Here is a 193,352-nt window from a genome sequence, read left to right as displayed (position 1 = left end):
TGAATCGCCCCTAGTTTCGTAGACACCTCCAAGCCTCATAATGAGGCCCGTTAGGAGGTGCCATGAGCAACCAGCGTTACCCCGAAGAATTCAAAATCGAAGCGGTCAAGCAAGTGACCGAGCGCGGCCTCCCCGTAGCCGAGGTGGCAGCGCGGTTAGGCATGTCGGTGCACAGCCTGTATGCCTGGATCAAGCGCTACGGCAAGCCCCAGGCGCAGCGGCAGCAAGAAGATGATCAGCAGGCCGAACTGCGTCGTCTACGCGCCGAACTCAAGCGAGTGACCGAAGAGCGAGACATCCTAAAAAAGGCCGCCGCGTACTTTGCCAAGGAGTCCGGCTGAAGTACGCCTTCATCAGCAAGCTGTCGGTGGAGTACCCGGTACGGCGTCTCTGCCAGACCCTGAAAGTGCATCCCAGCGGTTACTACGCCTGGCTGGCCGAGCCGAAATCCGTACGCGCCAAGGAAGATCAGCGCCTGCTCGGGTTGATCAAACATGCCTGGCTGGAAAGCGGTGGGGTCTACGGCTATCGCAAGATTCACGACGACCTGCGTGAGCTGGGAGAGTCCTGTGGCCGGCACCGCGTGGCTCGCCTGATGCGGGGAGAAGGGCTGCGCTCGCAGACCGGCTATCGTCGGCGCCCCGGCTATTACGGCGGCCGGCCAACGGTAGCTTCGCCCAATCGCCTGGAGCGGCAGTTCAACGTCAGTGAACCGAACAAGGTCTGGGTCACCGACATCACCTACATCCGCACCTATGAGGGTTGGTTGTATTTGGCGGTGGTGCTGGATCTGTTTTCACGCCAGGTGATCGGCTGGTCGATGAAGCCACGGATGTGCAGCGACCTGGCCATCGATGCCCTGTTGATGGCGGTCTGGCGGCGCAAGCCCAAGCAGGAAGTGATGATCCACTCCGACCAGGGCAGCCAGTTCAGCAGCTCGGATTGGCAGAGTTTCCTCAAGGCCAACAACCTGATCAGCAGCATGAGCCGACGCGGCAACTGCCACGACAACGCGGTAGCGGAAAGCTTTTTTCAGTTGCTGAAACGGGAACGCATCCGACGGAAGACCTACGGCACCCGCGAAGAAGCTCGGAGTGATGTGTTCGATTACATCGAGATGTTTTATAACCCCAAACGCCGGCACAGCAGCGCTATGCAGCTATCGCCAGTGGAGTTTGAAAAGCGCTATTTCCAGAGCTTGGAGAGTGTCTAGGAAAGCCGGGGCGATTCAGAGAGCGGATGGCCCGGGTGTCTTTGATAATTGTCATTTTTATTGAGTTGCCGTGGCGGTCTGAATGGCCCATTCCAGGGGCGTTGAAAAAATAATGACAAAGGTTGCTAAATAGTCAAATCGCGGAACTGGGTTTCGAACTCACCCTCAGCTACAAGGAGGGTCTGAATCCGGAAGCGGTTTCGGTGTTCTTCGAGCGTTTCATCGACGAAGCGATCGAAAGCAACGGCCTGGGCTTCATCGGTGCCGAGGACTACGGTTTCGTTTGCCTTGGCAAGCGTGGTTCGGTAAACGCCGACCAGCGTACCCAGGTGGAAGCCTGGCTGCAGAAGGGCCACGCCGAACTGGCCGGCTCCACCGTCAGCCCGCTGATCGACGTGTGGTACCCGGAGAATCCGGTCAACGCCTGAGTGCGATGACGGAATAAAAAGGGGCGCCTGTTGGCGCCCTTTTTTGTTGCCTGCGAATTGCTGTAGGGGCGATTTCAATCGCCAAGCAGACCACAGGTCTGCCTGCCGCTTCGCCAGGCGCAGCTTCGCCGCCCTTGGCGAATAAATTCGCCCCTACAAGGGGTGTGCCGCCTCGATTGATCCGTACGCGGGCGGCTCAAGCCAAACCCGCTTTCGCCAATACCGCCTTCTCATCCACCTGGTCGACCTGCTCCGGCTTCAGGAAGCGCCTGGCGTAATCCATGTACACCCCGGAACGGATGAACAGGCCAAACAGGTCGGGGTCGATGTGGGCGCCGCGGCACATGCCGGTCATGATTCCCAGTGCTTCGGAGAGGGTCTTGCCCTTCTTGTAGGGGCGGTCCACGGCCGTCAGTGCTTCGAAAATGTCGGCGATGGCCATCATCCGCGCTGGAAGGCTCATTTCTTCCCGGGTCAGGCGCTTCGGGTAGCCGGTGCCGTCCATCTTCTCGTGGTGCCCACCGGCGATCTCCGCCACGTTCGCCAGATGCGCGGGGAAGGGCAGGTGGTTGAGCATCAGGATCGTCTGCACGATGTGGTGGTTGATGATGTAGCGCTCTTCATCGGTCAGCGTGCCGCGGCTGACGGACAGGTTGTGCAGCTCGCCCCGATTGAACTTGTATTCGGGCACCTGCAGCTTGAAGCCCCAGGGGTTGTCCGGCGGCATCAGTTCGGTGGCGGGGCGCTCGAAGAGATGGTCGGGCCGGTCGGCCAGCAGGTTTTCCTCCACCGGCAACGATTGCGGCGGCGTACGCGACAGGCGCTGTGCCTCCTCCCAGGACACGCCCAGGCGGTTGTCCAGGGTTCGGGTCCAGGTGCGAGCGCCGATGCCTTTCAGGCGTTCCTGGTCGGCTTCGGCCATCGCTTCGCCACCCAGGTTGCAGCGGGCGATGAAGGCGAAGTCGTCGTCCAGCGCGGCCAATTCCGCGTCCCGCAGCCGCGCCTGTTCGTTCTCCTCGGCGCCCTGGGCCAGGGCCTGCCAGTAGCGCACCCAGGCGTCGCGCTTGAGCACCTCGAAGCGGGTGCGGATTTCATGGATGCGGTCGTTCAGGGTTTCCAGCTTGGTGGCCTTGTCCACCACGTACTCGGGGGTGGTCACTTTGCCGCAATCGTGCAGCCAGGCGGCGATGTGCAGGGCTTCCCATTCTTCGTCCGTGGGTTGGAAACCACGGAATGCCGTCTCGTTGCTGGCGGCGGCAGCACGGGCCAGCATCAGCGTGATTTCCGGTACGCGCTGGCAGTGGCCACCGGTGTAGGGGCTCTTGGCGTCGATGGCGCCGGCCATCAGCTGGATGAAGGCGTCCAGCAGTTGCTTCTGTTTCTCCAGCAGGCGCTGGCTTTCGATGCACAGCGCGGCGACGCCGGAGATGGCCTCGACGAAGGCGATGCGTTCCGGCCTGAGGATGGCGGGGCGAGATTCCTTGCCCGTGTCGCGGTGCAGCAGGACCAACACACCAATGGTGATTCCCTGGCGGTTATGCAGGCCCGTGCTGACCAGGTGTATCCGCGGGCTTTCCAGGGTCTGCAGCAGGTCCCGATAGGCGCCGGCCTGGTCATAGCCGAACGAGCACACCTGGCTGGGGCCACCGTGGGACGGCAGGTCGAGCCAGTGCGGCATGGCCGGGCTTTCCAGACCGAAGCCGCGGATGCCGTGGGCTTCCAGATCCTGCTCCTGGTCGTTGAGGAACAGACCGTGGGGTTCCAGGCGGCCCTTCTGGTTGTCGATCAGGTAGAGCAGGCCGCCGGAGGCTTCGCTGATGTCGATGGTTTCGTCCAGGACGCGGCGTAGCAGGTTGTCGAAGCGGTTCTCCGCCGAGAGGCTGGATGCGATCTCCAGAAAGCTGGAAATGGTTTCCTTCATCCGCGCCATGGAAACCGCCAACTGGTCCACCTCCAGCACTGGCGAGCGTCCCATGGCGGGCAAGTTGAAATTGAAGCTGCGGATGGCTTCAGCCTGGACCACCAGCGCCCGAAGCGGCTTCACCACGATGCGCGAAAGCAGGACGCCGAGCGGGATGCACAGCAGCAGGATGGCCAGTGTCAGCATCGCGCCCTGCCAGCGGATGCGGTAGGCATCGTCCAGCAGTTCGTCTTCGGGGGAGAGGATGGCCAGTTGCAGCCCCTTGGGCCCGCCTTCGGCGAGATGCTGGCGTGCGATCACCCAGCGGCGATCACCGATTTCCGCGCTGGTGCGCAGGTCTTCCTGCCCAGCAAGGCCGATCAGGGCGGCGAGCGGCGGGCTGAAGTCCTTCACCTCGCCCAGTTCGGGCGCTCCGTTGATGCGTTTGACCAGTTTGCTGGTGTCGGGGTAGGCAACCGCACGGCCGTCGGCCTGGTACAGGACCACTTCGGTTGAAGGCGTGACCCGGTGGCTGGCCAGCGTGGCCGACAGGTCATCCAGGGTCAGGTCGGCGCCTATCACCGCATCGCTGCCGCCGGGGCGTGCCAGGGTCGTGCCGACCGCGCCGCTGGAGAAGAACACATAGGGGGCCGTGGTGATCGGTTCATCCTGCTCCAGCGCCCCGTAGAACCAGGGCCGGCTGCGTGGATCGTAGCGCTCCTTCAGTTCCTGGCGGCGGACGATCTCATTGAGCTGGCCGTCGAAGAAGAAGGTCAGCGAACGGGCACGGCTCAGGTTGTCCCGCTCGATGCTCCATACCTGATAAACCGCGTTCGGTGGGGCATTGAAGGTCTTTTTCAGCGTGTCGTTGCGAAGGTGGCGGACCATGAAGAAGTCGCCATCGTCATAGCCGACGTACAGCGACGCCAGCTTGGGATTGTCATGCAGGGCCTGGGTCAGCGGCCTTAGCAGGATGTCCAGGCGGTCGAAGCTGTTCAGGCGCTGGTTGGTTCCACCCAGGGCCAGCAGGTTGAGCAGGTGATAGATGGGTTGATAGGTCTGCTGCAGATCGGTTTCCACTTCCTGGCTGATGCGGCCGAAGAGCTCATCGCTGCTGGAAAGGATGATCTGGCTGGTCTGGCGATAGTTGAAAATGCCCAGAACCACTCCGGTGAACAGTAGAAGAAGCGTAAAGAGCGCACTGATATGGACGTGCAGCGGAAAGCGACGCTCAGCGAACTTTTGCGGCATTGCAGCAGCTCCTTAACCCCATCCCTGAGGGGCTACAGGAGCATAGATGAGGCTTGTGACGCCCGTCGTGCAATTTGCCATGGGGCGGGGGCTGTCGGCCGGCGTGGCGGGAAAGGCTGGAAATGGCGAAGCGCCGCCTTGCTCGGGAGCACGGGTGGCCGTGGATATAACCGTCATCTGCCGGGAATCGAGCACGTATTGCCGCCGAAATCAGTTCTCCCTTGTAGGAGGAAACGCAAGGTGAGGTAGGTCGATTCCTGAAAGCTGTGCCCTGTCTGTTTCAGGGGTCGACAGTGCAGGTCGCTTCTCTATCGTGGCAGCCTCCAAACCGCGCCAAGGGAGCGATGCTGTGAGCAAAATGGTCAATCTGGATGATTTCCTCGAACCCGGAAGCGAGTCCGCCTACAAGGTGATGATCGTCGACGATCACCCGGTCATTCGCCTTGCCGTACGCCTGCTGCTGGATCGTGAAGGTTATGCAGTCGTCGCGGAGACGGATAACGGTGTGGATGCCATCGCCCTGGCGCGGGAACACCAGCCGGACCTGGTGATTCTCGACATCGGAATTCCCAAGCTCGGCGGCCTGGATGTCATCGCCCGCCTGCACGCGCTGGACCTGCCGCTGCGGGTGCTGGTGCTGACCGGGCAGAACCCCAACCACTACGCGACGCGCTGCATGCAGGCCGGCGCCGCGGGCTTCGTCTGCAAGGAAGGCGACCTCGCCGAAGTGACTGCGGCGGTGCGGGCGGTCCTGTCCGGCTACAGCTATTTCCCCAGCGACGTGATCAGGTCCGGCAAGCGCCAGGTCGGCCTGCCCGACGAGAACGAAATGATCGAGCGGCTATCCGACCGCGAGCTGGTGGTGCTCAAGTTCCTCGCCAATGGCTACAGCAACAAGGACATTGCCGAGGAGATGTTCATCAGCAACAAGACCGTCAGTACCTACAAAACCCGCCTTCTCCTCAAGCTCAACGCCCGTTCCCTGATCGAACTGGTGGAGTTCGCCAACCGTAACGCCCTGGTTTGATCGTCTCCATGCGTCTTTTCGCCCTGTTCGTCTGCCTTCTGCTCGCAGGCATGCTGCCGCCCGCGAACTGCATGGCGGAGGATCAACCCAGCCTGGAACTGCTGGGTCGTTCCCAGGCCCGGGACCTGAGAGTGCCGTTGGAGGAACGGGACACGCGCTGGCTGCGGGAGAAGCGCGTCCTGCGGATCGGCACCAACGAGCCCGACTTTCCGCCGTTCGACATCACCGCCAGCGGCCAGGATTACGAAGGCGTGACCGCGGACTTCGTACGGCTGATCACCCAGTCCATCGGCGTCGAGACGGAAGTGGTGCGCTTTGCGGACCGGGAGCTGGCCCGCGACGCCCTGCGAAGCGGGAATATCGACCTGCTGGGCAACAGCATGGACGGCGACTCCGCCAGCCCCGGCCTGTCCCAGACCGTCGCTTACATGCAGCAGCAGCCGGTGATGGTGACCCGCATCGATGACCGGCGTGCCGCGTCGGGAAACCTCGACGGGTTGCGTCTGGCCTATTCCGCGGAAGGCCCGAGCCTGGAAAAGCTCTGTCAGGCCTATCCCGACGCGCGCTCGTTCCGCTACGACTCGGTGCGCAGCGCACTGCAGTCGGTGGCGTTCGATCAGAGCGATGTCTTCATCGGCGACGCCATCGCCGCCAACTACCTGATAAGGCAGGGTTACCTCATCAACCTGCGCATGGCCAATTTCGCCGGGTTCGATGGCGTAGGCGTGAGCTTTTCCGTGGCCAGGGGCAACGAGAACTTGCTGCGGATTCTCGACGCGGCGATCGCCGCAATCCCGGAGACCATGAGCGCCGAAATCGTGAAGCGCTGGGGCGATGGCGCGGGCATGTTCCTGGACAATCTTCGCCCCCAGCTCACCAAGCGCGAATTGCATTGGCTGGAGCGGCATGGCCCCGCGCGGCTGGTGGTAGATGAAACCTTCGAGCCAATGACCTTCTTCAACAGCCAGGGCCGTTTTCGGGGCATCGTGCCGGACCTCCTGGATCTGATCCGGCAGAGGACGGGACTGGAGTTCGAGATCAGTGCACGCTCCTCGGCCCGGGACATGCTCGCCGACCTGCGCGCCAGACGCGCTGACATGGCCGCCACGCTGTTCTCCACCCCTGAGCGCAGCCAGAGTCTCAGCTTCACCCGCCCATACTTCAGCACCAGTAGCGTGCTGGTGGTGCGGGACTCCGACAACAGCCCGCAGGGGCTCGATGACCTCGACGGGCGCAGGCTCGCCATTCCGGCCGGGCATTCGCTGATCCCATACATTCGCGATCACTACCCCAAGCTGCTGCTGCAGGAGGTAGAAACCGGAATCCAGGGGCTTTCGGGCGTCGTGGAGGGCAGGTTCGACGCGGCGCTGCATGCGATGGCGTCTTCCACATTCCTGATCAGCCGCTACTTTCCGGGGCGGCTCCGCATCGCTGACACCGTAGGCCGAGATCCAGGCCGCTTTGCCTTCGCCGTTTCCCGCGACGCGCCTGAACTGCAGAGCATCCTCGATAAGGCATTGCTATCCATTTCCCCGGACGAGTTGGGCAGCATCATCAATCGCTGGTACACCCGGGCCGAAGAGGCCGATAGCAGCTGGATCGAATACCAGGCTCGGCTCTTTAAGGTGGGTTTCGTCTTTCTGCTCGTGGCGATGCTGTTCGCCGTCTGGGTGCTTCACCTGCGCCGCCAGGTCCGCCGACGCGAGCGGGAGCAGCGTCGCTTGAACGACCAGTTGGCTTTCAAGCGTTCGCTGATCGATGGGATCCCCTTTCCGCTGTCGGTACGGGACCTGGATGGCTGCACCATCACCTGCAACCGCAGTTTCATCGAAGCCATCGGCGTGCCGCGTGAAGCATTGATCGGCCGGCGACTGGCAAAGGTTGACGGCCTGCATGCCGATGCCGAGGGAGAGCTGGGGGTACTGGATGAGCTGAGCCAGCGTGCCCTGGAACAGGGGGAGGCACAGTTCCGAGACCAGCAACTGCACCTGCGCGACTTCGTGCTGGAGGTCTCCTGTTGGGCGATTCCCTATCGCGATGCCAGGCAGCGCGTCCGGGGCCTGATCTGTGGCTGGGTGGACATCACTGAGCGCAACCGTCTGATGGAGGAGCTGCGACAGGCCAAGGAGCAGGCGGAATCCGCCAATGTGGCGAAGAGTAGTTTCCTCGCCACCATGAGCCATGAGATCCGCACACCGCTGAACGCCATCACCGGCATGCTCGAACTGGCCCTGAAGCGCGAGCGTCTGGATCGGGAGGCGATCCGGGTGGCTCGCAGCTCTGCCGACTCCCTGCTGGCACTGATCGGCGACATCCTCGACATCGCCAAGATCGAGTCCGGACGCATGACGCTGGAGCCTGGGCGCCAGTCGCCCCGCGCGCTGACCGAGTCCGTGATCCGCGTGTTCGAGGGGCTGGCGCGGCAGAAGGGGCTGCAACTGTCGCTGAGTCTGGAAATCCAGAGTCAGGACGATGTGCTGGTGGACCCGTCCTGCTACAAGCAGATCCTCTCGAACCTCGTCAGCAATGCCATCAAGTTCACCGACCAGGGCGCCATCCGCGTGGAGCTGGAAGCCCGTCCGGTGGACGAAGAGCAGCTGCAGCTGATCGTGGTGGTCGAGGACAGCGGGATCGGCATAGCCGAAGGCGACCAGAAACGGCTGTTCCAGCCATTCACCCAGGTGGCCGGTAGCATGAATGCGGGACGCGGTGGCACCGGTCTGGGCCTGAGCATCTGCCGCCGGTTGGTGGGCATGATGGATGGCCAGCTGGATATGCGCAGCGAGGTGGGTGTCGGAACGCGGATCGCGGTGAGCCTGTGCCTGCCACGGCTGGAGCCGCTGCCGACGGTCGCGGAGCCGCAGGCCGTCCGCGATCTGCCCGCCGGTGCCCTGCGTGTGCTGGTGGTGGATGATCACCCGATCAATCGCATGATGCTGGCGCAGCAACTCGAGCTGCTGGGGCAGACGGCGCAGCAGGCGGAGAATGGCGAGGAGGCGCTGCGCTTGTGGATGGCGTCGGCATTCGACTTGCTCATTACCGACTGCAACATGCCAGTGGTGGATGGCTACGAGCTGGCACGACGCATCCGCAAGTACGAGCGTGAACGAGATACGCAGCCGGCGCTGATCGTTGGCCTTACCGCCAATGCCCAGCCGGAGGAACTGGCGCGATGTCGCGAATCCGGCATGGACGACTGTCTGTTCAAACCCATCGGTCTCGAAGGCCTGCAGCGTTACCTGCTGCGCGTGGTTGACCTCGACGCCGTGTCGGGCTGGGCCGAGCACTCCGTCCGCTTCGACCTCAGCCTGCTGGATCGCGCTACCGGGGGATCACCCGAAGTGGCGCGCATGCTGATGCATGAATTGCACAAGGCCAACGAGGCCGATGGCCAGGAAATGGCGGGCCTGCTGCGCGAGGAACGCTGGGACGACTTGGAGCGCCTGGTGCACAAGATCAAGGGTGCGATGGAGTTGATCGACGCCCAGCCGCTGCTCGCCCATTGCATTGCCTTCGGTGCTGCCCATCGACGCGGTGCCAATGTCACCGAACTGATGCATCTGGGCGAAGCGATACGGACGAGCCTTGGGGGCCTGCAGCGAGAGCTCGAGCAACTGCTGGGCGGCTGAAAGCGTAAAGGCTCAGTCACTCTGGGGAGCGGTTTCCATTCGCGGTGCGGGAGTGGCCCAGCGCAGGCGCGCGCGGTGGGCAAGATAGGCCACCAGTAGCGCCAATCCAGCCCCGAGAAGCGTGTTGTAGAGACGAAGCTCGGGCAGGTGCCAGTCGTTGGAAAGGCTCTCCGCCAGCAGCACGAAACACACGGTGGTCTGGACCACGAACAGGCCATAGTGATGGGCAATGTAGGCGCGGCTTAGCACGATCAGCGGCAGCATGCAGGCCACCAGCAGCGCCGGGCTCTGCAGCCAGCTGCCGATGCCGATCAGGATCAGTGCTCCGATGAGGCTGCCCAGACTGCGCTGGATGCCGCGCTCCAGGCTGCCATGGAGATCCATCTGAATAGTGGTCATCACCGTGAGCGTCAGCCAGTAGCCCCGTGGCAGCCCGGACAGATTGACTGCCAGACCGGCCATGGCGCCCGCGAGGCTGCAGGCCAGCGCATGGATCAGCCAGAGACGCTGGGGCAGACGCTGGGCATGGCGACGCATGACCCGTGCGAACTTGCCCAGTCGTGGCATCAGTGGCCACAGCCGCATCCCCCGGGAGGCGCGCAGGGCGAACGCCAGCAGCATCACCCACAAGCCGCCGATGGCGAACAAGGCCCCCACCGCCAGGCCGTTGTGCAGGTTGCCTAGCCCCGCCTGGCCCTGACCCAGGCAAAGGCAGACCGCCAGCCCCGCGCCCAACTTTCCGAACTCCGTGCCATAGCGTTGCATCACTGCCAACAGCAGCCCCATGAAGGCAAAGCTGGCAAGGCTCAGTAACGGATGACTTGCGGCCCAGAAGCCCATCCCGGCAGCGATTGCACCGAGACTCGTGAGCAGGCTCATGCGCAACATGCCGAGTCGATGGTAGGGATTGGCCAGGGCGGCCTGGAACGCACCGGTGGCGGCCCAGAGGAAGCCGCTGTGGCTGGTGAACAGGCCAAGCACCAGCGGCAGGCCGCAGCCCATGCCCGCCATCAGAGCGGGGCCCCAAGTGGGTGGGCCAGCGTGCCAGCTAAGGCTTCGACTGAGCAGGTTGCGCATCGACACGGCTCCTGAAGGCGCTGGATCAGGTCGGGCTGGAGCGGCCGGTCATCTCACGGGCCATTTCGGTAGCGTAGCTGTCGGTCATCCCGGCAATGAAATCGATGACCCGGACGAACGCGCGATAGAGCGGCCAGTCAGGATCGGGGGCATTGTTGCCGAGCAGGTCGAGGATGCGCCGGTGCTTGAACGACGGCGAGCGCCCGCCATGTTGCTCCAGCGCCGCGCCGCAGAAAGCGTTGAGGAGGATCTCCAGCGTCGTGTAGGCGCCGATCTCATGGAGCGTCTTGCGCTTGTCCTGGAAGATCTTTTCGCGGGCGATGGCCTTGGCGCGGAGCACACAGTGCTTGGCCGGGCCGTGCATGTGTTCCACCAGGTCGCCCTGCAGGCTGCCGGCGAGCAAGGCGTCCTGCTGATCGACGAAGGCACGGGCGGCGGCATTGGTCAGGTGCTCGATGGCCTTGCCGCGCAGGATGGCCAGTTTGCGCCGGCGGGAATCCCTGGGGCCGAGCTGGCGGTAGGTTTCCGGCAGGTCGTCGCCCACCAGGCCGAGGAGCAATGCTTCGACCTCCTCGTAATCCAGCAGCTCCATCTCCAGGCCGTCTTCCAGATCGATGAGGCCGTAGCAGATGTCGTCCGCCGCCTCCATCAGGTAGACCAGCGGGTGACGTGCCCAGCGGTGTTCGTCGATGCGCGGCAGTTCCAGCTTGGTGGCGATCTGCTCCAGCAAAGGCAGCTCGCTCTGGTAGCAACCGAACTTGTGCTTCTTGTAGCCCAGGGCCTCGGCATGACGCGAAGTCCAGGGGTATTTCAGGTAGGTGCCGAGGGTGGCGTAGGTCAGGCGCATGCCGCCGTCGAACTGGTGATACTCCAGTTGGGTGAGCACGCGCAGGCCCTGGGCGTTGCCCTCGAAACTGAGAAAGTCGGCGCGCTCGGTGTCGCTCATGGCGTCCAGCCAACCCCGTGCTGCAGCCTGCTCGAACCAGTGGCGGATGGCGTCCTCGCCGGAGTGGCCGAACGGCGGGTTGCCGATGTCGTGGGCCAGGCAGGCCGACTGGACGATGACGCCGAGGTCCGAGGGCTCGCACCAGTCCGGCAGCGCGTCGCGCAGCGTTTCGCCCACGCGCATGCCCAGGGATCGCCCGACGCAGCTCACTTCCAGTGAGTGGGTCAGACGCGTATGGATGTGGTCGTTGCTGGAGACCGGGTGCACCTGGGTCTTGCGTCCGAGACGCCGGAAGGCGCCGGAGAAGATGATGCGGTCGTGGTCTTTGTGGAAGGGGCTGCGGCCCAGCTCATCGGTGCTGTGCACCGGTTTGCCGAGGCGTTCGCGGGTGAGCAGGGTCTGCCAGTCCAAGGCCTGTCCTCGCCGTTCAGTGGCCGAAGATCCTACTCTAACCCAAGCGCCTGCCTGCGGCTCAGTCCCTCGCCAGGCCGGCGGCGTCGATATCCACCAGCAGCAGGCGGCGGCCATTGTCGATGAACTGCCCGGCAGTCAGGCAGTACTGGTTGGTGGTGGCGTCGCGATAGGTCGTGGAGAGGGTCAGGCGGCGCTCTTCCCAGCCCTCGGCCAGCAGTTGGTAGAAGTAGGGGCGCCAGGACCAGTTGTGGCCCAGATAGCTCGGGTCCTCCTGCCAGCCACCCGGCCCCCATTGCAGGTTGGGGCTGATCTGGGTGCCATTGCGGTCACATTGGTAGATGCGCAGCAGCCACGGATATTCATCGGGCCTGGCCAGGCTCGATGCCGGAGCGCCGCTTTCGGCCCAGGTGCGCAACTGCGCCATCAACTGGTTGAGATCTCGGCGCAGGGTCATCAGGCGTGCACGCTCAGCCAGCTTGCTCTGCACATAGCGGTCGCGTAGCACGGCGAAGCGCTGGACGAAGGCGTCGGTCGCGAAGAACTCCAGGCGCGGGGCGGCGAACAGGTAACCCTGCACGTAGCGGGCGCCGCACTCCAGGGCGAAGTCCAGTTCGGCTTCGGTTTCCACGCCCTCGGCGATGATCCAGCAACCAGTCTTCTCGGCCATCTGCGCCAGGGCCTTCACCACTTCGCCACTGGGGCCGCCCCGGGCCGCGGCCTGGAACAGGCGCATGTCGAGTTTGAGGATGTCTGGTTGCAGGGCCAGCACCCGGTCGAGCTGGGAGTAACCGGCGCCGAAGTCGTCGATGGCAATCCGCGCGCCGGCTTCACGATAACGCGCCACCACCTCCGCCAGGCGCTGGCTGGCGCCGCCCAATTCGGTGATCTCGAAGACGATGCGCTCGGCCGCTATGCCGAAGCGCTGCAGCTGCTTGAGGCTGGGCAGGGGTTGGCCCGGACGCAGGCGGCTGATCCAGCGCGGGGAGATGTTCAGGCTGAGGAACCATTCCGCCGGGGCAGTGTGCAAGCGCTGCAGGGCATCTTCCCGCAATTGCCGGTCGAGCCGACGCAGGGCCGCTTGGGACGCCCTGGAGTCGAGGAAGAGGGGGCCGACCGATTGCAGGCTGCCGTCCGGCTGGCGCAGCCGCCCCAAGGCTTCGACGCCGGCGATCAGCCCGGTAGCGGTATCGATGAAGGGCTGGAAGCAGGCGAGCGGTTGCCCATCGATCACGTTGACTCCTTAGCTGGAAGGCCATGGGATTGCGCATGGTGCGGGTCGGTGCCCATGGCTGGTGCGACGGGCCGCTCACCCGTAGCAAGAATGTGGCCAGTTGCCTTGCACCGGCTGGTTGTCAGCCGGAGTCGTCTCGAGGTGGGACTTTCAATAGCGCCTGCAGCAAGGGAAGGAGAACGCCGCCCAGGCGCAGGCCACGCTTCAGGCTGCCCTTGCGCGCGGCGAAAAAGCCCAGGGCCGCCACCGCGGCGATGCCCCAGAGTGGGGCATGGGGGATGTCCAGCTTGCGGGTCATTTCCCGCGCCTGGCGCAAGGGCTGGGTCAGCAGCAGGGACTCGTGTCGCAGTTCCTGGCGCTGCATTTCCAGGCGCAGGCGGATCAGCGCCTTGCGCATGTCGCGACGGCTCGCATTGCGGGGTAGTTCCGGCAGGCTCATGGCAGCAGGCGCTCCCGGTCACGGGCCAGTTCTTCGAGGGTTGCGCTGAAAGGCGATTCCTCGTCATCCACCGCTGCCCGCAAACGCACGCCGCAATAGATGGTTGCCAGCAGGTAGAAGAGGCAAAGACCCCCGAGGGCCTCGAAGCGCCAGTTCTCCCAGAGCAGGACCAGGATCAGGCCAGACAGCCCGATCAGCAGGAGCATGGCGAAAATCAGTGTCAGCCCGCCGAACAACAACAGGTAGAGGCTGTTGGCCTTTTGTTCCTGCAGCTCGATGCCGAACAGCTCCACATGGCCTTGCAGCAGGCCGAGCAGCGAGGCGCTGAGGCGTCTGGGCGAAGGGCCGCGTCCCGCCTCCTGGGCGGAAGGGGTTTCTTCACTCATGGTCAGCGCCGGGCGGCCAGAAGGCCGAGTAGGAAGCCGATACCGGCAGCCAGGCCGACGCTCTGCCAGGGATGCTCCTGGACGTAGTCCTCGGTGGCCTGTACCGCGGCCTGGCCGCGTTCCTTCAAGTTCTGCTCGGTGTCGCGAAGGGTGTCGCGGGCGCGTTTGAGGCTTTCGTGGATCTGCAGACGCAGCTCGTCGGCCTGTTCGCCTGCCAGGCTGGCGGTGTCTTGCAGGAGTTTCTCGGTATCGCTGACCAGGGTCTGGAAGTCGGCCAGCAGGTCATCCTGGGCGCGGGCGGCGGTCTTACGGGGCATGGCGATTCTCCATGTAGGACTCAATGCCTAAGAGTAGGTGCCTTCTTCCAAGGTTCACCCGGAATTTCCTTCTGTCCGCTGGTATAGCGCTTGCATCGGGCTGGTGCGCGGTTGTGGCGAGATGCGCTGGATCGGGGCGCCCTGGATGGCCCGTCGAGACCCGGAAGCAGCGCTCAACCTCATGAAAATCAAAGAGAAACGCCGTTCGGGATTTTTCCTGCGCTGGCCAGCCTGCACCAAGTCGGGATTCGGGTTTGATCCTTTGCGGTGCGGCATGGCCTCAGGATGGTGCGCAGAAAACCTCGCCTGAACCGCTTTGGTGCTTTTTTCCTCGCTGCCGGAGTTGTCTTCGCCAATGGAAAACCTCAATAGCGCCGTGGAAACCCTGATCCACGGTTCCAACACCCTGTTCATCCTGATGGGCGCCGTCATGGTGCTGGCCATGCACGCGGGCTTCGCCTTCCTTGAAGTGGGCACGGTGCGCCAGAAGAACCAGGTCAACGCCCTGTCGAAGATCCTTTCCGACTTTGCGATCTCGACCCTGGCCTATTTCTTCGTCGGCTACTGGATCGCTTATGGCGTGACCTTCCTGGAGCCGGCGAGCGTACTCGCCGCCGACCATGGTTACGCCCTGGTGAAGTTCTTCTTCCTGCTGACTTTCGCCGCGGCCATTCCGGCCATCATTTCCGGCGGTATCGCCGAGCGCGCCCGGTTCTGCCCGCAGCTCTGCGCCACCTTGCTGATCGTCGCCTTCATCTATCCCTTCTTCGAGGGGATGATCTGGAACGGCAACTTTGGCCTGCAGGACTGGCTGAAGAACAGCTTCGGTGCGAGCTTCCATGACTTCGCCGGCTCGGTGGTGGTGCACGCGGTTGGCGGTTGGCTGGCCTTCGGCGCCGTGGTGCTGCTGGGCCATCGCAATGGCCGCTATCGCGAAGGCCGCCTGGTGGCCTTCGCCCCGTCGAACATTCCCTTCCTGGCCCTGGGTTCCTGGATCCTCATCGTCGGCTGGTTCGGCTTCAACGTGATGAGTGCCCAGACCCTGCAAGGCGTCAGCGGCCTGGTGGCGGTGAACTCGCTGATGGCCATGGTCGGCGGCACGGTCGCCGCGCTGCTGGTGGGCCGCAACGACCCCGGCTTCCTGCACAACGGACCGCTCGCCGGCCTGGTGGCGATCTGCGCCGGCTCGGACCTGATGCACCCGGTGGGCGCCCTGGTCACCGGCGCGATCGCAGGCGCCCTGTTCGTCTGGGCGTTCACCGCGACCCAGGTGAAGTGGAAGATCGACGACGTACTCGGCGTCTGGCCGCTGCATGGCCTGTGCGGCGTCTGGGGCGGTATCGCCTGCGGCATTTTCGGCCAGCAAGCCTTTGGCGGGCTGGGTGGCGTCAGCTTCGTCAGCCAGTTGATCGGCACCGGCGTCGGCGTGCTGGTGGCGCTGGTGGGCGGCTTTGCGGTCTACGGCCTGCTCAAGTCGGTCTGGGGCATCCGCCTGAGCCAGGAAGAGGAGTACTACGGCGCCGACCTGTCGATCCACAAGATCGGGGCTACCTCGCAGGATTGAGCCTCCGCATTCGCGAGTGAATTCGCCCTCAGGACGAAAGAAAAAGCCCGCCATCTGGCGGGCTTTTCATTGCCTGGCGAACTTACCAGAGCGGCATGACGTAGCTGAGAATCAGACGATTCTCGTCGAGGTCGTTGCCGAAGTTGGTGGAGCGCACCGTAGCGTTACGCCATTTGATGCCGAAGTTCTTCAGCGCGCCTTCCTGGAACACGTAGGCGATGTCCATGTTGCGTTCCCATTCCTTGCCTTCTTCGCGGCCCGCGCCCAGGTCGATGTTGTCGCCGGACAGGTAGCGGGTCATGAAGGTCAGGCCGGGAATGCCGATGCTGGCGAAGTTGTAGTCGTAGCGGGCCTGCCAGGACTTCTCGTCCTTGTTGGCGAAGTCGCCGATCTGTACGTAGTTCACCAGGAAGGGGTCGGTGCCGTTGATGTAGGCGAAGCCGGTATCGCCGCTCATGCTCTGGTAGCCGAGGCCGAAGGCGTGGCCGCCCAGGGCATAGGTGAACATGGCGCCGAAGGCCTTGTTATCGACGTTGCTGGTGCCGTCGTCCGTGGAGCGGGCGTAGCGCAGGTCGCTCTTCAGCGACTGCTTGTCAGCCAGCGGCAGCGTGTGCACGGCGCTGAAATAGTGCTGCTTGTAGAAGTCCTGCAGCTCGCCGTAGTGGTAGCCGGTGACGAGGTTGTCGGTCCACTTGTAGCTGGCGCCGCCGAAGTTGAATTTGTCGCTGGTGGTGCCGCTGCGGACGGTGATGGCGCGGGCAGCGCCGGTGGTGATGGTCATGTCCTCGTAGTCGGAGGAGTCACGCTGGTTCACCTGTTTGAGCTGGCCGGCATCGAAGGTCAGGCCATCGAGTTCCATGGAGTTCAGCTGGCCACCCTTGAAGGTCTGCGGCAGCAGGCGCGAGTCGTTGTACTGGACCACCGGCAGCTTGGGCAGCAGGGTGCCGACCTTGAGCACGCTCTTGGACGCGCGCAGCTTGGCGGTCAGGCCGAGCTCGCCGTACTCGTCCTGGGCGCGGCCGGTTTCGCGGTCGCGCTTGAGCAGGCCGGTGTTGCTGCGGTCGGGGCTGGAATCAAGCTTGACGCCGAGCAGGCCCAGGGCGTCCACACCCACGCCAACGGTGCCTTCGGTGAAGCCGGATTCGTAACGCAGGAGGAAGCCCTGGGCCCATTCCTCGGCTTTGGACTGGGCGGCTCCTTCCTGGCGAAAGTCACGATTGAAGTAGAAGTTGCGTAGCTCCAGGCTGGCCTTGCTGTCCTTGATGAACTCGGCCTGGGCGACGCCCGGCAGGGTGACACTGGCGCCGAGCGCGGCGAGGGCCACGGCTTGCGCAAGCGAGGTCTTACTCATTGTTATTGTCTCCTCGTTGGTTTTCAGGTCGGTCGGGTCGTCCTGTTACAACAATTTGACTAAAGCATTTCGTTACAACTTTTGCAGTTAGACGATGGTCGGTCGCTCACTGCACCCATTGCGGGTAGTACCCGAGCCGATCCTGCACCGCCGCATCATGGGCCGGAACCACGATCAGACCGGGTTCTCGCTGGAGCAGGTCATGCACTTTCTGCAGCTGGGCGCGCGTGGCTTCACGGTCGTTGTCGACCATCCTGCGGCTGACCCAGAACTTTTCCTTCGGGCCGGTGAAACCTTCCAGGCGCCAGCTGACGTCGCCGGTGAAGAAGAAGCGCCGCCCGTCCTCCAGAGTCAGGAACAGACCCACTGAACCCGGCGTATGACCGCTGAGCGGCACCAGTACCAGGCTGCGGTCGCCGAACAGGTCGAGGCTTTCCTCAAAACCCATGAAGGAGATGGGGAGGAAGGTGAAGGGATGCCATTTCACACCGTGGGCGAACTGGCTGGGCAGGATGGCCGGCGGCGTGGCGATCTCGGTGAACTCGATTTCCTCATAGGGCGCCCAGACCGGCACTTCGGGGAAGTCCGCCAGCGCCGACGCGTGGTCCCAATGGACATGGCTGAGCAGGATGCGGTCGACCCGGATGCCGTCCCTGTCGAGCTGGTCGCGGGCCGGGGTCACGGCGCCGTACTGCATCAGCGGCTTGTCCCACCAGGGCATCTCGCCGCTGAACTGGCTGTCCACCTGGCGGCCGAGTCCGGTATCGAAAAGCAGGGTGGCGGCGTGGTGCTGGATCAGTACCGCCACATGGTTGGCCTTCACCTTCTCGGTCCATTGGCCATCAGCCACGGTGAAGGCGTCCAGGGTTTCGGTCTCGGACGTCTTCACCAGCGAGAAACGCAGTCCTTCGGCTTGGGTGACCGCACTGATCGTCCCCAGCAGGAGCAACAGGAAGTACGAACGTAGACGCATGGAATCAGTGTCCTTGAGGCAGGAAGGGGGAGGGACGTGCGTGGTCAAAGCCCAGCGGCAGGCGGCTTCGACGCAGGCGCCAGCGGCCGGGAGTCAGCGCTACCAGGCGTTCGGCTCCAGGCAAGTCGGGCAGGCCGGCCGAGCCGTCCTGGCCTGGCCAGAGAATTTCCGCGCGGGCTTCCAGTTGCAGTAGGTCGCCACTGGCGAAGTCCACCCAGAGCAGGCCGCAGCGAGGTTCCAGCAACAGGTTGCCGAGGGTGTTGAACATCTGGTTGCCGCTGTAGTCCGGCAGCCAGAGTCGGCCGTCGTCGCCCAGCTGCACGAATCCCGGCACGCCACCACGGTGGGAGATGTCGACGCCGCCGGTTTCCGGGTCGAGATGCTGGCTGGCGATGAACAGTGTGTCGCTGCGCTTGACCAGCTGCAGCCAACGCGGGTCGAGGCCATCGCCCTGCTCCAGCGGTCCGGCGGCGCGCTCATGCCAGTGCCAATCGCGAGCCTGGATGTACTTCGGGCAATTACCGAAGGACTGCTGCACCGCGAGGGCGAAGCCTTCTCCGTCGTTGTCCAGCAGTGGGCCGTTCATGCGGTTGCGCCGCCGCGTTGGCAGTTCCAGACCGAGCAAGCCAAGGCGCGCTGTGCTGTGCAGGTTGGCGGCCAGCGGGTCGTCGGCCTCCGGGCGGGCGTTGATCCGCAGCAGGCTGGGCTCCGGCGAGTGGGCGAAGCCCGGCTTGCCCCACAGCACTGAGGCCTGGGGCTGGCCGTCGCTGTCCAGGCTGCCCACCAGCATCCAGGGCAACTGGGCGAAGAACAGGCGATGCTGCTCCGGCATGTAGTCGCGAATCATCCGGCTACCCATGTCTTCTACTTGCTCGCGTACGCCGACACGGGTCTGGATCGCTTGTTCGCCAGGGTGGAACGGACTGCTCATGATGGCCTCCAGGCCCCTCAGAAGTGGGGCAGGTCGACGTAGCCGGGCAGGGCGCGGATGCGCGCGAACCAGGTGTGCAGGTGCGGGTAGGGCGTCAGGTCCAGGCCGCCTTCATCGGCCATGGCGAGGTAGGGGTAGACCGCCACGTCGGCGATGGTGGGCTGCTCGCCGACCAGCCAGGTGCGGTCGGCCAGGTGCGCGTCCACCAGCTCCAGTACCTGGCGGCCACGGGCCTGGGCGTCGTCCAGGTCTATCGGGCGGCCAAACTTCAGTCCTATCCGGGCCCGTGCCGCGCCGTTGTGGATTTCGTTGGCGGTCAGGCTCAGCCAACTGGCGATCCGCGCCTCGGTGACGGCGTCCAACGGGTACCAGTGCGCATCCGCATAGCGTCGCGCCAGGTAGACCAGGATGGCCTGGGAGTCGACCAGCGGCTGCCCATCATCAACCAGTACCGGGACCTGCCCGCGCGGGTTCAGGGCGAGGAACTCCGGACGTTTCTGCGCGCCCTTGGGCAGGTCGACGGTCAGCAACTCGACGGGCTGGCCGATCAGGCCAAGGAACAGGCGGACCTTGTAGCAGTTGCCGGAAAGGTAGAAATCGTGGAGTTGCATGGCGAGTCCCTCGCGTTGGTTGGAATTTGATCTGGATAGTAGACAGACCTGTCTGTATATTTCAAGGGCAAATTTTGCTTCGCCCGCGCATTCCGCGCCCCGTGTGGTTCGAGACGTTCAAGTGGGATGCGCATAATGCGCCGGTTCAGGAGGCTGCAATGGCATCGAGTAAACGCGATCAACTGGTCAACACGGCCCTTTCGCTCTTCTATCGCGAAGGCTTCCACGCCACCGGCATCGACCGCATCCTGGCGGAGTCCGGCGTGGCCAAGATGACCCTCTACAAGCATTTCAAGTCCAAGGACGAACTGATAATGGCCGCCCTGGAATCCCGCTTCGCGCCAGCGGCCGAGCGCATGGCATGGGCCTTCGCCAACCTGCCGCCGCGGGAAGCCATCCTGCGGGTATTCGACGGCCTGGATGAATGGCTGCGGCAGGAAGAGTTCTGCGGCTGCGCTTTCATCAATGCGGCGGCCGAATTTCACGACCGCGCCCATCCGGTGCATCGTCTTGCGGCGTCCTACAAGATCGCTACGCAGAACTACTTCATCGCCGCCCTGCAGAGCCTGGGTGGCGCTCAGCCTGAGCGTCTGGCGCGTCAGTTGCAGTACCTGATGGAAGGGGCGATCAGCATGGCCCACATCCAGGGCCCGAGCGATCAGGCGCTGGAGGCGAAGGACGCCGCGGAACAACTGCTGCGCGCCGCCGGCGTCTGACGTCGGGCCCCGTTCGTCGTCGGCAGTTCAAGTTCTTCGGCCTTTGGCCGCCAAAGAAGGGACACCGTCGACTCCGGATGCTCCCGACATGAATGCCCTGGCCTCCCTCGCTTCTGCCGCCCATCGTTCCTCCTTCCCCGGCCTGGCTTCCGTCCTGGCCCGCAAACAGGCGGATGCACAGGAAGTCCTCGCTGGTCGCCTGGGTGAGCGTCTGGGTCTCGAGCCGGGCGCCCTGAGTGACAAGGCATCCAAATACACCCCCGAGAAAGTCGCGGACCGCGTACTGGGCTTCATCGACCAGCGTCTGCGCAAAGAGAAGGCGGACGGTGCCGATCCAGCCAAGCTGCAGGGGCTGTTGGATCAGGCCCGCGCCGGGATTCAGAAAGGCTTCGACGACGCGCGCAAGGTTCTGGACGGCCTCGGTGTACTTGGCGGCAAGGTCGCTGACGACATCGATGACACCTTCGGCCGCATCCAGGATGGCCTGGATCAATTGCAGAAGACCTACACCCAGCCGGCGCAATCTCCCCAGGCCGGTGGGACAGTGGCAGTCGCGGGTTACAGCGAACGCTTCAACGCCCAATCGGAAACCTTCGACCTGGAAGTGAAAACCCGCGACGGCGACAAGCTGCGCATTTCCATCGCCCAGGCGTCGTCCAGTTGGTCGCGCAGCAGCGTGGCGGCGGCGAGCGACGGCAAAAACTCGCTGGTGTCCGTCAGCAGCCAATCGTCCAGCCTGCAGATCGGCGCCTGGCAGATCGAGGTGGAAGGGGAGTTGGACGACGAAGAGAAGGCGGCCCTGAGCGACCTGCTTGGCCAGGTCCAGGACATCTCCAGCAAGTTCTACTCTGGCGACGTGGCTGGCGCCTTCGACCGGGCCATGGCCCTGGACATGGATGGCGAACAACTGGCTTCCATGTCTCTGCACCTCACCCAGACCAAGATCATGCAGGCGACCGACGCATATGGCGCCGTCGCCCAGCAGGGTGGTCAGGCGGCGAGCGCAGTCAACGGCAACCTCAAGGATTACGCCAACAGCCTTCTGGAGGCGCTGCGCAGCGCGGGAGAACTCGCCGAGAACGGCCGTGGTGCCCTGGAAGAACTGCTCAAGGGCGGATTCGGCCTCGACGAGCGTTTCGACCCGGCCCAACTGGCCAAGGCCGAACGCTTCAACAGCCGCCTGCTGGATGGCCTGCAGCCCTTGCTGGACAAGGCCAAGAGCGAATCCACTGACGACTGACCCCGTGCTAGACTTCGCGCCTCGCTGATTTTCGAGGCGCGTCCCCATGCTTCCTGAATGCCAACTCTTCGGCACCCTCGGCTGCCACCTCTGCGAGGTAGCCGAAGGCGTGCTCATGCCCTTCGTCGAACGTGGCTTGTTGGTGGAACTGGTGGACATTGCCGACCGCGAGGAGTGGGTCGAAACCTACGGCCTGCGCATTCCGGTCCTGCGCCGTTGCGATACCGGTAGCGAGCTGGGCTGGCCCTTTGATGCCTGCCAGGTGGCCTCTTTTCTGACGTGATTGCTACGTCCTGATGTAGCCGGCGTCAGGCAGTAATGCCTTCCGCGCGCACCCACGCAAATCGTTCCGCTCCCGCACAGAATGTTCTGGCCGCTGGCTGGCCGAGCACGGCTGCGCAATTCTTCTTCGAGTAGCTGATGGAGCTGTCGATGGCTTTGGGTATTTGCCGTGGCGCGTCGTGGCGATGAAAAATCGCAGGCAATAAAAAACCCGCCTTTAAGGCGGGTTTTTCGGGATTTGGTCGGAGCGACTGGATTCGAACCAGCGACCTTCTCGTCCCGAACGAGACGCGCTACCAAGCTGCGCTACGCTCCGTTGTGTGGCGCGCATTCTACAGAAAAACTTTTGGCCTACAAGGGGTTAGCGAAAGATTTTTTAATTTTTTTGCGGGGGGAGGTGGGAGACTGCGAACGGCGCGGGATTGCCGGGAAGAGGTGAGGGCCCGCTTTACCGGGAGGGCGCGAGCGGGCCGGTGGAATCAGAGCTCCTTGATGGTGCGGACCTGATCCTTGTTCACCTTGGCATGTTTGCCATCCAGTTGTTCGAACTCGTAGAAGCCCGAGTCTTCGTCGTAGTCGGGTTTGTCCACGGCCTGGATCTCGCGCCCGTCATTGAGGGTTATCACGGTCGGCGAGGAGCAGCCGGCCAGAGTGAAAAGGCCCATTGCGAGCAGGAAAGCGGGGGCGATCCGCTGGTTCATCGTCATCTCCTTGATGATTACGCTGGTTGTACGCAGCTTCTGACGAAGAACGTCCCGGCAAAGTTCCGGCAACCTGACTCAGTCCTTCAGGGGTGAAGGGGCCAGCAGGTCGGGTGTATTGAAGTTGGCCAATCGTGGATCACCTTCCGCGCACACCACTGCAACCGGATTCAATTGGCGGAGGATGCGCTGCGGACTACGTTCCCCGGCCTGCCATCCGGCTTCCAGTACCGGCAGCACCGCGCGGGGCAGGACACAGAACAGCGGCTCCCAGAATTTGCCTTGTCGGACCATTACGGGGCGCTCACAGGCGGCGGCGAGCAACTCGGCAATCAGCGCATCGTCGACCTTGGGGGCGTCGCAGGGGAGGATCAGCACCTGCTCATGGCGGGCCACCGCGAGGCCCGCACGAAGGCCGGCCAGCGGGCCGGGATAGTCGGGGCTGTCGTCCTGCACCAGTTGGTCGGCCCAGGCGGCATAGCGGTCCGCATTGCGGTTGCAGGAGATGATCAGGTCGTCGGTGAGGGGGCGCACCCGCTCATGCAGCCAGGCGATCAGCGGGCGGCCTTGCCACTCCACCAGGCCCTTGTCGAGGCCGCCAAGACGCCGCCCTCGACCGCCGGAAAGCAGCAGGACAGAGCAGGGCGGCAAAGGCTTGTCGGACATGGCACGGTCTCCGGGACGGCGCTGTGATATAACACCGGGCATTCACTCCTACAACTGGAAGCCTGCCATGAGTCACAAGGCCGAGGCGGTGTTCGTGCCGCTCAATATCGCCGTTCTTACTGTCAGTGATACCCGCAGCCTGGAGACCGACACCTCCGGCCAGCTCTTCGTTGACCGCCTCACCGCCGCTGGCCACAACCTGGCCGCGCGCGTGCTGCTGAAGGACGACCTGTACAAGATCCGCGCCCAGGTCGCCACCTGGATCGCCGACGATCACGTGCAGGTAGTGCTGATCACCGGCGGCACCGGTTTCACCGGCCGCGACAGCACCCCGGAAGCGGTCGCCTGCCTGCTGGACAAGCAGGTGGATGGCTTCGGTGAATACTTCCGACAGATTTCCGTCAGCGATATCGGTACTTCCACCATGCAGTCCCGCGCCCTGGCGGGCCTCTCCAATGGCACCCTGGTCTGCTGCCTGCCGGGCTCCACCAATGCCTGCCGCACCGCCTGGGATGGCATCCTCGCCGAGCAGCTGGACAACCGTCATCGCCCCTGCAACTTCGTGCCGCACCTGACCCAGGCCAACGCCTGCGAGAGCCGCGGATGAGCGGTTGCGATCATCCCGGCCTGATGCCGGTCGAGGACGCCCTGCGGCGTTTGCTCGACCTGGCGGCGGCTGCACCGATCGAAGCCTGTGAAACCGTCGCGCTGGCTGATGCCGATGGCCGCGTGCTGGCCGAAGCGCTGGTGGCAGGCCTGGACCTGCCGCCGTGGGACAACAGCGCCATGGACGGTTACGCCTTGCGCCTGGCCGACTGGCAGGGCGAGCCGCTGGTGGTGAGCCAACGCATTCTCGCCGGCAGCGCACCGGAACCCCTGCAACCGGGAACCTGTGCGCGCATCTTCACCGGAGCGCCGTTGCCCGAGGGTGCGGACCTGGTGGAAATGCAGGAGAACGCCGAAGTCCTGGCCGATGGCCGGGTACGTTTCCTAGAACCTATCAAAGCTGGGCAGAACGTCCGCGCCCGTGGCCAGGAAACCCACACCGGCGAAACGGTGCTGCCCGCCGGCACTCGCCTGGGTCCTATCGAAATGGGCCTGTGCGCCTCCCTCGGCGCCGCCGAGCTGGTGGTGCGCCGCCGTCCCGTCGTAGCAGTGATCTCCACGGGTGACGAATTGGTGCCGCCCGGCCAGCCCCTCGGGCCGGGGCAGATCTACAACAGCAATCGCAGTCTGCTGATCGCCTGGCTCAAGCGCTTGGGCTGCGCTGTGGTGGATGCCGGCATCATCGCCGATGACCTGGCGCTCACTCGCAAGGCGCTTGGTGAGCTGGGACAGGTCGACCTGATTCTCTCCACCGGCGGCGTCTCGGTGGGTGAAGCGGACTTCCTTGGCGTGGCATTGCGTGAGGAAGGCGAGCTGGCGCTGTGGAAGCTGGCCATCAAGCCAGGCAAGCCCCTGACATTCGGGCATTTCCGGGGTGTGCCGGTGATCGGCCTGCCGGGCAATCCGGCCTCCACCCTGGTGACCTTCGGCCTGCTGACACGGCCTTACCTGCTGCGCCGCCTGGGCGTGGAAGAGGTGGAACCGCTCGGCTTCACAGTGCCGGCTGGATTCATCTGGAAGAAGCCGGGCAATCGACGCGAGTACCTGCGCGCGCGGCTGGAGAACGGCCGTGCGGTGATCTACTCGAACCAGAGCTCCGGTGTGCTGCGCAGCGCAGCCTGGGCCGAGGGACTGGTGGAGGTGCTGGAAGGCACCACCCTGGCTGAGGGTGACACCTTGCGCTTCATTCCGTTGAGTGAGTTGCAGGCTTAGTCGCTGTGAGGCTTTTGCCTCTCTATGTGGGGGCGAATTTATTCGCTAAGGGCAGCGCAGCTGCCCATGGGAGACCCTATGGCAGGACTGCGTCCTGCTTAGCGATTGAAATCGCCCCCACAGGTTTGTTCCTGCCTTCAGCTTTGGCGCTTCTCTTCCCTGTACTCCCCCGGCGTCTGCCCCGTCCAAGCCTTGAAACTGCGGTGGAAGGAGCGGGACTCGGTGAAGCCCAGGTAGCAGGCGATGTCCTGAATCGGCAGGTCGCTGCGTAGCAGGTAGTGTTCGGCCAGCTCGCGGCGCAGTTCATCGAGAATCTGCTGGTAGCTGGTGCCGGCCTGCTGCAGGTGGCGCTGCAGGGTGCGCACTGTCATGTGGAATTTCTCCGCCACCCGTTCCTTGCGTGGCAGGCCGTCCTTGAGCAGCAGGCGCAGGGCGTTCTTCACCCGTTGCGGCAGCGGCTCGTCGTCATCCAGCCCGGCCATCAGGGCCAGGGCATGTTCTTCCAGGGTGCGCAGCAGATTGGCGTCCGCCTGGCGCAGGGGCACGGCCAGGTACTCCATCGGTACCAGCAGGGCGTTGCAGGGCTGCTCGAAACGCACCGGGCAGCCAAACACTTCTTCGTATTCCTCGATGCGGGTCGCCTCGGGCTGGGCGTGTTCGAACCATACTTCCTGCGGCGAACGCTGCATGTCGGCGATCCAGCGGGCGTAGAGCAGCCAGGACGCGAGCACGTTCTCCACCATGTGGCGGCGGATCGCCGGGTCCTGGTGGCGGCAGCTCCAGATCATCCGCACCTTGTCGCTGTCCGCTTCCACGCGACTCACGCCCATGTCGCCCACCAGTTTCTCGTAGGGGGCGATGCGGCTCATGGCCTCGCCCAGGGTGGTGCAGTTCATGGTGATGTAGCCCAGCACGCTCCAGGAGCCGGGCTGCACGTAGCGCGCCGAGTGCAGGCCGAAGAGGGCGTCGCCGGATTCCCGGATCAGGTAGGTCAGCAGGCGCTCGTGGGCTTCACTGGGTAGGCGCTTGCTGTTGTCCGCGAGGTCGTCCGGGCGAATGCCGGCTGCGGCCAGGGTCGAGGCCTGATCCATGCCAAGTTGTTCTGCATGGCGCAGGTACTTGAGAAGTGCGGGAACCGAGGTATAGCCGAGCGCTTGCATGTGTTTCTTGTTATGTCCTGATTGGCGATTGCCACTGTCCCGATCCGACAGTGACGCCTTTGGGCGGCTGGCTAGTATAGGCAGCCATCGAAAACCTTCGAAACAACCTGAACAAGGAGAACGGCATGCGACGCTGGAACGGCTGGGGCGATGAGGCGACGGTGGTGGAACTGCCCGCCAATGGAGCGATGTTCCTGGCCGAGCGCATCAGTGAAGGGCAGCCCTTGCCCGATGCCAGCCTGGAACAGGTGCTGGCCCGCGTGCCGACTTCGCGTCTGGCCCCCCACCCGCTGATCACCCTGGATGCCGAGACCCGCGTGCGTCACGCCCGTGGGCAGAGCCTGCCGGATTGGCTGGCGATGCGTGAGGGCGACTTCGGACAGTTCCCCGATGGCGTGGCCTTTCCGGAAACCCCGGAGCAGATCCGCCAATTGCTGGCCCTGGCCGTCGAGCGTGACCTGGTGCTGATTCCTTATGGCGGCGGTACTTCGGTAGCCGGCCACATCAATCCCCAGGCCGGCGAGCGGCCGGTACTGACTGTCTCCCTGGAGCGCATGAGCCGCCTGTTGGAGTTGGACGAGGAAAGTCAGATCGCCACCTTCGGCCCCGGCGCCAGCGGCCCGCAGGTGGAAAGCCAACTCCGTGCCCGTGGCTACACCCTCGGCCATTTTCCGCAGTCCTGGGAGTTGTCCACCCTCGGCGGCTGGGTTGCGAGCCGTTCAAGTGGCCAGCAGTCCCTGCGCTACGGCCGCATCGAGCAGCTGTTTGCCGGCGGCACCCTGGAGACTTTCGCCGGCCCCATGGAGCTGCCCACCTTCCCGGCGTCGGCGGCGGGCCCTGACCTGCGCGAAATGGTGCTCGGTTCGGAAGGGCGATTCGGGGTGATCTCCGAAGTACGGGTGCGGGTCACCCGGTTGGCCGAGCAGGAGTCCTTCTACGCTGTCTTCCTGCCCAGCTGGAACCAGGCTCTGAAAGGGATCCGCAGCCTGGCCCAGGCACGGGTGCCGCTGTCCATGCTGCGCCTGTCCAATGCCATCGAGACGGAAACCCAGCTGGCGCTGGCTGGCCATCCGGGGCAGATCGCCCTGCTGGAGAAGTACCTCGCTCTGCGTGGCGCTGGCGCCGGTAAATGCATGCTGACTTTCGGCGTCACCGGAAACCGCGCGCAAAACGCGGCTTCGCTGAAGCAGGCACGTCGCCTGCTGAAGGGCTTCGGCGGTGTGTTCACTGGCACCCTGCTGGGCAAGAAGTGGGAGCACAATCGCTTCCGCTTCCCCTATCTGCGCCACGCCCTGTGGAGTGCCGGTTATGTGGTGGACACCCTGGAAACCGCCACCGACTGGGTCAATGTCGACAGCCTGCTCAACAAGATCGAGGCCAGCCTGCGCACCGGGTTGAAGGAGGAGGGCGAGCGGGTCCACGTATTCACCCACCTGTCCCATGTCTACGGCGAGGGATCGAGCATCTACACCACCTATGTCTACCGTCCGGGCGACAGCTACGCCGAAGCGCTGGCGCGCTGGAGCAAGTTGAAGCGCGCCGCCAGCGAAGTGATCGCGCAGAATCGCGGCACCATCAGCCACCAGCACGGCGTCGGTCGCGATCACGCGCCCTGGCTGCCGGTAGAGAAGGGGCCGCTGGGTATGGCCGCCCTGCGCAGCCTGGCGCAGCACTTCGATCCCGAGGGGCGCCTGGCTCCCGGCGTCCTGATCGAGGACTGAACATGGCCACCTGGAGCGCCGCCTGGCGCGCGACCGCCTTGCCTGAACTGGCCGCCCAGGACTGGGACCTGATTGTCGTCGGTGGTGGCATCTGTGGCGCGGGCATCCTTCGGGAAGCGGCTCGGCGTGGCTGGAAATGCCTGCTGCTGGAGCAGAGGGATTTTGCCTGGGGCACCTCCAGTCGCTCGTCGAAGATGGTCCATGGCGGCCTGCGCTACATCGCCAAGGGGCAGTTCGGGCTGACTCGCGCTTCGGTACGCGAACGCCAGCGTTTGCTGGCCGAAGCCCCCGGTCTGGTGGAGCCGCTGAGCTTCGTCATGCCCCATCGCGGCGGCTTTCCGGGGCCGCGCGTGTTTGGCAGCCTGCTGGCGGTCTATGACGCCCTGGCTGGACGACGCAACCACCTCTATTACCCCCTGCAGCAACTGCGCTACCTGGTTCCCGGCCTGGGTGAAGGCGGGTTGCAGGGCGGGACCCGTTTCTTCGACGCGGTGACGGACGATTCCCGTCTGGTCATGCGGGTGCTGGGCGAGGCGCGCGCCGAAGGCGGCGAGGCGCTGAACGGCATGCGCGTCGTCGACCTCAAGCGTGAGCAGGGCAGGGTGAACGGCCTGGAGGCTGAGGACCTGGAGAGCGGCCGGCGTCTCACTTTCCGTGCCCGCGCGGTGGCGTTGGCGACGGGCGCCTGGGCTGATCGCCTGCGTGGGGCCCAGGGAACCGAACATATCCGCCCGCTGCGTGGCAGCCACTTACTGGTTCCGGGCTGGCGCCTGCCGCTGGCCCATGCCATCAGCTTCATGCACCCTGCCGATGGGCGACCTGTGTTCGTGTTCCCCTGGGAGGGGGCGACGGTGATCGGCACCACCGACCTCGATCATGGGGAAGGGCTGGACCAGGATGCGCGGATCAGCGAGGCCGAAGTGGACTACCTGCTGCAGGCCTGCGCATTGCAGTTCCCGGCGGCGGCGATTGCACGCGCCGATGTGCTGTCCACCTGGGCCGGCGTGCGGCCGGTGGTGAGCAACGGCGACTCGCAGATCAAGCCTTCGGATGAAAAACGCGAGCATGTCCTCTGGACCGAGCCCGGCTGCGTGACCCTCGCCGGAGGCAAGCTGACCACCTTCCGCCTGTTGGCGCTGGAGGTGCTGCACGCGTGCGCAGGGTTTGTCGGTCGCACTGTGGAGGACGGCGATGGCCCGGTGTTCCCACCGGTTTCCGCCCCTGTGCTTCCGTCCCTGTCGCCTGCCCAGCATCTGCGACTGGTCGGGCGCCATGGGCGGACAGTAATGGAACTCGCGCGCTGGGTCGCGCGGTTGGGCAATGAACGCGTCGGCGCCACCGATACGCTCTGGGCCGAACTGGCCTGGGCGGCGGAAGGCGAGCTGGTGCTGCACCTGGATGACCTGATGTTGCGCCGGACCCGGCTCGGCCTGCTGCTGCCCAACGGCGCGCGTGGAGAACTGCCACGTGTCCGCGCCTTGTGCCAACCGCTGCTGGGATGGGATGACGCTCGCTGGGTGCGGGAAGAGGCCGACTACCTGGCGCTCTACCGACGCTGTTACAGCCTGCCCGAATAACAAGAACAAGGACGCATCGTGAGCGAAAAGAGCTATCTGCTGGCCATCGACAACGGCACCCAGAGCGTGCGGGCGCTGCTGTTCGACCTGGACGGCAACCTGGTGGGCAAGGGCAAGGTGCCGCTCGAGGCCTACTATTCGAGCCAGCCCGGCTGGGCCGAACAGGACCCGGACTATTACTGGGACAGCCTGGGCGAAGCCTGCCGGCTGCTCTGGGAATCGGTGAATATCGACCGCAGCTTGATCCGAGGTGTGTCGCTGACCACCCAGCGCGGCACGGTGATCAATGTCGACGAACAGGGCAAGCCGCTGCGCCCGGCCATCCTCTGGCTGGATCAGCGCCAGGCCGAAGTACAGGGGCGCATCAAGGGACCCTGGGGCTGGTTGTTCAAGGCGATTGGCCTGGAAGGCACCGTGGACTATTTCCGCGCTCAGGCCGAGGCGAACTGGGTAGCGCAGAACCAGCCCGAGCTCTGGGCGCGGACCGACAAGGTGCTGTTGCTCTCGGGCTTCCTCAGCCATCGCCTGTGCGGCCGGTTCGTCGACTCGGTGGCGTGCCAGGTGGCCTATCTGCCGTTTGACTACAAGCGCCTGCAATGGGCCGCGCCACGGGACTGGAAGTGGCAGTCGATGCCGGTGCGTCGCGAGCAGTTGCCGGAGCTGTTCAAGCCCGGCGAGCGCCTGGGCAGCATCACTGCCGAAGCCAGCCGCCATACCGGTATTCCGGAGGGGCTGCCTCTGATCGCCGCGGGGGCCGATAAGGCCTGCGAAGTGATCGGCGCCGGTGGCGTCGAGCCGAGCACCGCCTGCCTCTCTTATGGCACTACCGCGACCATCAACACCACGCGCCGCAAGTACCTGGAAACCATTCCGCTGATCCCGCCCTATCCGGCCGCGATTCCCGATCACTTCAACACCGAGGTGATGATTTACCGGGGCTTCTGGATGGTCAGCTGGTTCAAGCAGGAATTCGGCCTGCGCGAGATGCAGCGGGCGAAGGAACTGGGTGTGGAGCCCGAGGCGCTGTTCGACGAGCTGGTAAACAGCGTGCCGCCTGGCTCCATGGGGTTGATGCTGCAGCCCTACTGGTCACCCGGCATTCGCGAGCCGGGCCTGGAGGCCAAGGGTTCGATCATAGGTTTTGGCGACGTGCACACTCGCGCGCACATCTACCGCGCCATCCTCGAAGGTCTGGCTTACGCGTTGCGCCAAGGCAAGGAACAGATCGAGAAACGCTCCGGCACCAGCATCACCCGCCTGCGGGTGTCGGGCGGTGGCTCCCAGAGCGATGCGGCCATGCAACTGACCGCCGATATCTTCGGCCTGCCAGCAGAGCGGCCCCATGTCTACGAGACATCGGGCCTGGGGGCGGCCATCGATTGCGCGGTGGGGTTGGGGCTGCACCCGGACTTCCCCACGGCGATCCGCGCCATGACGCGAGTGGGGCGGGTGTTCCAGCCTGACCCGCAGGCACGGCTCACCTACGAGCGGCTGTACCGGGAGGTTTACCAGGGGATGTACAAGCAGCTGCGGCCGCTGTACCGGAAGATCAGGGATATCACCGGCTATCCGGCGTGAATGTAGGGTGCGCCGCGCGTACCGGGACTCGGCAAGGAGTTCCTGTGCGCGCGGCGCGCCCTACAGATCAGGCCACATCCACCAGGACGATCTCGCTGTCCTCGCTGGCGCTGAAGCTGAGCACTTCCACATCGCGCACGGCCACACCGTCACGGGCTTCGGCGGCGATGCCGTTCACCTCGTATCGACCCTTGGCGGCCACCAGGTAGGCCCTGCGGCCATTCTCAAGGCGGTACTCGGCGGTCTGGCCGGCCTTCAGGGTCGCAGCGACGAGTCGGGCATTGGCGCGGATATGCAGGGCGTCACTGCCTTCGTCGATGCCGCTGGCCAGGGTCACGAAGCTGCCAGAGCGCTCGCCTTTCGGGAACGGGCGGGTGCCCCATGACGGCTCTGCGCCGTACTCGGTGGGCATGATCCAGATCTGGAAGATCTTGGTGGTTTCATCTTCCAGGTTGTACTCGCTGTGGGCGATACCGGTGCCCGCGCTCATCACCTGCACGTCGCCGGCTTCGGTGCGGCCCTTGTTGCCCAGGTTGTCCTGGTGGGTGATGGCACCTTCGCGGACGTAGGTGATGATTTCCATGTCCTGGTGCGGGTGCGGCGGGAAGCCGGAGTGGGGCGCGATTTCGTCGTCGTTCCACACGCGCAGCTGGCCCCAGCTCATCCGCAGGTTGTCGTAGTAGCCGGCGAAGGAGAAGTGGTGGCGCGCGTTGAGCCAGCCGTGGTTGGCACCACCCAGTTCGGCGAAGGGGCGTACTTCGATCATGTTCGGTCTCCTGTCTGCTCGCGGAAGGGGTTCTCCGGGAGGAATGGGCGGCATGATCAATCATCATATAACTGCGTAAAAGCGCAATTTATCCGCTCTATCAATCGTAAAAATAGATCGATTGACCAGCGATAAGGCCTTCGTGAGGCCAGGCTGAAGTAATCGCGGTCCTATACTCCGGCCATTCCGGAGCGATGGAGGCGACCATGGTCGAGCGCAAGGCCTTGCTGATTCTGCACGGCAAGCAGGCGTCCAACAATGAGGTGCGGGCGGCCGTCCAGGCGCGCCGCGACGCGGGCTGGGAGCTTGCGGTACGGGTGACCTGGGAAAGCGGCGACGCCCGGCGGCTGGTGGAGGACGCCCTGGCTGCGGGCTATCGGACGCTGATCGCCGGCGGTGGCGACGGCACCCTGCGCGATGTGGCCGAAGCGGTGGTCCAGGCGGGCAGCGATGCCGGCCTGGCGTTGCTGCCCCTGGGCACGGCCAACGACTTTGCGCGGGCGGCCGGCGTGCCGTTGGACCCGCAGGGAGCCCTGGCGTTGCTGGACGTGGCGCCGCGTGCAATCGACCTGGGGGACGCCGATGGGCATCTGTTCCTCAACATGGCAACTGGCGGGTTCGGTTCGAAGATCACTGCCAATACCCCGGAAGACCTGAAGAAGGTATTGGGCGGCGCGGCCTATTTCCTGACAGGTCTGAGCCGCTTCTCCGACGTGCATTCAGCGTTCGGCCGTTTCCGTGGGCCGGACTTCACCTGGGAAGGGGAGTTTCTCGCTCTTGGTATCGGCAACGGACGCCAGGCGGGCGGCGGGCATCCGCTTTGTCCGCAGGCAACGGTGAACGACGGATTGCTGGATCTCTGCATCATCCCGGCGCCGCAGGACGTGGTGGGCACCCTGACCACGCTGCTCTCCGGCGGGATCATGGGCCTGGAGTCGGTTTCGGTCAGTGCGCGCTTGCCCTGGGTGGAAGTGGAAGCGCAGGAAGGGTTGGACCTCAACCTCGATGGCGAGCCGATGGAAAGCGTGCGTCTGCGTATCTCAGCGCGGGTAGGGGCGCTGCGCGTGCATCTGCCGGAAGACTCTCCAGTGCTGCTCCCCGCTTAGCGCCAGCGCGCTGGCGTCATGGGGGTGGCTGTTGCATGATGGCGCAGTGCCATGTCTTCAGTTTTCCGGTGCCTTGCCGAAAAGCTGCAAGGCAGTCCTGCCCACCATCGTATTCGCAGCAGAGGAAGTTCCATGGCCGGCATTCTCGACACCGTCGATCAACGCACCCAGCTCGTGGGTGAGAACCGGCTGGAAATCCTCATGTTCCGTCTGAGCGGCCGTCAGCTCTTCGCCATCAACGTGTTCAAGGTGCAGGAAGTCCTGCAGTTGCCGAAGATGACCCTGATTCCGCAGCGCCATCCGGTAGTGTGCGGCGTGGTCAACCTGCGCGGCCAGACCCTGCCGGTGATCGATCTGTCCCAGGCCATCGGCATGCGTCCGCTGGTGCCGGATGAGCGCAGCACTATCATCGTGACCGAGTACAACCGCTCGGTGCAGGCGTTCCTGGTGGGGGGCGTGGACCGCATCCTCAACCTCAACTGGGAATCCATCATGCCGCCGCCCGGCAGTGCCGGTCGCCAGCACTATCTGACGGCCATCACCAAGGTGGACGAGCAGATCGTCGAGGTCATCGACGTCGAAAAGGTCCTGGCCGAGATCGTGCCCATGAGTACCCGCGTTTCCTCGGACCGCCTGGATAACCCGCTGCTGCAGATGGCCGTCGGGCGCGAGGTGCTGCTGGTGGACGACTCCAGCGTGGCGCTGACCCAGCTACGCGAAACCCTGTCGCAGCTCGGCATGCGCATGCACATGGCTGGCGACGGCCTGAAGGCGCTGAAGATGCTCAAGGCCTGGGCCGATAGTGGCGTGGACATGACCGAAAAACTGCTCATGATCTTCACCGATGCGGAAATGCCGGAGATGGACGGCTATCGCCTGACCACCGAGATCCGCAACGATCCGCGCCTGCGTGATCTCTACGTGGTACTGCACACGTCGCTTTCGGGCAGCTTCAACGACGCCATGGTGAAAAAGGTCGGTTGCGACAACTTCCTCTCCAAGTTCCAGCCCGACAAGCTGGTGGACGTGGTGCTGGATCGCCTACAGCGGGATCGATGAGCTTGAGCTGACAGGGGCCGGCTGCGTATAACGGGCACTTCGCTCAAACGCCGATCAGGAAGCTGGCCATGTTGCGTCTCTCGTCCCTCTATCGTTTCCCCATGAAATCCGCCATTGGCGAACCCCTCCAGCAGGCCCGGCTCGATGGCCTGGGCCTGGCGGGAGATCGGCGCTGGATGCTGGTGGATGCGGAAAACGGCCGATTCCTGACCCAGCGCGCCTTTTCCCAGATGTCCCAACTCTCGGCGCGCTGGAACGATGCCGGCGGCCTGACCTTGAGCGCCGCGGGCCTGCCCACCCTGGAGGTGCCGTTGCCGGAGCCCGACGCCAACCTGCGCGGCACCTTCGTCTGGGGCGCTCCGATGCATGTACCGGACGCCGGCGACGAAGCGGCGGAATGGCTCAGTGGTTTCCTCGGCAAGGCGTGTCGCCTGGTCCACGTGCCGGATCACCGTGCACGGGACATTCCCGGCAGCCTGCTGCCCGAGGAGAAGGTAGGTTTTGCCGACGGTTTTCCGCTGCTGCTGATCGGCCAGGCTTCGCTGGACGACCTCAGCAAGCGGGTGGGGCGACCGCTGGAAATGCTGCGCTTCCGTCCGAACCTGGTGGTGGAGGGTAGCGAGGCTTATGCCGAGGACGGCTGGAAACGCATCCGCATCGGCGGCATCGAGTTCAGCGTGGCCAAGGGCTGCAGCCGCTGCATCCTGACCACCATCGATCCGGCTACCGGCGAACGCAGCGCCGACCGCGAGCCGCTGACCACGCTCAAGACCTACCGCGAGCGGGAAGGCGAGGTCTACTTCGGACAGAACCTGATCAACCGCAGCGCCGGCGTGCTGGAAGTGGGGATGGAGGTCGAGGTGCTGGAGTAGCGGATCGGTGCGGGGTGTGTTGGTGGGCTGAAGCCCACCCTACGAGCCTCGTTGGGAGAGGCCAATGAAAAAGGGCGCCAACTGGCGCCCTTTTCTGTCTCTTACTGATCGTCGAAATACCGCTCGTGCCAGTCCACCAGGGGCTGCGGCGCGTTCAGCTTGTGGCCGTAGATCACCGAGTAGGACAGCACGTTCTGCACGTATTGGCGGGTTTCGTCGAAGGGGATGGTTTCCACCCAGACGTCGAACGACAGGTGATTGGCGCCTTTCAGCCATTGGCGCACGCGACCGGGGCCGGCGTTGTAGGCGGCGGAAGCGAGTACCCGGTTGCCGTTGAACTGGCCGTGGACCTGGCTCAGGTAGGCCGCACCGAGTTGGATGTTGACGTCGGGGTTGAGTGCCTGGTTCGGCGAGGACAGCGGAATACCGAACTTGCGAGCGGTTTCCTTGGCGGTGCCCGGCATCAGCTGCATCAGGCCCATGGCGCCGACGCCGGAGCGCGCATCGGCCATGAAGGCGCTTTCCTGGCGGGTAATGGCGAAGACCCAGCTCGAGTGCAGACCGCGAACCTTGGCCTGTTGAGTCAGAGTCGAACGGTGGGCCATGGGGAAGCGGATGTCCAGGTCATCCCAGTACTGGGCCTGGCTGATAGTGCGAATGGCCGGGAAGTACCACTGCAGGTCGTAGGCGATCTTGGCCTGGGCAACCAGCTCGTCGCGGTCGAACAGGCGGCTGACGTGGTACCACTCGCGACGGCCGTTGACGATCTCGCCACGGTCGTGGAATTCAAGCGCACGGCGGATGCCCGCAGTGTTGCGCACTTTCTGCATGACCTTCGGGTCGATCACCAGTGGCTTGTTGTTCAGCTGATAGGGCGCCTGGATGCGGTCGGCGGCGAGGAAGCCGTAGAAATCACGTTCACGAGCGACCGGTTGGTAGAGGGGAATCGGCTGCTGGCTCTCCGGCTGGGCCAGTTGCAGGCTGCGTGCCTGCCAGTAACGCCAGCGGTTGGTCTTGGCCAGGTCTTCGGGCATCTGGCGGGTCAACTGGTAGGCGTCGTCCCAGCGGCCGAGGCGCAGCAGCAGGCGCGCGCGCCATTCGCTGACAGTGTTGTCGCGCAGCTCGGGATCGTATTTGGTCATGAGCGTGAGGGCGCGGGAGTCGAAGCGCTTGGCCAGGGTCAGGCCGATTTCGCGGGCGATGGCGACCTTTTCTTCCTTGGAGAAGGGCAGGCGGGCGGCATAGACATCCAACAGGCTCAGCGCCTTTTCCGGATCCTGGCGGGCCAGCCGGCGCAGGCCGAGGCCCGCGGCGTCTGCCATGTGGCGATCGGCGGGCGCAAAGCGGGCGGTCTGGCTCAGCAGCTGGGGCTTCTGCGCCACTTCCACCATGAGATTGCCCGGGGTACCCAGGCGCGGCATGGTTTTCACCAGGTGCTTGGCCAGGCCGTAATTGCGCGCTTCGGCGGCCAGCTTGGCACGCTTCCAGCGCAGCTCTTCAGTCAGCTGGCCTTCGGCGCTCCACATGCCGAACAGCACGTCGCAGGCGTCGGGCTGGGACTTGCCGACCAGCCAGAGCTTCTTGGCGGTGGCATAGCCTTCCTTCTTCATCCCGTGCTTGAGCTGATACTGGCCGAACAGGCAGTCCAGCTCGGTGAAGTTGAGCTTGGGGTCGTAGTAGTTGACGAAGGTCTGCCATTCGCCGCGTTCGGCCAGCCAGCGCAGCCAGCGCAATTTCATCCAACCGGCCTGGGGCAGGTCGCCATGTTCGGCGAGGAACTTCTCGATCTCCTCGTTGCTCGCCCATTTCAGACGGGCGGTCAGCTCGTCGTACGCCAGGTAGGGTTCCAGCGGGTAGTCGCGCAGGGCATTGGCGTAGCGCTGGTAGGGGCCGGAATCACCCTTGGCGAGGGCGCGCTTGGCCTCGTCGTACATCAAGCGTTGCTGGGCGAGAGGGGCCGAGGAGGCCTCGGTGGCATGCAGGCCGACCGTGGAAAGGAACAAGCAGGAAAACAGGCTGAGCAGACGACTGCGCATGACACTTCCGGGGCAGATAAATCATTGTGAATGCCCCCTGCGGGGCATCGAATAGCGCCTAGCTTAGCCTTTAGGCAGGGGCGGTTAAAGCATTGCGCCAGCAGGGGAAACCGGCGGTAAAAAATGCCCGAGAGACGGTGCGGCAAGTCGGGTAGAATGCGCGCCCTGATCCTGGAGGCCCCGCAATGACACTGCTCAAGTTCACCGACGTATCCCTCGCCTACGGCGCCATGCCGCTGCTGGATAAGGTGTCCTGGCAGATCGCCCGGGGCGAGCGCGTGTGCATCATCGGCCGCAACGGTACCGGCAAGTCCAGCCTGCTGCGCCTGGTCAAGGGCGACCAGTTCGCCGATGACGGCGAGATCTGGAAGGCGCCGGCGCTGAAGATCGGCGAACTGCCGCAGGAGCTGCCGCTCGCTGATGATCGCACCGTATTCGATGTGGTAGCCGAAGGGCTGGCGGATGTCGGCAAACTGCTGGCCGAGTACCACCACCTGAGCCTGCATATCAACGATGAGCATGACCTGACGCGCCTGGCGCGGGTCCAGCAGGATCTCGAAGCCCGCGACGGCTGGCGCTTGCAGCAATTGGTGGACAGCACGCTGAGCCGCCTGCAGCTGCCGGCGGACAAGACCCTGGCCGAGCTTTCCGGTGGTTGGCGCCGGCGTGTCCTGCTGGCCCAGGCCCTGGTGGCCGAGCCCGACCTGCTGCTGCTCGACGAGCCCACCAACCATCTGGACATCGGTGCCATCGCCTGGCTGGAAGAGGCCCTGCTGGGCTTCAACGGCGCGGTGCTGTTCATCACCCACGACCGTTCCTTCCTGCAGAACCTGGCCACCCGCATCCTTGAACTGGACCGTGGTCACCTGATCGACTGGAACGGCGACTACGCCAGCTTCCTGGTGCACAAGGAACAGCAGCTGGCGGCGGAAGAAGTGGCCAATGCCCTGTTCGACAAGCGCCTGGCCCAGGAAGAAGTCTGGATTCGCCAGGGCATCAAGGCCCGTCGTACCCGTAACGAAGGCCGGGTGCGTGCGCTCAAGGCGATGCGTGTCGAGCGTTCCGAGCGTCGTGAGCGTCAGGGCAAGGCGACTATCCAGTTGGACGCCGCGGAGAAATCCGGCAAGCAGGTGATGGTGGCGGAGAATGTCGGCTTCGCCCATCCGGGCGGCGAGCCGCTGATCCGCGATTTCAACCTGGTGTTGCAGCGCTCCGACCGTATCGGCCTGCTGGGTGCCAACGGTACCGGCAAGACCACGCTGCTCAAGCTGCTGCTGGGCGATCTCCAGCCCACCAGCGGCAGCATCGAGATCGGTACTCGCCTCGAAGTGGCGTATTTCGACCAGTTGCGTCACCAGCTGGATCTGGAAAAAACCGTTATCGATAACCTCTCCGAAGGTCGCGATTTCATCACCATCGACGGCCAGAGCCGTCATGTGCTGAGTTACCTGGGGGACTTCCTGTTCAGCCCGCAGCGCGCCCGCACGCCGGTGAAGGCGTTGTCCGGTGGCGAACGGGCACGACTGTTGCTCGCCAAGTTGTTCAGCAAGCCGGCCAACCTGCTGGTGCTGGACGAACCAACCAACGACCTGGACGTGGAAACCCTGGAATTGCTCGAAGAGGTGCTGCTGAACTTCCCGGGCACCGTGCTGATGGTCAGCCACGACCGGGCCTTCCTCGATAACGTGGTCACCAGCACGCTGGTGTTCGAAGGCCAGGGCCGCGTTCGCGAGTACGTCGGTGGCTACCAGGACTGGCTGCGCCAAGGCGGCTCACCGCGTCTTCTTGGCGTGGGTGATACCCGTGAGGCCAAGGTCGAAACTCCCAAGGCGGCCGAGCCAGCGCCTGTCGCGGTTGAGGCACCGAAGAAAAAGCTGAGCTACAAGTTGCAACGTGAGCTTGAGGCCATTCCCGGGCAGATCGAGGCCCTGGAAACGGAACAGGCGAAGGTGCAGGCGGAGGTTTCCGATCCGGCCTTGTATCAGCGCCCTGCGGAGCAGACCCGCGTGGTGCTGGAACGCCTGGACGAATTGCAGAAGGAACTGGACCGCCTGATCGAGCGTTGGGCGGAGCTGGAAGACAGTTGAGGAAGTGAGCCGGAGCGCCCATGGCCATCGAATACCGCATCAACCTGGATGATCTGCACGAGTTCAGCTACCGCATCGAGCTGGAGCGTGCTTACGACGCGGAGCGTGCGAGCGCCGCGCCGAAGTGGACTCGCCTGGAGCACCAGCAGTGCAGCAACTGCCCGCTCAGCAAGGATGCCTACAGCCACTGCCCGGCAGCGGTCGACCTGCACCGTGTAATCGAGGATTTCCAGGGGCTGCCGGCCTTCAAGAAGGTCCAGGTGTCGGTGCGTACGCCGGATCGTGAGTACGCCAAGGTGGTGGGCCTGGAAGAGGGGCTGCGTGCCCTGCTGGGGGTGATCATGGCTACCAGCGCCTGCCCGGTGCTGGGCAAGCTCAAGCCGATGGCGCAGCAGCATCTGCCGTTCGCCACCAATCAGGAGTTCATCCTCAGGGCGGTTTCGCTCTACCTGGCCCGGCAATACTTCAATTTCCGGGAAGGGCGCCACGCGGACTGGGAGCTGAAGGGACTGGTGCGGTTGTTCCAGCAATTGCAACTGGTGAACCAGGCCTTCTGGCAGCGCATCCACGATACCTGTGAAGGTGATTCCAACCTCAAGGCTTTCCTGACCTTCTTCTCCATGGCGTCCAGCATGACCTATTCGCTGGAAACCCAGTTGCAGAAGATCCGGCCTCTGGTGATGAGCGCGGGCGAAGGCTTCGATTGAAGCCCGCGCCCGGCGATTCGCTTCTATTTATTCAGGTTTCTTCAGGCGCACGGCCAATACGTCGCAAGGTGCGCCGTGGAGAACGTCATTGGCGGTGGAGCCGAGCAGCAGGGCCAGGCCGTGACGGCCATGGCTGCCGACCACGATCAGGTCGCAACCCTGTTCTTCGGCCAGGCGATGGATTTCCTGCCGGGGCTGGCCGTAGGCCAGGTGACGCTGGTCGGCAGTGAGTTCGGAGTAGATGCCTGCGAAGGTCTGCAGGCGCTCTCGAGCCTGCTCGAACTGCTGCTGCTGGAGCATGGAAAGGTCCATGGGTACATCGCCGCCGAAGGCCATGGCCATCGGTTCGACTATGTGCACCAGCGACAGCTTGGCCTCGCTGGCCTGAGCCAGTGCCTGGGCACGACGCACCACCGGATGGCATTCATCGGTAAGGTCGACGGCGACCAGAATGTGCTGGTAGGGCATGGGGTGACTCCTCCTTAAGATTTCGCATGTTCACAAGTATGGCTGTCCGGAACGTTTAACACAGGCTTTTGCGCGGAGATAACCTTTATGACCTTCTGGATCGTCATGTTGCTCCTTCTGGCGGTGCTCAGCCCCCTGGTCTGGCTGGTGCCGTCGAAGGGGCAGCGAGGCCGCATGGAGCTGCGCCTGCAGGCGCGGCGAATGGGGCTGGCCATGCAGCTGTCGCGCCAGGAGTGGCCCCACTGGCTGGTCCAGGAGCCGCCACATTCCTGCGCCCAATACCATCGGCCACGCCTGCGCGGGCGTGAGGCCTGGTGCTACTGGCAGAGTGAGCCTGGCAAGTGGCTGAACCAGTGGCGCGAGCCGTGCGAGGACGCGGCCGTGTTGGCCCATCTGGCTGGTTTGCCGAAAGATGTCTACAAGGTGGAAGCCAGTTCGCAGATGGTCGCTCTCTACTGGGGCGAGCGGGGCACGGCGGAAGACCTGCAGCGCATCGCCGATGCGCTGAAGTCGCTGGCCTGAAAAGTGGGCGCGGCGCTGTTGTCGCCGCACCGGGTGTCGGCGGTTCAGCTCTGGGCAGCCGAGTAGCGCGCGGAGACGTCTTCGAGACCGTCGATGATGCGGTCCGAGTACTTGTTGATGAGGAAAGGAACGCTGTTCTCGTTGTAGTTCTTCAGTGATTTCTCGATGTAGCGCCATTTGGTGCTGATGCCATCCAGCGCCTGGCGGATTTCCGGGGTGTTCTGCGGTGCCTGTTCCAGGCTGGCCAGTTGGTTGGCGAATTCGCCGGCCAGTTCATCGATGGCCTTGCCGCCGTTGCCTCCCATGAAGCTGCCGCCGATGGAAGCACTGCGCGAGGCGTAGTCCACGGCGATGGTCTGCATCAGCAGGCTCTGGTCGCGGCTGCGCTGGGTCAGGGGCGGGATCTGGGTCGCGCCTTCCTGCTGGATCTTGGCGTAGAGCTCGTTGGAGAGGTCCATCAGGCGCTTGTTGCGGGCGGTCAGGTCGGCTACCGGCTGCAGGTCGGTAAAGCCCTGCTGCTTGAGTGCAGTGACCAGGCCGGTCAGCTCGCTGTTGTAGCTCTGCCATTCCTGCGTCAGTTGCGTGCGCAGGACTTTCGACGCTTCTCCGGGCATCTCGCCCAGTTCTTTCAGGCGGGCATCCGCTTGCTGCACCGACTCGTCGATCAGGCGCGCGTAGCGCTGGTCGCCTTCCATGCCGTTGTACATATAGAAGTCACCGAGGCTGCGCTGGGCTGCCAGGCGCATCTGGTGGAGCTTGAGGAGGCTGTCCGCCGGGGATGTCTGGGTGGAAGCGAAGGCGGGAAGGGTGAGCAGGGTACCCAGCAGAATGGCAAGCAGGCGGCTCGTCATGGGTGCTTCTCCGTGGGCCATTGGCCTTGATTGTTGTTGTTTTGGCGTTCGAATCCTGGCGGATCGAGTGGCACGAATGTACTCGTGGGACAGGCAATTTGCCAGCGGCCTCCCGGCGGCTTTTCTGCCAATGCGCGGTGAGCGTGATGAGATGCAATCAAAGTTGTGAATTTGTCTCGACTGTGCGGCCCGCGTTGCGGCGAGGCTAGTGGCAGCGCCGTTTTATCGTGGCCGGCCGGTCACGCTGCGAGATTGACAAGCGCAGACTTTTCCCTGAATCTCCGCTTACCCAAATCAAACGGGCGTATGAATCAAGCGTTTGTCTTGTATGACAATTCTAGCCATACAGCCCGAATATCGTATCGGCGGGTGTGCCCAATCGATCGGGACTATGCTCCGGCAGCGCCGGGAGGCGAGTCCGCCGGTTGGCTCCGATGCGTACAGTCCAGTTTCCCAAACCGTGGAGATCAGTTGATGATTTACGAAGGTAAAGCCATCACGGTTAAGGCTCTTGAGGGCGGTATCGTCGAACTGAAGTTCGACCTCAAGGGTGAGTCCGTCAACAAGTTCAATCGTCTCACCCTGAACGAACTGCGCGATGCAGTTGCAGCCATCAAGGCCGATGCTTCGGTCAAGGGCGTGATCGTCAGCAGTGGCAAGGACGTCTTCATCGTCGGCGCCGATATCACCGAATTCGTCGACAACTTCCAGCTGCCCGACGAAGAACTGGTTGCCGGCAACCTCGAAGCCAACAAGATCTTCAGCGCCTTCGAAGACCTCGAAGTCCCCACCGTTGTCGCTATCAACGGCATCGCCCTGGGTGGCGGCCTGGAAATGTGCCTGGCAGCCGACTACCGCGTGATGAGCACCGTTGCCAAGATCGGTCTGCCGGAAGTCAAGCTGGGTATCTACCCGGGCTTCGGCGGCACCGTGCGCCTGCCGCGCATCATTGGTACCGATAACGCCATCGAGTGGATCGCCTCCGGCAAGGAAAACCGTGCCGAAGACGCCCTGAAAGTCGGCGCCGTCGACGCCGTGGTCACTCCCGAGCTGCTGCCGGCCGCTGCCCTGGACCTGATCAAGCGCGCCATCTCCGGCGAGCTGGACTTCAAGGCCAAGCGTCAACCCAAGCTGGAAAAGCTGAAGCTCAACGCCATCGAGCAGATGATGGCCTTCGAGACCGCCAAGGGCTTCGTCGCTGGCCAGGCCGGTCCGAACTACCCGGCCCCGGTAGAAGCCATCAAAACTATCCAGAAAGCTGCCAACTTCGGCCGCGATAAAGCTCTGGAAGTGGAAGCTGCCGGTTTCGTGAAGCTGGCCAAGACTTCGGTTGCCACCAGCCTGATCGGCCTGTTCCTGAACGATCAGGAACTGAAGAAAAAGGGCAAGCAGTACGACGAAGCTGCCAAGGACGTGAAACTAGCTGCCGTACTCGGCGCTGGCATCATGGGTGGCGGCATCGCCTACCAGTCCGCTTCCAAAGGCACTCCGATCCTGATGAAGGATATCCGCGAAGAGGGTATCCAGATGGGTCTGCAGGAAGCTTCCAAGCTGCTCGGCAAGCGCGTCGAGAAGGGCCGCATGAAGCCTGAGAAGATGGCTGAAGCCCTGAATGCGATCCGTCCGACCATGTCCTACGGCGATTTCGGCAACGTCGACATCGTTGTTGAAGCCGTGGTCGAGAACCCGAAGGTCAAGCACGCCGTGCTGGCTGAAGTGGAAGGCCACGTTCGCGAAGACGCCATCATCGCTTCCAACACTTCCACTATCTCCATCAGCTACCTGGCCCAGGCCCTGAAGCGTCCGGAGAACTTTGTCGGCATGCACTTCTTCAACCCGGTGCACATGATGCCGCTGGTGGAAGTGATCCGTGGCGAGAAGTCCAGCGAAGTGGCAGTCGCCACCACCGTTGCCTACGCCAAGAAAATGGGCAAGAACCCGATCGTGGTCAACGACTGCCCCGGCTTCCTGGTGAACCGCGTGCTGTTCCCGTACTTCGGCGGCTTCGCCAAGCTGCTGGAACTGGGCGTCGACTTCGTTCGCATTGACAAGATCATGGAGAAGTTCGGCTGGCCCATGGGCCCGGCCTACCTGTCCGACGTAGTCGGCATCGACACCGGCCACCACGGCCGCGATGTAATGGCCGAAGGCTTCCCGGATCGTATGGCTGTCGAAGGCAAGACTGCCGTTGACGTCATGTACGACGCCAACCGCCTGGGCCAGAAGAACGGCAAGGGCTTCTATGCCTACGAAATGGACAAGCGCGGCAAACCGAAGAAGGTTTCCGACCCGGTCGCCTACGAAGTACTGAAGCCGATCGTCAAGGAACAGCGTGAGCTGACCGACGAAGACATCATCAACTTCATGATGATTCCGCTGTGCCTGGAAACCGTACGCTGCCTGGAAGACGGCATCGTATCGACCGCTGCCGAGGCCGACATGGGCCTGATCTACGGCATCGGCTTCCCGCCCTTCCGCGGTGGTGCGCTGCGTTACATCGACAGCATTGGCGTAGCCGAGTTCGTGGCCATCGCCGACAAGTACGCTGACCTGGGCGCGCTGTACCACCCGACCGCCAAGCTTCGCGAAATGGCCAAGAACGGCCAGAAGTTTTTCGGCTAATTGAGCGAGAGTGAAGAATATGAGCCTGAATCCTAGAGATGCAGTCATTGTCGACTTCGGCCGCACCCCGATGGGTCGCTCCAAGGGTGGCATGCACCGCAATACCCGTGCCGAAGACATGTCGGCACACCTGATCAGCAAGCTGCTGGAGCGCAACACCAAGGTCGACCCGGCGGAAGTCGAGGACGTGATCTGGGGCTGCGTGAACCAGACCCTGGAGCAGGGCTGGAACATCGCACGCATGGCGTCGCTGATGACCCAGATCCCTCACACCAGCGCCGGCCAGACCGTCAGCCGTCTGTGCGGTTCTTCCATGAGCGCCCTGCACACCGCCGTGCAGGCCATCCAGACCGGCAACGGCGACGTGTTCGTGGTCGGCGGCGTGGAGCACATGGGCCACGTTGGCATGATGCACGGCGTAGACCCGAACCCGCACATGTCCCTGTACGCCGCCAAGGCGTCCGGCATGATGGGCCTGACCGCCGAAATGCTCGGCAAGATGCACGGCATCAGCCGTGAAGCCCAGGACCAGTTCGGCCTGCGTTCGCACCAGTTGGCCCACAAGGCCACCGTCGAAGGCAAGTTCAAGGATGAAATCATCCCGATGCAGGGCTACGACGAGAACGGCTTCCTGAAGGTGTTCGACTTCGACGAAACCATTCGTCCGGAGACCACCCTGGAAAGCCTGGCCAACCTGAAGCCGGCGTTCAACCCGAAAGGTGGCACCGTTACCGCGGGTACTTCCTCGCAGATCACTGACGGCGCTTCCTGCATGATCGTGATGAGCGCCCAGCGCGCCCAGGACCTGGGTATCCAGCCGATGGCCGTCGTTCGTGCCATGGCGGTTGCCGGTGTCGACCCAGCGATCATGGGATACGGCCCGGTTCCGTCCACCCAGAAGGCGCTCAAGCGCGCCGGCCTGACCATGGACGACATCGACTTCCTCGAACTCAACGAAGCCTTCGCCGCCCAGGCCCTGCCGGTGCTGAAGGACCTCAAGCTCCTCGACAAGATGGAACAGAAGGTCAACCTGCACGGCGGCGCCATCGCCCTGGGTCACCCGTTCGGCTGCTCCGGTGCCCGTATCTCCGGCACCCTGCTGAACGTGATGAAGCAGAACGGCGGTACCTTCGGCGTGTCCACCATGTGCGTGGGCCTCGGCCAGGGCATTACCACCATCTTCGAGCGCGTGTGAGTCCTCTCGGCGCGCAAGAGAGATGAAGAAACCGGGGCCCCGTGCCCCGGTTTTTGCTTTTATGTGGAGATACTTCGCAGGAATTTTCATGCAAGGGCTGGCTTCATGCCGAATCACACGGCACCATGCGCAACCTTTGCGGGATAGCCTGCATTCATCACTGTGAGGCAACCATGCGCCTGCAACCGGGTCTCTATCGTCACTACAAGGGTCAGCAGTACCGTGTCATCGGTATTGCGCGTCATTCCGAGACGGAGGAGGAACTGGTGGTTTACCAGGCCCTCTACGGCGAATACGGCCTTTGGGTGCGCCCACTCAGCATGTTCACCGAAACGGTTCAGGTGAACGGCGAGCAGATTGCGCGCTTCGCTCTGGTGAGTGCCGAGCCGGACCCCTTCCCGCAGCCCTGAGGGGCTAGGGGCAGCCAGGAGCGCGCTTGACCGCGCCGCGCTGGCCACTATATATAGCGGTGCCGCGACAGGCGGCTCCCGCCTTTTACATATTTCATTCAGGAACACACCGATCCATGGGCAAATCGCTGGTCATCGTGGAATCCCCGGCCAAGGCCAAGACCATCAACAAGTACCTGGGCAACCAGTACGTGGTGAAGTCGAGCATCGGCCACATCCGTGACCTTCCCACCAGCGGTTCGACCAGTGCCGCCAAGGAACCGGCCAAGCGTGGCAAGACCGCCGGCGAAGCGCCGGTCCTGTCCGCCAAGGAAAAGGCCAAGCGCCAACTGGTTGCGCGCATGGGCGTTGATCCCGAACACGGCTGGAAGGCCAAGTACGAGATCCTTCCCGGCAAGGAAAAGGTGATCGAGGAACTGCGCCGTCTGGCCAAGGATGCCGACACCATCTATCTCGCAACCGACTTGGACCGCGAAGGGGAGGCCATCGCCTGGCACCTGCGGGAATCCATCGGTGGCGATGACAGCCGCTATAAGCGCGTGGTGTTCAACGAAATCACCAAGAAGGCCATCCAGGAAGCCTTCTCCCAACCCGGCGATCTCGATATCAACCGCGTTAACGCCCAGCAGGCGCGCCGCTTCCTCGATCGCGTAGTGGGCTACATGGTCTCGCCGCTGCTCTGGCAGAAGATCGCCCGTGGCCTCTCCGCTGGTCGTGTGCAATCGGTTGCAGTGAAGCTGGTGGTGGAGCGCGAGCGCGAAATCCGCGCCTTCGTACCCGAAGAGTACTGGGAAGTGCATGCCGACCTCGGCACCGCCAAGGGCGCCAAGGTCCGCTTCGAAGTAGCCCGGGAGAACGGCGAGGCCTTCAAGCCGCTGAACGAGGCCCAGGCCATGGCGGCCCTGGAGAAGCTCAAGGCTTCCAGCTACACCATTGCCAAGCGTGAGGACAAGCCGACCTCCAGCCGTCCGTCCGCGCCCTTCATTACCTCCACCCTGCAACAGGCCGCCAGCAACCGCCTGGGTTTCGGGGTGAAGAAGACCATGATGATGGCTCAGCGCCTCTATGAGGCCGGCTACATCACCTATATGCGTACCGACTCGACCAACCTCTCGGCCGACGCCATCACCATGGTGCGTGGCTTCATCGAGGGCGAGTTCGGCCAGAAATACCTGCCGTCCAAGCCGAACGTCTATTCCAGCAAGGAAGGGGCCCAGGAAGCGCACGAGGCAATTCGCCCGTCCGACGTCAATCTGCGCCCCACCCAGCTGTCTGGCATGGAGCGTGATGCCGAGCGCCTGTACGACCTGATCTGGCGCCAGTTCGTGGCTTGCCAGATGCCGCCGGCCGAGTACCTGTCCACCAGCGTCAGCGTTAACGCCAGCAAGTTCGAGCTGCGCGCCAAGGGCCGCATTCTCAAGTTTGACGGTTACACCCGCGTTCTGCCGCAGCAGAGCAAGCCGGGCGAGGACGATGTCCTGCCGGAAATGAGCGAGGGCGAACTGCTTGAGTTGCTCAAGCTCGAACCCAGCCAGCACTTCACCAAGCCGCCGGCGCGCTACTCCGAAGCCAGCCTGGTCAAGGAGTTGGAAAAACGTGGCATTGGCCGTCCCTCCACTTACGCGGCGATCATCTCCACCATTCAGGAGCGTGGCTACGTCACGGTGCACAACCGCCGTTTCTACGCGGAGAAGATGGGCGACATCGTTACCGAGCGCCTGAACGAAAGCTTCGCCAACCTGATGGACTACGGCTTCACCGCCGGCATGGAAGAGCATCTGGACGATGTCGCCCAGGGCGAGCGCGACTGGAAGCACCTGCTGGACGAGTTCTACGGCGACTTCAGGAAGAAGCTGGAGCTTGCCGAAGGTACTGACAAGGGCATGCGCGCCAACCAGCCGACGCTGACCGACATTCCCTGCCGCGAGTGCGGTCGTCCGATGATGATCCGTACCGCCTCGACCGGCGTGTTCCTCGGTTGCTCGGGCTACAGCCTGCCGCCGAAAGAACGCTGCAAGGCCACCATCAACCTCGTGCCGGGTGACGAAATCGCTGCGGACGACGAGGGTGAGTCGGAATCCCGCGTGCTCCGTGGCAAGCATCGCTGCCCGATCTGCGCGACTGCGATGGATGCCTATCTGCTGGATGAAACCCGCAAACTGCACATCTGCGGTAACAACCCGGACTGCTCGGGTTACGAGATCGAGCAGGGCCAGTACCGCATCAAGGGCTACGAAGGTCCGAGCCTGGAGTGCGATAAGTGCGGTAGCGAGATGCAGCTCAAGACGGGTCGTTTCGGCAAGTTCTTCGGCTGCACCAACGCCAGCTGCAAGAACACTCGCAAGCTGCTGAAGAGCGGCGAGGCCGCACCGCCGAAGATCGATCCGATCCGCATGCCGGAGCTGAAGTGCGAGAAGGTCGACGACATCTATGTGCTTCGTGATGGCGCTTCCGGCCTGTTCCTGGCCGCCAGCCAGTTCCCGAAGAATCGGGAAACCCGTGCGCCGTTGGTGCAGGAACTAATCCCGCACAAGGATGAGCTGGACGCGAAGTATCACTACCTGCTCGACGCGCCGAAGAAGGACCCTGAGGGTCGTCCGGCGGTGATTCGCTTCAGTCGCAAGACCAAGGAGCAGTACGTGCAGACCGAGGTCGAGGGCAAGCCCACTGGCTGGCGCGCCTTCTTCGATGGCGGCAAGTGGAAGGTCGAAGACAAGCGCTGACCGGCTGCAGCGCGCCCGGCATCGGGCGCGCATATACTGCCCGAATCACCTGTGGAGGGTGCCGTCATGGCCCACGAGCTTTATACCCGCACCAACCAGAAGATCTTCTTCGCCGGCCTGTCGCTGGAATCCTGGCGCAAGGCGGAAGAGGGCAGGGCGATGAATGCCCAGGCGCTGGTGCAAGCCGAGCGGGAAGCATCGCTCTTCCACCTCTACGGTGCGTTGCTCGGCTTGTGCCATGAGATCGCTGGTTACTACCGTCTTCCGGAAGCCAACGCTCCTCGCGTCGAATTACTGCTGACGCAAGAAGTGCTGGCTGCTGCCCCCAGTCCTGAGCTGGCGGAGTTGGTGGAGCTCGCCCAGCAGCGGGAAACCTGGTTGGCTGAACTCCTTGCTGCCTATTCCGCGCTGTTCCAGCCGCCGCAGACGCCCAGGCAGGCCAAGGTTGATCCGACCTTGCCGCTGATTACTGCAGTGAGTGTGGAAGAGGAAGAGGCGCCGCTGTCGCGGGAGTGCCTTGAGGCGTGGAGGCAGAATCTGAAATCCCTCGCCTTGCGCTTCCGGGAAACGCTCAGCGAATGCTGATTTGATCGACGGGCTAGGGCGTGCTGGCGGCGCGCTGGTACAATGGCCGCTTTCGTGGAGATATGAACCTATGCCAACGTCCTTTCTGGAAATAGTCGAACTGCCTGACGGGCGCATCATCCTGCGCCGGGCCGAGGACGAGGAAGCATTGGTGACGCTGGATTTCTCCGCTGATGCCAAGGCGTTCCTTCAGGGGCACCATCTGGAAGTCGCCAAGGCCATGCTGAATGTTGGCGTTCAGATGGCTGGTCGTCTGGCCGAAGGTGATATGGACCATCACGAAGGTCCGCGCGTCCTGCATTGATCTCCGGAGCCGGATCTTCCGCTGATTCGGTTACCGTCTGATGTCACAGGGCACAGGTCTTCCCTGGCCCCGGCGCTCAATCAACCCAACAGGATATTCAGGCTCTGTGCGCCGCCTTGGCGTGCGGCGTGGGCCAGTTGCTGCTTGGCCTTCTGCCCCAGGCGCAGCCAGCTGACGACGGTGTGGCTGCGGCCCAGCCGAAGGGCTTCGCAAGCCAGTTCCAGAGCACTTTGCTCACCGCGTGGCTGCAGGATCAGGATGCGCTCCCGGTTGAGTCCGGATTCGCGCAGCCAGTCGCGGGTCAGGCCCACGGGTGCGCCGATCAGCGTCAGCCAGCGCGCGTCCTGTTCCTCGCTTAATTCCCGCAATACCGAGGCCAGGAGGTTCCGGCAGTGCCCGGTGGCGCCGCGCAGGGATAGCTCGCTGAACGCTTCCGGCTCTTCCGGGCGCGGATCTTCGACCACCTCGGTCAGCATCGGTACCACGGGATTGGCCAGGATGGCGTCGTGGAACAGGGGAAGCTGGGACCGACCAAGCGACTGCGGGAACTGCATAACGCCTCCTTTAGCGGCGGATCACGCCGACACTCAAACCTTCAATCACCAGATCCTGTTCATCCAGGTTCACTTCGATGGGGGCGAACTCGGGGTTCTCGGCGATCAGCCAGACCTTTTCGCCTTCACGCTTGAAGCGCTTGACGGTGACTTCTTCGCCCAGGCGGGCAACGACCACCTGTCCGTTGCGGGCTTCGCGGGTGCTGTGTACGGCCAACAGATCGCCGTCATAGATACCGATATCTTTCATCGACATGCCGCGGACACGTAGCAGGTAGTCGGCGCGGGGATGGAAGAAGTCGGGGTTGATGCGGCAGGATTCTTCGATGTTCTGCTGGGCCAGAATCGGCGCGCCAGCGGCAACCCGGCCAATCACTGGAAGGCCATCGACTTCATTGTTGCCGGGTTCGAATCCGGGGATGCGAATGCCGCGAGAGGCGCCCGGCGTCATCTCGATTGCGCCCTTGCGGGCCAGGGCCTTGAGGTGCTCTTCGGCGGCATTGGGGGACTTGAAGCCAAGCTCCTGGGCAATTTCCGCGCGGGTCGGGGGGAAGCCGTTGTCTTCAAGGCAGCGCTTGATGAATGCGAGAATCTCGGCTTGGCGGGGCGTCAGTTTCAGCATGGTGGCGCTCTGTCTTTTTATACAGTGACTGGAATTATATACAGTGCTCCGGCCTTGGCAACGCTTCTTTTGCAAGGTTGGAAAGGAGAGGGGCTGACCAGTGGTCGGGAAAGTCATCTGGCCGCGGGAATGACCGTTGCGTCAGATAATGGTGAGCACGGCTTGACAAGCTGGCTGGCTGAAACGTATGTTTCAAACAAGTGTTTGTCAGGCGGAGGAGCCATGGCCCAGTCGGAAACCGTAGAACGCATTCTGGATGCTGCGGAACAGCTGTTCGCGGAGAAAGGCTTCGCCGAGACTTCGTTGCGCCTGATCACCAGCAAGGCCGGGGTCAACCTGGCGGCTGTGAACTATCACTTTGGCTCGAAGAAGGCGCTGATCCAGGCAGTCTTCTCGCGCTTCCTCGGTCCGTTCTGCCAGAGCCTAGAACGAGAGTTGGACCGCCGCCAATCCAAGGCGGAGAGCAAGGCCAGCCTCGAAGAACTGCTGGAAATGCTCGTCGAGCAGGCCCTGGCAGTAAAGCCCCGCAGTGGCAACGACCTGTCAATCTTCATGCGCCTGCTCGGACTTGCATTCAGTCAGAGCCAGGGCCACCTGCGCAAGTACCTCGAAGAGGTTTACGGCAAGGTTTTCCGCCGCTACATGCTGCTGGTGAACGAATCCGCACCCAGGGTGCCACCGCTTGAGCTCTTCTGGCGCGTGCATTTCATGCTCGGCGCCGCCGCGTTCAGCATGTCAGGGATCAAGGCGCTGCGCGCGATGGCGGAAAACGACTTTGGCGTGAACACCTCCATCGAGCAGGTGATGCGACTGATGGTGCCGTTCCTGGCCGCCGGCATGCGTGCCGAAACCGGAGTCACCGACGACGCGTTGGCCGGTGCGGTGCTCAAGCCGCGCAACAAGGCGCCGGCAGCGCCCGCCAAGGCTTAAATCCACTTGGGCGCAGGCTGGCTGATCGGCTAAGCTTGCGGCCCATGCAAAACCTCGATCTCCTGCATATCTCCATCGCCGACCAGCAGCTCTATGGCTTCGCCAAGGGGCAGTTGGTGCTGCGCATGCCTGTCTCTACCGCCCTGAATGGCGCGGGCGAAACCAATGGTTCCAACTGCACCCCCCGGGGATTGCACCAGATCCGCGCGCGCATTGGCGACGGCTTGCCCCTTGGTGCTGTCCTGCGTGGGCGGCGCTGGACCGGTGAGGTCTGGAATGCCGAGCTGCATGAGCGCTTTCCCGGAAGGGACTGGATTCTCACTCGCATCCTCTGGCTGAGCGGGTGCGAGCCTGGCCGCAATCGCCTCGGCCGGGTGGATAGCTTCCGCCGCTATATTTATCTACACGGCACGCCGGACACTGAACCCATGGGTGTACCGCTATCCCATGGTTGCATTCGTCTGCGCAACGCCGACGTGCTGGAACTCTTCGATCGCGTGCCCGTCCACTGTGCGGTACGCATAGACGAAGCGCCTTGCCCGGACTGGGCGGCGGCACAACTCTTTTAAGGATTTTCCATGCAAGGTTCCCTGATGCTGGATATCGGTGGCACCTGGCTGACCGCCGAGGATCGGCAGATCCTCCGTCAGCCGGAAGTCGCCGGTCTGATCATCTTTGCCCGCAACATCGAAAGCCCGCGCCAGGTGCGTGAGCTCTGTGCTTCCATCCGCACGGTTCGCCCCGATCTGATCCTCGCGGTCGACCAGGAAGGCGGCCGCGTGCAGCGCCTGCGCCAAGGCTTCCTGCGCCTGCCCGCTATGCGCGCCCTGGCCGACAACGAAAACGCCGAGCAGTTGGCGGAGCAGTGTGGCTGGTTGATGGCGACCGAAGTGCTCGCCGTTGGCCTGGACATCAGCTTCGCCCCGGTTCTGGACCTCGACCACCAGCGCAGTGCGGTAGTCGGCAGCCGCGCGTTCGAAGGTGACCCGGAGCGCGCCGCGCGCCTGGCGGGTGCCTTCATCCGTGGCCTGCGTCAGGCTGGCATGGCCGCTACCGGCAAACACTTCCCCGGCCACGGCTGGGCGGAGGCCGACTCCCATGTGGCCATCCCTACCGACGAGCGCAGCCTGGAGCAGATTCGCCAGAGCGACCTGGTTCCTTTCGCCCGTCTGGCTTCCGAGCTGGACGGCATGATGCCGGCGCACGTGATTTATCCGCAGGTGGACAACCAGCCCGCTGGCTTCTCCCGGCGCTGGCTGCAGGAAATCCTGCGCGGCGAGCTGAAATTCTCCGGTGTCATCTTCAGTGATGACCTCTCCATGGCGGGCGCTCACGTGGTGGGCGATGCCGCCGAGCGTATCGAAGCGGCGCTGACCGCCGGTTGCGACATGGGGCTGGTGTGCAACGACCGTGCTTCGGCCGAGCTGGCCCTGGCACGTCTGCAACGTCTCGGCGCCAAGCCGCCGGCCAGCTTGGCGCGGATGCGCCGTCGCGCCTTCCCAGGCACCGAATACCGCCAGGATCCCGGCTGGCTGCAGGCCGTTGCGGCTCTGCGCGATGCTCAGTTGATCGATTGAGGAACCGACATGACCGTCTACGCCATCATTGGTGGAACAGGCCTGACCCAGCTCGAAGGCCTGAGCATGAAAGCCCTGCTCAACCCTGAAACGCCCTACGGCGCGCCGTCGGCAGGCATTGTCCATGGCTCGTACGCCGGGCATGACGTGCTGTTCCTGGCCCGTCACGGTCATCCGCACCGGATTCCGCCTCATCAGGTGAACTATCGCGCCAACCTCTGGGCCCTCAGGCATGCTGGTGCCCAAGCGGTAATTGCGGTGAACGCGGTAGGCGGCATCCATCCGGCCATGGGGAGCGGCCACCTGGTTGTGCCGCATCAGGTGATCGACTACACCCACGGGCGTATCGGCACCTTCTTCGAGGGCGACCTGGATCACGTTACCCATATCGATTTCAGCCATCCCTATGACGAAGAACTGCGTGCCCGACTGCTGGCGGCCCTGAACGCTTGCGACTTCCCGCACAGTGATTTTGGCGTCTATGGCTGCACCCAGGGCCCACGCCTGGAAACCGTGGCTGAGATCGCCCGCCTGGAGCGCGATGGCTGCGACATCGTCGGCATGACCGGCATGCCGGAGGCGGCGCTGGCGCGTGAGTTGAACCTGCCTTATGCCTGCCTGTCGCTGGTGGTCAATCCTGCCGCCGGCAAGTCCGACGGCATCATCACCATGGCCGAGATCGAGGCTGCCTTGGCCGAGGGCATCGGTAAGGTGCGTAGCGTCCTGGCTCACGTGCTGAAAGGCTGAGGCCTTTCGGCCGTTGGCGTGCTGAATCACCAGTGAATCAGCACGTCTGAAAGGCGACCTGTTCCACCTTGGCGCTTCAGGTGAAACGGGGCAGGGGGGCGAAGAGGGCATCGATGTCCTCTTCGGCCAATCGCCAGCCCTCCTTCTCGCGACCGTCCAGAATGCCTCGTGCCAGCGCCGCCTTCTGCGCCTGCAACTGCTGGATCTTCTCTTCCACTGTTCCCCGCGAAATCAGCCGATAGACGAAAACCGGCTTGTCCTGGCCGATGCGATAGGCGCGGTCGGTCGCCTGGCGTTCCACTGCCGGGTTCCACCAGGGGTCGTAGTGGATCACTGTGTCGGCGGCAGTGAGATTGAGGCCGGTGCCGCCTGCCTTGAGGCTGATCAGGAACAGCGGAACCTCGCCATTCTGGAAGCGCTGCACCGGGGTGCGCCGGTCGCGGGTATCGCCGGTGATCTGCACATAGTCGATGCTGCGCTTGCGCAGCTCGTCCTCGATCAGGGCGAGCATGCTGGTGAACTGGGAGAACAGCAGCACCTTGCGTCCCTCGGCGATCAGCTCCTCCAGCATTTCCATCAGGCTGTCCAGCTTGCCTGAACTGCTGCCGCGCGTGCGGGTGCCGCTCTCTTCGATCAGGCGGGTGTCGCAGCACACCTGGCGCAGCTTCAGCAGGGCTTCAAGGATCACGATCTGGCTGCGCGCGAGACCCTTGCGGTCGATCTCGTCGCGCACCTTGTGATCCATCGCCAGCCGCACGGTTTCATACAGGTCGCGCTGGCGGTCGCTGAGTTCGACCCATTGGGTAATCTCGCTCTTGGCCGGTAGCTCGGTGGCCACCGCTTCCTTGCTGCGACGCAGCAGAAAGGGCTTGAGGCGCGCATTGAGATGGGCGAGGCGGGTGGCGTCGCCGTGTTTTTCGATGGGATTGCGGTAATTGCGCAGGAAGCTCTGGCTGTCCCCGAGCCAGCCCGGCATCAGGAAATGGAAGAGCGACCAGAGTTCGCCCAGATGATTCTCCAGCGGCGTACCGGTGAGGCAGAGCCGTTGGCGGGCTTCCAGCTGACGCGCCGCCTGGGCCGCCTTGCTGGTGGGGTTCTTGATGAATTGCGCTTCGTCGAGGATCAACAGGTGCAGCGGCAATTCGGCGAAATGCTCCAGATCCCGGGGGAGTAGCGCGTAGGTGGTGAGCAGCAGGTCGTGCTCTGCCATCTGCTCGAACGCCTTCTTGCGGCCGGGGCCGTGCAGGGCGAGCACGCGCAGGTCCGGTGCGAAGCGCTCCGCCTCGTCGAGCCAGTTCGGAATGAGGCTGGTGGGCATGACCACCAGGGCCGGCCGATCGAGGCGGCCGCTCTCCTTTTCCATCAGCAGATGGGCAAGTGTTTGCAGGGTCTTGCCCAGGCCCATGTCGTCACCCAGGATGCCGCCGGCGTTGACGTCCCTCAGGGTTTGCAGCCAGGCGAGGCCCTCCAGCTGGTAATGACGGAGTTCGGCGTTCAGGCCCTTGGGTGGAGTGATAGTGACCTTGCCGCTGTCGCGCAGCTTGCGCGCCAGCTCACGTAGTTCGTCGCCGCCCTGCCAGTGCAGGTCGAGGCCTTCCAGTTGACTCAGTCGCGCGGCATCGGGTCGGGACAGGCGCAGGCTCTGGGTCGGGTCCTGGTCGCGCTGGTAGAGTTCGCCCAGGGTGGTCAGCACCGGTTTGAGGCGGGAAAACGGCAGCATCACCTGTAGCGGGCGGCCATCGACGGCACGCGTGGCATCCAGCTGCAGTCGCAACTGGTCGTCGTCCTTGCGTCGTTGCAGGTTCTGCGGGTCGAGCAATTCGGGGTTGCGCTGGATCAGGCGCAGGAGAACCGGCAGCAGGCTGATTCGGCGTCCCTCGACGACGATACCCAGTTCCAGGTCGAACCACTCGCGGCCCGGCGCCTCGTCGACTTCGGCGTACCAGCCTTCCACCTGGGTGAGGTCGAACTGAAAACCTGGGCGAATATCGATTTTCCAGCCCTGCTCGCGCAGTGCCGGCAGTTGTTCGCGCATGAAGTGCAGCCACTGCTCGTCGCTGGGCAGCTCGAACATTTCCGCGCTGTTGGCGGGAAGCGCCAGGCTTTGCCGCAGGGCCTCCTTGAATCCGAGTTGGCGCAGGACATCACGCCAGGCCTGTTCGGCTCGGGGGTGGCGGGCGATGGATAGACGTTCGCCGTTGCTGCGGTGATGCAGCCGCTCCGGTTTCGTGGTCTTGCCATGAATCTGTGCGCTGCCGTATTCGAAGACCAGGCCGGCGCGATGCTGCTGGCTGCCCACCATGCGTCCACTGCGAAGGTCGTATTGGCTCTGGGCGTGGCTGCCGAGGATCAGGTGCGGCAGCGGCTGCAGGTCGTCCACCAGGCGCTCGGTCGGGGGCGGTGGCGGCTGCCAGCCGTCGGCGGGCTGCGCCAGTAAGACCATGATGGCGGCGACGCAGTGTTTGCAGTTGTAGTTCACCGGGCAGCTGCAATTGCCGACCACGCCCAGGCCTTTGGGGGCGAGTCGGATTCGCTGCGTGTAGAAGTGGCCTTCGGAGCCTTCGCAACTGGTCTCGATGGCCTTGTCGCTCAGGCTGAGCAGCCGGATGCGGTCTTCCGTGGCGTATTTGAGGCCACGGGAAATGGCGCCTGGATCGAAATCCAGGCGCCAGTCCAGTTGCCTCAGTTGGTCGAGCAGGACACTCATGGTGCCTTAGAGCGGGCTGACGCGGATCAGGATGCCCAGGTTGCCGTGGTCGAGGAAGGTCAGTTCGCCGTTCTTCAGGCGGGTGCCCTGACGCAGGCGCTCGCTGCTGCTGATCAGGCCGCTGCCGTCGAACCGGTTGATCCAGAAGTCGGCCTGGGCGTCGACGCTGCGATCGAGAGTGAGTGCCAGGGTGCCTTCCACCGGGTAATGGCCGAGCTGCTGTTCGCCGGAGGTCACCGAGACCATGTTCGGCGTGGCGGACAGGTTCTGCGACCAGGCCTTGTGCAGCAGCACTTCGTAACCGGCATTGGGATTGAGCTTCGCCGCTTCGCCGTCCAGCGCGGTTCCGCGCTCGCTGCCTTCGATGGACTGGCTGCCCGCGGCCCAGTCGTCCGGCGCCGGCTGGCTGGCGGGAATCGGATCGCCGGACTGGCGGAAGATGATCATTTCCACCGAATAGAGACCGTCGGCGAAAGCTGCCGGGGCCAGCAGGGCGAGCAGCAGGGCGAAGTTACGAATGGCACGCATGGGTTGTTCCTTATAGGGGCAATCATTCCGCAGACTACTGCGGGGTCAGGCGTTCGAACAGGGCTTCGAGGGTGTTGAAGCGTTCTTCCGGGCGCTCCATGGGCACCTGGAATTTGAACAGGGTGGCGCCTTCGAACTTGTAGCGCTTGGGCTGGCCCTGGATCAGCTTGATCAGTACCAGTGGGTCGACGCAGGTGTCGGCGGCGAACTCGATGCGGCCACCTTGCGGGCCGGCATCGACTTTCTTGATGCCGAGCTTCTCCGCCTGCAGCTTGAGGAGTGTCAGACGCACCAGGTGCTTGCTGGGTTCGGGCAGCAGGCCGAAGCGGTCGATCATCTCCACCTGCAGTTCCTTCAGGCCGTCTTCGTCCGCAGCCGAGGCGATGCGCTTGTACAGGATCAGGCGCGCGTGGACGTCGGGCAGGTAATCCTCGGGGATCAGCGCCGGAACCCGCAGGTTGATTTCCGGTCCGCCGCCCAGGGGTTGTTCCAGGTTGGGCTGTTCGCCCTTGCGGATTGCCTTCACCGCGCGCTCAAGCATTTCCATGTAGAGGGTAAAGCCGACGGCCTGGATCTGGCCGCTCTGGCCGTCGCCGAGGAGTTCGCCGGCGCCACGGATTTCCAGGTCATGGGTGGCCAGCACGAAACCGGCGCCCAGGTCCTGGGCGTTGGCGATGGCTTCCAGGCGCTTCTCGGCGTCCGGGGTCATCTGCTTGCGTGGCGGCGTCAGCAGGTAGGCGTAGGCCTGGTGGTGGCTGCGGCCGACGCGACCGCGCAGCTGGTGAAGCTGGGCCAGGCCGAACTTGTCGGCACGTTCGATGACGATGGTGTTGGCACTGGGCACGTCGATGCCGGTTTCGATGATGGTCGAGGCCACCAGCACGTTGAAGCGCTTGTGGTAGAAGTCGCTCATCACCTGTTCGAGTTCGCGTTCGCGCATCTGGCCGTGGCCGACGGCGATGCGCGCCTCAGGCACCAGTTCGGCCAGCTCGGCGGCGCATTTCTCGATGGTCGCCACCTCGTTGTGCAGGTAGTAGACCTGGCCACCGCGCAGCAGCTCGCGGAGCAGCGCTTCCTTGATCGCGGTTTTCTGCCGCTCCATCACAAAGGTGCGTACCGACAGCCGGCGCGCCGGCGGCGTGGCAATGATGGACAGGTCGCGCATGCCGGCCACGGCCATGTTCAGCGTTCGCGGAATGGGCGTGGCGGTGAGGGTGAGGATATCCACCTCGCTGCGCAGGGACTTCAGCTGTTCCTTCTGGCGCACGCCGAAGCGGTGTTCTTCGTCGATGATGGCAAGGCCCAGGTTCTTGAAGCGCACGTCATCCTGCAGCAGCTTGTGGGTGCCGATGATGATGTCGATCTTGCCTTCGGACAGTTGCTGCGCCGCGCCTTCCACTTCCTTGGCCGACTTGAAGCGGCTCATCACTTCCACGGTTACCGGCCAGTCGGCGAAGCGATCGCGGAAGCTGTTGTAGTGCTGCTGGGCGAGGAGGGTGGTGGGCACCAGTACGGCGACCTGCCTGCCGCTGTGTACCGCGACGAAGGCGGCGCGCATGGCGACTTCGGTCTTGCCGAAGCCAACGTCGCCGCACACCAGGCGATCCATGGGTTTGGGCGCGAGCATGTCGGCCAGCACGGCTTCGATGGCGGCTTGCTGGTCCGGGGTTTCTTCGAAGGGGAAGCCGGCGGAGAAGGTGGCGTAGTCGGCCTTCGGATCCTTGAAGGCGTAGCCTTCGCGGGCGGCGCGGCGGGCGTAGATGTCCAGAAGCTCGGCGGCCACGTCGCGGACCTGTTCGGCGGCCTTGCGCTTGGCCTTCTGCCAGGCTTCCGAGCCCAGGCGATGCAAGGGCGCCAGGGCGTCGTCGCTGCCGGTGTAGCGGGCGATCAGGTGCAGGCTGGCCACCGGCACGTAGAGCTTGGCTTCCTCGGCGTACTGCAGGGCGAGGAATTCGGCGGCCTGGCCGTCGATTTCCAGGGTGATCAGGCCCAGGTAGCGGCCAACGCCATGGTCGATGTGCACCACGGGCGCGCCTTCGCGCAGCTCGGCGAGGTTCTTGATCACGTTGTCGCCAGCGTCGCTACGGCGTTCGCGGCGGCGACGCTGCATCACGCGTTGGCCGAACAGCGGGCTTTCGGCGATCAGCGCCAGGCCCGGGTCGTCCAGCAACAGGCCCTCATCCAGTGGCGCGATGGTGATGGCCAGGCGCTCGGAGCTGGTGACGAAGTCCGGCCAGCCGTCCACTTCCTGCGGACGCAGCTTCAGGCGTGCGAGCATTTCCAGCAGCACTTCACGGCGACCGGCGGACTCGGCGCTGAACAGCACCCGTCCGGGGAATTCTTCGATGAAGCGGCGCAAGGCTGCCAGCGGTTCGCTGGCCTTGGCCTGGATCGCAAGGTCGGGCAGGGCGCGGGCGGAGAAGCGTTCGCGGCCGACGCCCGGCTCGACGTCTTCCTGGCTCAGTACCAGGCGGGGCGAGCCTTTCAGGCGGGCGAAGCAGTCTTCCACCGGGAGGAACAGTTCGGCGGGCGGCACCAGCGGGCGTTCCGGGTCGACGCGGCGTTCCTCGTAGCGGCTGCGGACGTCAGTCCAGAACTGCTCGGCGGCCTGCTCGATGCCAGGCAGGGAGAACACCTGGGTGTCCGCCGGCAGATAGTCGAACAGGGTCGCCGACTCTTCGAAGAACAGCGGCAGGTAGTACTCGATGCCCGCTGGCGTGATACCGCTGGCCAGATCCTGGTAGATGGGGCAGCGGCGGAAGTCGACGTCGAAGCGCTCGCGGAAGCGACCACGGAAATCGGTGACGGCCTTCTTGTCCAGCGGGAACTCGCGGGCTGGTAGCAGGCGGATGGACTCCACCTTGTCCACCGAGCGTTGGGTTTCCGGGTCGAAGGTTCGCAGAGTTTCGATCTCGTCATCGAACAGGTCGATGCGATAGGGCAGGTCGCTGCCCATGGGGAACAGGTCGATCAGGGCGCCGCGAACGGCGAACTCGCCGTGTTCGTACACCGTGTCCACGCAACGGTAGCCGGCAGCTTCGAAGCGCAGTCGCATCTGCTCCACATCAAGCTTCTGGCCGACGTCCAGCACCAGGCTGGAACCCAGCAGGAAACGTGTGGGCGCCAGTCGGTGCAGGGCGGTGGTGATGGGCACCACCAGCACGCCGCGCTTGACCTCGGGCAGCCGGTAAAGGGTGTCGACGCGCTGGGAAATGATGTCCTGGTGCGGCGAGAACAGGTCGTAGGGCAGGGTTTCCCAGTCGGGGAAGTGCAGGACGTCCAGGTCCGGGGCGAAGAAACCCAGTTCCTGCTCCAGGCGCTCGGCAGTCTGACTGTCGGCGGTCAGCAGCAGGGTGAACCGCTTGCCGGCGCTGGCGGCTTCGGCAATGGCCAGGCTCAGGGCGGCACCGGGCAGATTGCCCCAATGCTGCTTGCCGGCGGCGGAGGGAAGAGGCGGAAGGCGCAGTACGGACACGGGCAAGGTGGCTCCGGTCGGAAAAAGATCGGCGGATTGTAACTATCCCGACTAGCGGATGTCAGTGTTGGGCCCGCTGCTGATTGCCGGCGCCTGCGTGCGCCGTCATAATGTAGCCCCTTTTTTCATCCCCTACATGTGGAAGGTACTGCCCGTGACTCAGAAGCCCGACCAGTGTCTCGGTGAATGGATCGATCGTGAAGCCCTCGCGGAAGCCATGATTCCGATGATTGGCCAGCTGTATCGCAACAACAATGTTGTGACTTCGATCTATGGCCGTGGCCTGATCAACCGCTCCGTGATCGCCATCCTCAAGGCCCACCGCTTTGCTCGTCACCGCCTCGCGGATGAAGCCGAGCTGTCGGTTCACGAAACCTTCCCGATCCTCAAGGCCATGAGCGAGCTCAAGCTGGGCGCCGCTTCCGTGGACCTGGGCAAGATGGTTGCCAAGTTCAAGGCCGAAGGTAATGGCCGCAGCATCGAGCAGTTCACCAAGGACGAGCTGGCCGACGTGGTTGGCAAGCAGAACGGCGCTGCCCGCGAAGGCACCGACGTCGTCCTGTACGGCTTCGGCCGCATCGGCCGCCTGCTGGCGCGCATCCTGATCGAGAAGACCGGTGGTGGCGACGGCCTGCGCCTGCGCGCCATCGTCGTCCGCAAGGGTGCCGAGAACGACCTGGTCAAGCGTGCCAGCCTGCTGCGCCGTGACTCCGTACACGGTCCGTTCGACGGCACCATCGTCATCGACGAAGAAAACAACACCCTGACCGCCAACGGCAACCTGATCCAGGTGATCTACTCCAACGATCCCGCCTCGATCGACTACACCGCCTACGGCATCAAGAACGCCCTGCTGGTCGACAACACCGGCAAATGGCGTGACGCCGACGGCCTGGCCCAGCACCTGAAGTGCCCGGGTATCGACCGCGTCGTCCTGACCGCTCCGGGCAAGGGTGCTCTGAAGAACATCGTTCACGGCATCAACCACGGCGACATCACTGCCGACGACAAGATCGTCTCCGCCGCTTCCTGCACCACCAACGCCATCGTGCCGGTGCTGAAGGCGGTCAATGACCAGTTCGGCATCGTCAACGGCCACGTCGAAACCGTTCACTCGTACACCAACGACCAGAACCTGATCGACAACTTCCACAAGGGCAGCCGTCGCGGTCGTAGCGCTCCGCTGAACATGGTGATCACCGAGACCGGTGCCGCCACCGCCGCCGCCAAGGCCCTGCCGGTGCTGAAGGGCAAGCTGACCGGCAACGCCATCCGCGTTCCGACTCCGAACGTCTCCATGGCGATCCTGAACCTGAACCTGGAGAAGGCCACCAGCCGCGACGAGATCAACGAATACCTGCGCCAGGCGGCCATGCATTCGGATCTGCACAAGCAGATCGATTACGTCTCCTCCCAGGAAGTGGTGTCCTCCGACTTCGTCGGTTCCCGCCACGCCGGTGTGGTCGATGCTGAAGCCACCATCTGCAACGACAACCGCGTTGTGCTGTACGTCTGGTACGACAACGAGTTCGGTTACAGCTGCCAGGTAGTGCGCGTGATGGAAGACATGGCAGGCGTGAATCCGCCGTCCTTCCCTCAGTAAGTTGTGATCTGTGAAAAACGGGAGCTCTCGGGCTCCCGTTTTTCATTTTTGCGTCTGTAATCGGATAACAAGAATCGCTTGGGGATTACCCAGATGGAAGGACATCACCTTCACCAGGGGCCGCTCAAAAGGGGCCTGAAAAACCGCCACATCCAGCTAATCGCGCTGGGCGGCGCCATCGGTACCGGCCTGTTCCTGGGCTCGGCCGGGGTGCTCAAGTCGGCGGGACCGTCGATGATTCTCGGCTACGCCATTGCCGGCTTCTTCGCATTCCTGATCATGCGTCAGCTCGGCGAGATGATCGTCGAAGAACCTGTGGCCGGCTCCTTCAGCCACTTCGCCCACAAGTACTGGGGCGGTTATGCGGGCTTCCTCTCCGGCTGGAACTACTGGGTGCTGTACGTCCTGGTGGGCATGGCCGAGCTGACAGCCGTGGGCAAGTACATCCAGTTCTGGTGGCCGGAGGTTCCCACCTGGGTATCGGCGGCGGTGTTTTTCGTGCTGATCAACCTGATCAACCTGGCCAACGTGAAGGTCTTCGGTGAGGCGGAATTCTGGTTCGCCCTGATCAAGGTGGTGGCCATCATCGGCATGATCATCCTGGGTATCTACCTGCTGGTCAGCGGCACGGGCGGCGAGCAGGCGGCGGTGAGCAACCTCTGGAGCCATGGCGGCTTCTTCCCCAACGGCCTGGAAGGCCTGGTGATGGTGTTGGCCATCATCATGTTCTCCTTCGGTGGCCTGGAGTTGATCGGCATTACTGCTGCCGAAGCCAGCGAGCCGAAGAAGGTGATTCCCAAGGCCGTCAACCAGGTCATCTACCGCATCCTGATTTTCTACATTGGCGCCCTCAGTGTGCTGCTGATGCTCTATCCCTGGGACAGGCTGCTGGAGACCCTGAACGCTGCGGGCGATCCCTACAGCGGCAGCCCCTTCGTGCAGATTTTCTCGCTGATCGGCAGCGATGCTGCGGCCCATATCCTGAACTTCGTGGTATTGACCGCAGCCCTGTCGGTCTACAACAGCGGTGTCTATGCCAACAGTCGCATGCTCTACGGTCTGGCCGAGCAGGGCGATGCGCCCAGGGCGCTGATGAAGGTGGATGACCGTGGCGTGCCGGTACTTGCCATTGGCCTCTCCGCACTGATCACCTTCCTCTGCGTGGTCGTGAACTACCTTGCGCCGCAGAAGGCCCTGGAACTGCTGATGGCGCTGGTGGTAGCGGCCCTGGTGATCAACTGGGCGATGATCAGTCTGTCCCACCTGAAGTTCCGCAAGAGCATGGTTGCCCAAGGTATCGAGCCCTCCTTCAAGGCGCTCTGGTACCCGCTTGGCAATTACCTGTGCCTGGCGTTCGTGGCGCTGATCCTCGGCGTGATGCTGATGATTCCGGGCATCAACGTTTCGGTCTATGCCATTCCCTTCTGGCTGGCCCTGATCGGCGTCTGCTACTACTTCAAGCGTTCCGCGGCACGCGCGACCGCCCACTGAAGCCCATTGCGGACAAGATAACGGGAGCCTCTGGCTCCCGTTTTTCATTGGGGCGCAAGGGATGACCCTTCGTTCAGAAGCGGACGCCTTGTTGCCTGATATTTCCTAAGTCCCTGAAAAGAAAGCCTTTGGTTGGCGCGGGCGGAGTGCGCTCTCTATAATCCGCCCCTTAATCGTTCGGAATTCAGCACGTTCGTGCCAGGTCTTGCCTGGCGCGATGCTGGTCTTTTGGCCAGTGGGCTGGGCCGGGAAGCACTTCTGTTTCAGGCGAAACCTATGATCAGAATCAAGCGAGGGCTGGACCTGCCGGTGGCAGGTGAGCCCGTCCAGCGAATCGGGGCAGGGCGCCCGGTTCGCAGCGTCGCCGTCATCGGCTTCGACTATCACGGCATGAAGCCGACCATGGACGTCCAGGTGGGGGACCGGGTCAAACTCGGCCAGCCACTGTTCTCCGACAAGAAAACCCCCGGTGTCATCTACACCGCGCCAGGTGCCGGTGTGATCAGTGCCATTCATCGCGGCGAGCAGCGCGTGCTGCAGTCGGTGGTGATCGACCTCGACGGCGAGGACGAAGTCCTCTTCGAGCAGTACGCCGCCGGGCAGCTCGATCAGCTCGGCCCCGAGCAAGTGCGTGACAACCTGATCCGCTCCGGCCTCTGGACTGCGCTGCGCACTCGACCGTTCAGCCAAGTACCGGCCATCGACGCCACGCCGAGTTCCATCTTCGTCACGGCCATGGACACCCATCCGCTGGCTGCCGATCCCGCCCTGGTGATCGCCGAGCATTCCGCCGACTTCGAGCACGGCCTCAAGGTGCTCGCCCGCCTGGCCCGCGTATTCCTCTGCAAGGCCGAAGGTGCCGTGTTGCCGGGCGAAGGCCTGGCCCAGGTTCGCAGCGAATCCTTCGCCGGGCCGCATCCGGCAGGCCTGCCCGGCACCCACATCCACTTCCTCGATCCGGTGAGTGCCAGCAAGAGTGTCTGGCACATCGGCTATCAGGATGTGCTTGCCATCGGCAAGCTGTTCACTACTGGCCGCCTCTGGGTGGAGCGAGTGGTGTCGCTGGCGGGGCCCGTGGTGGAGAAGCCGCGCCTGGTGCGCACCCGCCTCGGTGCCAGCCTGGAAGAGCTGACCGCTGGCGAACTGCAGCCCGGTGCCAACCGCGTGGTGTCCGGCTCGCTGCTGGGCGGTCGCACCTCTCGCGGCGCTTGCGCCTACCTCGGCCGTTATCACCTGCAGGTTTCCTGCCTGCGCGAAGGTAATGACCGCGAGCTGCTGCACTACCTGCGCGCCGGGATGGACAAGCACTCGGTGCTGAACATCTTCGTTTCCAAATTGCTGGGCGGCCGCAAGTTCGCCTTCAGCACCACCACCAACGGCAGCCCGCGCGCCATGGTGCCGGTTGGCAACTACGAGTCGGTGATGCCCCTGGACATCCTGCCCACGCAGTTGCTGCGCTACCTGATCGTCGGCGATACCGAAATGGCCCAGAAGCTCGGCTGCCTGGAGCTGGACGAAGAAGACCTGGCCCTGTGCAGCTACGTCTGTGCCGGCAAGTACGAGTACGGCCCGATCCTGCGGGACAACCTCAGCCGTATCGAGAAGGAGGGCTGAGATGGGCCTTAGAAAATTCCTCGACCGCATCGAGCACAACTTCGAGCAGGGCGGTCGCTATGAAAAGTGGTACGCGCTGTACGAGGCGGTAGATACCTTTTTCTATCGCCCCGCCAACGTGACCCGCACCACGGCCCATGTGCGCGACGGTATCGACCTCAAGCGCATGATGATCACCGTCTGGCTCTGCACCTTCCCGGCGATGTTCTTCGGCATGTGGAACGTCGGCTACCAGGCCAACCTGGTATTCGCGCAAAGCCCTGAGCTGCTGGTGGCCCAGGAAGGCTGGCGCTTCGCGTTGATCGGTTCGCTGGCTGGTTTCGACCCGAACAGCCTGTGGGACAACTTTATCCAGGGCGCTGCCTGGTTCCTGCCCATCTACGCCGTGACCTTCATCGTTGGTGGCTTCTGGGAAGTGCTTTTCGCTTCCATTCGCCGCCATGAAGTGAACGAAGGCTTCTTCGTCACCTCCGTGCTCTTCGCCCTGACGCTGCCGCCGAGCATCCCTCTCTGGCAGGTGGCGCTGGGCATCAGCTTCGGCGTGGTGCTGGGCAAGGAAGTCTTCGGCGGCACCGGCAAGAACTTCCTCAACCCGGCCCTGGCCGGCCGCGCCTTCCTCTTCTTCGCCTATCCCGCGCAGATTTCCGGGGACGAGGTGTGGACGGCGGTGGACGGTTTCGCCGGCGCCACCTCCCTGAGCCTGGGTGCTGCAGGCGGCGTCGAGAACATCGTCGGCCACGGCATCAGCTGGATGGATGCATTCCTGGGCACTATCCAGGGCTCCATCGGCGAAACCAGCACGCTGGCCATCCTGATCGGCGGCGGCGTGCTGCTGGTCACCCGTATCGCAGCCTGGCGCATCGTCGCCGGCGTGATGCTGGGGATGATCGCCACCAGTTGGCTGTTCAACACCATCGGTTCGGACACCAACCCGATGTTTGCCATGCCCTGGTACTGGCACCTGGTCCTGGGTGGCTTCGCGTTCGGCATGATGTTCATGGCCACCGACCCGGTGTCCGCGTCCATGACCAACACCGGCAAATGGCTGTTCGGCACGCTGATCGGCCTGATGGTGGTGTTGATCCGCGTGGTCAACCCGGCCTTCCCGGAAGGCATGATGCTGGCGATCCTCTTCGCCAACCTGTTCGCGCCGTTGATCGACCATTTCGTCGTCCAGGCCAATATCAAGCGGAGGCTGGCTCGCAATGGCTAACCAGAAAGAATCCACTCTCCGCACCTTGATGGTGGCCCTGGTGGTCTGCCTGGTGTGCTCCGTGTTCGTGGCGGGTGGCGCCGTGGCGCTGAAGCCGGTTCAAGTGGAAAACCGCGAGCTGGACAAGCAGCGCAGCATCCTCGCTATCGCCGGTCTGGGCGAACCGGGCATGTCCGCCGACGAGGTGAAGAAGCTCTATGCCGAGCGCATCAGTGCGAAGGTGGTGGACCTCTCCACCGGCGAATTCAGCGATGCCATCCAGGCTGCCGGCTTCGATCCGCTGAAAGCCGCCAAGGACCCGGAGCTGTCGGATGCCTTGTCGGCCGAGCAGGACATCGCTTCCATCAAGCGCCGCGAGCGATTCTCCACCGTGTACCTGGTGGAGCAGGAGGGCAAGCTGCAGACCCTGATCCTGCCGGTGCGAGGTTATGGGCTGTGGTCGACCCTCTACGGGTTCCTCGCACTCAAGGGCGACCTCAATACCGTGGTCGGTCTTGGCTTCTACCAGCACGGCGAAACTCCGGGGCTCGGTGGTGAAGTGGACAACCCGAAATGGAAGGCGCTGTGGAATGGCAAGAACCTGTTCGATGAGCAGGGCCAACTGGCGATCCAGATCATCAAGGGCAGTGTCGACGCGCAGTCGCCGAACGCCAGTCACCAGGTCGACGGTCTTGCCGGTGCGACGCTGACCAGCAAGGGCGTCAACAACCTGCTGCATTTCTGGCTGGGCAAGAACGGCTTCGGTCCCTTCCTGGCCAAACTGAACGACGGGGAAGCATGAGCATGGCGCAGCCCACTATCCGGTCGGTCCTGCTGGACCCGATCCTGCACAACAACCCCATCGGCCTGCAGATCCTCGGCATCTGTTCGGCCCTGGCGGTCACTTCCAACCTGAAGACCGCGCTGGTGATGTCCATCGCCCTGACCCTGGTGACCGGCTTCTCCAACCTGTTCATCTCGATGATCCGCAGCCAGATCCCCAGCTCGATCCGCATGATCGTGCAGATGGTGATCATCGCGTCGCTGGTGATTGTGGTGGACCAGGTGCTCAAGGCCTATGCCTTCAGCCTGTCCAAGCAGCTCTCGGTGTTCGTCGGCCTGATCATCACCAACTGCATCGTGATGGGCCGCGCGGAGGCCTTTGCCATGGCCAATCCGCCGCTCCTGTCGTTCTTCGATGGCATCGGCAACGGCCTGGGCTATAGCGCCATGCTGATTGTCCTCGGCATCGTTCGCGAGCTGTTCGGCGCCGGAAAGCTGCTGGGCTACGAGGTGCTGCCGGTAATCAATGATGGCGGCTGGTACCAGCCCAACGGCCTGCTCCTGCTGCCGCCCTCGGCCTTCTTCCTCATCGGCCTGATCATCTGGGCCCTGCGCAGCTGGAAGACCGAGCAGAAAGAGGCGCCGGCCTACAAGATCGCGCCCCAGGTATCCAATAAGGAGGCCTACTGATGGAGCATTACCTCAGCCTGTTCGTGAAGGCCGTGTTCGTCGAAAACATGGCCCTGGCTTTCTTCCTCGGCATGTGCACCTTCATCGCTATCTCGAAGAAGGTGGAAACCGCCATCGGCCTGGGTATCGCGGTGATCGTGGTGCAGGCCATCACCGTGCCGGCCAACAACCTGCTGTACAGCCTGCTGCTCAAGGACGGCGCCCTGGCCTGGGCCGGCTTGCCGGATGTGGATCTGTCATTCCTCGGTCTGCTCAGCTACATCGGGGTGATCGCCGCCATCGTGCAGATCCTCGAGATGCTGCTCGATAAATACGTACCCTCGCTCTACAACGCCCTCGGCGTGTTCTTGCCGCTGATCACGGTGAACTGCGCCATCATGGCCGGCTCGCTGTTCATGGTGGAGCGCGATTACAACCTCGGCGAAAGCGTGGTCTACGGCATCGGCTCCGGTTTCTCCTGGGCGTTGGCGATTGCGCTGCTGGCGGGCATCCGCGAGAAGCTGAAATACAGCGATGTCCCCGAAGGCCTGCAGGGCCTCGGTATCACCTTCATCACCATCGGCCTGATGTCCCTCGGCTTCATGTCGTTCTCCGGTGTGCAGCTCTAAGGAAAGGACATGCTGAGTTTCGAAATCTTCCTTGCCATCGGCATGTTCACCGCCATCGTCCTCGGGCTGGTGGTGATCATCCTGGCGGCCCGCGCCAAGCTGGTTTCCAGCGGCGACGTGAACATCGTGATCAACGGCGAGCGGACCGTCACCGTGCCGGCCGGCGGCAAGCTGCTGCAAACCCTGGCATCCCATAACGTCTTCCTGTCTTCTGCGTGCGGTGGCGGCGGTACCTGTGCCCAATGCAAATGCGTGGTGGAAAGCGGTGGCGGCGAGATGCTGCCCACCGAGGAATCCCACTTCACCCGCCGTCAGGCGAAGGAAGGCTGGCGCCTGTCCTGCCAGACCCCGGTGAAGCAAGACATGCACATCGAAGTGCCGGAAGAGGTCTTCGGCGTGAAGAAGTGGGAGTGCACGGTGGAGTCCAACCCCAACGTGGCCACCTTCATCAAGGAACTGACCCTGCGCCTGCCAGAAGGGGAGAGCGTGGACTTCCGCGCCGGTGGCTATGTGCAGCTGGAGTGCCCGCCTCACCAGGTGGCCTACAAGGACTTCGACATCCAGCCCGAGTACCGGGGCGACTGGGACAGGTTCAACCAGTGGAAGTACGTGTCCAAGGTTGATGAGGTGGTGATCCGCGCCTATTCGATGGCCAACTACCCGGACGAAAAGGGCATCGTCAAATTCAACATCCGCATTGCTTCGCCGCCGCCGGGCAAGGACCACCTGCCACCAGGGCAGATGTCGTCATGGGTGTTCAGCCTCAAACCGGGCGACAAGGTCACCGTTTACGGTCCCTTCGGCGAGTTCTTCGCAAAGGACACTGAAGCGGAGATGGTCTTCATTGGTGGTGGCGCGGGCATGGCACCCATGCGTTCGCACATCTTCGACCAGCTCAAGCGCTTGGGGTCCAAGCGCAAGATCAGCTTCTGGTATGGCGCGCGTTCTCTGCGCGAAGCCTTCTATACCGAGGAGTACGACCAACTGGCGGCCGAAAACCCGAACTTCCAGTGGCACCTGGCGCTGTCCGACCCGCAGCCGGAGGACAATTGGACGGGGCTGAAGGGCTTCATCCATAACGTCCTGTACGAGAACTACCTCAAGGACCACCCGGCCCCTGAGGATTGCGAGTTCTACATGTGCGGTCCGCCGATGATGAATGCTGCGGTGATCAAGATGCTCACCGACCTTGGCGTGGAGCGGGAAAACATCCTGCTGGATGACTTCGGTGGCTAAGCGCATCGCCTTCCTGCTTTCGGTCGGCTTGCTACTGGCCGGATGCGGCGACCGCCTGGAGCAGTTCGGCGGCCCCACCATGGGCAGCAGTTACTCGGTGAAGTATGTGCGCAGCGCGTCCGGTCCCTCAGTGGAGCAGGCGCGCAACGAGGTGGAGGGCATCCTGGCCGAGATCGATCAGCAGATGTCCACCTACCGTGCCGACTCCGAAGTGGAGCGTTTCAATGCCCTGCCTGCGGGTAGCTGCATGGCGTTGCCTGCCTCGATGCTGGAACTGGTTTCCTTCGCGGGCGCACTGTCGAAGGACAGCGCGGGCGCCTTCGACATGACGGTGGAGCCGCTGCTCAATCTCTGGGGCTTCGGTCCTCAGTCGAGGGGCGACCAGGTGCCCAGCGCCGAAGCCATTGCCGCCGCGAAGGCCGATGTCGGCCAGCAGCACCTGTTCATTCGAAATTCGGAACTGTGCAAGGACGCGGCGGTGCAGCTGGACTTCAACAGCATCGCCGCCGGCTATGCCGTCGATCGCGTGGTGGCAAGGCTTGGTGAACTGGGTGTCAGCAGCGCCCTGGTGGAGATCACTGGTGAACTCAAGGCCATCGGTCGCAAGCCGGATGGCGCGCCCTGGCGCATCGCCATCGAAGCGCCACGCGACGATCGCCAGGTGGCGCAGCAGGTCATTCGACTGGACGGGCTTGGCGTTTCCACCTCGGGCGACTATCGCAACTACTTTGTAAGGGATGGCAAGCGCTATTCCCACACGCTGGACCCGAAGACCGGGGCACCGATCAGCCATAACCTCGCGGCGGTGACTGTGGTGGACGAGTCGGCGCTGCGGGCGGACGGCCTGTCTACCCTGCTGATGGTGCTGGGGCCGGAGGAAGGTGCGGCCTTTGCTGAACGCCACGGCATCGCCGCGCTCTTCGTAACGCGCGAAGGTGATGGATTCAGGAGTCGTGGCAGCAGCCGCTTCCACGAACTGTTCGAGCAAGAGGAGAAGTGAGCATGACCTTCGTTCTGGTGTTCGTGATCATGCTGCTGGTAGTGCTGGGCATGGCCATCGGCGTGATCATGGGACGCAAGCCGATCGCCGGCTCCTGTGGGGGTATCGCCAACCTCGGCATCGAAAAGGAATGCTCGATCTGTGGTGGTAATCGTGAGAAATGCGAAGAAGTGCGCCGCGAGGGCGATGTAGTGGATTCAGCGCTCGCCTACGACGCGACCAAGCGCTAATGTGCAGCGCCAAGCGGCTCGGCTAAGCTGCACGCCAGTTCAGGGTCCCGCCCGGGATCGCCGAAACAGGTTCCGAATTCTGCGGTGTGGTTCGCCGCGGACCTTGCCGGGGGCGCCAGAGGGCGCCCCGGCCCGTTATGAGGAGTAAGCATGGCTGTCTACAACTACGACGTAGTGGTGCTGGGTTCCGGCCCGGCGGGTGAGGGCGCGGCAATGAACGCCGCCAAGGCTGGTCGCAAGGTGGCGGTGGTGGACAACCGCCCGCTGGTCGGCGGCAACTGCACCCACCTCGGCACCATCCCGTCCAAGGCCCTGCGCCACTCGGTACGGCAGATCATGCAGTACAACACCAACCCGCTGTTCCGCCAGATCGGCGAGCCGCGCTGGTTCTCGTTCCCCGACGTGCTGAAGAGCGCCGAGCGGGTAATCTCCAAGCAGGTGGCCTCGCGTACCGGCTTCTATGCGCGTAACCGCGTCGACGTGTTCTTCGGCACCGCCAGCTTCCATGACGAACAGACCGTGGAAGTGGTTTGCACCAGCGGCGTAGTGGAGAAGCTGGTGGCCAAGCAGATCATCGTCGCCACCGGCTCGCGTCCCTATCGCCCGGCGGACGTCGACTTCCACCACCCGCGCATCTACGACAGCGACACCATCCTCAGCCTGACCCACACGCCGCGCCGCATCATCATCTACGGAGCCGGTGTGATCGGTTCCGAATACGCCTCCATCTTCAGTGGCCTGGGCGTGCTGGTGGACCTGATCGATAACCGCGACCAACTGCTCAGCTTCCTCGACGACGAAATTTCCGACGCCCTGAGCTATCACCTGCGCAACAACAACGTGCTCATTCGCCACAACGAGGAGTACGAGCGCATCGAGGGCCTGGAGAACGGGGTGATCCTGCACCTCAAGTCCGGCAAGAAGATCAAGGCCGACTGCCTGCTGTGGTGCAACGGCCGTACCGGCAACACCGACAAGCTGGGCCTGGAGAACATCGGCATCAAGGTCAACAGCCGTGGCCAAATCAACGTCGACCAGTACTACCGCACCGAAGTCAGCAACATCTTCGCCGCTGGCGACGTGATCGGCTGGCCGAGCCTGGCCAGCGCCGCCGCCGACCAGGGCCGTTCGGCTGCCGGGAGCGCGGTCGAGAATGACAGCTGGCGCTTCGTCGACGACGTGCCGACCGGCATCTACACCATTCCGGAGATCAGCTCCATCGGCAAGAACGAGCGCGAACTCACCCAGGCGAAGATCCCCTACGAAGTGGGCAAGGCTTTCTTCAAGGGCATGGCTCGCGCGCAGATCTCCCACGAGCCGGTGGGCATGCTGAAGATCCTGTTCCATCGCGAAACCCTGGAAATCCTCGGCGTCCACTGCTTCGGCTACCAGGCGTCGGAGATCGTGCACATCGGCCAGGCGATCATGAACCAGAAGGGCGAGGCGAATACCATCAAGTACTTCGTCAACACCACCTTCAACTACCCGACCATGGCGGAAGCCTATCGGGTGGCGGCGTTCGACGGCCTCAACCGGCTTTTTTGAGCGGCACCGGCCGGGCGCCTGAACCGGCCGGGGAGGATCCTCTCGACGATCCGCGCACCTGGCGCTGGCCGAACCGGGAGAGCTTCTGATCAGGCGACGCCCAGAACGAAAAACCGGCCCTTGTGGCCGGCTTTTTCATGGGGAACTGCCCGGAGTCGTGGGAGCGATTTCAATCGCGAATGAATTCGCTCCACGGGGCGGGATGGATTGGGTTCTTCAGCGAATCCCGACCGTGGTGCTGGCCAGTCCGGGGAAGTCGGTGATGATGCTGTCCACGCCGAAGTCCGCCAGGCGTCGCATCAGGGCGGGTTCATTGACCGTCCACACCGACACATGCAGTCCTTCCTTTTGCGCCCGCAGCAGGCGTTCCGGTGTGCACAGGGTCCAGTTCAGCGCCAGCAGGTGGCAGCCGTGGTGCTTGGCCACCTTGAGCGGGTCGAGCCAGGCGTACTCGGCCACCAGGCCACGGGACAGCTTCGGCGTCAGGCGGTTGAGTGCGCGCAGCACTTCCCGCGAGCTGGAGGTGACGGTCACCTTGTCCATCAGGCCATGGCGCTCGGCCAGTTCCTGGATCGCCAGCACCGTCCGTGCAGCGCGTACCCGCGATGCGCTCTTCACTTCCAGTTGCCAGTGCTCGAAGTCGCATTGCTCGAACAAGGTCGCCAGGCGCGGAATGGGGCAGGGCTGATGCCAACCGGGACCGCCCAGGCGGGCGTCGTAGGTCACCAGTTCCTCGGAGTCATGCTCCGCTACCTTGCCGCGGCGGCCGGTGGTGCGCTTCAAGCTGGGGTCGTGGATCACCATCAGCTCGCCGTCACGGGACAGATGCAGGTCCAGCTCGCAACGCTTCACGCCATGTGACAGGCATTGACGAAAGCTGGCCAGGGTGTTTTCCGGGCATTCGCCCTTGGCGCCTCGATGGCCGTAGATCAGGGTCACGTTTATTCCCTTGGTGCTCTGGGTTGATGGTGGCGAACGCTGTCGATGACGCGTCCGCTTTCGAAGTAGACCGAGAATTCGCGGTAGTCCCAGCGGCTGATGGGCGGCTTTCCGACCGCAGGGTGTTCTTCGTCGGGCAGGCCGAAGCGCTCCAGCACAGCGTTCTGGCTCTCACCGCGCGCCGGCAGCGAAAGGGCCTGGTCGCCCTGGTCGCCGACGGGGATTTCGATGGTTTGAGCGCCAGCGGGCAGCGCGAAGAGGAGACAGGTCAGCAACAGGCCGGGGCGCGTCATGCGAGGGTCTCAGGAGGAAGGGGAGGAGCGTTCACGGGCCTGGCGTCGCTTCTGGGCCTGTTTCTGCAGGATGTGCCGTGCCAACAGCTGGCGCTGGGCGTCGGTCAACGCCTCGAATTCGGTGCCGATTTCGAATTGGCCATCCTCGCGCGGCCGGCTATGGACCACCACGGCACGCAACAGCATGCCGAGGGCCTGGGGCATCAGCACCATCTTGATCGCCAGGTGGGTGCCCGTTTCCAGGGGCTGCGCACTGCTGAAGCTGATGCCGCCCTCGGACAGGGTGACCTGACGCGCCGGGCCGATGTCCCGCAGCAGACTCTGGGCGAGTGCCTGGCCGAGCAGGTCAATGCGTTTGTTGATGACCTTCAGGTAGCCGGCCAACGTGCGATCGCGCTCATGGATATGCCGCAGCAAGTGCTGGGATTCAAAGTCCATCAGGTGCAGTTCGCTGAGCAGGCTGAACAGCTGGGAAGCGCTGTCGGCGCCGCTTGCATCAGCTGTTTCGCCCTGTTTCAGCGGGTGAAATTCCAGTGCGATCGTATCTTCGATGCGGTAGTATTCGCGGCGGTCATCCGCGTCTCGTGTCGACATGGCGAACCCATGGCAGCAGTGGTGGTCGAAGAGCTGTTCCGTTATCGCAAGTCCGTTTGCGTCGCCCGGGGCGCCGCGACAGATCACGAACAGAATTTGAGTGTAAACGCTGCTCGCCAGGCCCCGCCACAAGGACGTCCCTTCTTTCGCCAGCGAACTCCACTTCCATGTTCAGACCGCTGTCCCTGTACATAGGCGCCCGTTACACGCGCGCCAAGCGCCGTAGCTACTTCGTCTCCTTCATTTCCCTGACTTCCATGATCGGCCTGGCCCTCGGCGTGCTGGTGATGATCCTGGTGCTGTCGGTCATGAACGGCTTCGACCATGAGATGCGTACCCGCGTGCTGGGCATGGTGCCCCACGCCACGGTGGAATCCGCCGTCCCCATCAAGGACTGGCGCAAACTGGCCGAAGGTGTCGCCCGTCATTCCGAGGTGAAGGCCGTCGCGCCCTACACCCAGGTCCAGGGCCTGCTGACCGCCGACGGCAAAGTGCAGAAGGTGCTGGTCAATGCCGTGGATCCTCAGGAAGAGTCCAAGGTCTCCATCATTGGCGACTTCTTCCGCCAGGGAAGCCTGTCTGCCTTGAAGCCCGGCGAGTTCGGCATTGTCATCGGCGATCGCGCTGCCGCCAAACTGGGCGTGGGCATGGGCGACAAGGTCACCTTCGTGATGCCTGAAGTGGCAGTCACCCCTGCCGGCGTCTTCCCGCGCATGAAGCGATTCACCATCGTCGGCATCTTCCATGTCGGTGCCGGTGAGCTGGACGGCTTCCTGGCCGTCGCCAACCTGTCCGATGTCGCCCGCCTGAAGCGTTGGCAACCGGACCAGGTGCAGGGCCTGCGCCTCAAGCTCGATGACCTGTTCCAGGCGCCCCAGGTGGCCTGGCAGATCGCCGGCGAATTGAAGGGCGAGGATTTCTACGCCCGTGACTGGACCCGTACCCACGGCAACCTCTACCAGGCGATCAAGATGGAGAAGGCCATGATCGGCCTGCTTCTGCTGCTGATCGTCGCCGTGGCTGCTTTCAACATCATTTCCACCCTGGTGATGGTGGTCACCGACAAGCGCGGCGATATCGCCATTCTCCGCACGCTGGGCGCCACGCCTCGACAGATCATGGGCATCTTCATGGTCCAGGGCACGGTGATCGGGGTCGTCGGTACCCTCATCGGCGGGGTGCTGGGCATTCTCGCCGCGCTCAATGTGAGCGATGCCATTGCCCTGCTGGAGCGCCTGCTGGGACACAAGTTCCTCAGCGCCGATGTCTATTTCATCGATTACCTGCCATCCCAACTGATGACCGAGGACGTGGTGATGGTCTGCTCGGCCGCGCTGGTCCTGAGCTTCCTCGCCACCCTTTATCCCGCTTGGCGTGCCGCGCGCACCCAGCCAGCAGAGGCATTGCGCTATGAGTAACAAGGCAGTCCTGAGTTGCCGCAACCTGGGCAAGAGCTACGAGGAAGGTCCGCAATCGGTCGAGGTGCTGGCTGGCGTCGAACTGGAGTTGAATCCGGGCGAGCGAGTGGCCATTGTGGGTAGCTCCGGCTCCGGCAAGAGCACCTTGCTGAACATGCTGGGCGGCCTGGATACCCCGAGCAAGGGCAGCGTCTGGCTGGCCGGCGAAGAACTGTCCGCCCTCAGCGAGACCGCGCGCGGCCTGCTGCGCAATCGCGCCCTGGGCTTCGTCTACCAGTTCCACCACCTGCTGCCGGAGTTCACCGCCCTGGAGAACGTCTGCATGCCGCTGCTGATCGGCCGCACCGCCATCGGTGAAGCGCGTCAGCGCGCCACGGCGCTGCTGGAGCGCGTGGGCCTTGGGCATCGCCTGTCGCACAAGCCGGCGGAGCTGTCCGGTGGCGAGCGTCAGCGCGTGGCCATCGCTCGTGCGCTGGTCAATAACCCGGCGCTGGTACTGCTCGACGAGCCCACCGGCAACCTCGACCAGCACACAGCCCACGGCATCCAGGAGCTGATGCAGGAGCTGAGCCGTTCCCTGCAGACCGCGTTCCTGGTGGTGACCCATGACCTGCAGCTGGCCCACCAGATGGATCGGGTGCTGCGCCTGGAAGAAGGCCGGCTGGTGGCTGCCTGAGATGTTCAGACCTCTCCCGATCTTCATCGGCACGCGCTATACGCGCGCCAAGCGCCGTAACCACTACATCTCGTTCATCTCGCTGACCTCGATGATCGGTCTGGCGCTCGGCGTGCTGGCCATGATCGTGGTGCTTTCGGTGATGAACGGTTTCCAGAAGGAAATGCGCTCGCGCATTCTCGGCATGGTGTCCCATGCCACCCTGAGCGCCGATCAGCCCCTGGATGACTGGCGCCGCGTGGCCGACGCCGCGATGAAGCATCCGGAAGTGGTCGGGGCGGTGCCCTTTGCCGAACTGGAGGGCATGCTCTCGTTCAAGGGCTTGATGCAGCCGGTTCAGATCAACGGTATCGATCCCCGGGAAGAGACCAAGGTCTCCATCATCGGCAAGCACATGGTGCAGGGTGACCTGGGAGCGCTGAAGCCGGGAGAGTCCGGCATCGTCATCGGCGAGATCACTGCGCGGCGCTTCCGCCTCAACGTCGGCGACAAGCTGACCCTGATCGTCCCCGAGGTGAGCAGCGCGCCGGGTGGCATCACCCCGCGCATGCAGCGCTTCAATGTGGTGGGCGTGTTCAAGGTCGGCGCCGAACTGGATAGCACCCTGGCGCTGATCAACGTCGCCGATGCCTCTGTCATCCAGCGCCTGCCGGAAGGTCAGGTGCAGAGTGTGCGCATCGCCCTGAAGGACCTGTTCCAGGCGCCTGAAGTGTCGAAGCAGATCGTCGCCGAGCTGGGGCAGGGCTATCGCGCCGATGACTGGACTCACACCCAGGGCAGCCTGTTCAGCGCCATGAAGATGGAGAAGACCATGATTGGCCTCCTTCTACTGCTGATCGTGGCCGTGGCGGCATTCAACATCATCGCCACCCTGATCATGGTGGTCGCCGACAAGCGCGCGGATATCGCCATTCTCCGCACGCTCGGTGCAACGCCCAGGCAGATCATGGCGGTATTCATGGTGCAGGGCAGCGTGATCGGCTTCGTCGGCACCCTGATCGGGACCGTGCTGGGCATCATCACTGCGCTCAACGTCAGCCAGTGGATCGCCGCACTGGAGCGCGCCAGCGGCAGGCAGATCTTCAGCTCCGACGTCTACTTCGTCAGCTACCTGCCTTCCGAACTGCAACTGAGTGACGTGGTGCTGATCTGCACGGCAGCGTTGGTCCTGAGCTTCCTGGCCACTATCTACCCGGCCTGGCGCGCGGCCCAGACCCAGCCAGCCGAAGCCCTGCGCTACGAGTAACGGGTTGCCCTCCGCAAACGAAAACGCCGCATCAGATGCGGCGTTTTTCTTTCTGGCGCGATTGAGTCGACGGGTTGGGTGCGCCATGCGCCCCGGTGTTTGGGCGACCAGTCAGCTAGCAAGTCTGTTCAACGGCTGACTTCCCGGCGCGCCTTCTGGCGTTTGCGCCAACTGTGACCGACCCACCAGCGCCAATAGAGCATCGTCAGCATGTAGGCGAGCGCCCCGACCAGCACGCCACAGACCAATGATCCTAGGAGAAACGGCTGCCAGAGCGTGGAAAGTTCCTGGGTGATCCATTCCCAGGTCAGTTCATCGGGGAGGGCGCGCGGAGATATCTGCATGATCCAGGCGCCCATCTTGTAAGTGCAGTAGAAGACCGGCGGCATGGTGATGGGGTTGGTCAGCCAGACAAGGCCCACGGAGATGGGCAGGTTGGCGCGCACCATGATGGCCAGGCCGGCGGCCAGCAGCATCTGCATGGGAATCGGTACGAACGCGGCGAACAGGCCCATGGCCATGGCGCGGGCGACCGAATGGCGATTGAGGTGCCAGAGGTTCGGATCGTGGATCAGAGTGCCGAGAAAACGCAGGGACTTGTGGTCCCTGATGGTGTCCGGATTCGGCATGTAGCGTTTGAAGATGCGACGCGGCATGGGCGGTCTCTGGCGGACGGAAGCGCCGGGTATTATGCACACCGGGAAATGACATCGCCGGGTCAGTTTGTGTCGGCAAGTGTAAGGGGATTTGCGCGGGTTGCATCGGCCGGCGCTGGGCGGCACAGGACGTTGCCGCGCTTCCCGACCCAGGGAAAGGGAGTCGGAAATCTATGGTCTCGGGCCTGGCCGCCTTTGCTGTCGGCCTTCTTCTATTACGCTGGATGCCCATCCTGCCGCCTGTCTGGTGGCTCTATCTCCAGCTGATTCTCGGATTGCTGCTGCTGGGCTCGCGGGCCTGGCGAGTGGGGCTGTTCCTGCTCGGGCTCGGCTGGGCCTGCCTGAGCGCCCAGTGGGCGTTGGATGACCGTCTGGAGCGGCGGCTGGATGGTCAGGTCCGCTGGCTGGAGGGGAGGGTGGTCGGCCTGCCAAGCAGGGCGGATGGCGTGGTGCGTTTCGAGCTGGAGGATGTTCATGCGCCACGGGCGCACATGCCCCAGCGCCTGCGGCTGTCGTGGTACGACGGGCCGCCTGTGCTGGCGGGAGAGCGTTGGCGCCTGGCAGTCCGTCTCAAGCGGCCGCGCGGTCTCGTGAATCCGGCGACCTTCGATTTCGAAGCCTGGCTGCTGGCAAGGCGCATCGGTGCGACCGGCTCGGTAAAGACTGGTGAGCTCCTGTTGCCTGCCAGCGGCCCGATTGCCTGGCGCGACCAGTTGCGCCAGCGCCTGCTCCAGGTGGATGCCTGGGGCCGGGCCGGTGGGCTCTCCGCGCTGGTGCTGGGCGATGGCTCCGGCCTGCAGGATCGGGACTGGCGCCTGCTGCAGGACACCGGCACCACGCACCTGATGGTGATCTCCGGGCAGCACATCACCCTGTTCGCCGGTGTGCTCTACGGCCTCGTAGCGGTTCTCGCGCGATTGGCGCTCTGGCCAAGGCGCTTGCCCTGGCTGCCCTGGGCGTGCGCCATGGCCTTCATTGGTGGGCTCGGTTACGGAATCCTGGCGGGGTTCGACGTACCGGTCAGAAGGGCCTGTGTGATGCTGACTGTGGTCCTGATCTGGCGTCTGCGCTTTCGCCACCTGGGATTCCTCACTCCATTGCTGGTCGCACTCTGCGTCGTGCTGGTGGTCGAGCCCTTGGTGGTCCTGCAGCCCGGCTTCTGGTTGTCCTTCGGCGCTGTGGCCCTTTTGGTTCTGACTTTCGCCGGGCGGTTGGGGGCCTGGCGCTGGTGGATGACCTGGTGGCGCGCCCAATGGGTGATGGGTCTCGGCCTTGCGCCGATGCTGCTGGCCCTGGCGTTGCCCATTAGCCTCAGTGGTCCCTTGGCCAACTTGGTGGCCGTGCCCTGGATCAGTCTGGTAGTGCTGCCGCTGGCCTTGTTGGGAACCGCCACGTTAGGCATCCCGTGGTTGGGAGAAGCGTTGCTCTGGCTGGCCGGAGGTGCGCTGGAACTCCTGTTCCAGATGCTGGCCTGGACCTCCACGCAGCTGCCCGCGTGGATTCCCGTACAGCTCCCGGTCTGGGCCTGGTTGCTGGGCGCGCTGGGTGTCCTGCTGTTGATAGCGCCGTCTGGCGTGCCGTTACGCGCTCTCGGCCTGGCGATGCTGATGCCGGCGCTCTTCCCGCCGCAGCAGCGCCTTGAACCCGGCCAGGCCGAGGTACGGGTGCTGGATGTCGGGCAGGGGCTTTCGGTGCTGGTGCGTACTCGCGAGCACGCGCTGCTTTATGACGCCGGACCTCGCCGGGGTGACTTCGATATCGGCGAGCGGGTGGTCGTGCCAACCCTGCGGGGCCTTGGCGTGTTCCGGCTCGATCTGATGCTGATCAGTCATGCCGATTCCGACCACGCCGGCGGGGCTCTGGCAGTACGGCGCGGATTGACCGTGGCGCGAGTACTCAGCGGCGAGCCCCAACGCCTTGCGCCCGAGCTTGAGGCGGAGCCCTGCGCGGTAGGTACGGCCTGGTCCTGGGATGGAGTGGAATTCCTGATCTGGCAGCCGCCGTCGGGCGGCGACAGCAATGACAGCTCCTGTGTGCTGGCCGTTGAAGCCGCCGGCGAGCGGATCCTGCTCAGTGGTGATCTGGGCGTTCGCGGGGAGGCGGCCTGGATTGCCAGCGGCCAGCCCCTCGCGGCGCGCTGGCTGGTGGCCGGGCACCATGGCAGCCGGACCTCTTCAAACGCCGCTTTCCTGCGCGCCGTGAAACCGGAAAAGGTGCTGGTTTCCCGCGGTCATCTGAATGCCTATGGCCACCCGCATCCGTTGGTCGTATCACGAATTCGCGCGCTGCCGGCGGAAATCCACGATACGGCGGAACAGGGCCACCTGTTGCTACGTCTTGGCGCTTTTGGCGAGCCGGAAGTCGAGCGAGAAAAGTCCGTGTTCTGGAGGGAAAAATGAGAACAGCGGCGGTCGGCGAGGGCCCGACCCTATGCTAGAGTGGCGCCACTTTTCCGAAGGGGATTTCCTACCGTGTGGGAGTTGGTCAAAGCCGGTGGCTGGATGATGCTGCCGATCATTCTGTGTTCCATCGCCGCCACCGCGATCATCGCTGAACGCCTGTGGACCCTGCGCATCAGCCGGGTTTCTCCGCCGCACCTGCTTGGCCAGGTCTGGCGTCAGATCAAGGACAAGCAGCTCAATAGCCAGAAGCTCAAGGAGCTGCGCGCCTCTTCTCCGCTGGGTGAAGTGCTGGCTGCGGGCCTGGCCAACTCCAAGCATGGTCGCGAGATCATGAAGGAGTGCATCGAGGAGGCCGCCAGCCGCGTGATCCATGAGCTGGAGCGTTACCTCAATGCCCTCGGCACCATCGCTGCCATGGCGCCGCTGCTCGGCCTACTGGGCACGGTGTTCGGCATGATCGATATCTTCGGCGGCTTCATGGAGAACGGCATGGCCAACGCGCCGATCCTGGCCGGCGGTATCGCCAAGGCCCTGGTGACCACCGCGGCGGGCCTGATCGTGGCCATCCCGGCAGTATTCTTCCACCGCTACCTGCTGCGCCGTGTCGACGAGCTGGTTGTAGCCATGGAACAGGAAGCGATCAAGCTGGTGGAAGTGGTCCAGGGTGATCGCGAGGTCGACTTCGCAGAGGAAGCCAAAGCGTGAAGTTCCGCCGCAGGGCGGGCAATGTCGCCCGCGAAGAGGTGTTCCTCAACCTCACTTCGTTGATCGACGTGATCTTCGTGCTGTTGCTGTTCTTCGTGGTGACCACCACCTTCAGCAAACCGAGTCAGTTGAAGATCGAGCTGCCTGAAGCGGTGAGCGGCACGCCGCCCGAGGAAACCCAGCTGAAGACCCTGGAGCTGAGCATTGCTGCCGATGGCCAGTATTCGCTCAACGGCCAGAACCTGGTCAAAAGCGACCTGGTCACGCTGATCTCGGCCCTGGGGCGCGAGTCGGAAGGCGACAACAGCCTGCCGCTGGTGATTACCGCCGACGCCCGCACTACCCACCAATCGGTGATCACCGCCATGGACGCTGCCGGCAAACTCGGTTTCAGCCATCTGCGCATGACCACCATCGAGTCCGAACCGGCCAAGAAGCCCTGATGGCCTTCTCCGACCGTTTGCTGGACGCCTGGTACCGGGGCCATCCGGCCCTGGGTCTTCTTGCTCCGCTTGAGTGGCTCTATCGCCGAGTGGCCGAGCGCAAGCGCGCGACCTTTCTAGCGGGGCAGGGCAACAGCTACCGCCCGCCCGTACCCCTGATCGTTGTCGGCAACATCACTGTTGGCGGCACCGGCAAGACTCCGATGATTCTCTGGCTGATCGAACACTGCCGGGCGCGCGGGCTGCGTGTCGGTGTGGTCAGCCGTGGCTATGGCGCCAAACCACCGCAGCTGCCCTGGCGGGTACGCGCGGAGCAGGGCGCTGAGCAGGCAGGCGATGAGCCTCTGCTGATTGTTCAGCGCAGTGGCGTTCCACTGATGATCGATCCTGACCGATCCCGCGCGGTGAAGGCCCTGTTGGAGCAGGAAGAGCTGGACCTCATCCTCAGCGATGACGGTCTGCAGCATTACCGCCTGGGGCGCGACCTGGAGCTGGTGCTCATCGATGCGGCTCGTGGACTCGGCAATCGTCGCTGCCTGCCGGCCGGCCCCCTGCGTGAGCCTCCGGAACGCCTGGCTTCGGTGGATGCGGTGCTGCGTAATGGCGCCGCCGCCGATTCCGCCGAAGGTTTCGCCTTCAAGCTGCGGCCGAGCGTGCTGGTCAACCTCAAGAGTGGCGAGCGCGTGTTGCTGGAGCATTTCCCGCCGGCCCAGGCCGTGCACGCGGTGGCCGGTATCGGCAACCCCCAGCGTTTCTTCAGGACTCTGGAGGCGCTAAACTGGCGCCCGATTCCGCACCCCTTCGCCGATCACGCGGTCTATAGCCCGGAAGCCCTGGATTTCACACCGTCGCTACCGTTGCTGATGACCGAGAAGGATGCGGTGAAGTGCCGGGCTTTCGCGGCTACCGACTGGTGGTACCTGGCGGTCGATGCCGATCCGTCTCCAGCCTTCGTCGCCTGGCTCGACGGACAGCTGGCCCGCCTGCTGCCGAACCATTTCTAATCCGGGTAGCCCTTGGGCTGCCGTCTCAAGGACACACTCATGGACCCGAAACTCCTCGATATCCTCGCCTGCCCCCTGTGCAAGGGCCCGCTGAAACTGGCCGACGACAAGAGCGAGCTCATCTGCAAGGCCGATGCTCTGGCCTTCCCCGTACGCGATGGCATCCCGGTGATGCTGGAAGGTGAAGCCCGTACCTTGAATGTCGACGAGCGACTGGACAAATGACCCAGGCTTTTACCGTCGTCATTCCGGCCCGCTACGCCTCGACTCGCCTGCCTGGCAAGCCGCTGCAGGACATCGCCGGCAAGCCGATGGTCCAGCACGTGTGGGAGCAGGCGCGGCGCAGTGCGGCCCAGCGCGTTGTGGTGGCCACCGACGATGCACGCATCGTCGAAGCCTGCGCCGCCTTTGGCGCCGAGGTGCTGCTGACCCGCGTGGACCACAATTCCGGCACTGATCGTCTGGCCGAAGTGGCCAGCCAGCTTGGCCTGGCCAGCGACGCCATCGTGGTCAACGTGCAGGGTGACGAGCCGCTGATTCCGCCGGCCATCATCGATCAGGTGGCCGCCAACCTCGCCGCTCACCCGGAAGCTGGCATCGCCACCCTGGCCGAGCCAATCGAGGATGTGCAGGCGCTGTTCAATCCCAACGTGGTGAAGGTGGTCGCTGACCTCAACGGCCTGGCACTGACCTTCAGTCGTGCACCGCTGCCCTGGGCCCGCGATGCCTTTGCGGTCAGCCGAGACCAACTGCCGGCAGATGTGCCTTATCGCCGTCATATCGGCATCTATGCCTACCGCGCGGGCTTCCTCCATGACTTCGTCACCTGGGGACCGTGCTGGTTGGAAAACACCGAGTGCCTGGAGCAGCTGCGTGCGCTCTGGCATGGCGTGCGCATCCATGTGGCCGACGCTCTGGAAGCGCCACCCGCTGGCGTCGATACCCCGGAAGACCTCGAGCGCGTCCGGCGCCTGCTGGGGGCTTGATGCGCGTTCTGTTCGTTTGCCTCGGCAATATCTGCCGTTCGCCCACTGCTGAAGGTGTGCTCAGGCACAAATTGCGTGAAGCCGGACTGGTCGATCGGGTGCAGGTGGACTCCGCCGGCACCGGTGACTGGCACGTGGGCAAGGCGCCGGACGCCCGTACTCGCGTGGCCGCACAGCGTCGCGGCTATGACCTTTCGCAGTTGCGCGCACGGCAAGTGGCTGCAGAAGACTTCGCTCGTTTCGACCTGATCCTGGCGATGGACGAGAGCAATCTGTCCAATCTGCGCCGGCTGCGTCCCGGCAGTTCGTCGGCCGAGCTCGACCTGTTCCTGCGCCGCTACGAGCTGGCGCTGGATGAGGTGCCGGACCCGTACTACGGCGGCGAGGAAGGCTTCGAACAGGTACTCGACCTGGTGGAGCAGGCCTGCGATGCGCTGATCCTGGAAATCAAGGGGCGCCTGTGAGCCTGGTCCTGCACGACAATTTGTCCCTCAAGCCCTACAACACCTTTGGCGTGGACGTGAAGGCGCGTCTGTTCGGCGAAGCCCGTGACGATGCCGAGGTGCGTGAGGGCCTCGCCCTGGCGGCCCAGCGCGGTCTTCCGCTACTGGTGATCGGCGGTGGCAGCAACCTGCTGCTGACCCGCGATGTGGATGCGCTGGTACTGCGCATGGCCAGCCGTGGTATTCGCGTCCTGGCCGACGACGGCGCGAAGGTGCTTCTGGAGGCCGAGGCCGGCGAGCCCTGGCATCCGCTGGTGCTCTGGACCCTGGAACAGGGCATGGGCGGGCTGGAGAACCTCAGCCTGATTCCCGGCACGGTGGGTGCCGCCCCCATGCAGAACATCGGGGCCTATGGCGTCGAGCTGAAGGACGTGTTCGCCGGGCTGACCGCACTGGATCGAGAAACCGGCGAGCTGCGTGATTTCGGTCTTGAGGACTGCCAGTTCGCCTACCGCGACAGCCTGTTCAAGCGCGAGGCTGGTCGTTGGTTGATCCTGCGGGTGCGTTTCAACCTGAGCCGCGCTGCGCAGCTGCATCTGGACTACGGCCCGGTGCGCCAACGCCTACAGGCTGAGGGTATCGATGCGCCGACTCCCAGTGATGTCAGTCGCGCGATTTGTGCCATTCGTAGCGAAAAGCTGCCCGACCCCGCCGAGCTGGGCAACGCCGGCAGCTTCTTCAAGAACCCGCTGGTCAATGCCGACCTCGCCCAGCGCCTGCGTGGCGAGTATTCCGATCTGGTCGCCTATCCCCAGGCGGATGGGCAGGTGAAACTGGCCGCCGGCTGGCTGATCGAGCGTGCCGGCTGGAAGGGATTCCGCGAAGGTGATGCAGGCGTGCACCGTCTGCAGGCATTGGTGCTGGTGAACTATGGCTCGGCTACCGGGAACCAGCTCCATGAGCTGGCTCGCCGCATCCAGGCGGATATCGCAACGAAGTTCGGGGTGGAGCTGGAGATGGAGCCTAACCTGATCTGAGGCTCACTTCCCGCCAATGAAAAAACCGGCCAGATGGCCGGTTTTTTCTTCTCTCGTATCGGCAAGGCTGCCTCGCCGACGCGCGTCAGGCCCGAGGCGGGCGCTTAGCGGTATTCGCAGAGATAGGCGGTGTCCTGGGCCACTTTCAGCTGGAACTTGCTGTTGGCCGGAACGGTGAATTTGCTGCCGGCGGCGAAGGTTTCCCAGGCGTCGCTGCCCGGCAGTTTCACGGTCAGGGCGCCGGCGATGACGTGCATCACTTCCAGCTGGCTGGTGCCGAACTCGTACTCGCCGGCAGCCATCACGCCGATGGTGGCCGGGCCTTCGGTCATGCCGAATGCGATGGATTTGACGGTGCCGTCGAAGTATTCGTTGACCTTGAACATGCTGGGCTCCTGGATGGGGTCTGAAAGGGGCCGACAGTATGCCCAAGGCGGGTTATGCCGTCACTAGGTTCGAACCTTCAGGCGGGGAGCACCAGAGGCAGCAGGCGCGCGGTGTTGCGGGCATCCTCTAGGGCACGGTGTTGCTGCCCCTGGAAGTGCAGGCCCGCCAGTTGCAGGGCGGCGTGCAGGCCCACGGCGCGCTTGAGTTGGCGCACTTCAGCGAAGCGCTGCTTGAGATTCAGGTGCGGTACGGCAGCTAGCAGGCTGTCGAGTCCATGCAGGTGCCACTCCTGTTCCAGCTGGTGGCGGTCGTAGTCGCCCCAGCTCGCCCATCCCACCAGGCGCGGGCTGTGATGGCTGAGCCAGCGTTCGAAGGTTTGCCATACCTGAGGCAGGCTCGCCGCGCTGTCCATGTCGGACTGGCTGATATGGGTGAGTTGGCGGCAGAAACCGGTCAGGCATGGGCGGCGCGCGGGACGCACGAAGCGTTGGAAGTGGTCCACTTCATGGCCGTCTGCGCGAACGAGAGTCGCGCCGATCTCGATGATTTCCATTTCTTCCAGGGGCCAACCGCCTTCTTCGGTGGTGGCTTCCAGATCGATGACCAGCCAATGTGGCATGGGGTTCTCCTTGGCATGGGGCGGTCGAGTCCTGCCCGGAGCGAGTATGGTGGCGCTTTCGCGGGTCGGCAAACTGCGTGTTAGGCTTTTCCGCAGGTCGACGAAGGAGAACAACAATGGCTGAAGTAGCGTTCATCGGTCTGGGGGTAATGGGCTTCAACATGGCCGGGCACCTGGCTTGCGAAGGTCACTCGGTAAGGATCTACAACCGCACGCCGGGGCGGGTCGCGCTGTGGTGCGACGAGTTCGGTGGCGATGCTTTCGACACGCCGCGAGAGGCGGCGGAGGGGGCGGAGTTCGTGATGGTCTGCGTCGGTAACGACGAGGATTTGCGTGCGGTGCTGCTGGGGGCGGACGGTGCCTTCGCAGGAATGGCGCCAGGTTCGATCCTGGTGGACCACACCACGGCTTCGGCGGACGTGGCGCGGGAAATGGCCGTCCTGGCCGCCGAGCGTGAACTGGGCTTCCTCGACGCCCCGGTCTCCGGCGGCCAGGCCGGGGCCGAAGCGGGCATGCTGTCGGTGATGGTGGGGGGCGAGCAGGCCTTCTACGATCGCGCCGCGCCGGTGATCGACAGCTACGCCAAGATGATCCGCCGCATGGGGCCGGTCGGGAGCGGCCAGCTCACCAAAATGGTCAACCAGATCTGTGTCGGCGGGTTGCTGCAGGGGTTGGCCGAGGCGCTGCACTTCGCCCAGTGCGCAGGTCTCGATCCTCAAGGCGCGATGGAGGTCATCAGCAAGGGCGCGGCGCAGTCCTGGCAGTTGGAGCATCGCCACCAGACCATGCTGGATGGCAAGTTCGACTTCGGGTTCGCCGTTGACTGGATGCGCAAGGACCTTGGCATCGTCCTGGACGAAGCGGCGCGCAACGGCGCACAACTGCCCGTTACCGCGCTGGTGGACCAGTTCTACGCTGAGGTCCAGGCCATGGGCGGCGGGCGGTGGGACACGTCCAGCCTGATCGCGCGGCTGAAAAAACCGGCGTAGCGAGTGAGGCAGGCGTCCTGAGCTAAGACCAGGCTAGGCGGAAATCGGGGAGAAAGCGGAGTTGACGACCGTCAATGAGCATTTCGATCCGATTTCCAACAACGCCTGGTCGACGATCAGGGCGCCTAGCTGCGGAAAATGAAGTAGACCGCGCCTAGTAGGCATAGCCCCGCCCACAGATAGTCCAGCTTCAGCGGCTGCTGCATGTAGAGCACGCTGAACGGGACGAAGATGGCCAGGGTGATCACTTCCTGCATGATCTTCAGCTGGCCGACCGAGAGTTCGGTGTAGCCGATGCGGTTGGCCGGCACCATGATCATGTATTCGAACAGGGCTATTCCCCAGCTGATCAGCGCTGCAATCACCCAGGGCTTGGTGTTGAGGGTCTTGAGATGGCCATACCAGGCAAAGGTCATGAATACGTTGGACAGCGCAAGCAGAGTGGCGGTCTGCATCCATACAGGCATGATCGGGTGCTCTGAGTCTGGGAGGAGCGCGCAAGCCTAATGGGTGCTGATTCTCAAGGAAAGGGGTGAGCCATGGCCGTCTGGCGTGGATTGTGGTTTGTGGCAATTGTGCTGCTCGGGGTGGCGATCGCAGCGCTGCGCGGTATCGATGCCTGGCGCAAGGAGCCCGTGATCGCGACGCTGCATGTGCCGCCGGCGTTCAAGGTTGCGCGGGATTTCGACTTTGGCCGCTATCGGATGTCGTGGAGCGGCCGGGGCCTTATCGTCTATCCGCAGGGGCGGCCGGAAAAGGTGCTCTGGGCTGCCGAGGGTGGATTTCTGGCGGCCGGAATGGGACAGGCGGTGCCTGGTCTGCTCGATTCGGGGCGGGAAGTGCACGATCTTCGTGACCGGCTATGCCGCGAGCAGAGCCTGGAAGCCTTCGAGCGTCTGGGGAGCAGGCTCTCGCTGAAGGGGCAACTGCGCTGTGCCGATGGAGCCTTGAGCAGCTACGTGCTGACCTTGGAGGATGATGGCGAGCGCGGTCTGATTCTGGTCGTGGTGCTGGGTGACCCGGCGCTGAATCGACTGTACCTGAGCTGGAGTCGTGAGGCGGGGGAGCGAATCTTCGGTTTTGGCGAGGTGTCCGGCGTCTACGACATGTCGGGGCGGCGCCTGGCGGTGCTGGCGGCTGGCAGCCGACCGGAGGAGGAGGGGGGCTGGAGCTCTTCGGCGACCCAGGCCTTTTTCGTGACCTCACGCCTTCGTGCCTTTCAGAGCCAGTCCAGTGCCTATCAGTTGTTCGATCTGCGTGACCCCCAGCGTGTCGGACTTGAAGTGCATGAGGGGCGGCTCAAGGCATATATCTACAAGGGCGATAGCCTCGAAGAGCTGCGTGCCTTGCAATCTTCGGTGCCTGGGGTCGTGTCAACGCCGGCTCTGCCCAAGTAAAATGGCGCTTCGTGTTGTCATTCCTGTCGTTCGAGGTTCTTCGCCATGCATTGCCGCCCAGGCTGTGGCGCCTGCTGCATAGCTCCATCCATCAGTTCCCCGCTGCCCGGCATGCCTGAGGGCAAGCCCGCGGGTGAGCGTTGCCTGCACTTGTCCGCGGAGAACCTCTGCCAGCTATTCGGCGACCCACGCCGACCGGCGGTCTGTGGCGATTTCGATGCGGACCCCGAGGTCTGTGGAGAGAGCCGCGAAGAGGCCATCCGCCTGCTCGGTTGGCTAGAGCAGGCAACTTCGGCCGCCTAATCAATCTGCCGGCAGATCGCCGGTACCGCCTGAGCAAGGAGAGATCATGAGAATCAAGGTTGCGGCGCTCTGTGCCCTGGGGCTGCTGGCGGCATCCGCCGTGCAGGCCGAGGACTGGAAGCTGGCCAAGGACGAGGACGGCATCAAGGTGTTCTTGAGCGAGGTGCCCGGGTCCAAGTACAAGGCCTATCGCGGCGTCGTCACAATGAAGGCCGACATGGCCACACTGCGTGCCTTGCAGGAAGACGTCGTTGGTTCCTGCACCTGGATCCACGAGTGCAAGGAGCAGAAGTTGCTCAAGAGCGAAGGGGCGCAGAGCTGGACCTATACCCGCTTCAATACGCCCTGGCCGGTCACTCCGCGCGACTCGGTGCTGCACGTCACCTCCGAGATCGGGGCTGATGGCAGTGTGACGCGCGTTCTGGAGGGTGTGCCCAAATACCTGCCGGAAGCCGATGGCTTCGTGCGGGTGACCGAGGTGCAAGGCTTCTGGAAGCTGGCGCCCAAAGGAACGGGGGAGGTGGAAGTGACCTATCAGGTGCACACCGAGCCGGGCGGAAGCGTGCCATCCTGGCTGGCGAACAGTTTCGTGGTCGATGCGCCCTTCAATACCCTGAAAGCAATGCGCCAGCGGGCGGAAAAGCGCTGAACGGCTAGACGAAGTTGAAATAAAAAAGGCTGCCAATCGGCAGCCTTTTTCATTGGCGGAAAGCCTTACTTGCGGCCTTCCAGCGCGACGAAATCGCGCTTCTCGTAACCGGTGTACAGCTGGCGCGGACGGCCGATCTTGTACGGACCGGAGAGCATTTCCTTCCAGTGCGAGATCCAGCCCACGGTACGTGCCAGGGCGAAGATCACGGTAAACATGCTGGTCGGAATACCGATGGCCTTCAGGATGATGCCCGAGTAGAAGTCCACGTTCGGGTAGAGGTTGCGCTCCTTGAAGTACGGATCGTTGCGCGCGATCTCTTCCAGCTTCATGGCCAGCTCGAGCTGCGGGTCGTTGATACCCAGCTCGGCCAGAACCTCGTCGCAGGTCTGCTTCATGACCTTGGCGCGCGGGTCGAAGTTCTTGTAGACGCGGTGGCCGAAGCCCATCAGCTTGAACGGATCGTTCTTGTCCTTGGCCTTGGCCACGAACTTCTCGATGTTCGATACGTCGCCGATCTCGTCCAGCATGGTCAGCACCGCTTCGTTGGCGCCGCCGTGTGCCGGGCCCCAGAGGGCCGCGATGCCGGCTGCGATACAGGCGAAGGGGTTGGCGCCGGAGGAGCCGGCCAGACGAACGGTAGAAGTAGAAGCGTTCTGCTCGTGGTCTGCATGCAGGATGAAGATGCGGTCCATGGCCTTGGCCAGCACCGGGCTGATCGGTTTGATCTCAGCCGGGGTGTTGAACATCATGTGCAGGAAGTTTTCCGCGTAATTCAGGTCGTTACGCGGGTACATCATGGGCTGGCCCATGGAGTACTTGTAGGCCATCGCCGCGATGGTCGGCATCTTGGCGACCAGGCGCATCGCTGAAACTTCGCGGTGCTGCGGGTTATTGATGTCCAGGGAGTCGTGGTAGAAGGCGGAGAGGGCACCCACCACGCCGCACATGATCGCCATTGGGTGGGCGTCGCGGCGGAAGCCGTTGAAGAAGCTCTTCAACTGCTCGTGAACCATGGTGTGGTTCTTGATGGTGCCAACGAACTTGGCCTTCTCTTCAGCGTTCGGCAATTCGCCGTTCAACAGCAGGTAGCAGGTTTCCAGATAGTCGGACTTCTCTGCCAGCTGCTCGATCGGATAGCCACGGTGCAGCAATACGCCCTTGTCGCCGTCGATGTAGGTGATCTTCGACTCGCAAGAGGCGGTCGACATAAAGCCAGGATCAAAGGTGAAGCAGCCCGTGGAGGTCAGGCCCCGCACATCGACTACATCGGGTCCCATGGTTCCGGACAGAACGGGCAGCTCTACGGGGGCTGCGCCCTCGATGATCAACTGCGCTTTTTTGTCAGCCATAGCGGCCTCCTAGTTATGCTTGAAATCATCAGACAGCCCCCCACGCAGGGCCCGGGACACTATAGAGCTATAAATTCGAATGTCAATTTGAAGAAACCCATGTGGCAGTGGGGTTTGCGTGGGTTTTTAGGCAAAAAAAGAGGGGCTATTTACGCCTTTTATATGGGCAGCGCAATCCGCTTTTGGGGGCAGGCGTTTGCATTGTCATTAGTCAGCTAACTGTCTATACTCAGCGCCCGATCGCCAGGGGCCTTGGGCCCATATTCTGGAGGTCGGCACTCCCTTTGGTGAGGGGTACCTGATCAGTGCACTTCCCGACAACTTGCCCTGTTTGTTAGGGGCCTCAGTGTGAAAAAAAAGCCGTGAATAGCCAACGACCTGTAAACCTAGATCTCAGGACCATCAAACTCCCCATCACTGCTTACACGTCCATCCTGCATCGTATCTCCGGCGTCATCCTCTTCTTCGGCATTGCCGTGCTGCTGTTCGCACTCGACAAGTCGCTGAGCTCCGAGGAAGGCTTCGAGCAGGTAAAAGCGTGCCTGACCAGTCCGCTGGCCAAGCTGGTGATTTGGGGCCTCCTGTCCGCGCTGCTTTACCACCTGGTCGCCGGTGTGCGCCACCTGGTAATGGATGCGGGCGTCGGCGAAACGCTCGAGGGCGGTGCGCTGGGCTCGAAAATCGTCATCGTAGTTTCTGCGGTGCTGATCGTGCTGCTGGGGGTGTGGGTATGGTAACCAACGTCACGAACTTCTCGCGTTCGGGCCTTTATGACTGGATGGCCCAGCGCGTTTCTGCGGTCGTTCTCGCGGCTTATTTCCTCTTCCTGCTGGGCTACCTGCTGTTCAATCCGGGTCTGACCTTTGCCGACTGGCACGGTCTGTTCTCCCACACCGCGATGCGCATCTTCAGCCTGCTGGCCCTGGTCGCCCTGAGCGTCCATGCCTGGGTCGGCATGTGGACTATCTCCACCGACTACCTGACGCCCATGGCGCTGGGCAAGGCGGCGACTGTCGTGCGTTTCCTGTTCCAGGCGGTATGCGGCATGGCAATGTTCGCGTTCTTCGTCTGGGGCGTGCAGATTCTCTGGGGTGTGTGATCCATGTCTAGCATTCGTACTCTTTCCTTCGACGCCATCATCGTAGGTGGCGGCGGCGCCGGCATGCGCGCTGCGCTGCAACTGGCCCAAGGTGGCCACAAGACCGCTGTGGTGACCAAGGTCTTCCCGACCCGCTCCCACACCGTATCCGCCCAGGGCGGCATCACCTGTGCCATCGCTTCGGCCGACCCGAACGACGATTGGCGCTGGCACATGTACGACACCGTCAAGGGCTCCGACTACATCGGTGACCAGGACGCCATCGAATACATGTGCTCCGTAGGTCCGGAAGCCGTGTTCGAACTGGAACACATGGGCCTGCCGTTCTCCCGTACCGAGCAGGGCCGCATCTACCAGCGTCCGTTCGGTGGTCAGTCCAAGGACTTCGGCAAGGGTGGCCAGGCTGCCCGTACCTGCGCCGCTGCCGACCGTACCGGTCACGCGCTGCTGCACACCCTGTACCAGGCCAACCTGAAGAGCGGCACCTCGTTCCTCAACGAGTGGTATGCCGTTGACCTGGTGAAGAACCAGGACGGCGCCGTGGTCGGCATCATCGCCATCTGCATCGAGACTGGCGAAACCGTCTACATCCGTTCCAAGGCCGTGGTTCTGGCCACCGGCGGTGCTGGCCGTATCTACGCCTCCACCACCAACGCCCTGATCAACACTGGCGACGGCGTGGGCATGGCCCTGCGTGCTGGTGTACCGGTCCAGGACATCGAAATGTGGCAGTTCCACCCGACCGGCATCGCCGGCGCTGGTGTACTGGTCACCGAAGGCTGCCGTGGTGAAGGTGGTTACCTGATCAACGCCCATGGCGAGCGCTTCATGGAGCGTTACGCTCCGAACGCCAAGGACCTGGCCGGCCGCGACGTGGTTGCCCGTTCCATGGTGAAAGAAGTGATCGCCGGCAACGGCGTGGGCCCGAACAAGGACCACGTACTGCTGAAGCTCGACCACCTCGGCGAGGAAGTCCTGCACAGCCGCCTGCCCGGCATCTGCGAACTGTCCAAGACCTTCGCGCACGTCGATCCGGTCGTTGCTCCGATCCCGGTTATCCCGACCTGCCACTACATGATGGGCGGCGTTGCCACCAACATTCATGGCCAGGCCATCACCCAGGACGCCAACGGCAACGACACCATCGTCGAAGGCCTGTTCGCCGTGGGCGAAGTGGCTTGCGTATCGGTTCACGGTGCCAACCGCCTGGGCGGCAACTCGCTGCTCGACCTGGTGGTATTCGGCCGTGCTGCCGGTCTGCACCTGGAGAAGGCGCTCAAGGAAGGTATCGAGGCGCGCGGCGCCAGCGAGACCGACCTCGAGCTGTCCCTCAAGCGACTGTCCGGTGTCAACGAGCGCACCAGCGGCGAAGAAGTTGCCCCGCTGAAGCGCGAGCTGCAAAGCTGCATGCAGAACTACTTCGGTGTATTCCGTACCGGCGAATACATGCAGAAGGGTATCGCCCAACTTGCCGAGCTGCGTGAGCGTATCGGCAGCGTCAAGATCAACGACAAGTCCCAGGCCTTCAACACCGCGCGTATCGAAGCGCTGGAGCTGCAGAACCTGCTGGAAGTCGCTGAAGCCACCGCCATCGCCGCCGAAGTGCGCAAAGAGTCCCGTGGTGCTCACGCCCGCGAAGACTTCGAAGACCGCGACGACGAGAACTGGCTGTGCCACACCCTGTACTTCCCGGGTGAGAAGCGCGTTACCAAGCGCGCCGTCAACTTCGCGCCGAAGACCGTTCCGGCGTTCGAACCCAAAATACGTACTTATTAAGGGTGGCCGATATGTCCAAGACTCTTACTGTCAGCGTCTATCGCTACAACCCGGAGAGCGACAGCGCTCCGACCATGCAGGACTTCCAGATCGACACCGACGGCAAGGACGTGATGGTCCTCGACGTGCTGGCCCTGATCAAGGAGCAGGACGAAGGTTTCTCCTACCGTCGCTCCTGCCGTGAAGGCGTCTGCGGTTCCGACGGCATGAACATCAACGGCAAGAACGGCCTGGCGTGCATCACTCCGCTGTCCGCCGCTGGCCTGAAGGGCGGCAAGCTGGTGATCCGCCCGCTGCCGGGCCTGCCGGTCATCCGTGACCTGGTCGTCGATATGAGCATCTTCTACAAGCAGTACGAGAAGGTGAAGCCCTTCCTGCAGAACGATACTCCGGCTCCGGCCATCGAGCGTCTGCAATCCCCGGAAGAGCGCGAGAAGCTCGACGGTCTGTACGAGTGCATCCTCTGCGCTTGCTGCTCGACCTCCTGCCCGTCCTTCTGGTGGAACCCGGACAAGTTCCTCGGTCCCGCTGCGCTGCTGCAGGCCTATCGCTTCCTGGCCGATAGCCGCGACAACAAGACCGAAGAGCGACTGGCTGCGCTGGACGACCCGTTCAGCGTGTTCCGTTGCCGCGGCATCATGAACTGCGTGAACGTTTGCCCGAAGGGTCTGAACCCGACCAAGGCAATCGGTCACGTACGTAGCATGCTGCTGCAAAGCGGTACCTGATTCGATTGCTGTACGCGTAACACCTGCGGTATCGGCCTGGTCGGTACCGCAGTAAAACCAGGAACGCAGCTCACAAAGCCGTGTTCCTTATTTGAAAAATATATAGATGACCAGCAGGGGCAACCGGGCTGGTGCCCGGACTATCAGCGGGATCCTTGGTGGCTTTACCGAAGTCGCTGTGCCAGGACTTCTTAGCCCTAGCGGTGTCCATGCCGATGGTGTCCCCTTATCGAGGGTGACAAAGCATGCAAGAAAGCGAAATGCAGCGCATGTGGAACAGTGCCCACCTATCCGGTGGTAACGCTGCATATGTGGAAGAGCTCTATGAGCTCTACCTGCACGATCCCAACGCTGTGCCCGAAGAGTGGCGCACCTACTTCCAGAAGCTGCCGACCGACGGCAATCTTGCCACCGACGTTTCGCACTCCACCATCCGGGATCATTTCGTCCTGCTCGCCAAGAATCAGCGCCGCGCCCAGCCGGTGTCCGCTGGTGCAGTGAGTTCTGAGCACGAGAAGAAGCAGGTTGAAGTCCTGCGCCTGATCCAGGCATTCCGCATGCGCGGCCACCAGGCTTCCAAGCTCGATCCGCTTGGTCTGTGGCAGCGTCCGGCTCCGGCTGACCTGTCGATCCGCCACTACGGGCTGACTGACGCCGACCTCGATACCACCTTCCGCACTGGTGAGCTCTACATCGGCAAAGAAGAGGCTACTCTGCGTGAGATTCAGCAGACCCTCAACGAGACGTATTGCCGCACCATCGGTGCCGAGTTCACCCACATCGTCGATTCCGAGCAGCGCAAGTGGTTCCAGCAGCGTCTGGAAAGCGTGCGCGGCCGTCCTGCGTTCTCGCCGGAAGTCCAGAGCCACCTGCTGGAGCGCCTGACCGCTGCCGAGGGCCTGGAAAAGTACCTGGGCACCAAATACCCGGGCACCAAGCGTTTCGGCCTTGAAGGCGGCGAGAGCCTGATTCCACTGCTGGACGAAATCATCCAGCGCTCCGGCTCCTACGGCCTGAAGGAAATCGTCATCGGCATGGCCCACCGTGGCCGTCTGAACGTCCTGGTCAACACCTTCGGCAAGAACCCGCGCGACCTGTTCGACGAGTTCGAAGGCAAGAAGACCGAGGGCCTGTCCTCCGGTGACGTGAAGTACCACCAGGGCTTCTCCTCCAACGTCATGACTCCGGGCGGCGAAGTTCACCTAGCCCTGGCGTTCAACCCGTCTCACCTGGAAATCGTTTCCCCGGTGGTCGAGGGTTCCGTACGCGCCCGTCAGGATCGTCGCCAGGACAAGACCGGTGACAAGGTTCTGCCTATCTCCCTCCACGGCGACGCAGCATTCGCCGGCCAGGGCGTGGTCATGGAAACCTTCCAGATGTCGCAGACCCGTGGCTACAAGACGGGCGGCACCATCCACATCGTGATCAACAACCAGGTTGGTTTCACCACCAGCCGTCCGGAAGACTCGCGCTCCACCGAGTACTGCACCGACGTCGCCAAGATGATCCAGGCGCCGATCCTGCACGTGAACGGCGACGATCCGGAAGCCGTACTGTTCGTTACCCAGCTGGCCGTCGATTACCGCATGCAGTTCAAGCGTGACGTGGTCATCGACCTGGTCTGCTACCGCCGTCGCGGTCACAACGAGGCCGACGAGCCGAACGGCACCCAGCCGCTGATGTACCAGCAGATCAGCAAGCAGCGCACCACTCGTGAGCTGTATGCCGACGCCCTGAGCTCGTCCCGCGTGCTCGACACCGCCGCCATCCAGGCCAAGGTTGACGAGTACCGTACCGCTCTGGACAACGGCCAGCACGTGGTGAAGAGTCTGGTCAAGGAGCCCAACAAGGAGCTCTTCGTTGATTGGCGTCCGTATCTGGGCCATGCCTGGACCGCGCGTCACGACACCCGCTTCGATCTGAAGACCCTGCAGGAACTCTCCAGCAAGCTGCTGGAATTCCCGGAAGGCTTCGTGGTTCAGCGTCAGGTCGCCAAGATCCTCGAAGACCGCCAGAAGATGGGCGCCGGTGCGATGCCGATCAACTGGGGCTACGCCGAGACCATGGCCTACGCCACCTTGCTGTTCGAAGGCCACCCGGTACGTATCACCGGCCAGGACGTGGGCCGCGGCACCTTCTCGCACCGCCACGCGGCGCTGCACAGCCAGAAGGACGCCAGCACCCACCTGCCGCTGCAGCACCTGTTCGCTGACCAGCCGAAGTTCGACCTGTACGACTCCTACCTGTCGGAAGAGGCCGTGCTGGCATTCGAATACGGCTACTCCACCACCACGCCGAACGCGCTGGTGATCTGGGAAGCCCAGTTCGGTGACTTCGCCAACGGTGCTCAGGTCGTGGTCGACCAGTTCATTACCAGCGGTGAGCACAAGTGGGGTCGTCTGTGCGGCCTGACCATGCTGCTGCCCCACGGCTACGAAGGCCAGGGTCCGGAGCACTCCTCCGCGCGCCTGGAGCGTTACCTGCAGCTGTGCGCCGAGCACAACATTCAGGTCTGCGTGCCGACCACTCCGGCCCAGGTCTACCACATGCTGCGCCGCCAGGTGATCCGCCCGCTGCGCAAGCCGCTGGTGGCCCTGACTCCGAAGTCCCTGCTGCGTCACAAGCTGGCCATCTCGACCCTGGAAGACCTGGCCGAAGGCTCCTTCCAGACCGTCATCGACGAGATCGACGCAATCGATCCGAAGAAAGTGGACCGCCTGATCCTGTGCAGCGGCAAGGTGTACTACGACCTGCTGGAGAAGCGCCGTGCCGAAGGCCGCGAAGATATCGCCATCGTGCGTATCGAGCAGCTGTATCCGTTCCCCGAGGATGACCTGGCAGAGATTCTGGCTCCGTACAAGAATCTCAAGCACATCGTCTGGTGCCAGGAAGAGCCGATGAACCAGGGCGCCTGGTACTGCAGCCAGCACCACATGCGTCGTGTCGCGGCAGCCCACAAGAAGGGCCTGTTCCTCGAGTACGCCGGTCGTGAAGGTTCTGCAGCTCCGGCTTGCGGCTACGCCTCCATGCACGCTGAGCAGCAGGAAAAACTGCTGCAAGATGCCTTTACTGTTTAACGCCTTCGCGCTGAAGAAACCGAATTAGATAGGAACCCTGAACAATGGCTATCGAGATCAAAGCCCCCACTTTCCCGGAATCGGTTGCCGATGGCACCGTGGCTACCTGGCACAAGAAGCCGGGCGATGCGGTCAAGCGCGACGAGCTGATCGTCGACATCGAAACTGACAAAGTGGTCATGGAAGTCCTGGCGGAAGCCGACGGCGTCCTGGCTGAAATCGTCAAGAACGAGGGTGACACCGTCCTCAGCGGCGAACTGCTCGGCAAGCTGAACGCTGGTGCCGCGGCTGCTGCCCCTGCTGCCGCTGCCCCTGCTGCCGCTCCTGCCCAGGCCGCCGCTCCTGCCGCCGCGGGCGCCGACGACGCCATCCTCTCTCCGGCTGCCCGCAAGCTGGCCGAAGAGAACGGCATCGACCCGAACAGCATCGCTGGCACCGGTAAGGGCGGTCGCGTGACCAAGGAAGACGTGGTTGCCGCCGTCGAAGCGAAGAAATCCGCTCCGGCTGCTCCGGCCGCCAAGCCCGCTGCCCCGGCTGCCGAGGCTCCGGTCTTCGCCGCTGGCGAACGCGTTGAGAAGCGCGTACCGATGACCCGCCTGCGTGCCAAAGTTGCCGAGCGTCTGGTCGAAGCCCAGTCCACCATGGCCATGCTGACCACCTTCAACGAAGTCGACATGACCGAAGTCATGGCGCTGCGTTCGAAGTACAAGGACCTGTTCGAGAAGACCCACAACGGCGTGCGCCTGGGCTTCATGTCCTTCTTCGTCAAGGCTTCCGTCGAGGCGCTGAAGCGCTTCCCGGCTGTCAATGCTTCCATCGACGGCAACGACATCGTCTACCACGGCTACCAGGACATCGGCGTTGCCGTATCCAGCGACCGTGGTCTGGTGGTTCCGGTTCTGCGCAACGCTGAGCTGATGAGCCTGGCTGAAGTCGAGAACGGCATTGCGACCTTCGGCAAGAAGGCCCGTGAAGGCAAGCTGTCCATCGACGAGATGACTGGTGGCACCTTCACCATCACCAACGGCGGCACCTTCGGCTCGATGATGTCGACCCCGATCGTCAACCCGCCGCAGGCCGCCATTCTCGGCATGCACAACATCATCCAGCGCCCGATGGCCATCAACGGTCAGGTCGTTATTCGCCCGATGATGTACCTGGCTCTGTCCTACGACCACCGCCTGATCGATGGCAAGGAAGCTGTGAGCTTCCTGGTGACCATCAAGAACCTGCTGGAAGACCCGGCTCGTCTGCTGCTGGACATCTGATCGGCAGTCTCTCTTTACGGCGGCCCCCCTTACAGGGGCCGTCCGGTTTCATACGAGAAGGAATGAGTTATGACCCAGAAATTCGACGTGGTAGTGATTGGTGCGGGCCCCGGCGGCTACGTTGCCGCCATCAAGGCAGCTCAGCTCGGCCTGAAAACCGCCTGCATCGAGAAGTACCAGGACAAGGAAGGCAAGACCGCTCTGGGCGGCACCTGCCTGAACGTCGGCTGCATTCCGTCGAAGGCGCTGCTGGACAGCTCCTACAAGTACCATGAGGCCCACGAGGCCTTCAAAGTCCATGGTATCGAAGCCAAGGGCGTATCCATCGACGTTCCCACCATGGTTGGTCGCAAGAACACCATCGTGAAGAACCTGACCGGCGGCGTTGCCACCCTGTTCAAGGCCAACGGCGTCACCCTGCTGGAAGGCCACGGCAAGCTGCTGGCCAACAAGCAGGTCGAAGTGACCGGTTCCGACGGCAAGGTACAGATCGTCGAAGCCGTCAACGTGATCCTCGCTTCCGGCTCCAAGCCGGTAGACATCCCGCCGGCTCCGGTTGACCAGGACGTGATCGTCGACTCCACCGGCGCCCTGGACTTCCAGGCCGTTCCGAAGAAGCTGGGCGTTATCGGTGCCGGCGTGATCGGCCTCGAGCTGGGCTCCGTCTGGGCTCGCCTGGGTGCTGAAGTGACCGTGCTGGAAGCCCTGGACAAGTTCCTCCCGGCCGCCGACGAGCAGGTTTCCAAGGAAGCCATGAAGGTCCTGACCAAGCAGGGCCTGAAGATTCGTCTGGGCGCCCGCGTGACCGGCTCCGAAGTGAAGAAGAAGCAGGTAACCGTCAGCTTCACCGACGCCAACGGCGAGCAGAAGGAAACCTTCGACAAGCTGATCGTATCCGTGGGCCGTCGCCCGGTGACCACCGATCTGCTGGCTGCCGATAGCGGCGTGACCCTGGACGAGCGCGGCTTCATCTTCGTCGACGACCATTGCGCTACCAGCGTTCCGGGCGTGTACGCCATCGGTGACGTGGTACGTGGCGCGATGCTGGCCCACAAGGCGTCGGAAGAGGGCATCATGGTCGCCGAGCGCATTGCCGGCCACAAAGCCCAGATGAACTACGACCTGATTCCGTCGGTCATCTATACCCACCCGGAAATCGCGTGGGTCGGCAAGACCGAGCAGACCCTGAAGGCCGAAGGCGTTGAAGTCAACGTCGGTACCTTCCCGTTCGCCGCTAGCGGCCGTGCCATGGCCGCCAACGACACCGCCGGTTTCGTCAAGGTCATCGCCGATGCCAAGACCGACCGCGTACTGGGCGTCCACGTGATCGGCCCAAGCGCCGCAGAACTGGTCCAGCAAGGTGCCATCGGCATGGAATTCGGCACCAGCGCCGAAGACCTGGGCATGATGGTCTTCTCGCACCCGACCCTGTCCGAAGCGCTGCACGAAGCGGCCCTCGCTGTGAATGGCCACGCCATCCACATCGCCAACCGCAAGAAGCGCTAAGAGCAAAGAAGAACCACGGCGGACTGCCCGTGCTGTGAGCCCCTGGGGCTCACCGCGGAAGGTCTGCCGGACTGCCTTCAACAGCAGTCACAGGTGGCGCGGCACCACGAATGCAGCGCCGAATGCGCAATACCTAAACGAAGACGGTAGACAAGCATGAATCTCCACGAGTATCAGGGTAAGCAGCTGTTCGCTGAATACGGCCTGCCCGTATCCAAGGGCTTTGCCGTAGACACCCCGGAAGAAGCCGCAGAAGCCTGCGAAAAAATCGGTGGCAGCGAATGGGTTGTTAAAGCCCAGGTCCACGCTGGCGGCCGCGGTAAAGCGGGCGGCGTGAAGCTGGTCAAGAGCAAGGACGACGCCAAGGCGTTCGCCGCCAACTGGCTGGGCAAGCGCCTGGTGACTTACCAGACTGACGCCAATGGTCAGCCGGTCAGCAAAATCCTGGTTGAATCCTGCACCGACATCGCCAAGGAACTGTACCTGGGCGCCGTGGTAGATCGTTCCAGCCGCCGCATCGTGTTCATGGCTTCCACCGAAGGTGGCGTGGACATCGAGAAAGTTGCTCACGAAACTCCCGAGAAGATCCTCAAGGCCACCATCGACCCGCTGGTCGGCGCTCAGCCCTACCAGGGCCGCGAACTGGCATTCCAGCTGGGCCTGGAAGGTGACCAGATCAAGCAGTTCACCCACATCTTCGTGAACCTGGCCAAGCTGTTCCAGGACTACGACCTGGCTCTGCTGGAAGTGAACCCGCTGGTTATCAAGGCTGACGGCAACCTGCACTGCCTGGACGCCAAGATCAACATCGACAGCAACGCCATGTACCGTCAGCCCAAGCTGCGCGCCATGCACGACCCGTCCCAGGACGACGCTCGTGAAGCCCATGCGCAGAAGTGGGAACTGAACTACGTGGCCCTGGAAGGCAACATTGGCTGCATGGTCAACGGTGCCGGTCTGGCCATGGGTACCATGGACATCGTCAACCTCCACGGCGGCAAGCCGGCCAACTTCCTCGACGTTGGCGGTGGTGCGACCAAGGAGCGCGTGACCGAAGCGTTCAAGATCATCCTGTCCGACAGCAACGTCGCTGCCGTACTGGTGAACATCTTCGGCGGCATCGTTCGTTGCGACATGATTGCCGAAGGCATCATCGGCGCGGTGAAGGAAGTTGGCGTGAAGATCCCCGTGGTCGTCCGTCTGGAAGGCAACAATGCTGACCTCGGCGCCAAGGTACTGGCCGAGAGCGGTCTGAACATCATCGCGGCGACCAGCCTGACCGACGCTGCACAGCAAGTCGTCAAGGCCGCGGAGGGCAAGTAATGAGCGTCCTGATCAACAAAGACACCAAAGTCATCTGCCAGGGTTTCACCGGTAGCCAGGGTACTTTCCACTCCGAACAAGCCATCGCCTACGGCACCAAGATGGTTGGCGGCGTGACCCCCGGCAAGGGCGGCACCACCCACCTGGGCCTGCCGGTGTTCAACACCGTCAAGGAAGCCGTTGAAGCCACCGGCGCCGAAGCTTCGGTGATCTACGTTCCGGCTCCGTTCTGCAAGGACTCGATCCTGGAAGCGGCCTTCGGCGGCATCAAGCTGATCGTCTGCATCACCGAAGGCATCCCGACCATCGACATGCTGGAAGCCAAGGTCAAGTGCGACGAGCTGGGCGTACGCCTGATCGGCCCGAACTGCCCGGGCGTGATCACTCCCGGCGAGTGCAAGATCGGCATCATGCCGGGTCACATCCACCTGCCGGGCAAAGTAGGCATCGTGTCGCGTTCCGGCACCCTGACCTATGAAGCCGTGAAGCAGACCACCGACGCCGGCTTCGGCCAGTCCACCTGCGTGGGCATCGGTGGTGACCCGATCCCGGGCTCCAACTTCATCGACATCCTGAAGCTGTTCCAGGAAGACCCGCAGACCGAAGCCATCGTCATGATCGGCGAGATCGGCGGTTCCGCTGAAGAAGAAGCTGCTGCCTTCATCAAGGCCAACGTGACCAAACCGGTGGTGTCCTACATCGCTGGTGTAACTGCACCGCCCGGCAAGCGCATGGGCCACGCAGGCGCCATCATCTCCGGTGGCAAGGGCACCGCGGACGAGAAGTTCGCTGCCCTGCAGGACGCTGGTGTGAAAACCGTGCGTTCGCTGGCCGACATCGGCAAGGCCCTGGCCGAGCTGACCGGCTGGGAAGTCAAGAACGCCTAAGGCGACTTGATTCCCCCAACAAAGGCCACCCTTCGGGGTGGCCTTTGTCGTTCGAGGTGCAACCCTCTTGCGTGAAAGTGCAACCGCCTGTCGGCCAAGCGACAGAAACGGTAGCTACTCCGACAACCTGATCCACGTCAGGCGCTTCCCTCGGTAAAATCGGTAGGGTAGCAACCATGCCGCTCACCATGCCCCACAAGGGCGAAGGTCGGGCACTAGCGATCAATCCCAAACGGATGGATGACGTTTCCCCCGACCCAATCGGGAAACCCCTTCGGTAAACCCTGTTTCAGCGATGTGGTAATTCCCCAATGAAATCCTTGAAAGGCCAGGACGTCCTGGCACTCGGCTTCATGACGTTCGCGTTGTTCGTCGGAGCTGGCAATATCATTTTCCCGCCCATTGTCGGTCTGCAGTCCGGTCCCCATGTCTGGATGGCTGCGCTCGGCTTCCTGATCACCGCCGTCGGCCTGCCCGTGGTAACCGTCATCGCCCTGGCCAAGGTCGGCGGCGCCATGGACACCCTCAGCAGCCCCATCGGCAGAACGGCAGGCGTGCTCCTGGCCTCTGTCTGCTACCTGTCGGTCGGCCCGCTGTTCGCCACCCCGCGTACCGCGACCGTCTCGTTCGAAGTCGGCCTGGCGCCGCTGACCGGCGATACCCCGCTGGCCCTGTTCGCCTACAGCCTCGTGTACTTCATCGTGGTACTGGCGGTTTCCCTGTATCCCGGCCGTCTGCTGGATACCGTCGGCCGCGTGCTGGCGCCGATGAAGATCGTGGCCCTGGCCATTCTCGGCATCGCCGCCTTCATGTTGCCGATGGGCGAAATCGGTGACGCCACCCCGGCCTACCAGGCCGCGCCGTTCTCCCAGGGCTTCATCAACGGCTACCTGACCATGGATACCCTGGGCGCCCTGGTGTTCGGCATCGTCATCGTGAACGCGATCCGTTCCCGTGGCGTCGAGTCGCCGCGCCTGATCACCCGATACGCCATCATCGCAGGCCTGATCGCCGGTGTCGGTCTGGCGCTGGTGTACATCAGCCTGTTCCGCCTCGGTGCCAACAGCCACGACATCGCTGGTGCCGCCACAAACGGTGCCGCGGTCCTGCACGCATATGTGCAGCACACCTTCGGCAACCTCGGCAGCACCTTCCTCGCGCTGCTGATCTCCCTGGCCTGCCTGGTGACCGCTGTTGGTCTGACCTGTGCTTGCGCCGAGTACTTCAGCCGCCTGTTGCCGCTGTCCTACCGCAGCCTGGTGATCATCCTTGCCGCCTTCAGCCTGGTGGTATCCAACCTCGGCCTGACCAAGCTGATCCAGGTTTCGGTGCCGGTACTCACCGGCATCTACCCGCCGTGCATCGTGCTGGTGGCCCTGAGTTTCTGCGTGGGTCTGTGGCGCTCCCCAGGCCGCGTGGTGGCCCCGGTGATGCTGGTGTCGCTGCTGTTCGGCCTGATCGATGCCCTCAAGGGTGCCGAACTCGCGGGCTGGATGCCGCAGTGGCTGTCTCACCTGCCGCTGTCCGAGCAAGGACTCGCCTGGCTGCTGCCGTCCGTGGCCACCCTGGCCGCGGCCAGCATCTACGACCGCCTGCTGGGCAAGCCGGTGGAAGTCACCGCCTGATTGCTGGCTAGTGCAAAAAGGCCGCCTCCGGGCGGCCTTTTTGTTTCGAACAGCCGTCATCAGACCCTGCAGGGGCCTGCTAATGGGTCGCTATAATCGGCCGCGTTCTTAAAAGGAATTCGCATGTCCAGCATTCTGCGCAATTGGCCCCACCTGGTGGCCATCCTCTGGTTCATCACGTGCTGGGTGGGATACACCCGCTACGCCATCTGGAAGGGCAGGGATACCGCCTGCCTGGCTTCGGTTCTGCACCTCTATCGCGAGGACTGGATGCGCCGCCTGTTGCTGCGCGACAACCGTATCGCCGATGCCAGCGTGATCGGCAACCTGGAGCGCAATGCCTCCTTCTTCGCGTCCAGCACCCTGATTATCCTGGCCGGCATCCTCACCGTGCTCGGCTCGACCGACCGCGCGGTGTCGGTGCTGGCGGACCTGCCATTCGTACAACCCGCCAGTCGCGGCATTTCCGAACTCAAGCTGCTGGGGCTGGCGGTGGTCTTCGTCTACGCCTTCTTCACCTTCAGCTGGTGCATGCGCCAGTACAACTTCGCCGCCATTCTGGTGGGGTCTGCCCCGATGATCGGCGAGAAGCACGTCAGTGAGCAGGAAAGGAAAGACTTCGCCGAGCGCACCGCGAGGGTAATTTCGCTGGCGGCCAACCAGTTCAACTTCGGCCTGCGCAGCTACTACTTCGGCCTGGCCATGCTGGCCTGGTTCATCAACCCCTGGTTCTTCGTCATCGTGACCACCGGAGTCGTGCTGGTGCTCTACCGCCGCGAATTCCACTCGGATGTACTGGATGTGATGGTCTACACCCCGACCCAGGCGCTGGAAGCGCCCAAGGAGAAAGTCGAATGAGTATTCCGTTCTGGTGCCTGTTCTTTGCCGCTCTGCTCATCTACCTGGCCAAGGTGCCGGTGGCCAAGGCCATGCGCGAGGAGGGCAGGGGGTACGACAACCGCAATCCCCGTGCACAGCAGGCGCGACTGACTGGCTTCGGCGCGCGGGCGGTGGCGGCGCACCAGAACACCCTGGAGATCTTCCCGTTGTTCGCGGCAGGCGTGCTGGTGGCCCATGTCACCCAGAGCCAGGGCTGGTTCGTCGACCTGCTGGCAATCGCCTTCATCGTGTCGCGGGTGCTCTATCTGTTCCTCTACTGGAACGACAAGGCCAGCCTGCGCAGTCTGGTCTGGGGCGTCGGCCTGGTCTGCAGCCTGCTGCTGATGCTCAGTCCTGCGCTCTGAACCCTTCGGAAACAACAAGGCCCGCGATATGCGGGCCTTGTTGTTATTGCTGCCGGAAGCTTACTGGCTCTTCTCCTCGGACGGGGCGGTGTCCGGAGCGGCCGGCGCGGCGGGTGCGCTCGGAGCCGGGGCGGTTTCCGGAGCCGGAGCCGGAGTGCTCGGCTGCGATTCGGTCGCCGGTGCAGCCGGTGCAGCCGGTGCCTGAGCCTCTTCCTTCTTGTCGCAGGCGGCGAGACCAAGGCTGGCGGCCAGCAGCAGGGCGAGAGACAGGGTTTTTTTCATTTGAGCCTCCATGTGTGGCTTTCCTCGTAGATAGCAGTTGGAGTTTGTGAACTGATTCTAAGTTCAACGTCTTTTAAAAAAAGCCTGGTTTCAGTACTTGTCGACAACGGCTAATCGTCAGCAGGGTATTATTCGACTCTTTGCCCATCTTCCGCCAAGGTTGCAGTCATGACGGACAACTCCCTTATTGAACGGGCGCAGCGCTTTCTCACTGTGCTGCGCCATTGCCAGGTGCTCGGCCTCAGCGTGCACGATGCCACCCCCGAGGGCCTGACCCTGCGTCTGCCCTACAGCACACAAATCATAGGCAATCCGGAAACCGGTGTGATCCACGGCGGCGCCATCACCACTCTGATGGACACTACTTGCGGCATCTCCACGGTCTGCGTGCTGCCGGAATTCGAGATCTGCCCGACTCTGGACCTGCGCATCGACTACATGCATCCGGCCGAGCCCCACAAGGACGTCTTCGGATTCGCTGAATGCTACCGGGTGACGCCCAACGTCATTTTCACCCGCGGCTATGCCTACCAGGACGATCCGGCCCAGCCCATCGCCCATGTGGTCGGTGCATTCATGCGCATGGGCAAGCCGGGCCAGTTGAAGCAGGGAGGTGCGGTATGAGCCTCGACCTCAACGCCCTGGTGCGTGAAGCCCATGAAAAGAATGACTACGGCTCGCTGGTGTGCCTGATTCCTTACGCCAAGCTGATTGGCATGGAATGCCTGCGCCTTGGGGACGACATGGTGTTCCGCCTGCCGGCGAGCAAGGACAACATCGGCAATCCGACCCTGCCGGCCATCCATGGCGGCGTGATCGCCGGTTTCATGGAGCACGCGGCCATGCTCCACCTGCTGATGTTCATGGGCACGCCACATATGCCCAAAATCATCGACTTCTCGATAGATTACCTTCGCGCCGGGCACTATCGTGACACCTACGTCCAGTGCCAGGTCTGGCGACAAGGCCGCCGCGTCGCCAACGTCGCCATCACCGCCTGGCAGACCACCCAGACCGAACCCATCGCCACCGCGCGCGCCCACTTCAAGGTCGACGAACCCTGAGGCGCGCCAGTCGCGTCCGGTCGTTCACAAGGAAAGCCCGATGGTTGCGTTACTGATTCTTGGCGGCCTGTTGCTGATCGTCACCGGACTCGTCTGGCTGGTCATGCTGGCCTTCGGCACCAGCCTGCTCTGGGGCTTCGGCAGCCTGTTGCCGCCCGTCACCCTGGCCTACGTGCTCTACCACTGGCGTAACGCACGCAAGGCCGTGGTCCTGGGCGCCATGGGCTTCATCCCGCTGGTGGTGGGCCTCACCATGCTCGCCGCCCAGGACCCTGAGCGCCTCCAGGCGATTCTCAGCCTGCGCTGGCTGGGCGAGGAGGATCGGGCCAGGTCCGAACTGGACATCCGACTGAACGGCGAACTCAACGGGCAGCACTTTTCACCGCTGGAGGCCGAGCTGGTAGACGGCATTCTCAGCCTGCGTGAAGGGCAGGACTTCTACGCCCGTCGCGAGCTGACCATCCGCGTCGGCAACCAGCCCCAGAGTGGCCTGCGCCTGGATGTCCTGCCCCAGGACGTCGGCCCGAAGCCGGAAGTCGAGATCAGCTGGCTGCTGCCGGAGCAGGAGCTGCCGGAGGCGCGGCGCATTCCCCGTGGCTACACCCTGCACCTGGACCTGCAGCCGGTGGCGCCGAACCGTCTGGCAGGGGACTTCCACCTGGTACTACCGCCGAAGTTCTCCACCACGCTCACCGGGCATCTGGAGGTTTTTACCGACCGCCTGCGCTATCGCGACGGCCGGGTGGACCCGACCTACGACTCCCGCGACACCCTGGCCTACGTGATACGCGACTACCTGCAGCGGCGATTCGCTACCCGCAATGTCGAGCTGGTGCCGTTGCCGGCCGTCAGCCTGCCGGCGCGCGAGCTGGACCTTGAAGTGGAGGCCCGGGTCGATGGCCAGGACCAGCGCCTGTCGATTCAGCTTGCCAAGAGCGAGACCAAGGGCTGGCGAGTGCGCCGCGACAGCTTCCCGCCCTTGGCCGAACCCGGTGCGGCACCCCAGGCGCCCAGCGAGGCGCAGGAATCGGCATCCGCAGCGGACGCCGCCCGCCCGGTGGATCGTCGCCTGCGCTTCTCGTTGCAGCGCTTGCTGAGCAATCCCAGCCAGTACCAGGAGCTCAGCATGCGTGTGTACACGGTGCGTGGCAGCACCGCCGAAGGCCGCTTCACCGGCCTGGACCGCGAAGGCCGCATCCTCATCCGTCGCAACCTGGGCGGAGCGGGTGCCGCCAGCTTCAGCTTCGACCTGGACGAGGTCTCCCACGTCGAGCTGCTCGAGCCCTGAGCCGTATGGGGGCCGAAGCTCCCCGTCACAGCAATGACGCCCGCGTTTCGCTAAGCACTTGAAATCCTTGTCGAAGGCCCCATCTGGATGACATCCGCCGCCGCACATGCGGCTCAAGCCATCCAAGTGGAGTCAGACGACCATGAGTGTGGAAACTCAAAAAGAAACCCTGGGCTTCCAGACCGAGGTGAAGCAACTGCTTCACCTGATGATCCATTCCCTGTATTCCAACAAGGAAATCTTCCTTCGCGAGCTGATTTCCAACGCCTCCGACGCCGCTGACAAACTGCGCTTCGAGGCGCTGGCCAAGCCCGAGCTGCTGGAAGGCGGCGCCGATCTCAAGATCCGGGTCAGCTTCGACAAGGACGCTCGCACCGTCACTATCGAAGACAACGGCATCGGCATGAGCCGTGACGAGGTGATCGCGCACCTGGGCACCATCGCCAAGTCCGGCACCGCCGACTTCCTGAAGAACCTGTCTGGCGACCAGAAAAAGGATTCCCACCTGATCGGCCAGTTCGGCGTGGGCTTCTATTCCGCCTTCATCGTTGCCGACAAGGTCGACGTCTTCACCCGCCGCGCCGGCCTGCCGGCCGCCGAGGGTGTGCACTGGGCATCGAAGGGCGAGGGCGAGTTCGACGTCGCTACTATCGACAAGGCCGAGCGCGGTAGCCGCATCGTCCTGCACCTGAAGGCCGACGAAGCGGAATTCGCCGATGGCTGGCGCCTGCGCAACGTCATCAAGAAGTACTCCGACCACATCGCCCTGCCCATCGAGCTGCCGAAGGAGCAGCACGGTGAAGAGGCGCCTGCCGAGGAGGAATGGGAAATCGTCAACCGCGCCAGTGCCCTCTGGACCCGTCCGCGCACCGAGGTGAAGGACGAGGAATACCAGGAGTTCTACAAGCACGTCGCCCACGACTTCGAGAACCCGCTGACCTGGAGCCACAACAAGGTCGAAGGCAAGCTGGAATACAACTCGCTGCTCTACGTACCCGCCCGGGCCCCGTTCGACCTGTACCACCGCGAGGCCCCGCGTGGCCTGAAGCTGTACGTGCAGCGCGTGTTCATCATGGACCAGGCGGATCAGTTCCTGCCGCTCTACCTGCGCTTCATCAAGGGCGTGGTGGACTCCAATGACCTGTCGCTGAACGTCTCCCGCGAAATCCTGCAAAAGGACCCGGTGATCGACTCCATGAAGTCGGCCCTGACCAAGCGCGTGCTGGACATGCTGGAGAAACTGGCGAAGAACGAGCCCGAGCAGTACAAGGGCTTCTGGAAGAACTTCGGCCAGGTGCTGAAGGAAGGCCCGGCCGAGGACTTCGCCAACAAGGAGAAGATCGCCGGCCTGCTGCGCTTCGCCGCCACCAGCGATGAGTCGGGTGAGCAGAGCGTGTCCCTGGCCGACTACATCGGCCGCATGCAGGAAGGCCAGGACAAGATCTACTACCTCACCGGCGAGAGCTACTCGCAGGTCAAGAACAGCCCGCACCTGGAAGTCTTCCGCAAGAAGGGCATCGAAGTGCTGCTGCTCACCGACCGCATCGACGAGTGGCTGATGAGCTACCTGTCCGACTTCGACGGCAAGGGCTTCGTCGATGTCGCCCGTGGTGACCTCGACCTCGGCAAGCTGGACTCGGAAGAGGACAAGAAGGCCCAGGAAGAAGTCGCCAAGACCAAGGAAGGGCTCATCGAGCGCCTCAAGTCCGCCTTGGGCGAGGAAGTTTCGGAAGTACGCGTGTCGCACCGCCTGACCGATTCCCCGGCGATCCTCGCCATCGGTGAACAGGACCTGGGCCTGCAGATGCGCCAGATCCTCGAAGCCAGCGGCCAGAAGGTTCCGGATTCCAAGCCGATCTTCGAGATCAACCCGGCCCACCCGCTGATCGAGAAACTGGACGGCGAGCAGGACGAAGACCGCTTCGGCGAGCTGTCCCACATCCTCTTCGATCAGGCGGCCCTGGCTGCCGGCGACAGCCTGAAGGACCCGGCCGCCTACGTGCGTCGCCTGAACAAGCTGTTGGTGGAGCTCTCTGCCTGATAGACGGCTGCAATGGAAAAGGCCCGCGATTGCGGGCCTTTTTCTTTGGTGCGGGATTCTGGGCCGGCTGGGGCTGCGATCTCCCATGAAGCAGGTTGGGAAGTTCACCCCACCAGAGGGTCTAAGCTCAGTCATCCCTCCGCTACAGGAGATCGTCCATGAACAGATTGCTGCTGCCCTCGCTGCTGTTCGCGTTCGCCGGCCCGACCTGGGCGGGCATGGTCACCCAGACGGTGCCTTATGAAATCGACGGCAAGCCGTTCGAAGGCACCCTGGTCTATGACGACGCGGTGAAAACCCCGCGCCCAGGCCTGCTGATGGTGCCCAACTGGATGGGGGTGACGCCGGCCGCTGCCGACCAGGCGAAGGGCATTGCCGGCCAGCGCTACGTGATTTTCATCGCCGACATGTACGGCAAGGGCGTCCGCCCGACCAAGCCGGAGGAAGCCAGGGCTGCCGCCACTGCGGTGCGGGGTGACCGGCCGCTGATGCGCAAGCGCGCCCAGGCAGGGGTCGAGATGCTCAAGGCCCAGGGTGCGAAGGTGCCGCTTGATCTGGCCAGCCTCGGCGCCATCGGTTTCTGCTTCGGCGGTGGCAGTGTGCTGGAGCTGGCACGCTCCGGGGCGCAGTTGAAGGGCTTCGTATCCTTCCATGGCAACCTGGACACACCCAACCCGGCCGATGCCCGCAACATCCGCGCGCCGGTCCTGGTGCTGCATGGTGCCGATGACCCGGCCGTGCCCAAAACTCAGGTGGACGCCTTTACCGCCGAAATGACTGCCGCCAAGGCAGATTGGCAGTTGGTCAGCTACGGAGGCGCGGTGCACTCCTTCACCGAGCCCGGTGCCAACGTGCCGGGGCGCAATGAGTACAACCCCAAGGTCGCCGCGCGGGCCTACCAGGCGATGAACGACCTGTTCGACGAAGTCTTCACCGGAACGAGGTAATCCATGACGCAGATCCAGTCCCAGTCTCTCCGCTACTCGGTCGATGGCGTGGCCTTCGAAGGCCGCCTGCTATTCGATGCCACCGACTCGGCGCCGCGTCCGGGTCTGCTGATGGCCCCCAACTGGTTCGGGGTCAGCGGTGGTGCCGAGGAGCTCGCCGGGAAGGTCGCCGGCCGGGGTTATCGCGTGTTGCTGACGGACGTGTATGGCACGACGGTGCGGCCGGGCAACCCGGCGGAGGCGAGTGCCGCCATGCTGCCGCTGAAGCAGGACCGCACGCTGTTGCGCCGTCGCCTACTGGCGGCCCTGGAAGCCTTGCGTGGCCAACAAGCGGCTCCCACTGATGCGGCCCGGCTGGCGGCTTTCGGTTTCTGCTTCGGCGGCACCTGCGCGCTGGAACTGGCGCGGGCCGGCGCACCGCTAAAGGCCGCGGTGTCCTTCCATGGCTCGCTGGATACGCCGGACCCCACTGACGCCCGCAATATCCAGGGAGCCGTGCTGGTGCTGGATGGCGCGCAGGACCCGTTGGTGCCCCGAGACCAGCTGCCGGCATTTGCCAGGGAGATGGGCGAGGCGGGTGTGGATTGGCAGCTGCTGAGCTACGGCGGTGCGGTGCATTCCTTTACCGACCCGGCGGCCAACAATCCGGGTACCGCGCAATACAACGGCAAGGTCTCGCGACGTGCCTTCGCAGCGATGTACACCCTGCTGGACGAAGTGTTCGCCTGAGCTTCACGCCGTTTGTCGGAGCGAATTCATTCGCGAATTTGGCCAGGGCTCGGTGCCATACCCTTTCGCGATTAAAATCGCCCCCACAGAAAAGCGCTCAATCACTCCCTACCCACAGTCCGTAGGTTGGCGCTCAGCGCCAACCTACGGCGGAACTAGGTCCCGCCTGGCGAATGAATTCGCCCCCACACCATCAGCGCGGCAATTCGATCCGGCTGGTTTCCCCCGGCACCACAGGCCAGTCGCCGGTTGCCCAGCGGCTGCGGGCCTGGTCGATCAGCTCCGGGCTGCTGGACACGAAATTCCAGTTCATCCGCCTCGGGCCGTCCAGCGGTGCGCCACCGATCATCACCAACTGGCAGCCGCTGCAGGCAGAAAGCACGAACTCCACGCCTTCCGGTAGCACCACCAGGCTGCGTGGTTCCAGCGGCTGGTCGTCCAGCAGTGCTTCACCTTCCAGCAGGTAGAGCGCCCGCTGCGGATGCTCGCAGGGGATGGTCAGGGTGGCACCAGCCTCCAGTTGCAGGTCGGCATAGAGGGTAGGGGAGAGCACCGGTACCGGGGATTCCAGGCAGAAGCCGTTGCCGGCGATCAGGCGGATGCGCACGCCGAGGGCGTCCTGGGTCGGCAGACTGGCGGCCGGGTGATGGCTGTAGCTGGGCTCGCAGTCTTCCAGTTCCTTCGGCAAGGCGAGCCAAACCTGCAGGCCATGGGCACGGGAACCGCTGGCCACAAGGTTGGCCGGGGTGCGCTCGACATGGGCGACGCCGCGTCCGGCGGTCATCCAACTGACGTCACCCGGCTTCACCAGTTGGTCCGAACCCAGGCTGTCCTTGTGCTGCAGTTCGCCCTCGAACAGGTAGGTGAGGGTGGAGAGGCCGATATGCGGATGCTGGCGCACGTCCATTCCCGCACCGGGGGCGTAGTCCGCCTCCAGCATGTGGTCGAAGAACACGAAGGGGCCGACACTTCGGCACTGGGCCGAGGGCAGCGGACGGAGAATCGGTTGCCCGGCGACCTCTTCGGCGCGCGGGCGGATGGTGAGAATGTTCATGCTCGGACTTCCTGCGCAGGTCACTGGCTGAAGTTGCCTTCGGCGAGGCGCGTTTCGATGCTCACTTCCACCTGGGTCATCAGCTTGTGCACCGGGCACTTGTCGGCGATGCGCAGCAGGGTGGCGCGTTGTTCGTCGCTGAGGGGGCCGCGCAGGGTCAGCTTCACGTCCAGGCGGTAGTGTCCCTTGCGTTCTTCGCTGTCGTCGCGGTTCACCTCGACGTCCACGCCGGTCAGCGGAATGCCGTTCTTCTGCGCGTAGTAGGTGACGGTCAGGGCCTTGCAGCTGCCCAGGGCGGCATCGAAGTAGTCATGGGGCTCCGGGTCCGCACCGGCACCGCCAAGGTCCGTCGGCAGGTCGGTGAACAGCGGTGCCTTGCCGTCCAGTTCGATGCGCTGGCGAGTGCCGGTGGCGGAATCACGGGTGAGACGGATAGTCATCGAGGGCCTCCTGGCCAGTGAGCGATTGAGTCCCGCTAGGCTAGCGCAAAGGCTGGCGACCGGGCAGCGGCTTGTGGTGTTGAACACAGCCATTGCGATGTCGGTCCAAGGTCACTCACCCATCCCGGAGGACGAGCCTTGTATCGACTGAAGACCAGTCTCGCCGCGCTCCTGCTGGTGCTGGCGATTCCCGGCGAAGCGCGCGATTACCGCTACAGCGACGCCCATTTGCATTACGTGGATTTCTTCCAGGAAAGCGACGGTATGCAGGCCCTGTTGCAAGCGATGGACAAGGGCGGCATCGACCATGTGATGATTTCCGGCATTCCGGTGGCCAAGAAGTGGCACGAGGACGAACCCAAGCGCCCGCGCTACTACGCCGGCGACGACGCCGATGCCTACTGGTACAGCGCCACCGACGTGCTGGTGGCCGCTGCGGTCAAGCAACTGCCGGACGAACAACGCAAGCGCTTCCATCCCTTTCTCAGCGGCTTCAATCCCAACGACAAGAACTCCGATGCCCATATCCGCCGCATGCTGGAGCTGGACCCGGGGCTCTGGCAGGGGATTGGCGAAGTCTTCACCCGCCACGACGACCTCACCGCCCTGATCGACGGCGACACGCCACGGGCCAACAACGAGGCCATGGGCCGCATCTATCACCTGGCCGCCGAATACGACCTGCCGGTGCTGCTGCACTCCAACATCACCTCCAAGCGCGAACGCAATCCGCTGTTCCTGCAGGAGGTGGAAGAACCGCTGCGCAACCATCCCCATGTGCGCTTCATTTGGGCCCACGCCGGCTCCAGCATGGAAATCCACCGCCACCAGACGAAGCTGGATTTCCTCCTGCCCACCCTGGAACGCCTGCTGGCGGACTACCCCAACCTCTACATCGACCTCTCCTGGAGCGTGCTGGAACCCTACCTGCTGGACGCCGACGGCAAACCGGATCGCCGCTGGCTGGCACTGGTGGAGCGCCATCCGGAGCGCTTCATGCTGGGCTCGGATGTAGTGGGTCGCTTCGATGGGCTGGGGGATTACCTGTCAGCCTACCGACCCTTCCTCGATGCCTTGCCGGAGCCGGTGGCGCGCCAGGTAGCGCGGGACAATTTCCTCGCCGTGCTGCCCCGAAAACAGGGGAATGCCGCAGCGCAGTGAGCCTGTCACGAGGTTGTCATGACCGCGTCATAACCTCGCGCCACCGCAAACAAGGAGCGCGACATGATCCCCTTTCGAATGACAGCACTCGTGGCCCTCGGCCTGGCTTCCGGCGTTGCCCTGGCTGACGTGCGCGTGGAAGGTCCGGTGGAATACGGCATCTTCGAATCCCAGTACCAGGACTACCAGCCGGGCGAGCGCGTGCTGACCCGCAGCAACCAGACGATCCAGCCGACCGACGAAATCCCGGCCAAGCTGGGCACCAAGTTCGGCATGCGCTACACCCTGGTCGGCAAGCAGGAAAAGGACACCCCGCTGACCCTGCTTTACCTCACCCCCGGCGTAGTCAGTCCGGACGGCAAGCGCCACGACAAGTTCGTCGTGGAGCAGAAGATGGCACCGGGTGCCCCCACCGACGTGATGGCCTTCGAGTTCACCGAGCACTACGAAGTGGTGCCGGGCGAGTGGCAATTCATGGTCTTCCAGGGCGACCGCCTGCTGGCCCGCCAGAGTTTCACCGTTCGCTGATCCCGCGTGCGTCGTAATGGCGCGCTATAGTCGCTGGGTCTGAAGCAGGCGCGAGGCGCGGGCCCATGGCCGAACAGATCAGCATCCTGGTGGTGGACGACGACGAGGCAATCCGCGAAATGCTGCTGGATTACCTCGGCGGCCAGGGTTATCAGGTCCAGGCCGTGGCCGACAGCGGCCAGCTGCGTGCGCGGCTGGCCGAGGCGCTGCCCGACCTGGTGCTGCTGGACGTGGGGCTGCCGGGCGAGGACGGCCTGAGCCTGGCGCGTTACCTGCGCGAACATCACGACCTGCCGGTGATCATGGTGTCCGGCGCCGGCACGCCGCTGGACCGTATCGTCGGCCTGGAAGTCGGGGCCGATGATTATCTGGCCAAACCCTTCGACCCGCGCGAGTTGCTGGCTCGGCTCAAGACCGTGCTGCGGCGCTATCGCCGCAATCCGGCACCAGCCGCCCAGCCTGTCGCGGACAACGACAGCCCTTGCCTGCAACTCGGTCTGTGCCGCCTCGACCTGCAGAGCCGCCAGCTGTTCGACGCCTCGGGCGAGGAAATTCCCCTGACCGCCATGGAGTTCGACCTGCTCCAGGCCTTCGCCCAGCGCCCCAACCGGCCGCTGTCCCGCGACCAGTTGCTGAACCTCACCCAGCACCGCGACTGGAATCCCTTCGACCGTTCCATCGACATCCGTATCGCCCGCCTGCGTCGCAAGCTGGAACAGGACCCGGACAAGCCGCAGATCATCCGCACCGTGCGTGGTGTGGGCTACATGTTCGTGCCGGGCTGAAGCGTAAGGCTGTAGGGGCGAATTCATCGATCTAGGAGCCTTGTAGGAGCTAGCTTGCTAGCGAAAAAGGGGCCATTCGCTGGCAAGCCAGCTCCTACGGGTTACAACACTAAATTCGCCCCACGTCAGCTCTTTGTTTCAATTGTTTCAATGGCCTCGGGGTTTCCCCGGGCCGGGGTGGGCTGTCTCTATACTCAGGCAAGTCCGCCAACCCCGGAGGGCCTTACGGTGAGCCAGCCCCTGACCAGCCGCTTTGCCATCAGCGCTGAAGAGCATCGCTTGCGGCAGATCGTCGACAGCAGCAGTGCGGTGATCTACGTGAAGGACCTCGACGGCCGCCTGGTGCTGGTCAACCGGGCCTTCGAGCGCTTGTTCAAGGTCCGCGCCGATCGGGTGCTGGGGCACACCGACCACGAGTTCTTTCCCCCGGAAATCGCCGACGTACTGCGCGCCAACGACCTGAGGGTGATCCAGCTCGGTCATGAACTGGAGTTCGAGGAGCAGGTGCCCATGGGCGGCAGCATCCGCACCTATCTGTCGAACAAGTTCCCGCTCTTCGATGGCGACGGCCGGGTCAGCGCCATCTGCGGCATCTCTACCGACATCAGTTCCCGCAAGAGCCTGGAAGAGGTGCTGCGCTTCGTGGCCCTGGGTGTGTCTGCCGCCACAGGAAACGAGGTGTTCGAGGCAATCGCCCGCTACATGGTGCGTTCGCTGAACGCCGATTTCGCCTTCGTCAGCCGCATCAGCGACGAAGGGCCGCAAAGCCTCACCACCCTGGCCCTCTACTACGGCGGGACGTTGCACGAGAACGCCACCTACTCCCTCAAAGGCACGCCCTGCGCCGAGGTGTTCGGACGCAGCTTCCACTTCGTGCCCCGCGACCTGCGCAGTTCCTACCCCACAGACGAGGTGCTGGCTGCCTTTGGCGTCGACAGCTACGCGGGCTACCCGCTGTTCGCCAGCGATGGCCGGCCGCTGGGCCTGATCGCCGCCGGCCGGCTGGGGCCGATGTCGGACCGCGACAAGGTGGAATCGGTGCTGCGCATCTTCTCGGTACGGGCAGCGGCGGAAATCGAGCGGCTGGAGGCGGAAGCCAGCTACCGGGCGATCTTCGATACCTCCGAGGACGCCATCTTCGTCCATGACATCGAGAGCGGCGCCCTGGTGGACGTCAACCCCAAGGCCTGCCGTGCCTACGGTTACAGCTACGAGGAAATGCTCAAGCTGGACATCGATGCCTTCAGCGCCGGCTACGCGCCCTATACCGGCAAGGAGGCGGCCGGCTACCTGGCGCGTGCGGCTGCCGGCCAGGTGCAGCGCTTCGAATGGCACCGGCGCAACCGTGACGGCAGCCTGCACTGGGACGAAGTGCTGCTCAAGCGTGTGGCCATCGGCGGCATCGACCGCATCCTCGGCATCACCCGCGAGATCACCCAGCGCAAGGAGGCCGAACAGGCCCTGCGCGCCAGCGAGATGCAGTACCGCGCCATCACCAATACCGCCCTGGATTGCTTCATCAGCATGGACGAGACCGGGCGGGTGCTGGCGTTCAACCCGGCCGCCGAGCAGTGCTTCGGTATCAGTCGCGAGCAGGCGCTGGGGCACTCGTTGCTCAAGCTGATCATCCCGCCGCGCTTCCGCGAGGCCTACGAGCACGCCTTGGAGCACTACCTGCAGACCGGTCACGGCGCCTTCCTCGGCAAACGCATGGAGGTGGTGGCGCAGCGTGCCGACGGCCGCGAATTCACCGCCGAACTGGCCCTGACCCAGGTGCCGGGGGATGAGGGGCCGCGTTTCATCTGCTACCTGCGCGACATCACCGAGCGCACCGAGGCCGAGGAGGAGCGCGCCCGCCTGGAGCAGCAACTGCGCCAGGCCCAGCGCATGGAGGCCATCGGGCATCTCACCGGGGGCATCGCCCACGACTTCAACAACCTGCTGACCAGCATGCTGGGCTACACCGTGATGGCCCAGGAACTGGCGGAGCAGGGCAGCGACGAGCGCCTGGGCAAGTACCTGTCGCGGGTGCAGCGTTCGGCGGAAAAGGCCCGCGACCTGATCCAGCAGATGCTCACCTTCAGCCGGGGCAGCCGTGGCAAGCCCCAGGTGGTCGCGCTGGATCTGTTGCTGGGGGATTTCATTCGCCTGGTGGAGTCCACCTTGCCGGCCACGGTGGAGCTGGAAGTACAACTCGACCACGACCTGCCACGGGTACTGGCCGATCCGGTGCAGCTGGAGCAGGTGCTGATGAACCTCTGCATCAATGCCCGCGATGCCATGGGCAGCGTCGGCCAGTTGCGGGTGAGCCTGGGCCAGCAGGAGCTGGAGGGCGTCTGCGCCTCCTGCCAGCAGCGGATCAAGGGCCGGTACGTGGCACTGACGGTCAGCGACAGCGGCCCGGGGATCGAGCCGGCGTTGCGGGCGCAGATCTTCGAGCCGTTCTTCTCCACCAAGGCCACGGGCCAGGGCAGCGGAATGGGGCTGTCCATGGTGCACGGCATCGTCCATGAGTACGGCGGCCATATTCACCTGGACAGCACGCCGGAGCAGGGCGCCACCTTCCGCGTGCTGATGCCGGCCCACAGCCCGGCGGCGAAGGGGGAGGAGGCCAGTGCGCCGATTGCCGCCCGGCCACCCCTGCGCTCGGCCCTGTGCGGCCGTGTTGCGGTAGTGGACGACGATGCCACGGTGGCCGAGTTCATGGGGGAACTGCTGGAGGGCTGGGGGCTGGAGCCGGGCATCTACTGCGATGCGGAGCAGGCCAGCCAGGCGCTCTGCGCCGATCCTTACGCCTGGGACTTCGTCATCCTCGACCAGAGCATGCCGCGCCTGTCCGGACTGCAACTGGCGCGGCGCCTGCTGGCGTCCCGTGCCGACCTGCCCATCGTGCTCTACACCGGCTTCAGCGACTCCCTGCTGGAGAGCGAAGTGCAGCAACAGGGCGTCAAGGCTCTGCTGACCAAGCCACTGGACCAGCAGCGCCTGCACCAACTGTTGCACGCTTGGCTGGAGAGCCCCAGGAGCGGATACAAAGTGGAAACAAACTGAGCGCTCTCAGCCATCGGGCTGATACAGGCCGGGGCGAAGCTGGTGTCCAAGGCGGAGCGGAGCGATCCCGCCGACCAGAACCCCCGGCAGGAGCGCATCATGTTCACCTACTTCAAGCGCATTTCGATCTTTTCCTATGGTCTGATCAGCTACCTGATCTTCTTCGCCACCTTCGTCTACTCCATCGGCTTCATCGCCAACTTGCCGTTCGCGCCACGAACCCTGGATGGCGAGCCGCGCCTGCCGTTCTGGACCGCCTTGGGAATCGACGTGTTGTTGCTGACCATCTTCGCCGTCCAGCACAGCCTGATGGCCCGGCCGGCCTTCAAGGCCTGGTGGACCCAGTGGGTATCGCCAGCGGCTGAGCGCAGCACCTACGTGCTGTTCTCCAGCCTGGCGCTGATCCTGCTGTACAGCTATTGGCAGCCGCTCGGCGGTGAAATCTGGAACATCGAGAACCGCTCCGGCCGTCTGGTAATGGGCGCGACCTTCGGATTCGGCTGGGCGCTGGTGTTCTACGCCACCCTGCTGATCAACCACTTCGACTTGTTCGGCGTGCGCCAGGTCTGGCTGAACCTGCTTGGCAAGCCCTACACCGAGCTGGAGTTCAAGACGCCGGGAGCCTACAAGCTGGTGCGCCACCCGCTCTACCTGGGATGGTTCCTGTGTTTCTGGGCCACCCCGACCATGAGTGCGACCCACCTGCTGTTCGCCGCGCTGACCAGCATCTACATCCTGGCCGCCATCCGGCTGGAAGAGCGCGACCTGCTGCGGGCGCATCCGGAGTACGCGGACTATCGGAACCAGGTGCCCATGTTGCTGCCGCGCATTGGCGGGCGGGATAAGGCGGCGGGCGACCGCGAAGCGGCCTGATCGCCGGGAACAGAGAAGGGCGCCTTGGTGGCGCCCTTTTTCATGTTTGGCGATGGAGGGCGGGGCTCGGAAGTCAGACCACGAAGCGCGCGATCATGCCGTTGAGCTCCACCGCCAGGCGCGACAACTCATGAGTGGCGGCGGAGGTCTGGTTGGCGCCGGCCGAGGTCTGCACCGAGATATCGCGGATGTTCACCAGGTTGCGGTCTACCTCGCGGGCCACCTGGGCCTGCTGCTCGGCGGCGGTAGCGATCACCAGGGTACGCTCGTTGATCTCGCCGGCCTGTCGGGCGATTTCCTGTAGGGCCTGGCCGGCGCTTTCCGCCAACTTGACCATATCCCTCGCATGGGTATCGCTCTGGTTCATGGCACTGACGGCTGCATCGGAGCCGGCCTGGATGGCGGCGATCATCTGTTCGATCTCGCGGGTCGACTCCTGGGTGCGGTGGGCGAGGGCGCGTACCTCATCGGCCACCACGGCGAAGCCGCGCCCCTGTTCACCTGCACGGGCCGCCTCGATGGCGGCATTGAGGGCCAGCAGGTTGGTCTGCTCGGCGATGGAACGGATTACGTCCAGCACAGTGGCGATGCCCTGGGCCTGCTCGGCGAGGTCCGCCACCATGTGCGTGGAACGGGTGACTTCCTCGCCCATGCCGCGAATGGCCTGGACGGTTTCCTCCACCTGTTCGCGGCCGCTGAGCGCGACGCCTTCCGACGTGGTGGCGGCCTCGGAAGCGGAGGCGGCATTGCGCGCCACTTCCTCCACCGCCGCGCTCATCTGGTTGACCGCTGTCGCGGCCATCTCGATCTCGTCGTGTTGACGGTTCAGCGAGCGGTTGCCTTCCTCGGTCACCGCATTGAGCTCTTCCGCTGCCGAGGCGAGCTGGGTGGCGGAATGGCCGATCTGTTCGATGGTGTCGCGCAGGTACTGTCGCATGGACTGCAGTGCCTGCATCAGCCGGGCGGGTTCGTCGCGGCCGGTGCTGTCCAGCTCACCGGTGAGATCGCCGCCGGCTACCCGTTCTGCGGTGCGCATGGCTTCGCGGATAGGGCCGACGATGCTCTGGGTCAGCAGCCAGGCGATGGCGATGCTGGCCAGGACCGCCAGCAGCATGACCAGCACGACGGAGCGGGTGGCATCGCTCACCACTTCGTCGCCGAGGCGGCTGGATTCCCGCGCCTGGCTTTGGTCGAGGTCGATCAATGCGGCGAGGCTACGTGACAGGGTTTCGTAGCGCTGGTACTGCTCGCCACGAATCAGCGCGTAGGCGCGTTCGGTGTCGTTCTGGCGCGACAGCTGCAGCAGGGCCTCGTGGCTGTTCATGTAGTCGCGGCTGGCGCTGAGTACTTCCTCGAACAACTGCTTCTCCTCCGGCAGCTGCAGCAATGGCTGGTAGGCCTTTTCCACCGTTGCAAGCTCGGCGAGCAGCTTGTCCATGCGTTGCTCCTGGGCATTCATGGTGTCGCTGTCCTGGGCCAGAACGTGGTTCATCTCGCTGAGGCGGAAAGTGGCCATGAGCAGAGCCATCTGGCCGGAGGCCTCGACGCTGGGGAGCCAGATTTCGCTGATCTCGGTGGAGGCCTCGTTGATGGCCTCCATGCGGTTGTGGGCGAAACCACCGAGGCCGACCAGCATCAGGGTGATGATGGCGAAGCCGATGGCGGCGCGGTAGGCGATGGGCAATTGGCGAAGGAACATGGGTCTACTCCGATCCGGGACGAAAAGGGTGTTGCTGGTCCCTGTAGCGGAGGAGGGCGGCGCTTCTTGATAGCGGAACAGACGGTTCGGAAAGGTCCTACAGATCTAATGGAATTAGTTGAGGCGCCATAAACGACAACGCCCGTATCCGGGGGGATACGGGCGTTGTGGATACCGCCGGGTTTGGGATCAGCCGTTGAAGCGGCGCAGTACCAGGGTGGCGTTGGTGCCGCCGAAGCCGAAGCTGTTGGACATGACGGTGTCGATCTTGGCGTCTTCGCGGGTCTCGCGCAGGATCGGCAGATCGGCCACTTCCGGGTCCAGTTCGTCGATGTTGGCCGAACCAGCCATGAACTTGCCTTCCATCATCAGCAGGCAGTAGATGGCTTCCTGCACGCCTGCGGCGCCCAGGGAGTGACCGGACAGGCTCTTGGTGGAGCTGATGGCCGGGGCTTTTTCGCCGAACACGGCGCGCACGCCGCGGATTTCCGCCACGTCGCCCACCGGGGTGGAGGTGCCGTGGGTGTTCAGGTAGTCGATCGGGGTGTCGACGGTGGCCAGCGCCTGCTGCATGCAGCGGATGGCGCCTTCGCCGCTCGGGGCGACCATGTCGTAGCCGTCGGAAGTCGCGCCGTAGCCGACGATCTCTGCGTAGATCTTGGCGCCACGCTTGAGGGCGTGTTCCAGCTCTTCGACAACCACCATGCCACCGCCGCCGGCGATGACGAAACCGTCACGCTTGGCGTCGTACGCGCGGGAGGCGCGCTCAGGGGTTTCGTTGTACTGGGTGGACAGGGCGCCCATGGCGTCGAACAGGCAGCTCTGGCTCCAATGCTCTTCTTCACCGCCGCCGGCGAAGACCATGTCCTGCTTGCCCAGCTGGATCTGCTCCATGGCCTGGCCGATGCAGTGCGCGCTGGTGGCGCAGGCCGAGGAGATGGAGAAGTTCACACCCTTGATCTGGAAGGGGGTGGCCAGGCACGCGGAAACGGTGCTGCCCATGGTGCGGGTCACGCGGTATGGGCCGATGCGCTTGACGCCCTTCTCGCGCAGGGTGTCGATGGCTTCCATCTGGTTGACGGTGGAAGCGCCACCGGAGCCGGCGATCAGGCCCACGCGCGGGTTGGAGATCTGCTCGGCGCTCAGGCCGGCGTCTTCGATAGCCTGCTGCATGGCCAGGTAGGCATAGGCAGCGGCATCACCCATGAAGCGGAAGAGCTTGCGGTCGATCAGCTCTTCCAGGTTCAGGTTGACCGAGCCGGACACCTGGCTGCGCAGACCCATCTCGGCATAGGACGGGTTGTGGCGAATACCGGCCTTGCCGGCGCGCAGGTTGGCGGAAACAGTGGCTTTGTCATTGCCCAGGCACGAAACGATGCCCAGGCCAGTGATCACGACGCGACGCATGCGGATGTCCTTCAGAAACTGTCGGTAGAGGTGAACAGGCCGACGCGCAGGCCTTCGGCGCTGTAGATCTCGCGGCCGTCGACGGCAACGGTGCCATCGGCGATACCGAGGATCAGCGAACGATTAATAGTGCGCTTGATGTGGATGGTGTAGGTGATCTTTTTCGCGGACGGCAGGATCTGGCCGAAGAATTTGACTTCGCCGGAGCCGAGGGCGCGGCCACGGCCGGGGTTGCCCTGCCAGCCGAGGAAGAAACCGACCAGCTGCCACATGGCGTCGAGGCCAAGGCAGCCGGGCATGACCGGGTCGCCTTCGAAGTGGCAGGCGAAGAACCACAGGTCAGGGTTGATATCGAGCTCGGCGACGATCTCGCCTTTGCCGTACTTCCCGCCGGTTTCGCTGATATGCACGATGCGGTCGATCATCAGCATGTTGGGGGCGGGCAGTTGCGCATTACCAGGGCCGAACAGCTCGCCGCGACTGCAGCGCAGCAGGTCTTCCCGGGTATAGGCGTTTTGTTTGGTCATGCGAGCTCCTCAATGGTCCCCGTCTGGCACAGGGCGTTGCATTCATCCTTCTGCCGTGGCCGTTGTAGGGGGCGTCATGCGGCAGACTAGTCATAGACTGTTGCGTTGCGGTGAAAGTCACAGAATGCCGAGCACAGTCGTTCACCTGATGTGACCACAGCCCGTCGCAAGGGGCTGCCGGGGGACCTCCCGCGCGCAAAGCGTCTCGCACTTTAACATTCCCGGACACTCGACGAATGTCTGGAAACGGCACCAGTCGTTTCAGTCCGACGGCTTGCTCAACCAGCGCTGCATGACCCGCAGCAGGTCAGCCCGTTTGAAGGGTTTGGCCAGGTAGTCGTTCATTCCCGCGGCCAGACAGGCCTCGCGGTCGCCCTGCAGGGCATTGGCGGTCAGGGCGATAATCGGCAGCGTGGCGCCGCCATTCATCTGGCGAATCTGGCGCGTGGCTTCGTAACCGTCGAGAACCGGCAGGCGGCAGTCCATGAGGATGGCCGAATAGTGATGGCGTGAGGCCTGATGCACCGCCTGGGCGCCGTCGCCCACCAGGCTCACCTGGTAGCCCAGGCTGCGCAGCATGGCCTCGATCACGGTCTGGTTCACCGGATTGTCCTCCACCAGCAGCACGTGCTGGCCGGTACCCGCGCCATGCCCATGGGCCTGGTCGCCCAGCGTTTCCGAGCTCTGGGGACGGAACGGCAGGGGAATCTCCAGGGTGAAGATCGAGCCCGAACCTTCATGGCTCTCGGCACGCAGGGTGCCGCCCATGCGTTCGGCCAGGGTGCGGGCGATGGGCAGCCCGAGGCCGGTGCCGCCGTAACGGCGGGAAATCGAGTGATCGGCCTGCTGGAAGGCGTCGAACATATGTTCCAGTCGGTCCGGCGGGATGCCGATGCCGCTGTCATGTACCGCGCACGTGAGCCAGAGCACTTCGCTGTCCAGCGCCTGCCAGCGGGTTTGCACCTTGATGCCGCCTTCTTCGGTGAACTTCAGGGCATTGCCCACCAGATTGACCAGGATTTGCCGCAGGCGCGTCGGGTCGCCGTGCACCTCGACCCGCTCCAGGCCTTCCTGGGTGTCCAGGCTCAGGGCCAGCCCGCGCTGCTGGGCGCTGTGCTGGAACACCTGTACCGAGCCGAGGATCAGGTCCAGCAGGTTGAAGGGGATGCGCTCCAGCTCCAGCGCGCCACGCTCGATGCGGGAGAAATCGAGAATGTCGTTGATCACCTTCAGCAGGTGCTCGGTGGATTCCGTGGCCAGTGCCGCGTATTCGGCCTGTTCATCGGTCATCTCGGTGGTTTCGAGCAGCTGCAGCATGCCCAGGACGCCGTTCATGGGGGTGCGCAGTTCGTGGCTCATCATTGCCAGGAAGTCGGATTTGGCGCGGTTCGCCATTTCCGCTTCCTCGCGCGCCTTGATCAGCTGGCCCATCGCCTGCTGCTGCTCCTGGCTGGCCTGTTCGAGGCCGCCGGCGAGGTTGTTGATGTGGCGGCTGAGGTCGCCCAATTCGCTGTCATCTACCACGGGCAAGCTGGCGTTGTAGTTGCCATCCTGGATGGCCTTGACCGCATCGCCCATGGCGCTGATGGGCTGCGACAGGCGGGTGGCCAGACGGCGGGCGAGGAGGAAGGTGAGGAGCAGCGCAATCAGGGCCAGCACTGTGGCCTTGAGGAGGATTTCCTGCTGGCGGCTGCTGAAGGCGTCGTTGGACATGCCGACCACGACGCGGCCCAGGTAGTTGCTATCGCTGCTGCGGCCGTCGACCCTGGCGTGGGTGCGTTGGGCCTGCAGGTGGAGCTGCTGCTGGATGATGGGCGCGTGGAAGACCTCCACTTGGGTGCCGCTCTTTTCCAGGCTTTCCTGCTGTTCCAGGTAAACGAGGATGTTGTCGGCGCGGTCGCGTACTTCCAGGAAGCGCACGTGGGGTGTGCCCAGGCTGGCCTGGAGCAGGCCCTCCAGGACTTCCAGGTTGCCGGTGACCACGCCGTATTCCGCCGCCGGGGCAAGTTGACTGGCGATCAACTGGCCGGTGTGGTTCAGCTCCTGGCGCAGGTCCTGCAAACGGGCGAAGGTGAAGAAACCGGTGAGCAACAGGGTCAGTAATAGTGCCGGACCGAGGCTGATGAGCTGGGTACGGGTATGGATGTCCCAGCGGCGCCGCAAGGTCATGGGTGCGCCGCTCCTTGAGCTGCGGGAGGTGTCGGGCGTCGGGGGGCGGGTGGGCACATCTTCCTATTGCCTCGGTGCAGGGTCGTCCGTGGAGCGGTTCTATGCTGGAACTTTAGTCCCGTTGCGCCCCGGTGCTCGGGGAAATTTTGCTGCGTTGAGGTTGCCAGGGAACCAAGTGGCGCTCTCGACGCCGCAAAACTGCGGCATCTTAACCGAGGATGAGGGCTTTTCCAGCGCAAAGGCCCCGGATAGAGGCTGGCTGGCCAGCGGCGCCTCCGTATAATGCGCGGATTCGCCATTCCTATGGCCTACATGGACCCGTTATGACTGAACAGCAACCCGTTGCGGTGCTCGGCGGCGGCAGCTTCGGCACCGCTATCGCCAACCTGCTGGCCGAGAATGGCCAGCGTGTGCGCCACTGGATGCGCGACCCGGAACAGGCCGAGGCGATCCGTACCCAGCGCGAGAACCCGCGCTATCTCAAGGGTGTGACGATCCTTCCCGGCGTGGAACCGGATACCGACCTGTCCGGCGTGCTCGCCGACTGCGAGCTGGTGTTCGTGGCCTTGCCGTCCAGCGCACTGCGCAAGGTGCTGGAGCCGGTGGCCGGGCAACTGGCGGGCAAGCTGCTGGTCAGCACCACCAAGGGCATCGAGGCGCAGAGCTTCAAGCTGATGAGTCAGATTCTTGAAGAAGTGGCCCCGGATGCCCGTATCGGCGTGATCTCCGGCCCCAACCTGGCCAAGGAAATCGCCGACCACGCGCTGACCGCCACTGTGGTCGCCAGTGAGGACGCCGAACTCTGCAAGCGTGTGCAGTCCGCCCTGCACGGGCGCACCTTCCGCGTCTACGCCAGCCAGGATCGCTTCGGGGTCGAGCTGGGCGGCGCCTTGAAGAACGTCTACGCCATCATCGCTGGCATGGCCGCCGCGCTGGACATGGGTGAGAACACCAAGAGCATGCTGATCACCCGCGCCCTGGCGGAAATGACCCGCTTCGCGGTCAAGCTCGGCGCCAACCCCATGACGTTCCTCGGCCTGGCCGGCGTGGGCGACCTCATCGTCACCTGCTCCTCGCCCAAGAGCCGCAACTACCAGGTGGGCTACGCGCTGGGCGAAGGTCTGTCGCTGGAAGACGCCGTGGCGCGATTGGGGGAGGTGGCCGAAGGCGTCAACACCCTCAAGGTGCTCAAGACCCGTGCCGAGGAGCTGCAGGTCTACATGCCGCTGGTCGCGGGTCTGCATGCCATCCTTTTCGAGGGGCGTACGCTGGCTCAGGTGATCGAGTTGCTGATGCGCGGCGAGCCCAAGACCGACGTAGACTTCATTCCAACCACCGGTTTCTGATTCACCCTTTCGGACAAGGAGATCCCCCATGAGCGAAGAGCGCGAAGACCTGCAGCGCGAACACATCCTGCTGCGCGTCCTGTGGATGCTCATTTTCGTCATCGTCTGGCAGTTGGCCGAGATCGTCCTCGGCGCCGTGGTGCTGCTGCAACTCGGCTACCGCGCGTTCTACGGCGCGCCCAACAGCGGCCTGCTGTCCTTCGGCGACAGTCTCAGCCAGTACCTGGCGCAGATCGGCCGCTTCGGCACCTTCAACACCGAAGAGAAGCCCTGGCCCTTCGCCGATTGGCCCGAGGCCAGCGCCCCCCAGGGCGAAGCCGCACACGAAGTGCCGCCGGCCGCCCACCCGGTGCGTGACGAAGAGCCCAAGCTATGAGGCTCTGGCTGCTGCGCCACGGTGAGGCCGAGCCCCGCGCCGCTACCGATGCGCAGCGCGAGCTGACCCGTCACGGCCGCAAGGATGTACTGCAGACCGCAGCCGTGCTTGCCGGCCGACCGCTGGGGGCGATTCTCGCCAGCCCGTACGTGCGGGCGCAGCAGACTGCTGAACTGGTTCGTGATGCCCTGGGCTTCAACGCCGCTGTTGGGACAGTCCCCTGGCTGACCCCCGACAGCGACCCGCGGGAAGCCCTCGACTTCCTCGCCGAGCGCGGTGAACAGGACCTCTTGCTGGTCACCCACAACCCCTTCGTCAGCGACCTCGCGGGCTTCCTCATTCACGGCCATCGCCAGGAACCTGTGCCCATGGGCACGGCCAGCCTGGCCGAGCTGGAAGGCGATCTGCTGGTGCCCGGGCTGATGTCCCTGCGCACCGTGCATCACGTTCGCCGTCACTGACGAATCGCAACATTTCTTAACTTGCGCCTCCTCCGGGTGCGTGGAATAGTCGCCCAAGCAAGTGCTTGGTTGTCCCCCACAAAAAGAACAAAGGAGGAGGCCCTGTGGCTGATGCAGTCCGTTTGCCGCTTGAAGTGTTTTTTGAGCGTGAAGCCCGTCACCCGAACAAGCGCTACCTGGTCCAGCCGCTAGGCGGTGGAAGGATCGAGGAGCTGACCTGGGGTGAAGTAGGCGAGCAGGCCCGCCGGGCCGCCAGTTGGCTGCGAGGGCGCGACCTGCCCCAGGGCAGCCGCATCGCAATCATCTCCAAGAACTGCGCCCACTGGATCATCGCCGACCTCGCCATCTGGATGGCCGGCCACGTTTCCGTTCCCCTGTATCCCAACCTCACCGCCGAATCGGTCCAGCAGGTGCTGGCGCATTCCGAATCGGCGCTGGCCTTCATCGGCAAGCTCGACGATTGGCCGGCGATGGCGAGCGGCGTGCCCGAAGGCGTTTCAACCATCGCGCTGCCGATCCACCCGGCTGGCGAGTTCAACTTCAGTTGGACCGACCTGCAGGCCGTCAACCCGATCCAGGACAGCCCCCGCAGCGCCCCGGATCAACTCGCCACCATCATCTATACCTCCGGTACCACCGGCACTCCCAAGGGCGTGATGCACAACTTCAGCAACTTCGCTTTCGCCGCCACCCACGGCATGGACATGTTCCAGACCGGCGAGGAAGACCGCCTGCTGTCCTACCTGCCGCTGTGCCATGTAGCCGAGCGCATGTTCGTTGAAATGGGTTCGCTCTACGCCGGGCAGACGGTGTTCTTCGCCGAAAGCCTGGAAACCTTCCTCGACGACCTGCGCCGTGCCCGGCCGACGGCCATCTTCGGCGTGCCGCGGATCTGGACCAAGTTCCAGATGGGCGTCTACTCGAAGATGCCGGCGCAGAAGCTCGACCGCATGCTCAGGCTGCCCATCATCGGCCGCATCGTCGGTCGCAAGGTGCTTGCCGGCCTCGGCCTGGATGCCGTGCGCAACGCCCTGTGTGGCGCGGCGCCGGTACCCGGGGCACTGTTGGACTGGTACAAGCGCCTCGGCCTGGAAGTGCTGGAGGTCTACGGCATGACCGAGAACTGCGGCTATTCCCATCTGTGCCGCAAGGGCGAAGTGATGCCCGGCTGGATCGGCCGCAACAGTCCCGGCGTGGAAGTCCGCATCAGCGAGGAGGGGGAAGTGCTGGTCCGCAGTGGCGCCACCATGCAGGGCTACTACAAGGACTCGGCAAAGACCGCCGAAACCATCACGGTGGACGGCTACCTGCGCACCGGCGACAAGGGCGAGCAGGACGCCAAGGGCAACCTGCACCTGACCGGTCGCATCAAGGAAATCTTCAAGACCAGCAAGGGCAAGTACGTGGCTCCCGCGCCCATCGAGAATCGCCTGGCCGTGCATCCGCGCATCGAACAGGTGTGCGTGGTGGGCGACGGCCTGCCGCAGCCGATGGCCCTTTGCGTGCTGTCTGAAGTGGGGCGGCAGGAAGCGGCGAACGGAGCCCGCTCCGATCTGGAAATCAGCCTGCGCAGCCTGCTGGAAGAGGTCAATGGCGACCTCGACAAGCATGAGCGTCTGCAGGGGCTGGTGCTGGTCAAGGACGTCTGGGCCGTGGACAACGGCTTCCTCACCCCGACGCTGAAGATCAAGCGCAACATCGTCGAAGATGCCTACGGCAAGCGCTTCCCCGAATGGCTCGAACGCCAGGAAGCAGTCGTCTGGCACGATTGAATCCGCCTGGCCGGGACTCCGCGTCCCGGCTTCCCACAAGGAGTGACCCCATGGGCCTGTGGAATCAAACCCCTGATCTTGCACAACTCAACGAATCCCTGAAAAACACCATCGGCGAAGGCCTGGACATCCGCTTCGAGGCCTACGACGACGAATCCCTGACCGCCAGCATGGTGGTCGACCCGCGCACCCACCAACCCTACGGCCTGCTTCACGGCGGCGCGTCGGTAGTGCTGGCGGAAACCCTGGGTTCTACCGCCAGCTACCTGTGCATCGACACCAGCCGCTTTTACTGCGTTGGCCTGGAAGTCAACGCCAACCACCTGCGCGGCCTGCGCAGCGGTCGTGTTACAGCGGTCGCCCGGCCGGTGCACCTGGGGCGCACCACCCACGTGTGGGACATCCGCCTGGCCGGGGAGGACGGCAAGTCGAGCTGCATCTCCCGTCTGACCATGGCCATCGTCCCATTGGGTGCCGAGCCTCCACGGGCGTAGGGTGGGCTTCAGCCCACCATCGGAGGTCAGCGTGGGCTGAAGCCCACCCTACAAGGAAGTCGTCCGTACACACCCGTAGGATGGGTGGAGCGAAGCGATACCCATCAGCCAACCCTGCAATTTTGTCCAAGAACCCGGCGCTACCCGGGAGTAAAGTGGCGCCCATGGACCAGACTCATCACATCCCCAGCTGCCTGCCCGGCGTTCGCCTGATCGACGCCCAGCACCAGCGCTTCAGCTTCCCCCGACACTTCCACCTGGAGTACCACCTGGGGTTGGTTGTGCGTGGCCGGCAGCGTTATCTGCACCAGGGTGAAAGCCACCAGGCAGACACCGGGGATGTGCTGTTGATGGCGCCGGAGCAGATCCACGATGGCGCTGGCGTCGATGGCCAGGGTTACCAGATCCGCGTGCTGGCCTTTGATCCGCATTGGCTGGACGAAGCCAGCCGCACCCTCAGCGACGACCGCCAGGGTGCGCCGCGCCTGACCACCAGCATCCTTCGCGACGCTGGGCTGCGCAGCCAGCTGCAGGGCCTGCACGGCGCGCTGATCGAGGGCTCGCGGCTGGAGCAGGAGAGCCTGCTGTGGCCGGCCCTGGCCAACCTGCTGGGGCAGGGCTCCACCTTGCGAGTCCGGGAGCCGGAGCAGGGTTTCGACGGGCGTACCTGGGCGCGGCTGCGGGAGTGGCTCGAATCGCGGCTGGACTCGCCACCCTCCCTGGAGGAACTGGCTGCGTTCTGCGGCCTCAGTCCCTGGCAGGCGTTGCGGCGCTTCAATCGCCAGTGCGGGCTGCCACCCCACCAGTGGCTGACCCAGTTGCGCCTGGAACGTGCCCTGCCACGGGTGCTGCGCGGCGAGAACCTGAGTGAAGTGGCCTTGGACCTGGGCTTCTACGACCAGGCGCATTTCTCGCGACTGTTCCGTCGTACCTACGGCCTGCCGCCGGCGAAGCTGCGCAGCCGCTGACCCGCCCAGACCGCTGAACTCCCCCTACATCCTGGAGAACTTCCATGCAGGAGACTTCCGTCTTGCTGTCGTTGGCGGCCGTGTTCGCCATCGCCCTGGTCAGCCCCGGCCCCGACGTGGCACTGGTGGTCCGCACCGCCGTACACCAGGGGCGCCGCGCCGGCTTGCTCAGTGCCCTGGGCCTCGCCTGCGGCATCCTCATCCACGGCACCCTGGTGCTGACGGGGGTGGCCTTGCTGGTCAGCCGTTCGCCCATTCTCTTCGACCTGTTGCAACTGCTGGGAGCGAGCTACCTCGGCTGGCTCGGCGTCGGTGCCGTGCGCAGCTGGTTCCGGCGTGGACGGGGCCAAGGTGGAGCCCTGAGTGGTGAGCTGCCGTCTTCCAGCCTGGGGCCCTGGTTGCGCGGCCTGGCCACCAACCTGTTCAACCCGAAGGCGCTGGTGTTCTTCCTCGCGCTGCTGACAGGACTGATCCCGGCGGATATGTCCGCTGCCGGCAAGTTCGGTGCCGCCGCGATCCTCTTCGGCATGGGCCTGGCCTGGTTCAGCCTGCTGGGACTGGTGCTCACCCGTGCCAGCAACCAGCAGCGCCTGCTGCGTGCGGCCCCGGCCATCGACCTGGCGTGCGGACTGGTGTTCCTGCTGGTGGCTCTGGGGCTGGTGGGGCGGCTGCTGGCACCGGGCTTTTGGCAATAGCGCCATCATCACTGGCGGTTACAGTCATTGCCGTGCTTGCGGGGCTGCCGGAGAATCTCCGGCATTCCCCGACGAGCTGGACGCCATGTCGCACACCATCTTCTTCGCCCATGCCAACGGATTCCCTTCGGGCACCTACGGCAAGTTGTTCTCCGCCCTGGCGCCGGACTTCCGCGTCGAGCACCTGGAGCAGCATGGCCACGACCCGCGCTTCCCGGTGAACGACAACTGGGAAAACCTGGTGGACGAACTCATCCACCACCTGCAAGAACGCGGTGAGCCGGTGTGGGGGCTGGGACACTCCCTCGGCGGCGTGCTGCATTACCACGCCGCATTGCGCCGCCCCGACCTCTATCGCGGCGTGGTGATGCTGGACTCGCCTGTGCTGACCCTGGCCGACCGCATCGTCATCCGCGCCGCCAAGCGCTTCGGCTTCATCGACCGCATCACTCCCGCTGGCCGCACCCTCGGCCGACGCGAAGAGTTCGGCGATTTCAGCGAGGCCCGCGACTATTTCGCCGGCAAGACCCTGTTCCGCCGCTTCGACCCCGAGTGCCTGGACGCGTACGTCCGGCACGGCCTGGCGCGTCAGGGCGAATCCCTGCGGCTGAAGTTCGACGCCGCCACTGAAATCAGCATCTACCGCAGCGTGCCCCATCGCATTCCGGGCAAGCCGCAGCAACTCAAGGTGCCCCTGGCACTGGTGCGTGGGCGCCACAGCAGGGTGGTGCTGCCGCACCATGCGCGGCTGGTGAAGCGGGTGCCGCAAGGGGAGTACCTGTCATTGCCCGGCGGGCACATGTTCCCTCTGGAACGCCCGCAGGAAACCGCCGAATTGCTCAAATCCGTATTTGGCCGCTGGGACGGCCGCCACCAGGAGGCCAGTGCATGACTGCCCAGGTCCAGGAAATCCGCCTCAACCTGCCTCATATCGAACTGGCCGCGCACCTCTACGGCCCCGAAGACGGCCAGCCGGTGATCGCCCTGCACGGCTGGCTGGACAACGCCAACAGCTTCTCCCGTCTGGCACCGCGCCTGCCGGGGCTGCGCATCGTCGCCCTGGACTTCGCCGGTCACGGGTTGTCCGCCCACCGCGCGCCGGGCGCCAGTTACCTGCTGTGGGACTACGCCGCCGATGTACTGCTGGTGGCCGAACAATTGGGTTGGGACCGTTTCTCCCTGCTTGGCCACTCCATGGGCGCCATCGTCTCGGTGATGCTGGCCGGTGCCATGCCGGAGCGGGTCGAGCGCCTGGCCCTGATCGACGGCCTGATGCCCTACACCGGCGAAGCTGAGCAGGCCCCGGCCAAGCTGGGCGAGGCGCTGCGCGCGCAGCTCGCCCTGGCCGGCAAGCGCAAACCGGTCTACGCGGCCATCGATCGTGCCGTCGAGGCGCGAATGCATGGCACTGGTGGGGTCAGCCGCGAGGCTGCCGAACTGCTCGCCGAACGTGGCCTGATGCCGGTGTCCGGCGGCTACACCTGGCGCACTGACAGCCGCCTGACGCTGCCGTCACCACTGCGCCTCACCCGCGCCCATGCCCTGGCTTTTGCCCAGGCCGTGAAGTGCCCGGCCATGCTGGTCTTGGCCGAGCAGGGCCTGCTGCACACCGAGCCCAGGTTCGCCGGGCTGGTGGAAGGGCTGGCGATAGACGTGCGCCGCCTGCCCGGCAAACATCACCTGCACCTGGACGACGAGGCCGGTGCCCAGGCCGTAGCAGACTGTTTCAATCCCTTCTTCGCCGTTCCTTGACTTGCACCCGCCAACCGGGAAGGCTGGCGGCTTTTGGTCAGGGAACAGCAGGATGGTCGACCTGTTCGACGCCGTTGCGCAGGGGGCGCCTTCGGTGGGGAGCGGCAGGAAAAGACCGGAAAGCTGGTCCAGACTGCTCACTCCAGGACATATCGTTAAGGATGCGCATGCGCCTCACCCTTCTTGCCGGCCTGCTGCTGGCAGCATCCGCCCAGGCATCCGACCTGCCTGACAGCCACGACCTGGCGGCGCTGCCGCGCTTCCCCCATGCGGAGATCACTGATTTCCGCGAGAGCCCGGACCAGGAACGGGTCTACCCGCAGAGCGCCATCCGCCGCATCAGCAACCAACTGCGCATGGAGCGCAAGGTCGACGCCGAAGGCCGGCAGACCTCGGTGACCTACCGCCTGCCCACCGACCACAGCTCGAATGAAGCCTTCGACCGCGCCCGCAAGGACCTGCTGGAAAGCGGCGCCGAGCTGCTCTATTGGTGCCAGGGGCGCGACTGCGGCTCCAGCAACCTCTGGGCCAATGCCGTCTTCGGCAACTCCAAGCTGTTTGGCCCGGACGAACAGCAGGCCTACCTCCTGCTGCGCCTGGCCGAACCCCGTCAGGACAGCCTCCTGGCCCTCTACAGCATCACCCGCGGCAACCGCAGGGCCTACCTGCACGCCGAGCAGCTCGATGCCAATGCGCCCCTGGGCGAACTGCTGCCCACCCCCGACACCCTGATGCGTGAACTCAAGAGCAGCGGCGAGTTGCACCTGGCGCGCCTGCCCGACCAGCCTTCAGAGGCCTGGGCGACCCTGCTGGGACGCTGCCTGAACCTCGACAGCACCCTGCGCATCAGCCTGGCCGGAGCGGGTGCCGAAGCCTGGCGCGAAGCGCTGGTGGGGCAGGGTGTGCGCGCTGCACGACTGGAACTGGGCGAGGGCAGGGAGCCCGGCCTGCACCTGAACCTGCTGCGCTGAGAAACCCTCGACAGCAGTCTCTATGCTTGTGACTGCCACGCGCACATCGCGTGATGGCAGGTACGGCCCTTTCTTTCTGATCGCCGGAGTGACCCTGGGATGCTCAACAACGACCGACTACTGGTGCAGATCCTCCTGCTCGCCTTGCTCGGTGCCAGCCTCTGGGTGCTTGCGCCCTTCGTCTCGGCGCTGTTCTGGGCCGCGGTGCTGGCGTTTGCCAGTTGGCCGCTGATGCGTCTGCTCAGCAGTGCGCTGAAAGGACGCGAATCTGCTGCCGCCGCTCTGCTCACCGCAGGCTGGATGCTGCTGGTGGCGTTGCCGCTGGCGTGGCTGCTGGGCAACCTGGCTGAGCATGTACGCGACGCCACCGAGCTGGCGAAGAACGTCCAGATGGAGGGCCTGCCGCCACCGCCGGAGTGGCTGCATCAGATACCGTTGCTGGGTGAGCGACTGGTGCGTGCCTGGCATTCCATCGACGCCCAGGGTGCAGCCTTCTTCGCCAGCCTCAAGCCCTACATGGGGCAGGCCGGCAATTGGGTATTGGCGCGTACCGCGCAGATCGGCGGCGGGATGGTCGAGTTGGTGCTCAGCCTGGTGCTGGTGTTCTTCTTCTATCGCGATGGTCCACGCATGGCACTGTTCGTTGAAAAGGCGCTGGAGCGCCTGATCGGCGACCGCGCCGAGCATTACCTGGGGCTGGTGGCCGGCACCGTGCAACGGGTGGTCAACGGCGTGATCGGCACCGCTGCCGCACAAGGTCTGCTCGGCCTCATCGGCTTCTGGATCGCTGGTGTGCCCGGCGCCCTGGTGCTAGGCATCGTCACCTTCGCCCTCAGCCTGATCCCCATGGGGCCGCCGCTGGTCTGGGTGCCCGCAACGGCCTGGCTGGCCTGGCACGGTGACTACGGCTACGCGGTGTTCCTCGGCATCTGGGGCATGTTCGTCATCAGCGGCGTGGACAACGTGCTCAAGCCCTACCTCATCAGCCGCGGCGGCAACCTGCCGCTGGTAGTCGTGCTGCTGGGCGTGTTCGGCGGCATCCTCGCCTTCGGCTTCATGGGCCTGTTCCTCGGCCCGACCCTGCTGGCGGTGGCCTACAGCCTGATCTCCGACTGGATCGGCCACGCTCAGCCGCAGCTGGTGGTTCCGCCTGAGGTCAAGGACCAGGAAAACCGACCATCCTGAGCTTGCCGCTGGGGAGGAACTACACCCGTGCGGGAAACCCATCCGGGATAGCAGGATGAAGCCGATCCCGGAATCGGTGCGCACAGCTCATCATGACCTAATGGCGAACCTGCGTTGCCCCGTGGGCTCCCTGACCAAACACGCAGGAATCCCTGCCAGCGCGTCGCCGCTCAACTTGAATGCACGTAGGTGCCCGGCGCGGCCTCCATGGGTGGATGGTCCTGATTGCCCAGGGCCTTCAAGGTCTTGCGTTGCTCACCGGAGCGCGCCTGAATCCAGTCCAGCCACGTCGGCCACCAGCTTCCGATCTGCTGCTGCGCGTCGAAATACCAGGCGCGCGGGTCGGACGACAGTTTGCTGTTCTCCAGGTAGTTGGCCTTGGGGTTGCCAGGCGGGTTGAGGATGCTCTGGATATGTCCGCTGTTGGACAACAGGAAGCGTCGCTTGCCACCGAGCAGCAGGGTCGAGCGGTAGACCGTGTCCCAGGGGGTGATGTGGTCGTTGGTGCCGGCGACGCTGAAGCTGTCCACCGTGACCTTGCGCAAGTCGATCGGTGTGCCGCAGATCTCCAGGCCGCCGCTGCGGATCAGCGGGTTGTGCTTGAAGAGGTCGAGAAAGTCGCCGTGAAGTGCTGCCGGCAAACGGGTGTTGTCACTGTTCCAGTAGAGGATATCGAAGGCCGGTGGCTGCCTGCCGAGCAGGTAGTTGTTGACCCAGTAGGTCCAGACCAGGTCGTTGGCGCGCATCCAGGCGAACACCTTGGCCAGGTCGCGGCCGTCCAGCACGCCATTGCGATAGGAGCGGAGTTTGGCTGCCTCCAGGGTCTCCTCGGTGACGAACAGGGCTGCCGGGCTCTCCACCCGGCTGTCCAGCAGGCTTACCAGATAGCTGGCGCTGGCCACCTTGTGCAGCTGCCGCTTGGCCTGCAGATGGCCCTGCAGGGCGGCGATGGTCAGGCCACCGGCACAGGCGCCTGCCAGGTTGACCGCCTTGCTGCCGGTGATGGCGCGGCAGGCATCGAGTGCTTCTTTCACCGCCTCCACATAGTTCGACAAACCGCACTCGCGATGGCGTATGTCCGGGTTGCGCCAGCTGACCATGAACACCTGCAGACCGTTCTTCAGCGCGTACTGCACGAAGCTCTTTTCCGGGCTGAGGTCGAAGATGTAGTACTTGTTTATCTGCGGCGGGACGATCAATAGAGGCTGCAGGTACTGCTTCTCGCTCATGGGCTTGTACTGGATCAACTCCAGCAGCTCGTTGCGGAATACCACGGCTCCGGGCGTGGTGGCGATGTTCCGGCCCACTTCGAAGGCCGCCTTGCTGACCTGGCTGGGCATGCCGCCGTTGTGCAGCAGGTCGCCCGTCAGGTGACGCAGGCCGTGGATCAAACTGAGCCCGCCGGTGTTGAACATTTCCTTGAGCGCCAGCGGATTGAGCAGCCCGTTGGTGGGGGAAAGTGCATCACCGAGCAGTGTCACGATGAAACGAGCCCGGGCCTTGTCGTCGGCCTCCAGGTCGCTCTCCTTGATCCAGGCGTCCAGGTGCTTCTGCCAGGTCAGATAGCTCTGCAAGCCACGGCGGTAGAGGGGATTGAACCGCCACGTCGGGTCCTGGAAGCGCGCATCCTGGGTAGAGTGCTGGTGCGGCGTATCGCCAAGCAGCACGCGACCCAGTTGGCCGCCGAGGGCCAGGGCATGTCGGGTACTGTGCACCGGTTGCTTGAGGCCCAGCAGCGCCAGGTTACGCAGGGTGGAGAGAACATCTCGGCCGCGCAGGTCGGGGGTGGCGCTTTCTTCTGTTGTCACTATGGTCGCGGGTTCAGGCACGATGCCCGCCGCTGGTTTATCTCGCATGGACCACACTCCGTCATACTCCCATCGGGCGAGCCGAACAGAAAAGGGGTTGAACCAAGGCGCCGCGCAGGTGCATCAATCTGCCGGGGAAGCCATCGCCCTGGCGGCAAACCTCCGCCAATGGATCAGGGGGCAGCGCGCCGCACGGTGAGTACGTGGTTGCTGTTGGCATAGCGGTATAGCCCGTTCAGGGGCCGCACACTGGCCGGCTTGATCAAGCCGGAATCGGGCTGCAGAAAGCCGAGCGAGGCCTGCCGGGTGGCTTGCAAGGCCTCCTTGTGCTCCATATCGAGGAAGTGCCCGGTGTTGCGGATGGTGCGGAACTGGCACTGAGGGGAATGGCGGGCGAACAAACGGGCGTCCCCCGCCGAGGTGTACTCGTCCCATTCGCCATTGATGAACAGCAGCGGAATATCGATAGCGGCGGCACAGGCGAGATAGCGCTCGGAGCTTTGCTTGAGCACCGCATTGAAATGAGCGTGCATCTGCCGGTATTCGTGCTCGGCCAGGCTGCTGATGTGGCGGAAATTGAAGCGCTTGAACAGGGGCGGCAGGTGCTTGCCGATGGTGCTGTTGATCAGGCGGCCGACCTTGATGCGGTCGCAGGTCTGCAGCATGCTCAGGCCGCATTCCAGGTAGTCGCGCATGGGCTGATTGAGCCGTGCGGCGAATGAACCGAGCACCGCCTTCTCGATCCTGCGCGGCCGTTGTGCCAGCGCCAGCAGGGTAGCCGCGCCACCCCAGGAGAAGGACAGCACATGGTCGGCGGCGACCCTTTCGATCAGCTCCAGCAGAATGTCGGCCTCCTCTTCCTCGCTGATCAGCCGACCTGGGTAGTTGTGCGGTTTCGACTGGCCGGAGTAGGGCTGGTCGTAAAGCACCACGTTGAACTGCGGCTGCAGGTAACGCACCGTCTGGGCGAACGATGCCGTGGTTGAGAACGCGCCGTTGACCAGAATGATGGTCTTCCTGGCGGCAGGGTTGCAGTAATGCTCCGTATAAACCTTGTACTTCCTGTGAATGTCGACGATGGCGGTTTCCGGCTTCATGGTCTTTCTCTCGCACGGATTGGGCTAAGCGGACAGTCGGAGCAGCTGTTCGCAGGGCTATTCCACAGACAGCAGGGCGCCTCGGCCTGACGAAGGAATGCCAAGCGAATGAGTGACGACCTGATTACTTTCGATGAGCCGAGAAAGTCGTTTGGCATGGGGATTTGCTGGGCAATGGGGCGGTGAAACGCCTGTGTGTCCGGCACGTACGGTTCGACTTTCTCTGGCCCCACAAGGGACGAAAGCTGTGGGGGAGTTCAACTATGCGGGGTCGATCGAAACGTCACCATCGTCGTTTCCCGGAGAAGGGTGTGGCTATTTCAGTCGAGCTCCTGTCGTGGATCGGCGACAAGCCGTCGTGCCGACCACCCCGAGGATGGCCGCTGACATGGGCGCGCAAGCTGATCCCGTAGGGTGGGCTTCAGCCCACCATCGCAGGTCAGCGTGGGCTAAAGCCCACCCTACAAGGCTGCTTGGCGAATGAATTCGCCCCTACAGGATTAGCTACGTAGCCGGCTCCCCTCACGAGCATGGCGTTCAACTTTACGCATTCTTGATGCCCCTCGGCCCTCCCGAGTCTCGTCCCTTTACGCCCCTCGTTCCGACAATGGCTCCACGGCGGCACAGACCGCATCTAGGAGCACAAGCAATGAGCATTCTCGACGGGGTGTCCCTGGTCCTGGCCATGGGGCTTTTCATCTATCTGCTGGTCGCGCTGCTGCGCGCCGAGCGCGGCTAGGAGGCCACATGCAACTTCAGGACATCGGCCTCATCCTGGCCTTCTTCGTGCTGGTGCTGACGCCGGCACCCTTCCTCGGGCGTTTCTATTACCGGGTGATGGAGGGGCAACGCACCTTCCTGACCCCGGTCCTAGCGCCCGTGGAGCGTTTCTGCTACCGCCTCTCCGGCGTCGACGCCGAGCGTGAACAGGACTGGAAGGGCTACTGCGCAGCCTTGCTGGCCTTCAACGTGGCGGGCTTCGTGCTGTTGTTCGCCATCCTCATGCTGCAGGGTGCGCTGCCACTGAATCCGCAGAAGCTGCCGGGCCTGGAATGGAGCCTGGCGTTCAACACGGCGGTGAGCTTCGTCACCAACACCAACTGGCAGGCCTACAGCGGCGAAGCGGCGTTGAGTTACTTCAGCCAGATGGTCGGCCTTGGCGTGCAGAATTTCGTCAGCGCCGCCGTCGGCCTCTGCGTACTGGTGGTGTTCGCCCGTGGCATCAGCCGCCGCAGCACCGACCGCCTGGGCAACTTCTGGGTCGACCTGACTCGCGGCACCCTCTACGGGCTGCTTCCGCTGTGCGTGGTGCTGGCGCTGTTCCTGGTCTGGCAGGGCGTTCCGCAGACCTTCCTCGACTACGCCCACGCCGTGACCCTGCAGGGCGCGGACCAAAGCATCCCGCTCGGCCCGGCCGCCAGCCAGATCGCCATCAAGCAGCTCGGCACCAACGGCGGCGGCTTCTTCGGCGTCAACTCCGCGCACCCGTTCGAAAACCCCACCGCCTGGAGCAACTTGCTGGAAGTGGCCTCCATCATCCTGATCCCGGCGGCCCTGGTGTTCACCTTCGGCCACTACGTCAAGGACCTGCGCCAGAGCCGCGCACTGCTGGCCTGCATGCTGGTGCTGTTCGTCATTGGTCTGGGCGTGACCCTCTACAGCGAGTACCAGCCGAACCCTGCCCTGGCCGCGCTGCCCATCGAGCAGGCCGGCTCCCTGGAAGGCAAGGAAAGTCGCTTCGGCATCACCGCCTCGGCGCTCTGGGCGGTGACCACCACGGCCGCGTCCAACGGCTCGGTGAACGCCATGCACGACAGCTTCAGCGCAATGGGCGGGATGGTCCCGATGTTCAACATGATGCTCGGCGAGATCATCTTCGGCGGTGTCGGTGCCGGCCTCTACGGCATGCTGCTGTTCGTGCTGATCGCCGTGTTCCTCGCTGGCCTGATGATCGGCCGCACCCCGGAATACCTCGGCAAGAAACTGGAAGCCCGCGAAGTGCGCCTGCTGGTCGCCACACTGCTGGTGATGCCGGTGGGCGTGCTGGTGTTCTGCGGCCTGGCCATCAGCCTCGACGGCCCGGCGGCGTCCATCACCAACCCCGGTGCCCACGGCTTCAGCCAGGCCCTCTACGCCTACACCTCGGGTACCGCCAACAACGGCTCGGCCTTCGCCGGTTTCGGTGCCAACACCCCGTTCCACAACGTGCTGATCGGGCTGGCGATGCTCCTTGGCCGCTTCGGCTACATCCTCCCGGTACTGGCCATCGCCGGCAGCCTGGCGATGAAGAAACGCGCGCCGCTCGGCGCCAACAGCTTCCCCACCCATGGTCCGCTGTTTGTCACCCTGCTGACCCTGACCATCCTGCTGGTGGGCGGCCTGACCTTCCTTCCGGCGCTGGCCCTCGGGCCGATTGCCGAACATATCGCGTTGATTCAGGGCCTCTAAGGGAGATTGATGATGAATGCCCCCATGCAGGCGCTCAAAAGCGGCGCCAAGCAGCAACCCAAGACCTCCTTCGCCGCGCTGTGGAAACCGGCGCTGCGCCAGGTCTTCGTCAAGCTCGATCCGCGCCAGCTGATGCGTTCGCCGGTGATACTGGTGGTCGAGCTGACCGCCGTGTTGACCACCGTCCTCTGCTTCATCCCCAACCCGGCGGTGAGTACCGGTTTGGCCGTGCAGATCGCCCTCTGGCTGTGGTTCACCGTGCTCTTCGCCAACTTCGCCGAAGCCCTGGCCGAAGGCCGTGGCAAGGCCCGTGCCGATAGCCTGCGCGCCGGCAGCCAGGGCCTGACCTCCCGCCGTCGCAAGAGCAATGGCCAGTTCGAGACCGTGCCTGCGGCGAGCCTGCGTCGCGGTGACGTGGTGCGGGTGGAGGCCGGGGAGCTGATCCCTGGCGATGGCGAGGTGATCGAGGGGATCGCTGCCGTCAACGAAGCAGCCATTACGGGTGAATCGGCGCCGGTGATCCGCGAGTCCGGCGGCGACCGTTCCGCCGTCACCGGCAACACCCGCATCGTGTCCGACTGGCTGCTGGTGAAGGTCACCGCCAACCCGGGCGAATCCACCCTGGACCGGATGATCGCCCTGGTGGAAGGCGCCAAGCGCCAGAAGACCCCCAACGAAGTCGCGCTGGACATCCTGCTGATCGGCCTGACCCTGATCTTCCTGCTGGTGGTGGCCACCCTGCAGCCCTTCGCCCGTTTCGCCGGCGGCGACCTGCCGCTGGTGTACCTGGTGGCGTTGCTGGTGACGCTGATCCCCACCACCATCGGCGGCCTGCTGTCGGCCATCGGCATCGCCGGCATGGACCGCCTGGTGCGCCTGAACGTGATCGCCAAGTCCGGCCGCGCGGTGGAAGCCGCAGGCGACGTGCATGTGCTGCTGCTGGACAAGACCGGCACCATCACCTTCGGCAACCGCCGCTGCAGCGCGATGATCAAGGCGCCCAGCGTGGCCGGCAAGGAACTCTCCGACGCCGCGCTGCTGGCTTCCCTGGCCGATGAAACGCCGGAAGGCAAGTCCATCGTCGAATACCTGCGTGCGCTGCATTCGATGCAGGAGCCCGCCCGCGAGGAGATCACTGCGATTCCCTTCACCGCCGAGACCCGTCTTTCCGGCGCCGACCGGGCAGGGCGCAGCTACCGTAAGGGCGCGGTGGACGCGGTGCTCGATTGGGTTGGCATCACGCGTCAGGACGTACCGGCACCGCTGGCCCGCGAGATCGAGAAGATCGCCCAGAGCGGCGGCACCCCGCTGCTGGTGGCGGCCGATGGCAAGTTGCTGGGCGCCATCCACCTGAAGGACGTGGTCAAGCCCGGCATCCGCGATCGCTTCGCCGAGCTGCGGCAGATGGGCATCCGCACTGTGATGGTGACCGGCGACAACCCGCTGACCGCTGCTGCGATCGCCGCCGAGGCCGGGGTGGATGACGTGATCGCCGAAGCCACGCCGGAGAAGAAGCTGGCGCGCATTCGCCAGGAGCAGGGCGAGGGCAAGATGGTCGCCATGTGCGGCGACGGTGCCAACGATGCCCCGGCGCTGGCCCAGGCCGACGTCGGCCTGGCCATGAACGACGGCACCCAGGCCGCCCGCGAGGCCGCCAACCTGGTGGACCTGGATTCCGACCCGACCAAGCTGCTGGACGTGGTGCAGGTGGGCAAGGAACTGCTGGTCACCCGTGGCGCCCTGACCACCTTCTCGGTGGCCAACGACGTGGCCAAGTACTTCGCCATCCTCCCTGCGCTGTTCGCCGGCATCTACCCGCAGCTCGGCGTGCTCAACGTGATGCAGCTGGCCAGTCCGCAGAGCGCGATCCTCTCGGCCATCGTGTTCAACGCGCTGATCATCATCGCGCTGATCCCGCTGGCCCTGCGCGGAGTCCGGGTGCAGGCCAGCGATGCCGCCAGCCTGCTGCGCCGCAACCTGTTGATCTACGGCCTGGGCGGCATCGTCGCCCCCTTCATCGGCATCAAGGTTATCGACGTCCTGCTGAACGCCGTCGGCCTGGTCTGAAACTCACCCCTTTCCCTCCGGGGAGAGGGGTTTGGGGGAGGGGGCAGATACCTCTTCCCAACTTAGATTTCCCGCGAGGAACTGAATATGCTTAGCCAACTCCGCCCAGCCATTAGCCTCCTGGCCCTGATGACCCTGATTACTGGCGTCGCCTATCCGCTCACCGTCACCGGCATCGCCCAACTGGCCTTCCCCGAGCAGGCCAATGGCAGCCTGGTGCGGGATGCCAAGGGCGAGGTGCGCGGCAGCTCCCTGCTGGCGCAGAATTTCGAAGGCCCCGAGTGGTTCCAGCCGCGCCCCTCGGCAGCGAGTTTCGCCACCGTGGCCAGCGGCGCCAGCAACCTGGCGCCGAGCAACCCGGCCCTGGCCGAACGTATCAACAAGGATGCACATCGCCTGGCCACCGAAGGTCACGGCAAAGTGCCCATGGCCCTGGTCACCACCTCTGGCAGTGGCCTCGACCCGCACCTGCCGCCGGCCGCCGCGCACTTCCAGATTCCGCGCATCGCCGCCGAACGCGGTCTGCCGGCCGATTCCCTGGAGCGCCTGGTGGAACAGAACACCGAACGGCCGCTGGTGGGGCCGGCGGTGGTCAATGTGCTGGCCCTTAACACTGCGTTGAACGAGATGACTCGATGAGTGATGCCCTGCGCGCCGATGCGCTGCTGGCCGACATGCCCCAGGGCGGGCGTGGCCGCCTGAAAGTATTCCTCGGCGCGGCACCTGGCGTGGGCAAGACCTACGCCATGCTCCAGGCCGCCCAGGCGCAATTGCGCCAGGGCGTCGACCTGCGTGCTGGGGTGGTGGAAACCCACGGGCGCGCGGAAACCGAAGCCATGCTCGCGGGGTTGCCGCAGCAACCGCTGCGGCGCTTCGAGTATCGCGGCATGCCGCTCACCGAAATGGACCTGGACGGCATCCTCGACCATCCGCCGCGACTGGTGCTGGTGGACGAGCTGGCCCACACCAACGCACCCGGCAGCCGCCATTCCAAGCGCTGGCAGGACGTGGAGGAGCTGCTCGACGCGGGAATCGACGTCTACACCACGGTCAACGTCCAGCACCTCGAAGCGCTGAACGACCAGGTCCGCGACATCACGGGTGTGCAGGTGCGCGAGACCCTGCCGGACTGGGTCCTCCAGGAAGCCGACGAGATCCTGCTGATCGACCTGCCGCCCCGCGAGCTGCTGGAGCGCCTGCGCGAAGGCAAGGTCTACGTGCCCGAGCAGGCCCGCGCCGCCATCGATGCCTTCTTCTCCCAGACCAACCTCACCGCCTTGCGCGAGCTGGCCATGCAGACCGCCGCCGCGCGGGTGGATGCCGACCTCAACCGCCGCTATCGCCAGCGTGGCCTGGAAGCACCCGCCGTGCGTGGACGACTGTTGGTGGGGATCGACGGCGACCACCAGGCCGAGCGTCTGGTGCGCCACGCCAGCCGGGTGGCCGAGCGGCGCCACCTGCCCTGGTCGGTGGTGTACGTGGATACCGGCCGCGCCCGTTCCGAGGAGGTGCGAGCGCGCCTGCAGGGTGCCCAGCAACTGGCCGAGCGCCTGGGTGGGGAAGTGGTGACCCTGCGTGCGGAGTCCGTGGCAAAGGCGCTGGTGGAACACGCCGACGAGCGCCGCGCCAGCCTGCTGCTGGTGGGTCGCAGCCGCCAACGCCTGCGCCGCCGGTTGCTCGGTCGTGGCCTGGCGGAGCGCCTGTTGTACCTGGCCGAAGGGCTGGAAGTCAGCGTGCTCGACACCGAGGCGGACCGTCGCCCGGCCAGTCCGCGCGCCAGCCATCCGACCCGCCTGGTGGACTATGGCCTGGCGGTGCTCGCGGCCATCGCCGCCAGCGCGCTGGCCTGGGCGGTATCCCATACCCTGGAGCTGCCCAACATATCCCTGGTGTTCCTCGCCGCTGTGCTTTTGGTGGCGGTGCGTAGCAGCCTGGGGCCGGCGCTGCTGTGCGCCGGGTTGTCGTTCCTCGCCTATGACTTCCTGTTCATCCCGCCGACTTTCTCCCTGACCATCGCCCGCCAGGAAGACGTGCTGACCCTGCTGTTCTTCCTGCTGATGGCCGGGCTCACCGGCAACCTGGCTTCACGCCAGCGCCGCCAACTGAATGCGCTGCGCGACACCCAGTCGGAAACCACCGCGCTGCTCGACCTCTCGCGCAAGCTCACCGCTGCCACCGACCGACAGGCCGTGCTCAACGTCGCCGTGCAGCAGTTCGGCGCCTGGTCGGACGTGGAGGTCTGCCTGCTGTCCCGTGGTCGTGACGGCGTGTGGAAGGTGGAAGCCGGCGCCCAGCGCCTGCTGGTCGACCAGGAGCGCGCGGCGGCGGAGTGGTCCTGGCAGCATGACCAGCCTGCGGGCCTGGGCACCGACACCTTGCCCGGTGGCCGTTGGTGGTGGTTGCCGTTGTCGGGAGAAGAAGGGCCGCTGGTGCTGCTGGGCGTCAGCCCCCGTGACGAGGCGCCATTGCCTGCCGAGCGCCGGCGCCTGCTCGCGGCCCTCGGCCAGCCCCTGGCGCAGGCCATGGCTCGTGCGCAGCTGGCCGAAGAGCTGGAAGCGGCGCGCCTGCACGGCGAAACCGAGCAACTGCGCAGTGCGTTGCTGGCGTCGGTGTCCCACGACCTGCGCACGCCGCTCACCGCCATGCGCGGTTCCATCGACAGCTTGCTGGCCCTTGGCGAGGCCATCCCCATTGCCGATCGCCGTGAACTGCTGGAAGGCACCCGTGACGAGGCCGAGCGCCTCGATCGCTACATCCAGAACCTGTTGGACATGACCCGCCTCGGCCACGGTGGCCTCAAGCTGGAGCGCGATTGGGTGGCGCCGGTGGACATCGTCGCCAGCGCCCTGCAGCGCCTGCGTCCGGTGCTGGCGCCATTGCAGCTGGAAACCCAGGTGCCGGAGCAACTGCCGCTGCTTTACGTGCACGCGGCATTGATCGAGCAGGCGCTGGTCAATGTGCTGGAGAACGCCGCGCGCTTCTCGCCCACCCAGGGGCGACTGCGGGTTGCCGTGGACGCGGACGAAGCTGAATTGCGTTTCTCCGTCAGCGACCAGGGGCCGGGCATTCCCCAGGATGAGCGCGACAGGATCTTCGATATGTTCTATACCGCCGCCCGAGGTGACCGGGGCGGGCAGGGCACGGGCCTGGGCCTGGCCATCTGCCAGGGCATGGTCGGTGCCCATGGCGGCCGCGTGACCGTGGGCGATGGCCTGGACGGCCGCGGCGCCACCCTGACCCTGCACCTGCCGCTGCATCCGCAGCCGCAGTTGGAAGAAGAATGAGAGTGACGTAGCAGGCGCGTTATCTTGTGGGGGCGAATTCATTCGCTAAGGGCAACGCAGTTGCCCCCAATGGCTTCCGGGGCCGAACCTTCGGTCCGGATAGCGAATGAATTCGCCCCCACGGAAAAGCGTCCGCATTTGCAATGGATTCGACGAAGCAAGCATGACAACCAACCAACCGACCATCCTGGTCATCGATGACGAAGCGCAGATCCGCAAGTTCCTGCGCATCAGCCTGGCCGCCCAGGGCTATCGGGTGCTGGAGGGCGCCAATGGCCGCGAAGGGCTGGAACAGGCTGCGCTGGCCCGACCTGACATGGTCGTGCTCGACCTTGGCCTGCCGGACATGGACGGCCAGGACGTGCTGCGCGAATTGCGCGAATGGTCCCAGGTGCCGGTGCTGGTGCTCTCGGTGCGCGCCAGTGAAGGCGAGAAGGTGCTGGCCCTGGACGGCGGCGCCAACGATTACGTGACCAAGCCTTTCGGCATCCAGGAATTCCTCGCTCGCGTGCGCGTGGCGCTGCGCCAGGGCGGCCCTGGCGAACAGCAGCAGGCGAGCATCGCCAGCGGCCCGCTGGTGCTGGACTTCGCCTATCGCCGGGTCACCCTCGACGGCGAGGAGGTGGCGCTGACCCGCAAGGAGTACGCGGTGCTCGCGCATTTGGCCCGTCACCTCGGCCGCGTGGTCACCCAGCAGCAGCTACTCAAGGACATCTGGGGCCCGACCCATGTCGAGGACACCCACTACCTGCGAGTGGTGGTGGGGCACCTGCGGCAGAAGCTCGGCGATGATCCGGCCAACCCGCGTTTCATCATCACCGAGGCGGGCATCGGCTATCGGCTGAAGGAAGCCTGAACGGCGCATTTACCCTGTGCCGTCGGACACTTGGCGCGCGTCCAGTGCTGCATGGGCGCGCAGGCGCTCCCCCCATCGGAAGGACCGGCATGCAGCAGTTGTTGAACGAAATCCTCGACGAAGTCCGCCCCCTGATCGGCCAGGGCAAGGTCGCCAGTTACATCCCCGCGCTTTCCTGTGTCAGTGCGGACCAGTTCGGTATTGCCGTCTACAGCAATGACGGCGAGATGTACTACGCCGGCGACGGCCTGACGCCGTTCTCCATCCAGAGTATTTCCAAGGTCTTCAGCCTGGTGCAGGCCATCCAGCATTCGGGGGAGGACATCTGGCAGCGCCTGGGACACGAGCCTTCGGGCCAGCCGTTCAACTCGCTGGTGCAGCTGGAATTCGAGCGCGGCGTACCGCGCAACCCCTTCATCAACGCCGGCGCCCTGGTGATCTGCGATATCAACCAGTCGCGCTTCGCCGCACCGTCGTTGTCCATGCGTGATTTCGTCCGGCGGCTGTCCGGCAACACCCATGTGGTTTCGGATGAAGTGGTGGCGCGTTCGGAATACCAGCACCGCGCACGCAATGCCGCCATGGCTTACCTCATGCAGTCCTTCGGCAACTTCCACAACGACGTGGAGGCGGTGCTGCATAGCTACTTCCACCACTGCGCCATCCGCATGAGCTGCGCCGACCTGGCCCTGGCGTTCAGCTTCCTCGCCAACAACGGCGTCAGCCCCCACAGCGGCGAGCTGGTCCTCACGCCGCGTCAGGCCAAGCAGGTGAACGCCATCATGGCCACCAGCGGCCTCTACGACGAAGCCGGCAACTTCGCCTACCGCGTCGGTCTGCCGGGCAAGAGCGGGGTAGGGGGCGGCATCGTCGCGGTGGTGCCGGGGCGCTTCACCGTCTGTGTCTGGTCGCCGGAGCTCAACGAAGCCGGCAACTCCCTGGCCGGCATGGCGGCGCTGGAGAAGCTGTCGCAGCGGATTGGCTGGTCGATTTTCTGAGCCGCAGCCTGTAGGGGCGAATTCATTCGCCAAGGGCAGCGAAGCGGCCCTCATCGGAGCATCAGGGCAGACCTGCAGTCTGCTTGGCGAATGAATTCGCCCCTACAACAGCCCTTCACCCCTGGCCAAAAGGCCCTTAATTCCCCTGCTCGTACCGCTCCAATGTCTCGCGGGCGATCTGCCGCCCTAGCTGGATCAGCTCCGGCGCCTTGTAGAACTCGAAGAAGCGGCACACGCGCTTGGGCACGTTGATCAGGATGTCCGGCGGGTAGCCGGCGATCTTGTACTGGGCGAGCGACGTCTGCATTACCTCGAAACTCTGGTTCACCAGGTCCAGCAGGGACGCGGGGCCGATGTTGGCCACGACATGCGAGCCACTGGCGGACCTGGGCGCGCCGTCGGTTTCCGGGGCGGCGGCTGGCTGCTGCATCTGCGGCGCCACGTCCTCCAGCCAGGGGTTGCCGCCGGGCAGGCTCTCCGGGTCGAGGATGTCGTGGGCCTCCGGGCCGCGCTTGAGGAAGGGCAGGCGTGAGCCGAGGGAGGCCATCAGTGCGTCAATGCGGCCCTTGATCGCCGGGGGCCGCTCGATCACCGGAAGCTGGTACTCGCGCTGGGTGGTGGCGTTGAGGTTGACGGCGATGATCAGGTCACAGTGGCTGGAGACCACCGGAACGATCGGCAGCGGGTTGAGCAGGCCGCCATCGACCAGCATGCGGCTGCCCTGGACCACTGGGGTGAACAGGCTGGGAATGGCAGCGGATGCCCGCATGGCCTGATGCAGGCAGCCCTCCTGGAACCAGATTTCCTGTTGGTTGGTAAGGTCGGTGGCCACCGCCGTATAGGGGATGGAGAGGTCTTCGATATTGATCTCGCCGACGATCTCGCGAATGCGTCCGAACACCTTCTCGCCGCGAAGGGCGCCCAGGCGGAAGCTCACATCGAGCAGGCGCAATACGTCGAGGTAGTCGAGGCTTTCGGTCCAGTCGCGATAGGTGTGCAGCTTGCCGGCGGCGTAGATGCCGCCCACCACGGCCCCCATGGAGCAGCCGGCGATGCAGGCGATTTCATAGCCGCGCGCCTCGATTTCCTCGATGACGCCGATGTGCGCGTAGCCCCGCGCGCCCCCCGATCCCAACACCAGTGCCACGCGTTTTCTCATGCGCTAATCCCCCGTCAGTGAAGTTGACGATACGCCCGCGTCAGTGCCGCCGCCAAGGTGCACCGTACCCCGGCGAGGGCCGGTGGTCGGTGCGTGTCGACCAGTAGACGGAGTTGAATCTTCCCGGTACCGAACCGTCTGCCGAGGAACTAGACTCTGTCGATCTTCAACAAAGGAGTTATATCGATGAAAGCCTGGATCAGCCTGCCTCTGATCGCCCTTGTGTTAGCGGGTTGCGCCGGCAAGACGGCCTATCGCGACAGTTGCGCGGACCAACTCGACGCCGCCTGGAAGGAACTGGATCTGGCCAAGGCCGAAGGCTTCTCCGGAACCGTGAGCTACTCCAAGGCGCTGAGCCTGCTGACCGCAGCCAAGACCCAGCAGCAGTTCGAGGCCTTCGAGGGCTGCTCCAACAAGGCCGAGAAGGCGCGTTTCTACATCCGCGAATCGCGCGCCGGCCGCTGACCGCTCTCGCCCGCGGAGATTCAGGCTCCGCGAGTGGACGCCCTGTACTGACGGGGCGTAATCCCTTTCCAGCGCTTGAAGGCATGGATGAAGTTCGACACTTCGCCATAGCCCAGGCGCTCGGCGATTTCTTCCAGACGCAGCGCCGTGGAGCTCAGCAGTTCTTCGGCCAGCGCGCCCAGCACTTCCTCCTGCAATTGCCGGAAGCTGGTCCCTTCCGCTGCCAGCTTGCGCCGCAAGGTGCGTGAAGTCATGTGCAGCGTCTGCGCCAGGCGCTCCATATCCGGCAGTTGCCCCGGCCGGGCCAGCAGCAGGTCGCGGACACGTCCGGCGAGGCCCGCGCGCTCCCGGCGGCGGGCCAGGATGATCCTGCACTGTTCCTCGCAATGCCCGGCCACCTGCGGATTGGCACCGGGCAGGGGAAGGTCGAGCAGTGAACGGGAGAACACGATGCAGTTGTCGTCCGCGCCGAAGAGGGGCGTCACCCCCAACAGTTCGCGCCAGGGAGCGATGTCGTCGGGCGAAGGAATGCGGAAACGGGCGCGGAGTACGGGCATCTCGGTATTGACCAGGTCGCGGTGCACGCTGAGAGCTCCGGAAACATCGCGTTCCAGCAGGAAGCTGCGCAGGTCCTCGGGCGGCGACTGCTCTTCAAGGGTCAGCCATGCCTCATCGCCCCGTTCCTCCAGATGCATGCTGTGGAAGGCGTAGGTCAGGTCCAGGTAGCGCAGGCCCAGTTGCGCTGCACTGCGGTAGGTGGCGCTGCTCAGCAGGGCAAAGCCCCAGATGCCGTAGGTGTTGAGGCGATAGCGCCGTCCGGCCTCAAGGCCCATTCCGGGGCGCTGGCCGAGGAGGCGGGCCAGATTGCGCAACAGTTCCAGTTCCTGGCTGGCCTCCACCTCGGCGCCGGGGTCGCCCAGCAGGCGCCAGTCCAGCCCGGTGCCGGCCAGGCACTGTTCCAGGGTGAGGCCCTGGTCGAGGCCGAACTGGGTCATCAATTGCACGCTGATGGCGCTGCGCCGGGGCGATCGGGGGAGGGGCATCGGTGGTCTCTGCGGGGTTGTCCGAAACTCACAATTTGCTGTCCGACTATGCCATAACGCGTGGCCATTGGCCGAACTAGGATTCTCCCCACTGCGCAGGCCGTCGTGCCCGCGCGGGACCATCCATGGGAGATAACAATGACCAACAGTTCCCAGCCTGGCGCGTCCGTGCACGTGCTGATCATCGGCGCTGGTTTCGGCGGCCTGGGCCTGGCCATCCAACTGCAGAAGGCCGGCATCCACGACTTCCTCATCCTGGAGAAGGGCAGCGATGTCGGTGGCACCTGGCGCGACAACAGTTACCCCGGCGCTGCCTGCGACGTGCCCTCGCACCTCTATTCCTTTTCCTTCGAGCCCAAGGCCGACTGGTCGCGCAAGTTCGCCCCGCAGGCGGAGATCTTTGCCTACCAGCGCCACTGCGCCGACAAGTACGGCCTGCGCCGGCACATCCGTTTTGGTTGCGAGGTGGAAGGCGCCGAGTTCGATGAGCCCAGCGGCACCTGGCAGGTTCTGACCCGAAGCGGCGAGCATTTTCGTGCCAGGGCGCTGGTCAGCGCCTGCGGGCAATTGAATCGCCCGGTCTGGCCGCGTATCCCGGGGCTAGATGGCTTCAAGGGCGCGTTGTTCCATTCGGCAGGCTGGAACCATGACTACCCGCTGGACGGGAAGCGGGTGGCGGTGATCGGCACCGGGGCCAGCGCCATCCAGTTCGTCCCGCAGATCGCCCCGAAGGTCGCCAAGCTGAGCCTGTTCCAGCGCTCGGCGGCCTATGTGATTCCCAAGCCGGACCGCGCCTACCGCTCCTGGGAGCGCGCGGTGATGCGGCGCCTGCCCTGGCTGCAGAAGGTGGATCGGGTGCTCAAGTACATCCAGCACGAGTCGCGGGTGCTGGCGTTCACGGTGATCCCGCCGCTGATGAAGCTGATGCAGTTCCGCTTCCGCCAGCACCTGGCACGGGGCATCGCCGATCCGGCGCTGCGCCAGCGCCTGGTGCCGGACTACCCGCTGGGCTGCAAGCGCATCCTGATCTCCAACGACTTCTACCCGGCGCTGGCGCGACCCAATGTGGAGGTGGTCGATGACGGCATAGGCGAAGTCACCGAAAACGCCGTGGTGACCCGCGACGGGCAGCGCCACGAGGTGGACGCCATCATCCTCGGCACCGGCTTCGCCGCCACGGATTTCCTGGCCCCCATGAGCATTCGCGGGCGGGGCGGGCGCGACCTGAACCAGGCCTGGCAAGCGGGCGCCGAGGCCTATCTCGGGGTCAGCGTCAGCGGCTTCCCGAACCTGTTCATCCTCTACGGCCCCAATACCAACCTCGGGCACAACTCGATCATCTACATGCTGGAAAGCCAGTTCCGCTACGTACTCGACGGTATCCGTGCGCTGCAGGGTCTACGCTACCTCGACCTCAAGCCCGAGGTGCAGCAGCGCTTCAACCAGCGGCTTCAACAGGATGTGCGCCACACCGTCTGGGAGCAGGGCTGCAACAGTTGGTACAAGACCGCTGACGGCCGCAACACCAACAACTGGCCGGGATTCACCTTCAGCTACCGTCAACAGACCCGTCGCCTGGAGCTGGACCTCTATGAATGCACCCGTTGAATTCACCGCCCCCGAGCCCGGCCAGCCGCTGTTGCGCGCGACCTTGCGCGGAGCCCTGCGCCTGCTGTTTCGTGGCCTGATGCGGCCGCCGTTGCCTGTGTCGTTGCAACGGCTGGTATTGCGCCTGCTCACCGCGAGCACCCTGGCGCCCCGGGACGTGATGCGGGAAGCAGGCCAACTGGGCGGTCGCCCCTGTGAATGGCATCGGCCCCGGGGTGGCAGCCATGTGGTGCTGCTCTACCTCCACGGTGGCGCCTTCATCACCGGCTCGCCGGCCACCCACCGCGCCATCACGGCCAGCCTGGCCAGGCGCGCGGGAGTCGCCGTGTGTGCGCTGGACTATCGCCTGGCACCGGAACATCGCTTTCCCGCTGCCCGCGAGGACGCCGTGGCCGCCTACCGCGAGCTGTTGGAGGCCGGTTATCCAGCGTCGCGCATTGTCATCGGCGGCGATTCGGCCGGCGGCAACCTGACCCTGCTCTCCGCGCTGGAGATCCGCCACCAGGGCCTGCCGCAACCGGCCGGGCTGGTCTGCTTCTCGCCGGTGACCGACCTCAGCGGCACCGCGCAGCACAACCCCCCGGCAGGCGATCCGCTGATCCATCCGGCCTGGGTGGAGCAGGCCATGGACCTCTATTGCCCGCCGGAATTGGATCGACGTGATCCGGCGCTGTCGCCGCTGTTCGCCGATCTGTCCGGACTCTCGCCCATGCTGGTGCAAGTGGCCGAGGACGAAGTCCTCCGCGACGACAGCCTGCGCCTAGCCGAGCGGGTGAGGGCGGTTGGTGGTTGGGTGCGACTGGAGCGCTATCCGGGGCTCTGGCACGTGTTCCAGGCGCATACCGGCGTGCTGCGCCGGGCCGACGAGGCATTGGCCAGCGCTGCGGATTTCATCTGCCGGCACGTGGAAACGGAGGCGTGACATGCACAACATCCTGATCACTGGCGCCGCCTCCGGTATCGGCGCCGCGACGGCTCGCCTGTTCCATGACCGCGGCTGGCTGGTGGGGCTGGTGGACCGGGACGCCGAGGCCCTGGCCACCCAGGCTGCCGCGCTGGGGGGCGTTTGGCACCAGGCGCTGGATGTGACTGACCTCGCCGCCGTCGAAGCCGCCCTGGCGGACTTCTGCGGTCGTCACGACGGTCAATTGCGCCTGTTGTTCAACTGCGCGGGCGTGTTGCGCTTCGGCCAGTTCGAAGAGATCGACATGGCCGAGCACGCGCGCATCCTCACCATCAACGTATTGGGGCTGGTGCAGGTGACCCATGCGGCCTTCCCCTACCTCAAGGCCACCCGTGGCGCCCAGGTGATCAACATGGGCTCCGCGTCGGGCGTCTACGGCACGCCGCACATGGCCAGCTACTCGGCCTCGAAGTTCGCGGTGCGTGGCTTCACCGAAGCGCTGGAACTGGAATGGCGCCGCCATGGCATCCGCGTTGGCGACCTGATGCCACCCTTCGTGCGCACGCCCATGGTCAGCAGCCAGCACTTCGAACCGCCCGTGCTCCGTCGACTGGGGGTGAAGCTCAACGCCGAGGACATCGCCGAAGCCGCCTGGCAACAGGCCCACGGCGCCGCGGTGCACCGGCCGGTGAGCTGGCTGTTCCGGCTGATGTATGGCGCGGGACAGGTTTCGCCGGCCTGGGTGAACCGGGGGATCATGAAACTCCTGAGCGGTGCATGAGCCTGTAGGAGCGAGCTTGCTCGCGAAGTGCCCCAGCGCCACATTTCGCGAGCAGAGCTCGCTCCTACAACCGTCACTCCTGGGGCGCTTGGCTGAGAGAAAGGTCAATTTAATGACGCAAGATGCGTGAGCGCCGCCTGTCGCCACTTTTGTGACAATTTGTCCAGCTTTCCGGCAGACCGGGCGTGGTGGCGCTACCCTGCAAAATGAAAGCTGAAAGATCACTCGACGAGTGAATCAGTGACCGGGTCCGCGCGGGACCCGGTCAAAGCCTGACGCTGTGTCTGCAGCGTCGGCCGGGGGCGGCACCGCGAGGTGTCGCGAAGCCGAGTTCACCGGCTTCTCGGAAACAGCGGAAAAGCGGAACTCTCATCCATCGCTAAGAGGAGGTCGTTTCATGAGCACAGCCTTCCACGATGATGTCAGCAGCAATCTGTTGCGCCGCATGAAAGAGGGCGGTTTCGATTTTGCCCGAGTTCATCCGATCGAGTTTTACGCCATCTTCCCCGACGAGGACCGGGCACGGCTGGCGGCGAAGAATTTTCGTGGTGAGTCCTTGAATGCCCAGGTGTCGGTTCGCGCCGATGGGGCCTGGCATCTTCAGGTGAGCAAGGTGATGTACGCCACCCACGCGGGAATTGGTGATTTCGAGCACGACCTGGAGGCCCTGGTGGTCCCGCTTGGTGGTGTGCTCGATGGCTGGGGCGTGACCCAGGAAGTCGGCGTCAAGCAACCCTGAGACCATCCCGGTTCGCGGCGGCCAGCCTGCTGCGAACCGGGCATTCCGGACAATGATCCGGCTGGTTTTCCTTCCTCCCTCTGCCTCGCGTATTCCCAGCAAAAACATACACTTCCCTTACTCGACCTCGGCATGGCCTTTGCCTCAGACTCCGATCACGGAGGGGACCCCATGACCGACATCCTTATTCTTACCCACGCGGATTTCTGCCCACCCGGCCACCTGGCCGACGTCCTGGATCGTGAGCAGCGCGACTTCACCGTATTGCGCACGGACCTGGGCGAACTGGATGGCTACGACCTCGATCGGCCGAAGGCCGTGGCCATCATGGGCGGGCCCATGAGCGTCAATGACCCGCTGCCCTGGATCAGGGCCGAAATCGACGCCTTGCGTCACTTCATCGCGCGTGACGTACCCATGATCGGACACTGCCTGGGCGGCCAGTTGCTGGCCCGCGCCCTGGACGCGTCGGTGCATCGCATGCCCTACACCGAGATCGGCTGGCAGCCGCTGGAAAAGCGTGCCCTGGCCACCGAAAACCCCTGGATGGCGCACCTGCCGCGTGAGTTTTCGATCTACCAGTGGCACAGCGATACCTTCGACCTGCCCGAAGGCGCCCAGTGGCTGATGGACAGCCCCTGGTGCCCCAACCAGGGCTTCTCCTGGGGTGACAAGGTCCTGGCCCTGCAGGGCCATCCAGAGATGACCGAGGGCCTGGTGCAAGGCTGGCTGACCGATTGGGCGCACCTGCTGGACGAGACCCAGCCCAGCCAGCAGGCCAGGGCGCGCATGCTCGAAGACCTGCCGGTGAAGGTGAAGGCGCTGAATCAGGTGGCGGAAGGGTTCTATCGGCGTTGGTTGAATCTGGCGTTTGGCTAGAGCAGGTGATTCTTCAGGGCGACAATTACTTGTAGGGGCGAATTCATTCGCCAAGGGCAGCGCAGCTGCCCCATGGGACTCCCAAGGGCAGACCTGCGGCCTGCTTGGCGAATGAATTCGCCCCTACAGATTTCGGCGTTTCATTCGCGGCTCAGTGCCGAATCATCACATGCCGCACCACGGTGTAATCCTCCAGCCCGTACATGGACAGGTCCTTGCCGTAGCCGGACTGCTTGAAGCCGCCGTGAGGCATTTCGTTGGTGAGCATGAAGTGGGTGTTGATCCAGGTGCAGCCGTACTGCAGGCGCGAGGCCACGGCGGCGGCGCGGCCCACATCGCGGGTCCAGATCGATGACGCCAAGCCGTAATCGGAATCGTTGGCCCAGCGCACTGCCTCGTCCACGTCGCTGAAGGGCGTGACCGTCACTACCGGTCCGAACACTTCCCTGCGCACGATCTCGTCGTCCTGCTTCGCATGGGCCACCACCGTAGGCTCGTAGAAGAAGCCGCTGCCGGCCACCGGCTTGCCGCCCGTGGCGATCTGGATGTGGGGCAGGGCGCTGGCGCGTTCGACGAAGCCCGCTACGCGTTCGCGCTGGCTCAGGGTGATCAGCGGGCCGAGTTCGGTGGCCGGGTCGTTCTGCAGGCCGGTCTTGAGGCTGGAGACCGCGCTGGCGAGGTCAGCCACGAAGTTGTCGTAGATCTTCCGGCCGGCGTAGATGCGGCAGGCCGCAGTGCAGTCCTGGCCTGCGTTGTAGAATCCGAAGGTGCGGATGCCCTCGACCACATCGGCCAGGTCGGCGTCATCGAAGATGATCACCGGCGCCTTGCCGCCCAGTTCCATGTGGGTGCGTTTCACGCTTTCTGCGGCGCTCTTGATGATGGCCTTGCCAGTGCCCACCGAACCGGTCAGCGACACCATGCGCACCAGCGGGTGCGACACCAGCGGGCTGCCCACACTGGGGCCACGGCCGAGGACGATGTTCACCACGCCCGGTGGCAGGAGTTCGGCGATGAACTCCGATAGGCGCAGTGCGGTCAGCGGCGTCTGCTCCGAGGGCTTGAGTACCACGGTGTTGCCGGCTGCCAGTGCGGGGCCCAGCTTCCAGGCGGCCATCATCAGCGGGTAGTTCCAGGGCGCGATGGAGGCGATCACCCCTATCGGGTCGCGGCGGATCATCGAGGTGAAGCCCGGCAGGTATTCGCCCGCCGCCGAGCCTGTCAGGCAGCGGCTGGCACCCGCGAAGAAGCGGAACACGTCGGCCACGGCTGGAATCTCGTCGTTCAGTGCGGCGGCATAGGGTTTGCCGCAGTTGTCGGATTCCAGCTTCGCCAGCTCTTCGGCGTGGCCTTCGATCTTGTCCGCCAGTTTCAGCAGCAGGGTGGCACGATCGCGCGGCGAGGTTCGCGCCCAGCCCTCGAAGGCCGCGTCGGCTGCTCGGACGGCGGCGTCGACCTGAGCTTCGCTGGCTTCGGGAATCTTCACCAGCACGGCGCCAGTGGCGGGGTTGAGGACGTCCAGAGCCTCGCCTTCGCCGGCGGAGAACTGGCCGTTGATCAGGAGTTTGGTTTGCATGGTGGAGTCCTCGTAGTCGTCCCCTCTCCCTTAGGGGAGAGGGCTAGGGAGAGGGTTGCGGAGTCGCCTGCAGCCGCATGGTCTGGATCAGCCTCGTCACCCTCACCCTCACCCCCGGCCCCTCTCCCGCAGGCGGGAGAGGGGAGCAAAGCGAGGGAGAAGGTGCAGGCCTGGAACTCTCACTTCCCGCCCCCAGCCACCGTCTCGGTCCCACGCGTCAGGTAGTAGGCGCCGAGAATGGGCAGCATGGTGGCGAGCATCACCAGCAGCGCCACCACGTTGGTCACCGGAACATCGCGGGGACGGCTGAGCTGGCTGAGCAGCCAGAGGGGCAGGGTTTGTTCGTGGCCGGCGGTGAAGGTGGTGACGATGATCTCGTCGAAGGACAGCGCGAAGGCCAGCATGCCGCCGGCCAGCAGCGCGGTGGCGATGTTCGGCAGGATGATGTAGCGGAAGGTCTGCCAGCCGTCGGCACCCAGGTCCATCGACGCCTCGATCAGGCTGTGGGAGGTCCGGCGGAAGCGTGCGATCACGTTGTTGTAGACGATCACCACGCAGAACGTGGCGTGTCCGACGACGATGGTGAAGATGCCCGGTTCGATGCCAAGGGTCTTGAACGCCGAGAGCAGGGCGATGCCAGTGATGATGCCGGGCAGGGCGATGGGCAGGATCAGCATCAGGGTGATGCTCTCCTTGCCGAAGAAGTCGCGGCGGTACAGCGCGGCGGCGGCCAGGGTGCCGAGCACCATGGCCAGGGCGGTGGCCAGGCAGGCGACCTTCAGGGACAGGACGATGGCCTGCAGCACATCCTCGCGGCCGCCCACGACGGAAAACCATTCCAAGGTGAAGCCCTGCAGCGGGAAGCTGTAGGACGACTCCTCGGTGTTGAAGGCGTAGAGCAGGATCACCAGGATCGGGAAGTGCAGGAACACCAGTCCGCCCCAGGCTGCCAGGCGCAGGCCCCAGGATGCTTTCTCAGAGTGCATCGAAGGCCCCCAGCCGCTTGGCGATGGACAGGTAGAGGGCGATCAGCACGATGGGCACCAGGGTGAAGGCCGCCGCCAGCGGGATGTTGCCCACCGAGCCCTGCTGCACATAGACCATGGTGCCGATGAACAGGCCGCTGGGGCCCACCAGCTGCGGGATGATGAAGTCGCCCAGGGTCAGGCTGAAGGTGAAGATCGATCCGGCCACGACACCGGGGAAGGCCAACGGCAGGATCACTTGGACGAAGGTCTGCCGGGGCCTGGCGCCGAGGTCCGCCGAGGCTTGAAGCAGCGACGGCGGCAGGCGTTCCAGGGAGGCCTGGATCGGCAGGATCATGAACGGCAGCCAGATGTAGGTGAACACCAGGAAGCGCCCCAGGTGCGAGGTGGAGAGAGTATTGCCGCCCAGGCCCGGCACGGTAAGCAGGCTGCCCAGCAGGCCCTCCAGGTGCAGCTGCTGGATCAGCCAGTAGAAGATGCCACCCTTGGCCAGGATCACCGTCCAGGCGTAGGCCTTGACGATGTAGCTGGCCCACATCGGCAGCATCACGGCGATATAGAAGAAGGCTTTCTCTTTCGGCGAGGCGAAGCGTGCCATGTAGTAGGCGATGGGGAAGGCCAGGACTGCGCTGGCCAGACTCACGGCGATGGCCATGGTCAGGGTGCGCAGGATGATGTCGTAGTTGGCCGGGTTGAACAGGGCGCCGTAGTTGGCCAGGGTCAGGTCCGGCGTCACCGCCATGGTGAAGTCGTCGAAGGTGTAGAAGCTCTGCCAGAGCAGGGCGAACAGCGAGCCGATGTAGATCACCCCGAACCAGAGCAGGGGCGGGGTCAGGAGCAGCAGGAGGTAGAGCGTCGAGCGGCGGTAGAGCAGGTTGGAGAGCCCCCGCAGCGGACCGCTCTGATGGCTGGCGATGACGGCGCTCATGGCCTACTCGCTGAGCGCGACCATCGCGCTGCGGGCCCAGCAGGCCTGCACCTGCTGGCCGGGTTGCGGGCGGGCGACGTCCGATTCCTCGCCATTGGGCAGGCTCACTGCCAGGCGTCCGCCACCTTCCAGGTTGAGTTCGTAGCGGCTGCTGGCGCCGAGGTATTGCACGTCGTGCACGGTGCCGCTGACTTGCAGCTCACCATTGCTGGCGCTGCCGAAGCGCACATGCTCCGGGCGCAGGGAGAAGGCCCCGGCCGTGCCGGTGAGGCGCTGGGCGAGATCGCCGTGGAGCACGTTGGCGGTGCCGACGAACTCGGCCACGAAGCGGGTGGTCGGTTTGCGATAGAGGTTCTGCGGGCTGTCCACCTGCTCGATGCGGCCCTTGTTGAACACCGCCACGCGGTCGGACATGGACAGTGCCTCGCCCTGGTCGTGGGTGACGAAGATGAAGGTGATGCCGAGCTGGCGCTGCAGCTTCTTCAGTTCGACCTGCATCTGCTCGCGCAGCTTGAGGTCCAGCGCGCCGAGGGGTTCGTCGAGCAGCAGCACGCGCGGGCGGTTGATCAGCGCGCGGGCCAGGGCCACGCGCTGGCGCTGGCCGCCGGACAGCTGCGCCGGTTTGCGGTCGCCATAGCCGGGCAGGGCAACCATGCCGAGGGCTTCCTCGGCGCGGGCCAGGCGCTCGGCTTTCGCCACACCCTTCACCTTGAGGCCGTAGGCGACGTTGTCGCGCACGTTCATGTGCGGGAACAGGGCGTAGTCCTGGAACACGGTGTTCACGTCGCGCTCGTAGGGCGGCAGGCCAGCGGCCTCTTCGCCGTGGATGCGGATGGAGCCGGAAGTGGGTTGCTCGAAGCCGGCGATCAGGCGCAGACAGGTGGTCTTGCCCGAACCCGAAGGGCCGAGCATGGAGAAGAACTCGCCGTCGCGAATCTCGATGGACACCCGGTCGACTGCCTTCACATCACCGTAGTGGCGGCAGACATCGGTGAACTGGACGGCTGTGGTCATAGGTATGGCTCCGGAGGGCTTTGCTCCCTCTCCCTCCGGGAGAGGGCTGGGGAGAGAGAAGCACCGTGCGTTGCCGAGCTACCCTCATCCGAACGCGGCCCGCCCCGGCCCCTCTCCCAGAGGGAGAGGGGAGGTTGCATCGTGCTACGGGCTGGACTGAGCGAGCGGCCTGAGGGCAAGGCGCCCCGCAGCGAGGCGCGAGACATACCTTCTGGTAGGCAACGCGCCGAGCGAGGACGCAACGCAGCCATCAGGTCGCGCAGCCAGTTCAGCGGCCGCCCATAATCGCGATGTAGTCCTGGGTCCACCGGCTATACGGGACAAACTTCCCGCCCTGGGCTTCCGGAGTTTTCCAGAAGGCGATCTGGTCGAATTGGTCGTAACCATTGGTGGCGCAACCGCTGGCACCGAGGAGTTCGCTGCTGGTGCAGCCCTTGGCGACCACAGGCAGGGAGCCGAACCAGGCAGCGAGGTCACCCTGGACCTTGGGCTGCAGGGACCAGTCCATCCACTTGTAGGCGCAGTTCGGGTGCTTGGCGTCGACGTGCAGCATGGTGGTGTCGGCCCAGCCAGTGACCCCTTCTTTCGGGAACACGGTTTCAACCGGCTGCTTCTCGGCTTTCAGGGTGTTGGCCATGTAGCCCCAGGTGCTGGAGGCGGCCACGCCTTCGTTCTTGAAGTCGCTCATCTGTACCGTCGCGTCGTGCCAGTAGCGGTGCACCAGGCTGTGCTGTTTGCGCAGCAGGTCGAGGGCCGCCGCGTACTGGTCCTCGGTGAGCTGGTACGGGTCCTTGATGCCCAGCTCCGGCCTGGCGCTCCTCAGGTAGAGGGCGGCGTCGGCGATATAGATGGGGCCGTCGTAGGCCTGCACGCGACCCTTGTTCGGCTTGCCGTCGGCCAGTTGCTGGGGTTCGAAGACCACCGCCCAACTGTCCGGCGCCTTCTTGAACAGATTGGTGTTGTACATCAGCAGGTTCGGCCCCCACTGGTACGGCGTGCCGTAGTGCACGCCGTCGACCGTGTGCCAGGGCGCGTCCTGGAGACGTTCGTCGAGGGTTTTCCAATTGGGGATCAGCGCGGTGTTGATCGGCTGCACGCGCTTGCCGAACACCAAACGCAGGGAAGCATCGCCGGAGGCGGTGACCAGGTCGTAGCCGCCCTTGGCCATCAGGCTGACCATCTCGTCGGAGGTGGCGGCGGTCTTCACGTTGACCTTGCAGCCGCTTTCTTTTTCGAACTGGGTGACCCAGTCGTAGTTCTTGTCCGACTCGCCGCGCTCGATGTAGCCGGGCCAGGCAATGATGTCGAGCTGGCCTTCGCCCTGGCCGACCTGCTTCAACGGTTCGGCGGCCTGGGCTGAAGCGGTGAGGCAGGCGCAACTGACGGCGAATGAAAGGAACACGGGTTTGAGCGAAGGCATTATCGACTCCTGTTGTACATGACGTGCGGAGCCTGTTCGGCGGAACTGCATGCCGTCGGCGGTGCGCTGAAAGCGAGCCGAAAAACACGGCCGCTGCTCGCATTGAGCAGCGTAGTTCGGGGCTTTGGGGCTGACAAGGACAGGGGCTGGTGGCGCTTTGCTCTCGCTTTCCTGTGGGGGCGAATTCATTCGCTGACCGGACCGCAGGTTCGGCCTCGGGGGCAACGGCGTTGCCCATAGCGAATGAATTCGCCCCCACAAAACACCGGCCTCCCGTGGTCCGCTCAGTAATGCAGCGTCGCCTCCCCCTTGTGCCAGTTGCAGGGACACAACTCCTCCGTCAACAGGGCATCGAGCAGGCGCAGGGTTTCCTGCGGATTGCGGCCCACCAGCAGGTCGTTCACCGAGACATGCCGGATGACGTTGTCCGGATCGATGATGAAGGTCGCGCGCAGGGCAACGCCTTCGCGCCGATCGATAATGCCGAGGGCGCCGGCCAGTTCGTGCTTGATGTCTGCCAGCCAGGGGAAACTCTGCCCTTTCAGGTCCTTGTGGTCACGTCGCCACGCGAGGTGGACGAACTCGCTGTCGGTGGAGGCGCCAATCAGCAGGGTGTCGCGGTCGTTGAATTGCTCCAGCAGGTCACCGAATGCCTTGATCTCGGTCGGGCAGACGAAGGTGAAATCCTTGGGCCAGAAGAACAGCACTTTCCACTTGCCGAGATAGCTGTCCTGGTTGACCCGCTTGAACGCGTGCTCAGGGCTGGCCGCGTGTTCCGAGTCGTGGTCCACCGCCAGCATGTCGAATGCCGGCAGCTTGTCTCCAATGGTGAGCATGGCAGGGGTGCTCCGGGGCAGGGGGAGGCATCGGATAGGGCAAGTATGGAAGGCTCCCGTGACCTTGGAAAATGTGGCCGGGCTATGCCGTCCATAGCGGGACGCTCATGACCGTAGGTCGGCGCGATTGCGGCCGTTTCAAAATCGCAACATATGCATAGAACAATCGGACCCTAGGGGCTTTGCGTGCCCGGACTAGACTGTCTGATCCAGGGAAGCTGGTGCCCCCGGCGTGACCAGGTTGAACACCCCACCGCTGTAATCCGTCAAACCCGGTACCGCCGCCTAATAGGGCGAGCTGGTCAGTTCCGCTTAGCGGGCTGCACCAGTCTGGGGCGCGATGACTGTGCGTGTGCTGCAAGTTGTTGAAATACATACGGTTGTTGCGATGGCACGGGGCTTGCGATGGCGTAGAAGCCCGTGGCGACAAGGAGTTAGGCATGTCCCGCACCTTTTATGACGAGATGTATGACGCGAGTGGCGAATGCCGTCCGCACTACCGGGAATTCGCACGCTGGCTGGCGGACACGCCCCAGGAGTCGCTTGCTCAGCGGCGTCGCGAGGCCGACCTGCTGTTCCATCGCGCCGGTATCACCTTCACCCTCTATGGCGACGAACAGGGCACCGAGCGCCTGATCCCCTTCGACACCATTCCCCGCGCCATCCCCATGAGCGAGTGGCGAGTGGTTGAGAAGGGCTGCATCCAGCGCGTCAAGGCGCTGAACATGTTCCTCGCCGACCTCTATCACAGCCAGCGGATCATCAAGGCCGGGATCATTCCCGCCGAACAGGTGCTGGCCAACGAGGGCTACCAGATCGCCATGCAGGGCCTCGACCTGCACCGCGATATCTACGCCCACATCGCCGGGGTGGACCTGGTGCGCGATGGCGATGGCACCTACTACGTGCTGGAAGACAACCTGCGCACGCCCAGCGGCGTCAGCTACATGCTCGAAGACCGCAAGATGATGATGCGGCTGTTCCCCGAGCTCTTCGCCGCCCAGCGCGTCGCCCCCATCGATCACTACCCGAACCTGCTGCTGGACACGCTGAAAAGCTCCAGCCCGCTGGACAACCCCAGCGTGGTGGTCCTGACCCCGGGGCGCTTCAACAGCGCCTATTTCGAACACGCCTTCCTCGCCCGCGAGATGGGCGTGGAGCTGGTGGAAGGGGCCGACCTGTTCGTCCGTGACGACCGCGTGTTCATGCGCACCACGGCGGGACCGCAGCCGGTGGACGTGATCTACCGCCGATTGGACGACGCCTTCCTCGACCCGCTGGCCTTCAACCCGGAATCCATGCTCGGCGTGCCCGGCCTGCTGGCCGCCTACCGCTCCGGCAACGTGGTGCTGGCCAACGCCATCGGCACCGGCGTGGCAGACGACAAGTCGATCTACCCCTACGTCGGCGACATGATCCGTTTCTATCTGGACGAGGAACCCATCCTGAAGAACGTGCCCACCTGGCAATGCCGCAAGCCTGAAGAACTCTCCCACGTGCTGGCCAACCTGCCCGAGCTGGTGGTCAAGGAAACCCAGGGTTCCGGCGGCTACGGCATGCTGGTGGGGCCGGCGGCCAGCGCCAAGGAGATCGAAACCTTCCGCGAGCGCCTCAAGGCCCGCCCCGAGGCCTACATCGCCCAGCCCACGCTGTGCCTGTCCACCTGCCCGACCTTCGTCGATAAGGGCATCGCCCCGCGCCACATCGACCTGCGGCCCTTCGTGCTCTCCGGCCGGGAAACCCGCCTGGTGCCCGGCGGCCTGACCCGCGTGGCGCTGCGTGAAGGCTCCCTGGTGGTGAACTCGTCCCAGGGCGGCGGTACCAAGGACACCTGGATCGTGGAGGACTGAGCATGCTGAGCAGAACTGCCTCCGAGCTTTACTGGATGTCGCGTTACCTGGAGCGCGCGGAGAACCTGGCGCGCATGCTGGACGTCAGCTACTCGCTGTCGCTGATGCCCCAGGACGGGCGCGGCGATGGCCTGGACGAGTTGGCCATGTCGCTGCTCAGCACCGGCACCCTGGAGCTGTACCAGGAGCGTCACGGCGAGCTGAACGCGGCGCGCATGCTGCACTTCTTCGCGCTCGACGCCGACAACCAGGCGAGCATCTTCAGCTGCCTGCGCGCCGCGCGTATCAATGCCCATGCCGTGCGCGGTCGGATCACCGCCGACATCTGGGAGAACATCAATGCCACCTGGCTGGAGATGCTGAACATCTCCAGCGAAGGGCTAGGCCGTTACGGAATCAGCCGTTTCTGCGAGTGGGTGAAAGAGCGCTCGCACCTGTTCCGTGGCGCCACCTACGGCACCATCATGCGTGGCGAGGCCTACAGCTTCATCCGCCTGGGCACCTTCATCGAGCGGGCGGACAACACCTTGCGCCTGCTGGACTCGCGCTACGAGATGTTTGGCGAAGAGTCGGAGGAGGTCAGCGACCTCTCCGCACGCGGCTATTACCAGTGGAGCGCCTTGCTTCGCGCCCTGTCTTCCTTCGAGGCCTACACCGAGGTCTACCGGGGTTCCCCGGATGCCCGCCAGATATCCGAACTCCTGCTGCTGCGCGCTGATGTACCGCGTTCGCTGCGGGCCTGCATGGAAGAGTTGAACCACATCCTTTCCCACCTGCCGGGCGATAACGGCCGCCCGGCCCAGCGTCTGGCCGCCGAGCTGGACGCGCGGCTGCGCTACACCGCCATCGACGAGATCCTCGACGAAGGCCTGCATACCTGGCTCACCGATTTCATCCTGCTGGTCCGGCAACTTGCCCGTGCCATCCATAGCTCGTATCTGGAGGCTGTATGAAACTGTCCATCCGCCACGACACCACCTACCGCTACGACGACCAGGTCCGCGCCAGCATCCAGTACCTGCGCCTGACACCCCAGGAAAGCGAACGCCAGCATGTGCTCAGCTGGCAGCTCACGCTGCCGCATCCGGTGCGCGCGCAGGTCGACCCCTTCGGCAACATCCTTCATGTGCTGACCCTGGACGAGCCCCATGACGCCATCGTCATCAGCGCCCGTGGCCAGGTGGAGATCGACGAGCGGCGCGAAGCCGAGCACGACAAGCATTCGGCCCTGCCGTTCCTGCGCTTCACCCGCCTGACCACCGCCGACGAGGCCCTGCGCGAGTTCGCCGCCCTTCAATGCGGTAGCCGTCGGGACCGCAGCGGATTGATCGAACTGATGGAAGCCCTGCATGAGCAGATGCCCTTCAAGAGGGGCGTGACGCGCCTCGACAGCACGGCCGCGGAGGCCTTTGCCGGCCGCGCTGGTGTCTGCCAGGACCATACCCACGCTTTCCTCGCCTGCGCCCGCAGCCTGGGCGTGCCGGCGCGCTTTGTGTCGGGCTACCTCTACCAGGGCAATGACCAGAACCTGGCCAGCCACGCCTGGGCCGAGGCCTGGCTGGGCGATGCCTGGTACAGCTTCGACGTGACCAACAATCTGTCCCGTCCTGAGCGTCACCTGAAGCTGGCGGTGGGCCTGGATTACCTCGACGCCTGCCCGGTGCGCGGCATGCGCCGGGGCGGTGGTGGTGAACAGATGCACGCGAAGGTGGATGCGCCGCCGCTGATGTTGGTGCAGACGCAGTAACGCGACTTTCCAGGCTTTCCCCAGCGCCGGCCGCCCCTTACTGCCAGCCCGCAAGGGCAGGTGGCCGGACTTACGACGGAGAGAGCCTCAACAAGGAGAACCGGCATGACCTATTGCGTCGCGATGCACCTGGCCGACGGCCTGGTGTTCGTGTCCGACTCGCGCACCAATGCGGGCATCGACCACATCGCCACCTTCCGCAAGCTCTACTCTTTCGGCGTCACGGGGGAGCGGCTGATCGTGCTGCAGAGCGCTGGCAACCTGGCGACCTCGCAGTCGGTGGTGAACCTGCTCAAGCAGCGCCTGAACGGCCCCAAGCCGAACCTGCACAACGTGCCAACCCTCTACGACGCCACCGCGCTGGTGGCCGAGACCATTCGTGAGGTGATCGCCCGCGACGGCGCACCGCTGGCCGGCAATACCGACCTGACCTGCTCCTTCCTGGTGGGCGGGCAGATCGCCGGCAATCCGCCGGATCTCTACAGCATCTACCCCCAGGGCAACTTCATTCAGGCCACCGTGGACACACCCTTCCTGCAACTGGGGGAGAGCAAGTACGGCAAGCCGATCCTCGACCGCAACCTGGAGTTCGACACCAGCCTGGAAGAGGGCCTGCGCTGTGCCCTGGTGTCGTTCGATTCCACCATCCGAAGCAACCTGTCGGTGGGGATGCCGCTGGACCTGCTGGTCTATCACCGCGACAGCCTGATCCTGCCGGCCGGCTACCGGGTGACGGAGGAAGACAAGTACTTCGCCGACATCCGCCGCCAATGGGCCGAAGGGCTGCAGGAGCTGATCGGCGAACTGCCGCCGCCGCCGGTGGAGTACAACGTGTAGAGCGCGAGCCGGGTTGGAACTCCAGGTGGAACGGCCAGCCCCCTCTCCCACTTGTGGGAGAGGGTTGGGGTGAGGGCAGGTGGGCAATGCAGGGAGTTTGAGGGGGAGACCTTCGGCCTCCTTGGCGATTGAAATCGCCCCCACAGTTGGTCCGTGGCACGGCCCGCTCCCTCTCCCACTTGTGGGAGAGGGTTGGGGTGAGGGCAGGTGGGTGATGCAGGGAGTTTGAAGGGGAGCCCTTCGGCCTCCTTGGCGATTGAAATCGCCCCCACAGTTGGTCCGTGGCACGGCCAGCCCCCTCTCCCTCTGGGAGAGGGTTGGGGTGAGGGCCGGTGGGCAATGCAGGGAGTTTGAGGGGAGACCTTCGGCCTCCTTGGCGATTGAAATCGCCCCCACAGGGCTGGGATTTCAGCTAGCTAGGGCGCCACCTTCCTCCCCGCCATGTGCTTCAGGTAGCCGATCAGCTGCCCCAATTCTTCATCGGTAATGGCTTCCTTCGAGAACCCCGGCATCTTGCCCTCGGGCCAGCGGCGCAGGCTTTGCGGGTCGCGGATGTAGCGCGGGAGGAAGTCGCCGGCGAGGTATTCGGTTGGGTTGTGGGGGATGTTCAGGTCCGGCCCGAACTGGGCGTCGCCTGCGCCATTGAGTCGGTGACAGGCCAGGCAGTTCTTCTGGAATTGGGCGAAGCCGGCCTTGACCTCGGCATTGGCGTCGTTGGCCGGGAGCAAGGCCGGAAAGCGTTCAGTCACCGAGGGTAGGTAGCGGATGCGCGCCACCTGGTAGGGCCATTGTTCCGGGCCGATGCGGGCGGCCTTGGGGTCGGTCCAGACCAGGTAGAAGGGGCCCGCGCTGGGCTTCCCGGCAGCGAGCGGAGGCCAGGGGCTGGCCGGGTCTTCGATGGCCAGCCAGGCCTGGGAGCCCTTCGTGGCCAGCAGCGGGGCAGCGGTGAGTTCGGCGGCAAAGCCGTCCAGGGCCACGGCCTGCAGATGCTGCTCCGGCGTCACGCCATCCAGCAGTGCGGCGAGGGGGATGGCGCGATAGCGCATGGTCTTCTTGTAGGAGACGTCGTCCGGGATGGTCACCTCCCTGGCCTGAGGGTGGGCGAGCAGGGCGCCGGTTTCCCAGGTGCGGGAGCCGCCGGGCAGGTCCAGGGTCAGCTCGGCGGCTTGGAGTGGGGGAAAGCAGAACAGCAGTGCGAGCAGCGCATTGCGCATCGATCAGTCCTTGTGAAGTGCGGTTTTCAGGTCCAGGTAGCCGCCGCCATTGATCACTCGACTGTAGCCCAGGCCCTGCAGGGTGTCCTGGGCGATGCTGGAGCGACGGCCGCTGCGGCAGTAGACGACTATAGGCGTGTTCTTGTCCGGGGCGACTTCGGCGATTCGCTGGCCGATCTCTTCAAAGCCGATATTGCGCGCACCAGGAATGGCGCCCTGGGCGATTTCTTCCGGGGTGCGTACATCGATGAGGACGGCATTGGGCTGTTGCATGGCCTGGACGGCGGCAACCTGGTCGGTATCGCCGGCAGCGACGGGCAGGCTCAGGGAGAGGGCAAGAACAGCGAGGAGGTTTCGCATTATGGCGGCTCCTTCTAAAGCGTGTCCGGGCAAGCTATCACAATTGCCCGAGGGGGGCGCAGGCCGTTAGGATCGCGGCTTTCCGTCATTGTCAGAGCTCTGTTTCGGAGCCCGTTCAGGGCACCTGCAGCTCTTAAGGAGTGGCCGTGCTGGCCGAGTTGTTCGCAGTCATGGCGCCGGTGCTCATCGCCGCCGGCCTAGGTTACGGTTGGGCGCGTTCGGGGCAGCCCTATCCCACGGAGTTCATCGCGCGCCTGGTGCTGAACATCGGCACGCCGAGCCTCGTGCTCTCCACCCTGAGCCGCACCGAGATCGACCGCCATGCCTTCGGCCAACTGGCGATCGCCTGTCTGCTGGTCATGCTGGCCATGGGGCTGGTCGGCATCCTGTTCAGCCGGGTGTTCCGCCAGGACTGGCGCATCCTCGTGCCGGCCTACCTGTTCCCCAACTCCGGCAACATGGGCCTGCCGATTGCCCTCTACGCCTTCGGCGAGAAGGGGCTGGCGCTGGCGGTGGCCTTCTTCCTGGTGTTGTCGGTCGGGCACTTCAGCCTGGGCCTGCTGCTTTCCGGCACCGAGCGTTCGCCGAAGAAGCTCCTGGCCAACCCCATCATCATCAGCCTGGCGCTGGCATTGCCGCTGGTGATCTGGGACCTCCACCTGCCGCTCTGGCTGGCCAACACCATCAGCCTGCTGGGCGGGATGACCATTCCGCTGATGCTGCTGACCCTTGGCGTGTCCCTGGCCAGCATTCGCGTGCATCACCTGGGCAACGGCATGCTCCTGGGAGCGCTGCGGATCCTCTGCGGTGCCGCCATCGGCTGGCTGGTGGGCTGGGCGCTCGGCCTGTCGCCGCTGGCCCAGGGCGTGCTGGTGATGCAGTCGTCCATGCCGGTTGCGGTGTTCAACTACCTGTTTGCAGTGCGCGCGGGTCGTTCGCCGGAGGCGGTGGCGAGCCTGGTGATGTGCTCGACGCTGCTGTCCTTCGCGTTGATTCCGCTGCTGCTGGCATGGTGGCTACCCGCGCTGCGTTGACCGCAATGGCGGTACGCAGCACAGGACGACCAGTTGACGGGTGACGATCAGCTGACCAGTCGGGTCAGGTTGGGAAGGATGAGAATGACGGTGGTGGCAAAGACGATCAGGCTCGCTTGCCGCATTTTCGGCTGCTTGAACATGGCCAACTGCCTTTGTTGTTGTTGGAGGCGCGTCGGTCAGGGCTCCCTACGGCCGGCCCGGAACCTCACCTTCCCCCGTGGCTTTTGACGAAATGCCACCCCGGCAAATCCCGGCGGTGGCTGCATACATTTCAAACTCTAGGGCCGGCATCACATTGCGCTTATATCGGTTGGTAACTAGCGCGAGGGTATTAGTAATGCCCGGTTATTGAGCGTGTCTGATGGCCATTGACCAGCCCCGAAGCCAGACACATCCCTTTCGCCTTGGCCAGCAACTGGCCATCAACTGACCGTTCGTCTGAGCGCAGCGGTCAATGGGGCTGAGCATTTCCGTCATTGAGCACTTGGCCTATAGCGATAAGGTAGCCACAGCCTGCCGGGACTCCGGTGGTCCACGTACAAGAACAACAGGCACCAGCGGTGCCGCCTAGCTGCCTCAAGAGGACGCCATGACCGAAGCATTCATTTTCGACGCGGTGCGCACGCCCCGCGGCAAGGGCAAGAAGGACGGCGCTCTGCACAGCGTCAAGCCGGTCAACCTGATCGCCGGGCTGCTGCGCGCTCTGGCCGAACGCAATGACCTGGACACCAGCCAGGTGGACGACATCGTCCTCGGCTGCGTGACCCCGGTGGGTGATCAGGGCGCCGATATTGCCAAGACCGCCGCGCTGGTGGCCGACTGGGACGAGACCGTTTCCGGCCAGCAGATCAACCGATTCTGCGCATCGGGCCTGGAAGCGGTAAACCTGGCGGCGATGAAGGTGCGTTCCGGTTTCGAGGACCTGGTGGTGGCCGGTGGCGTGGAGTCCATGTCCCGCGTGCCCATGGGCTCCGACGGTGGCGCCTGGGCCATGGACCCGGAAACCAACTTCCACACCAGCTTCGTGCCCCAGGGTATCGGTGCCGACCTGATTGCCACCCTGGAGGGTTTCAGCCGCGCGGATGTCGACGCCTTCGCCCTGCGCTCCCAGCAGAAGGCCGCCAGTGCCCGTGCCAATGGCGCCTTCAAGAAGTCCCTGGTGCCGGTTACTGATCAGAACGGCATCGTCCTGCTCGACCACGACGAGTTCATCCGCGCCGACTCCACCCTCGAAGGCCTGGGCGCGCTCAAGGCCAGCTTCGAGATGATGGGCCAGATGGGCTTCGACGCCACCGCCCTGCGCAAGTACAGCCAGGTCGAGCGCATTGAGCACGTGCACACGCCCGGCAACAGCTCCGGCATCGTCGACGGCGCGGCCGCCATGCTCATTGGCTCCGCCGCCAAGGGCAGGGAACTGGGCCTGAAGCCTCGCGCGCGCATCGTTGCCACGGCGGTGACCAGCACCGATCCGACCATCATGCTCACCGGGCCGGCGCCGGCCACCCGCAAGGCCCTGGCCAAGGCCGGCCTGAGCGTGGCGGACATCGACCTGTTCGAGGTCAACGAAGCCTTCGCCTCGGTGGTGATGAAGTTCATGAAGGACATGGGCGTGCCGGAAGAGAAGGTCAACGTCAACGGCGGCTCCATTGCCATGGGCCATCCGCTGGGCGCCACCGGCTGCGCCATCCTCGGCACCCTGCTGGATGAGCTGGAGGCGCGCAACCTGCGCTACGGCCTGGCGACGCTCTGTGTCGGCGGCGGCATGGGTATCGCCACCATCATCGAACGAATCTGATCCGTCTATGGCTGCGAATGGGACATAAGAAATGACAGACGCCATCCGTTACGAAAAAGGCCAGGACAACATCGTCGTCCTGACCATGGACATGCCCGGCCAGAGCGCCAACACCATGAATGCGGTGTACCGCGAGGCCATGGCCAAGACCGTCGGACGCCTCGAAGCCGAGAAGGACAGCATCGCCGGCGTGATTATCACCTCGGCCAAGAAGACCTTCTTTGCCGGCGGCGACCTCAATGAGCTGATCAGGGTCACCAAGGCCGAAGCCAACGCCTTCTACCAGATGGTGCTGGGCCTCAAGGGCCAGTTGCGCCGCCTGGAAACCCTCGGCAAACCGGTGGTGGCCGCGATTAATGGCGCTGCGCTGGGTGGCGGTTGGGAAATCTGCCTGGCCTGCCATCACCGCATCGCCCTGAATGACAGCAGCGTGCAGCTCGGCCTGCCGGAAGTGACCCTCGGCCTGCTGCCGGGCGGTGGCGGCGTGGTGCGCATGGTGCGCCTGCTGGGTATCGAGAAGGTGCTGCCGTACCTCGCCGAAGGTCGCAAGGTGCGTCCGGAGCAGGCCCTCAAGGCTGGACTGATCCACGACCTGGCGCAGTCGCCGGAGGAGATGCTGGCCAAGGCCCGCGCCTGGATCGTCGCCAACCCCAAGGCGGCGCAACCCTGGGACACCCCCGGCTACAAGATTCCCGGCGGCACTCCGTCCAGCCCCGCCGTGGCGCAGATGCTGGCCATCGCGCCGAGCGTGTTGCGTGACAAGACCAAGGGCTGCTTCCCGGCGCCGGAGAAGATCATGTGCGCCGCCGTTGAAGGCGCTCAGGTGGACTTCGACACCGCCCAGTTGATCGAGGCGCGCTACTTCACCGAGCTGACCACGGGCCAGGTGGCCAAGAACATGATCGGCACCTTCTGGTTCCAGCTGAACGAGATCAATGCCGGTAGCTCCCGTCCCAAGGGCCCGGCGCCTTACGTGACGAAGAAAGTGGGCGTGCTCGGCGCCGGCATGATGGGCGCGGGCATTGCCTACGTTTCCGCCATTGCCGGTATCGAGGTGGTGCTGAAGGATGTGTCGGTCGAGGCGGCCGAGAAGGGCAAGGCCTATACCCAGGGCCTGCTCGACCAGCTTGTCAGCCGTGGACATATGGCCGCCGAGAAGCGCGATGCCATCCTCGCCCGCATCAAACCGACGGCCAGCGACACTGACTTCGACGGCTGCGATCTCATCATCGAAGCCGTGTTCGAGAACCGCGAGCTGAAGGCCAAGGTCAGCGCCGCCGCCGAGGCCAACGCGTTGCCGGATGCGGTGATCGCCTCCAACACCTCGACCCTGCCGATCACCGGCCTGGCCCAGGCGGTGAGCCGTCCGGAGAAGTTCATCGGCCTGCACTTCTTCAGTCCGGTGGACCGCATGCCGCTGGTGGAAATCATCCGTGGCGAGAAGACCTCGGACGAAACCCTGGCCCGTGGCTTCGACTACGTGCTGCAGATCAAGAAGACCCCGATCGTGGTCAACGACAGCCGCGGATTCTTCACCTCCCGCGTATTCGGCACCTTCACCAACGAAGGTATCGCCATGCTGGGTGAAGGCGTATCGGCGGCGATGATCGAGAACGAAACCCGCAAGGCCGGCATGCCGGTGGGGCCGCTGGCGATTTCCGATGAAGTCTCCATGGGCCTGATGACCCACATCCGCAACCAGACCGCCGAGGACCTCAAGGCCGAGGGCAAAGTGATGCCACAGCATCCGGCCTTTGCCGTGATCGATCTGATGGTCAACGAGTACAAGCGGCTGGGCAAAGCGGCGGGCGGCGGCTTCTACGACTACCCGGCGGGCGGCAGGAAGCGCCTCTGGCCGGAGCTGAAGGTGCGCTTCGAGAAGGCCGACCGGCAGATCCCGCAGGAAGACGTGCGCGACCGCATCGTCTTCATCCAGGCCATCGAAACCGTGCGCTGCGTGGAGGAGGGTGTACTCCACTCCGTGGCCGACGCCAATATCGGCTCCATCTTCGGCATCGGCTTCTCCGCGTGGACTGGTGGCGTGCTGCAGTTCATCAACCAGTACGGCCTGCGCGACTTCGTGGCCCGCGCCCGCTACCTGGCCGAGCAGTATGGCGAGCGCTTCGAGCCGCCGGCGCTGCTGCTGGACAAGGCGGCCAGGGACGAACGCTTCTAGCTTCCTGCGGCGCATAAAAAACCGGCTCACTGTGAGCCGGTTTTTTATTTGCGCGCGGCGTGAGTCACGCCTTGGCGAAGCGGCTTTCCAGGTAACGGATGATGTCGTTGGACTCGTACATCCAGCGGCTTTCACCGTTTTCCTCGATGCGCAGGCAGGGCACCTTGATCTTTCCACCACCGGCCAGCAGGGCGGCGCGATGACCTTCATCGTTCTTCGCGTCGCGCAGGGCGATTGGCAGGTTCAGCCGGTGCATGGCGCGGCGGGTCTTCACGCAGAAGGGGCAAGCGTTGAACTGGTAGAGCGCGAGGTTGGCGGTCTCTTCCGCCACCTGGGCTTGCGCCTCGGCGGGGCGACGCAGCTTGCGCGGACGGGTGATGAAGTCGAGGAAGATGATCAACTGGCCCAAGCCGACTCGTAATGCCTTGATGAACACTGCTGCGTTCCCTTGAGTGAAAAACGGGGCGGCAGTCTACCGGAAGTTGACGGGTACGACGGAATTTAACGCCAGATGGTTGTTGCCACTCGTGGCCCGTTTGTCGCTCAGGTGGTTGTCCCCAAGGCGCCGTTGAGGGTCTCGCCATGGCGATTCAGTGGTTGCATCTCAACCCATCCAGACGCAGGTGCCCTTGTCCAGGCACTCCAGCATGAAGGGCTTGGGTACTTGCGGCAGGTTGCGCTGCGGTGGGTTGCTGGAATGGCCGCGCAGGGACAGTTCAGTGGTGATGCCGCGGCTGATGTTGTGGTTGGCCTCGATGTTCTTGGCGACCGCACCCACCGAGCCATGGGCGCAGCCGATCAGCGAGAAGCCGTTGGTCATGACAGCCAGGGCGGTGAGGAAATAGAGCCGGTTCCGTTGCTGCTTCATCGTCGTGATCGCCTGTTCCTGTCATCAGCCCTGGTGTCTGCCACTCGGCTTCCTCTGGCTTGCCAGCAGCACCGGAATGCTCTGGCTCAGCTGCTGGTAGAAGCTCACCGATGCGTCCGTGGGGCTGACGCCGATGCGTCCGCGCTCGTAACCGAGGCTGACCGCGAGGACCACCATCACCACGACGAAATACAGGCCGAGGCTGGCGAGGGCACCGTTGCGTGCGTACTTGATGGTGGGGTTGCTCATGACTGGACTCCGCGACCGGGGGGACTTGGGATGGGCGTAGAGTCGCGAAAATCGTTTCGATGAAAAAACGACCTTCAAGCATGGTAACTATCGATGGAACCAATAGTTCCCCGAGGCGCCGTCAATTTTACTTGACGTGCTCGGGAAGCCCCGCGCTAGAGCGGTGTGGCCTCGCGGGTTCCGAGGGGGAGCAAGGAGGGCTGGAGCAGTCTATCGGCCCGTTAGGCGCAGGCTATGGAGAGGTAGACCAGACGGTATTTCAATCACACCGTCACTGTGTTAAATAAAACGCACATTTCCCCCACATAGAGCCTCTCTGCATTTCAGGAACCATGAGCTAATGCCACTTCGCATCTGCATTCTCGAAACTGACATTCTCCGCCCCGAACTGATCGACCAGTACAAGGGCTACGGCCTTATGTTCGAACAGCTGTTCGCCAAGCAACCGATTGCCGCGGAGTTCAGTGTCTACAACGTGGTGCAGGGGCATTACCCGCCTGAGGGCGAAAAGTTCGACGCGTACCTGGTAACCGGCAGCAAGGCCGACTCCTTCGGGACCGACCCCTGGATCCTGAAGCTCAAGGAGTTCCTGCTGGCGCGCTACGAGGCCGGTGACAAGCTGCTGGGCGTGTGCTTCGGCCATCAGCTGCTTGCCCTCTTGCTGGGCGGGCGTACCGAGCGCGCAACCCAAGGCTGGGGCGTCGGTACTCACAGCTACCAGCTGAAACAGAAGCCGGAATGGATGACTCCTGCGCTGGACGATCTGACGCTGCTGATCAGCCATCAGGACCAGGTCACCCAGCTGCCCGAGAACGCCACGCTGCTGGCGGCCAGTGATTTCTGCCCGAATGCGGCTTACGCCGTTGGCGATCAGGTGCTGTGCTTCCAGGGGCATCCGGAGTTCGTCGCTGACTACTCCCGCGCAATCCTGGACCTGCGCCACGACTTCCTGGGCGATGAAGTCTACAAACAGGGCGTGAGCAGCCTGGACCGTGACCACCAGGGCGCCGCCGTTGCCGAGTGGATGATGCGTTTCATCGCCCGCGACCGCGCCGCCTGATCCTCGCTTCACCCATGAAAAAGCCCGCCATATGGCGGGCTTTTTTGTTGGGCCTGATCCGGCTTGGCAACGCGTCGCCTTACAGCCATCCGTAGTGTTTGAAACTTGCATAGAGCGCGGTGCAGCCCGTCGCTACCACCCCCAGCACCCCGTAGTAGCCGTAGTGCCAGGTCAGCTCCGGCATGTACTGGAAGTTCATCCCGTAGATGCCGGCAATGGCCGTGGGGAAGGCGAGGATGGCGGCCCACGCAGCGAACTTGCGCTGTACCACGCTTTGTCGCGAAGACTCCAGCAGGAGGCCGATCTCGATGGCGTGGTCGGCCATTTCGCGCAGGCCGGTGAGGTCTTCCAGCAGGCGTTTGACGTGAATGGCGATGTCGCGGAAGTAAGGTCGCATGTGCTTGTCGATGAAGGGGAAGTCCAGGCGCTGCAGCTCTTCGCAGATTTCCCCCATGGGGCCGATGTAGCGGCGCAGGCGCAGCAGGTCACGGCGCAGGCAATGGATGCGTTCGACGTCGGCCTTGCCCAGCGGACGTTCCAGTACGGCCTGCTCGATTTCCTCCAACTCCGAATGGAAGCTGTCCATCAACGGCCGGTAGTTCTCCATCACGAAGCTGAGCAGCGCGTAGAGAACGAAGTCCTCGCCATGTTCGAGCAGCAGCGGGCGGGCTTCGCAGCGTTGGCGAACACGGGAGTAGGGGGCGGATTCGCCATAGCGGGCGCTGATGATGTAGCCCTTGCCGGCGAACAGCTGGGTCTCGATGAACTGCAGCTCTCCGTTCACCTCGATTGGCGAGTAGACCACCAGGAACAGGGCATCGCCGAAGGTTTCCAGCTTGGGCCGGGTGTGGCGGGTGAGGGCGTCTTCCAGGGCCAACTCGTGCAGGTCGAACTGCCGCTGCAGGTTGCTAAGCTCCTCTGCGCCGGGGTCATGCAGGCCGATCCAGACGAAGTGCCCCGGCTTGCTGGCCCATTGCAGACCTTCATCGAGGGTTATGTCGGTGACTTTCCGGCCTTTGGCGTACACAGCGGCGGCAACGACTCGACCCATGGTTCAGCTGTTCCTTCATCCGTTGTTGGGAAATGTGACGCGGAGATTAACCCGCTTGATCCTCTGAGTCTTGCCGAAGCCCGAGGTTCTGCAATGGCACGTCTAGAGCAATTGCTCTAGATTGTTCACGCCTCCTCGATCGGAACAAGGAGAACAAGGTGACCGAGGCTTTCCGTTTTTCCGCAGGTCGGTTCCATTGCCCTTATCGCGTCTATCGCTCGGCCGTTTCCGGGCCGGTACTGATCCTGCTGCCGGCGCTCGGCGTGGCGGCACGCAAGTACGAGAACTTCGCCCTTGGTCTGGTGGCCGCCGGTAACCACGTGCTGGTGGCGGATTGGCCCGGCCAGGGGGAGAGCGGTCCGCGGCCGAGCCGGCGTCTGGATTACGGTTACCGTGATCTGGTGGATGAGTTCGTGCCGAGCCTGCTGGCGATTGCCCGCGAACACTTCCCACATGGCCGCCTGGTGCTGGTGGGGCACAGTCTTGGCGGGCACGTCGCGACCCTCTTTGCGGCCGCCAACCCGGATGCTGACGTCACGGTGGTGGGCATCGCCTGCGGCAACATCCATTACCGCAACTGGCAAGGCCGGCATCGGCTGCTGACGCCCAGCGTCTCGGTGATCTTCAACCTGCTGACAGCGGTGTTCGGCTACCTGCCGGGCAAGACCATTGGTTTCGGTGGCCATGAAGCGCGCAGCCTCATGCGGGAATGGGGACGGGTAGCCTGGAGCGGCAACTTCGATCACCTCGGGCTGGCGCTGCATCCCGCCTGCTCCAATTCGACGCCCTCCCATTACATCGGCCTGATTGGCGACCCTTTCGCGCCCGAAGCTTCAACCCGGGGGCTGGCGGCGCTGATCCAGGAGCGGCCTTCAGTGCACATGCTGCCGTCGCCAAGACCCGCGTCCGAGAACGCCCATAGCGCCTGGCTGCGCGCGCCGGCAACTGTCGTGGAGGCCGTTGTGAGCGGGTTGGCGCAGTTCTCCAGACAGCCCGCCGCCGGTCAGTCGGCCTGAAATATCTTGTTACGGCCGCTAGTGTTCAGGTGGTAACCCACCACGTGAAACGGGGCCTGTCATGACGCTAAAGAAGTGCTTGTTGGCGGCGGCGATCTGCTCGGTTCTGAGCCTGTCGTTCACCGTCCTGCCGGGTGATCTCTCCAGCGCCTCAAGCGCCTACGCCAGGGATGGGAGCGGTGGAGGAGGTGGCGGCAGCGGCGGGGGCGGTGGAGGCGGCAGCGGAGGCGGAGGTGGCGGCCACGGCGGAGGTGGCGGCCACGGCGGAGGTGGCAGTGGTGGTGGTAGTGGTGGTGGTAGTGGCGGCAGCGGCCACGGTGGCGACGGCGGTGGCCATGGCAGCGGTCATAGCGGAGATGGTGGTGGCCACTCCGGCAACAGCGGTCGCGGCAGCGACCATGGTGACCGTGGAGCGGACGACGGCGCCGACCATGACGTAGGTGAAGCCCATGGCGTTGGCCATGGCGCGGATGACGGACCGGACCATGATGTGGGTGAAGCCCACGGCGTTGGTCATGGCGCGGATGACGGACCGGACCATGATGTGGGTGAAGCCCATGGCGTCGGCCACGGTGCGGACGATGGCGCGGATCACGACGTCGGCGACGATCGCGGCGAGCACGCCGGTGGCGAACCGGGCGACGACAACGGCGGATCCATGTAACCCCGGCCCATGAAAAAAGCCCCGCAGTGCGGGGCTTTTTCGTGTCCTGGGCTTAGGCCAGGTGCTGCTTGTCCAGTTCGATGGCCGCGTCCAGGGTCTCCAGAAGCGCCTTGCGCACCTTGAGCTTGGTGTTGCGGTGCGCGGTCATGTTGATCTTCTTCAGTTGCAGGGCGGCGGCACGTGCAGCCTCCTGCAGATGCTCGATCGGTACCACCTTGTCGAGGAAACCGGCATCCAGCGCGCCGTGAGGGTCGAACATCTCACCGTTGATCACCGAGCGATGGAAGGCCGACTTGCGCAGACGATCGCGAGCCAGCTCGATGCCGACGTGGTGCATGGTCATGCCGATCTGGACTTCGTTCAGTCCGATGTTGAACGGGCCTTCCACGCCGATGCGGTAGTCAGCGGACAGCAGGATGAAGGCGCCCTTGGCCACGGCATGGCCCGGGCAGGCGACGATGATGGGGTAGGGGTGCGCCAGCATGCGGCGAGCCAGGGTGGAACCGGCGGCGACCAGGGCGACGGCGTTCTGCGGACCGGACGTCATTACCTTGAGGTCATAGCCACCGGAAAGGATGCCCGGCTGGCCGGTGATGATCACGATGGCGCGATCCTGTTCGGCGCGATCCAGTGCGGCGTTGAAAGCAGCGATCACATCCGGGGAGATGGCATTCACCTTGCCATTGCTCAGGGTCAGGGTGGCGATGCCGTCTTCGAGTTGGTAGGAGATCAGCTCACTCATGGCAGGTTCCTTGTTAAGAAGTGGACCGACGTTACTCAGCGCTACCGTGGAGGTAAAGGACTGAGACTGACCGGTTAGTCAGCCCGTGTGCGGCCCTCTGCGTATACCGCGCACCAAAGCGCCCAAAGCCCCCGGTTGGGCCCTTGACAGCAAAGGGTGAAAAAGGCAGGCGAAAAGAATTTTCATAAACGCATGAAATTTATGAAAAAAGTGTTTGCATTCCGAAAAGCACTCCACTAAATTAGCGCACCTCGACGGGGTCAACGCCTCGAAGAGATTCCGGTGAGGTGTCCGAGCGGTTGAAGGAGCACGCCTGGAAAGTGTGTATACGGGAAACCGTATCGAGGGTTCGAATCCCTCCCTCACCGCCACTTTCCGATTCAAGCAAACCCCTGATATTCCTAGTGAAGTCAGGGGTTTTTGCTTTCTGGGGTTTGGGTTTAGGGCCAAATTAGGACCAAATCGAACCCATCCAGTCCGCCAAAGGACGCCCTAGGCCGATTCGGGTCTGAATCCCATCATCGGCGACATCATGCCGGCCATACTCCGGGAATCCGAAGGGATTCAGCGTCCGCAGTGTTTCTTCACCGTGGTCGTTTCCGTATGCCCCGGCCGGCGCGCCACCCACTCTACGGGCACATAACTGGGGCCGGTTCAGTGCTGCAGCGAAGCTGATGATTGAGGAACCGCTGAGTCTGAGACTGATATGTGTGCTCATAAAGGCTGCATGGGATAACCTTGCGCCTCGAATCAACCATGAAGCTGTGAATTGAACGATGGGTTTTGAACAACTAGCCGAGCTACGTGACCGTCTGCGCGCTGAAGCCAAGCAGGTAAAGACTGCCAGCCCTAAGCCCGCCACGCGAAAGTCCACCCCGCAAGCAAAGTCTCGCGACCAGGACCCAGCGCTGGAAGCGATCTGGCGTTTGCAGAAGCATTTCCCCTTGGCCTTTCCTGTCAATCCGGCACCCAAGGTTCCGCTCAAGGAAGGCATTTTCAAGGATGCTGAGCAGCACTTGGAGCTGCTGGGTTTAACAAGCGAACAGCTCAAACTGGGGATCTCTGCCTGGTGCCGCGGGACTCGATACTGGGCAAGCATGGTCGAGAATGCGGCGCGCCTGGACTTGAACGGTCAAGCAGCTGGCACAGTGACCGCCAGTCAAGCACTGCATGCAAAGCGGCAAGCTTCGCGGCAGCGCGGGCAAGAACGACGTAATCGTTCGAAACCCAAAGCACTCGTCCAAGACGCTGCCGCCGATACTGCAGCGGAATAGGCGATTGATTGGAAGCACCTGCGTTGCCTGCGCCACCAGCATGTGAGCACAGGCTTGAAAACGTATCAGAAGCAGGGGCACTGTTCTGAGCGAGGCATTCAAATAGGGAGAATCCTTGCGATTCCCCCTAAGCCACGCGGTGCTGATCAGGCGTCTTGGGGCCAGTTCTGAATCACCTCAACGAACCGGGTGAGCCACGCATTGGTCTGGCCGCCGTCCAATACCCTGTGGTCGATGGTCAGTGAAACGTAGGCCATCGGGCGCGCCTGAATGCTTTCCACCCCGTCGATTTCACGTACAACCACACGCTTTTCCAGAGCCCCGATGCCGAGGATGGCTGATTGGGGTTGGTTGATGATGATCGGTGAGGCAAACAGCGACCCGGACACGCCATGGTTCGAGATGGTGAATGTCCCGCCTTGGACATCTTCCGGTTTGAGCTTCCCGCTCCTCGCCGCTTCAGTCAGGAGTTGCAGTCGCGAGGCGATGCCGAGCAGCGACAGGTCCTGGACTCTGTGGATCACCGGTACGATCAGCCCCTTGTCGCCCAGGGCTGCACCCACGCCTATGTTGATATCGCGGAATAGCTCCAGGTAGTCAGCGTGCCATCGGCTGTTGACTTCAGGAGCGGCAGCCATCGCTTGCGCTGCCGCGGCAACGAAGTACGCCGTGAAGGTCAGGTTGACGCCCTTTTCCGCAAAGGCCGCCTTGTGGCGTTTGCGATGGTTGATGATCGCAGTGAAGTCGGCTTCGAACACGGCAGTGACGTGGGGCGCGGTGGTGACCGAGTGATGCATGTGCTCGGCGATTCGGCGTCGCATGCTGCTGTGGGGCACATGAGTGGCCTCCGGGCCGCTGGCGGATGGCATGTTGGCAACGGGAGCCGGCACGCATGACGTCGACGCGGGGGAGGGAGCCTGGGCGCGGGGTTCCGCGGTCGCCGGATGAGCCGGAGCAGCAAGCACAGCGATCACATCTTCGCGAGTCAGGCGGCCGCCGCGGCCGCTGCCCTGGATTTGGCTGGGGTCGAGGTCGTGCTCGGCTACCAGGCGGCGTACGGCGGGTGACAGGCGAAGATCGGCAGCTGCGGCTGCAGCCTCTGGACGCTTCTCCGATTCCGCCGGTGCCGCTGCGGTTGCCGGGGCGGGTGCTGGCGTGGCCTGGCTGACCCGGCCGAGCAGGGCACCGGGTTCGGCCGCTGTGTCTTCCTTCATCAGGATGTTGAGGACGCCATCGCAGGGGGCGCAAACCTCCACGACGACCTTGTCGGTTTCCAACTCGACTACCGGTTCGTCCTTGCGTACGACTTCGCCGTGCTTCTTCAGCCAGGTGCGAAGGACCGCCTTGGTGCCTTCCTGTTGCAGCGGGGCAATCAGGTCCTGAGTGCCAGTGTCATTGCGGGTCATGTCATTCATTTCAGAAGCTCACCAGTTCGTCGATCTTGGTGCGAATGCCTTCCACGGACGGCAGTGCGTATTCCATCAGGGCCGGATGATGCGGACTGGGAATGTCGGGCATGGTCAGGCGGGCCACGGGCGCATCGAGGTCCATGAACGCCTCGTCGGCTACTACGGCGGCGATCTCGGCACCGAAGCCGGCAGTGCCCAGGTCTTCATGGACGATGAGGCAGCGGTGGGTGCGCCGCACCGAGGTCAGCACCGCCTCGCGATCCCAAGGCATCAGGGTGCGCAGATCGATGACTTCGACAGATCGGCCTTCGGCTGCCTGTTCGCATCGCTCCACCATGGCGCCCCAGGTGACGATGGTGAGGTCATTGCCTTGCGTGACGCTGCGCGCCTTGCCGAAAGGCAGTACAAAATCATCCCCGGGATAGGGGCGCCTGGCGGAGGCGGCGTCCAGCATGGCCCTGTGTTCGAAGAAGATTACCGGATCATTGCCGCGCAGAGCGGTGCGCAGCAGGCCGACGGCGTCCTCGGCGTTGGAGGGAACCACGACCTTCCAGCCGGGCGAGTGGACGAACTGGACCTCGTTGGTCTGGCTGTGCCACGGGTCGCCACACTTGAAGAAGCCACCGGGAATGCGTACCACCATCGGTGCTGCAAAGCGGTTGGCTGTACGCCAACGCATGGTGCCGCAATCGTTGATCTGCTCGACCGCTGGATCGGCGTATTTGCGGAACTGGATCTCGGGTACCGGCATCAGGCCAGCCAGCGCCATGCCGACTGCGCGGCCGATGATCCCTTCCTCCGACAGGCTGGTGTCGAATACACGACCTTCGCCGTACTTGTCCTGCAGGCCCAGGGTCACGGCGTGAACGCCGCCCTTGGGGCCCACGTCCTCACCGAACACCACCACCTTCGGGTTGCTCGCCAGTTCATGGTCGAGGGTGCGGCGAATGGCAGCGACCATGTTGATGCGCTGGCCTTCGGGTTTTGCCGACTCGCTGCTCTGCGGCGCTGGGTAGTTCTCAAGCCACTGGCCGCCACGCTGCTGCAGTTCGTTTTCGAAGAAGACGTTGCGGGTTACACGCTCCGGCTCGCTGACCGGGCGGGCCTCGGCTGCTCGACGTGCCTGATCCACGTCCTGTCTGGCCTGCTCTTCAAGCTCGTCCCATTCGGCGGCGGTCATGAGCTTGGGGACTGCAAACTTGCGCAGGCGGGGAAGCGGATCCCGGGCCCATTCACGTTTCACGAAGTCTGCGGACTTGTACGTCTGGGTGTCCTGGAAGCTGTGCCCTTGCAGGCGCGGCACTTTCAGTCGCAGCAGGCAGGGCCCCTTGCGACCGCGCACGTGCTCGAGGGCCTGCTGAATCAGATCGGCGCTTTCCAGCGGGTCCGAACCATCGCCTGAAAGAATGTGGAGTCCCTCGAAGCTCGCCAGGTTGGCGGCGATGTTTCCACCAGGGGTCTGGAAGGTCGAGGGTACGGAGATGCCGTAGCCGTTGTCTTCGATGTAGAAGAGCATGGGCAACTGCTGGGTGGTGGCGATGGTGAGTGCCGCCCAGAACCCATTAGTGGCCACCGAACCATCACCGCCCAGGACCACGCCAATGGCAGCGTCGTAATTGGCGTCCCCCATGACCTGGCTACGGTAGTGGATGGCCTGCGCCCATCCCGCCGTAGGGGTGTACTGAGCACCTACGCCCCCGCACATGGGCAGGGCGGCAGGACCACCCGGGTTCGGGTAGTTGAAGACCACACCGATGTCGCGACCGTCCGAATAGCCTCCAGCGCGCGCCATGGATGAACCGAGGGCTTCGGCCGGATCCACGCCAAGGGCGAGTAGCAGTGGGCGGGAGCGGTAATAACCGCAGGCCGCATCGTTCGGATCGGTGAGCTTGAGGCCTAGGAGAATCTGCGCCAGATCGTGCCCACGGGCGGAGAACTGATAAAGAACTTTCTTCTCGGGTACCAGTACCTTCTCTTCCAGCTCGTCAAGCTGTCTGGAAAGGTGCAGGAGGTAGGTAACCCGCTTCCAGTCATAGGCCTGCGAGAGGGCCTGAGATGCCACGTTGGCCTTGGTTTTACGCTGTGCTGCAGTCATCTTGTTGTTGTCCTCGACAGTCTTTGGTGGACCGGCGAAGTCGCCGTCCGACTGCGTTGATGGTAGAGATGCTGAGCAGGAAAGTGCTTCTCAAGATTCCTGATATGGGCTGAAATGAAGAAGGAATTTCTTCTTGAGTGACGGAATGAAGAACGAATCAATCTTTGATGCTTACGCGGTCAAGATCCTGGTCGAACTGCAGTCTGATGGCCGGCTTACTGTCCAGGACCTGGCCAATCGCGTCGGGCTCTCCACGACGCCGACCTGGAATCGCCTCAAGGAACTGGAGCGGCAGGGTGTTATTCATCACTACGCGGCGGTGCTGGACCGTCAGCGGGTTGGGTTGGGGACATGCGTCCTGGCGGAGATCAACCTCGCGCGCCATGGTGAAAACGTCGTGGAGGAGTTCGAACAGGCTGTTCGAGATTGCCCAGCGATCATCGAATGCCAGAGCACGACCGGGCAGGCGGACTACATCATCAAGGTGGTGACCCCGGACATCAGCCAGTACGACGCCTTTCTCTACAGCGTCATCTTCAAGCTTCCAGGGGTTCGAGAAATTCGTTCCAGCGTGGTGTTGAGGGAGATCAAAAGCCCCTCGCCATTGCCCCTGGCGCACCTCTGAATTCACCCAAAAAAAAGCCCACCGAGGAGGTGGGCAAAGATTGCCGAACCTTTTGGCTGGCTGAGCAACGTATGACCAGGTGACGCAGACCTCCATCTTCTCGGCACCCAGACAATCGGTTGCCATGACAGCAGATGACCACGAGCGACCGCACCTTCACCTGGCGCCCAGAATAGGGAGGCTGCGCGGGAAAGTGCTTCTTTTTTCGGGCCCGAATTCCGCGTTCTGAAGATGATTCTTCTTGTCTGCTAGACGTGCAGCGAGCGGGTACCTCCTGCAACTAAGTAAACGAATCCAGGGGCAGGTAGGAGTCGGGCAAGGTCAACCTGGTGCACAAATCTCCATGACCAACTGACGAAACTGGAGCACGGTCGGTGAGGCATTGCCGTAGCGGTGGGCAAAGTACAGCGCGGAGACGGCATCTTCGTCCGCGATGCGTTTGAAGACGACTTCTGGAAGCGCGAAATTGCGCAGCCCGAGCGGCACCACGGCGACGCCCAGGCCAGCGGCTGCCAGGCCGATGATGGTCGAGGGCTCGCACGCTTCCTGGACCACTCGAGGAATGAATCCACGCTTTGCACAAAGCTGATTGATCGTTTCGTAGAGCACCACGCCACTGGTGCTGGGGTAGGCAATGAAGGATTCCTCGCGCAGCTCATCCAGACGGATCGACGGCTCCCGGGCGAGTCGGTGGCTGCGTCGCATCGCTACCACGAGCGGTTCATCCAACAGATGAGTGAGGGCGACCTCGGCGGGGGCGTCGCCCCGCAAACGCAGCATGCCGGCGTCGATCTCGCCGCTGATGAGGGCTTTCAACTGCAGGGTGGATGGAAGCTCGCGCAACATGACCGCGACATTGGGCCGTTGTGTTCGGTACTGATGAATCACGGCGGGAAAGAACGGCATCAGGCTCGTGGCCGATGTGAAGCCGAGCGTCAGCCGCCCGACTTCGCCCGCGACGGTACGGCGGACATGGGTGCGGGCGCTCTCGATCCGCTCGAATATCGCGGGGGCATCCGCTTGCAGGGCCTTGCCCGCTTCCGTGAGTTCCACGCTACGCCGCGTGCGGTGGAACAGGCGAGCGCCCAGGTCCTCCTCCAGGGCCTGGATGGCCAGGCTCAGGGGGCCTTGCGTCATTTCCAGGCGTTCGGCGGCGCGACGGAAGTGCAGCTCTTCAGCCAGGACCATGAAGAAGCGCAGGTGGCGCAGATTCAGTGATTCATTCATTAAATCAATTTTCTATTGAAGTTGAATTGGTTGAATCAGTGTAGGGCCGCATAGTCGCAGCCATCAACCCGTCACTGCCAGACGCCAACGCCATGATCACCACTGCCAGCCTGCCGCCACTGCCTAACCTGATGGAGCGTCTCTACGCCTCCCGTCCAGTCCTTGCTCTCGGCATTCGTGCCTCCCGTAGCCCCGATCTCGTGCGCTGGGCCAGGGCTGCCGGATACGACGCGATCTGGGTGGACCTGGAGCACAGCGGTATTTCCCTGGATGACACCGCGCAGCTCTGTGCGACCGCGCTCGACCTTGGCATGACGCCCTGGGTGCGGGTGCCGGAAGAGGACTTCGGCGTCATCGGGCGGGTCCTCGATGGTGGTGCCCTGGGCATCATCGCGCCGCGAGTGGAGACCGTTGAGCAGGCTGAGCGCTACCTTACCGCCTGCCGCTTTGCGCCCCGTGGCCAGCGTTCCCAGATCGCCACCCTGGTTCAGGTGGGGTTCCGCCGCCTGCCGGTGAAGGAGATGAACACCCTGGTGGATGATGCGGTGGCGGTGAAGATGCTCATCGAAAGCCGCCGGGGCGTGGAGAACGCCCACGCCATCGCCGCCTTGCCAGGAGTGGACATCCTCGCTGTGGGCGCCAATGACCTATCCGCCGATCTCGGTCACCCCGGCGATCCGGGGCATCCAGAGGTGATCCAGGCGTGCCACCGGGTCGTCGAGGCGGCCCTGGCTCACGGCAAGCTTGCCGTCATTGGTGGTCTGGCGGATCCGGCGCGACTGGCCGAGCTGCATCGTGCCGGCGCCGCCCCCTACCTGTTCGCCGGCATCGACACCGACCTATTCCTCAATGCCCTGCAAGGCAAGGCCCAGCAGAGCCTGGACGCCTACCAGGCGCATTCCCTTTGAACCTCTCTTGCGGAGTTGAAATCGTGAACAATGCCGTTCAGGAAGAACCCCTGATCTCCCAGCCCATGCGCGAGCTGGAGACCAATAGTCGCCCGACCTTCCAGGTGCCGGCGGGTGCCTGTGATGCCCACATGCACGTGTTCGGTCCGCTGGACCAGTACCCCTGCGTGGCGCATCCGCACTACACCCTGCCCGACGGCGATGTGGAGCACTTCGAGCGCCTGATCGGCTTCCTCGGCCTTTCGCGCTACGTGATCGTCCAGCCGAGCTTCTACGGCACCGACAACCGCTGCATGGTGGACACCCTGAACCGTCTTGGTGGGCATGTCCGTGGCGTGGCGATGGTCGAAGAGGATGTGAGCGAAGAGGAGCTGGATGAACTGCACCGGGCCGGTGTGCGTGCGCTGCGTCTGGATCTGTTCAAGCGCTCGAACCTGTCCACCGAGGAAATCCAGGCCTACATCCTGCGAATGGCCGAGCGCATCGGTTCTCGCGGTTGGCACCTGCAGTTCTACGTGCCGGGCTGGGTGGTGAAGAATCTGATTCCCTTCTTCGGCACCCTGCGCACGCCCTTCGTCATCGACCACATGGGCTACATGCTGGAAGAGGATGGATTGGGCGCAGATGACTTCGCGCAACTGCTGGAAGTGCTGAAGACCGGCTACTGCTGGCTCAAGCTCAGCGCGCCGTACCGTATCGCCAAGAAGCGCAGCCTGGACGTGGTGGCGCCCATGGCAAAGGCCATTATCGCCACTGCTCCGGACCGCGTGATCTGGGGCTCGGACTGGCCGCATATCCCGGATTCCGGGCGCGATACCGGCGAGCTGCTGAACCTGCTCGGCCAGTGGACCGATGACCCTGAGCTGATCAAGGCAATACTGGTGGACAACCCTCAGGTGCTGTTCGACTTCGATCAATGACGCATAACGAATGACAACAAAGGCACCTGCCAAGTGACAGGTGCCGTCAGGAGATCACCATGGCTTACATGCCCGATCCCGTATTCGCTTCTCTGTTCCATGCCTTCACCTCGGATGCCGACAGTACCGGCCAGAGCCTGACTGCCTGCATGGCCCGCCAACGCGCCGAGGATCCGCTGCTGGTTTACGCCGGTTCGGACGTTGCGCTGTTCCCTGGCGGTGGTGCCGCACCGCTGGTGGAAAGCTTCCGCCGCCGTACCCGAGGCTTCATCGAGCTGACGGCGATTTCTCACCTGCCGGTGGCCTTGGCTTATCTCGGTCGCATGTACGCCTTGGAGCCGCATTCGGATGCCTGGCGCCGTGATGCCGAACGCCTGCTGCAACGTACTCGTGATGTGCGTGAACGCAATAGCACGGCGTTCTGGCGCGACTACGTGGCCGTGGGCAGTTTCGCTGGTCAGGAAGAGCAGGTGACGCGCATGACGGACTACCTGTGCCGCGTTTCCATTGACTACCTGGAACGCGTATTGCGAGATCCCGCTGCGCTCGACCCGGAGATTCTCCGCCAGGAATATCTGGAGCCCACCGCTAACCCGGCGGTACCCGTTCCGCTCAACGACCTGATGTTCGCCACTTTCTGTCTGGCCTTCATGGACATCATCGTTCGGATTACCGGATGGCTTCAGGAGCATGTGTATCAGTGGGATCGGCTCATGGTGGTGCTTTCGGGCCAGTCCGGGCGGCCTACTGCCGGCCTGACCTGGGGCTCGAACAATGGCTGCCATTTGATCTGGGCCGCCTCCGACGGTGCGATCCAGCCTGAGCAAGTCTACCTCGCGCCCTACGCGCCGGCCTTTGAAGCAGGCATGGAGGATGACCCGGCGAAGATGGCCGAGCTGGAGCAGCAATACCGCAAACTCTGGCTCAACACGCGGGCCAGCGTGGAAGTGTCGCGCCTGATGTTCCCCGGCCACGGTTCGCTGGAGCAGGACGCCGCTGCGTTGCGCATGAGCGACATGCCACCGCTGAAGAGTATCGATGACCGTGCCGGCATGGCGGCTCGACTGCGCAGGATCATGGAAGACCCCACCCAACTGCTATCGAACTCGGTAGCAGACATCCTCATCGACCAGCTGCGGGCCAACGGCAATCGCCCCGAACTGCTGGAGATCCCCGGATTCACCCATATCGAGTACCCGGCCATCGAGCGCTGAACCCAGCCGAATCAGCCGGTCATCCTTCCACAAGAACAATAAGGGCCGTCTCAATCGAGGGACGGCTCCAGGAGGTCACATGTCTTCATCTGCACTCAATATCCCGGCCACCGAGGCCCTCAGCGCGCAACAGTTGCGCGTGATCATCGTCTGCTTCGTGGTTGCCATGGTCGACGGCTTCGACACATTGATGCTCGCGTACATCGCGCCTCTGCTCAGCCAGACCTGGGACCTTAGCCACGGCGGCATGGGCAAACTCTTCGGCATCGGCTACCTCGGTGCCGTCTTCGGCGGCTTCTGCATGGGACCGATCTCCGACCGTATCGGACGCAAGCGGGCCCTGATCGCCTCGCTGGCCATCATCGCAACCTTCACCTTGCTGGGGGCTCAAGCCGGCTCGCCGGGTGAGCTGATGATCTACCGCTTGCTTGCCGGTCTCGGGCTGGGCGGGGCGATTCCCTGCATCACCGCCCTGACGGCGGAAAATGTGCCTGCCAACCGTCGTACCTCCATGGTGACCGCCATGTTCCTGGGCTTTCCGATCGGCGCGGTCGTGGGCGGCGGAATCACCGCGTTCCTGCTGACCAGCTTCGACTGGCCGGTGATCTTCCTCGTCGGGGGCTCGGCGGCCATGGCCTGCATCCTGCTGATCACCTTCCTGGTGCCGGCGACCGAGCCCGGCAGCGGCCAGCATGCGCAGTCGCCATTTTCGACCCTCGGCAAGCAGTTCGGTGAAGGCCGTGGGCCGGCTGCCGTGATGCTCTGGATCACTGCTTTCTGCGTGATGATGGTGACCTACTTCATGGTCAGCTGGACGCCCACGGTACTCCACCTCACCGGTATGGACCTGCACAAGGCTGACTCCGCCAGCCTCTCGGTGAACATCGGCGGCATCCTCGGGGCGCTGCTCATGGCCACCCTCATCGGGCGTCGTAGTCCCTTCGCCTTCGCGGCTGGCTTCCTTCTGCTGGGTACCCTGGTGGTCTGCTCCATTGGCTTCAGTCTGGGCAGTACGGCCTTGGCAGTGGTGGCGTTCTTCTTTGCCGGTTTCGGTGTCATCGGTGGGCAACTCATCCTGCCGGCTCTGGCGGCCCGGTTGTTCCCGGCTTCGGTCCGCGGTGCAGGCGTAGGCGCGCTGATGGGCGTCGGTCGCATCGGCTCTATCGTCGGTCCGATGATCGGTGGCCTGCTGCTCGGACTGGAACTGCCCTGGACCTACATGTATTTGATCGCAGCAGTGCCGGTGGCTGTCGCCGCAATAGCGGTTGCCTGTGCCGAGATGCTGCGCCCTCGTGAATCGGACGAGGCCCACTGAGGTCCGTCCCAAGGAGAATCGCAATGAATCGCGAACCTGTTCTTGTTCCCGTGCAGCAGCTGGAGACCCACTGTGCCCGTTGTGTCCAACCGTTCCGTATGGATGGACGCTTGCACCTGGCGGTAGCTCAGTTCGCCCGAGATATCGAGGGTGAGATGCCCAGCATGCATGCCGGCGACAGCGGCATCCCCACGGCGCTGTATCGCTGGGAGGGGAATGGGTTCGCGCCCACCGGGGAGCTGCCATCCCAGGGGGGAGAGGATGCCGAGTACTTCGAGATCGGCGGCCGCCAGTTTCTGGCGGTGGCCAACATCCGCAGCGGCGCCGGGCCTTACGAGTACGACGTGGAATCGGTGATTTACGAGCGGCATGAATGGCGTTGGTTGGAGTTCCAGGCGGTGCCCAGCTTCGGTGCCAAGCAATGGCGGCACTTCGTGATCGAGGGACAGCATTTCCTGGCGCTGGCACAGGGCATTCTGGTACCGGGGCTGGAAACTCGACATCCGGCTACCTCGCGAATCTACCGCTGGAATGGCCAGGGCTTCGAAGAGTTCCAGGTGCTCGAAGGGCGCTGGGGATATAACTGGACGCATGTCGAATACATGGGACGACATTTCCTCGCCTATGCCGATCACCTGCTCCGTTCGCCGGTTCTGGAGTGGCGCGAAGGGCGGTTCCAGCCCTGGCTGGAGATGGACGAGGAAGGAGGACGCGCTTTCGCTTTCTTCCAGGAGGAGGGGGAACTGCTTGGTGTGTTCGCCAGCATTTCCGGTCGCACTCTGTTGGGTCGTTTCTCCGACCAGGGCTTCAATGCCCTGCAGGATCTGGGTGGTCCGGGCGGCCGTGAATTGGCTCTTCTAGAGCACCAGGGCCAGCGCTATCTCGCCCGTGTCTCGTTCATCACCGGAGGGCGCGAGGCGCCCCAGACCGTGCAGGAATCCGAGTTGTTCCAATGGCGCAGTGGACGTTTCCACAAGGTGGCCGGCTTCACTACGCATGGCGGGACATCAGCGGCCTGGTTCCTTGTGGATGGCCAGCCTCATCTCGCGGTTGCGAACAGCCTGAGTCCTGAAGTGCGCTTCCGGAACCACAGCCAGGTGTACCGCCTGAACACCTGACTCTCTTCATCACCAGCAAACAATCCTTGCCGGCCCGTGCGCCGGTATGGCCGGGCCTTGCCCGCAGAAAGGGGAAAGCAGTCATGACCCATTACCACCAAGTCGGAAGCCTTCAGGTCGCCAGAGTCCTGTTCGACTTCGTGAACAACGAAGCCATCCCCGGAACCGGCATTGCGGCCGAGCAGTTCTGGGCCGGTGTGGAAGCCGTCATCAATGACCTGGCTCCGAAGAACAAAGCCCTCCTCGCCAAACGCGATGAACTGCAGGCCAAGATCGACGCCTGGCACCAGGCCCGTGCCGGCCAGGCCCACGACGCCGTGGCCTACAAGGCGTTCCTCCAGGAGATCGGCTACCTGCTGCCGGAACCGGCCGACTTCCAGGCCACGACCCAGAATGTCGACGAAGAAATCGCCACCATGGCCGGCCCGCAGCTGGTCGTGCCGGTGATGAACGCACGTTTCGCCCTGAACGCCGCCAACGCGCGCTGGGGTTCGCTCTACGATGCGCTCTACGGCACCGACGCCATCAGCGAAGACGGTGGCGCCGAGAAGGGCAAGGGCTACAACAAGGTTCGCGGTGACAAGGTGATCGCCTTCGCCCGCGCCTTCCTCGACGAAGCCGCGCCGCTGGAGGGTGCTTCCCACGTCGACGCCACCGCCTACGCCGTGAAGAACGGCCAGTTGGCCGTGACCCTGAAGAACGGTAGCGAAGTCGGCCTGAAAAACGCCGACCAGTTCATCGCCTTGCAGGGCGAGGCCGCCAAGCCGGCCGCCGTGCTGCTGAAGCACAACGGCCTGCACTTCGAAATCCAGATCGACCCGACCAGCCCGATCGGCCAGACCGACGCCGCCGGCGTGAAAGACGTGCTGATGGAATCCGCGCTGACCACCATCATGGACTGCGAAGACTCCGTCGCCGCCGTCGATGCCGACGACAAGGTCGTGGTCTACCGCAACTGGCTCGGCCTGATGAAGGGCGACCTGGCTGAATCCGTCAGCAAGGGCGGCCAGACCTTCACCCGCACCATGAATCCGGACCGCGTCTACAGCAAGGCCGATGGCTCCGAGCTGACTCTGCACGGCCGTTCCCTGCTGTTCGTGCGCAACGTCGGTCACCTGATGACCAACCCGGCCATCCTCGACGCCGCGGGCAACGAAGTACCGGAAGGCATCCAGGACGGCCTGTTCACCGGCCTGATCGCGCTGCACAACCTGAAGGGCAACACCAGCCGCAAGAACACCCGCACCGGCTCCATGTACATCGTGAAGCCGAAGATGCACGGCCCGATCGAGGTGGCCTTCGCCACCGAAATCTTCGGCCGCGTAGAAGACGTGCTGGGCCTGCCGCGCAACACCCTGAAGGTCGGCATCATGGATGAGGAGCGCCGCACCACCGTCAACCTGAAGGCCTGCATCAAGGCCGCTGCCGAGCGCGTGGTGTTCATCAACACCGGCTTCCTCGACCGCACCGGTGACGAAATCCACACCTCGATGGAAGCCGGCGCCGTGGTGCGCAAGGGCGCCATGAAGAACGAGAAGTGGATCGGCGCCTACGAGAACAGCAACGTGGACATCGGCCTGGCTACCGGCCTGCAAGGCAAAGCGCAGATCGGCAAAGGCATGTGGGCCATGCCGGACCTGATGGCCGCCATGCTCGAGCAGAAGATCGGCCACCCGCTGGCCGGCGCCAACACCGCCTGGGTGCCGTCGCCGACCGCCGCCACCCTGCACGCGCTGCACTACCACAAGGTCGACGTGTTCGCCCGCCAGGCCGAACTGGCCAAGCGTGCCCCGGCGTCGGTGGACGACATCCTGACCATTCCGCTGGCGCCGAACACCAACTGGAGCGCGGACGAGATCCAGAACGAACTGGACAACAACGCCCAGGGCATCCTCGGTTATGTCGTGCGCTGGATCGACCAGGGCGTCGGCTGCTCCAAGGTGCCGGACATCAACGA

Annotated in this window: 178 protein-coding genes and 2 tRNA genes; 120 read left to right on the top strand and 60 right to left on the bottom strand. The window is 64.0% G+C overall.

Annotated features, from left to right (window positions below):
* The first annotated feature begins 62 nt into the window (after positions 1–62).
* Positions 63–1,213, top strand: a protein-coding gene (locus tag E8F06_RS08905) for an IS3 family transposase (protein ID WP_280363247.1) whose coding sequence is annotated in 2 segments (ribosomal slippage) — positions 63–306 and positions 306–1,213 — 1,152 coding nt in all. Because the reading frame shifts where the segments join, the coding sequence is not laid out codon by codon here.
* 122 nt (positions 1,214–1,335) lie between these two features.
* Positions 1,336–1,641 (top strand): YggL family protein, encoded by a 306-nt coding sequence (locus tag E8F06_RS08900; protein ID WP_280366261.1) that lies wholly within the window; start codon positions 1,336–1,338, stop codon positions 1,639–1,641.
* Between the two features lie 196 nt (positions 1,642–1,837).
* Here the strand turns inward: E8F06_RS08900 and E8F06_RS08895 are convergent, their stop codons facing one another.
* The gene (locus E8F06_RS08895; protein ID WP_280366260.1) at positions 1,838–4,792 is read right to left on the bottom strand and encodes an HD domain-containing phosphohydrolase; all 2,955 of its coding nucleotides are present in this window, start codon (positions 4,790–4,792) and stop codon (positions 1,838–1,840) included.
* Between the two features lie 358 nt (positions 4,793–5,150).
* Between E8F06_RS08895 and E8F06_RS08890 the strand changes: the two genes are divergently transcribed.
* Positions 5,151–5,819, top strand: a complete 669-nt coding sequence (locus E8F06_RS08890) for a response regulator transcription factor (protein ID WP_280366267.1) — start codon at positions 5,151–5,153, stop codon at positions 5,817–5,819.
* A gap of 8 nt (positions 5,820–5,827) precedes the next feature.
* Positions 5,828–9,448 (top strand): transporter substrate-binding domain-containing protein, encoded by a 3,621-nt coding sequence (locus E8F06_RS08885; protein WP_280366257.1) that lies wholly within the window; start codon positions 5,828–5,830, stop codon positions 9,446–9,448.
* A 12-nt stretch (positions 9,449–9,460) separates the two neighbouring features.
* Here the strand turns inward: E8F06_RS08885 and E8F06_RS08880 are convergent, their stop codons facing one another.
* The 6 genes from E8F06_RS08880 to E8F06_RS08855 form a co-directional block, all read right to left on the bottom strand.
* Positions 9,461–10,525 (bottom strand): FUSC family protein, encoded by a 1,065-nt coding sequence (locus E8F06_RS08880; protein WP_280366255.1) that lies wholly within the window; start codon positions 10,523–10,525, stop codon positions 9,461–9,463.
* A 25-nt stretch (positions 10,526–10,550) separates the two neighbouring features.
* Entirely contained in the window at positions 10,551–11,882 is a 1,332-nt protein-coding gene (locus tag E8F06_RS08875) for a deoxyguanosinetriphosphate triphosphohydrolase (RefSeq protein WP_280366253.1), read from the bottom strand.
* Between the two features lie 61 nt (positions 11,883–11,943).
* Positions 11,944–13,116, bottom strand: coding sequence for an EAL domain-containing protein (locus tag E8F06_RS08870; protein ID WP_280366250.1), 1,173 nt, complete (start codon positions 13,114–13,116; stop codon positions 11,944–11,946).
* A 121-nt stretch (positions 13,117–13,237) separates the two neighbouring features.
* Positions 13,238–13,555 carry a hypothetical protein gene (locus E8F06_RS08865; RefSeq protein WP_280366248.1) on the bottom strand — a complete coding sequence of 106 codons (318 nt, stop codon included), beginning with the start codon at positions 13,553–13,555 and terminating at the stop codon, positions 13,238–13,240.
* On the bottom strand, positions 13,552–13,941 hold the full coding sequence (locus E8F06_RS08860) for a phage holin family protein (RefSeq protein WP_280366246.1): 390 nt from the start codon (positions 13,939–13,941) through the stop codon (positions 13,552–13,554). The genes E8F06_RS08865 and E8F06_RS08860 overlap by 4 nt, the downstream gene beginning before the upstream one ends.
* A 2-nt stretch (positions 13,942–13,943) precedes the next feature.
* On the bottom strand, positions 13,944–14,258 hold the full coding sequence (locus E8F06_RS08855; protein ID WP_190828502.1) for a YqjD family protein: 315 nt from the start codon (positions 14,256–14,258) through the stop codon (positions 13,944–13,946).
* 355 nt (positions 14,259–14,613) lie between these two features.
* Between E8F06_RS08855 and E8F06_RS08850 the strand changes: the two genes are divergently transcribed.
* On the top strand, positions 14,614–15,822 hold the full coding sequence (locus E8F06_RS08850; RefSeq protein ID WP_280366243.1) for an ammonium transporter: 1,209 nt from the start codon (positions 14,614–14,616) through the stop codon (positions 15,820–15,822).
* Between the two features lie 82 nt (positions 15,823–15,904).
* On the opposite strand, the gene E8F06_RS08845 is transcribed toward E8F06_RS08850, so the two are convergent.
* The 4 genes from E8F06_RS08845 to E8F06_RS08830 form a co-directional block, all read right to left on the bottom strand.
* A complete protein-coding gene (locus tag E8F06_RS08845) occupies positions 15,905–17,173 on the bottom strand; it encodes an OprD family porin (RefSeq protein WP_280366240.1) in 1,269 nt (422 codons plus the stop codon).
* A 106-nt stretch (positions 17,174–17,279) separates the two neighbouring features.
* Complete coding sequence (locus E8F06_RS08840; protein WP_280366238.1) at positions 17,280–18,146, bottom strand: MBL fold metallo-hydrolase; 867 nt, start codon at positions 18,144–18,146, stop codon at positions 17,280–17,282.
* Between the two features lie 4 nt (positions 18,147–18,150).
* Complete coding sequence (locus E8F06_RS08835) at positions 18,151–19,077, bottom strand: pyridoxamine 5'-phosphate oxidase family protein (protein ID WP_280366235.1); 927 nt, start codon at positions 19,075–19,077, stop codon at positions 18,151–18,153.
* A 17-nt stretch (positions 19,078–19,094) separates the two neighbouring features.
* Entirely contained in the window at positions 19,095–19,688 is a 594-nt protein-coding gene (locus tag E8F06_RS08830) for a glutathione S-transferase family protein (protein ID WP_280366232.1), read from the bottom strand.
* Between the two features lie 158 nt (positions 19,689–19,846).
* Here E8F06_RS08830 and E8F06_RS08825 point away from each other — a divergent pair, with 158 nt between their 5' ends.
* From E8F06_RS08825 to E8F06_RS08815, 3 genes are all read left to right on the top strand, one after another.
* Positions 19,847–20,404: a TetR family transcriptional regulator gene (locus E8F06_RS08825; RefSeq protein ID WP_280366230.1), complete on the top strand. Its 558-nt coding sequence runs from the start codon at positions 19,847–19,849 to the stop codon at positions 20,402–20,404.
* Between the two features lie 88 nt (positions 20,405–20,492).
* A complete protein-coding gene (locus tag E8F06_RS08820) occupies positions 20,493–21,644 on the top strand; it encodes a DUF5610 domain-containing protein (protein ID WP_280366227.1) in 1,152 nt (383 codons plus the stop codon).
* Positions 21,645–21,690: 46 nt separating this feature from the next.
* The gene (locus E8F06_RS08815; protein ID WP_280366225.1) at positions 21,691–21,927 is read left to right on the top strand and encodes a glutaredoxin family protein; all 237 of its coding nucleotides are present in this window, start codon (positions 21,691–21,693) and stop codon (positions 21,925–21,927) included.
* Positions 21,928–22,165: 238 nt separating this feature from the next.
* Here the strand turns inward: E8F06_RS08815 and E8F06_RS08810 are convergent.
* The 3 genes from E8F06_RS08810 to mobA all read right to left on the bottom strand — a co-directional run bounded on the left by E8F06_RS08810 (position 22,166) and on the right by mobA (position 23,293).
* Positions 22,166–22,242: transfer RNA gene (locus tag E8F06_RS08810), tRNA-Pro, on the bottom strand.
* 163 nt (positions 22,243–22,405) lie between these two features.
* A complete protein-coding gene (locus E8F06_RS08805) occupies positions 22,406–22,627 on the bottom strand; it encodes a YgdI/YgdR family lipoprotein (RefSeq protein ID WP_028629502.1) in 222 nt (73 codons plus the stop codon).
* A 78-nt stretch (positions 22,628–22,705) separates the two neighbouring features.
* Positions 22,706–23,293 (bottom strand): molybdenum cofactor guanylyltransferase MobA, encoded by a 588-nt coding sequence (mobA, locus tag E8F06_RS08800; protein WP_280366222.1) that lies wholly within the window; start codon positions 23,291–23,293, stop codon positions 22,706–22,708.
* A 67-nt stretch (positions 23,294–23,360) separates the two neighbouring features.
* Between mobA and moaB the strand changes: the two genes are divergently transcribed.
* Together moaB and glp are read left to right on the top strand one after the other, a co-directional pair.
* Entirely contained in the window at positions 23,361–23,900 is a 540-nt protein-coding gene (moaB, locus tag E8F06_RS08795; RefSeq protein WP_190828483.1) for a molybdenum cofactor biosynthesis protein B, read from the top strand.
* Complete coding sequence (gene glp, locus E8F06_RS08790; RefSeq protein ID WP_280366219.1) at positions 23,897–25,111, top strand: gephyrin-like molybdotransferase Glp; 1,215 nt, start codon at positions 23,897–23,899, stop codon at positions 25,109–25,111. The genes moaB and glp overlap by 4 nt, the downstream gene beginning before the upstream one ends.
* 137 nt (positions 25,112–25,248) lie before the next feature.
* On the opposite strand, the gene E8F06_RS08785 is transcribed toward glp, so the two are convergent.
* Complete coding sequence (locus tag E8F06_RS08785; protein WP_280366217.1) at positions 25,249–26,271, bottom strand: AraC family transcriptional regulator; 1,023 nt, start codon at positions 26,269–26,271, stop codon at positions 25,249–25,251.
* Between the two features lie 125 nt (positions 26,272–26,396).
* On the opposite strand from E8F06_RS08785, the gene E8F06_RS08780 reads away from it, so the two are divergent.
* From E8F06_RS08780 to E8F06_RS08770, 3 genes are read left to right on the top strand one after another with little or no spacing between them, the layout of a single operon-like run.
* A complete protein-coding gene (locus E8F06_RS08780) occupies positions 26,397–27,992 on the top strand; it encodes an FAD-binding oxidoreductase (RefSeq protein WP_280366214.1) in 1,596 nt (531 codons plus the stop codon).
* 2 nt (positions 27,993–27,994) lie between these two features.
* Positions 27,995–29,569: a glycerol-3-phosphate dehydrogenase/oxidase gene (locus tag E8F06_RS08775; protein WP_280366211.1), complete on the top strand. Its 1,575-nt coding sequence runs from the start codon at positions 27,995–27,997 to the stop codon at positions 29,567–29,569.
* Positions 29,570–29,587: 18 nt separating this feature from the next.
* Positions 29,588–31,147, top strand: a complete 1,560-nt coding sequence (locus tag E8F06_RS08770) for an FGGY-family carbohydrate kinase (RefSeq protein ID WP_280366208.1) — start codon at positions 29,588–29,590, stop codon at positions 31,145–31,147.
* A 67-nt stretch (positions 31,148–31,214) separates the two neighbouring features.
* Here the strand turns inward: E8F06_RS08770 and E8F06_RS08765 are convergent, their stop codons facing one another.
* Positions 31,215–31,913 carry a pirin family protein gene (locus E8F06_RS08765; protein WP_280366206.1) on the bottom strand — a complete coding sequence of 233 codons (699 nt, stop codon included), beginning with the start codon at positions 31,911–31,913 and terminating at the stop codon, positions 31,215–31,217.
* A gap of 206 nt (positions 31,914–32,119) precedes the next feature.
* Here E8F06_RS08765 and yegS point away from each other — a divergent pair, with 206 nt between their 5' ends.
* The 3 genes from yegS to E8F06_RS08750 all read left to right on the top strand — a co-directional run bounded on the left by yegS (position 32,120) and on the right by E8F06_RS08750 (position 34,950).
* The gene (gene yegS, locus E8F06_RS08760; RefSeq protein ID WP_280366203.1) at positions 32,120–33,019 is read left to right on the top strand and encodes a lipid kinase YegS; all 900 of its coding nucleotides are present in this window, start codon (positions 32,120–32,122) and stop codon (positions 33,017–33,019) included.
* Positions 33,020–33,151: 132 nt separating this feature from the next.
* A complete protein-coding gene (locus E8F06_RS08755) occupies positions 33,152–34,078 on the top strand; it encodes a chemotaxis protein CheV (RefSeq protein WP_280366200.1) in 927 nt (308 codons plus the stop codon).
* Positions 34,079–34,146: 68 nt separating this feature from the next.
* Positions 34,147–34,950, top strand: coding sequence for an MOSC domain-containing protein (locus E8F06_RS08750; protein WP_280366197.1), 804 nt, complete (start codon positions 34,147–34,149; stop codon positions 34,948–34,950).
* Between the two features lie 101 nt (positions 34,951–35,051).
* Here E8F06_RS08750 and E8F06_RS08745 read toward each other — a convergent pair whose 3' ends face one another.
* The gene (locus tag E8F06_RS08745; protein ID WP_280366195.1) at positions 35,052–36,986 is read right to left on the bottom strand and encodes a transglycosylase SLT domain-containing protein; all 1,935 of its coding nucleotides are present in this window, start codon (positions 36,984–36,986) and stop codon (positions 35,052–35,054) included.
* 185 nt (positions 36,987–37,171) lie between these two features.
* Here E8F06_RS08745 and E8F06_RS08740 point away from each other — a divergent pair, with 185 nt between their 5' ends.
* Positions 37,172–39,073 carry an ATP-binding cassette domain-containing protein gene (locus E8F06_RS08740; RefSeq protein WP_280366194.1) on the top strand — a complete coding sequence of 634 codons (1,902 nt, stop codon included), beginning with the start codon at positions 37,172–37,174 and terminating at the stop codon, positions 39,071–39,073.
* A 20-nt stretch (positions 39,074–39,093) separates the two neighbouring features.
* On the top strand, positions 39,094–39,780 hold the full coding sequence (locus E8F06_RS08735) for a hypothetical protein (protein ID WP_280366192.1): 687 nt from the start codon (positions 39,094–39,096) through the stop codon (positions 39,778–39,780).
* 27 nt (positions 39,781–39,807) lie between these two features.
* Here E8F06_RS08735 and E8F06_RS08730 read toward each other — a convergent pair whose 3' ends face one another.
* Positions 39,808–40,248 (bottom strand): universal stress protein, encoded by a 441-nt coding sequence (locus E8F06_RS08730; protein WP_280366190.1) that lies wholly within the window; start codon positions 40,246–40,248, stop codon positions 39,808–39,810.
* Positions 40,249–40,335: 87 nt separating this feature from the next.
* On the opposite strand from E8F06_RS08730, the gene E8F06_RS08725 reads away from it, so the two are divergent.
* A complete protein-coding gene (locus E8F06_RS08725) occupies positions 40,336–40,770 on the top strand; it encodes a hypothetical protein (protein ID WP_280366188.1) in 435 nt (144 codons plus the stop codon).
* 44 nt (positions 40,771–40,814) lie between these two features.
* Here the strand turns inward: E8F06_RS08725 and E8F06_RS08720 are convergent, their stop codons facing one another.
* Positions 40,815–41,621, bottom strand: coding sequence for a hypothetical protein (locus E8F06_RS08720; RefSeq protein ID WP_280366186.1), 807 nt, complete (start codon positions 41,619–41,621; stop codon positions 40,815–40,817).
* A 474-nt stretch (positions 41,622–42,095) separates the two neighbouring features.
* Here E8F06_RS08720 and fadB point away from each other — a divergent pair, with 474 nt between their 5' ends.
* The 6 genes from fadB to E8F06_RS08690 all read left to right on the top strand — a co-directional run bounded on the left by fadB (position 42,096) and on the right by E8F06_RS08690 (position 49,460).
* The gene (gene fadB / locus E8F06_RS08715; protein WP_280366185.1) at positions 42,096–44,243 is read left to right on the top strand and encodes a fatty acid oxidation complex subunit alpha FadB; all 2,148 of its coding nucleotides are present in this window, start codon (positions 42,096–42,098) and stop codon (positions 44,241–44,243) included.
* Positions 44,244–44,262: 19 nt separating this feature from the next.
* Positions 44,263–45,438, top strand: coding sequence for an acetyl-CoA C-acyltransferase FadA (gene fadA / locus E8F06_RS08710; protein ID WP_280366183.1), 1,176 nt, complete (start codon positions 44,263–44,265; stop codon positions 45,436–45,438).
* A gap of 173 nt (positions 45,439–45,611) precedes the next feature.
* On the top strand, positions 45,612–45,848 hold the full coding sequence (locus tag E8F06_RS08705; protein ID WP_280366181.1) for a DUF1653 domain-containing protein: 237 nt from the start codon (positions 45,612–45,614) through the stop codon (positions 45,846–45,848).
* A gap of 116 nt (positions 45,849–45,964) precedes the next feature.
* A complete protein-coding gene (gene topA, locus E8F06_RS08700; protein WP_280366180.1) occupies positions 45,965–48,571 on the top strand; it encodes a type I DNA topoisomerase in 2,607 nt (868 codons plus the stop codon).
* Positions 48,572–48,637: 66 nt separating this feature from the next.
* On the top strand, positions 48,638–49,156 hold the full coding sequence (locus tag E8F06_RS08695) for a DUF6586 family protein (RefSeq protein ID WP_280366178.1): 519 nt from the start codon (positions 48,638–48,640) through the stop codon (positions 49,154–49,156).
* Positions 49,157–49,226: 70 nt separating this feature from the next.
* Positions 49,227–49,460: a hypothetical protein gene (locus E8F06_RS08690; protein ID WP_151133013.1), complete on the top strand. Its 234-nt coding sequence runs from the start codon at positions 49,227–49,229 to the stop codon at positions 49,458–49,460.
* An 80-nt stretch (positions 49,461–49,540) separates the two neighbouring features.
* Here E8F06_RS08690 and sulA read toward each other — a convergent pair whose 3' ends face one another.
* Together sulA and lexA are read right to left on the bottom strand one after the other, a co-directional pair.
* Positions 49,541–50,014, bottom strand: a complete 474-nt coding sequence (gene sulA, locus E8F06_RS08685; protein ID WP_280366176.1) for an SOS-induced cell division inhibitor SulA — start codon at positions 50,012–50,014, stop codon at positions 49,541–49,543.
* 10 nt (positions 50,015–50,024) lie between these two features.
* Positions 50,025–50,636 carry a transcriptional repressor LexA gene (lexA, locus tag E8F06_RS08680; RefSeq protein WP_280366174.1) on the bottom strand — a complete coding sequence of 204 codons (612 nt, stop codon included), beginning with the start codon at positions 50,634–50,636 and terminating at the stop codon, positions 50,025–50,027.
* A gap of 222 nt (positions 50,637–50,858) precedes the next feature.
* On the opposite strand from lexA, the gene E8F06_RS08675 reads away from it, so the two are divergent.
* The 4 genes from E8F06_RS08675 to E8F06_RS08660 are packed head-to-tail and all read left to right on the top strand — an operon-like array spanning position 50,859 to position 53,890.
* Entirely contained in the window at positions 50,859–51,566 is a 708-nt protein-coding gene (locus E8F06_RS08675; protein ID WP_280366172.1) for a TetR/AcrR family transcriptional regulator, read from the top strand.
* Between the two features lie 44 nt (positions 51,567–51,610).
* A complete protein-coding gene (locus E8F06_RS08670; RefSeq protein ID WP_280366170.1) occupies positions 51,611–52,135 on the top strand; it encodes a L,D-transpeptidase in 525 nt (174 codons plus the stop codon).
* A 9-nt stretch (positions 52,136–52,144) separates the two neighbouring features.
* Complete coding sequence (gene nagZ, locus E8F06_RS08665) at positions 52,145–53,143, top strand: beta-N-acetylhexosaminidase (protein ID WP_280366168.1); 999 nt, start codon at positions 52,145–52,147, stop codon at positions 53,141–53,143.
* Between the two features lie 9 nt (positions 53,144–53,152).
* Positions 53,153–53,890, top strand: coding sequence for an S-methyl-5'-thioinosine phosphorylase (locus E8F06_RS08660; protein ID WP_280366167.1), 738 nt, complete (start codon positions 53,153–53,155; stop codon positions 53,888–53,890).
* A 76-nt stretch (positions 53,891–53,966) separates the two neighbouring features.
* On the opposite strand, the gene E8F06_RS08655 is transcribed toward E8F06_RS08660, so the two are convergent.
* The 3 genes from E8F06_RS08655 to mfd are packed head-to-tail and all read right to left on the bottom strand — an operon-like array spanning position 53,967 to position 60,600.
* Positions 53,967–56,597 carry a DEAD/DEAH box helicase gene (locus E8F06_RS08655; protein WP_280366165.1) on the bottom strand — a complete coding sequence of 877 codons (2,631 nt, stop codon included), beginning with the start codon at positions 56,595–56,597 and terminating at the stop codon, positions 53,967–53,969.
* Between the two features lie 6 nt (positions 56,598–56,603).
* Positions 56,604–57,125 (bottom strand): CsiV family protein, encoded by a 522-nt coding sequence (locus tag E8F06_RS08650; protein WP_280366163.1) that lies wholly within the window; start codon positions 57,123–57,125, stop codon positions 56,604–56,606.
* A gap of 34 nt (positions 57,126–57,159) precedes the next feature.
* Positions 57,160–60,600, bottom strand: coding sequence for a transcription-repair coupling factor (mfd, locus tag E8F06_RS08645; protein WP_280366265.1), 3,441 nt, complete (start codon positions 60,598–60,600; stop codon positions 57,160–57,162).
* A 136-nt stretch (positions 60,601–60,736) separates the two neighbouring features.
* Between mfd and E8F06_RS08640 the strand changes: the two genes are divergently transcribed.
* The 11 genes from E8F06_RS08640 (at position 60,737) to sthA (ending at position 72,592) form a co-directional block, all read left to right on the top strand.
* Complete coding sequence (locus tag E8F06_RS08640) at positions 60,737–62,203, top strand: glyceraldehyde-3-phosphate dehydrogenase (protein ID WP_280366263.1); 1,467 nt, start codon at positions 60,737–60,739, stop codon at positions 62,201–62,203.
* Between the two features lie 93 nt (positions 62,204–62,296).
* Positions 62,297–63,694, top strand: a complete 1,398-nt coding sequence (locus E8F06_RS08635) for an amino acid permease (protein WP_280366161.1) — start codon at positions 62,297–62,299, stop codon at positions 63,692–63,694.
* Positions 63,695–63,970: 276 nt separating this feature from the next.
* A complete protein-coding gene (locus E8F06_RS08630; protein WP_280366159.1) occupies positions 63,971–65,308 on the top strand; it encodes a Na(+)-translocating NADH-quinone reductase subunit A in 1,338 nt (445 codons plus the stop codon).
* A gap of 1 nt (position 65,309) precedes the next feature.
* On the top strand, positions 65,310–66,521 hold the full coding sequence (locus tag E8F06_RS08625; protein WP_280366157.1) for an NADH:ubiquinone reductase (Na(+)-transporting) subunit B: 1,212 nt from the start codon (positions 65,310–65,312) through the stop codon (positions 66,519–66,521).
* A complete protein-coding gene (locus E8F06_RS08620; RefSeq protein ID WP_280366155.1) occupies positions 66,514–67,302 on the top strand; it encodes a Na(+)-translocating NADH-quinone reductase subunit C in 789 nt (262 codons plus the stop codon). The genes E8F06_RS08625 and E8F06_RS08620 overlap by 8 nt, the downstream gene beginning before the upstream one ends.
* A complete protein-coding gene (locus E8F06_RS08615; RefSeq protein WP_280366154.1) occupies positions 67,299–67,973 on the top strand; it encodes an NADH:ubiquinone reductase (Na(+)-transporting) subunit D in 675 nt (224 codons plus the stop codon). Before E8F06_RS08620 ends, E8F06_RS08615 begins: the two co-directional genes overlap by 4 nt.
* Complete coding sequence (nqrE, locus tag E8F06_RS08610; protein WP_151133027.1) at positions 67,973–68,581, top strand: NADH:ubiquinone reductase (Na(+)-transporting) subunit E; 609 nt, start codon at positions 67,973–67,975, stop codon at positions 68,579–68,581. The genes E8F06_RS08615 and nqrE overlap by 1 nt, the downstream gene beginning before the upstream one ends.
* A 9-nt stretch (positions 68,582–68,590) precedes the next feature.
* Positions 68,591–69,817, top strand: a complete 1,227-nt coding sequence (nqrF, locus tag E8F06_RS08605; RefSeq protein ID WP_280366152.1) for an NADH:ubiquinone reductase (Na(+)-transporting) subunit F — start codon at positions 68,591–68,593, stop codon at positions 69,815–69,817.
* Positions 69,801–70,817: an FAD:protein FMN transferase gene (locus E8F06_RS08600; RefSeq protein WP_280366150.1), complete on the top strand. Its 1,017-nt coding sequence runs from the start codon at positions 69,801–69,803 to the stop codon at positions 70,815–70,817. Before nqrF ends, E8F06_RS08600 begins: the two co-directional genes overlap by 17 nt.
* Before the next feature lie 2 nt (positions 70,818–70,819).
* Entirely contained in the window at positions 70,820–71,047 is a 228-nt protein-coding gene (gene nqrM, locus E8F06_RS08595; RefSeq protein ID WP_280366148.1) for a (Na+)-NQR maturation NqrM, read from the top strand.
* Between the two features lie 150 nt (positions 71,048–71,197).
* Positions 71,198–72,592, top strand: a complete 1,395-nt coding sequence (gene sthA, locus E8F06_RS08590; protein WP_280366146.1) for a Si-specific NAD(P)(+) transhydrogenase — start codon at positions 71,198–71,200, stop codon at positions 72,590–72,592.
* A gap of 216 nt (positions 72,593–72,808) precedes the next feature.
* Here sthA and E8F06_RS08585 read toward each other — a convergent pair whose 3' ends face one another.
* Genes E8F06_RS08585 through E8F06_RS08575 form a run of 3 tightly spaced genes read right to left on the bottom strand, consistent with a single transcriptional unit; the run spans position 72,809 to position 74,418 of the window.
* Positions 72,809–73,531, bottom strand: a complete 723-nt coding sequence (locus E8F06_RS08585) for a glycerophosphodiester phosphodiesterase (RefSeq protein WP_280366144.1) — start codon at positions 73,529–73,531, stop codon at positions 72,809–72,811.
* A gap of 2 nt (positions 73,532–73,533) precedes the next feature.
* The gene (locus tag E8F06_RS08580) at positions 73,534–73,824 is read right to left on the bottom strand and encodes a phosphodiesterase (RefSeq protein WP_280366142.1); all 291 of its coding nucleotides are present in this window, start codon (positions 73,822–73,824) and stop codon (positions 73,534–73,536) included.
* 9 nt (positions 73,825–73,833) lie between these two features.
* The gene (locus E8F06_RS08575) at positions 73,834–74,418 is read right to left on the bottom strand and encodes a PilZ domain-containing protein (protein ID WP_280366140.1); all 585 of its coding nucleotides are present in this window, start codon (positions 74,416–74,418) and stop codon (positions 73,834–73,836) included.
* Positions 74,419–74,585: 167 nt separating this feature from the next.
* On the opposite strand from E8F06_RS08575, the gene E8F06_RS08570 reads away from it, so the two are divergent.
* Genes E8F06_RS08570 through E8F06_RS08560 form a run of 3 tightly spaced genes read left to right on the top strand, consistent with a single transcriptional unit; the run spans position 74,586 to position 77,758 of the window.
* On the top strand, positions 74,586–75,836 hold the full coding sequence (locus E8F06_RS08570) for a lipoprotein-releasing ABC transporter permease subunit (protein WP_280366138.1): 1,251 nt from the start codon (positions 74,586–74,588) through the stop codon (positions 75,834–75,836).
* Entirely contained in the window at positions 75,829–76,512 is a 684-nt protein-coding gene (gene lolD, locus E8F06_RS08565) for a lipoprotein-releasing ABC transporter ATP-binding protein LolD (RefSeq protein ID WP_280366136.1), read from the top strand. The genes E8F06_RS08570 and lolD overlap by 8 nt, the downstream gene beginning before the upstream one ends.
* Before the next feature lies 1 nt (position 76,513).
* Positions 76,514–77,758: a lipoprotein-releasing ABC transporter permease subunit gene (locus tag E8F06_RS08560; RefSeq protein ID WP_280366134.1), complete on the top strand. Its 1,245-nt coding sequence runs from the start codon at positions 76,514–76,516 to the stop codon at positions 77,756–77,758.
* Between the two features lie 128 nt (positions 77,759–77,886).
* On the opposite strand, the gene E8F06_RS08555 is transcribed toward E8F06_RS08560, so the two are convergent.
* Positions 77,887–78,414 (bottom strand): DUF2062 domain-containing protein, encoded by a 528-nt coding sequence (locus E8F06_RS08555; RefSeq protein ID WP_280366132.1) that lies wholly within the window; start codon positions 78,412–78,414, stop codon positions 77,887–77,889.
* 173 nt (positions 78,415–78,587) lie between these two features.
* Between E8F06_RS08555 and E8F06_RS08550 the strand changes: the two genes are divergently transcribed.
* From E8F06_RS08550 to murB, 8 genes are all read left to right on the top strand, one after another.
* On the top strand, positions 78,588–80,813 hold the full coding sequence (locus E8F06_RS08550) for a DNA internalization-related competence protein ComEC/Rec2 (protein WP_280366130.1): 2,226 nt from the start codon (positions 78,588–78,590) through the stop codon (positions 80,811–80,813).
* A gap of 72 nt (positions 80,814–80,885) precedes the next feature.
* Positions 80,886–81,521, top strand: coding sequence for a MotA/TolQ/ExbB proton channel family protein (locus E8F06_RS08545; RefSeq protein WP_280366128.1), 636 nt, complete (start codon positions 80,886–80,888; stop codon positions 81,519–81,521).
* The gene (locus E8F06_RS08540; RefSeq protein WP_280366126.1) at positions 81,518–81,964 is read left to right on the top strand and encodes a biopolymer transporter ExbD; all 447 of its coding nucleotides are present in this window, start codon (positions 81,518–81,520) and stop codon (positions 81,962–81,964) included. Before E8F06_RS08545 ends, E8F06_RS08540 begins: the two co-directional genes overlap by 4 nt.
* A complete protein-coding gene (gene lpxK, locus E8F06_RS08535; protein ID WP_280366124.1) occupies positions 81,964–82,968 on the top strand; it encodes a tetraacyldisaccharide 4'-kinase in 1,005 nt (334 codons plus the stop codon). The genes E8F06_RS08540 and lpxK overlap by 1 nt, the downstream gene beginning before the upstream one ends.
* 39 nt (positions 82,969–83,007) lie before the next feature.
* Positions 83,008–83,193: a Trm112 family protein gene (locus tag E8F06_RS08530; protein WP_077525327.1), complete on the top strand. Its 186-nt coding sequence runs from the start codon at positions 83,008–83,010 to the stop codon at positions 83,191–83,193.
* On the top strand, positions 83,190–83,954 hold the full coding sequence (gene kdsB, locus E8F06_RS08525) for a 3-deoxy-manno-octulosonate cytidylyltransferase (protein WP_280366122.1): 765 nt from the start codon (positions 83,190–83,192) through the stop codon (positions 83,952–83,954). Before E8F06_RS08530 ends, kdsB begins: the two co-directional genes overlap by 4 nt.
* On the top strand, positions 83,954–84,418 hold the full coding sequence (locus tag E8F06_RS08520) for a low molecular weight protein-tyrosine-phosphatase (RefSeq protein ID WP_280366120.1): 465 nt from the start codon (positions 83,954–83,956) through the stop codon (positions 84,416–84,418). The genes kdsB and E8F06_RS08520 overlap by 1 nt, the downstream gene beginning before the upstream one ends.
* Positions 84,415–85,434, top strand: coding sequence for a UDP-N-acetylmuramate dehydrogenase (murB, locus tag E8F06_RS08515; RefSeq protein ID WP_280366118.1), 1,020 nt, complete (start codon positions 84,415–84,417; stop codon positions 85,432–85,434). Before E8F06_RS08520 ends, murB begins: the two co-directional genes overlap by 4 nt.
* A gap of 104 nt (positions 85,435–85,538) precedes the next feature.
* Here murB and E8F06_RS08510 read toward each other — a convergent pair whose 3' ends face one another.
* A complete protein-coding gene (locus tag E8F06_RS08510; protein WP_044875096.1) occupies positions 85,539–85,820 on the bottom strand; it encodes a pyrimidine/purine nucleoside phosphorylase in 282 nt (93 codons plus the stop codon).
* A 77-nt stretch (positions 85,821–85,897) separates the two neighbouring features.
* Positions 85,898–86,440: an exonuclease domain-containing protein gene (locus E8F06_RS08505; protein ID WP_280366115.1), complete on the bottom strand. Its 543-nt coding sequence runs from the start codon at positions 86,438–86,440 to the stop codon at positions 85,898–85,900.
* 116 nt (positions 86,441–86,556) lie between these two features.
* Here E8F06_RS08505 and E8F06_RS08500 point away from each other — a divergent pair, with 116 nt between their 5' ends.
* Entirely contained in the window at positions 86,557–87,429 is an 873-nt protein-coding gene (locus tag E8F06_RS08500) for an NAD(P)-dependent oxidoreductase (protein WP_280366113.1), read from the top strand.
* A gap of 125 nt (positions 87,430–87,554) precedes the next feature.
* Here the strand turns inward: E8F06_RS08500 and E8F06_RS08495 are convergent, their stop codons facing one another.
* On the bottom strand, positions 87,555–87,896 hold the full coding sequence (locus E8F06_RS08495) for a DMT family protein (protein ID WP_190828389.1): 342 nt from the start codon (positions 87,894–87,896) through the stop codon (positions 87,555–87,557).
* A gap of 72 nt (positions 87,897–87,968) precedes the next feature.
* On the opposite strand from E8F06_RS08495, the gene E8F06_RS08490 reads away from it, so the two are divergent.
* From E8F06_RS08490 to E8F06_RS08480, 3 genes are read left to right on the top strand one after another with little or no spacing between them, the layout of a single operon-like run.
* Positions 87,969–88,826, top strand: a complete 858-nt coding sequence (locus E8F06_RS08490; RefSeq protein WP_280366110.1) for a hypothetical protein — start codon at positions 87,969–87,971, stop codon at positions 88,824–88,826.
* 45 nt (positions 88,827–88,871) lie between these two features.
* On the top strand, positions 88,872–89,129 hold the full coding sequence (locus E8F06_RS08485) for a YkgJ family cysteine cluster protein (protein WP_280366107.1): 258 nt from the start codon (positions 88,872–88,874) through the stop codon (positions 89,127–89,129).
* 46 nt (positions 89,130–89,175) lie between these two features.
* Positions 89,176–89,778, top strand: coding sequence for an START domain-containing protein (locus E8F06_RS08480; protein WP_280366105.1), 603 nt, complete (start codon positions 89,176–89,178; stop codon positions 89,776–89,778).
* A gap of 65 nt (positions 89,779–89,843) precedes the next feature.
* On the opposite strand, the gene gltA is transcribed toward E8F06_RS08480, so the two are convergent.
* Positions 89,844–91,130, bottom strand: a complete 1,287-nt coding sequence (gene gltA, locus E8F06_RS08475) for a citrate synthase (protein ID WP_151133052.1) — start codon at positions 91,128–91,130, stop codon at positions 89,844–89,846.
* Positions 91,131–91,492: 362 nt separating this feature from the next.
* Here gltA and sdhC point away from each other — a divergent pair, with 362 nt between their 5' ends.
* The 12 genes from sdhC (at position 91,493) to E8F06_RS08415 (ending at position 105,663) form a co-directional block, all read left to right on the top strand.
* A complete protein-coding gene (sdhC, locus tag E8F06_RS08470) occupies positions 91,493–91,867 on the top strand; it encodes a succinate dehydrogenase, cytochrome b556 subunit (RefSeq protein WP_151133053.1) in 375 nt (124 codons plus the stop codon).
* Positions 91,861–92,229, top strand: coding sequence for a succinate dehydrogenase, hydrophobic membrane anchor protein (gene sdhD / locus E8F06_RS08465; RefSeq protein WP_280366103.1), 369 nt, complete (start codon positions 91,861–91,863; stop codon positions 92,227–92,229). The genes sdhC and sdhD overlap by 7 nt, the downstream gene beginning before the upstream one ends.
* A gap of 3 nt (positions 92,230–92,232) precedes the next feature.
* The gene (sdhA, locus tag E8F06_RS08460; protein ID WP_280366101.1) at positions 92,233–94,005 is read left to right on the top strand and encodes a succinate dehydrogenase flavoprotein subunit; all 1,773 of its coding nucleotides are present in this window, start codon (positions 92,233–92,235) and stop codon (positions 94,003–94,005) included.
* Positions 94,006–94,016: 11 nt separating this feature from the next.
* Positions 94,017–94,733 (top strand): succinate dehydrogenase iron-sulfur subunit, encoded by a 717-nt coding sequence (locus E8F06_RS08455; RefSeq protein WP_280366098.1) that lies wholly within the window; start codon positions 94,017–94,019, stop codon positions 94,731–94,733.
* A 245-nt stretch (positions 94,734–94,978) separates the two neighbouring features.
* Positions 94,979–97,810: a 2-oxoglutarate dehydrogenase E1 component gene (locus E8F06_RS08450; RefSeq protein ID WP_280366097.1), complete on the top strand. Its 2,832-nt coding sequence runs from the start codon at positions 94,979–94,981 to the stop codon at positions 97,808–97,810.
* Between the two features lie 44 nt (positions 97,811–97,854).
* Complete coding sequence (gene odhB / locus E8F06_RS08445) at positions 97,855–99,078, top strand: 2-oxoglutarate dehydrogenase complex dihydrolipoyllysine-residue succinyltransferase (protein WP_280366094.1); 1,224 nt, start codon at positions 97,855–97,857, stop codon at positions 99,076–99,078.
* Between the two features lie 69 nt (positions 99,079–99,147).
* Complete coding sequence (lpdA, locus tag E8F06_RS08440; RefSeq protein ID WP_280366092.1) at positions 99,148–100,584, top strand: dihydrolipoyl dehydrogenase; 1,437 nt, start codon at positions 99,148–99,150, stop codon at positions 100,582–100,584.
* Between the two features lie 156 nt (positions 100,585–100,740).
* The gene (gene sucC / locus E8F06_RS08435; protein WP_190828372.1) at positions 100,741–101,907 is read left to right on the top strand and encodes an ADP-forming succinate--CoA ligase subunit beta; all 1,167 of its coding nucleotides are present in this window, start codon (positions 100,741–100,743) and stop codon (positions 101,905–101,907) included.
* Entirely contained in the window at positions 101,907–102,794 is an 888-nt protein-coding gene (gene sucD, locus E8F06_RS08430) for a succinate--CoA ligase subunit alpha (protein WP_077525307.1), read from the top strand. Before sucC ends, sucD begins: the two co-directional genes overlap by 1 nt.
* Positions 102,795–103,105: 311 nt before the next feature.
* Positions 103,106–104,419, top strand: coding sequence for a branched-chain amino acid transport system II carrier protein (brnQ, locus tag E8F06_RS08425; RefSeq protein WP_280366089.1), 1,314 nt, complete (start codon positions 103,106–103,108; stop codon positions 104,417–104,419).
* Between the two features lie 123 nt (positions 104,420–104,542).
* Positions 104,543–105,277 carry a DUF599 domain-containing protein gene (locus E8F06_RS08420; protein ID WP_280366087.1) on the top strand — a complete coding sequence of 245 codons (735 nt, stop codon included), beginning with the start codon at positions 104,543–104,545 and terminating at the stop codon, positions 105,275–105,277.
* The gene (locus E8F06_RS08415; protein WP_280366085.1) at positions 105,274–105,663 is read left to right on the top strand and encodes an MAPEG family protein; all 390 of its coding nucleotides are present in this window, start codon (positions 105,274–105,276) and stop codon (positions 105,661–105,663) included. The genes E8F06_RS08420 and E8F06_RS08415 overlap by 4 nt, the downstream gene beginning before the upstream one ends.
* Positions 105,664–105,723: 60 nt before the next feature.
* On the opposite strand, the gene E8F06_RS08410 is transcribed toward E8F06_RS08415, so the two are convergent.
* Complete coding sequence (locus E8F06_RS08410; protein WP_280366083.1) at positions 105,724–105,945, bottom strand: hypothetical protein; 222 nt, start codon at positions 105,943–105,945, stop codon at positions 105,724–105,726.
* A 168-nt stretch (positions 105,946–106,113) separates the two neighbouring features.
* Here E8F06_RS08410 and E8F06_RS08405 point away from each other — a divergent pair, with 168 nt between their 5' ends.
* From E8F06_RS08405 to E8F06_RS08380, 6 genes are all read left to right on the top strand, one after another.
* Entirely contained in the window at positions 106,114–106,569 is a 456-nt protein-coding gene (locus E8F06_RS08405) for a PaaI family thioesterase (RefSeq protein ID WP_280366080.1), read from the top strand.
* Positions 106,566–107,009, top strand: a complete 444-nt coding sequence (locus E8F06_RS08400; protein WP_280366077.1) for a PaaI family thioesterase — start codon at positions 106,566–106,568, stop codon at positions 107,007–107,009. The genes E8F06_RS08405 and E8F06_RS08400 overlap by 4 nt, the downstream gene beginning before the upstream one ends.
* Positions 107,010–107,049: 40 nt before the next feature.
* A complete protein-coding gene (locus E8F06_RS08395; protein ID WP_280366074.1) occupies positions 107,050–108,297 on the top strand; it encodes an MFS transporter in 1,248 nt (415 codons plus the stop codon).
* A 142-nt stretch (positions 108,298–108,439) separates the two neighbouring features.
* Positions 108,440–110,338: a molecular chaperone HtpG gene (gene htpG / locus E8F06_RS08390; RefSeq protein WP_280366072.1), complete on the top strand. Its 1,899-nt coding sequence runs from the start codon at positions 108,440–108,442 to the stop codon at positions 110,336–110,338.
* Between the two features lie 158 nt (positions 110,339–110,496).
* The gene (locus E8F06_RS08385; protein WP_280366070.1) at positions 110,497–111,285 is read left to right on the top strand and encodes a dienelactone hydrolase family protein; all 789 of its coding nucleotides are present in this window, start codon (positions 110,497–110,499) and stop codon (positions 111,283–111,285) included.
* A gap of 3 nt (positions 111,286–111,288) precedes the next feature.
* Positions 111,289–112,014, top strand: coding sequence for a dienelactone hydrolase family protein (locus E8F06_RS08380; RefSeq protein ID WP_280366069.1), 726 nt, complete (start codon positions 111,289–111,291; stop codon positions 112,012–112,014).
* Positions 112,015–112,207: 193 nt separating this feature from the next.
* Here E8F06_RS08380 and E8F06_RS08375 read toward each other — a convergent pair whose 3' ends face one another.
* Positions 112,208–113,068, bottom strand: a complete 861-nt coding sequence (locus tag E8F06_RS08375) for a pirin family protein (RefSeq protein ID WP_280366067.1) — start codon at positions 113,066–113,068, stop codon at positions 112,208–112,210.
* A 20-nt stretch (positions 113,069–113,088) separates the two neighbouring features.
* The gene (locus tag E8F06_RS08370) at positions 113,089–113,508 is read right to left on the bottom strand and encodes an OsmC family protein (protein ID WP_280366064.1); all 420 of its coding nucleotides are present in this window, start codon (positions 113,506–113,508) and stop codon (positions 113,089–113,091) included.
* 138 nt (positions 113,509–113,646) lie between these two features.
* Here E8F06_RS08370 and E8F06_RS08365 point away from each other — a divergent pair, with 138 nt between their 5' ends.
* The 5 genes from E8F06_RS08365 to mddA all read left to right on the top strand — a co-directional run bounded on the left by E8F06_RS08365 (position 113,647) and on the right by mddA (position 119,906).
* Positions 113,647–114,669, top strand: a complete 1,023-nt coding sequence (locus E8F06_RS08365) for an amidohydrolase family protein (RefSeq protein ID WP_280366061.1) — start codon at positions 113,647–113,649, stop codon at positions 114,667–114,669.
* Between the two features lie 63 nt (positions 114,670–114,732).
* Positions 114,733–115,197 (top strand): DUF3859 domain-containing protein, encoded by a 465-nt coding sequence (locus E8F06_RS08360; RefSeq protein ID WP_271470449.1) that lies wholly within the window; start codon positions 114,733–114,735, stop codon positions 115,195–115,197.
* A gap of 65 nt (positions 115,198–115,262) precedes the next feature.
* A complete protein-coding gene (locus E8F06_RS08355) occupies positions 115,263–115,982 on the top strand; it encodes a response regulator (RefSeq protein WP_280366057.1) in 720 nt (239 codons plus the stop codon).
* 228 nt (positions 115,983–116,210) lie between these two features.
* Positions 116,211–119,033, top strand: a complete 2,823-nt coding sequence (locus E8F06_RS08350; RefSeq protein WP_280366055.1) for a PAS domain S-box protein — start codon at positions 116,211–116,213, stop codon at positions 119,031–119,033.
* A gap of 99 nt (positions 119,034–119,132) precedes the next feature.
* On the top strand, positions 119,133–119,906 hold the full coding sequence (mddA, locus tag E8F06_RS08345; protein ID WP_280366053.1) for a methanethiol S-methyltransferase: 774 nt from the start codon (positions 119,133–119,135) through the stop codon (positions 119,904–119,906).
* 73 nt (positions 119,907–119,979) lie between these two features.
* Here the strand turns inward: mddA and E8F06_RS08340 are convergent, their stop codons facing one another.
* The 4 genes from E8F06_RS08340 to E8F06_RS08325 form a co-directional block, all read right to left on the bottom strand.
* Positions 119,980–121,605 carry a methyl-accepting chemotaxis protein gene (locus tag E8F06_RS08340; RefSeq protein ID WP_280366051.1) on the bottom strand — a complete coding sequence of 542 codons (1,626 nt, stop codon included), beginning with the start codon at positions 121,603–121,605 and terminating at the stop codon, positions 119,980–119,982.
* 189 nt (positions 121,606–121,794) lie between these two features.
* The gene (fabB, locus tag E8F06_RS08335; RefSeq protein WP_280366049.1) at positions 121,795–123,012 is read right to left on the bottom strand and encodes a beta-ketoacyl-ACP synthase I; all 1,218 of its coding nucleotides are present in this window, start codon (positions 123,010–123,012) and stop codon (positions 121,795–121,797) included.
* A gap of 11 nt (positions 123,013–123,023) precedes the next feature.
* Positions 123,024–123,539, bottom strand: coding sequence for a 3-hydroxyacyl-[acyl-carrier-protein] dehydratase FabA (fabA, locus tag E8F06_RS08330; protein ID WP_280366047.1), 516 nt, complete (start codon positions 123,537–123,539; stop codon positions 123,024–123,026).
* 261 nt (positions 123,540–123,800) lie between these two features.
* Positions 123,801–125,708, bottom strand: coding sequence for an ATP-binding protein (locus tag E8F06_RS08325; RefSeq protein WP_280366045.1), 1,908 nt, complete (start codon positions 125,706–125,708; stop codon positions 123,801–123,803).
* A 323-nt stretch (positions 125,709–126,031) separates the two neighbouring features.
* Here E8F06_RS08325 and E8F06_RS08320 point away from each other — a divergent pair, with 323 nt between their 5' ends.
* The 11 genes from E8F06_RS08320 to E8F06_RS08270 all read left to right on the top strand — a co-directional run bounded on the left by E8F06_RS08320 (position 126,032) and on the right by E8F06_RS08270 (position 135,728).
* Complete coding sequence (locus E8F06_RS08320) at positions 126,032–127,054, top strand: NAD(P)H-dependent glycerol-3-phosphate dehydrogenase (protein WP_190828335.1); 1,023 nt, start codon at positions 126,032–126,034, stop codon at positions 127,052–127,054.
* A gap of 28 nt (positions 127,055–127,082) precedes the next feature.
* Positions 127,083–127,430, top strand: coding sequence for a DUF4389 domain-containing protein (locus tag E8F06_RS08315; protein WP_280366042.1), 348 nt, complete (start codon positions 127,083–127,085; stop codon positions 127,428–127,430).
* Positions 127,427–127,891 carry a phosphohistidine phosphatase SixA gene (sixA, locus tag E8F06_RS08310; protein WP_190828332.1) on the top strand — a complete coding sequence of 155 codons (465 nt, stop codon included), beginning with the start codon at positions 127,427–127,429 and terminating at the stop codon, positions 127,889–127,891. The genes E8F06_RS08315 and sixA overlap by 4 nt, the downstream gene beginning before the upstream one ends.
* A gap of 104 nt (positions 127,892–127,995) precedes the next feature.
* Positions 127,996–129,663: an AMP-binding protein gene (locus E8F06_RS08305; protein WP_280366038.1), complete on the top strand. Its 1,668-nt coding sequence runs from the start codon at positions 127,996–127,998 to the stop codon at positions 129,661–129,663.
* A 50-nt stretch (positions 129,664–129,713) separates the two neighbouring features.
* Positions 129,714–130,157: a hotdog fold thioesterase gene (locus tag E8F06_RS08300; RefSeq protein ID WP_280366035.1), complete on the top strand. Its 444-nt coding sequence runs from the start codon at positions 129,714–129,716 to the stop codon at positions 130,155–130,157.
* Between the two features lie 164 nt (positions 130,158–130,321).
* A complete protein-coding gene (locus E8F06_RS08295) occupies positions 130,322–131,125 on the top strand; it encodes an AraC family transcriptional regulator (RefSeq protein ID WP_280366033.1) in 804 nt (267 codons plus the stop codon).
* 44 nt (positions 131,126–131,169) lie between these two features.
* A complete protein-coding gene (locus E8F06_RS08290) occupies positions 131,170–131,820 on the top strand; it encodes a LysE family translocator (RefSeq protein WP_280366031.1) in 651 nt (216 codons plus the stop codon).
* Between the two features lie 85 nt (positions 131,821–131,905).
* Complete coding sequence (locus E8F06_RS08285; RefSeq protein ID WP_280366030.1) at positions 131,906–132,712, top strand: alpha/beta hydrolase; 807 nt, start codon at positions 131,906–131,908, stop codon at positions 132,710–132,712.
* Positions 132,709–133,572 carry an alpha/beta fold hydrolase gene (locus tag E8F06_RS08280; protein WP_280366028.1) on the top strand — a complete coding sequence of 288 codons (864 nt, stop codon included), beginning with the start codon at positions 132,709–132,711 and terminating at the stop codon, positions 133,570–133,572. The genes E8F06_RS08285 and E8F06_RS08280 overlap by 4 nt, the downstream gene beginning before the upstream one ends.
* A 167-nt stretch (positions 133,573–133,739) precedes the next feature.
* Positions 133,740–134,543: a DUF4892 domain-containing protein gene (locus E8F06_RS08275; protein WP_280366026.1), complete on the top strand. Its 804-nt coding sequence runs from the start codon at positions 133,740–133,742 to the stop codon at positions 134,541–134,543.
* 99 nt (positions 134,544–134,642) lie between these two features.
* Positions 134,643–135,728 carry an AI-2E family transporter gene (locus tag E8F06_RS08270; RefSeq protein WP_280366023.1) on the top strand — a complete coding sequence of 362 codons (1,086 nt, stop codon included), beginning with the start codon at positions 134,643–134,645 and terminating at the stop codon, positions 135,726–135,728.
* Positions 135,729–135,898: 170 nt separating this feature from the next.
* Here E8F06_RS08270 and phaC read toward each other — a convergent pair whose 3' ends face one another.
* Together phaC and E8F06_RS08260 are read right to left on the bottom strand one after the other, a co-directional pair.
* Entirely contained in the window at positions 135,899–137,584 is a 1,686-nt protein-coding gene (phaC, locus tag E8F06_RS08265) for a class II poly(R)-hydroxyalkanoic acid synthase (protein WP_280366021.1), read from the bottom strand.
* Positions 137,585–137,709: 125 nt separating this feature from the next.
* Positions 137,710–138,633: an alpha/beta hydrolase gene (locus tag E8F06_RS08260; protein ID WP_280366019.1), complete on the bottom strand. Its 924-nt coding sequence runs from the start codon at positions 138,631–138,633 to the stop codon at positions 137,710–137,712.
* A 649-nt stretch (positions 138,634–139,282) separates the two neighbouring features.
* Here E8F06_RS08260 and kdpF point away from each other — a divergent pair.
* The 7 genes from kdpF to glsB all read left to right on the top strand — a co-directional run bounded on the left by kdpF (position 139,283) and on the right by glsB (position 148,286).
* Positions 139,283–139,372 (top strand): K(+)-transporting ATPase subunit F, encoded by a 90-nt coding sequence (gene kdpF, locus E8F06_RS08255; protein WP_036996920.1) that lies wholly within the window; start codon positions 139,283–139,285, stop codon positions 139,370–139,372.
* A gap of 8 nt (positions 139,373–139,380) precedes the next feature.
* Positions 139,381–141,081 (top strand): potassium-transporting ATPase subunit KdpA, encoded by a 1,701-nt coding sequence (gene kdpA, locus E8F06_RS08250; RefSeq protein WP_280366016.1) that lies wholly within the window; start codon positions 139,381–139,383, stop codon positions 141,079–141,081.
* 12 nt (positions 141,082–141,093) lie between these two features.
* The gene (gene kdpB / locus E8F06_RS08245; RefSeq protein ID WP_280366015.1) at positions 141,094–143,148 is read left to right on the top strand and encodes a potassium-transporting ATPase subunit KdpB; all 2,055 of its coding nucleotides are present in this window, start codon (positions 141,094–141,096) and stop codon (positions 143,146–143,148) included.
* Between the two features lie 87 nt (positions 143,149–143,235).
* Positions 143,236–143,787, top strand: a complete 552-nt coding sequence (gene kdpC, locus E8F06_RS08240) for a potassium-transporting ATPase subunit KdpC (protein WP_280366013.1) — start codon at positions 143,236–143,238, stop codon at positions 143,785–143,787.
* Complete coding sequence (locus E8F06_RS08235; protein ID WP_280366010.1) at positions 143,784–146,432, top strand: sensor histidine kinase KdpD; 2,649 nt, start codon at positions 143,784–143,786, stop codon at positions 146,430–146,432. Before kdpC ends, E8F06_RS08235 begins: the two co-directional genes overlap by 4 nt.
* Positions 146,433–146,595: 163 nt before the next feature.
* Positions 146,596–147,288 carry a response regulator gene (locus E8F06_RS08230; protein WP_280366007.1) on the top strand — a complete coding sequence of 231 codons (693 nt, stop codon included), beginning with the start codon at positions 146,596–146,598 and terminating at the stop codon, positions 147,286–147,288.
* 89 nt (positions 147,289–147,377) lie between these two features.
* Positions 147,378–148,286 carry a glutaminase B gene (gene glsB / locus E8F06_RS08225; protein WP_280366004.1) on the top strand — a complete coding sequence of 303 codons (909 nt, stop codon included), beginning with the start codon at positions 147,378–147,380 and terminating at the stop codon, positions 148,284–148,286.
* A gap of 136 nt (positions 148,287–148,422) precedes the next feature.
* Here the strand turns inward: glsB and E8F06_RS08220 are convergent, their stop codons facing one another.
* Positions 148,423–149,445 carry a patatin-like phospholipase family protein gene (locus tag E8F06_RS08220; RefSeq protein WP_280366002.1) on the bottom strand — a complete coding sequence of 341 codons (1,023 nt, stop codon included), beginning with the start codon at positions 149,443–149,445 and terminating at the stop codon, positions 148,423–148,425.
* A 186-nt stretch (positions 149,446–149,631) separates the two neighbouring features.
* Here E8F06_RS08220 and E8F06_RS08215 point away from each other — a divergent pair, with 186 nt between their 5' ends.
* Positions 149,632–149,910, top strand: coding sequence for a hypothetical protein (locus E8F06_RS08215; protein ID WP_280366000.1), 279 nt, complete (start codon positions 149,632–149,634; stop codon positions 149,908–149,910).
* A 20-nt stretch (positions 149,911–149,930) separates the two neighbouring features.
* Here E8F06_RS08215 and E8F06_RS08210 read toward each other — a convergent pair whose 3' ends face one another.
* Positions 149,931–150,953, bottom strand: a complete 1,023-nt coding sequence (locus tag E8F06_RS08210) for an AraC family transcriptional regulator (protein ID WP_280365998.1) — start codon at positions 150,951–150,953, stop codon at positions 149,931–149,933.
* A gap of 138 nt (positions 150,954–151,091) precedes the next feature.
* Here E8F06_RS08210 and E8F06_RS08205 point away from each other — a divergent pair, with 138 nt between their 5' ends.
* The 5 genes from E8F06_RS08205 (at position 151,092) to E8F06_RS08185 (ending at position 155,864) form a co-directional block, all read left to right on the top strand.
* Complete coding sequence (locus tag E8F06_RS08205) at positions 151,092–152,561, top strand: NAD(P)/FAD-dependent oxidoreductase (RefSeq protein WP_280365996.1); 1,470 nt, start codon at positions 151,092–151,094, stop codon at positions 152,559–152,561.
* Positions 152,545–153,483 carry an alpha/beta hydrolase gene (locus tag E8F06_RS08200; protein ID WP_280365994.1) on the top strand — a complete coding sequence of 313 codons (939 nt, stop codon included), beginning with the start codon at positions 152,545–152,547 and terminating at the stop codon, positions 153,481–153,483. The genes E8F06_RS08205 and E8F06_RS08200 overlap by 17 nt, the downstream gene beginning before the upstream one ends.
* A 1-nt stretch (position 153,484) precedes the next feature.
* Positions 153,485–154,246: an SDR family oxidoreductase gene (locus tag E8F06_RS08195; protein ID WP_280365992.1), complete on the top strand. Its 762-nt coding sequence runs from the start codon at positions 153,485–153,487 to the stop codon at positions 154,244–154,246.
* 397 nt (positions 154,247–154,643) lie between these two features.
* Complete coding sequence (locus tag E8F06_RS08190) at positions 154,644–154,985, top strand: ribonuclease E inhibitor RraB (protein ID WP_151133107.1); 342 nt, start codon at positions 154,644–154,646, stop codon at positions 154,983–154,985.
* 171 nt (positions 154,986–155,156) lie between these two features.
* Positions 155,157–155,864, top strand: a complete 708-nt coding sequence (locus E8F06_RS08185; RefSeq protein WP_280365989.1) for a type 1 glutamine amidotransferase — start codon at positions 155,157–155,159, stop codon at positions 155,862–155,864.
* Between the two features lie 151 nt (positions 155,865–156,015).
* On the opposite strand, the gene E8F06_RS08180 is transcribed toward E8F06_RS08185, so the two are convergent.
* The 6 genes from E8F06_RS08180 to E8F06_RS08155 all read right to left on the bottom strand — a co-directional run bounded on the left by E8F06_RS08180 (position 156,016) and on the right by E8F06_RS08155 (position 162,624).
* Positions 156,016–157,440 carry a gamma-aminobutyraldehyde dehydrogenase gene (locus tag E8F06_RS08180; protein ID WP_280365987.1) on the bottom strand — a complete coding sequence of 475 codons (1,425 nt, stop codon included), beginning with the start codon at positions 157,438–157,440 and terminating at the stop codon, positions 156,016–156,018.
* Positions 157,441–157,619: 179 nt separating this feature from the next.
* Positions 157,620–158,426: an ABC transporter permease gene (locus E8F06_RS08175; protein ID WP_280365984.1), complete on the bottom strand. Its 807-nt coding sequence runs from the start codon at positions 158,424–158,426 to the stop codon at positions 157,620–157,622.
* Positions 158,416–159,354, bottom strand: coding sequence for an ABC transporter permease (locus E8F06_RS08170; RefSeq protein ID WP_280365982.1), 939 nt, complete (start codon positions 159,352–159,354; stop codon positions 158,416–158,418). Before E8F06_RS08170 ends, E8F06_RS08175 begins: the two co-directional genes overlap by 11 nt.
* A gap of 3 nt (positions 159,355–159,357) precedes the next feature.
* Positions 159,358–160,368 (bottom strand): ABC transporter ATP-binding protein, encoded by a 1,011-nt coding sequence (locus tag E8F06_RS08165; RefSeq protein WP_280365980.1) that lies wholly within the window; start codon positions 160,366–160,368, stop codon positions 159,358–159,360.
* A gap of 268 nt (positions 160,369–160,636) precedes the next feature.
* Entirely contained in the window at positions 160,637–161,788 is a 1,152-nt protein-coding gene (ydcS, locus tag E8F06_RS08160; protein WP_280365979.1) for a putative ABC transporter substrate-binding protein YdcS, read from the bottom strand.
* Positions 161,789–162,072: 284 nt separating this feature from the next.
* Positions 162,073–162,624, bottom strand: a complete 552-nt coding sequence (locus E8F06_RS08155; protein WP_280365976.1) for a peroxiredoxin — start codon at positions 162,622–162,624, stop codon at positions 162,073–162,075.
* Positions 162,625–163,064: 440 nt separating this feature from the next.
* Here E8F06_RS08155 and E8F06_RS08150 point away from each other — a divergent pair, with 440 nt between their 5' ends.
* From E8F06_RS08150 to E8F06_RS08135, 4 genes are all read left to right on the top strand, one after another.
* Entirely contained in the window at positions 163,065–164,474 is a 1,410-nt protein-coding gene (locus E8F06_RS08150; RefSeq protein ID WP_280365974.1) for a circularly permuted type 2 ATP-grasp protein, read from the top strand.
* 2 nt (positions 164,475–164,476) lie between these two features.
* The gene (locus tag E8F06_RS08145) at positions 164,477–165,427 is read left to right on the top strand and encodes an alpha-E domain-containing protein (RefSeq protein WP_190828277.1); all 951 of its coding nucleotides are present in this window, start codon (positions 164,477–164,479) and stop codon (positions 165,425–165,427) included.
* Positions 165,424–166,221 carry a transglutaminase family protein gene (locus E8F06_RS08140; RefSeq protein WP_280365971.1) on the top strand — a complete coding sequence of 266 codons (798 nt, stop codon included), beginning with the start codon at positions 165,424–165,426 and terminating at the stop codon, positions 166,219–166,221. Before E8F06_RS08145 ends, E8F06_RS08140 begins: the two co-directional genes overlap by 4 nt.
* A gap of 105 nt (positions 166,222–166,326) precedes the next feature.
* A complete protein-coding gene (locus tag E8F06_RS08135) occupies positions 166,327–167,058 on the top strand; it encodes a proteasome-type protease (RefSeq protein WP_280365968.1) in 732 nt (243 codons plus the stop codon).
* Between the two features lie 416 nt (positions 167,059–167,474).
* On the opposite strand, the gene E8F06_RS08130 is transcribed toward E8F06_RS08135, so the two are convergent.
* Both E8F06_RS08130 and E8F06_RS08125 read right to left on the bottom strand, forming a co-directional pair.
* Complete coding sequence (locus E8F06_RS08130) at positions 167,475–168,272, bottom strand: cytochrome c (protein ID WP_280365966.1); 798 nt, start codon at positions 168,270–168,272, stop codon at positions 167,475–167,477.
* A 3-nt stretch (positions 168,273–168,275) separates the two neighbouring features.
* Entirely contained in the window at positions 168,276–168,632 is a 357-nt protein-coding gene (locus tag E8F06_RS08125) for a rhodanese-like domain-containing protein (RefSeq protein ID WP_280365963.1), read from the bottom strand.
* 146 nt (positions 168,633–168,778) lie between these two features.
* On the opposite strand from E8F06_RS08125, the gene E8F06_RS08120 reads away from it, so the two are divergent.
* From E8F06_RS08120 to E8F06_RS08110, 3 genes are all read left to right on the top strand, one after another.
* Positions 168,779–169,666 (top strand): AEC family transporter, encoded by an 888-nt coding sequence (locus tag E8F06_RS08120; RefSeq protein WP_190828268.1) that lies wholly within the window; start codon positions 168,779–168,781, stop codon positions 169,664–169,666.
* Positions 169,667–170,258: 592 nt separating this feature from the next.
* On the top strand, positions 170,259–171,464 hold the full coding sequence (locus E8F06_RS08115; protein ID WP_280365959.1) for an acetyl-CoA C-acetyltransferase: 1,206 nt from the start codon (positions 170,259–170,261) through the stop codon (positions 171,462–171,464).
* 31 nt (positions 171,465–171,495) lie between these two features.
* Positions 171,496–173,640, top strand: coding sequence for a 3-hydroxyacyl-CoA dehydrogenase NAD-binding domain-containing protein (locus tag E8F06_RS08110; protein ID WP_280365957.1), 2,145 nt, complete (start codon positions 171,496–171,498; stop codon positions 173,638–173,640).
* Between the two features lie 64 nt (positions 173,641–173,704).
* Here the strand turns inward: E8F06_RS08110 and E8F06_RS08105 are convergent, their stop codons facing one another.
* From E8F06_RS08105 to E8F06_RS08095, 3 genes are all read right to left on the bottom strand, one after another.
* Positions 173,705–174,076 carry a glutathione S-transferase N-terminal domain-containing protein gene (locus tag E8F06_RS08105; protein WP_280365955.1) on the bottom strand — a complete coding sequence of 124 codons (372 nt, stop codon included), beginning with the start codon at positions 174,074–174,076 and terminating at the stop codon, positions 173,705–173,707.
* Between the two features lie 168 nt (positions 174,077–174,244).
* Positions 174,245–174,508 (bottom strand): hypothetical protein, encoded by a 264-nt coding sequence (locus E8F06_RS08100; RefSeq protein WP_280365952.1) that lies wholly within the window; start codon positions 174,506–174,508, stop codon positions 174,245–174,247.
* A gap of 24 nt (positions 174,509–174,532) precedes the next feature.
* Positions 174,533–174,757 (bottom strand): hypothetical protein, encoded by a 225-nt coding sequence (locus E8F06_RS08095; protein ID WP_280365949.1) that lies wholly within the window; start codon positions 174,755–174,757, stop codon positions 174,533–174,535.
* A 340-nt stretch (positions 174,758–175,097) separates the two neighbouring features.
* Between E8F06_RS08095 and E8F06_RS08090 the strand changes: the two genes are divergently transcribed.
* Entirely contained in the window at positions 175,098–175,817 is a 720-nt protein-coding gene (locus E8F06_RS08090; RefSeq protein WP_280365947.1) for an amidotransferase, read from the top strand.
* Positions 175,818–175,896: 79 nt separating this feature from the next.
* Here E8F06_RS08090 and E8F06_RS08085 read toward each other — a convergent pair whose 3' ends face one another.
* Positions 175,897–176,868, bottom strand: a complete 972-nt coding sequence (locus tag E8F06_RS08085) for a magnesium and cobalt transport protein CorA (protein WP_280365945.1) — start codon at positions 176,866–176,868, stop codon at positions 175,897–175,899.
* 158 nt (positions 176,869–177,026) lie between these two features.
* On the opposite strand from E8F06_RS08085, the gene E8F06_RS08080 reads away from it, so the two are divergent.
* The gene (locus E8F06_RS08080; RefSeq protein WP_280365943.1) at positions 177,027–177,884 is read left to right on the top strand and encodes an alpha/beta fold hydrolase; all 858 of its coding nucleotides are present in this window, start codon (positions 177,027–177,029) and stop codon (positions 177,882–177,884) included.
* A gap of 151 nt (positions 177,885–178,035) precedes the next feature.
* Here E8F06_RS08080 and E8F06_RS29335 read toward each other — a convergent pair whose 3' ends face one another.
* Together E8F06_RS29335 and E8F06_RS08070 are read right to left on the bottom strand one after the other, a co-directional pair.
* Positions 178,036–178,506: a hypothetical protein gene (locus tag E8F06_RS29335; protein WP_348532248.1), complete on the bottom strand. Its 471-nt coding sequence runs from the start codon at positions 178,504–178,506 to the stop codon at positions 178,036–178,038.
* A gap of 94 nt (positions 178,507–178,600) precedes the next feature.
* On the bottom strand, positions 178,601–179,290 hold the full coding sequence (locus E8F06_RS08070; RefSeq protein WP_280365939.1) for a crotonase/enoyl-CoA hydratase family protein: 690 nt from the start codon (positions 179,288–179,290) through the stop codon (positions 178,601–178,603).
* Positions 179,291–179,571: 281 nt separating this feature from the next.
* On the opposite strand from E8F06_RS08070, the gene E8F06_RS08065 reads away from it, so the two are divergent.
* Together E8F06_RS08065 and E8F06_RS08055 are read left to right on the top strand one after the other, a co-directional pair.
* A tRNA-Ser gene (locus E8F06_RS08065) sits at positions 179,572–179,661 on the top strand.
* Between the two features lie 405 nt (positions 179,662–180,066).
* A complete protein-coding gene (locus tag E8F06_RS08055) occupies positions 180,067–180,564 on the top strand; it encodes a ProQ/FinO family protein (RefSeq protein WP_280365937.1) in 498 nt (165 codons plus the stop codon).
* A gap of 146 nt (positions 180,565–180,710) precedes the next feature.
* Here E8F06_RS08055 and E8F06_RS08050 read toward each other — a convergent pair whose 3' ends face one another.
* Positions 180,711–181,979 (bottom strand): 2-oxo acid dehydrogenase subunit E2, encoded by a 1,269-nt coding sequence (locus E8F06_RS08050; RefSeq protein WP_280365935.1) that lies wholly within the window; start codon positions 181,977–181,979, stop codon positions 180,711–180,713.
* 1 nt (position 181,980) lies between these two features.
* Positions 181,981–184,068 (bottom strand): transketolase C-terminal domain-containing protein, encoded by a 2,088-nt coding sequence (locus E8F06_RS08045; RefSeq protein WP_280365933.1) that lies wholly within the window; start codon positions 184,066–184,068, stop codon positions 181,981–181,983.
* Positions 184,069–184,201: 133 nt separating this feature from the next.
* Here E8F06_RS08045 and E8F06_RS08040 point away from each other — a divergent pair, with 133 nt between their 5' ends.
* Positions 184,202–184,693 (top strand): Lrp/AsnC family transcriptional regulator, encoded by a 492-nt coding sequence (locus E8F06_RS08040; protein WP_280365931.1) that lies wholly within the window; start codon positions 184,202–184,204, stop codon positions 184,691–184,693.
* Between the two features lie 321 nt (positions 184,694–185,014).
* On the opposite strand, the gene E8F06_RS08035 is transcribed toward E8F06_RS08040, so the two are convergent.
* Complete coding sequence (locus E8F06_RS08035; protein ID WP_280365929.1) at positions 185,015–185,920, bottom strand: LysR family transcriptional regulator; 906 nt, start codon at positions 185,918–185,920, stop codon at positions 185,015–185,017.
* Positions 185,921–186,012: 92 nt separating this feature from the next.
* Here E8F06_RS08035 and E8F06_RS08030 point away from each other — a divergent pair, with 92 nt between their 5' ends.
* From E8F06_RS08030 to E8F06_RS08005, 6 genes are all read left to right on the top strand, one after another.
* Positions 186,013–186,828, top strand: a complete 816-nt coding sequence (locus E8F06_RS08030; protein WP_280365926.1) for an aldolase/citrate lyase family protein — start codon at positions 186,013–186,015, stop codon at positions 186,826–186,828.
* Between the two features lie 23 nt (positions 186,829–186,851).
* Entirely contained in the window at positions 186,852–187,748 is an 897-nt protein-coding gene (locus E8F06_RS08025) for an amidohydrolase family protein (protein WP_280365924.1), read from the top strand.
* A gap of 59 nt (positions 187,749–187,807) precedes the next feature.
* Complete coding sequence (locus E8F06_RS08020; protein WP_280365922.1) at positions 187,808–188,962, top strand: DUF5624 domain-containing protein; 1,155 nt, start codon at positions 187,808–187,810, stop codon at positions 188,960–188,962.
* Positions 188,963–189,041: 79 nt separating this feature from the next.
* Complete coding sequence (locus tag E8F06_RS08015; RefSeq protein WP_280365920.1) at positions 189,042–190,277, top strand: MFS transporter; 1,236 nt, start codon at positions 189,042–189,044, stop codon at positions 190,275–190,277.
* Positions 190,278–190,300: 23 nt separating this feature from the next.
* Positions 190,301–191,395: a hypothetical protein gene (locus E8F06_RS08010; RefSeq protein WP_280365917.1), complete on the top strand. Its 1,095-nt coding sequence runs from the start codon at positions 190,301–190,303 to the stop codon at positions 191,393–191,395.
* 83 nt (positions 191,396–191,478) lie between these two features.
* A partial coding sequence (locus E8F06_RS08005; RefSeq protein ID WP_280365915.1) for a malate synthase G occupies positions 191,479–193,352 on the top strand: 1,874 nt, incomplete at its 3' end.

Source organism: Pseudomonas sp. BN411 (assembly GCF_029871235.1).
In the GTDB taxonomy this organism is placed as follows: Bacteria; Pseudomonadota; Gammaproteobacteria; order Pseudomonadales; family Pseudomonadaceae; genus Metapseudomonas.
Note: the sequence above shows the minus strand (reverse complement) of the source record. Positions and strands in the feature narration are given on the sequence as shown.

What these genes read in the sequence shown, in the direction of transcription:
- E8F06_RS08895 (WP_280366260.1), bottom strand. Translation starts at nt 4,792, where the DNA reads ATGCCGCAAAAGTTCGCTGAGCGTCGCTTTCCGCTGCACGTCCATATC.
- E8F06_RS08890 (WP_280366267.1), top strand. Translation starts at nt 5,151, where the DNA reads ATGGTCAATCTGGATGATTTCCTCGAACCCGGAAGCGAGTCCGCCTAC.
- E8F06_RS08885 (WP_280366257.1), top strand. Translation starts at nt 5,828, where the DNA reads ATGCGTCTTTTCGCCCTGTTCGTCTGCCTTCTGCTCGCAGGCATGCTG.
- E8F06_RS08880 (WP_280366255.1), bottom strand. Translation starts at nt 10,525, where the DNA reads ATGCGCAACCTGCTCAGTCGAAGCCTTAGCTGGCACGCTGGCCCACCC.
- E8F06_RS08865 (WP_280366248.1), bottom strand. Translation starts at nt 13,555, where the DNA reads ATGAGCCTGCCGGAACTACCCCGCAATGCGAGCCGTCGCGACATGCGC.
- E8F06_RS08860 (WP_280366246.1), bottom strand. Translation starts at nt 13,941, where the DNA reads ATGAGTGAAGAAACCCCTTCCGCCCAGGAGGCGGGACGCGGCCCTTCG.
- E8F06_RS08855 (WP_190828502.1), bottom strand. Translation starts at nt 14,258, where the DNA reads ATGCCCCGTAAGACCGCCGCCCGCGCCCAGGATGACCTGCTGGCCGAC.
- E8F06_RS08850 (WP_280366243.1), top strand. Translation starts at nt 14,614, where the DNA reads ATGGAAAACCTCAATAGCGCCGTGGAAACCCTGATCCACGGTTCCAAC.
- E8F06_RS08845 (WP_280366240.1), bottom strand. Translation starts at nt 17,173, where the DNA reads ATGAGTAAGACCTCGCTTGCGCAAGCCGTGGCCCTCGCCGCGCTCGGC.
- E8F06_RS08840 (WP_280366238.1), bottom strand. Translation starts at nt 18,146, where the DNA reads ATGCGTCTACGTTCGTACTTCCTGTTGCTCCTGCTGGGGACGATCAGT.
- E8F06_RS08835 (WP_280366235.1), bottom strand. Translation starts at nt 19,077, where the DNA reads ATGAGCAGTCCGTTCCACCCTGGCGAACAAGCGATCCAGACCCGTGTC.
- E8F06_RS08830 (WP_280366232.1), bottom strand. Translation starts at nt 19,688, where the DNA reads ATGCAACTCCACGATTTCTACCTTTCCGGCAACTGCTACAAGGTCCGC.
- E8F06_RS08825 (WP_280366230.1), top strand. Translation starts at nt 19,847, where the DNA reads ATGGCATCGAGTAAACGCGATCAACTGGTCAACACGGCCCTTTCGCTC.
- E8F06_RS08820 (WP_280366227.1), top strand. Translation starts at nt 20,493, where the DNA reads ATGAATGCCCTGGCCTCCCTCGCTTCTGCCGCCCATCGTTCCTCCTTC.
- E8F06_RS08815 (WP_280366225.1), top strand. Translation starts at nt 21,691, where the DNA reads ATGCTTCCTGAATGCCAACTCTTCGGCACCCTCGGCTGCCACCTCTGC.
- E8F06_RS08805 (WP_028629502.1), bottom strand. Translation starts at nt 22,627, where the DNA reads ATGAACCAGCGGATCGCCCCCGCTTTCCTGCTCGCAATGGGCCTTTTC.
- mobA (WP_280366222.1), bottom strand. Translation starts at nt 23,293, where the DNA reads ATGTCCGACAAGCCTTTGCCGCCCTGCTCTGTCCTGCTGCTTTCCGGC.
- moaB (WP_190828483.1), top strand. Translation starts at nt 23,361, where the DNA reads ATGAGTCACAAGGCCGAGGCGGTGTTCGTGCCGCTCAATATCGCCGTT.
- glp (WP_280366219.1), top strand. Translation starts at nt 23,897, where the DNA reads ATGAGCGGTTGCGATCATCCCGGCCTGATGCCGGTCGAGGACGCCCTG.
- E8F06_RS08785 (WP_280366217.1), bottom strand. Translation starts at nt 26,271, where the DNA reads ATGCAAGCGCTCGGCTATACCTCGGTTCCCGCACTTCTCAAGTACCTG.
- E8F06_RS08780 (WP_280366214.1), top strand. Translation starts at nt 26,397, where the DNA reads ATGCGACGCTGGAACGGCTGGGGCGATGAGGCGACGGTGGTGGAACTG.
- E8F06_RS08775 (WP_280366211.1), top strand. Translation starts at nt 27,995, where the DNA reads ATGGCCACCTGGAGCGCCGCCTGGCGCGCGACCGCCTTGCCTGAACTG.
- E8F06_RS08765 (WP_280366206.1), bottom strand. Translation starts at nt 31,913, where the DNA reads ATGATCGAAGTACGCCCCTTCGCCGAACTGGGTGGTGCCAACCACGGC.
- yegS (WP_280366203.1), top strand. Translation starts at nt 32,120, where the DNA reads ATGGTCGAGCGCAAGGCCTTGCTGATTCTGCACGGCAAGCAGGCGTCC.
- E8F06_RS08755 (WP_280366200.1), top strand. Translation starts at nt 33,152, where the DNA reads ATGGCCGGCATTCTCGACACCGTCGATCAACGCACCCAGCTCGTGGGT.
- E8F06_RS08750 (WP_280366197.1), top strand. Translation starts at nt 34,147, where the DNA reads ATGTTGCGTCTCTCGTCCCTCTATCGTTTCCCCATGAAATCCGCCATT.
- E8F06_RS08745 (WP_280366195.1), bottom strand. Translation starts at nt 36,986, where the DNA reads ATGCGCAGTCGTCTGCTCAGCCTGTTTTCCTGCTTGTTCCTTTCCACG.
- E8F06_RS08740 (WP_280366194.1), top strand. Translation starts at nt 37,172, where the DNA reads ATGACACTGCTCAAGTTCACCGACGTATCCCTCGCCTACGGCGCCATG.
- E8F06_RS08735 (WP_280366192.1), top strand. Translation starts at nt 39,094, where the DNA reads ATGGCCATCGAATACCGCATCAACCTGGATGATCTGCACGAGTTCAGC.
- E8F06_RS08730 (WP_280366190.1), bottom strand. Translation starts at nt 40,248, where the DNA reads ATGCCCTACCAGCACATTCTGGTCGCCGTCGACCTTACCGATGAATGC.
- E8F06_RS08725 (WP_280366188.1), top strand. Translation starts at nt 40,336, where the DNA reads ATGACCTTCTGGATCGTCATGTTGCTCCTTCTGGCGGTGCTCAGCCCC.
- E8F06_RS08720 (WP_280366186.1), bottom strand. Translation starts at nt 41,621, where the DNA reads ATGACGAGCCGCCTGCTTGCCATTCTGCTGGGTACCCTGCTCACCCTT.
- fadB (WP_280366185.1), top strand. Translation starts at nt 42,096, where the DNA reads ATGATTTACGAAGGTAAAGCCATCACGGTTAAGGCTCTTGAGGGCGGT.
- fadA (WP_280366183.1), top strand. Translation starts at nt 44,263, where the DNA reads ATGAGCCTGAATCCTAGAGATGCAGTCATTGTCGACTTCGGCCGCACC.
- E8F06_RS08705 (WP_280366181.1), top strand. Translation starts at nt 45,612, where the DNA reads ATGCGCCTGCAACCGGGTCTCTATCGTCACTACAAGGGTCAGCAGTAC.
- topA (WP_280366180.1), top strand. Translation starts at nt 45,965, where the DNA reads ATGGGCAAATCGCTGGTCATCGTGGAATCCCCGGCCAAGGCCAAGACC.
- E8F06_RS08695 (WP_280366178.1), top strand. Translation starts at nt 48,638, where the DNA reads ATGGCCCACGAGCTTTATACCCGCACCAACCAGAAGATCTTCTTCGCC.
- E8F06_RS08690 (WP_151133013.1), top strand. Translation starts at nt 49,227, where the DNA reads ATGCCAACGTCCTTTCTGGAAATAGTCGAACTGCCTGACGGGCGCATC.
- sulA (WP_280366176.1), bottom strand. Translation starts at nt 50,014, where the DNA reads ATGCAGTTCCCGCAGTCGCTTGGTCGGTCCCAGCTTCCCCTGTTCCAC.
- lexA (WP_280366174.1), bottom strand. Translation starts at nt 50,636, where the DNA reads ATGCTGAAACTGACGCCCCGCCAAGCCGAGATTCTCGCATTCATCAAG.
- E8F06_RS08675 (WP_280366172.1), top strand. Translation starts at nt 50,859, where the DNA reads ATGGCCCAGTCGGAAACCGTAGAACGCATTCTGGATGCTGCGGAACAG.
- E8F06_RS08670 (WP_280366170.1), top strand. Translation starts at nt 51,611, where the DNA reads ATGCAAAACCTCGATCTCCTGCATATCTCCATCGCCGACCAGCAGCTC.
- nagZ (WP_280366168.1), top strand. Translation starts at nt 52,145, where the DNA reads ATGCAAGGTTCCCTGATGCTGGATATCGGTGGCACCTGGCTGACCGCC.
- E8F06_RS08660 (WP_280366167.1), top strand. Translation starts at nt 53,153, where the DNA reads ATGACCGTCTACGCCATCATTGGTGGAACAGGCCTGACCCAGCTCGAA.
- E8F06_RS08655 (WP_280366165.1), bottom strand. Translation starts at nt 56,597, where the DNA reads ATGAGTGTCCTGCTCGACCAACTGAGGCAACTGGACTGGCGCCTGGAT.
- E8F06_RS08650 (WP_280366163.1), bottom strand. Translation starts at nt 57,125, where the DNA reads ATGCGTGCCATTCGTAACTTCGCCCTGCTGCTCGCCCTGCTGGCCCCG.
- E8F06_RS08640 (WP_280366263.1), top strand. Translation starts at nt 60,737, where the DNA reads ATGTGGAAGGTACTGCCCGTGACTCAGAAGCCCGACCAGTGTCTCGGT.
- E8F06_RS08635 (WP_280366161.1), top strand. Translation starts at nt 62,297, where the DNA reads ATGGAAGGACATCACCTTCACCAGGGGCCGCTCAAAAGGGGCCTGAAA.
- E8F06_RS08630 (WP_280366159.1), top strand. Translation starts at nt 63,971, where the DNA reads ATGATCAGAATCAAGCGAGGGCTGGACCTGCCGGTGGCAGGTGAGCCC.
- E8F06_RS08625 (WP_280366157.1), top strand. Translation starts at nt 65,310, where the DNA reads ATGGGCCTTAGAAAATTCCTCGACCGCATCGAGCACAACTTCGAGCAG.
- E8F06_RS08620 (WP_280366155.1), top strand. Translation starts at nt 66,514, where the DNA reads ATGGCTAACCAGAAAGAATCCACTCTCCGCACCTTGATGGTGGCCCTG.
- E8F06_RS08615 (WP_280366154.1), top strand. Translation starts at nt 67,299, where the DNA reads ATGAGCATGGCGCAGCCCACTATCCGGTCGGTCCTGCTGGACCCGATC.
- nqrE (WP_151133027.1), top strand. Translation starts at nt 67,973, where the DNA reads ATGGAGCATTACCTCAGCCTGTTCGTGAAGGCCGTGTTCGTCGAAAAC.
- nqrF (WP_280366152.1), top strand. Translation starts at nt 68,591, where the DNA reads ATGCTGAGTTTCGAAATCTTCCTTGCCATCGGCATGTTCACCGCCATC.
- E8F06_RS08600 (WP_280366150.1), top strand. Translation starts at nt 69,801, where the DNA reads ATGACTTCGGTGGCTAAGCGCATCGCCTTCCTGCTTTCGGTCGGCTTG.
- nqrM (WP_280366148.1), top strand. Translation starts at nt 70,820, where the DNA reads ATGACCTTCGTTCTGGTGTTCGTGATCATGCTGCTGGTAGTGCTGGGC.
- sthA (WP_280366146.1), top strand. Translation starts at nt 71,198, where the DNA reads ATGGCTGTCTACAACTACGACGTAGTGGTGCTGGGTTCCGGCCCGGCG.
- E8F06_RS08580 (WP_280366142.1), bottom strand. Translation starts at nt 73,824, where the DNA reads ATGACGCGCCCCGGCCTGTTGCTGACCTGTCTCCTCTTCGCGCTGCCC.
- E8F06_RS08575 (WP_280366140.1), bottom strand. Translation starts at nt 74,418, where the DNA reads ATGTCGACACGAGACGCGGATGACCGCCGCGAATACTACCGCATCGAA.
- E8F06_RS08570 (WP_280366138.1), top strand. Translation starts at nt 74,586, where the DNA reads ATGTTCAGACCGCTGTCCCTGTACATAGGCGCCCGTTACACGCGCGCC.
- lolD (WP_280366136.1), top strand. Translation starts at nt 75,829, where the DNA reads ATGAGTAACAAGGCAGTCCTGAGTTGCCGCAACCTGGGCAAGAGCTAC.
- E8F06_RS08560 (WP_280366134.1), top strand. Translation starts at nt 76,514, where the DNA reads ATGTTCAGACCTCTCCCGATCTTCATCGGCACGCGCTATACGCGCGCC.
- E8F06_RS08555 (WP_280366132.1), bottom strand. Translation starts at nt 78,414, where the DNA reads ATGCCGCGTCGCATCTTCAAACGCTACATGCCGAATCCGGACACCATC.
- E8F06_RS08550 (WP_280366130.1), top strand. Translation starts at nt 78,588, where the DNA reads ATGGTCTCGGGCCTGGCCGCCTTTGCTGTCGGCCTTCTTCTATTACGC.
- lpxK (WP_280366124.1), top strand. Translation starts at nt 81,964, where the DNA reads ATGGCCTTCTCCGACCGTTTGCTGGACGCCTGGTACCGGGGCCATCCG.
- E8F06_RS08530 (WP_077525327.1), top strand. Translation starts at nt 83,008, where the DNA reads ATGGACCCGAAACTCCTCGATATCCTCGCCTGCCCCCTGTGCAAGGGC.
- kdsB (WP_280366122.1), top strand. Translation starts at nt 83,190, where the DNA reads ATGACCCAGGCTTTTACCGTCGTCATTCCGGCCCGCTACGCCTCGACT.
- E8F06_RS08520 (WP_280366120.1), top strand. Translation starts at nt 83,954, where the DNA reads ATGCGCGTTCTGTTCGTTTGCCTCGGCAATATCTGCCGTTCGCCCACT.
- E8F06_RS08510 (WP_044875096.1), bottom strand. Translation starts at nt 85,820, where the DNA reads ATGTTCAAGGTCAACGAATACTTCGACGGCACCGTCAAATCCATCGCA.
- E8F06_RS08505 (WP_280366115.1), bottom strand. Translation starts at nt 86,440, where the DNA reads ATGCCACATTGGCTGGTCATCGATCTGGAAGCCACCACCGAAGAAGGC.
- E8F06_RS08500 (WP_280366113.1), top strand. Translation starts at nt 86,557, where the DNA reads ATGGCTGAAGTAGCGTTCATCGGTCTGGGGGTAATGGGCTTCAACATG.
- E8F06_RS08495 (WP_190828389.1), bottom strand. Translation starts at nt 87,896, where the DNA reads ATGCCTGTATGGATGCAGACCGCCACTCTGCTTGCGCTGTCCAACGTA.
- E8F06_RS08490 (WP_280366110.1), top strand. Translation starts at nt 87,969, where the DNA reads ATGGCCGTCTGGCGTGGATTGTGGTTTGTGGCAATTGTGCTGCTCGGG.
- E8F06_RS08485 (WP_280366107.1), top strand. Translation starts at nt 88,872, where the DNA reads ATGCATTGCCGCCCAGGCTGTGGCGCCTGCTGCATAGCTCCATCCATC.
- E8F06_RS08480 (WP_280366105.1), top strand. Translation starts at nt 89,176, where the DNA reads ATGAGAATCAAGGTTGCGGCGCTCTGTGCCCTGGGGCTGCTGGCGGCA.
- gltA (WP_151133052.1), bottom strand. Translation starts at nt 91,130, where the DNA reads ATGGCTGACAAAAAAGCGCAGTTGATCATCGAGGGCGCAGCCCCCGTA.
- sdhD (WP_280366103.1), top strand. Translation starts at nt 91,861, where the DNA reads ATGGTAACCAACGTCACGAACTTCTCGCGTTCGGGCCTTTATGACTGG.
- sdhA (WP_280366101.1), top strand. Translation starts at nt 92,233, where the DNA reads ATGTCTAGCATTCGTACTCTTTCCTTCGACGCCATCATCGTAGGTGGC.
- E8F06_RS08455 (WP_280366098.1), top strand. Translation starts at nt 94,017, where the DNA reads ATGTCCAAGACTCTTACTGTCAGCGTCTATCGCTACAACCCGGAGAGC.
- E8F06_RS08450 (WP_280366097.1), top strand. Translation starts at nt 94,979, where the DNA reads ATGCAAGAAAGCGAAATGCAGCGCATGTGGAACAGTGCCCACCTATCC.
- odhB (WP_280366094.1), top strand. Translation starts at nt 97,855, where the DNA reads ATGGCTATCGAGATCAAAGCCCCCACTTTCCCGGAATCGGTTGCCGAT.
- lpdA (WP_280366092.1), top strand. Translation starts at nt 99,148, where the DNA reads ATGACCCAGAAATTCGACGTGGTAGTGATTGGTGCGGGCCCCGGCGGC.
- sucC (WP_190828372.1), top strand. Translation starts at nt 100,741, where the DNA reads ATGAATCTCCACGAGTATCAGGGTAAGCAGCTGTTCGCTGAATACGGC.
- sucD (WP_077525307.1), top strand. Translation starts at nt 101,907, where the DNA reads ATGAGCGTCCTGATCAACAAAGACACCAAAGTCATCTGCCAGGGTTTC.
- brnQ (WP_280366089.1), top strand. Translation starts at nt 103,106, where the DNA reads ATGAAATCCTTGAAAGGCCAGGACGTCCTGGCACTCGGCTTCATGACG.
- E8F06_RS08420 (WP_280366087.1), top strand. Translation starts at nt 104,543, where the DNA reads ATGTCCAGCATTCTGCGCAATTGGCCCCACCTGGTGGCCATCCTCTGG.
- E8F06_RS08415 (WP_280366085.1), top strand. Translation starts at nt 105,274, where the DNA reads ATGAGTATTCCGTTCTGGTGCCTGTTCTTTGCCGCTCTGCTCATCTAC.
- E8F06_RS08410 (WP_280366083.1), bottom strand. Translation starts at nt 105,945, where the DNA reads ATGAAAAAAACCCTGTCTCTCGCCCTGCTGCTGGCCGCCAGCCTTGGT.
- E8F06_RS08405 (WP_280366080.1), top strand. Translation starts at nt 106,114, where the DNA reads ATGACGGACAACTCCCTTATTGAACGGGCGCAGCGCTTTCTCACTGTG.
- E8F06_RS08400 (WP_280366077.1), top strand. Translation starts at nt 106,566, where the DNA reads ATGAGCCTCGACCTCAACGCCCTGGTGCGTGAAGCCCATGAAAAGAAT.
- E8F06_RS08395 (WP_280366074.1), top strand. Translation starts at nt 107,050, where the DNA reads ATGGTTGCGTTACTGATTCTTGGCGGCCTGTTGCTGATCGTCACCGGA.
- htpG (WP_280366072.1), top strand. Translation starts at nt 108,440, where the DNA reads ATGAGTGTGGAAACTCAAAAAGAAACCCTGGGCTTCCAGACCGAGGTG.
- E8F06_RS08385 (WP_280366070.1), top strand. Translation starts at nt 110,497, where the DNA reads ATGAACAGATTGCTGCTGCCCTCGCTGCTGTTCGCGTTCGCCGGCCCG.
- E8F06_RS08380 (WP_280366069.1), top strand. Translation starts at nt 111,289, where the DNA reads ATGACGCAGATCCAGTCCCAGTCTCTCCGCTACTCGGTCGATGGCGTG.
- E8F06_RS08375 (WP_280366067.1), bottom strand. Translation starts at nt 113,068, where the DNA reads ATGAACATTCTCACCATCCGCCCGCGCGCCGAAGAGGTCGCCGGGCAA.
- E8F06_RS08370 (WP_280366064.1), bottom strand. Translation starts at nt 113,508, where the DNA reads ATGACTATCCGTCTCACCCGTGATTCCGCCACCGGCACTCGCCAGCGC.
- E8F06_RS08360 (WP_271470449.1), top strand. Translation starts at nt 114,733, where the DNA reads ATGATCCCCTTTCGAATGACAGCACTCGTGGCCCTCGGCCTGGCTTCC.
- E8F06_RS08355 (WP_280366057.1), top strand. Translation starts at nt 115,263, where the DNA reads ATGGCCGAACAGATCAGCATCCTGGTGGTGGACGACGACGAGGCAATC.
- mddA (WP_280366053.1), top strand. Translation starts at nt 119,133, where the DNA reads ATGTTCACCTACTTCAAGCGCATTTCGATCTTTTCCTATGGTCTGATC.
- E8F06_RS08340 (WP_280366051.1), bottom strand. Translation starts at nt 121,605, where the DNA reads ATGTTCCTTCGCCAATTGCCCATCGCCTACCGCGCCGCCATCGGCTTC.
- fabB (WP_280366049.1), bottom strand. Translation starts at nt 123,012, where the DNA reads ATGCGTCGCGTCGTGATCACTGGCCTGGGCATCGTTTCGTGCCTGGGC.
- fabA (WP_280366047.1), bottom strand. Translation starts at nt 123,539, where the DNA reads ATGACCAAACAAAACGCCTATACCCGGGAAGACCTGCTGCGCTGCAGT.
- E8F06_RS08325 (WP_280366045.1), bottom strand. Translation starts at nt 125,708, where the DNA reads ATGACCTTGCGGCGCCGCTGGGACATCCATACCCGTACCCAGCTCATC.
- E8F06_RS08320 (WP_190828335.1), top strand. Translation starts at nt 126,032, where the DNA reads ATGACTGAACAGCAACCCGTTGCGGTGCTCGGCGGCGGCAGCTTCGGC.
- E8F06_RS08315 (WP_280366042.1), top strand. Translation starts at nt 127,083, where the DNA reads ATGAGCGAAGAGCGCGAAGACCTGCAGCGCGAACACATCCTGCTGCGC.
- sixA (WP_190828332.1), top strand. Translation starts at nt 127,427, where the DNA reads ATGAGGCTCTGGCTGCTGCGCCACGGTGAGGCCGAGCCCCGCGCCGCT.
- E8F06_RS08300 (WP_280366035.1), top strand. Translation starts at nt 129,714, where the DNA reads ATGGGCCTGTGGAATCAAACCCCTGATCTTGCACAACTCAACGAATCC.
- E8F06_RS08295 (WP_280366033.1), top strand. Translation starts at nt 130,322, where the DNA reads ATGGACCAGACTCATCACATCCCCAGCTGCCTGCCCGGCGTTCGCCTG.
- E8F06_RS08290 (WP_280366031.1), top strand. Translation starts at nt 131,170, where the DNA reads ATGCAGGAGACTTCCGTCTTGCTGTCGTTGGCGGCCGTGTTCGCCATC.
- E8F06_RS08285 (WP_280366030.1), top strand. Translation starts at nt 131,906, where the DNA reads ATGTCGCACACCATCTTCTTCGCCCATGCCAACGGATTCCCTTCGGGC.
- E8F06_RS08280 (WP_280366028.1), top strand. Translation starts at nt 132,709, where the DNA reads ATGACTGCCCAGGTCCAGGAAATCCGCCTCAACCTGCCTCATATCGAA.
- E8F06_RS08275 (WP_280366026.1), top strand. Translation starts at nt 133,740, where the DNA reads ATGCGCCTCACCCTTCTTGCCGGCCTGCTGCTGGCAGCATCCGCCCAG.
- E8F06_RS08270 (WP_280366023.1), top strand. Translation starts at nt 134,643, where the DNA reads ATGCTCAACAACGACCGACTACTGGTGCAGATCCTCCTGCTCGCCTTG.
- phaC (WP_280366021.1), bottom strand. Translation starts at nt 137,584, where the DNA reads ATGCGAGATAAACCAGCGGCGGGCATCGTGCCTGAACCCGCGACCATA.
- E8F06_RS08260 (WP_280366019.1), bottom strand. Translation starts at nt 138,633, where the DNA reads ATGAAGCCGGAAACCGCCATCGTCGACATTCACAGGAAGTACAAGGTT.
- kdpF (WP_036996920.1), top strand. Translation starts at nt 139,283, where the DNA reads ATGAGCATTCTCGACGGGGTGTCCCTGGTCCTGGCCATGGGGCTTTTC.
- kdpA (WP_280366016.1), top strand. Translation starts at nt 139,381, where the DNA reads ATGCAACTTCAGGACATCGGCCTCATCCTGGCCTTCTTCGTGCTGGTG.
- kdpB (WP_280366015.1), top strand. Translation starts at nt 141,094, where the DNA reads ATGAATGCCCCCATGCAGGCGCTCAAAAGCGGCGCCAAGCAGCAACCC.
- kdpC (WP_280366013.1), top strand. Translation starts at nt 143,236, where the DNA reads ATGCTTAGCCAACTCCGCCCAGCCATTAGCCTCCTGGCCCTGATGACC.
- E8F06_RS08235 (WP_280366010.1), top strand. Translation starts at nt 143,784, where the DNA reads ATGAGTGATGCCCTGCGCGCCGATGCGCTGCTGGCCGACATGCCCCAG.
- E8F06_RS08230 (WP_280366007.1), top strand. Translation starts at nt 146,596, where the DNA reads ATGACAACCAACCAACCGACCATCCTGGTCATCGATGACGAAGCGCAG.
- glsB (WP_280366004.1), top strand. Translation starts at nt 147,378, where the DNA reads ATGCAGCAGTTGTTGAACGAAATCCTCGACGAAGTCCGCCCCCTGATC.
- E8F06_RS08220 (WP_280366002.1), bottom strand. Translation starts at nt 149,445, where the DNA reads ATGAGAAAACGCGTGGCACTGGTGTTGGGATCGGGGGGCGCGCGGGGC.
- E8F06_RS08215 (WP_280366000.1), top strand. Translation starts at nt 149,632, where the DNA reads ATGAAAGCCTGGATCAGCCTGCCTCTGATCGCCCTTGTGTTAGCGGGT.
- E8F06_RS08210 (WP_280365998.1), bottom strand. Translation starts at nt 150,953, where the DNA reads ATGCCCCTCCCCCGATCGCCCCGGCGCAGCGCCATCAGCGTGCAATTG.
- E8F06_RS08205 (WP_280365996.1), top strand. Translation starts at nt 151,092, where the DNA reads ATGACCAACAGTTCCCAGCCTGGCGCGTCCGTGCACGTGCTGATCATC.
- E8F06_RS08200 (WP_280365994.1), top strand. Translation starts at nt 152,545, where the DNA reads ATGAATGCACCCGTTGAATTCACCGCCCCCGAGCCCGGCCAGCCGCTG.
- E8F06_RS08195 (WP_280365992.1), top strand. Translation starts at nt 153,485, where the DNA reads ATGCACAACATCCTGATCACTGGCGCCGCCTCCGGTATCGGCGCCGCG.
- E8F06_RS08190 (WP_151133107.1), top strand. Translation starts at nt 154,644, where the DNA reads ATGAGCACAGCCTTCCACGATGATGTCAGCAGCAATCTGTTGCGCCGC.
- E8F06_RS08185 (WP_280365989.1), top strand. Translation starts at nt 155,157, where the DNA reads ATGACCGACATCCTTATTCTTACCCACGCGGATTTCTGCCCACCCGGC.
- E8F06_RS08180 (WP_280365987.1), bottom strand. Translation starts at nt 157,440, where the DNA reads ATGCAAACCAAACTCCTGATCAACGGCCAGTTCTCCGCCGGCGAAGGC.
- E8F06_RS08175 (WP_280365984.1), bottom strand. Translation starts at nt 158,426, where the DNA reads ATGCACTCTGAGAAAGCATCCTGGGGCCTGCGCCTGGCAGCCTGGGGC.
- E8F06_RS08170 (WP_280365982.1), bottom strand. Translation starts at nt 159,354, where the DNA reads ATGAGCGCCGTCATCGCCAGCCATCAGAGCGGTCCGCTGCGGGGGCTC.
- E8F06_RS08165 (WP_280365980.1), bottom strand. Translation starts at nt 160,368, where the DNA reads ATGACCACAGCCGTCCAGTTCACCGATGTCTGCCGCCACTACGGTGAT.
- ydcS (WP_280365979.1), bottom strand. Translation starts at nt 161,788, where the DNA reads ATGCCTTCGCTCAAACCCGTGTTCCTTTCATTCGCCGTCAGTTGCGCC.
- E8F06_RS08155 (WP_280365976.1), bottom strand. Translation starts at nt 162,624, where the DNA reads ATGCTCACCATTGGAGACAAGCTGCCGGCATTCGACATGCTGGCGGTG.
- E8F06_RS08150 (WP_280365974.1), top strand. Translation starts at nt 163,065, where the DNA reads ATGTCCCGCACCTTTTATGACGAGATGTATGACGCGAGTGGCGAATGC.
- E8F06_RS08145 (WP_190828277.1), top strand. Translation starts at nt 164,477, where the DNA reads ATGCTGAGCAGAACTGCCTCCGAGCTTTACTGGATGTCGCGTTACCTG.
- E8F06_RS08140 (WP_280365971.1), top strand. Translation starts at nt 165,424, where the DNA reads ATGAAACTGTCCATCCGCCACGACACCACCTACCGCTACGACGACCAG.
- E8F06_RS08135 (WP_280365968.1), top strand. Translation starts at nt 166,327, where the DNA reads ATGACCTATTGCGTCGCGATGCACCTGGCCGACGGCCTGGTGTTCGTG.
- E8F06_RS08130 (WP_280365966.1), bottom strand. Translation starts at nt 168,272, where the DNA reads ATGCGCAATGCGCTGCTCGCACTGCTGTTCTGCTTTCCCCCACTCCAA.
- E8F06_RS08125 (WP_280365963.1), bottom strand. Translation starts at nt 168,632, where the DNA reads ATGCGAAACCTCCTCGCTGTTCTTGCCCTCTCCCTGAGCCTGCCCGTC.
- E8F06_RS08115 (WP_280365959.1), top strand. Translation starts at nt 170,259, where the DNA reads ATGACCGAAGCATTCATTTTCGACGCGGTGCGCACGCCCCGCGGCAAG.
- E8F06_RS08110 (WP_280365957.1), top strand. Translation starts at nt 171,496, where the DNA reads ATGACAGACGCCATCCGTTACGAAAAAGGCCAGGACAACATCGTCGTC.
- E8F06_RS08100 (WP_280365952.1), bottom strand. Translation starts at nt 174,508, where the DNA reads ATGAAGCAGCAACGGAACCGGCTCTATTTCCTCACCGCCCTGGCTGTC.
- E8F06_RS08095 (WP_280365949.1), bottom strand. Translation starts at nt 174,757, where the DNA reads ATGAGCAACCCCACCATCAAGTACGCACGCAACGGTGCCCTCGCCAGC.
- E8F06_RS08090 (WP_280365947.1), top strand. Translation starts at nt 175,098, where the DNA reads ATGCCACTTCGCATCTGCATTCTCGAAACTGACATTCTCCGCCCCGAA.
- E8F06_RS08085 (WP_280365945.1), bottom strand. Translation starts at nt 176,868, where the DNA reads ATGGGTCGAGTCGTTGCCGCCGCTGTGTACGCCAAAGGCCGGAAAGTC.
- E8F06_RS08070 (WP_280365939.1), bottom strand. Translation starts at nt 179,290, where the DNA reads ATGAGTGAGCTGATCTCCTACCAACTCGAAGACGGCATCGCCACCCTG.
- E8F06_RS08055 (WP_280365937.1), top strand. Translation starts at nt 180,067, where the DNA reads ATGGGTTTTGAACAACTAGCCGAGCTACGTGACCGTCTGCGCGCTGAA.
- E8F06_RS08050 (WP_280365935.1), bottom strand. Translation starts at nt 181,979, where the DNA reads ATGAATGACATGACCCGCAATGACACTGGCACTCAGGACCTGATTGCC.
- E8F06_RS08045 (WP_280365933.1), bottom strand. Translation starts at nt 184,068, where the DNA reads ATGACTGCAGCACAGCGTAAAACCAAGGCCAACGTGGCATCTCAGGCC.
- E8F06_RS08035 (WP_280365929.1), bottom strand. Translation starts at nt 185,920, where the DNA reads ATGAATGAATCACTGAATCTGCGCCACCTGCGCTTCTTCATGGTCCTG.
- E8F06_RS08030 (WP_280365926.1), top strand. Translation starts at nt 186,013, where the DNA reads ATGATCACCACTGCCAGCCTGCCGCCACTGCCTAACCTGATGGAGCGT.
- E8F06_RS08020 (WP_280365922.1), top strand. Translation starts at nt 187,808, where the DNA reads ATGGCTTACATGCCCGATCCCGTATTCGCTTCTCTGTTCCATGCCTTC.
- E8F06_RS08015 (WP_280365920.1), top strand. Translation starts at nt 189,042, where the DNA reads ATGTCTTCATCTGCACTCAATATCCCGGCCACCGAGGCCCTCAGCGCG.
- E8F06_RS08010 (WP_280365917.1), top strand. Translation starts at nt 190,301, where the DNA reads ATGAATCGCGAACCTGTTCTTGTTCCCGTGCAGCAGCTGGAGACCCAC.